Origin of the sequence: Hymenobacter pini, assembly GCF_020421205.1 — a bacterium.
Classification (GTDB): domain Bacteria; phylum Bacteroidota; class Bacteroidia; order Cytophagales; family Hymenobacteraceae; genus Hymenobacter; species Hymenobacter pini.
The window spans coordinates 343,114-573,799 of record NZ_JAIZZH010000003.1 but is presented as its reverse complement, the minus strand read 5'-3'; the positions used below and the strand labels follow the sequence as shown (position 1 = coordinate 573,799).

At 60.1% G+C, this 230,686-nt stretch carries 197 protein-coding genes (1 of these 197 cut by a window edge); 104 read left to right on the top strand and 93 right to left on the bottom strand.

Features of this window, described 5'->3' with window-relative positions:
• Window positions 1-344 precede the first annotated feature (344 nt).
• The 8 genes from LF252_RS13750 (at window position 345) to LF252_RS13715 (ending at window position 9,674) form a co-directional block, all read left to right on the top strand.
• Window positions 345-2,429, top strand: a complete 2,085-nt coding sequence (locus LF252_RS13750) for a DUF4331 family protein (protein ID WP_226270166.1) — start codon at window positions 345-347, stop codon at window positions 2,427-2,429.
• A 199-nt stretch (window positions 2,430-2,628) separates the two neighbouring features.
• A complete protein-coding gene (locus tag LF252_RS23055; RefSeq protein WP_226270165.1) occupies window positions 2,629-3,954 on the top strand; it encodes a tetratricopeptide repeat protein in 1,326 nt (441 codons plus the stop codon).
• 150 nt (window positions 3,955-4,104) lie between these two features.
• On the top strand, window positions 4,105-4,767 hold the full coding sequence (locus LF252_RS13740) for a HupE/UreJ family protein (RefSeq protein WP_226270164.1): 663 nt from the start codon (window positions 4,105-4,107) through the stop codon (window positions 4,765-4,767).
• Between the two features lie 92 nt (window positions 4,768-4,859).
• Window positions 4,860-5,246 (top strand): hypothetical protein, encoded by a 387-nt coding sequence (locus tag LF252_RS13735; protein ID WP_226270163.1) that lies wholly within the window; start codon window positions 4,860-4,862, stop codon window positions 5,244-5,246.
• 140 nt (window positions 5,247-5,386) lie between these two features.
• Window positions 5,387-7,675, top strand: a complete 2,289-nt coding sequence (locus LF252_RS13730; RefSeq protein WP_226270162.1) for a TonB-dependent receptor — start codon at window positions 5,387-5,389, stop codon at window positions 7,673-7,675.
• Between the two features lie 72 nt (window positions 7,676-7,747).
• Window positions 7,748-7,942, top strand: a complete 195-nt coding sequence (locus LF252_RS13725) for a hypothetical protein (protein WP_226270161.1) — start codon at window positions 7,748-7,750, stop codon at window positions 7,940-7,942.
• 144 nt (window positions 7,943-8,086) lie between these two features.
• Entirely contained in the window at window positions 8,087-8,947 is an 861-nt protein-coding gene (locus LF252_RS13720; protein ID WP_226270160.1) for a murein L,D-transpeptidase catalytic domain family protein, read from the top strand.
• Between the two features lie 13 nt (window positions 8,948-8,960).
• On the top strand, window positions 8,961-9,674 hold the full coding sequence (locus tag LF252_RS13715) for a hypothetical protein (protein WP_226270159.1): 714 nt from the start codon (window positions 8,961-8,963) through the stop codon (window positions 9,672-9,674).
• 52 nt (window positions 9,675-9,726) lie between these two features.
• Here the strand turns inward: LF252_RS13715 and LF252_RS13710 are convergent, their stop codons facing one another.
• The gene (locus LF252_RS13710) at window positions 9,727-12,093 is read right to left on the bottom strand and encodes an alpha-amylase family glycosyl hydrolase (protein ID WP_226270158.1); all 2,367 of its coding nucleotides are present in this window, start codon (window positions 12,091-12,093) and stop codon (window positions 9,727-9,729) included.
• Between the two features lie 312 nt (window positions 12,094-12,405).
• Between LF252_RS13710 and LF252_RS13705 the strand changes: the two genes are divergently transcribed.
• Window positions 12,406-13,233 carry a murein L,D-transpeptidase catalytic domain family protein gene (locus LF252_RS13705; protein WP_226270157.1) on the top strand — a complete coding sequence of 276 codons (828 nt, stop codon included), beginning with the start codon at window positions 12,406-12,408 and terminating at the stop codon, window positions 13,231-13,233.
• An 82-nt stretch (window positions 13,234-13,315) separates the two neighbouring features.
• Here the strand turns inward: LF252_RS13705 and LF252_RS13700 are convergent, their stop codons facing one another.
• The 3 genes from LF252_RS13700 to LF252_RS13690 all read right to left on the bottom strand — a co-directional run bounded on the left by LF252_RS13700 (window position 13,316) and on the right by LF252_RS13690 (window position 16,492).
• Window positions 13,316-14,386 (bottom strand): Ldh family oxidoreductase, encoded by a 1,071-nt coding sequence (locus LF252_RS13700; protein ID WP_226270156.1) that lies wholly within the window; start codon window positions 14,384-14,386, stop codon window positions 13,316-13,318.
• Between the two features lie 131 nt (window positions 14,387-14,517).
• Window positions 14,518-15,471, bottom strand: a complete 954-nt coding sequence (locus tag LF252_RS13695; protein WP_226270155.1) for a Ppx/GppA phosphatase family protein — start codon at window positions 15,469-15,471, stop codon at window positions 14,518-14,520.
• A gap of 136 nt (window positions 15,472-15,607) precedes the next feature.
• Window positions 15,608-16,492 (bottom strand): class I SAM-dependent methyltransferase, encoded by an 885-nt coding sequence (locus LF252_RS13690; protein WP_226270154.1) that lies wholly within the window; start codon window positions 16,490-16,492, stop codon window positions 15,608-15,610.
• Window positions 16,493-16,656: 164 nt separating this feature from the next.
• Here LF252_RS13690 and dapF point away from each other — a divergent pair, with 164 nt between their 5' ends.
• From dapF to LF252_RS13625, 13 genes are all read left to right on the top strand, one after another.
• Window positions 16,657-17,454 (top strand): diaminopimelate epimerase, encoded by a 798-nt coding sequence (gene dapF / locus LF252_RS13685; protein ID WP_226270153.1) that lies wholly within the window; start codon window positions 16,657-16,659, stop codon window positions 17,452-17,454.
• Window positions 17,455-17,477: 23 nt separating this feature from the next.
• Window positions 17,478-18,476 (top strand): ABC transporter ATP-binding protein, encoded by a 999-nt coding sequence (locus LF252_RS13680; RefSeq protein ID WP_226270152.1) that lies wholly within the window; start codon window positions 17,478-17,480, stop codon window positions 18,474-18,476.
• 17 nt (window positions 18,477-18,493) lie between these two features.
• Entirely contained in the window at window positions 18,494-19,027 is a 534-nt protein-coding gene (locus LF252_RS13675) for a GNAT family N-acetyltransferase (RefSeq protein WP_226270151.1), read from the top strand.
• A 142-nt stretch (window positions 19,028-19,169) separates the two neighbouring features.
• Window positions 19,170-20,387, top strand: a complete 1,218-nt coding sequence (locus LF252_RS13670) for a glycosyltransferase family 1 protein (protein ID WP_226270150.1) — start codon at window positions 19,170-19,172, stop codon at window positions 20,385-20,387.
• Window positions 20,388-20,450: 63 nt separating this feature from the next.
• Window positions 20,451-21,629, top strand: coding sequence for a UDP-galactopyranose mutase (glf, locus tag LF252_RS13665; protein ID WP_226270149.1), 1,179 nt, complete (start codon window positions 20,451-20,453; stop codon window positions 21,627-21,629).
• A gap of 175 nt (window positions 21,630-21,804) precedes the next feature.
• Window positions 21,805-25,206, top strand: coding sequence for a preprotein translocase subunit SecA (secA, locus tag LF252_RS13660; protein ID WP_226270148.1), 3,402 nt, complete (start codon window positions 21,805-21,807; stop codon window positions 25,204-25,206).
• 102 nt (window positions 25,207-25,308) lie between these two features.
• Complete coding sequence (gene deoC, locus LF252_RS13655) at window positions 25,309-25,980, top strand: deoxyribose-phosphate aldolase (RefSeq protein ID WP_226270147.1); 672 nt, start codon at window positions 25,309-25,311, stop codon at window positions 25,978-25,980.
• Window positions 25,961-26,512 carry a sporulation protein gene (locus LF252_RS13650; RefSeq protein ID WP_226270146.1) on the top strand — a complete coding sequence of 184 codons (552 nt, stop codon included), beginning with the start codon at window positions 25,961-25,963 and terminating at the stop codon, window positions 26,510-26,512. Before deoC ends, LF252_RS13650 begins: the two co-directional genes overlap by 20 nt.
• Window positions 26,513-26,542: 30 nt before the next feature.
• Window positions 26,543-26,938, top strand: a complete 396-nt coding sequence (locus LF252_RS13645) for a hypothetical protein (RefSeq protein WP_226270145.1) — start codon at window positions 26,543-26,545, stop codon at window positions 26,936-26,938.
• Window positions 26,939-27,046: 108 nt separating this feature from the next.
• The gene (locus LF252_RS13640) at window positions 27,047-28,243 is read left to right on the top strand and encodes a M20 metallopeptidase family protein (RefSeq protein ID WP_394370406.1); all 1,197 of its coding nucleotides are present in this window, start codon (window positions 27,047-27,049) and stop codon (window positions 28,241-28,243) included.
• Between the two features lie 84 nt (window positions 28,244-28,327).
• Window positions 28,328-29,140, top strand: coding sequence for a hypothetical protein (locus LF252_RS13635; protein ID WP_226270144.1), 813 nt, complete (start codon window positions 28,328-28,330; stop codon window positions 29,138-29,140).
• 216 nt (window positions 29,141-29,356) lie between these two features.
• Window positions 29,357-29,788, top strand: a complete 432-nt coding sequence (locus LF252_RS13630) for an Hsp20/alpha crystallin family protein (protein WP_226270143.1) — start codon at window positions 29,357-29,359, stop codon at window positions 29,786-29,788.
• Window positions 29,789-30,067: 279 nt separating this feature from the next.
• Window positions 30,068-31,576, top strand: coding sequence for a Do family serine endopeptidase (locus tag LF252_RS13625; protein ID WP_226270142.1), 1,509 nt, complete (start codon window positions 30,068-30,070; stop codon window positions 31,574-31,576).
• A gap of 71 nt (window positions 31,577-31,647) precedes the next feature.
• Here the strand turns inward: LF252_RS13625 and LF252_RS13620 are convergent, their stop codons facing one another.
• Window positions 31,648-32,052 (bottom strand): hypothetical protein, encoded by a 405-nt coding sequence (locus tag LF252_RS13620; protein ID WP_226270141.1) that lies wholly within the window; start codon window positions 32,050-32,052, stop codon window positions 31,648-31,650.
• A gap of 116 nt (window positions 32,053-32,168) precedes the next feature.
• Between LF252_RS13620 and amaB the strand changes: the two genes are divergently transcribed.
• The 9 genes from amaB to LF252_RS13575 all read left to right on the top strand — a co-directional run bounded on the left by amaB (window position 32,169) and on the right by LF252_RS13575 (window position 45,491).
• The gene (amaB, locus tag LF252_RS13615) at window positions 32,169-33,767 is read left to right on the top strand and encodes an L-piperidine-6-carboxylate dehydrogenase (protein ID WP_226270140.1); all 1,599 of its coding nucleotides are present in this window, start codon (window positions 32,169-32,171) and stop codon (window positions 33,765-33,767) included.
• A 259-nt stretch (window positions 33,768-34,026) separates the two neighbouring features.
• On the top strand, window positions 34,027-34,593 hold the full coding sequence (locus LF252_RS13610) for an RNA polymerase sigma factor (RefSeq protein ID WP_226270139.1): 567 nt from the start codon (window positions 34,027-34,029) through the stop codon (window positions 34,591-34,593).
• A 134-nt stretch (window positions 34,594-34,727) separates the two neighbouring features.
• Window positions 34,728-35,489 (top strand): hypothetical protein, encoded by a 762-nt coding sequence (locus LF252_RS13605; protein WP_226270138.1) that lies wholly within the window; start codon window positions 34,728-34,730, stop codon window positions 35,487-35,489.
• Between the two features lie 3 nt (window positions 35,490-35,492).
• Window positions 35,493-36,722, top strand: a complete 1,230-nt coding sequence (locus LF252_RS13600; protein WP_226270137.1) for a hypothetical protein — start codon at window positions 35,493-35,495, stop codon at window positions 36,720-36,722.
• 168 nt (window positions 36,723-36,890) lie between these two features.
• Window positions 36,891-37,358 (top strand): PPC domain-containing DNA-binding protein, encoded by a 468-nt coding sequence (locus LF252_RS13595; RefSeq protein WP_226270136.1) that lies wholly within the window; start codon window positions 36,891-36,893, stop codon window positions 37,356-37,358.
• Between the two features lie 122 nt (window positions 37,359-37,480).
• A complete protein-coding gene (locus tag LF252_RS13590; protein WP_226270135.1) occupies window positions 37,481-40,792 on the top strand; it encodes a toxin-antitoxin system YwqK family antitoxin in 3,312 nt (1,103 codons plus the stop codon).
• The gene (locus LF252_RS13585; protein WP_226270134.1) at window positions 40,779-42,734 is read left to right on the top strand and encodes a DUF3857 domain-containing protein; all 1,956 of its coding nucleotides are present in this window, start codon (window positions 40,779-40,781) and stop codon (window positions 42,732-42,734) included. The genes LF252_RS13590 and LF252_RS13585 overlap by 14 nt, the downstream gene beginning before the upstream one ends.
• Window positions 42,735-42,844: 110 nt before the next feature.
• Window positions 42,845-44,821: a DUF3857 domain-containing protein gene (locus LF252_RS13580; protein WP_226270133.1), complete on the top strand. Its 1,977-nt coding sequence runs from the start codon at window positions 42,845-42,847 to the stop codon at window positions 44,819-44,821.
• 157 nt (window positions 44,822-44,978) lie between these two features.
• Window positions 44,979-45,491, top strand: a complete 513-nt coding sequence (locus tag LF252_RS13575; protein ID WP_226270132.1) for a DUF4442 domain-containing protein — start codon at window positions 44,979-44,981, stop codon at window positions 45,489-45,491.
• A 91-nt stretch (window positions 45,492-45,582) separates the two neighbouring features.
• Here LF252_RS13575 and LF252_RS13570 read toward each other — a convergent pair whose 3' ends face one another.
• Both LF252_RS13570 and LF252_RS13565 read right to left on the bottom strand, forming a co-directional pair.
• Window positions 45,583-47,142 carry a DNA integrity scanning protein DisA nucleotide-binding domain protein gene (locus LF252_RS13570; protein ID WP_226270131.1) on the bottom strand — a complete coding sequence of 520 codons (1,560 nt, stop codon included), beginning with the start codon at window positions 47,140-47,142 and terminating at the stop codon, window positions 45,583-45,585.
• A 109-nt stretch (window positions 47,143-47,251) separates the two neighbouring features.
• Window positions 47,252-48,037: an energy transducer TonB gene (locus tag LF252_RS13565; protein WP_226270130.1), complete on the bottom strand. Its 786-nt coding sequence runs from the start codon at window positions 48,035-48,037 to the stop codon at window positions 47,252-47,254.
• A gap of 111 nt (window positions 48,038-48,148) precedes the next feature.
• On the opposite strand from LF252_RS13565, the gene LF252_RS13560 reads away from it, so the two are divergent.
• The 6 genes from LF252_RS13560 (at window position 48,149) to LF252_RS13535 (ending at window position 56,680) form a co-directional block, all read left to right on the top strand.
• Complete coding sequence (locus LF252_RS13560) at window positions 48,149-48,583, top strand: RidA family protein (RefSeq protein WP_226270129.1); 435 nt, start codon at window positions 48,149-48,151, stop codon at window positions 48,581-48,583.
• Between the two features lie 27 nt (window positions 48,584-48,610).
• On the top strand, window positions 48,611-49,717 hold the full coding sequence (locus LF252_RS13555; protein WP_226270128.1) for a hypothetical protein: 1,107 nt from the start codon (window positions 48,611-48,613) through the stop codon (window positions 49,715-49,717).
• Between the two features lie 36 nt (window positions 49,718-49,753).
• Window positions 49,754-51,646 (top strand): MutS-related protein, encoded by a 1,893-nt coding sequence (locus LF252_RS23050; RefSeq protein ID WP_226270127.1) that lies wholly within the window; start codon window positions 49,754-49,756, stop codon window positions 51,644-51,646.
• Window positions 51,647-51,778: 132 nt separating this feature from the next.
• Window positions 51,779-52,747: a bestrophin family protein gene (locus tag LF252_RS13545; protein WP_226270126.1), complete on the top strand. Its 969-nt coding sequence runs from the start codon at window positions 51,779-51,781 to the stop codon at window positions 52,745-52,747.
• A 186-nt stretch (window positions 52,748-52,933) separates the two neighbouring features.
• The gene (locus LF252_RS13540; RefSeq protein ID WP_226270125.1) at window positions 52,934-54,481 is read left to right on the top strand and encodes an FAD-dependent oxidoreductase; all 1,548 of its coding nucleotides are present in this window, start codon (window positions 52,934-52,936) and stop codon (window positions 54,479-54,481) included.
• A gap of 75 nt (window positions 54,482-54,556) precedes the next feature.
• Window positions 54,557-56,680 (top strand): FUSC family protein, encoded by a 2,124-nt coding sequence (locus LF252_RS13535; protein WP_226270124.1) that lies wholly within the window; start codon window positions 54,557-54,559, stop codon window positions 56,678-56,680.
• Window positions 56,681-56,844: 164 nt separating this feature from the next.
• On the opposite strand, the gene LF252_RS13530 is transcribed toward LF252_RS13535, so the two are convergent.
• The 3 genes from LF252_RS13530 to LF252_RS13520 all read right to left on the bottom strand — a co-directional run bounded on the left by LF252_RS13530 (window position 56,845) and on the right by LF252_RS13520 (window position 63,366).
• Window positions 56,845-59,340, bottom strand: a complete 2,496-nt coding sequence (locus LF252_RS13530) for a TonB-dependent receptor (protein WP_226270123.1) — start codon at window positions 59,338-59,340, stop codon at window positions 56,845-56,847.
• Window positions 59,341-59,664: 324 nt separating this feature from the next.
• Complete coding sequence (locus LF252_RS13525) at window positions 59,665-61,143, bottom strand: M28 family metallopeptidase (protein WP_226270122.1); 1,479 nt, start codon at window positions 61,141-61,143, stop codon at window positions 59,665-59,667.
• Window positions 61,144-61,311: 168 nt separating this feature from the next.
• Window positions 61,312-63,366 carry a S9 family peptidase gene (locus LF252_RS13520; protein ID WP_226270121.1) on the bottom strand — a complete coding sequence of 685 codons (2,055 nt, stop codon included), beginning with the start codon at window positions 63,364-63,366 and terminating at the stop codon, window positions 61,312-61,314.
• A 153-nt stretch (window positions 63,367-63,519) separates the two neighbouring features.
• Here LF252_RS13520 and LF252_RS13515 point away from each other — a divergent pair, with 153 nt between their 5' ends.
• A complete protein-coding gene (locus LF252_RS13515) occupies window positions 63,520-64,431 on the top strand; it encodes a LysR substrate-binding domain-containing protein (protein ID WP_226270120.1) in 912 nt (303 codons plus the stop codon).
• 69 nt (window positions 64,432-64,500) lie between these two features.
• Entirely contained in the window at window positions 64,501-65,493 is a 993-nt protein-coding gene (locus tag LF252_RS13510) for a YeiH family protein (RefSeq protein WP_226270119.1), read from the top strand.
• 76 nt (window positions 65,494-65,569) lie between these two features.
• Here LF252_RS13510 and LF252_RS13505 read toward each other — a convergent pair whose 3' ends face one another.
• Entirely contained in the window at window positions 65,570-65,746 is a 177-nt protein-coding gene (locus LF252_RS13505) for a hypothetical protein (protein ID WP_168681432.1), read from the bottom strand.
• A 138-nt stretch (window positions 65,747-65,884) separates the two neighbouring features.
• On the opposite strand from LF252_RS13505, the gene LF252_RS13500 reads away from it, so the two are divergent.
• From LF252_RS13500 to LF252_RS13485, 4 genes are all read left to right on the top strand, one after another.
• On the top strand, window positions 65,885-66,130 hold the full coding sequence (locus LF252_RS13500; RefSeq protein WP_226270118.1) for a hypothetical protein: 246 nt from the start codon (window positions 65,885-65,887) through the stop codon (window positions 66,128-66,130).
• Between the two features lie 42 nt (window positions 66,131-66,172).
• Window positions 66,173-66,898: a glutathione S-transferase family protein gene (locus LF252_RS13495; protein ID WP_226270117.1), complete on the top strand. Its 726-nt coding sequence runs from the start codon at window positions 66,173-66,175 to the stop codon at window positions 66,896-66,898.
• Window positions 66,899-66,937: 39 nt separating this feature from the next.
• Window positions 66,938-68,092: an SHOCT domain-containing protein gene (locus tag LF252_RS13490; protein ID WP_226270116.1), complete on the top strand. Its 1,155-nt coding sequence runs from the start codon at window positions 66,938-66,940 to the stop codon at window positions 68,090-68,092.
• Between the two features lie 95 nt (window positions 68,093-68,187).
• Window positions 68,188-69,234 carry a DUF3089 domain-containing protein gene (locus LF252_RS13485; protein WP_226270115.1) on the top strand — a complete coding sequence of 349 codons (1,047 nt, stop codon included), beginning with the start codon at window positions 68,188-68,190 and terminating at the stop codon, window positions 69,232-69,234.
• Here the strand turns inward: LF252_RS13485 and LF252_RS13480 are convergent, their stop codons facing one another.
• From LF252_RS13480 to recA, 14 genes are all read right to left on the bottom strand, one after another.
• Entirely contained in the window at window positions 69,235-69,540 is a 306-nt protein-coding gene (locus LF252_RS13480) for a hypothetical protein (RefSeq protein WP_226270114.1), read from the bottom strand.
• Window positions 69,541-69,609: 69 nt separating this feature from the next.
• Entirely contained in the window at window positions 69,610-69,978 is a 369-nt protein-coding gene (locus tag LF252_RS13475) for a hypothetical protein (protein WP_226270113.1), read from the bottom strand.
• Window positions 69,979-70,006: 28 nt separating this feature from the next.
• Window positions 70,007-70,399 carry a hypothetical protein gene (locus LF252_RS13470; RefSeq protein ID WP_226270112.1) on the bottom strand — a complete coding sequence of 131 codons (393 nt, stop codon included), beginning with the start codon at window positions 70,397-70,399 and terminating at the stop codon, window positions 70,007-70,009.
• A 143-nt stretch (window positions 70,400-70,542) separates the two neighbouring features.
• On the bottom strand, window positions 70,543-71,223 hold the full coding sequence (locus LF252_RS13465) for a carboxypeptidase-like regulatory domain-containing protein (RefSeq protein WP_226270111.1): 681 nt from the start codon (window positions 71,221-71,223) through the stop codon (window positions 70,543-70,545).
• Window positions 71,224-71,648: 425 nt separating this feature from the next.
• The gene (gene tsf, locus LF252_RS13460; RefSeq protein WP_226270110.1) at window positions 71,649-72,488 is read right to left on the bottom strand and encodes a translation elongation factor Ts; all 840 of its coding nucleotides are present in this window, start codon (window positions 72,486-72,488) and stop codon (window positions 71,649-71,651) included.
• A gap of 140 nt (window positions 72,489-72,628) precedes the next feature.
• Entirely contained in the window at window positions 72,629-73,396 is a 768-nt protein-coding gene (gene rpsB, locus LF252_RS13455; protein ID WP_226270109.1) for a 30S ribosomal protein S2, read from the bottom strand.
• Between the two features lie 21 nt (window positions 73,397-73,417).
• Window positions 73,418-73,804, bottom strand: a complete 387-nt coding sequence (gene rpsI / locus LF252_RS13450; RefSeq protein ID WP_125417763.1) for a 30S ribosomal protein S9 — start codon at window positions 73,802-73,804, stop codon at window positions 73,418-73,420.
• A gap of 33 nt (window positions 73,805-73,837) precedes the next feature.
• Complete coding sequence (gene rplM, locus LF252_RS13445) at window positions 73,838-74,290, bottom strand: 50S ribosomal protein L13 (protein ID WP_226270108.1); 453 nt, start codon at window positions 74,288-74,290, stop codon at window positions 73,838-73,840.
• Between the two features lie 149 nt (window positions 74,291-74,439).
• On the bottom strand, window positions 74,440-75,786 hold the full coding sequence (locus LF252_RS13440; RefSeq protein ID WP_226270107.1) for an ArnT family glycosyltransferase: 1,347 nt from the start codon (window positions 75,784-75,786) through the stop codon (window positions 74,440-74,442).
• A gap of 244 nt (window positions 75,787-76,030) precedes the next feature.
• Window positions 76,031-76,744, bottom strand: coding sequence for an RluA family pseudouridine synthase (locus tag LF252_RS13435; RefSeq protein WP_226270106.1), 714 nt, complete (start codon window positions 76,742-76,744; stop codon window positions 76,031-76,033).
• A gap of 86 nt (window positions 76,745-76,830) precedes the next feature.
• A complete protein-coding gene (locus LF252_RS13430; RefSeq protein ID WP_226270105.1) occupies window positions 76,831-77,931 on the bottom strand; it encodes a sensor histidine kinase in 1,101 nt (366 codons plus the stop codon).
• An 83-nt stretch (window positions 77,932-78,014) separates the two neighbouring features.
• Window positions 78,015-78,716 carry a response regulator transcription factor gene (locus LF252_RS13425; protein WP_226270546.1) on the bottom strand — a complete coding sequence of 234 codons (702 nt, stop codon included), beginning with the start codon at window positions 78,714-78,716 and terminating at the stop codon, window positions 78,015-78,017.
• Window positions 78,717-79,034: 318 nt separating this feature from the next.
• Window positions 79,035-79,865, bottom strand: a complete 831-nt coding sequence (locus LF252_RS13420) for a DUF3108 domain-containing protein (RefSeq protein ID WP_226270104.1) — start codon at window positions 79,863-79,865, stop codon at window positions 79,035-79,037.
• Between the two features lie 288 nt (window positions 79,866-80,153).
• Window positions 80,154-81,254, bottom strand: a complete 1,101-nt coding sequence (recA, locus tag LF252_RS13415; RefSeq protein WP_226270103.1) for a recombinase RecA — start codon at window positions 81,252-81,254, stop codon at window positions 80,154-80,156.
• Window positions 81,255-81,425: 171 nt separating this feature from the next.
• Here recA and LF252_RS13410 point away from each other — a divergent pair, with 171 nt between their 5' ends.
• Entirely contained in the window at window positions 81,426-82,589 is a 1,164-nt protein-coding gene (locus LF252_RS13410) for a hypothetical protein (protein ID WP_226270102.1), read from the top strand.
• A gap of 18 nt (window positions 82,590-82,607) precedes the next feature.
• Here LF252_RS13410 and LF252_RS13405 read toward each other — a convergent pair whose 3' ends face one another.
• Window positions 82,608-83,186 carry a GNAT family N-acetyltransferase gene (locus tag LF252_RS13405; RefSeq protein ID WP_226270101.1) on the bottom strand — a complete coding sequence of 193 codons (579 nt, stop codon included), beginning with the start codon at window positions 83,184-83,186 and terminating at the stop codon, window positions 82,608-82,610.
• Window positions 83,187-83,376: 190 nt separating this feature from the next.
• On the opposite strand from LF252_RS13405, the gene LF252_RS13400 reads away from it, so the two are divergent.
• Window positions 83,377-84,261 carry an SDR family NAD(P)-dependent oxidoreductase gene (locus LF252_RS13400; protein ID WP_226270100.1) on the top strand — a complete coding sequence of 295 codons (885 nt, stop codon included), beginning with the start codon at window positions 83,377-83,379 and terminating at the stop codon, window positions 84,259-84,261.
• A gap of 186 nt (window positions 84,262-84,447) precedes the next feature.
• Here LF252_RS13400 and LF252_RS13395 read toward each other — a convergent pair whose 3' ends face one another.
• The 8 genes from LF252_RS13395 to guaB all read right to left on the bottom strand — a co-directional run bounded on the left by LF252_RS13395 (window position 84,448) and on the right by guaB (window position 94,835).
• The gene (locus tag LF252_RS13395; RefSeq protein ID WP_226270099.1) at window positions 84,448-84,891 is read right to left on the bottom strand and encodes a hypothetical protein; all 444 of its coding nucleotides are present in this window, start codon (window positions 84,889-84,891) and stop codon (window positions 84,448-84,450) included.
• Between the two features lie 109 nt (window positions 84,892-85,000).
• Window positions 85,001-85,963, bottom strand: a complete 963-nt coding sequence (locus LF252_RS13390; RefSeq protein WP_226270098.1) for an AAA family ATPase — start codon at window positions 85,961-85,963, stop codon at window positions 85,001-85,003.
• 98 nt (window positions 85,964-86,061) lie between these two features.
• Entirely contained in the window at window positions 86,062-87,444 is a 1,383-nt protein-coding gene (locus LF252_RS13385) for a peptidylprolyl isomerase (protein WP_226270097.1), read from the bottom strand.
• 269 nt (window positions 87,445-87,713) lie between these two features.
• The gene (locus LF252_RS13380; RefSeq protein ID WP_226270096.1) at window positions 87,714-90,077 is read right to left on the bottom strand and encodes a peptidylprolyl isomerase; all 2,364 of its coding nucleotides are present in this window, start codon (window positions 90,075-90,077) and stop codon (window positions 87,714-87,716) included.
• Window positions 90,078-90,277: 200 nt separating this feature from the next.
• Window positions 90,278-90,691 carry an ATP-binding protein gene (locus LF252_RS13375; RefSeq protein ID WP_226270095.1) on the bottom strand — a complete coding sequence of 138 codons (414 nt, stop codon included), beginning with the start codon at window positions 90,689-90,691 and terminating at the stop codon, window positions 90,278-90,280.
• 24 nt (window positions 90,692-90,715) lie between these two features.
• Complete coding sequence (locus LF252_RS13370) at window positions 90,716-91,045, bottom strand: STAS domain-containing protein (RefSeq protein ID WP_226270094.1); 330 nt, start codon at window positions 91,043-91,045, stop codon at window positions 90,716-90,718.
• A gap of 14 nt (window positions 91,046-91,059) precedes the next feature.
• Window positions 91,060-93,153 (bottom strand): PP2C family protein-serine/threonine phosphatase, encoded by a 2,094-nt coding sequence (locus tag LF252_RS13365; protein WP_226270093.1) that lies wholly within the window; start codon window positions 93,151-93,153, stop codon window positions 91,060-91,062.
• Between the two features lie 209 nt (window positions 93,154-93,362).
• Window positions 93,363-94,835 carry an IMP dehydrogenase gene (gene guaB / locus LF252_RS13360; protein WP_226270092.1) on the bottom strand — a complete coding sequence of 491 codons (1,473 nt, stop codon included), beginning with the start codon at window positions 94,833-94,835 and terminating at the stop codon, window positions 93,363-93,365.
• A gap of 229 nt (window positions 94,836-95,064) precedes the next feature.
• On the opposite strand from guaB, the gene LF252_RS13355 reads away from it, so the two are divergent.
• The 4 genes from LF252_RS13355 (at window position 95,065) to LF252_RS13340 (ending at window position 99,416) form a co-directional block, all read left to right on the top strand.
• The gene (locus tag LF252_RS13355; RefSeq protein WP_226270091.1) at window positions 95,065-97,524 is read left to right on the top strand and encodes a PAS domain-containing sensor histidine kinase; all 2,460 of its coding nucleotides are present in this window, start codon (window positions 95,065-95,067) and stop codon (window positions 97,522-97,524) included.
• A gap of 18 nt (window positions 97,525-97,542) precedes the next feature.
• Window positions 97,543-97,968 carry a response regulator gene (locus LF252_RS13350; RefSeq protein WP_226270090.1) on the top strand — a complete coding sequence of 142 codons (426 nt, stop codon included), beginning with the start codon at window positions 97,543-97,545 and terminating at the stop codon, window positions 97,966-97,968.
• 58 nt (window positions 97,969-98,026) lie between these two features.
• Window positions 98,027-98,443, top strand: coding sequence for a response regulator (locus tag LF252_RS13345; RefSeq protein ID WP_226270089.1), 417 nt, complete (start codon window positions 98,027-98,029; stop codon window positions 98,441-98,443).
• 127 nt (window positions 98,444-98,570) lie between these two features.
• Window positions 98,571-99,416: an oxidoreductase gene (locus LF252_RS13340; protein WP_226270088.1), complete on the top strand. Its 846-nt coding sequence runs from the start codon at window positions 98,571-98,573 to the stop codon at window positions 99,414-99,416.
• A gap of 81 nt (window positions 99,417-99,497) precedes the next feature.
• On the opposite strand, the gene LF252_RS13335 is transcribed toward LF252_RS13340, so the two are convergent.
• The 4 genes from LF252_RS13335 to LF252_RS13320 form a co-directional block, all read right to left on the bottom strand.
• Entirely contained in the window at window positions 99,498-100,193 is a 696-nt protein-coding gene (locus LF252_RS13335) for a hypothetical protein (protein ID WP_226270087.1), read from the bottom strand.
• Between the two features lie 122 nt (window positions 100,194-100,315).
• Window positions 100,316-101,095 carry a DUF2490 domain-containing protein gene (locus LF252_RS13330; protein WP_226270086.1) on the bottom strand — a complete coding sequence of 260 codons (780 nt, stop codon included), beginning with the start codon at window positions 101,093-101,095 and terminating at the stop codon, window positions 100,316-100,318.
• A 125-nt stretch (window positions 101,096-101,220) separates the two neighbouring features.
• On the bottom strand, window positions 101,221-103,749 hold the full coding sequence (hrpB, locus tag LF252_RS13325) for an ATP-dependent helicase HrpB (protein ID WP_226270085.1): 2,529 nt from the start codon (window positions 103,747-103,749) through the stop codon (window positions 101,221-101,223).
• A gap of 39 nt (window positions 103,750-103,788) precedes the next feature.
• Entirely contained in the window at window positions 103,789-104,112 is a 324-nt protein-coding gene (locus LF252_RS13320; RefSeq protein WP_226270084.1) for a rhodanese-like domain-containing protein, read from the bottom strand.
• Window positions 104,113-104,243: 131 nt separating this feature from the next.
• Between LF252_RS13320 and pnuC the strand changes: the two genes are divergently transcribed.
• From pnuC to LF252_RS13300, 4 genes are read left to right on the top strand one after another with little or no spacing between them, the layout of a single operon-like run.
• Window positions 104,244-104,870 carry a nicotinamide riboside transporter PnuC gene (gene pnuC / locus LF252_RS13315; RefSeq protein ID WP_226270083.1) on the top strand — a complete coding sequence of 209 codons (627 nt, stop codon included), beginning with the start codon at window positions 104,244-104,246 and terminating at the stop codon, window positions 104,868-104,870.
• 41 nt (window positions 104,871-104,911) lie between these two features.
• Window positions 104,912-105,475, top strand: coding sequence for an AAA family ATPase (locus LF252_RS13310; RefSeq protein WP_226270082.1), 564 nt, complete (start codon window positions 104,912-104,914; stop codon window positions 105,473-105,475).
• A gap of 50 nt (window positions 105,476-105,525) precedes the next feature.
• Window positions 105,526-106,401, top strand: a complete 876-nt coding sequence (locus tag LF252_RS13305; RefSeq protein ID WP_226270081.1) for an aldose 1-epimerase family protein — start codon at window positions 105,526-105,528, stop codon at window positions 106,399-106,401.
• A gap of 7 nt (window positions 106,402-106,408) precedes the next feature.
• Window positions 106,409-106,825: a GNAT family N-acetyltransferase gene (locus tag LF252_RS13300; RefSeq protein ID WP_226270080.1), complete on the top strand. Its 417-nt coding sequence runs from the start codon at window positions 106,409-106,411 to the stop codon at window positions 106,823-106,825.
• Between the two features lie 198 nt (window positions 106,826-107,023).
• Here the strand turns inward: LF252_RS13300 and LF252_RS13295 are convergent, their stop codons facing one another.
• Window positions 107,024-107,248 (bottom strand): hypothetical protein, encoded by a 225-nt coding sequence (locus LF252_RS13295; RefSeq protein ID WP_226270079.1) that lies wholly within the window; start codon window positions 107,246-107,248, stop codon window positions 107,024-107,026.
• Between the two features lie 468 nt (window positions 107,249-107,716).
• On the opposite strand from LF252_RS13295, the gene LF252_RS13290 reads away from it, so the two are divergent.
• From LF252_RS13290 to LF252_RS13270, 5 genes are all read left to right on the top strand, one after another.
• Window positions 107,717-110,194 carry a TonB-dependent receptor gene (locus LF252_RS13290; RefSeq protein WP_226270078.1) on the top strand — a complete coding sequence of 826 codons (2,478 nt, stop codon included), beginning with the start codon at window positions 107,717-107,719 and terminating at the stop codon, window positions 110,192-110,194.
• A gap of 501 nt (window positions 110,195-110,695) precedes the next feature.
• A complete protein-coding gene (locus tag LF252_RS13285) occupies window positions 110,696-111,928 on the top strand; it encodes an acyl-CoA dehydrogenase family protein (RefSeq protein WP_226270077.1) in 1,233 nt (410 codons plus the stop codon).
• A 71-nt stretch (window positions 111,929-111,999) separates the two neighbouring features.
• The gene (locus LF252_RS13280; protein WP_226270076.1) at window positions 112,000-112,353 is read left to right on the top strand and encodes a hypothetical protein; all 354 of its coding nucleotides are present in this window, start codon (window positions 112,000-112,002) and stop codon (window positions 112,351-112,353) included.
• 14 nt (window positions 112,354-112,367) lie between these two features.
• Window positions 112,368-113,054: a hypothetical protein gene (locus LF252_RS13275; RefSeq protein ID WP_226270075.1), complete on the top strand. Its 687-nt coding sequence runs from the start codon at window positions 112,368-112,370 to the stop codon at window positions 113,052-113,054.
• Between the two features lie 21 nt (window positions 113,055-113,075).
• Window positions 113,076-113,675 (top strand): acyl carrier protein, encoded by a 600-nt coding sequence (locus LF252_RS13270; RefSeq protein ID WP_226270074.1) that lies wholly within the window; start codon window positions 113,076-113,078, stop codon window positions 113,673-113,675.
• Window positions 113,676-113,738: 63 nt separating this feature from the next.
• Here the strand turns inward: LF252_RS13270 and LF252_RS13265 are convergent, their stop codons facing one another.
• Together LF252_RS13265 and LF252_RS13260 are read right to left on the bottom strand one after the other, a co-directional pair.
• Window positions 113,739-114,128, bottom strand: coding sequence for a DUF4177 domain-containing protein (locus LF252_RS13265; RefSeq protein ID WP_226270073.1), 390 nt, complete (start codon window positions 114,126-114,128; stop codon window positions 113,739-113,741).
• 104 nt (window positions 114,129-114,232) lie between these two features.
• Window positions 114,233-114,694 carry a DUF4268 domain-containing protein gene (locus tag LF252_RS13260; RefSeq protein ID WP_226270072.1) on the bottom strand — a complete coding sequence of 154 codons (462 nt, stop codon included), beginning with the start codon at window positions 114,692-114,694 and terminating at the stop codon, window positions 114,233-114,235.
• 120 nt (window positions 114,695-114,814) lie between these two features.
• Here LF252_RS13260 and LF252_RS13255 point away from each other — a divergent pair, with 120 nt between their 5' ends.
• Window positions 114,815-115,147, top strand: a complete 333-nt coding sequence (locus tag LF252_RS13255; protein WP_226270071.1) for an HIRAN domain-containing protein — start codon at window positions 114,815-114,817, stop codon at window positions 115,145-115,147.
• 64 nt (window positions 115,148-115,211) lie between these two features.
• Here the strand turns inward: LF252_RS13255 and LF252_RS13250 are convergent, their stop codons facing one another.
• Window positions 115,212-116,177, bottom strand: a complete 966-nt coding sequence (locus tag LF252_RS13250) for a hypothetical protein (RefSeq protein WP_226270070.1) — start codon at window positions 116,175-116,177, stop codon at window positions 115,212-115,214.
• A gap of 181 nt (window positions 116,178-116,358) precedes the next feature.
• Between LF252_RS13250 and ruvB the strand changes: the two genes are divergently transcribed.
• The gene (gene ruvB / locus LF252_RS13245) at window positions 116,359-117,405 is read left to right on the top strand and encodes a Holliday junction branch migration DNA helicase RuvB (protein WP_226270069.1); all 1,047 of its coding nucleotides are present in this window, start codon (window positions 116,359-116,361) and stop codon (window positions 117,403-117,405) included.
• Between the two features lie 134 nt (window positions 117,406-117,539).
• A complete protein-coding gene (gene queG, locus LF252_RS13240; protein WP_226270068.1) occupies window positions 117,540-118,526 on the top strand; it encodes a tRNA epoxyqueuosine(34) reductase QueG in 987 nt (328 codons plus the stop codon).
• 96 nt (window positions 118,527-118,622) lie between these two features.
• Here the strand turns inward: queG and LF252_RS13235 are convergent, their stop codons facing one another.
• The 5 genes from LF252_RS13235 to LF252_RS13215 all read right to left on the bottom strand — a co-directional run bounded on the left by LF252_RS13235 (window position 118,623) and on the right by LF252_RS13215 (window position 122,504).
• Entirely contained in the window at window positions 118,623-118,817 is a 195-nt protein-coding gene (locus LF252_RS13235; RefSeq protein WP_226270067.1) for a hypothetical protein, read from the bottom strand.
• A 267-nt stretch (window positions 118,818-119,084) separates the two neighbouring features.
• Window positions 119,085-119,987 carry a ferritin-like domain-containing protein gene (locus LF252_RS13230; RefSeq protein ID WP_226270066.1) on the bottom strand — a complete coding sequence of 301 codons (903 nt, stop codon included), beginning with the start codon at window positions 119,985-119,987 and terminating at the stop codon, window positions 119,085-119,087.
• Between the two features lie 20 nt (window positions 119,988-120,007).
• Complete coding sequence (locus tag LF252_RS13225; RefSeq protein ID WP_226270065.1) at window positions 120,008-120,706, bottom strand: ferritin-like domain-containing protein; 699 nt, start codon at window positions 120,704-120,706, stop codon at window positions 120,008-120,010.
• 166 nt (window positions 120,707-120,872) lie between these two features.
• Window positions 120,873-121,739 (bottom strand): ferritin-like domain-containing protein, encoded by an 867-nt coding sequence (locus tag LF252_RS13220; protein ID WP_226270064.1) that lies wholly within the window; start codon window positions 121,737-121,739, stop codon window positions 120,873-120,875.
• A 33-nt stretch (window positions 121,740-121,772) separates the two neighbouring features.
• Window positions 121,773-122,504 carry a ferritin-like domain-containing protein gene (locus LF252_RS13215; protein WP_226270063.1) on the bottom strand — a complete coding sequence of 244 codons (732 nt, stop codon included), beginning with the start codon at window positions 122,502-122,504 and terminating at the stop codon, window positions 121,773-121,775.
• 285 nt (window positions 122,505-122,789) lie between these two features.
• Between LF252_RS13215 and LF252_RS13210 the strand changes: the two genes are divergently transcribed.
• From LF252_RS13210 to LF252_RS13195, 4 genes are all read left to right on the top strand, one after another.
• Window positions 122,790-124,256 (top strand): BatD family protein, encoded by a 1,467-nt coding sequence (locus LF252_RS13210; RefSeq protein ID WP_226270062.1) that lies wholly within the window; start codon window positions 122,790-122,792, stop codon window positions 124,254-124,256.
• A 109-nt stretch (window positions 124,257-124,365) separates the two neighbouring features.
• Window positions 124,366-125,442 (top strand): chorismate synthase, encoded by a 1,077-nt coding sequence (gene aroC / locus LF252_RS13205; protein WP_226270061.1) that lies wholly within the window; start codon window positions 124,366-124,368, stop codon window positions 125,440-125,442.
• 128 nt (window positions 125,443-125,570) lie between these two features.
• Complete coding sequence (gene nhaA / locus LF252_RS13200; RefSeq protein ID WP_226270060.1) at window positions 125,571-126,890, top strand: Na+/H+ antiporter NhaA; 1,320 nt, start codon at window positions 125,571-125,573, stop codon at window positions 126,888-126,890.
• Between the two features lie 130 nt (window positions 126,891-127,020).
• Complete coding sequence (locus tag LF252_RS13195) at window positions 127,021-127,653, top strand: NifU family protein (RefSeq protein WP_226270059.1); 633 nt, start codon at window positions 127,021-127,023, stop codon at window positions 127,651-127,653.
• A 153-nt stretch (window positions 127,654-127,806) separates the two neighbouring features.
• Here LF252_RS13195 and LF252_RS13190 read toward each other — a convergent pair whose 3' ends face one another.
• The 11 genes from LF252_RS13190 to LF252_RS13140 form a co-directional block, all read right to left on the bottom strand.
• Window positions 127,807-128,706: a DUF5777 family beta-barrel protein gene (locus LF252_RS13190; RefSeq protein WP_226270058.1), complete on the bottom strand. Its 900-nt coding sequence runs from the start codon at window positions 128,704-128,706 to the stop codon at window positions 127,807-127,809.
• A gap of 7 nt (window positions 128,707-128,713) precedes the next feature.
• Window positions 128,714-129,301: a YceI family protein gene (locus LF252_RS13185; protein WP_226270057.1), complete on the bottom strand. Its 588-nt coding sequence runs from the start codon at window positions 129,299-129,301 to the stop codon at window positions 128,714-128,716.
• Window positions 129,302-129,304: 3 nt separating this feature from the next.
• A complete protein-coding gene (locus tag LF252_RS13180) occupies window positions 129,305-129,760 on the bottom strand; it encodes a hypothetical protein (RefSeq protein ID WP_226270056.1) in 456 nt (151 codons plus the stop codon).
• Window positions 129,757-130,644, bottom strand: a complete 888-nt coding sequence (locus tag LF252_RS13175) for a hypothetical protein (protein WP_226270055.1) — start codon at window positions 130,642-130,644, stop codon at window positions 129,757-129,759. The genes LF252_RS13180 and LF252_RS13175 overlap by 4 nt, the downstream gene beginning before the upstream one ends.
• Before the next feature lie 168 nt (window positions 130,645-130,812).
• A complete protein-coding gene (locus tag LF252_RS13170; RefSeq protein ID WP_226270054.1) occupies window positions 130,813-132,282 on the bottom strand; it encodes a PorT family protein in 1,470 nt (489 codons plus the stop codon).
• Entirely contained in the window at window positions 132,257-132,859 is a 603-nt protein-coding gene (locus LF252_RS13165; protein WP_226270053.1) for an RNA polymerase sigma factor, read from the bottom strand. The genes LF252_RS13170 and LF252_RS13165 overlap by 26 nt, the downstream gene beginning before the upstream one ends.
• 161 nt (window positions 132,860-133,020) lie before the next feature.
• Complete coding sequence (gene secDF, locus LF252_RS13160; RefSeq protein WP_226270052.1) at window positions 133,021-135,993, bottom strand: protein translocase subunit SecDF; 2,973 nt, start codon at window positions 135,991-135,993, stop codon at window positions 133,021-133,023.
• Between the two features lie 152 nt (window positions 135,994-136,145).
• Complete coding sequence (locus LF252_RS13155; protein WP_226270051.1) at window positions 136,146-136,514, bottom strand: hypothetical protein; 369 nt, start codon at window positions 136,512-136,514, stop codon at window positions 136,146-136,148.
• Window positions 136,515-136,660: 146 nt separating this feature from the next.
• On the bottom strand, window positions 136,661-137,293 hold the full coding sequence (locus tag LF252_RS13150; protein WP_226270050.1) for a uridine kinase family protein: 633 nt from the start codon (window positions 137,291-137,293) through the stop codon (window positions 136,661-136,663).
• 348 nt (window positions 137,294-137,641) lie between these two features.
• Entirely contained in the window at window positions 137,642-138,232 is a 591-nt protein-coding gene (rdgB, locus tag LF252_RS13145) for an RdgB/HAM1 family non-canonical purine NTP pyrophosphatase (RefSeq protein ID WP_226270049.1), read from the bottom strand.
• Between the two features lie 113 nt (window positions 138,233-138,345).
• Window positions 138,346-138,744: a hypothetical protein gene (locus LF252_RS13140; RefSeq protein ID WP_226270048.1), complete on the bottom strand. Its 399-nt coding sequence runs from the start codon at window positions 138,742-138,744 to the stop codon at window positions 138,346-138,348.
• Between the two features lie 195 nt (window positions 138,745-138,939).
• On the opposite strand from LF252_RS13140, the gene LF252_RS13135 reads away from it, so the two are divergent.
• The 4 genes from LF252_RS13135 (at window position 138,940) to hemC (ending at window position 143,326) form a co-directional block, all read left to right on the top strand.
• The gene (locus tag LF252_RS13135; protein ID WP_226270047.1) at window positions 138,940-139,185 is read left to right on the top strand and encodes a type B 50S ribosomal protein L31; all 246 of its coding nucleotides are present in this window, start codon (window positions 138,940-138,942) and stop codon (window positions 139,183-139,185) included.
• 172 nt (window positions 139,186-139,357) lie between these two features.
• On the top strand, window positions 139,358-140,566 hold the full coding sequence (locus LF252_RS13130) for a GlmU family protein (protein ID WP_226270046.1): 1,209 nt from the start codon (window positions 139,358-139,360) through the stop codon (window positions 140,564-140,566).
• A gap of 493 nt (window positions 140,567-141,059) precedes the next feature.
• The gene (locus LF252_RS13125) at window positions 141,060-142,193 is read left to right on the top strand and encodes a DNA polymerase III subunit (protein WP_226270045.1); all 1,134 of its coding nucleotides are present in this window, start codon (window positions 141,060-141,062) and stop codon (window positions 142,191-142,193) included.
• Window positions 142,194-142,387: 194 nt separating this feature from the next.
• The gene (hemC, locus tag LF252_RS13120) at window positions 142,388-143,326 is read left to right on the top strand and encodes a hydroxymethylbilane synthase (RefSeq protein ID WP_226270044.1); all 939 of its coding nucleotides are present in this window, start codon (window positions 142,388-142,390) and stop codon (window positions 143,324-143,326) included.
• 116 nt (window positions 143,327-143,442) lie between these two features.
• Here the strand turns inward: hemC and LF252_RS13115 are convergent, their stop codons facing one another.
• Window positions 143,443-144,066: a DUF2238 domain-containing protein gene (locus LF252_RS13115; RefSeq protein ID WP_226270043.1), complete on the bottom strand. Its 624-nt coding sequence runs from the start codon at window positions 144,064-144,066 to the stop codon at window positions 143,443-143,445.
• Window positions 144,067-144,227: 161 nt separating this feature from the next.
• On the opposite strand from LF252_RS13115, the gene LF252_RS13110 reads away from it, so the two are divergent.
• Together LF252_RS13110 and LF252_RS13105 are read left to right on the top strand one after the other, a co-directional pair.
• Window positions 144,228-144,869, top strand: a complete 642-nt coding sequence (locus tag LF252_RS13110; RefSeq protein ID WP_226270042.1) for a peptidylprolyl isomerase — start codon at window positions 144,228-144,230, stop codon at window positions 144,867-144,869.
• Window positions 144,870-144,882: 13 nt separating this feature from the next.
• Complete coding sequence (locus tag LF252_RS13105) at window positions 144,883-145,788, top strand: SDR family oxidoreductase (RefSeq protein ID WP_226270041.1); 906 nt, start codon at window positions 144,883-144,885, stop codon at window positions 145,786-145,788.
• Between the two features lie 449 nt (window positions 145,789-146,237).
• Here the strand turns inward: LF252_RS13105 and LF252_RS13100 are convergent, their stop codons facing one another.
• From LF252_RS13100 to LF252_RS13085, 4 genes are all read right to left on the bottom strand, one after another.
• The gene (locus LF252_RS13100) at window positions 146,238-147,197 is read right to left on the bottom strand and encodes an ABC transporter permease (protein WP_226270040.1); all 960 of its coding nucleotides are present in this window, start codon (window positions 147,195-147,197) and stop codon (window positions 146,238-146,240) included.
• Entirely contained in the window at window positions 147,194-148,216 is a 1,023-nt protein-coding gene (locus LF252_RS13095; protein ID WP_226270039.1) for an ABC transporter permease, read from the bottom strand. Before LF252_RS13095 ends, LF252_RS13100 begins: the two co-directional genes overlap by 4 nt.
• 17 nt (window positions 148,217-148,233) lie before the next feature.
• The gene (locus LF252_RS13090) at window positions 148,234-149,964 is read right to left on the bottom strand and encodes an ABC transporter substrate-binding protein (protein ID WP_226270038.1); all 1,731 of its coding nucleotides are present in this window, start codon (window positions 149,962-149,964) and stop codon (window positions 148,234-148,236) included.
• 71 nt (window positions 149,965-150,035) lie between these two features.
• Window positions 150,036-150,260, bottom strand: a complete 225-nt coding sequence (locus tag LF252_RS13085) for a hypothetical protein (RefSeq protein WP_226270037.1) — start codon at window positions 150,258-150,260, stop codon at window positions 150,036-150,038.
• A 389-nt stretch (window positions 150,261-150,649) separates the two neighbouring features.
• On the opposite strand from LF252_RS13085, the gene LF252_RS13080 reads away from it, so the two are divergent.
• Window positions 150,650-152,158 (top strand): hypothetical protein, encoded by a 1,509-nt coding sequence (locus LF252_RS13080; RefSeq protein WP_226270036.1) that lies wholly within the window; start codon window positions 150,650-150,652, stop codon window positions 152,156-152,158.
• A gap of 96 nt (window positions 152,159-152,254) precedes the next feature.
• Here LF252_RS13080 and LF252_RS13075 read toward each other — a convergent pair whose 3' ends face one another.
• The 7 genes from LF252_RS13075 to LF252_RS13045 form a co-directional block, all read right to left on the bottom strand.
• Window positions 152,255-152,749, bottom strand: coding sequence for a hypothetical protein (locus LF252_RS13075; protein ID WP_226270035.1), 495 nt, complete (start codon window positions 152,747-152,749; stop codon window positions 152,255-152,257).
• 180 nt (window positions 152,750-152,929) lie between these two features.
• Complete coding sequence (locus LF252_RS13070; RefSeq protein ID WP_226270034.1) at window positions 152,930-153,547, bottom strand: PKD domain-containing protein; 618 nt, start codon at window positions 153,545-153,547, stop codon at window positions 152,930-152,932.
• 19 nt (window positions 153,548-153,566) lie between these two features.
• Window positions 153,567-154,295, bottom strand: coding sequence for a LytR/AlgR family response regulator transcription factor (locus tag LF252_RS13065; protein ID WP_226270033.1), 729 nt, complete (start codon window positions 154,293-154,295; stop codon window positions 153,567-153,569).
• Window positions 154,296-154,335: 40 nt separating this feature from the next.
• Complete coding sequence (locus LF252_RS13060; protein ID WP_226270032.1) at window positions 154,336-157,836, bottom strand: hybrid sensor histidine kinase/response regulator; 3,501 nt, start codon at window positions 157,834-157,836, stop codon at window positions 154,336-154,338.
• Between the two features lie 189 nt (window positions 157,837-158,025).
• Complete coding sequence (locus tag LF252_RS13055; RefSeq protein ID WP_226270031.1) at window positions 158,026-160,104, bottom strand: OmpA family protein; 2,079 nt, start codon at window positions 160,102-160,104, stop codon at window positions 158,026-158,028.
• 116 nt (window positions 160,105-160,220) lie between these two features.
• Entirely contained in the window at window positions 160,221-161,297 is a 1,077-nt protein-coding gene (locus LF252_RS13050) for a tetratricopeptide repeat protein (protein ID WP_226270030.1), read from the bottom strand.
• 174 nt (window positions 161,298-161,471) lie between these two features.
• A complete protein-coding gene (locus LF252_RS13045) occupies window positions 161,472-161,765 on the bottom strand; it encodes a hypothetical protein (protein ID WP_226270029.1) in 294 nt (97 codons plus the stop codon).
• Between the two features lie 168 nt (window positions 161,766-161,933).
• Between LF252_RS13045 and LF252_RS13040 the strand changes: the two genes are divergently transcribed.
• Together LF252_RS13040 and LF252_RS13035 are read left to right on the top strand one after the other, a co-directional pair.
• The gene (locus LF252_RS13040; protein ID WP_226270028.1) at window positions 161,934-162,356 is read left to right on the top strand and encodes a BrxA/BrxB family bacilliredoxin; all 423 of its coding nucleotides are present in this window, start codon (window positions 161,934-161,936) and stop codon (window positions 162,354-162,356) included.
• Window positions 162,357-162,447: 91 nt separating this feature from the next.
• Window positions 162,448-163,176, top strand: a complete 729-nt coding sequence (locus LF252_RS13035; RefSeq protein ID WP_226270027.1) for a GNAT family N-acetyltransferase — start codon at window positions 162,448-162,450, stop codon at window positions 163,174-163,176.
• A 95-nt stretch (window positions 163,177-163,271) separates the two neighbouring features.
• Here the strand turns inward: LF252_RS13035 and recQ are convergent, their stop codons facing one another.
• Window positions 163,272-165,470, bottom strand: a complete 2,199-nt coding sequence (gene recQ / locus LF252_RS13030; protein ID WP_394370411.1) for a DNA helicase RecQ — start codon at window positions 165,468-165,470, stop codon at window positions 163,272-163,274.
• A 172-nt stretch (window positions 165,471-165,642) separates the two neighbouring features.
• Between recQ and LF252_RS13025 the strand changes: the two genes are divergently transcribed.
• Window positions 165,643-166,620 carry a KpsF/GutQ family sugar-phosphate isomerase gene (locus tag LF252_RS13025; RefSeq protein WP_394370405.1) on the top strand — a complete coding sequence of 326 codons (978 nt, stop codon included), beginning with the start codon at window positions 165,643-165,645 and terminating at the stop codon, window positions 166,618-166,620.
• A gap of 187 nt (window positions 166,621-166,807) precedes the next feature.
• The gene (locus tag LF252_RS13020; RefSeq protein ID WP_226270025.1) at window positions 166,808-167,935 is read left to right on the top strand and encodes a mannose-1-phosphate guanylyltransferase; all 1,128 of its coding nucleotides are present in this window, start codon (window positions 166,808-166,810) and stop codon (window positions 167,933-167,935) included.
• A gap of 82 nt (window positions 167,936-168,017) precedes the next feature.
• Here the strand turns inward: LF252_RS13020 and rlmB are convergent, their stop codons facing one another.
• From rlmB to LF252_RS12990, 6 genes are all read right to left on the bottom strand, one after another.
• Window positions 168,018-168,968, bottom strand: a complete 951-nt coding sequence (gene rlmB, locus LF252_RS13015; RefSeq protein ID WP_317197856.1) for a 23S rRNA (guanosine(2251)-2'-O)-methyltransferase RlmB — start codon at window positions 168,966-168,968, stop codon at window positions 168,018-168,020.
• Entirely contained in the window at window positions 168,932-170,140 is a 1,209-nt protein-coding gene (locus LF252_RS23045; protein WP_226270024.1) for a GWxTD domain-containing protein, read from the bottom strand. Before LF252_RS23045 ends, rlmB begins: the two co-directional genes overlap by 37 nt.
• A 96-nt stretch (window positions 170,141-170,236) precedes the next feature.
• The gene (locus LF252_RS13005; protein ID WP_226270023.1) at window positions 170,237-173,227 is read right to left on the bottom strand and encodes a glycosyltransferase family 117 protein; all 2,991 of its coding nucleotides are present in this window, start codon (window positions 173,225-173,227) and stop codon (window positions 170,237-170,239) included.
• Between the two features lie 272 nt (window positions 173,228-173,499).
• Complete coding sequence (locus LF252_RS13000) at window positions 173,500-174,138, bottom strand: T9SS type A sorting domain-containing protein (protein ID WP_226270022.1); 639 nt, start codon at window positions 174,136-174,138, stop codon at window positions 173,500-173,502.
• A 163-nt stretch (window positions 174,139-174,301) separates the two neighbouring features.
• The gene (locus LF252_RS12995; protein WP_226270021.1) at window positions 174,302-174,487 is read right to left on the bottom strand and encodes a hypothetical protein; all 186 of its coding nucleotides are present in this window, start codon (window positions 174,485-174,487) and stop codon (window positions 174,302-174,304) included.
• 70 nt (window positions 174,488-174,557) lie between these two features.
• Window positions 174,558-175,322: a biotin--[acetyl-CoA-carboxylase] ligase gene (locus tag LF252_RS12990; RefSeq protein WP_226270020.1), complete on the bottom strand. Its 765-nt coding sequence runs from the start codon at window positions 175,320-175,322 to the stop codon at window positions 174,558-174,560.
• Window positions 175,323-175,364: 42 nt separating this feature from the next.
• On the opposite strand from LF252_RS12990, the gene rsfS reads away from it, so the two are divergent.
• Window positions 175,365-175,760: a ribosome silencing factor gene (gene rsfS, locus LF252_RS12985; protein ID WP_226270019.1), complete on the top strand. Its 396-nt coding sequence runs from the start codon at window positions 175,365-175,367 to the stop codon at window positions 175,758-175,760.
• A 98-nt stretch (window positions 175,761-175,858) separates the two neighbouring features.
• Entirely contained in the window at window positions 175,859-177,970 is a 2,112-nt protein-coding gene (gene ftsH, locus LF252_RS12980) for an ATP-dependent zinc metalloprotease FtsH (protein WP_226270018.1), read from the top strand.
• An 82-nt stretch (window positions 177,971-178,052) separates the two neighbouring features.
• Here ftsH and LF252_RS12975 read toward each other — a convergent pair whose 3' ends face one another.
• Window positions 178,053-178,505: a hypothetical protein gene (locus tag LF252_RS12975; RefSeq protein ID WP_226270017.1), complete on the bottom strand. Its 453-nt coding sequence runs from the start codon at window positions 178,503-178,505 to the stop codon at window positions 178,053-178,055.
• A gap of 103 nt (window positions 178,506-178,608) precedes the next feature.
• Between LF252_RS12975 and LF252_RS12970 the strand changes: the two genes are divergently transcribed.
• From LF252_RS12970 to LF252_RS12950, 5 genes are all read left to right on the top strand, one after another.
• Window positions 178,609-179,271: a LutC/YkgG family protein gene (locus tag LF252_RS12970; protein WP_226270016.1), complete on the top strand. Its 663-nt coding sequence runs from the start codon at window positions 178,609-178,611 to the stop codon at window positions 179,269-179,271.
• Entirely contained in the window at window positions 179,246-180,034 is a 789-nt protein-coding gene (locus LF252_RS12965) for a UDP-2,3-diacylglucosamine diphosphatase (RefSeq protein ID WP_226270015.1), read from the top strand. The genes LF252_RS12970 and LF252_RS12965 overlap by 26 nt, the downstream gene beginning before the upstream one ends.
• Window positions 180,018-180,932 (top strand): hypothetical protein, encoded by a 915-nt coding sequence (locus tag LF252_RS12960; RefSeq protein ID WP_226270014.1) that lies wholly within the window; start codon window positions 180,018-180,020, stop codon window positions 180,930-180,932. Before LF252_RS12965 ends, LF252_RS12960 begins: the two co-directional genes overlap by 17 nt.
• A gap of 187 nt (window positions 180,933-181,119) precedes the next feature.
• On the top strand, window positions 181,120-182,283 hold the full coding sequence (locus LF252_RS12955) for a zinc-dependent alcohol dehydrogenase (protein WP_226270013.1): 1,164 nt from the start codon (window positions 181,120-181,122) through the stop codon (window positions 182,281-182,283).
• A gap of 205 nt (window positions 182,284-182,488) precedes the next feature.
• Window positions 182,489-185,098 carry a S8 family serine peptidase gene (locus LF252_RS12950; protein WP_226270012.1) on the top strand — a complete coding sequence of 870 codons (2,610 nt, stop codon included), beginning with the start codon at window positions 182,489-182,491 and terminating at the stop codon, window positions 185,096-185,098.
• A 366-nt stretch (window positions 185,099-185,464) separates the two neighbouring features.
• Here LF252_RS12950 and LF252_RS12945 read toward each other — a convergent pair whose 3' ends face one another.
• Window positions 185,465-186,271, bottom strand: a complete 807-nt coding sequence (locus tag LF252_RS12945; protein ID WP_226270011.1) for a M57 family metalloprotease — start codon at window positions 186,269-186,271, stop codon at window positions 185,465-185,467.
• 393 nt (window positions 186,272-186,664) lie between these two features.
• Here LF252_RS12945 and LF252_RS12940 point away from each other — a divergent pair, with 393 nt between their 5' ends.
• Both LF252_RS12940 and LF252_RS12935 read left to right on the top strand, forming a co-directional pair.
• Window positions 186,665-188,221, top strand: a complete 1,557-nt coding sequence (locus LF252_RS12940; protein ID WP_394370404.1) for a PSP1 domain-containing protein — start codon at window positions 186,665-186,667, stop codon at window positions 188,219-188,221.
• A 9-nt stretch (window positions 188,222-188,230) separates the two neighbouring features.
• Window positions 188,231-188,722 carry a gliding motility lipoprotein GldH gene (locus LF252_RS12935; RefSeq protein WP_226270010.1) on the top strand — a complete coding sequence of 164 codons (492 nt, stop codon included), beginning with the start codon at window positions 188,231-188,233 and terminating at the stop codon, window positions 188,720-188,722.
• Window positions 188,723-188,811: 89 nt separating this feature from the next.
• Here LF252_RS12935 and LF252_RS12930 read toward each other — a convergent pair whose 3' ends face one another.
• Window positions 188,812-189,003 carry a cold-shock protein gene (locus LF252_RS12930; protein ID WP_125417967.1) on the bottom strand — a complete coding sequence of 64 codons (192 nt, stop codon included), beginning with the start codon at window positions 189,001-189,003 and terminating at the stop codon, window positions 188,812-188,814.
• Between the two features lie 139 nt (window positions 189,004-189,142).
• Here LF252_RS12930 and LF252_RS12925 point away from each other — a divergent pair, with 139 nt between their 5' ends.
• On the top strand, window positions 189,143-190,054 hold the full coding sequence (locus tag LF252_RS12925; RefSeq protein ID WP_226270009.1) for a hypothetical protein: 912 nt from the start codon (window positions 189,143-189,145) through the stop codon (window positions 190,052-190,054).
• 86 nt (window positions 190,055-190,140) lie between these two features.
• Here LF252_RS12925 and LF252_RS12920 read toward each other — a convergent pair whose 3' ends face one another.
• Complete coding sequence (locus tag LF252_RS12920; RefSeq protein WP_226270008.1) at window positions 190,141-190,989, bottom strand: hypothetical protein; 849 nt, start codon at window positions 190,987-190,989, stop codon at window positions 190,141-190,143.
• Between the two features lie 168 nt (window positions 190,990-191,157).
• Here LF252_RS12920 and LF252_RS12915 point away from each other — a divergent pair, with 168 nt between their 5' ends.
• A complete protein-coding gene (locus tag LF252_RS12915) occupies window positions 191,158-191,949 on the top strand; it encodes a phosphatase PAP2 family protein (RefSeq protein ID WP_226270007.1) in 792 nt (263 codons plus the stop codon).
• A 60-nt stretch (window positions 191,950-192,009) separates the two neighbouring features.
• On the opposite strand, the gene LF252_RS12910 is transcribed toward LF252_RS12915, so the two are convergent.
• Together LF252_RS12910 and LF252_RS12905 are read right to left on the bottom strand one after the other, a co-directional pair.
• Window positions 192,010-193,059, bottom strand: coding sequence for a ComEA family DNA-binding protein (locus LF252_RS12910; protein ID WP_226270006.1), 1,050 nt, complete (start codon window positions 193,057-193,059; stop codon window positions 192,010-192,012).
• 91 nt (window positions 193,060-193,150) lie between these two features.
• Complete coding sequence (locus LF252_RS12905) at window positions 193,151-194,128, bottom strand: hypothetical protein (protein ID WP_226270005.1); 978 nt, start codon at window positions 194,126-194,128, stop codon at window positions 193,151-193,153.
• A gap of 127 nt (window positions 194,129-194,255) precedes the next feature.
• On the opposite strand from LF252_RS12905, the gene LF252_RS12900 reads away from it, so the two are divergent.
• From LF252_RS12900 to LF252_RS12890, 3 genes are all read left to right on the top strand, one after another.
• On the top strand, window positions 194,256-194,828 hold the full coding sequence (locus LF252_RS12900; protein WP_226270004.1) for a DinB family protein: 573 nt from the start codon (window positions 194,256-194,258) through the stop codon (window positions 194,826-194,828).
• Between the two features lie 212 nt (window positions 194,829-195,040).
• Window positions 195,041-201,289 carry an alpha-2-macroglobulin family protein gene (locus LF252_RS12895; RefSeq protein WP_226270003.1) on the top strand — a complete coding sequence of 2,083 codons (6,249 nt, stop codon included), beginning with the start codon at window positions 195,041-195,043 and terminating at the stop codon, window positions 201,287-201,289.
• A 189-nt stretch (window positions 201,290-201,478) separates the two neighbouring features.
• Entirely contained in the window at window positions 201,479-201,904 is a 426-nt protein-coding gene (locus LF252_RS12890) for a hypothetical protein (protein ID WP_226270002.1), read from the top strand.
• A 75-nt stretch (window positions 201,905-201,979) separates the two neighbouring features.
• On the opposite strand, the gene LF252_RS12885 is transcribed toward LF252_RS12890, so the two are convergent.
• Both LF252_RS12885 and LF252_RS12880 read right to left on the bottom strand, forming a co-directional pair.
• Window positions 201,980-202,306: a 2Fe-2S iron-sulfur cluster-binding protein gene (locus LF252_RS12885; RefSeq protein WP_125417987.1), complete on the bottom strand. Its 327-nt coding sequence runs from the start codon at window positions 202,304-202,306 to the stop codon at window positions 201,980-201,982.
• A gap of 84 nt (window positions 202,307-202,390) precedes the next feature.
• Entirely contained in the window at window positions 202,391-203,407 is a 1,017-nt protein-coding gene (locus tag LF252_RS12880; RefSeq protein ID WP_226270001.1) for an NAD(P)/FAD-dependent oxidoreductase, read from the bottom strand.
• Between the two features lie 348 nt (window positions 203,408-203,755).
• On the opposite strand from LF252_RS12880, the gene LF252_RS12875 reads away from it, so the two are divergent.
• From LF252_RS12875 to kdpB, 5 genes are all read left to right on the top strand, one after another.
• Entirely contained in the window at window positions 203,756-205,108 is a 1,353-nt protein-coding gene (locus LF252_RS12875; RefSeq protein ID WP_226270000.1) for a sigma-54-dependent transcriptional regulator, read from the top strand.
• A gap of 429 nt (window positions 205,109-205,537) precedes the next feature.
• On the top strand, window positions 205,538-205,891 hold the full coding sequence (locus LF252_RS12870; RefSeq protein ID WP_226269999.1) for a DUF7674 family protein: 354 nt from the start codon (window positions 205,538-205,540) through the stop codon (window positions 205,889-205,891).
• Window positions 205,892-206,023: 132 nt separating this feature from the next.
• On the top strand, window positions 206,024-206,104 hold the full coding sequence (kdpF, locus tag LF252_RS23175; RefSeq protein WP_394370410.1) for a K(+)-transporting ATPase subunit F: 81 nt from the start codon (window positions 206,024-206,026) through the stop codon (window positions 206,102-206,104).
• Between the two features lie 90 nt (window positions 206,105-206,194).
• Window positions 206,195-207,895, top strand: a complete 1,701-nt coding sequence (kdpA, locus tag LF252_RS12860; RefSeq protein WP_226269998.1) for a potassium-transporting ATPase subunit KdpA — start codon at window positions 206,195-206,197, stop codon at window positions 207,893-207,895.
• Between the two features lie 170 nt (window positions 207,896-208,065).
• On the top strand, window positions 208,066-210,114 hold the full coding sequence (gene kdpB, locus LF252_RS12855; RefSeq protein ID WP_226269997.1) for a potassium-transporting ATPase subunit KdpB: 2,049 nt from the start codon (window positions 208,066-208,068) through the stop codon (window positions 210,112-210,114).
• Here kdpB and LF252_RS12850 read toward each other — a convergent pair.
• Window positions 210,083-210,649: a hypothetical protein gene (locus LF252_RS12850; RefSeq protein ID WP_226269996.1), complete on the bottom strand. Its 567-nt coding sequence runs from the start codon at window positions 210,647-210,649 to the stop codon at window positions 210,083-210,085. The genes kdpB and LF252_RS12850 overlap by 32 nt on opposite strands.
• Window positions 210,650-210,682: 33 nt before the next feature.
• Between LF252_RS12850 and kdpC the strand changes: the two genes are divergently transcribed.
• The 9 genes from kdpC (at window position 210,683) to LF252_RS12810 (ending at window position 221,589) form a co-directional block, all read left to right on the top strand.
• Complete coding sequence (gene kdpC, locus LF252_RS12845; protein WP_226269995.1) at window positions 210,683-211,243, top strand: potassium-transporting ATPase subunit KdpC; 561 nt, start codon at window positions 210,683-210,685, stop codon at window positions 211,241-211,243.
• Between the two features lie 3 nt (window positions 211,244-211,246).
• Complete coding sequence (locus LF252_RS22840) at window positions 211,247-211,381, top strand: hypothetical protein (RefSeq protein ID WP_262904946.1); 135 nt, start codon at window positions 211,247-211,249, stop codon at window positions 211,379-211,381.
• A gap of 230 nt (window positions 211,382-211,611) precedes the next feature.
• Entirely contained in the window at window positions 211,612-212,721 is a 1,110-nt protein-coding gene (locus LF252_RS12840; RefSeq protein ID WP_226269994.1) for a porin, read from the top strand.
• Window positions 212,722-212,930: 209 nt separating this feature from the next.
• Window positions 212,931-213,809, top strand: coding sequence for a HAMP domain-containing protein (locus tag LF252_RS12835; RefSeq protein ID WP_226269993.1), 879 nt, complete (start codon window positions 212,931-212,933; stop codon window positions 213,807-213,809).
• Between the two features lie 31 nt (window positions 213,810-213,840).
• Window positions 213,841-215,790: a KUP/HAK/KT family potassium transporter gene (locus tag LF252_RS12830; protein ID WP_226269992.1), complete on the top strand. Its 1,950-nt coding sequence runs from the start codon at window positions 213,841-213,843 to the stop codon at window positions 215,788-215,790.
• Window positions 215,791-215,946: 156 nt separating this feature from the next.
• Window positions 215,947-217,110: a sensor protein KdpD gene (locus LF252_RS12825; protein WP_226269991.1), complete on the top strand. Its 1,164-nt coding sequence runs from the start codon at window positions 215,947-215,949 to the stop codon at window positions 217,108-217,110.
• A gap of 33 nt (window positions 217,111-217,143) precedes the next feature.
• Window positions 217,144-218,910, top strand: coding sequence for a sensor histidine kinase (locus LF252_RS12820; RefSeq protein ID WP_226269990.1), 1,767 nt, complete (start codon window positions 217,144-217,146; stop codon window positions 218,908-218,910).
• 77 nt (window positions 218,911-218,987) lie between these two features.
• Complete coding sequence (locus tag LF252_RS12815) at window positions 218,988-220,319, top strand: MFS transporter (protein WP_226269989.1); 1,332 nt, start codon at window positions 218,988-218,990, stop codon at window positions 220,317-220,319.
• A gap of 646 nt (window positions 220,320-220,965) precedes the next feature.
• Window positions 220,966-221,589 (top strand): DJ-1/PfpI family protein, encoded by a 624-nt coding sequence (locus tag LF252_RS12810; protein ID WP_226269988.1) that lies wholly within the window; start codon window positions 220,966-220,968, stop codon window positions 221,587-221,589.
• A 95-nt stretch (window positions 221,590-221,684) separates the two neighbouring features.
• Here LF252_RS12810 and LF252_RS12805 read toward each other — a convergent pair whose 3' ends face one another.
• The 7 genes from LF252_RS12805 to LF252_RS12775 form a co-directional block, all read right to left on the bottom strand.
• Window positions 221,685-223,007, bottom strand: coding sequence for a S41 family peptidase (locus LF252_RS12805; RefSeq protein ID WP_226269987.1), 1,323 nt, complete (start codon window positions 223,005-223,007; stop codon window positions 221,685-221,687).
• A gap of 189 nt (window positions 223,008-223,196) precedes the next feature.
• Window positions 223,197-224,675 (bottom strand): MocR-like pyridoxine biosynthesis transcription factor PdxR, encoded by a 1,479-nt coding sequence (gene pdxR, locus LF252_RS12800; protein ID WP_226269986.1) that lies wholly within the window; start codon window positions 224,673-224,675, stop codon window positions 223,197-223,199.
• 169 nt (window positions 224,676-224,844) lie between these two features.
• Window positions 224,845-225,567, bottom strand: coding sequence for a bacillithiol biosynthesis deacetylase BshB1 (bshB1, locus tag LF252_RS12795; RefSeq protein ID WP_226269985.1), 723 nt, complete (start codon window positions 225,565-225,567; stop codon window positions 224,845-224,847).
• A gap of 40 nt (window positions 225,568-225,607) precedes the next feature.
• A complete protein-coding gene (locus tag LF252_RS12790; protein WP_226269984.1) occupies window positions 225,608-226,105 on the bottom strand; it encodes a beta-class carbonic anhydrase in 498 nt (165 codons plus the stop codon).
• Window positions 226,106-226,186: 81 nt separating this feature from the next.
• Window positions 226,187-228,883, bottom strand: a complete 2,697-nt coding sequence (locus tag LF252_RS12785; RefSeq protein ID WP_226269983.1) for a M14 family zinc carboxypeptidase — start codon at window positions 228,881-228,883, stop codon at window positions 226,187-226,189.
• A gap of 227 nt (window positions 228,884-229,110) precedes the next feature.
• A complete protein-coding gene (locus LF252_RS12780) occupies window positions 229,111-230,466 on the bottom strand; it encodes a RagB/SusD family nutrient uptake outer membrane protein (RefSeq protein WP_226269982.1) in 1,356 nt (451 codons plus the stop codon).
• Window positions 230,467-230,478: 12 nt separating this feature from the next.
• On the bottom strand, window positions 230,479-230,686 hold the 3' end of the coding sequence (locus LF252_RS12775; protein WP_226269981.1) for a SusC/RagA family TonB-linked outer membrane protein. 2,816 nt of this gene lie beyond the right edge of the window; the window shows 208 of its 3,024 coding nt (coding positions 2,817-3,024); its start codon lies beyond the right edge, outside the window; it ends in the stop codon at window positions 230,479-230,481.

Here is a 230,686-nt window from a genome sequence, read left to right as displayed (position 1 = left end):
GAGGTTCGGTATCCGGACCTTATCAGAATCCCGAGGCAAAGCGGTTTAGGTAAATGGTCACGGAATAGTTCCAGAGGCCTGAAAAATTGTTGTATAAGATTCGGGCTATTTAAATCCGACGAGTGGGCGGTCGGCGTATTGCTGTTCAGATATCCCCGCGCTATTACCTGGTTGCCCAATCCACGCGTTGGGCAGCTACTCTATCCATCCGCCGGCAGATTGGCGGAGCTGCACACACCGTTTTCTCAGTGGCTTTTCCGCTCACCGCGTCTGCAGTGAGGTATTGGCCCCGTCTGGCGTCAGGCGGGAGTTTTCACCCATTTTTTTCCAACCCTATTCACATTATGGCAAAAGTGCTTACGCGTCCCATTCTGCACCTGTCACTGGCCGCCACGGCGGTAGTGGGCCTATTAGCCTGGAGCGGACAACATGCTCCCCTGGAGGCTTCCAGTCACCGCGAGGCTCCGTTGATTGCCGACGACCCGTTGGCCGACAACACCGACCTGTACGCCTTCCGCGACCCGAACAACGCGGAGATGATCAACATCATCGCCAACTACATTCCGCTGGAGCTGCCGCAAGGCGGACCCAACTTTAACACGTTCGGCGAAAACGTGCGCTACGAGATTCACATTAAGAACTCGGGTGCCAATGCCAACCAGGACGACATTACGTACCGCTTCACCTTCAAGCGGACGAACGAGGACCCCACCACGTTCTTTAACGTGCGCTTGGGCAAGCAAAATCTGAAGGCTACCTACACGCTGGAAGTAAGCCGCAACGGTGGTGCTTTCACCACGCTTACCAGCACTGGGGTAGTACCGCCGCCTAACATTGGCCCCCGTTCTATTCAGGGCGCTGCCGGCCTGAACGCCCCCAGCTACGAAAGCCTGATGACGGGCGCCATCCAGACGGTGGGCACCAACGTGCGCGTGTTCTGCGGCCCGGTGGATGACCCGTTCTTCACCGATCTGGGCGGTATTTTCGACCTGGGCGGTATCCGGACGGCCTCGGCCCGCGACGGACTGGCCCGCAAGAATACCCACACCATTGCCCTGCAGATTCCGATTTCGCAGCTGCAGAAAGATGGCAAAACCGGTGCTCAGGCCGCCAACATCCTCGATTCCGACTACGTGATTGGGGTGTGGGCCTCGGCTAGCCGCCCTGCCCTGCGCACTCTCAACACCGACGGCACGCAAAGCCACAGCGGCAACTGGGTGCAGGTATCGCGCATTGGTATGCCGCTCACCAACGAGGTAATTCAGCCCATTGGGGCCAAGGATGCCTGGAACGCCGCTACGCCCTACACCGAGGCAGCCGCCACGGAAGACTATATGTCGAACCCGGAACTGGGCCTGTACGTGGCTGAGGGCACCGGCTACTTTGGTACTGCGGTACCCGGCCTGGGTCAGTTGCGCATTCAGCGTAGCTCATTGGGCTCGTTTGACTTTGCCAACGGGAAAGATGGGGTTTCGGGCCTGCTGAATGCACCGGCCGCTGACGTAGCCGGTACGGCCTTCGCCAAAATTGCCAACGGTGGCTACGCCGAATATTTGCTGCGCCCCGGCAAGCCCCGTTCCGTGGATATTCTGCCCATTTTCCACACGGGGGTGCCCAACGTACGGCCTTATCAGCTGGCTACCGGCAAGCCGGCTAACCAGCCACTGGCTGCTGGCAAGCCCTTCATCAACAACTTCCTGCCCCTCATTGACAACCCCGCTGCCGCCGGGGGCGTGGGTGGCGACATGCTGCGCCTGAACATGGCCGTGCCCGCCACCCCCCGCAACTCGGCTGATTTCAGCTCGGAGGGCCTGTTGGCGGCTGCTGTGCTGGGGCTCACCGATGCTCGCTTCAACACGAACACCAATCTGCAGGCCATTCCAAACATGGACGGCTTCCCGAATGGTCGTCGCCTGGAGGATGACGTAACTCGCATTGAGCTGCAAGCCGTGGGTGGGGTAGTGCTGGCCGCCATTGGCCTGCCCTACGAAACTACGAACGGTCTGAGCAACGTGCTGGCCTTCCGCACGGGGGTTGAAGCCAACGATACCACCTTCCGTAGCTCGTTCCCCTACGCCCAGCTGCCCTGGAGCGGCACTAAAGCCCAGCGCACTATTACCGCGCAACGCGGTGCTTCGGGCTTAGGCCTGCAGCCCACTATTGTGGCCATGGCGCAGAACTACCCCAACCCCTTCGCGGAGGCTACCAGCCTGCACTACGAAGTGGCCGAGAAAACGCCGCTGACCATGTTTGTGAGTGACCTGACTGGCCGCCGTGTAGCTACCCTGATGAACGGTAAACTGCATAAGCCGGGTGCCTACGACATGACGTGGAAAGCCACACCAGACTTGGCCGCTGGTACCTACGTGCTGACTATTGCGGCCGGCAATACGGTGCTGCAATCCGTGAAGCTGGTGCACACCCGCTAAACCCGTGCCCGACTGACCGGCCTGTTCGCCCATGGTGGGCCGGCCGGTTTGGTACGGGTAGATAGCCGGACCCTGGGTGAGTTCGGCTATCTTTTCCACTGCTTAGAAAGGACCCGGCCGGCTGGCTGGGTCCTTTCCGGGCTGAATCAGGGGCCGGTTAAGGCCACGTTCTGCTTCTACTTTTTAACCAATCAGGCGCGTGCGGAAATACTTCTACCCAATTCTGATAGTGCTGTTTCTGGGGTTTGTGGCCGTCATCTTTCTGACGCAAAAGCCTGACCCCTTACCCACGCTCAAGGAACGCCACGGCGACCTAGCGGCGGGTGGCGAGTGGGTGAATACCAAAGCAGCCATCAACGGCTTGCTAGCCCGTTTGCGGGCTAAGCCCAATGACAACCAAGCCCGTGTATTGTTGGCCGAAGCCTACATGCAGGAGGCCCGCGTTACGGGCGACCATCCGTACTACGACACGGCTGCCATGCAGCTGCTGGACCAGGCCCTGCGCCAAGAGCCCGAAAACTTTGAGGCCCTGTGCTGCAAAGCCTCGCTGTGCCTTACGCAGCACCACTTCTCCGAAGGATTGGCCGTGGCGGAAAAGGCCGTGGCCGTGAATTCCAGCAACGCCTTTGTGTACGGGCTGCTCTGCGACGCCAACGTGGAGCTGGGCCGCTACCCCGAGGCCGTGCGCATGGCCGACAAAATGAACCAGGTGCGCCCCGACCTGCGCTCCTACACCCGCGTATCCTACCTGCGCGAAATCCACGGTGACCTGCCGGGAGCTATTGAGGCCATGCAGATGGCCGTGCAGGCCGGCTACGCGGGTCTGGAGCAAACCGAGTGGGCCCGCGTGATGCTGGGGCACCTTTACGAAACCAGCGGCAACTTAGGCCAGGCCGAGCAGCAGTACCAATTGGCGCTAACTGCCCGCCCGCACTACGCCTACGCCCTGGCCGGGCTGGGCCGGGTGGCGCAGGCCCGCCAGAACTACGCGGCGGCTATCAAGTACCTGCAGGAAGCGCGCTTGACGGTGAAGGATTACGCCTTTGCCGATGAGCTGGCCGACCTGTACCAACAAAACCAGCAGCCCGCCGAAGCCCGCCAGATGGCCCGGGAGGCTATTACCATGCTGGCCGCCGCTGCCAACGAGGCCGACGAAAATGAGGCCATGGGCCACTACGCCGACCGGGAACTGGCCTACGCCTACGTGAAAACCGGGGAGTTGGACAAGGCCCTCAAACACGCCAAAATCGAGTACGACCGGCGCCCCGACAACATTGACGTGTGCGAAACCATGGCCTGGGTGCACTACAAGCGCGGCGAATACGCCGAGGCGGAGAAATTCATGAAAACGGCCCGCCGCACCAACTCCCAAAACCCCATGCTACTGTGCCGGGCCGGGCTCATTGCCACTAAAAACGGCCGTTCTGCCGAAGGTCAGGCGCTGATCAAGCAAGCCCTGGCCATCAACCCGTACCTCACGCTGGACCTGGCCGAAGAAGGCCGCAAGCTGCTGGCCGTACGGTAATCTTCCAACAGTATCACAAGTCGTCCTGAGCAGAGTGAAGGACCTTATCCTGTTTGGATTGCTCTCGAAATGTATCATTCCGGCTTGATAAGATCCTTCGTAAACTCAGAGTGACAACCTGTTGATTTTTACCATCTACTCGCTTTCCTGATGCCTTCCGTGCGTCTCATCCGGTATGTGCTGCCCGCCGCCCTGCTGCTGTTGCCGGGGCTGGCCGCCGCGCATGTGCTGGATACCGACCTGAGCAAGCTTTCCCGCACCGATGTTTTCCTGACCTACCTCAAGCTCGGCTTCACCCACATTCTGCCCCTGGGCTTTGACCACGTGCTGTTTGTGCTGAGCCTGTACCTGCTGGAGCCGCGCCTGAAGCCGGTGCTGTGGCAGGCCACGGCGTTTACGGTGGCCCACTCCATTACACTGGGCCTGGCTATGTACGGAGTGGTTTCGCCGCCGCCCACGCTGGTAGAGCCGCTCATTGCGCTGTCCATCCTGTTCGTGGCCATCGAAAACATTGTAGTCGAGCGGCTGAATCCGTGGCGGATAGTAGTGGTATTTGGCTTCGGGCTGTTGCACGGACTGGGTTTTGCCGGGGCGCTTACCAGTCTGGGGCTGCCACGGGCCATGTTCGTGGAGTCGTTGGTGGCATTCAACGTGGGCGTGGAGCTGGGCCAGGTAGCCGTTATTCTGCTGGCCTGGGTGCTGATTGGGCGCTGGGCCGCGAACAAACCCTGGTACAAGCGCCGCGTGCTGGTGCCCGCTTCGGTAGCCATCGGCCTGCTGGCTGCCTACTGGACGATTGAGCGACTGGCCTAATCAAGAGAATAGCCATTATGTGCCTGACCCTAACAGGGCAGCAGTGCAAGTGAAAATCAGAAATAAGCAACCAGAAACTAGAAACTAATCCGATGCTCCGCCACTGCCTCGTTCTGCTGCTATTGCTGCCCTACCTGCTGGGGCTGAGTGCGGGCTTGGTGGGGCGGCCGGAGCCGGCGGGGCCCACTGCGGCCCACCCCTACGTGCACAGCGCCGAGTGCCAGCGGCAGAACTACCTGCGCCTCGACTGCTTTGACACCTGCAACGGTGACCAGCACGCCGTGCAAGCCCAGCACAAAACCGGCACTACCGCACAATTGCTGGCCTCTTTCCAGAGCATCGACCTGCATTGCCTGCCGGAGTTACCCGGTTTGCCGCTACTGCGGGTGCGCATCATTTCCAGTTACCGGCCGCTGCCGGCGCCGCAGCTTTTGGCCGGTCTGGCCACTGGCATTTATCAGCCTCCCCGGCAAGCATAAGCAGAACGCTGAGCCCGCATAACCGGGTCAGCAGGCCGGCGCGTACTGCACGGCCTGGCCCTTCTCCTTATTCTTCCGACCCGACGTTACCGCTCTGTTCTGCCATTGCTGCGGAAGGCGGGTCGTCGCATAGTGGCTGTATGCACCTTACTTTTTACGGGATTTTCTCCGCTGGCCTGGGGCTGGCGGCTTTGGGATGTGCCATTACGGCGCAGGCCCAACAAAGCACGCTGCGCGGCACCGTGGCCGATTCAGCTTCCGGGCGCCCTCTGAACGGGGTGCATGTGCACGTGCTGAACCGCGTCGGCAGTGGTACTACCGCCGACGAACTGGGCCGCTTTCAACTGGGCAATTTGCCGGCGGGTACCTACACGGTGCGGGCCGGTGGGCTGGGGTACGCCGCACGCAGCCAGACGGTGACGCTGGCATCTAATCAACCAGCCACCGTGGCGTTGCGCCTGCCTGCTACTGCCCTCACACTGGCCGAAGTAACGGTGGCCCAGCCCCGGGACCCCAACCAGTCGTTGGCCGTTATTTCCAACATTGATAAGCTGCTGCGACCGGTAAACTCGGCCCAGGACCTGCTGCCCCTGGTGCCGGGCCTCGTTATTGCCCAGCACGCCGGCGGCGGCAAAGCCGAGCAGATTTTCATCCGGGGCTTCGATTGTGACCACGGCACCGATTTCAACGTGAGCATTGATGGGCTGCCGGTGAATATGGTCAGCCACGCCCACGGCCAGGGCTACGCCGATTTTCACTTTGTAATACCCGAAACGGTGGACCAGCTGCGGGTATACAAAGGCCCGTACACGGCTCGGTTCGGTGATTTTGCTACGGCCGGCGCAGGTGAGTTTACCACCAAAACCCGCCTGGAGCAAAGCCAGGTAAAAGTGGAGCTGGGGCAGTTTGACACCCGCCGGGCCGTGGCCCTGGTGAACCTGTTGCCCATGAACGGCCACCTGCTGGGCACCGGGCCCGAAAACGCCTACGTGGCCGCCGAGTATACCTTCACCAACTCCTACTTCGACGCCAAGCAGCACTTCAAGCGCTTCAATGGGCTGGCTAAATACACTGGCCAGCTTTCCGACCGAACTTCTCTCATGCTGCTAGCTTCCCGGTTCAATTCCCGCTGGGATGCCTCGGGGCAGGTGCCGGAGCGGGCTATCCGGGAGGGGCTGATTTCGCGCTTCGGTAGCATCGACCCCACCGAGGGCGGCTCCACGGGCCGTACCAATGCCGCAGCGGTGCTCACTACCGACCTGCCCCACGCGGCCGTGCTGCGCCAGCAGGTGTACTACTCCCGCTACGACTTCAACCTATACTCTAACTTCACCTTCTTCCTGCGCAACCCGGTTGAGGGGGACCAGATTCGACAGACCGACGGCCGCAACATCTATGGCTACACCGGCACCTACGAGCGGAGCTTTCAGGTGGGCAGCCGCACGCTGCGTACCACCGCCGGGCTGGGCACCCGCCTCGACGACATCAATCTGGCCCTGCGCAACTCCGTGCGGCGCGTGGTGACTGATACCATCGTAACGGGCCGGGTGTACGAGCAGAACCTGAACGGCTACCTCGACGCCACGCTCAGCCTCACCGACCGCCTGACTCTGAACGCCGCCCTGCGCGCCGATTATTTCCGCTTCCGGTTTCGGGAAGACCGGGTTGATTCTCTGTCGGGCCGGGCTGGTAAGGCCCGGGTGAGCCCCAAGCTGAACCTGTACTACGATGTGACGCCGGCCGTGCAGCTGTTCGTGCGCTCGGGCTTCGGGTTTCACTCCAACGATGCCCGCGCCGTAGTAACCAACCCTGGGGCCAACGTGCTGCCCCGGGCTATTGGCTACGAGGTGGGCACCACCTTTAAGCCCGTGCCCGCGCTGGTGGTCAATACCGCGCTGTGGGCCCTGCACCTGCAGGATGAGCTGGTGTACGTAGGCGACGAAGGTGTGGTGGAAAGCGCTGGCCGCACCCGCCGTTACGGCCTCGATGTGGCCACCCGCTACCAGCTCACCCGCAGCCTGTTTGCTGATGTAGACCTGAACTTCAACCACGGACGGCTGGTAGGGGAGCCCCGCGCGGCCAACCGCATTCCGTTGGCACCTACCCTCACCAGCGTAGGCGGCCTCACGCTGCGGCGGCCCGGCGGCCTGAGCGCCAGCCTTCGCTACCGCCACATCGATTCCCGCCCCGCCAATGAGGACAACTCGGTACGGGCCCGGGGCTATTTCCTGCTGGATGCGGTGGTGAGCTACACCCGCCGGCATTTTCAGGTGGGTGCTACTGTGGAAAACCTGCTGAACGTGGAGTGGAATCAGGCCCAGTTTGATACCACCACCCGCCTGCGCAACGAGACCGTGCCAGTGCAGGAGCTGCACTTTACGCCCGGCACGCCCTTCTACGCCAAGCTCAACGCCAGCGTGCTGTTTTAAGCCCGCGCCATCGGTCCGGGTGCCGAGCGTCGGTGAGGCGGGCTATTCCCTCACTTTCTACTGTTATTCATCATGTCTTTTCTGACGACTTCTTCGCGTTCCAGCGCCCTCGCGCAATTTCCCGCTGCCATCCGAACCCACAGTGTTTCCGCTGAACCTGGGCTGCCCCTGCCACCGCCAGCCTGGCAGCGTAGTGCCGGGCAGCACGCGGCGGCCCGCTGCCGTACTGCCCGCACCAAGCCCTACCTATCGGGTAAGCGCTGGTAGATCCAGCCAGGAAAGGCCTTCCTCTACTGCAGAGGAAGGCCTTTCTTATTGGTCGTGTGTAAGCTGAGTACAGCAGACAAAGTGGATACAGACTTGGATGCCGGCCGGCAAATGCGGATTTTCGGCCAGGATTTCTTAGCCGACATGATGTTGACTTCTATTCTGAATCGGCTGCCCGGGCGGCGGTGTGTGTTGGGGCTGCTGCTGGGAGTCGCTGTGACTGGGTGTCAATCCTCGGCCGGTGAAGTAGCAGCTACCCGCCTGCCCATTGCCACCACCGCTCGAGTTACAGCCCCCGATTCGGCGGCTACTCCGGCTTTGCCCGATTCGTTGCGCCTCACTCCCCTGGAGCCCTTGGCCGCCGTACCCGACTCCTTGCACCAGGCCGTGCAGCGGCTGCACGCGCAGCTGGGCCCCGAAGCGGCAGCACTGCGTCCAGAGGTTTTGGAGCGGGCCTGCGTGGGCTACCTGAATCTGCGGAAATCCGGTAAAATCAGCCAGCCCGGCGTTCTGGCCGTGGCCGATATGGATTTGCCTTCCTCCGAAAAGCGGCTGTGGGTGCTGGATTTACGCAAGGCCGAGGTGCTCCAGAACAGCCACGTAGCCCACGGCCGCGGCTCGGGCCACTTGCGCGCCCGGCGGTTCTCCAACGTCATGAAATCGGCCTGCACTGCGCTGGGCTTTTACCGCACCCAAGATACCTACCAGGGCAAGCACGGCCTGTCCCGCCGCCTGCGTGGCCTCGACGCGGGCCAGAACGACAACGCCCTGCGCCGCTACGTGGTGCTCCACGCCGCCGACTACGTGAGCCAGCAGCACCTGCAGCGCCACGGCCAGGCCGGCTATAGCCGCGGCTGCCCCGCCCTGCCGCCGGATCAGTACCGCGCCATCATCCGCACGGTAGGGGAGGGTGGCTGCCTGTTCCTGAGCGGCCCCGGCCTAGAATCAAAGTGGCTCAACCCCGCAGCAGCAGCCCAGCAGTTGGCGGCGCGGGGGTGGAGGTAAAAATGACCTGGAGATGAAAGATGAGTTAACTGCTTTATCAAGGCTGAGAAAGCAAGTGCCCGTCGGGGTGCGAGAAGGAATGCAGCTTCTGACAGAAACGCATGATGTGCATGCTGCCGTAGAGTTATTTAAAGCCAGAAAACTCGCGCTTATACTTGAAAAAACAGGTGCTGATGCCGGCCTTTGTCAGCACTGCTTAGAAGCGAGTAATTTTGATATTCACAAAACTCTGATTCAGATTGAGAATACCCAATACTCTGTATCGGAGCGGGTTCTTCGCAAATACAAACAGCCCGCACAATTCCTAAGTGAGTTGGCGCTTGTGGTAGAGCAGGCAGCCCAACTGCAGCGCAAGTATTGGTTTCGTGTAACAGACCTAGCAGGATTGAATCGGCCCCAGTACGCGGTGCTGCTTATTCAGGAATGGACGACGTATGAAGAATGGGAAAGTTTTCCTGCTGCTTTATCATTCGAAATAGAGGCTGTGCTTGAGGTTTTCGAGCAAGAATTGGAGCTGCGAGTAGTTGCAGCCAATTTACGGGCGGCTAGCCAACGTCAACAGCAGGTAAGATTGACTGTGCGTTATCAGGAAGATATGCGGCAAAAAGGGTACGTGCCAGTAGACCCGGAGCTCCAACAGTATGAGGCAGTATACCAAAGCCAACGAGTGTTGATTGATGAAAAATTAGGTCAGTACGTTCAGGCATACATCACTTCGTTTCCATGAAAAAAGCCCCGCCGAAACATTCCGGCGGGGCTTTTTTATATACTGGTAGCAGTTACTTCACTACCACCTTCCGGCTCAGGTTCAGCTCGGGTATGGTGAGCTGGTACACGCCGGCGGGCAGGGTGCGGGTTACGCGCAGGCGCTGCTCGGTGGAGCCGGGGTACAGGCGCACGGATTGCTCGTGTACCGGGCGGCCTAGCAGGTCAATGAGGCGCAGGGTGGCGGCCATTTCCTTCGGCGACTGCACCACCACGTCAATGCGGTCGGCGGCGGTGGGGTTGGGGTACACGGCCAAGTCGGTACCTGTTACGGCGGTTTCTTTGGTAGCCGTTATGGTGGCTTCGCGCAGGGCGGTGGTGCTCAGTACGGCGGGGGCGGTGTAAGTGGCCTTGATGAAGGCGCGCTGGGCGGGGTTGGCGGTGGAGGCGTTTTTAGCGCGCAGTGTCAGCCAGCCAGTAGCCGTGGGCGTGTAAGTGCCCGTGAGGGTACCTGTGCCGGTTTTACTGCTCACGATGGTGCTCGTGCCGCTCACTAGTTCTACCGTGAGGCTGCGGGTAGCATCGGTGGGGAACAGATTGTAGCTAACGGCCTTGCCCGATTCCACGTAGATGCGCCCCGCCGTGCGGTAGGCCGTAGACGAAGCCGGCAGCTGCCCGCCCTGCTTCAGCGACGAGGCGTGTGAATCGCCTAGGTCATCGGCTAGTTCCCACTCCTGGGTGGTAGCCATAGCGGCGCGGTTGTAATTGGTGTTGATGCCTGTGGGCGCCCACACAGAATAGCCGCGGCGGCCCCCGGCGGCCGTGCCATTGCAGGGCGGCGTGTTGATGTTCACCGTCTGGGAGCCGCTTACCGTCACGGTAGCCGTGCCGTTGGCTCCCGAGTAGTCCTTCAGCACCGTGCCGGGCGCGAAGTCGCACGATACAGTGTTGTTCTGCCAGGTATTCCAGTTGTCGTTGATGCCGATAATGGCCTTCGTGCTCCGCTCAATCACCAGGTGGTCGGCGGCCTGGAAGCGCACTTTGTAAGCCCCATCCTTGAAGCGCAGGTTCTGGTGGCACCAGATCAGGTTTTCGAGGTCGGCGCGCTGGGGCAGGTCGGTGGTGCTGGTGGGCTGGTGGGAATACCGCTTGCTGGTGTTGCCCACGTTAAACAGGTCCTCGAAGAAAATCTGCGGGGAGCCATCCACGGCCAGCGCCGCCGCATACGCCGCCGAGAGGCGCCCATCAAACGGGTCGATGTGCGGGGCCAACTCCGAGCCAGTGTTCCAACCGGTGTAGTTGCCATTGGCGTCGGTCTGGGGCCGGAAGGTGTCGTGGTTGTTCACGAAGGGCACCGTGCGGTGCACGTAGGTACCGTTGATATTCACCACGCGGGTGCCCTGCTGGTAGCCTGGTAGGCTGCCCAGGTCGAAGTTGCCGCCCCCGCTCACAATGTTGTAGAGGCCGTTACGCAGGCTGAAATCAAATGTGCCGGCCCGGTTCTGCACGTTGGCTACCCAGCCGTCCATCTGGCCCGCGGAGCCCACCCATTCGCCCACGGCAAACATGGTGGCTCCGCCCGAGGCCCAGCCGGCGTTGCTTTGCAGGTTGTACAGGAAATCCTCGGAGGCAAAATCGGGGAAGTGCTTCACGGCGTCCATGCGCACCCCGTCAAAGCCTTCCTGCTTCTTATACCACACCAGCCAGTCGCGCACCCCGTTGCGCATGTAATCGGCGCCCTGGGTGGGGTTGAAGGTGGCATTGGAGCTTTGGCCATAGGAGCCGTTGTAATAGCTCACATCGGGCCCGAAGTACACGGCATTCCAGTCGCCGGAGGTGGAATTGTTGCCGGGGTTGGGGTTGAAGTTCTGCCAGTTTTTCGAGAAACGACCGTTGCGGGCGAGGTAGTTGGCCGCATCCTCGGCCGAGGCCGGCTTGCTGTAGCTTACGTACCGGAAGTTCTTGTACTTGCTGGTCGAGTAATCTTCCCAGGCTGCCGGGTCCTGGCCGCCGGCCCCGGTTTGGGAGCCCGCGCCGTCGTTGTGGTTCAGTACAATATCCTGCACCACCTCAATACCGTTGGCGTGCAGCACGGCTACCGCCCGCAGTAGCTCGTCCTTATTGCCGAGGCGGGTGGCGGTGAAGCCTTTTTGGTACTTATCCCCGAGGTCGTAGTTGTCGAAGGGCGAGTAGCCGTTGCCCTGGTTGCCGTTTTTGATGCTGGGCGGCAGCCACACCGCGTCAATGCCCATGGCCTTCAGGCGGGGGGCCAGCAGGGCAATGTAGTTGGCCCAGCCGTTGGGGTAGTTGGAGTTCCAGTAATCCCACCAATAGCCTTGGAGAATTACTTTTTGGGCTTTAGCGGGTTGTCCGCCCAGAACCAGGAGGGCAGCCGCGGCCAGGGTGAGCTTGCGCCACCACGTGGGAGTACCAGTGTGCATGTGGGAAATGTGGGAATTGGTTGGTGGGAAAAGTAACGACGCATGGGGGCGTCGGGAAGCGCGGATTTGGGAGTTTCTAATATCCGGAGATAAATATGAAAATGCCGATGTTGTATTGCTAGAAGATGGTAGTCTTTTAACAGGTTTTCGGAAAGTGCGGGAATTTCTTGGGCTCAGAAAACCTTATATTCAAGTACAGATTTTCAGATGCCCCCGTGCATCTGCAACGGCTAAAGCCTCGTAAAACCAGGCGCGCCCGTTTCGCTCGATAGTGGGTGGGCGCTTTACCAAACTTGAAACCGAACTGTGTCGATGGAAAACCAGAGTGTAGTGCGCCGTCAGCGTCTCAAGCGTCGGGCCCGCCGGATGGCGCGCCGCGTGTTGCCGTTTGTAGCTTCCTTGTTTCTGGCTACGCCGCTAGCCGCGCCTGTGCGCTCCAAAGCTGCCGTAACGGGCACCGAAATGCGCCTGCCTGCTGTCGCAACCAAAGCCACCTTGTTCGATCAACGCCTGCATGACCTGTACCGGGACTTGCAGGTGGAGCAGCAGGGCCTACGCTTTGAGGTATTTGAGAAGGCCATGACTGGCTATCTGAACCTGCAGGAACAAGGCAAGTTGACGGATAAGCAACTGCTGACCGTAGTAGATTTCGGCCTGCCTTCCACCGAAAAGCGCCTGTGGGTACTGGACTTGGCTGCTAAGCAGGTGAAGTTTCACACGCTGGTAGCGCACGGCCACAACTCCGGCGAGAATATGGCCACGAACTTCTCCAACGAGAACGAATCGAACATGAGCAGCCTGGGATTCTACGTGACCCAAGGCGAGTACCAGGGCAAGCACGGCCGCAGCCTTAAGCTGAAAGGCTTGGATGAGGGCTACAACACCAACGCCCTCAGTCGCTCGGTGGTCATGCACGGGGCCGATTATGTAAGCGAGGATTTTATCCGGCAGTACGGCCGCCTAGGGCGTAGTCTCGGCTGCCCGGCCCTGCCTATGGACCAGAAAGATGCCATCATCGAAACCGTGGAAGGAGGTACCTGCCTATTCCTGAACGGCCCTGATCAGTCGTACTCTTCTAAGTATTTGAACCAAGATGTAGCAGTGGCCACGCTGCTGGACCGGGACAGCCAGATGATCTAAGAAAACGGACGCTTAACGCAAAACGGCCCGGTTGCTTCTGCAGCCGGGCCGTTTGATTGTAGCTTGTATCAAGAGCTTTGTCCTACAGCTTTGCCCCAAACTTGCTGCCTACGGTTTCTAGGTCCTTGATAACCGGGTCGAGCAGGGGGATGCCGTCAAGCAAGCGTACGGCGGAGGTTTCACGTTCCGGGTCACCGGGGATGAGGACGTGGTGACCATCCACGGCCTGGGCCTTGCGGAAGGTGGTAATCCAGTTGTCCATGTGGGCCTTGAACTCGTCGGCGGGGCGGAAAGCATCCACGCGCATGGCCCCGAAGAAGTGGCCCAACCCCTGGCCTACGGGGTTGACGGATGGCTGCAGGAAAGCCACAAAGGGCGGCACCCAAGGGCCGTAATTAGCTCCGCTGAGTACGGCCGAGAAGATATCCACCACGGCACCCAGCCCATAGCCTTTGTGCGAGCCGGTAGCCCCACCCAACGGCAGCAGCGCGCCGCCGTTCTTCACGGCGTTGGCGTCGGTGGAGCTCACGCCCTGCGCATCCTGGGCCCAACCTTCGGGAATGGGCAGGTTCTTGCGCTGAGCAATTTCCAGCTTGCCGTTGGCGGCCGTAGTGGTGGCCATATCCAGCACAAAATCGGGCTGCTCGCCGGCGGGTACGGCTACGGCAATGGGGTTGGTACCCAGCAGCCGCTCCAGCGAGTACGTGGGGGCCACTAGCGGCGAAGCGTTGGTCATAGCCAGGCCAATCATGTCATGCGCCAGGGCCTGCATGGCGTGGTAACCGGCAATGCCGAAGTGGTTGGAATTCTTCACCGACACCCAGCCGGTGCCCACCTGCCGGGCTTTTTCCAGGGCCACCTGCATAGCCCGGGGGCCTACCACCAGGCCCAGGCCTCCGTCGCCATCTACCACGGCGGTACTGGGCGTTTCGTAAGTAACGCCCACGCGGGGCGTGGCATTGATACGGCCGGCTTCCCAAAGGCGCACATACCCAATCAATCGGGCCACGCCGTGCGAATCCACGCCCCGCAAATCAGCGGAAAGCAGCGTCTCAGTAGCCAGGGTGGCATCAGCCTCCGGGCAGCCCATGCCGCGGAATACGGCCTCGGTGAAGGCGAAAAGGGTGGGGTAGGAAAAGAGAGTAGGAGTCATGAGTAAGCAGGCAGGAAACAGGAGCCTTCAGAAAAATGAGCTAAAAGAACTGTCATTCCGAGTAAAGCGAGGAATCTGGGGTATCTACCAAATGGCAAAATCAGATTCCTCGCTTCACTCGGAATGACAGGTTACTTTGTAGCGGAGGCCGCCACCATTTCGGCTAGCAGGCCTTCCTTGAGGGCGTAAGCTGAGGTGCGCAGGCGGGTAATGCCGGTGAGTTGGAGCACGTAGTCGATGAGCACGGAGGCTACCACCAGCATATCGGCGCGCATGGGCAGGATGCCGGGCAGGGCCGTGCGCTGTTCGTGGGTGAGGCTCAGCAACTGCTGGTAGCTGCGGCGGAAGCTGTCCAGCGTCAGTTCAGTGCTGGGCGGCAGTTCGGCCTCGGTGCGCAGGCGGCCCAGCTGCATATCGGCTAGGCTATCGAAGGAGCCGGATGCGCCTACCAGGCCTACGGGACGGAACTCCCGCACGGCTTCGGCCAGGGGCTGCAGCACCTCGCGCAGGTAGGCCTGCTCGGCGGCTACGGCCTCGGGCGGAAACACGCCGCTGGGGTCGGGGAAAAACTTGTCGAGGAACCGCTGGGCGCCAATTTCGAAGCTGCGCTTCCAGAAAATCTGGGCTTCATCGGCCACAATAAACTCCACCGAGCCTCCGCCGATATCCATAATCAGGTGGGGCTCCGGGCCCAATGCCACGGCTTGGCGGACACCTTTGGCAATCAGCTCGGCCTCCCGGTCACCGCCAATTACCTCTACCCGAATGCCGGTCTGCTCGAAAATATCCTGCACCAGCTGGGGGCCGTTTTGGGATACGCGCATGGCGCTGGTGGCCGTGGCCCGCACATCCGTTACCTGGTGCAGCTCCATTTCCTCCTTGAAGCCGGCCAGCGCGTGCAAAGCCCGCTCGTAGGGCGCTTCCGCAATGCGGCCCTGGCTGATACCACCTTCACCCAGGCGCACACCTACTTTGGTGCGCAACAGCGGTACGGGCTGCGCGTGAGCGGCCTCGGGCATCTCCACAATCAGCAGGTGGAATGTATTGGTGCCCATGTCAATGAGGGCCAGGCGACGGTGGCGCATCTTCGTTTTTCGTTATTGGTTCTTTGTTTTTCGCTGCTTCCGGACTGGAAAGGTTAGCCCGTGCAGGTTTGAGGATTGCCGTATTCTTACCCGCCGCCGTTCATCGAGAAACGAACAACTAACAACGAAGCACGAGTTAGGTGGCAAACCGGCAGAACGTGCCGAGCGGGAGTTTACGGGCCGAACGGTCGTGCAGATATATTTCCCCGATTTCCCGGTTTTGGCGGGCCTGCGGGAAGATTTCGTGCACCAAGTTCTCCAAAATCAGGGCCGAGAAACCCAGGGAGTACAGGTTTATAAGGAAGAAGTGGTCTTCGGGGTCGAGCAGCTCCCTGCAAAGCTTGAGCATCTCGTTCAGCTCGTCCTCCAGCTGCCATTTCTCGCCGTTGGGTCCGCGGCCGTAGGCGGGCGGGTCGAGGATGAGTCCTTGGTATTTGCTGCCGCGCTTCACCTCGCGCTTCACGTATTTCATGGCGTCTTCCACCAACCAGCGCACCCCGTCCAGGTTAGAGGCCTCCATGTTGTCGCGGGCCCAGAAGTTCACCTGCTTCACCGAGTCAAGGTGGGTAACATCGGCCCCGGCGGCGCGAGCGGCCAGGGTGGCGGCTCCGGTGTAGGCAAACAGGTTAAGCACCCGCGGCGTGGCGGCCCGGCGCTGGCGCGTTTGGTTGTAGATGAACTGCCAGTTGGGGTCCTGCTCCGGAAAGAGGCCTACGTGCTTAAACGACGACATGCCCAGCCGGAAGCGCAGCTTCAGCCCGTCGGGCCGCTCGTAGCCAATTACCCACTGCTCGGGCGTGCCGGGCTTGATGCGCCAGGTGCCTTTTTCCTGGCTGCCTTTTTCGCGGGTGAAGGTGGCATTGGCCCGCTGCCACTCCGAGGCCGGCAGCGCCTTATCCCAGATAGCCTGGGGCTCGGGCCGGGCCAGAATGTGCTTACCAAAGCGCTCCAGCTTTTCAAAGTTGCCGGCGTCAATCAGCTCGTAGTCGGCCCAGGGGCTCGTAGTCAGAAACGTGTACATAAAGCGGGAAGTAGGCTGCCCGGTTGGGCAGACGGGCAAAGGTACGGCATGGCAAAGTTTCGGCTGGCGTCGTACAAAGTACCCGCCTGCGTTGTTGGGTAGAGTAGGGTCGGCTGCGGTGTTCCGGCCGCCACGTAGCATCTTTGCGTTCTGATTTGACGGGTATGACGACACTTTCCTTCTACAAATACCAGGGCACCGGCAACGATTTTGTGCTGCTTGACGACCGAAACCGGCAATTTGATGAAACCAACCACCAGCTGGTGCGCTTCCTCTGCGACCGGCGCCGGGGCATCGGGGCCGATGGCCTGATTCTGCTGCGCCCCCACCAGCAGCTGGATTTCGAAATGGTGTACTTCAATGCCGATGGGTACGTGGGCTCCCTGTGCGGCAACGGTAGCCGTTGCGCCGTGGCCTTCGCCCACGACCTGGGCCTGATTGACCGCGCCACCCACTTCCAGGCCGCCGATGGTCCCCACGAAGCCCACATCGACGATGAAGGCATTGTGCATTTGCGCATGCAGGACGTGCTGGGCCAGCAGGAAGTGGAGGAGTACGGCGTGTTTCTGGATACCGGCTCGCCCCACTTAGTACGCTTCCAGCCCGCCAGTACCCTGGCCGAACTGAATGTGTTTACCGAAGGCCGGGCCATTCGCTACAATGAGCGGTTCCGGGAGAAAGGCACCAACGTAAACTTTGTGGAAGCCCCGGCCGTGGCCGGGCAGCCCTGGCAGGTGCGCACATACGAGCGGGGCGTGGAGGACGAAACCCTGAGCTGCGGCACCGGCGTAACGGCCGTGGCCCTGGCCGCCAGCAAGCGGGGCGCCACCAGCCCCGTGCACCTGCGCACTCCCGGCGGCGACCTGCGCGTGGCCTACGAGGCCCGCCCCGATGGCTCCTTCACCAACGTGTACCTTAGTGGCCCCGCCCAGCGCGTGTTCAGCGGCACTATTGAGGTCTAGATTTTCATTTGCCGATTGAGTTAATGCCCGACTCCGAAGATTTTCTCACCGTTTCGAACCTGAGCCTGCAGGAACGCGGGGCCGTGGCGTTGCAGGATATCAGCTTCCGGCAACGGCCCGGCCAGCGGCTGGCGTTGGTAGGGGAGTCGGGGGCGGGCAAGAGCACGTTGCTACAGTGCATTGCGGGACTAGTGCAGCCCACGGCCGGCGAAATCCGGTTTGCCGACCGCCGCGTGCGGGGCCCGCAGGAAGTGCTGGTGCCGGGCCATCCGGGCATTGTGTATCTCTCGCAAAAGTCGGAACTGCCGCACTCGTTGCGGGTGGAGCAGGTGCTGCGCTACGCCAGTAAGCGGCCCGTTGCCGAAGCCGCGGCCGTGTATGACGTGTGCCGCATTAGCCAATTGCTGCCCCGCCGCACCGACGAGCTCTCGGGTGGGGAGCAGCAGCGAGTAGCGTTGGCCCGGCTGCTGCTGTCGGCCCCGCGCCTGCTGCTGCTGGATGAGCCCTTCTCCAACCTCGACCGGGGCCATAAGCGGCAGATGCAGCGCATTATTGAGGAGGTAGGTACCCAGTTGAATATCACCTGCCTGCTGGTGTCGCACGACTCGGCTGACACCCTGCCCTGGGCCAATGAGTTGCTGGTGCTGCAACAGGGGCGCATTGTGCAGCAGGGCCCACCCGAGCAGGTGTACCAACAGCCCGCCAATGAGTACGTTGCCGCCCTGCTCGGCGACTATTCCCAGATAGCCGGCCCCGATATGCGCGCTCTGCTGGCTGCTCCCCGCCGCAAACTGCCCGGCACCGCCCTGCTGGTCCGGCCAGAGCAGGTGCAACTGCTGCCGGCCATTGAAACTGGCGTAGCGGCCCGGGTGCAGAGCGTGCGGTTCATGGGCGGCTACTACGAGGTTGAACTGGAGTTGCCCGCTGGCTCCCGGCTGCTGGCCCGCTCCAGTGCCGTGCTGGGCGTTGGGTCGGCTGTAACGGTGCAGTTGTCGGCAAGAGCGCCAGTGTTCTTCAATTAAGTTAGAACTTCCTGCGTATGCTCCGCTCCGACCTGATTTTCCTGCGCCCCCTGGAAGCCGATGACCTGGAGTTTCTGTACGAGCTAGAAAACGACCCGTCGGTGTGGGGCGTATCGGATACCCTGGCACCCGTGTCGCGGCACGTATTGCGGCAGTACCTGGACAGCGCCGCTGCCGATTTTTTTGAGGTGCGGCAGTTGCGGCTGGTAATAGGGGAGGCGGCCACTGGCATGGCCGTGGGTACGCTGGATGTATTTGGGTTTGAGCCTCTGCACCAGCGGGCCGGCGTGGGCATTACGGTGCTAGCGGCGCATCGGCAGAAAGGGTATGCCCGGGTAGCACTAGAACTATTGCTGCCCTATGCCCGGCAGGTTCTGCGCCTGCACCAACTGCATTGCACAGTAGCCGCCGACAACCTCGCCAGCCTGCACTTATTTCGGGTGGCGGGTTTTCGGGAAATAGGCGTGCGGCAGCAGTGGCTGCGTACGGCCGAGGGCTGGCAGGATGCCGTAGAACTCCAATGCCTATTGGCCTCGGGCGGCCAAGTTTAGCAGCAGCCTCGTGTGTACGTAATTCTACGGTACCTCGACTATATCCTTTTATAGAAGTGGGCGTATAGGAAAGAAGCGGTTCGGTCAGGACTCTCGTGATGCTCCCGAACCACCCATCATTTTTCCTTTCTGTCCTCCCTCTATGCCGCTGTCGTCAACTGCGGAGCCGCCCGTGCGTGCTTCTGAAAACCCCTCTTTCGAGTCAGCCGCCTCGGCCAAAGCAGCAACCGTTTCTTTACCCGATGTGGTGTGCTTTGCGCACCTGCACTGGGATTTTGTGTGGCAACGCCCGCAGCATTTGATGTCGCGCTTCGCGCAGCAGGGGCGAGTGTTCTACGTGGAGGAACCCTTCTTTCATGCCGACGACCTGATTGGGCCGCACATGGAAGTGAAGGAGCGCCAGCACGGCCTGAAAGTGCTGGTAGTGCACCTGCCCAACCGCCTACGGGGCACTGAGCACGAGGAAGCCGCCGACCAAGCCCAGTTTGAGGTACTCAACCGCTACTTCGATGAGCAGCGCATCGAAAACCCGATTTTCTGGTATTACACGCCCATGGCCCTGGGCAAGTCGCGCCACTTCCGGCCGGCCGTAACCGTGTACGACTGCATGGACGAACTGGCGGCCTTCAAGTTTGCGCCGCCCCAGCTGCGGGAGCGGGAGCAGGAGCTGTTTCAGAAAGCGGATTATGTATTCACGGGTGGCCACACGCTGTACGAGGCCAAGCGGGAGCAGCACCCCGATGCGCACCCTTTCCCTAGTAGTATCGACAAAGCCCACTTCGGCCAAGCGCGCCAGCCCATGCCCGAGCCTCAGGATCAGGCCGGCATTGCGCACCCCCGCGTTGGCTTCTTCGGGGTGGTAGATGAGCGTCTGGATATTGAGCTGCTGGGCCAGTTGGCCGAAGCTCACCCCGAATGGCAGTTCGTCATTATCGGCCCCGTTGTAAAAATAGACCCGGCGGCGCTGCCCCAAAACGCAAACATTCACTACCTCGGCGGTAAGGACTATCAGGAACTACCCGCCTACCTGCGCGGTTGGGATGTAGCCACCTTGCTCTTCGCCGATAATGAGAGCACCAAGTTCATTTCGCCCACCAAAACGCCCGAGTATCTGGCTGCCGGCCGGCCAGTGGTGAGCACACCTATCCGTGATGTGGTGCGGCCGTATGGTGAGCTGAATCTGGTACAGATTGCCTCCACCGCTGATGAGTTCGGCCAGGCCATTGCGCGGGCCCTGGAGCAAACCAAAGATGCCGACTGGCGTCGTCGTACCGACGACTACTTGGCCACCATCAGCTGGGACCAAACCTGGCAGCAGATGGTGGACCTGCTCCGCCGCAAACTTGCTCCCTCCGCCTAGCCCTTTCTGCCCTAACAAACCTGCCCACTACCCCCTATTCTTTCTCCCCAAACACCGCTAGCCATGTTCGATTATCTGATTGTAGGAGCCGGTTTTGCCGGTAGCGTGCTAGCCGAGCGGCTGGCCACCCGTTCCAATAAAAAAGTGCTGATAGTAGATAAGCGCTGCCACATTGCCGGCAATGCCTACGACCATTACAATGAGGAAGGTATCCTGGTGCACAAATACGGTCCGCACATCTTCCACACCAATTCCAAGGACGTTTTCGAGTACCTCTCCAACTTCACCGACTGGCGCCCCTACGAGCACCGCGTGCTGGCTTCCGTGGATGGCCAGTTGGTGCCCATGCCCATCAACCTAGACACTATCAATAAGCTCTACGGCCTCTCGCTGAACAGCTTTGAGCTGGAGCAGTTCTTTGAATCACAGGCCGAGGAAGTGCCCGTAATTCGGACGTCCGAGGACGTGGTCGTAAGCAAAGTGGGCCGGCAGCTCTACGAGAAGTTCTTTAAGAATTACACCCGCAAGCAGTGGGGCCTCGATCCTTCGGAGCTGGATAAATCGGTAACGAGCCGTGTGCCCACTCGCACCAATCGGGACGATCGGTACTTTACCGATACGTACCAGGCCATGCCCCTGCACGGCTACACCCGCATGTTCGAGCGCATGCTGGACCATCCCAACATCAAGGTGATGCTCAACACCGACTACCACGACATCATCGACTTCATTCCCTTCAAGGAAATGATTTTCACGGGCCCCGTGGATGAGTATTTTGATTTCAAATACGGCAAGCTGCCCTACCGCTCCCTGGAGTTTAAGCACGAAACCCTGAACGTGGAACAGCACCTGGCCGCCCCGGTGGTAAACTACCCCAACGACAACCTGTACACGCGCATTACGGAGTTCAAAGCCCTTACCGGCCAAAAACACCCCAAAACGGCCTTGGTGTACGAGTATCCTAAAGCCGAAGGCGACCCGTACTATCCCGTGCCCCGATTGGAAAACGCCGAATTATACAACCAGTACAAGAAGCTGGCCGACGAAACGCCCAACGTGCACTTTGTGGGCCGCTTGGCTACCTACAAGTACTACAACATGGACCAGGTAGTGGCCCAGGCCCTTACCCTCTACAAAAAGCTCACGGAAAAAGAGGAAACTCTGAAACCAAAGGTTCCCGCCATCGTTGGCTCCACGTCCATCATGGATAAGCTGGTGCCCCGCGACCCAGCCAAGGAGTAGAGAAGTGTAACCTGACAACTTCGCCGCTTTCATAAACCCCGCACACTCTTTGAGGTGCGGGGTTTGTCGTTTTGGGGGCCAGGGCGACGGGTTTACGGTAAAGCAGCCGGGAGTTTCCCGAAAAACGCCGTAAATTTGAGTTGCGCCCCGGCGTTTCAATTAAGGTAAAACCAGCATGTTTGATTTTCTAGGGAAAACCGTCGCCAAGATTTTCGGCTCCAAGTCGGAGCGGGATTTGAAGGAGATTGTACCGTATGTGGCGCTTGTAAACGCCGAATATGCCAAACTGGCACAACTCAGCGACGACGAGCTGCGCGCCCGCACGGACGAAGTACGGGCCCGGATTAACGCTCACCTAAAAGCCATTGACGAACAGATTGCCAACCTGCACAACCGCGTAAACGAGGATGCTTCCCTGGACGCCGTGCAGAAGGAGGAGCTGTTCGATCAGATTGACGTGCTGGAAAAGCAGCGCAACAAAGAGCTGGAAGTAGTGCTGATGCAGGTGCTGCCTGAGGCTTTCGCCATCTGCAAAGACACTGCCCGCCGCTACACCCAGAACGGCCAGCTGGTGGTTACTGCTACCGACTACGACCGGGAATACGCCAGCCGCAAATCCAACGTGCGCATCGAGGGCGACAAAGCTATTTGGAGCAACAAGTGGCTGGCCGCTGGCGCCGAGGTAACCTGGGACATGATTCACTACGACGTGCAGATTATCGGCGGCGTGGTATTGCACCAGGGCAAGATTTCGGAAATGGCCACGGGTGAGGGCAAAACGCTCGTATCTACCCTGCCGGCCTTCCTGAACTCCCTGGCCAAGCGTGGCGTGCACCTGGTAACCGTAAACGATTACCTGGCCAAGCGTGACTCGGAGTGGAATGCGCCCCTGTTCGAGTTCCACGGCATCACCGTGGACTGCATCGACAAGCACCAGCCCAATACCGATGCCCGCCGCAAAGCCTACCTGGCCGACATCACCTACGGCACCAACAACGAATTCGGCTTCGACTACCTGCGCGACAACATGGCGCGCGACCCCGAGGAACTGGTGCAGCGTAAGCACCACTACGCCATGGTGGACGAAGTGGACTCTGTACTCATTGACGATGCCCGGACCCCGCTCATCATTTCGGGCCCCGTGCCCCGCGGTGATGTGCACGAGTTCTACCAACTGAAGCCGCGCATTGAGCGCCTCGTGAACGAGCAGAAAAAGCAGGTGCAGCAGTACTTGGTGGATGCTCGTCGCCTGATTAAAGAAGGCAAAGACGGCCCGAAAGAAGGGGAGGGCGGCTTGGCGTTGTTCCGGGCCTACCGGGGCCTGCCCAAGAGCAAACCGCTCATCAAGTTCCTGTCGGAAACCGGCATGCGCGCCGTGCTGCAGAAAACGGAGAACCACTATCTGCAGGACAACCAGCGCCAGATGCCCCAGGCCGACATGCCGCTGTTCTTCACCATTGATGAGAAGAACAACCAGATTGAGCTGACGGAAAAAGGCATTGACCTGATTACCGGCCAGGGCGAAGACCCGCACTTCTTCATCATGCCCGATATTGGCACGGAGCTGGCCAACATCGAGAAAAACCAGGACCTGAGCAGCGAAGAGAAGCTGCATACCAAGGAGCGGGTAATGGACGATTTCCAGGTGAAGTCGGAGCGTATCCACACTATCAACCAGCTGCTGAAGGCCTACACCCTGTTCGAGAAGGATGACCAGTACATCCTCACCGACGACGGCAAGGTGAAGATTGTGGACGAGCAGACCGGCCGCGTAATGGAAGGCCGCCGCTACTCCGATGGTCTGCACCAGGCCATTGAGGCTAAGGAAAACGTGCGCGTGGAAGACGCCACCCAGACCTACGCCACCGTAACCCTGCAGAACTACTTCCGCATGTACCACAAGCTGGGCGGCATGACGGGTACGGCCGAAACCGAAGCCGGCGAGTTCTGGGAAATATACAAGCTCGACGTGGTGGTGATTCCCACCAACCGCGGCATTGCCCGCAAAGACGAGCACGACAAAGTATACAAGACCGTTCGGGAGAAGTACAACGCCGTAGCCGAGGAAATCCAGACGCTGGTACAAGCCGGCCGCCCGGTGCTGGTAGGTACCACGTCGGTAGAAATTTCGGAGCTGGTGAGCCGCATGTTGAAGCTGCGCGGCATTCCGCACCAGGTACTGAACGCCAAGCAGAACCAGCGCGAAGCCGAAATTGTGTCGCTGGCGGGTATTCCCGGCACCGTAACTATTGCCACCAACATGGCTGGCCGTGGTACCGACATCAAGCTGAAAGGTACCGCCAAAGAGGCCGGTGGATTGGCCATCATTGGTACGGAGCGCCACGAAAGCCGCCGCGTTGACCGCCAGCTGCGGGGCCGCGCCGGCCGCCAGGGTGACCCGGGCTCTTCGCAGTTCTTCGTTTCGCTGGAAGACAACCTGATGCGTCTGTTCGGCTCCGACCGTATTGCCAAGCTCATGGACCGCATGGGGCTGGAAGAAGGCGAGGTGATTCAGCACTCCATGATTACTTCCTCAATTGAGCGCGCTCAGAAGAAGGTGGAGGAAAACAACTTTGGCATCCGGAAGCGCCTGCTGGAGTACGACGACGTGATGAACGCCCAGCGCGAAGTGGTGTACAAGCGCCGCCGCAACGCTCTGTTTGGGGAGCGTCTGGAGCTGGACATCTGGAACATGATTTACGACGTCTGCGAAGACATTGTGGTGGGCCACAAAGGCAACAACGACTTCGAAGACTTCAAGCTGGCCGTAATCCGCGTGTTCGGCTACGATACGCACCTGACGGCGCAGGACCTCAACGGCATGGCCGCTGGTCCGCTCACCCAGAAGCTGTACGACGAGGCCCTAGGCTACTACCACAGCAAGAATGAGTTCATCGGCGGCAACGCCATGCCGCTCATCAACGACCTGCTGAGCCAGCCCAACGCCTACGAAAACATTGCCATTCCCTTCACCGACGGCCGCAAGCAGATTCAGGCCGTGGCCAACCTGCGCCGTTCCCAGGCCTCGCAAGGTCAGGAAATCATCCGGAGCATGGAGAAGGTGGTGGTACTGTCGGTTATCGACGAAGCCTGGACCAAGCACCTGCGCGCCATGGACGACCTGAAGCAGGTGGTGCAGAACGCCGTGTACGAGCAGAAAGACCCGCTGCTGGTGTACAAGTTCGAGTCGTTCGAACTGTTCAAGCAGATGATCAGCAAGGTGAACGAGGAGACCATCCAGTTCCTGTTCCGCGCCGACGTGCCCATGCAGCCCGGCCAGGAAGGCTACGATGAGCCCGAGTACTTCACCGAAGATGAGCTGCCCGTAGCCCCGCCCCAACCTAAGCTGAAAGCCGAGAAAGAGGTTTCCTCAGTTTCGCTCGGCGCGGGCCCCGAGGATCTGGAGCAGGACGGCGCACAGGTACTGGAAAAACAGTCGCCCGCCAAGTCGCAGAAAATTGCCAACCGCAACGAGAAGGTGAGCGTGCAGTACATGGACGGCCGCATCGTGCGGGACGTGAAGTTTAAATCGGTAGAAGACGACCTGCTCAACGACCGGGCCGTGCTCATCGACTAGTCACTCAGTTTTGAGCTAGGTTCTAAAAACCGCTCCGGCCGCAAGGCTGGGGCGGTTTTTGCTATACTGCGGCACTTCATCCTACCTCGTACCTTTGCCCTCGTGAATCTCGCCTCCTACATTGACCACACGCTGCTGAAGCCGGATGCCACGCCGGAGCAGATTATTCGCCTCTGCCAGGAAGCAGCCGAGTACCGCTTTGCCAGCGTATGCGTGCCGCCCTGCTACGTGCGGCTGGCCGCCGAGCAACTGCATGGTTCCGGCGTACCGGTGTGCACGGTTATCGGCTTCCCGCTGGGCTATTCGCTGGCCAAGGTAAAGTTCTTCGAGGCGCACCAGGCTCTGGCCGAAGGCGCTACCGAGCTGGATATGGTGATAAACGTGGGGGCGCTGAAGGCTGGTCGGCTGGAAGAAGTGGAAGAGGAAATCGGGCAGTTGACCGAGCTATGCCACCTGCGTGGGGCCTTGCTCAAAGTCATCATCGAAACGGCGCTACTGACCGACGACGAAATTGTGACGGTGTGCCAGCTGTGCGCCGAAGCCGGGGCCGACTTCGTGAAAACGTCCACGGGGTTTGCCAGCCGCGGGGCTTCCGTGGCCGATATTACCCTGATGCGCGAGTCATTGCCCGGTCACATCCGTATCAAAGCGTCGGGCGGCATCCGGGAGCGGGCGTTTGCCCTGGCACTGGTGCAGGCCGGTGCCGACCGTATCGGCTCCTCCAACAGTCTGGCCCTGGTGGCCGAATCCTCCCATGAATCATCTGCTACGTAACGTGCTGCTGTTTTCCGCAATGCTGGCGCTGGGCAGCTGCGCCGGCTCGGGTCCGGCCGCGCCGGCCGCTTCCACCGCCCCCGACACTACCCGCAAGGCCCCCGCTGCCACCGTGGCCCCGGCCGAAGACCTGAGCCGCTACCGGCCCGTATTTCCGGCACCCAAAGCAGCGGTAGCGCCCACCACTGCCGCGCGGCCGGTAACGCCTACCAACCAGGTAAACGCCCAGGTTGAGCAGCGCCTCCGTGACCAGGCCTACACCAATCAGCAAGTGAAATATGCTCAGGGCTACCGCATTCTGGCGTACGTGGGGCTGGAGAAGGAACAGGCCATGGCCATCCGCCGCTCGGTTATTAGCCGCTACCCCGAGGAAACCGACTACCTGACCTTCAAGCAGCCCATATTCCGCCTCTGGATTGGTGACTACCTCACCCGCCTCGAAGCCGAGCAGGCCCTGCTGCGCATCCGGCCGCTGGCCCCTAAGGCGGAGCTGGAATCGGCCCAGGTGCTCATCAACAAAACGGCGTTTTAACCCGGCCTTCGGGCCCTGGCACGCGCGGGTATGGCAAGCATGCGGCAACTGCAGTGGGATGAGCTGGACCTGTTGCAGGGCTTGGAGGTAATTCCGACGGAAAACGACAACGGCGGCCTGCACTTTGAGGTGGCCGAAGCCGGTCTTAAGCTGCTGGTTACCCTCTGGCCCCACGCCGGCGTGGTAGATGTAACCCTGCTACAGCAAGCTTCTAAATCCATTTTGCTGGATTTCACAGTGGCCGTGCGCGGCCGCATCCGCTACAACAACGACAAACGCGGCCAGTACCTGGAGTTTCCCGATTGTGTGCTGGTTAGCCGTATCTCGTTTTCTTTGGAACAGGATGAGGCCGCCTTCAGCGCCAACACCTTCGGCCGGTCGATGCTCCTCGCGGTGCGGCCCCACCCGAGCGTGCTGTTTGAATAGCGGCCCATTCTGTGGGTACTTTGCCGGAACGGAGGGCTCCGGTACCCGCGCCCCGGTGGGCGTGGGGCGGTTGTGCCCTTTTGGTTTGTCTTTACTTTTCTTCCCGCCGTGGAACACCTGATACCCCGCATCAAAACGTTGGCCGCCGAGGTTGCCGCCGACACCGTAGCCCTGCGCCAGCACCTGCATGCGCACCCCGAGCTGTCGTTCCAGGAACATAGCACGGTGGCCTTCGTAGCGGAGCAGCTTCGCCAGCTGGGCCTGCAGCCCCAAGCCATTGCCAGCACCGGCGTGGTAGCCCTCATTGAAGGCCGTAACCCCGGCAAGCGTACCGTGGCTTTGCGCGCCGACATGGATGCCCTGCCCATCACGGAGCAGAACGAGGTGCCCTACAAATCAACCAACCCCGGCGTAATGCACGCCTGCGGCCACGACGTGCACACGGCCAGTCTGCTGGGCGCGGCCCGCATCTTGGTAGCCCTGAAAGATGAGTTTGAGGGCACTGTGAAGCTCATGTTCCAGCCCGGCGAGGAGCTGCTGCCCGGCGGCGCATCCTTGATGATTAAGGAAGGCGTGCTCGAAAATCCCAAACCGGCCAGCGTGCTGGGCCAGCACGTGTTTCCGCGGCTGCCGGCCGGTAAGGTGGGCCTGCGTGCCGGACGCTACATGGCCAGCACCGATGAGCTGTACCTGACCGTGCGCGGCAAAGGCGGCCACGGGGCCATGCCTGAGCAGAACATCGACCCCGTGCTGGTGGCCGCCCACATCATTGTGGCCGCCCAGCAGATTGTAAGCCGCCGCGCCAACCCCAAGCTGCCCTCGGTGCTGTCGTTCGGCAAAGTCATTGCCCAGGGTGCTACCAACGTCATCCCAAATGAGGTGTACCTAGAGGGCACGTTCCGCACGCTGAACGAGGAGTGGCGCAACGAGGCCCACGAGCACCTACGCCGCCTCTGCGAAGGACTGGCCGAGAGCATGGGGGCAACCTGCGAGCTGGAAATCCGCCGCGGCTACCCGTACCTGGAAAACGAGCCCGCTCTCACCGCCCGCACCGAGCAGGCGGCCGTGGAGTATCTGGGCCGCGAAAACGTGGTGGAGCTGGACCAGTGGATGGCCGCCGAGGACTTCGCCTACTTCAGTCAGGCTGCCAGCGCCTGCTTCTACCGCCTGGGCACCGCCGCCCACGATGGCAGCGGCCGGTTTACTTCCTCGGTGCATACGCCCACGTTCGACATCGACCCGCGCGCCCTGGAAACCGGCCCCGGCCTGATGGCCTGGCTTACCCTGCGGGAGCTGGCAGAGTAGAGATAACCAGCCCACTAGGCCGTATCACCCACAAAAACCGGTGAACTGGTGTTTACTAAACCGATGTACTATACCTCGTATTCGATGCGTAAGCTTTCTTTTTTCCTGACAATGATGGCCGTGCTAAGCCTGGCGGCCGGGGCTCAGGCCCAGCGACGATACGTGAGCCACACCGCCCTGCAGCCCCAGGTAATAGCCGAAATACCCCTGGCCGGCGATGATTATGTGTTTGGCGCTTTGGGGCTGCTGCGCGACGGGTACTCTACCTCCTATTTCTCCGGTGCCCGGTTACGGGCCGGGTACGAGCATTTCCAGAACCAGCACTGGAGCCTGGGCACTACGCTGGATGTGAAGGTAGATCCTTTATGGTCGATTGGGGAAGTAAGTACGGAGTATACCCAGCTTACGCCCGAGGTGTTTGCCCGGCACTGGGGCCTGCTGGGGCAGTTCAATTTTCGTCAGCGGGGTGCACTGCGGTACGTAGCCCCATTGAGCCAAAACAAAGCCCGATTTCAGGCTGCCCTGCGCCTCGACGTAGACCGGATATTCCCTTTGAGCAGTGGCGGCCTGGCGCTGCGCCCGCGCGTGGCCCTGGAACCGGTAGCGTACCTGCGCTTCCAGCGCGACGAAACCGAAGCCAAAGAGCGTTTTCTCGACTTCTCGGAGTTGCGTGGAGAAATAGGGGTACGCCTCTCGCCCCGGTTCGACTTTACACCCTGGTTTTCCTGGCAGAATACCTATTTCATTGCTCAACCCCAGTTCAACCCCGATGGGAGCGTGAAAATCCCAGGTGGCAATGGTCGGATTGTGCAGCCGGTAGTAGGCCTTGATATGCGCGTGACCTTGGGCCCGCGGGCTAAAGAAACTGAACGTCATCAGCTGCCTACGCAGTATTAGTGTCATATTGTCACTTGCTGTTAAAAACGATATAGTGTGTTTATGGTCTTTAAAAGCAGATTTGCTGATTGTGAGTAAGAGAGTGGAGTATATAATAGTAATAAAATAAGACAAAAAGTCATTATTAGCTGATTGGTATGGAGTTTATAGAGTACATGAGTGTCCGCGCACTAGCGGCGGACATTCATCTTTAACTCTAAACTTTATTATAGTACCATGGCAACTCTGCTGTATAACAACCGCCCCGCCCGCGCCTTCAACTCTGTTCTGAACGACATGCTGCGCGATACGCTGCCGGCCCTTAACCAACCCATCAAGTCCTTCGTGCCCCAGGCCGACGTGCTGGAAGGACCGGCCGGTTTCGAGCTGCACCTGCTGCTGCCCGGCGTAGCGAAGGAAGAGGTGAAAATTGATTTTCAGGATGGCCAGCTCACCGTGAGTGGAGAGCGGAAAGCTCCGGAAGCCGCCGACGATGCGCCCAAGTTCCGCCGCGTAGAATCTGGCTACGGCAGCTTCACCCGTACCTTCCACCTGCCCGATACCGTGGACGTAACGGCCATCCAGGCCGAGCTTACTAACGGCATCCTGCGCCTGCAGCTGCCCTTCGATAGCAAGAAAGTAACCAAGTACCAGATTGAGGTACGCTAGCAAATTCACAAGAAGGGCACCCGAAACGGTGCCTTTTTTGTTTACTCAGTGTAGCCGCTACCGCTCAGATTGGCAGCTACTTTCCAAAAAATCTACCAACGGGCCCTTTTCCTCCTTCAACGGCCATGCAACCGGACACCAATCAGCCGGTATCTGGCGTTAAGGAGAAGTGAAAGCACTATTTCTACCGCCGATAGGCCGGTGGCACTCATGGTCTGTTCACGTTTCCGTTGTATTTTCAAGTCATCATCCATTTCAATTCTCACCTCTTTCTTACCCATGCAAGCAAAACAAATGATGCTCGGCCTGCTCGGTTCCGCTATTTTGGGCGGGGGCGTGGCCGTTGGTGGGTACAAGCTGCTGGAGCCGGAGCGCGCGTACTCGCCGCAGGCTGTGGCCGCCGACCCGAATGTGCGCTACACCAGTGAGCTGCGCAGCAGCACCTACACCGTGCCGGAAGGTCTCAACTTCACGGCCGCTGCTGCTTCCGTAACCCCGGCCGTAGTGCACGTAATGACGGAATACGCCCCGAAAAATAACCAGGATGACGTGTCGCGCATGGATCCTTTCCTGCGGCAGTTTTTTGGCGACGAGCTGGACCAGTATCAGGGCCGGGGCCGCCAGCGTGGGCCGCAGCAGGGCTCGGGCTCAGGGGTAATCATTGCGGCCAATGGCTACATCGTCACCAATAACCACGTAATTGAGAAGGCCGATAAGATTGAGGTGGTAATGGACGACAAGCGCAAGTTTCAGGCGGAGCTGGTAGGGGCCGACCCTACTACCGACTTGGCCTTGCTGAAGGTGAAAGCCGACAACCTGCCGTTCATCCGCTACGGCAACTCCGACCAGGTGAAGGTAGGGGAGTGGGTGTTGGCCGTGGGCAACCCCTTCAACCTGAATTCCACCGTTACGGCCGGTATCATCTCCGCCAAGGGCCGCAATATCAACATCCTGCGTCGTGAAGATGGCATGGGCGTAGAATCGTTCCTGCAGACGGATGCCGTGGTAAACCCCGGTAACTCGGGCGGCGCGCTGGTAAACCTGAACGGTGACCTGATTGGCATCAACTCGGCCATTGCTTCGCAAACCGGCTCGTTCGTGGGCTACTCGTTTGCCGTGCCCAGCTCCATTGTGAGCAAGGTGGTCGATGACCTGCTCAAGTACAAAGTAGTGCAGCGCGCCTTGCTGGGCGTGCAAATCCGGGAAGTTGATGCCCAGCTGGCTTCCGAGAAGAAACTGAACACCCTGAACGGCGTGTATGTGATGGGCATGGGCAAAAGCAGCGCGGCGGCTGATGCCGGCCTGAAGGAAGGCGACATCATCACGGAAATCAACGGGGCCAAGGTGAACACCTCCTCGCAGCTGCAGGAGCAGGTGGCCCGCTTCCGCCCCGGCGACAAAATCAAGGTGACCTACCTGCGCGACGGCCGCGAAAACACCGCCAGCGCCACGCTGCGCAACTCCACCGGCACCACCGATATCATTCGGGAAGAAGTAGCCTCGGTGATTAAGTACGAGGGAGCTTCGCTGGCTCCGGTAACCCGCCAGGAGCAGAACAAACTGGGAATTGAGGGCGGGGCCAAAATCAGCGGCATCCGCAGTTCCAACTTCCGCGAAACCGGCATTGCCGACGGCTTCATCATCACCCGCATCGATAAGAACAAGGTGCAGAAGCCCCAGGACGTGCAGCGCTACCTCGAAGCCGCCAAGGAAACGGAAGGTGCGCTGGTAGAAGGCGTGTACCCCGACGGCCGCAAGGCCTACTACCCCATCGGGCAGGCTCAGTAAGCTGAGGTTTGTTCTGAATTTGAAAAGCCCTTCGCTGCTACAGCGGAGGGCTTTTTATTTAAGTATGGCACTTAAGTCAGCAACCACTCCATAGCCACGCCTTCTTCAATAAACAGGCGCAGGTCGTAGTTACGGCCGGGCTCCAGGCCGTATGCCAGGTACTGCTGTTGGGCCGGGTCGGCTTCGTACACCGCCAGCCGCACCGGGGAGCAGAGCACGGCAATCCGCAGATGCTGCGGCTCAAGGCTCGCGGCAGCTAGCGGATAAAACTCGTGCGTGGTCCAGCGGCCCAGTTCGGGGTTCAACTGGTCGCGGCGGCGCACATCCAGTAGCCACTTAGCCAGGTGGTGTTCCTGGGCTACGCCCAGAATATGGGTGTAATCCTGCTGTAGCTGCGCTGTAGAGCCATCATCGGCCCAGCGAGCAACCAAAGCGTGTAAATCGGGGCGGGGAGTGAGGGAGAGAGCGGGGGACATAAGGTAAAGATACGGAGTGGCCGCGTGCTCAAAATGGTTTTACTAGCTTTGCTGAGCGCCCCGGCGTCACCAGTTTCAACTTCTCATCCCACCCACCCATACTCGTTTTCATTCCCATGAAACAAGCTCTCGAAGAAGCCGTGGCTACCGGCACCGACGTACAGGACCACGACCACCACGGCATCCGGCAGGTGCTGCGCGAGCTGGGCCTCGAAGCCCATAACGCCGCCTGGAGCACCGGCCTCACCTGGGGCGGCGCCGATAATGGCAACACCCGCACCATTACCTCCACCGCCGATGGCCGCACCATTGGCACCGTAGCCCTGGCCACGCCTGACGATTACGAGCAGGTAGTGCAGAAAGCCCAGGAAGCCTTCAAAACCTGGCGGCTGGTGCCGGCTCCCAAGCGCGGCGAAATTGTGCGTCAGATTGGCAACAAGCTGCGCGAGTACAAAGACTCACTGAGCAAGCTGGTGAGCTACGAGATGGGCAAAATCCTGCAGGAAGGCCTCGGCGAAGTGCAGGAAATGATTGACATCTGCGACTTTGCCGTGGGCCTTTCTCGGCAGTTGCACGGCTTCACCATGCACTCTGAGCGCCCCGGCCACCGCATGTACGAGCAGTACCACCCACTGGGCGTAGTCGGTATCATCTCGGCCTTCAACTTCCCGGTGGCCGTGTGGAGCTGGAACGCCATGCTGGCCGCCGTGTGCGGGGATACCTGCATCTGGAAACCCTCCGAAAAAACGCCCCTCACGGCCGTAGCCGTGCAGCACATTCTGCAGGACGTACTGCGCGAAAACGAGTTGCCCGAGGGCATCTTTAACCTGATTATCGGCGACGCGGAAATTGGCGCCAAGATGGCTGCTGATACGCGCGTGCCGCTGGTATCGGCCACGGGCAGCACCCGCATGGGTAAGAAGGTAGGTGAAGTGGTAGGGGCCCGCTTGGGCCGCGCCCTGCTGGAACTGGGTGGCAACAATGCCATCATCCTCACCGAAAACGCCGACCTGAGCCTGGCCATGCCGGGCATCGTATTTGGCGCCGTGGGCACGGCTGGGCAGCGCTGCACCACCACCCGCCGCCTCATCATCCACGACTCTATTTACGAGGATGTGAAGGCCCGTCTGCTCAAAATCTATCCCACGCTGCCCATCGGCCACCCGCTGCAGGAAGGCACGCTGGTTGGGCCGCTGATTGATAAAGATGCCGTAACCAGCTTCAGCAAAGCGCTGGAAGCCGTACAGGCCGAAGGCGGCAAGCTGCTGATTGGGGGCGAAGTGCTGAGCGGTGCCGGCTACGAAACTGGTACCTACGTGAAGCCTGCCATTGTAGAAGCTAGCAACGAGTATCACACGGTGCAGGAAGAAACCTTCGCGCCCATCCTTTACCTCATCAAATACAGCGGCGGCGTGGAAAACGCCATCGACGTGCAGAATGGCGTGCGCCAGGGCTTGTCATCAAGCATCTTCACTTTGAACATGCGCGAGGCCGAGGCCTTCCTCAGCCACGCCGGTTCCGACTGCGGCATTGCCAACGTGAACATCGGCACCAGCGGGGCCGAAATTGGTGGCGCGTTCGGGGGCGAGAAGGAAACCGGCGGTGGCCGCGAATCGGGTTCCGATGCCTGGCGCGTGTATATGCGTCGCCAGACTAACACCATCAATTATAGCACCCAACTTCCGCTGGCCCAGGGCATCAAATTCGACGTATAACGTCACTTGCAGCCTTTCAAATAGCAACGGCCCGCTCGGTTATCCGGGTGGGCCGTTTGCCTTGCGAAACATGTGCGCAGGAGAAAACCCGGCCGGGCACAAAAACACCTCTTCCGCTTGTTAGCCGGTGAAGTAGTGCAACCCCGACCCGCGTCCCGCTGTCTTTCACCTGCTTACCCACTAGCCCGAGCCGTTTTACCCCGGAAAGTTGGATATTTACGATTCTCTCGTTTCCGAATCCCCGCCAACACAGCAACCAATGGAGGCATTTGCGTACACTGACATAAACGCGCCGCTAGTCGAGCGGTGCCGCTTGGGTGACCGGCGCGCCCAGGCCGAAATCTACAAGCGCTACTCCAAGGCTATGTTCAACGCCAGCCTGCGCATCACCGGCGACTATGCCGAGGCGGAGGATGTGTTGCAGGAGTCGTTTCTGAGTGCGTTCCGGGAGTTGCACAGCTACAAGGGTGATTCGTCGTTTGGCTCCTGGCTCAAGCGTATCGTCATCAACAAAAGCATTAACTGCCTGCGCAACCGGCGCCTGCAGCTGGTGCCACTGGCCGAGCAGCACGATGGGGCCGCCCCCGAAACCGACTCGGTGGGTAGCCTGGACGGAGAGGAGCTGAGCTGGCGGGCCGATGTGGTGCGCCGCTGCGTGCAGGAACTCCCCGACGGCTACCGCGTAGTACTCTCGCTGTACCTGCTGGAGGGCTACGACCACGCCGAAATTGCCGGCATCCTCAATATCACCGAGTCCACGTCGAAGTCGCAGTACAGCCGGGCCCGCAAGAAGCTGCTGGAACTGGCCCGGCAGCACGGCTTATAGCCGCTAGTTTCTCTTACAGAAGTAATCACCACCGTCCTTTGCGTTGCCTGTTTGTCCAGCACCTTTTGCGCTGAGCCACCCCATCTGCCAATCAGCCTGCCCCAATCAGCAACGCCCTAGTACCACCACCTGACATGAACGAGAAGAAAACCGGACTGGAAGCCTTTGTGGAACGCCACCGCGCCGACTTCGACGCGTTTGAGCCGCGCCCGGACCTCTGGGATGATATTGCCCTGGATTTGGAGCTAGGTGCTGAGCCGGTTGAGGAAGAGCCTGCCCCTCTGCGGGTAGTGCCCCTGTTCCCGGCCGCCGAAACGGCCCCCTTAACCCCGGCCGCCGCCCCAGATACAGCGGCTATCCGCTCAGCCCGGCCCTACGGCGTAGCCGCGGCCGTAGCTGCCCTGATGCTAGTGAGCACCTGGTTCTGGCAACACCGCACCGAAGCCACCATCTGGACGCGCGCCGGCCAGCCGGCCCTGTCGATGGCAACTCCCGCTGAGCCCGACCATGACTTTTACAACGGCCCGGTGCTGACGGCTACTCCGGCCGCTACCGGCCCCGAGCAACGCTTGGCCAGCGCCGTGCAGCGGATGGAATCCTACTATGCCACGCAAATTGCCGAGCGCCAGCAGGAGCTACGCGAAGTAGCCGCCGAAACGGTGGGTAGCGCCCCCAAAGCCGACTGGCAGCAGGAATTGGTAGCCTTGGATTCCACCTACCAGCAGCTCAAAACCGAGTTGTACCGCAACCCCGAGCCCGATGTGGTGCTGGAAGCTATGAACCGCAACATGCAGATTCGGCTGGAGCTTCTGACGCAGCAGCTGCATACCCGGGAGCGAATTCGGGACTATCATAGCCAACCGTACATGGTGGCCGACAGCCGCCGGATTCCCTAACGTATGCGTCGTCCTCTAATGACCTTTAATAGGGTTGGCTTACTGGCTGGCTGGCTGTGCATAACTGCGCTGAGCACCCAGGCGCAGCTGCCCGCTACCGGTCCCGAAGTAGCCGCGGCGTACTTCTGTGAGCCAATGGGGCAGGGCCTGCCCGGCTCCGACCAGGGTACGCCCGAAGCGCGCCAAGGTGGCCAAGGCCCCCAGGACGAGGCGCAGCCCACGCCGGCCGTGGAGAAAGTGCGCAAAATCAGCCGCACCTTTCCGGCCAGCGCCACGAAGCTCTACACGCTGGATACGCGCTACGGCCGCGTGCAGGTGAACGTGTGGAACCGCGCCGAAATCCGGACGGATGTGGACGTGATTACCCGGGCCGAAACTGAAGAAAAAGCCCAACAGCTGCAAGACATGATTCAGGTGCAGCTGCTGGCCAAAGACCCTGCCACGGGTGGCATTGCAGTTCGGTCGCGCTTTGGGGTCATGCCCCGGGAGTGTTGGAGCCGTACCAAGCTCTACGAGGTAAATTATACAGTGTGGGTACCGAAAAACACCCCGCTGGCCCTGCATAATACCTTCGGCGAAATCAGCCTGACCAGCGACGTAAGCGGCGTAACGGAGCTAGCCGTGGAGTACGGCTCACTGCGCACGGCCCGGCTGGAAGGAGCCCGCAACACAGTGCGCCTGTGCAACGCTCAGTGCTCGGTGCCCTACGCCGGCCGCATGGTGGTGGATGCGTCGTACTCGAAGCTGCGCCTCACGGATGGAGGTACCATTGACCTGCGCAACAACTCCTCCGATATTGACATTGGCACGGTGCAGGACCTGACGGTGCACAGCAAGTACGGCGACGTAGCTTTGGGCACGGTGCGCAACCTGCGCGGCAGTTCGGGCTACTCCAAATTCAGCATCGATAAACTCAGCAACCAGTTGGATATGAAGCTCCAGTACTGCCCTGCCTTTGAGGTGCGCAATACCGGCCGCAACTTCCGGCAGGTAAACCTCGACGGCAGCTACAGCACCATTCTGCTCAACTTCCCCGATGGTGCAGCCTTCGATTTCGACGTAAACACCGAGCACGGCCAGCTGCTGGTAGACAAGAAGCTGGTAAAGATGGAATCGGAGGAAACGGCGGCGGGCTCCAGCGACCTGCAGGGTTCATTTGGTGCCGTGCCTGCGCGTAATGCGGGCAACGTAAACATTAAGGTGCGGTACGGCAACGTAAGCTTCAATCGGTAAGTAGTAATGTTATCTTACGACAACCCGCCCGGCTCGGATGAGCCGGGCGGGTTTGCTTTTATACCTGCTGCCGGTTCACGTCCTTTGCGTATGCGGCGTTGTATTGTACCTATATTATTCATGATGCTGGCGGCGGGTTTGGCCAGCGCCCAGTCAACTTCTACTCCCATGTCTGCTCCCGGCTCATCGGCTTCGTCTTCTATGCGTGCCTACGCCCTGCGTTTGCGGCCGGGGCAGGATGTACGGCAGGAGCTACAGGCATTTGCGGAGCAGCACCAGCTGCGCGCTGCCTGCATACTCTCGGCAGTAGGTAGCCTTACTACCGCCACGCTGCGGCTGGCCAACCAGGAGGGCCCCACCGTGTACCAAGGGCATTTTGAGGTGGTTTCGTTGGTAGGCACGCTGTCAATAAACGGCAGCCACCTGCATCTGTCCGTAGCCGATTCCACGGGCCGCACCGTGGGTGGTCACCTGCTGGCCGGCAACCGCGTGTATACTACCTTGGAAGTGGTAGTGGGTGAGCTGCCCGAGCTGAATTTTCGCCGCGAAACCGACCCCACGTATGGGTACAAGGAATTGGAAGTCCGGTCCGCGCCGGCTCCGATACAACCCAATAAAGCCCCTCGAAAAAAATAGGGTCGAGCTAGGCGCATAGTACTTTTTCAAGCCGAGCAAATCCGGTATACTTGTAGGAACTATCATGGCCCGGCCGCATGGGCGCGCGGGCGGATGAAGTGTTTTTATTCTAGTTTATTCTAATGCGCATTTCTACGTACGGTATGCTGCTGAGCCTGTGGGCCAGCGCTGCCGCTGCCGCGTACGGCCAGGAGCAGCCCGCCACGCTGCCCACCACTGCCCGGATTTTACCCGAGGCCATTGCCCTCCACGACAAAGGTGAATACGCCGCCGCCATCCGGCAGTATCTGCTGGTACCCTCCTCCGATTCGGGGTACGCGGGTATTCAGGGCGAGCTGGCGCTTTCATACCTGGCCAACAAGCAGTATAAGGAAGCGGTGGAAGCCAGCCGCCGCGCCATTGCCCTGAAAGAGTATAGCTCGCAGCCGTACTACATTCTGGCTGAGGCCGAAGAAAACCTGAAGCACGAGCCCGAAACCTTTCAGGCCTACGCCGATGGGCTGAAGCGTTTTCCCTACAACCAGCTGCTGTGGTTCAACCAGGGCGTGAGCTACGATGCGCTTAAAAAGCGCCCCGCTGCCCTGGCAAGCTGGCAGCGCAGCCTGGAGCTGAAACCCTCGCACCCTGGCACGCACTACCAGCTGGCGTGGCTGGCCATGGAGCAGGGCCAGACGTCTCGGGCGCTCATCAGCCTGCTTACCTACTTGGCCCTGAATCCGGATGGGGAGAAAAGCCAGGAAGCCTTAGTGATGGCCGAACGGCTCTCGAACAACTCCCTGGAAATAGACGAGAAGGAACGCGAAAAACCCTTTGTCAACAACGACGCATTCCAGGACCTCGACCTGCTGATTACCTCCAAAGTAGCCCTGCGCCCCGACTATAAGTCGAAGGTGAAGTTCAATGCCGCCGTGGTGAAGCAGACACAGCTGCTGGTAGAGAAATTTCCGGCTGCCGGTTCCAACGAAACGGACCTCTGGCTCCGCACCTACGGCCCCGTGGTAGAAGCCCTGCGCCAAGACGACAACCTGGTAGCCTTCACCAACCTAATTCTGTACTCCGCTGACGATAAAAGCGCTGCCAAGTGGGTGAATGGCAATAAAAGCAAGGTAGACCGCATGAGCCAGGCCGTGGCACGGGCGTTAGTGAGCCTGCGTAACCAGCAGCAAGTAGCTGGCCAGCCCGAGGGAGCCCGCCGCAAAGCGTGGTTCCACGAAGGCACCCTGCAGGGTATTGGCGAAGGAACCACCAAAAACGGCGAGCTGGAAATCCTATCGGGGCCTTGGCTGTTTATTGACAAGGAAGGCGCCGTGGTGAAGGACGGTACCTTTACGGCGGATGGGAAGCGCACCGGCCGCTGGCGCGAATATCATGACAACAGCCAGCTTTCCAAGGAAACCAACTACGACGCCGAAGGCCGCCTCGACGGCCGCTACGTGGAATACCACGACAATGGGGCGCTATCCGTGGATGGTGCCTATAAGGCCGGCCAGATTGTAGGCACGGCCAAAATCTACCACTACTGCGGTGAGGTGCGCGAGGTGCGCTCGTACGTGAATGGCGACGCTACTGGTGAGGTACAGTTTTTCTACACCAACGGCAAGCTCCAGCGCCGCGCCACATACCAAACCGACAAACTACACGGGCAAGCCTTCAACTTCTACCCCGACGGTACGCCCGAAGCCACGTATACCTACGCGGCCGACAAGCGCCAGGGGCCCTTCGAGGTGTTTTATCCCGATAAAACGCTGGAGCGCAAAGGCACTTACGAGCAGGATGAGCTGCACGGCGACTACCAGGATTTTTACCAGAACGGCAAGCCCGCCAACACCGGCCGCTACGACCACGGCAAGTTTGTGGGCCGGTGGCAGCGTTTCTCAGAAAACGGCAAGCTCAGCGAAGAGAAAAACTTTGACGCTGCCGGTGAGCTGCACGGTGCTTTCAAAAACTACGACAACCAGGGCCGCTTGCTGAGCGAGCTGGAGTACGCGCAGGGTCGGGTAGTGAAGTTTACCAACTACGACCCCGCTACTGGCAAGCAGCTCAGCCAGCAGGCCGTAGCCAAAAAAGGCCGCACCGAGGTAAAGGCGCTGCGGGCCGATGGTTCAGTACGCTTCGCCGGCACGTACCTGGATGGGAAGATGCAGGGCGACTGGCAGTGGTATCGGCGCAACGGCAGCCTTACCACGCTCCGGCAGTACAAACAGGGCAAGCAGGAAGGCAAAGAAGAATTCTACGCCAGCAACGGCCGCGTAACCCAGCGCAATCAGTACCAGAACGACCAACTCAATGGCCTGTCGGAAACCTTTTACGGGCACGGCCAGCTGCGGCGGGCGGGGTTTTATAATGAGGGTGAGCAGGCCGGTACCTGGCGGCAATACTATCCCACCGGCCGGCTAAGCGAGGAATACAACCTGGCTGGTGGTGCGCTGCACGGCCAAACCCGCAGCTATACCCCCGCGGGCCAACTTACCCAGGAGCGGTGGGTAGAATACGGCCGCGACCTGACGGTGATGACCTTCGACTCCACGGGCCGGGTGATGGACCGCATTCAGGTGCAGCCCGATTCCCGCAACGTGACGCTGAGCTACCCCAACGGCAAGCCCCGCGTGGTGAGCAGCTGGCAATGCTACGACAACCAGGGCGAGGAAAAATGGCTGCTGCCCAACGGCAAAGCCGAAATCCTGGTGAGCAACGAGATGGGCAAGCGCCAGGGGCCCTACCGCGTGTATCATCCCGTTACGGGCAAGCTTATCGAGGAAGGCCAGTACCGGGACGGCAAGCGGGAAGGGGAGTGGAAAACCTATTACGCCTCGGGGGTGCTCCAGCGCAAAGGCTCCTACCGCGCCGGCGACTTTACCGGCGAGTGGCTGTCGTACTTCGAGAACGGCCAGCTGGAACGCCTATCCACGTACGCCGACGACGAGCTGGACGGCCCCCTGCGCCTGTACAACATGCTGGGCGAGCTGGTGCTGGAAAAAAGCTACGCCAATGGCGAGCTGCTGGGCCACCGCGGCCCCGGTGCCGATGCCAAAGCTGCTACGGGTGAGCTGAAGCCCGTTGATGTCATCAGCACCACCTTTGCCAACGGCAAGCCCGCCGCCACCGAAACCTACCAGAAAGGTATGCTCAGCGGGGCCCGCACCTACTACTACAGCACCGGTCAGGTATACCGCCGCGCCCAGAACACGGCCGATGGTCTGTTGGCGGGTATTGTCACCACCTACTACCCCAACGGCAAGGTGCAGGAAGAAGAAGCTTACGCCTTCGATGAGCTGCACGGCCGCAGCCGCTACTACCGCCCCGATGGCACCCTGGAGCGGGAAGAAACCTACCGCTGCGGCGAAAAAGCCGGCCCCACCGTGTACTACGACGCCCAGGGCAAGGCCCTACGCACCGACACTTACTGGAATACGCATATCTATGAAGCGCGCTAACCTTGCCCTGGTGGCCGGGCTGCTAGGGTGGCTGCTCGGGGCCGGTTCCGCGGCCCGCGCCCAGCAGCCGCTGCAGCAGCTCATGCAGCTCAAGCAGCAGTACCCCACCGAAAAAGCCGTATACCTCGACTATCGCGAGGAAATTACCGTGGAACTCAAGGGCGACTCGGTGCAGGTGCTGGCCCGCCACCACTACGATATGCTGCACCTGGCCGCGCAGTCGGATATGTACGCTCCTGATCAGGTGTACAGCTCCCATTTCAACCGCCTGCAGAAGATTGAAGCCCAGACGCTGCTACCCGCCACCAACAGCTACAAGGCGGTGAAGGTGACGGACTTCAAGGATAAGTTTGAAATCCGGCCGGGCATTTTCTTCGATGATGCCCGCGTCACCAGCTTTACCTACCCGGCCGTGGCCCCCGGCGTGCGCACCGTGTGCGACTACACTGTGCGCCACCCTGATGCGCGCTTTCTCAACCCGTTCTACTTTGCCAGCTACGTGCCCATCCGCCACGCCGAGCTGGTAATTACCGCCCCGCGGACCGTCAAGCTCAATACCAAGCAGTTCAACATTCCGGCCGGTATGGTGGCCCAGGCCCGGCAGGAGAAAGGCAACACCGTTACGTACCGCTGGACGGCCGAAAACGTGCCCGCTGCCAAGCGCGAGTCCGACGCCCCGGAAACCAGCTACTACGTGCCGCACCTGGTGTATTTCCTGGAAGAAGCCCAGGTGAACGGCCAGTCGCGGAAGCTGCTGGGCGGCGTGCCCGAGCTGTATAACCTGTACTCCGGCTTCGTGGCCAACCTGGACAAGCAGGAAGCCCCGGCCCTGCGCCGGGTGGTAGACTCCCTGAGCGTAGGCGCCCGCACCGAGCCCGAGAAGGTGGCCCGCATCTACTATTGGGTGCAGGACCATGTGCGCTACATTGCCTTCGAAAATGGGCTGCGCGGCTTTATTCCGCACGACGCCGGCAAGGTGTACGCCAGCCGCTACGGCGACTGTAAGGACATGGCCAACCTGCTGCACGAGATGCTGCGCATGGCCGGCATCAAATCATACCGCACCTGGATTGGCACCCGCGACCTGCCCTACCACTACGCCGACCTGGCCACACCCGGCGTGGACAATCACATGATTACTACCTACGAGGCCAGCCCTGGCAAGTACGTGTTCCTGGATGCCACCAGTAAATACACGCCCTACGGCATGCCATCGTCCATGATTCAGGGCAAAGATGCGCTGCTGGCCCTGGATGGTAAGAACTGCAAGGTGGTACCGGTGCCGGTGATGGAGCGTCAGCTCAGCCGCACCGTAGATAGTTCGGTAGTGGTGCTGGACGGCAATACGGGCCTGCGCGGCACTGGCCGCCTAGCGCTGAGTGGCTACAGCAAGGTGCAGCAGTCGTATGCCTTGGATGGGCTGAATCCGACTGATGAGGCTAAATCAGTGAAAAACTTGGTGGAGCGCGGCAACAACAAGTTCTTCGTGGATAAGTACGCCGTGCGCCACCTCGACGCCCGCGACCAGCCCCTGACGGTGGACTATGAGTACCGCCTGCAGGATTATGTGCAGCGTCTCGACGACGAAGTGTACGTGAACCTGAACCTCAACCAAAGCTACGCCACCGACCGCCTCGACCCTGCCAAGCGCACCCTGGCCCGCACCAACGAGTTCTACCACACCACCCGTACCCGCACCGAGTTTGAGGTGCCTGCCGGCTACGAGGTAACCTACCTGCCCACCAACTCCGAAGGCCGCGACGACGTGCTGGGATTCTCTATCCGTTACGAGCGCAAGGGCAACCGCATCATTCAGGAAAAGGAAGTGTACGTGAACTACCTGATGCTGGAACCCGCCCAGTTCGGCAAGTGGAACGGCGTGGTGGACAAGCTCAACGCCGCCTACCGCGACGCTCTCATCCTGAAGCGCAAAAAGGTCTAGGTTGTCGTTCTGACCAATGGAAGGAATCTGGGGTAGCCTCCAAATGGGTTACCCGGATTCCTCCCGTTGGTTGGCATGACAGTATCCCTCATTCGTATTATCATCCTCCCGTGACAACAACTTTCACCCAACATGGCCGGACGCTGATGGCAGCAGCATTGCTGTGGCTGCCGGCCGCCCTGCAAGCCCAAAGCCTGCCGGCCAAGCTCACCTACGCCAACTATACCTGGGAAGCCAAGCGCAAGCCCATGACCATTACGGCCACGGAGGCCCAGCAGCCCGCCATTGTGCTGCGCGACTTCCGCACCGAGGAGTTTGCCCAGGATGCGAAGAATGAGATGCACCTGTACTCCGTGGACCACCGCATTGTGCGCGTGAACACCTCCGACGGTATCGAGCAGTTCAACAAAATTTACCTGCCCGTGCAGGATGGCGGCCGCATTGTGTCGCTGAAAGCCCGCACCATCAGCCCCCGCGGCGAGATTGTGGAGGTGCAGGAAAGCAACATGAAGGAGCTGAAGGACGAAGACGGCAGCCGCGGCTACAAGGTGTTTGCCGTGGAAGGAGTGGAGAAGGGCAGCGAAATCGAGTATTTCTTCACCCGTGAGAAGCCCATCAACTACTTCGGCCGCTTTTACCTGCAGAGCGAGGTGCCCGTACGCGACCTGCACGTAGAGTTGATTACGCCCGAGGCCCTCACATTTGAGCTGCAGCGTTACCCCGGCGGCCTGGTGCGCGATACGGTGATTAACGAGAAGCGCGTTAGCCGGGTACTGCTGCACGATGTGTCGGCTCTGCGCGAGGAGGGTTTTGCCAACATGCAGGCCCAGCGCCAGCGCATTGAGTACAAGTTTGCCTATAGCGCCAACCGGGGCCGCACCCGCCTGTTCACCTGGGCCGACGCCAGCCAGTTTCTGTACGGCCGCGTGTACAACTGGGACAAGGACGAGCTGAAGGCCGTGGATAAGCTGCTGAAGCAGATGAACCTGCCCGCCGCGCAGCCCTTGCCCGCCCTGGAGAACTACCTCAAAACCAACTTCCGGCTCAGCGACGGGGGCGGCGAAAACCTCACGCGCGTTATTGCTGCCCGCACGGCCTCCGAAACCGGCTTCGCCCGCCTGTTTGCGGCCCTAATGAGCCGCCTGAACATTGCGCACGAGCTGGTGCTCACCAACGACCGGACCGAAGCGCCCTTCGATGAGGCTTTCGATACCTGGAACTACCTCGACCACCCGGTTTTCTACTTCCCCGCTACCAAGCAGTGGCTGGCTCCCGGCCGCCCCGATTACCGCCTGCCTCTGATTCCGGCCGAGTGGACCGATAACAAAGGGTTGTTTGTGCGCCGGGTGCAACTGGGCTCCACCGAAACCGCCGTGGGCAAGATCGGGCAGATTCCGACGCTCACCGCCGACCAAAGCCCCAACGACCTGGATATTGCCGTGCAGTTTGCGCCCAATCTGGACAAAAGCACCGTGACCATCCGCGAAACCCTGGGCGGCTACAGCGCCCAGCAGATTCAGCCGGTGTATGCCCTGATTCCGGAGGACAAGCGCCCCGAAGTGCTGCAGGAAATCATCAAGAGCAACGTGCCTGATGCCAGCTTCATGAAGCTAACGGCCACCAACACCGAAACCGGCCTCAACCCGCTGGAAAAGCCATTCATCTTGGATGCTACCGTAGAGTCGGTGGCGCTGCTGGACAGGGCGGGGCCGAAGTACCTGTTCAAAGTAGGTACGCTGCTGGGGCCGCAGTCGGAGCTGTACCAGACCGAGCAGCGGCAGTTCGACGTGGAAAACGAGTTTAACCGCCGCTACAACCGCACCATTACCTTCGAGGTACCGGCCGGCTACCAAATCCGCAACCTGCAGGACCTGAACATGGACGTGCAGGCCGGCCCCACCACCAACGGCCCCGAGTACCTGTTCAAATCCAGCTACGAGCAGCAGGGCCAGAAGGTCACCGTGACCATCCGCGAGTACTACCGCCAGATTCGCTGGCCTAAGTCGGATTTTGAGGCGTTCCGGGGCGTGGTAAATGCCTCCGCTAACTTCAACAAAGTGGTGTTGGTGATGGAGAAGAAAAGCTAAGCTCTGCGCCTCATTATTGCTGTACCAACGGCCCCGTGTCACATCTGGCGCGGGGCCGTTGTGCATTTTGGTGAACTGATAGAAAAGAAAGCGAGTGTGAAAATACTCAGCATGCCGAGTATTTTTCGTTCATTGCAACAGCCCAACCCATCCTGCCATGACCACTACGCCCACCACCGCCGCTGCCGATACTGCCCGCCTGGAGAAATTTCGCCGCGACATTAGTAATCCGCTGAAGCTGAAGCTATTCATGTTGCAGCGGCTGCCCATGGCCTATCTGGCCGGGCTGCGTGTGGCCGAGTTGACGGTGGAGCGCGCCACTGTAACGGTGCCCTATAAGTACCTCACCCAAAACCCCTTTCGCAGCATCTACTTCGCCTGCCTGAGCATGGCCGCCGAAATGGCTAGTGGCCTGCTGGCTATGATGCATGTGCAGGCCGGCCCGCCGGTGTCTATGCTGGTAACGGGTCTGGAAGCGGAGTTTATCAAGAAGGCGGTAGGTCTCATTCGCTTCACCAGCACCAATGGCGCCGCCATCGGGCAGGCCATTGCCGAAAGCCGGGCCACCGGTGAAGGCCGCACCGTGGTGTGTACCAGCGTGGGCACTGATGCTGCCGGTGATACCGTGGCTACCTTCCGTATCACCTGGTCGTTCCGGGCTAAGCGATAAAACAACTGTCATCCTGAGCGCAACGAAGCTCCTTCGCTGCGCTCAGGATGGCAGTTGTTTCTTCACTATCAACTTGTGGCTACCTCACCGCTTACTCCTCCCGCAAGCTTTCCTTGGTGATGACATCTACTAGGCCATCTTCGCTTACTACAATAGCCAGGCAGGGGTAGGGGGAACTCTCAACGTACCGAATGGCGGAGTTATAGCGGGCTCCGCGGGTACTGGTGCCGTGGCCCGACGCTTTACCGTCCAGAATCACGCCGATGGAGTAGCAGTAGCTGTCGGGGTCGAGGAGTACGGCCCCATCGATGGCCGTAACGAGGCGGGTGATGAGCGGGGTGAGCGGAACCGGCTCGATGAGCGTGCATTGCAGCTTGAGGCGGTCGGCTTCGGCCAGGGCTTCGGTGGTGATGACCAGCAGGGTGCCATGCTTTTGGCGGCTGGCTTCCACTACCACATCCCACAAGCGCTCAATCTTGACGTTGTCGGTGAGTTGGAAGGTGTGCTTCAGGTCGCGGCGGAACCGGGCCCGGTTGAGGCGGGTGCGGGGCAGGCTGGGCAGGCCATAATGGGCGCGCATGAGCACCTGCCCGCCGTGCTGAAACTCCCAGGCGTAGTGCGTCACGAAGTTGATAACAAACAGATCTTCCCGGGAGGCGTCGTACTGGCCTACCTGCCGGCCCAGGGCGTACACGTTTTCACCGTCGGCCAGCAAACTCACATCCGAGGTGGTCATCTCCAGCAGCTTGCGCACGGCCCGGTAGTCGGTGAGCGGAGTAGGGCAGGTGAGGGCGAATACCTCCGAGAGATTAGGGTGCCCGCGCCGGGCCAGCAGCAGCTTGCCAATGCCCTCGGCGCCTTCGTAGCGCAGCGAGGAAATGGTGTTACAGGTGGCAAACAGCTTGGCCGTGGCCGGGTTCATGCCCAAATCCTGGGCGGGCGTGTCCATGAACAGCTTGCCGGCCGAGCGGATGATTTCGTCGGTGTCGCGGGGGCGTACCAGTAAGCCCGAGCCGGGCTCCGGCTCCGTCAAGGACTTGTAGCACTCCTCGTGGAAGCGCAGGATGGCCGACATCAACAAGGAGTAGGACAGGAAGCGGCCGTCGGTGTAGTAACGGTTTTTTTGGAGGGTGGGGTAGGCCTGGGCGGGCTTGCGGTTGAGGCGCAGAACGGGCATTACAAAGTGCTGTTGAATGCGCACACCCGGCCCGGCAAAGTACAGGTACTTGCCCACTGGTAAATCATCGAATACCTCCTGCACGGCCAGGCGCAGGCCCAGGGCCGTTTGCTTGCGCTGCACCATCTCCTCACTCATAAACTCGGCATCGGGCAACGACCAAGGCTGCAGCATCTGGTAGTAGCGTCCCCGCGCCCGGGCCTCCGTGAAGGCTTGCCCATCCAGGCCGCAGTCGGCCGGCTCCAGGCAAACGGTAGCGGGCTCGTCCTGGTCCGTGTCGTTTACAGGCAGGGCTAGTAGTAGCACATAGGGGTCCAGGTCCTCATCAAGCGCCTCAAACACCCCGTTGGCAATAAGCTGCGCTGCTTGTCGAAACCGCGCCTGGTAGGGCCAGATGGAAAAGCTATCCGGCAGAGGAAGCGGGGTGCCAAAGGCAACGGGCGGAGCAGCAAGCAGGGGTAGGGGCGACAACATAGCGGGAAGGAAAGCCGGCCGGAGATAACCCGGCCCGGTAGTACATCAGCTCAGGTAAACAGGCCGACGGATGAAAGCGGAAAATACTTAATGACAGCGGCAGTACGCGCTACAGCGTAAATACAACCGGCAACACCATCTTTTGCTTCATGGGTTGCCCTTGGTAGGTAGCGGGCTGCCATTTGGGTGCGGTCTTGATAAGCCGAATGGCCTCTTCATCGAGGCCGGCCCCGAGGCGCTTAACGGGTTTGATGTCGGTGAGGGAGCCGTCTTTCTGCACCACAAACTCCATCATTACCCGGCCCTGCACTTTCTTCTGGCGGGCCAGGGCGGGGTATTTCTGGTTTTGCTGAATCCACTCGAAAAAGACATCGGTGCCGCCTACCGGCCGGGCCGGCTGGTCGGGTTTTACCACTTGGGTAACGGGGCCAGTAGCCGCTCCAGGGGCGGCCGTAGCGGTGGTGCCTGCGCCGGATTCAGCCGGAATTTCAAATGCAATGGGCACCGATACACGCTGGCGAACCACGCCGCCGCGGTGCTGGGCGGGCGTCCAGCGCGGGCCGCCTTTGATGAGTCGAATAGCCTCAGCATCCAGCGCCGGGTTGAGGGGCTGGGCCACGGCCACGTTGGAGATGGAGCCGGTTTTCTCCACCACAAACGACACGGTGACCGTGCCCTGCGCCCCCGCCTGCAGCGCGGCCGTGGGGTATTGCTGGTTATCGGCCAGATACTGCGCGTACGCTTCCACGCCGCCCACCGGCACGGCCGGCTTTTCCACGGCATCATAAATTTCGGAGGCAGCCGGAGCTTTGGGGTATTTCAGCTTTTGGGCAGCGGCGGGGGCTGCTAGGCCCAGCAGGGCCACCAGCGGCAAATAGCGGAACACGTGTTTCATAGCAGGTAGGAAGAGGTGAGCCGGAGCACCGGTTGGCACAACAACCGCACCAGCCTACGGCACAGTTTCCGGATGGTACGAAAAGAACGGGTTTTCGGTAGATTTGACGCTATGCAACCTGACGTAACTTCCGCTGCCCACCATTCTGGCCGTGCCCCCGAGCCAGTGGGCCTGTACCCGCACGCCCGGCGCGCCGGCAACCTGTTGTTTCTCTCGGGCGTGGGGCCGCGCCAGCGGGGGCAGAAGCATGTGCCCGGCGTGGAGCTGGATGAGGACGGCAATATCCTGCGCTACGACTTCGAAAGCCAGTGCCACGCCGTGTTCCAGAACGTGCGCTACATTCTGGAAGACGCCGGAGCCCGCTGGGAAGACCTGGTGGACGTGACGGTGTACCTCACCAACATGCGCGACGACTTCGCCACCTACAACCGCCTCTACGCCGAGTATTTCCAGACCAACCAGCCCTGCCGCACTACCGTGGAGGTGAATTGCCTGCCCACGCCCATTGCCATTGAGCTGAAGTGCGTGGCGGCGCTGCCGGGGTAGGGAGTGGCAGTGTTAGGGCAAGGTTGTATGAATCTGAATAAGAAAGCGGGAGCTGCCCTGCTGTTGGCATTACTGGTAAGTCAGTCGGTAGCTGAAGCCCAAGACGCCTGGACAAACCTACGAGTCGAGCAAGTGGCCAGGCTGCAGGCGCTGACTGGTACATATGAAGGACAGATTGGGGGCAAATACGCCATCCGACTGCAACTTAGCCCGGGTGAAGCAGATACGCTGCTGACAGGTTCCTACTACTACTTATCCAAGGGCCAGCCACTAGAGTTGAAGGGCTTCACCCGGCCCAGTGTGCCCACCCAGGCTTTGGAACTGCGCGAAAACACCTCGACGGCGGCGGAGGCTACGGGCTGGTTTACTATAGGTCTAGGCCAGGCTAACGAGCCGGAAGTGCTTGGCCAGTGGTTCAATGCCTCCGGTACCACGTTGCTGCCCGTGAAGCTTTGGCGCGTGGGCGGGGCCGCCCGTCCGGCTGGCTTAGTGGCGCACATCACCCCAAAAATGTACCTGCAGTCGTTCCGAGTACCGGTAGTAACGGTGCCTGATGCGGGTGTGACCCGGTTGCTGGCGCATTGGTTTTCCATGCAAAACCTGACCAACGATGATGTAGCCGGGTTGCGGCAGCAGCTGGCCGAGCACAGCGGCATCCAAAGTGCCGATTATTCGGTCAACTACAACGCCCGGGGCCTGCTTAGTCTCACCGCCGAAACCGAAGGCTTGGGAGCCAGCGTGTGGTACGACAGCAAAACGTACAACCTAGATCTGGTAACGGGCTTCCCGATACAACTGGCCGATGAGCTAAAGCCGGAGTTGCTGCCCAAGTTTCTGGCGCTGGGGCAACGCAAACTGGCGGTAAAAGCCAAGGAGTGCGTAGCCGGGCAGGGTGATTTTCTATCTGCCGAGGACCAGGCCGGGGTGCTGAGTCAGGAGTTTAATCTGGGCAGCACGCAGGAATACACTATTGGCACCGATGGGCTCGTGTTCGACCATCCGGTTTCGTATGACGGCTTATCCAATTTTGTGTGGAAAGTGTTGCGGGGCAGCTTCCCGGTGACGTTTACCTATGCGGAGCTCAAGCCCTTTCTGAAACCCAACAGCCCGTTGCGGCGCCTGCTGCCCCAGTAACCTAGTACCTTCGCCGCTTCACCCGTACCCGCAGCCGTGCCCGTTTCCGCCGAATTTCGCAAGCTTACCGTTGCTCCCGCCGAGCTATTCCGGGAAAACCTCACGCACCATACCGAGCGGGAGGCCTACTTCGCCGGGCAGCACCGGCTGGTGGCACTGGTGCGGTTGCTGGTGTTTGGCGGAGCCGCCGTGGGCGCATGGGTTCTGTTCAGCGCAGGTGAAATTCTGGCTGGCTTCGGGGTGATACTGGCGGCTTACCTGGTGTTCTTGGGGCTGGTGCAATGGCATAGCAAGGTGGGCTACCAGCGCGAGCATCACCGCCTGCTGGCCCAACTGAACCGTGACGAGCTGGCCCGGCTGGAAGGTAAGCTCGGTGGCTTCGACCCCGGCCTGCGCTACCTCGACGCCCAGCACCCCTACGCCGCCGACCTTGACATGTTTGGGCCGCACTCGGTATTTCAGCTCCTGAACCGCAGCACCTCCCGGCTGGGGCAAGACTGGCTGGCCGGCTGGCTGCTCACTCCGGCCGCGCCGGCCGTGGTGCGGGAGCGGCAACAGGCTGCCGCCGAGCTGGCCCCCGATGTGGCCTGGCAGCAGGAGTGGCAGGCCCGGGCCCGGCACTTCCCCCGGCAGGAGCAGGACCCGCGCGTATTTTCCGGCTGGTTACGCCAACCCGATTTCTTCGCGGGCTGGGCGTGGCTGCTGCCGCTGATGGCCGTGCTGCCGGTGCTAGGTATTGGGGCTGTATTGGCGGCGTTGAACGGGTACAGTATGGCCCTGGTGCTGTTGCTGCCGGCCGTGCTGCTAAACAGCCGCTTTGCCACTATCCGGGCCGAGTACTACGAGCAAACTACCACCATCCGCGACGCGCTACGGGCTGCCCACGACCAGCTGGCCCTGTTTGAAGCCGGGGAGTGGAAAAGCCCGGCATTACGCCGCCTGCACCAAGTACTGCACGATACAGGGGGCACGGCCGCGGCCCAACTACTGCGGCGGCTTTCGGGGGTGGCGGGCTGGTTTTCGGCCCGGCAGAACCCGGCCGTGGCGGGTGTGCTGAATACCTTATTACTGTGGGATTTGTGGGGTGTCTGGCAGCTAGAGCGCTGGAAACGCCGTCTCACCGGTGGGCTGGAGCCCCTGCTGGAAGCTGCCGCTGAACTGGATGCGCTGGTAGGCCTGGCCGCGTTTCGGGCTGCCAACCCCAGCTTCGCGGAGCCCGACGTAACTGCTCCGGCCCTGACCGTGGAGGCTACCCAGCTGGGTCACCCCCTGCTATTTGGGAGCGAGGGAGTGAGCAACGATTTTCAGACCAGCGGCCTGGGGCAGACGGTCATCGTAACGGGCTCTAACATGGCCGGCAAAAGTACCTTTCTGCGCACAGTAGGGCTGAACCTGGTGCTGGCTCAGGCCGGCGCGGTGGTGCCCGCTGAGGCGCTGCGCTGCGGCCCGGCCCAGGTGTTCACGGCCATGCGCTCCAACGACAACCTGGCCGAAAGCACTTCCTCTTTTTACGCCGAGTTGAAGCGCCTGCGCCTGCTGCTAGACCTGACGGACGGCAGCGCATCTGCGGACAAAAAACCAGTAGCTGATAACGAACAACGAGCAACGAACAACCAAAAACCAATTTTCTACCTGCTGGACGAGATTCTGAAGGGCACCAACTCCGAAGACCGCCACCGTGGGGCCCGGGCCTTGGTGTACCAACTGCGGCACCGCGCCGCCAGCGGCCTCATCAGTACCCACGACCTGGAGTTGGCCGCCCTGGAAACGGACCTGCCGGCCCACGTGCGCAACGTGAGCTTCAACAGCTTCCTGAACCCCGATGGAACCCTGCACTTCGATTACCGCCTTACGCCTGGGGTGTGTCGCTCCTTCAACGCCAGTCAGCTGATGCGCCTGATGGGCATTGTGGTGGACGAGCCAGCCTAAGCTGCGGTTGAGCAACTTGCGGAGGGGGATACTGCGTAAGAGCGTACAGAATTACCGGGTTTAATAGGAGGTTAATGTGGGCCCTCTACCTTGCCGGTCTATCCTACTCCCCTCACGCTTACCCCTCGCTCTGTGTACATTCGCGAAAATCTCCGCTGGCATATCATCTGGAAACTGGGCTGGAAATCCGTTGCCGTTTTCACGGCGTACAGCGCCCTGATTTGCCTGATTTATGGACCGCTCAAGTTTCACTCAGTAGCCATTCCGTGGCAGCCAGTAGCCACCTTGGGTACGGCCGTAGCCTTTTACATTGGCTTCAAGAACAACGGCTCCTACGACCGTTTCTGGGAGGGCCGCCAGCTCTGGGGCGGCATTGTGAACAGCAGCCGCACCTCAGCCGTGCAGATTCTGGAGTTTATTACCTCCGTGGTGGATGCGCCGGGGGTAGAGGCCCCCGCCGCCTCGGCCGAGGAGCTCACCCACCGCCACCGCCGTATGGTGTACCGCCAAATTGCATGGTGCAATGCCCTGCGCATTCATTTGCGCCGCCAGCCCGAGCAGTGGGATGCCGCCGTAGCCCCTTTTCTGGAGGAGGAAGAATCGGAGAAGCTACGGACCATGGCCAACCCGCCCGCCCAGATAGTGCGCCTGCAGGCCGCCGAGCTACGCAAGCTGCGCGAAGAGCGGGGCCTGCTCAACGACTTCCAGCATGTAACCATGATGAACACGCTGGAGGTGCTATACAACCTGCAGGGTGGCTGCGAAAGAATCAAGAACACGCCGTTTCCGCGCCAGTATGCCTTCTTCAGCATGGTATTCGTGTACCTGTTCACGGCCCTGATGCCGCTGGGTCTGGTTACGGAGTTTGCCAAGATGGGCCCCTTGCACGTGTGGCTGACGGTGCCGTTTTCGGTGCTGGTATCCTGGGTGTTCTCCACCATCGAAACCGTGGGACACAGCAGCGAAAATCCCTTCGAAAACAACATGAACGACGTGTCGATGACAGCCATTTGCCGCTCAATCGAAATTGACCTGCGCCAGATGCTGGGCGAAACCGAGGTGCCGCCCAAGCTGGAGCCCGTGGAGGACATTCTGTACTAGCGGCGACCTACTGCTTAACAAGCCCATCAGTCAGCGTAAAGTGCTGTTTGATGGGCTTATTTGTGTTTAGCAATGACTTGTTGGCTAGTGTCTTATGCATTGCCAGTTGCAAGCTCATCGTTAACTAGAAGCAAGAGGCAAGCGTAGGTTGTCAGACATCCGTCCTGAACCTGACGCTCCCTGACCATGCCCCGTTCTAACCCCGCCCTTACCTCTGGTATTACCGTATCCTCGTGGCTCTCCACGGCTGAGGCACTGCCTGCTTTCAAGCCCCTGGCGGGAAACCTGACGGCTAACGTGGTAGTAGTGGGTGGCGGTATTGCGGGCCTGACTACGGCCTATCTGCTGGGGCTGGAAGGCAAGCAGGTAGTGCTGCTGGAAGACGGTGACCTGGCCAGCGGCGAAACCGGCCGCACCACCGCCCACCTCAGCTTTGCCCTCGACGACCGGTACACCACCTTGGAGCAGCTGTTTGGAAAAGAAGGTGCCCGCCTTGCCGCCGACAGTCACCGCGCCGCCGTGGACCGTATCGAGCAACTAGTGCAGCAGGAGCGCATTGCGTGTGACTTTGAACGCCTACCCGGCTATTTGTTTCTGCCTAAAAACGGCACGGCCAAAGAATTAGACGATGAGCTGGAAGCTGCTCACCGAGCCGGCCTGACCAACGTGAAGCGCCTGCCCGATGCTAAGGCCAAGGGCTTCCGGACCGGGGAGTGTCTGGTGTTTCCAGAGCAGGGGCAGTTTCATATTCTGAAGTACCTGCACGGGCTGGTACAAGCCATTCAGCGGCAGGGTGGGCGCATCTTTACCCGCACCCACGTAGCGGAAGTGCACGGCGGCTCCCAGGCTCGGGCCGTTACGGCCGCCGGCCACGAGGTGCAGGCCCAGGCCGTAGTAGTAGCCACCAACACGCCCTTCAACGACCGGGTGGTGATGCACACCAAGCAGGGTGCCTACCGCACCTATGTAGTGGTGGTGCAGGTGCCCAAAGGTTCGGTTACCAAAGCCCTGTACTGGGACACCGCCGACCCTTACCACTACATCCGTCTGCAGGAGCTGGACGCGGCGCACGACTTGCTGATTGTGGGTGGCGAGGACCACAAAACCGGGCAGGAGGAAAACCCAGAGGAACGGCTGCGCTGCCTGGAGGAATGGGTGCGGGAGCATTTTCCGACGGCCAGCGAGGTAGTCTACCGCTGGTCAGGGCAGGTGATGGAGCCCAACGATGGCCTGGGCTACGCGGGCCGCAACCCCCTGGACGCGGAGAATGTCTACATCATTACCGGCGACTCAGGCCACGGCATGACGCACGGCACGCTGGGCGCCATGCTCGTTACCGACCTGATTCAGCAGCGCAACAACCCGTGGGCTTCGCTCTACGACCCTGGCCGGGTAACGCTCAAACCCGAATCGGTGAAAGAGTTTGTGCGGGAAAACGTGAACGTAGCCGCCGAATACACCGACCTGCTAACGGGCGGCGACGTAAGCCAGGCCGAGCAGATTGCTCCGGGCACCGGGGCCGTGCTGCGGCGGGGGCTGAGCAAAGTGGCCGTGTACCGAGATACCAAGGGCCAGACGCACGAGTGCTCGGCCATTTGCCCCCACCTGGGCTGCGTGGTGCACTGGAACGGCCTGGAGAAAAGCTGGGACTGCCCTTGCCACGGTTCCCGCTTCGACGCGTTAGGCAAACTGCTGAACGGCCCCGCTAATTCCGATTTACGTCCCGTAGAATAGGAGCCGGGCTATATCTTGTGCGTCCGAACCTGGCTTGGCGCGTATAAGGTGGAGCCAACATGCGGCGCGGTTACTATGCACGAACGACTCCGGTCCCTTCGCTATTTTTTTACAAGTCAGGAATTCTCCGATGGCGTCCGTACCACGCTGTCTATTCTGCTGCCCGGGCTGTTATTGGGCGCTTCCGGCGACCTGAACACAGGCCTCACAGTATCGTTGGGGGCGGTGTGCGTGAGTTTGGCCGACTTACCGGGCCCACCCGTACACAAGCGCAACGGCATGCTGGCGGCCACCGCCCTTATCGGCCTGATGGCTGTAATAACGGGCTTTTTGCAACCTTACGTGTGGGCACTGGGCGCCGTGCTGGTAGGGGCCAGCTTTGTGTTTACGCTGCTGCTAGCCTACGGCAACCGGGCTGGCACAGTAGGCACGGCGGGCCTGCTTATCATGATTTTGATGCTGGATAAGCCCCTACCGCCCGGAGAAGTGCTGCCTTACGCCGGCTTGGTGTTTCTGGGTGGCTTGTGGTACGCCGGTATTGCGGGCCTGCTCAACCAGATTCGGCCGCACCGGGTGGCCCAGCAGGCCCTCGGCGACTGTATTCGGGCCATTGCCGATTTTCTGCGCCTCAAAGCTGAGTTTTACCGCACCGGCACCAACCTGGAGGCCGATTACCGCCGCTTGGTGCAGCAACAGGTAACCGTGAGCGAGAAACAGGACGCCGTGCGCGAAATCCTGTTCAAAACCCGCCAGCTCATCAAGGATTCCACAGGTACCGGCCGCCGCCTAGTGCTCACCTTTGTGGACCTGGTGGACCTCTACGAGCAGATTACCATCACCTACTACGACTACGCCGACCTGCACCGGCGCTTTGAGGCCAGCGGCGTGCTGGATGTAGTGGCCCGCGAAATCGAGGAAGTAGCCGCCGAGCTGGAAAGCATCGGGTTTGCCATTCAGGCCAACCACGGGTACACCTCCCGCCGCGACCTGCCGGCCGGGCTGGAACGGGTGAAAAACCGCATCGATGCGCTGGATGACCCTGCCCGCCCCGGCTACACGCGCATGCTCAAGAAGATTCTGGTGAACCTGCGCAACCTGGTGGGCCGACTTCAGGATATTCTGGCCTACTTCGATGCCAGCTCGCCGGTACCGGCCGGGCGGGAGCTGGAATTCGGCCGCTTTGTGACGCACCAGAGCTACGACGTGAAAGTGCTGCGCGACCACCTAACTATGCGCTCCGGCATCTTCCGCCACTCGGTGCGCATGCTGGTGGCCTGCCTCATCGGGTTTATCATTACCAAGCTGCTGCCCGGCCACCACAGCTACTGGGTACTCATGACGATTACCTACATGCTCAAGCCCGCCTTCAGCCTCACCAAGCAGCGCAACGTGCAGCGCGTGCTGGGCACGCTGGCCGGCGGGGTGCTGGGAGCCGGCATCCTCTGGCTGATTCCCGACCGGCAGGTGCTGCTCACGATTATGGTGGTGTTTATGGTGGTGTCATACAGCTTCGTGCGCATCAACTACCTAGTCACCGTCACGTTCATGACGCCGTTTATTCTCATCCTGTTCAGCTTTCTGGGGCTGGGCTACGTGCAGGTGGTAGAGGAACGGGTATTTGACACGGTGCTGGGTTGCCTGATTGCGTTTTCGGTGGGGTACCTGCTGTTCCCGCGCTGGGAGTCCGACCAGCTGCAGGATTACTTTAAGGCGGTGCTGCAGGCCAACCTCAAATACCTGCGCACCCTGCAGGAAGTGCTCATTGGCTCGCCGGTGGCCTTGGTTGATTACAAGCTGGCCCGCAAGGAGGTGTACGTCTCGTCGGCCAACCTGGGCGCGGCGTTTCAGCGCATGATGTCGGAGCCCCGGGGCAAGCAGCACCGCCCCGCCGAGGTGCACGAGTTTGTGGTGCTCAACCACATTCTGTCGTCCAACGTGGCGTCCATCACCTCGTCGTTGCTCAACGGTGAAACCCGCCCGGCCCTGCCCGCCAGCGGCCTCAAAAACCTGCGGCAGGCCCAGCAAACCCTGCACCGCAGCCTCCGCCGCCTCGACGCTCAGGAACCCGAAAACCTCCCCACCGACCTGCCCACGCCCGCTCCGGCACACTCACCCGATGCCCAATTGGGCGAACAGCTGGAGTTCATCCAGAAAGTCAGCAGCGACATTGGCAAGGTCACGGAAGCCGTGTTGAAGTAGACTCCTGTCATGCTTCGCCCGGCTTGACGGTCTGGCGGGTAGGCAAAATCGAGGATCAGAGGCAAATGCTGCGTGCAGCACCACCACATGAAAATCCCCAGACAACAGGAAGTTTCTTTCCTGCTGTCCGGGGATTTCGGCTTGCAACCCGTACCGGATAAGCTTTACAGCTTCACGCCCACCGAGGCAAACCAGGTGCGGCCATCGGCGGGCAGCAGGCCGGGGCCGGGGTAGCCGCCCGAGCGGCGGGTGAAGTAGTTTTTATCGAACACGTTGTTGAGGCCGCCGCGTACCGTGAAGCGCTTGGCAAAGCGGTAGGTGGCCGAGAGGTCGGTAACCGAGTAGCCGGGTACGCGGCCGGTGGTGGCGGCAGCATTGGCCGCTACGGTGTTGTTGGCGTCGGCAAACACGCTGGAAACCCGCGTGAGCTGGGCCGTGGCCGAGAGGCCCTTGTGGGCGAAGGTAGCGCCCACGCGGTGCGTGTACTTGGGGGCGTACTCCACGCGGTTGTTTTTCAAATCACCTTCCTGAATACCGCCGTTGGCCAGCGTAGTGGTCAGCAGGCGGGTGTAGCGGGCATCCACCAGGGCCGAGGAAACGAACACGTCCAGGTGGGGCAGCTCGAAGTTCTGGGTGAGGGCGTGAATGAGGTCCAGCTCCACGTACGCCTCCACGCCTTTGTGCACGCTGGTGCCAATGTTGGTGCGCAGCTGCTGGGTTTGGGTGGTGCTGCCCGGCACCAAGCGGCGAATAGTGCCGATGCGGTTGTCGTAGTTCAGCCAGAAAGCGTCCACGTCGAAGGTCAGCACTTTGGCCCAGGTGCCCCGGTAGCCCACCTCGGCGTTATAGCCGCGGGAATCTTTCAGGTTGGGGTCAATTACGTCGGACGTTGCCGGCGGGGTCAGGTCGCCGAAGGTTACGGGACGGAAGGCCCGCGAGTAGTTGGCGTAGAGGTTGGTCTGGTCGGTTACGCGCAACTCGGCCCCGGCGCCGTACAGAAACACGCGGCGGCGCGAGTCCTGCTTGATCTGGTTTTCCGAGCCGTCGGCGTTCAGGCTCAGGTAGCCGCGGCCCTGGTTGTCAATTACCTCGTAGCGCACGCCCGGCGTGAGGGTGAGGCGGGAGCCCAGGCGGAAGATATTCTCCACGAAGGCGGCATAGTTGCGGGTGCGGAAGCTCAGGTCGCGGCCGTAGCGCGGGGCCTGCAGGTCCAGGTTGAAGTCGGAGCCGGTGTCGCCCTTGCCTTGCTGGCGGCGGCCCAGGTTGGCAGCGGCCACGCGCACGCCGGCAGCCAGCGTGTGCTCCTGGCCCAGCAGGCCGTAATCGGTGAGCAGGCGCAGCTCCGAGCCCAGGTTGCGGTACCGGTCCCGGTCGAGCTGGCGGTTGGCGGGCTGGCCGGTGGCGGGGTTCACCGCGTCGGGCTTATCCACGCCCACGCTGCTGGCCAAGCCAATGGAGTTCCGCTCGCCCAGCAGGCCAAAGGTTTTCAGGCTGAGGCGGGTGCGGTCCGAGAACTGGTAGTCGGCCGTGAAGGCCGGGATGGTCCAGGGCGTGCTGAACCAGTTGCGGCTGCGCGAGCTGTTGCGCACGTTGCCGTTGTAGAACTGGGCATCGGTGAGGCCGCCGGGCTGCTGAATCTCGTAGCCCAGGTGGCTGATTTCGGCCCCGAGGCGCAGCTTGCTGGTGGCCTGGAACTGCACGTTCACGTGGGCGTTGCGGATGTTGAACTCCGAGTTGTCGCGCCAGCCGCCGCCCAGGCGCTGCTGGTAGTAGCCAAAGTAGCTCACTTTGCCCACCGTGCCACCCAGCGAGTTGTAAGTGCCCACCAGCCCGTTGTTGCCCACCGAGTTGCTGGTTTCAAACTCGATTTTCTTGTCGCGGGGGCCGTGCTTCAGCTCGTAGTTGAGCATGCCGCCAAACTGAGGGCCGTACTGCAAGGAGCCACCGCCCCGGATAATCTGGATGCGGTCCACGGCTTCCAGCGGCGGGTTGTAGTAGGCCTCGGGGTAGCCGAAGGGGTCGGAGCTGATGTCCATGCCGTTCTGGCGGGTGTTGAACTCCCAGCTGCGGTTGGGCGAAAGGCCGCGGCTGGCCACGTTGATCTGCTGACCCGAGCCGTCGCTTTCCCACACCGTAATGCCGGGCACCTTGGCAAACACCTGCCGAGCCGAGTTCACCACCAGGTTGGCATCGAGCTTATCCAGCTGGATGATTTCGTTTTTCTTGCCGGCTGTGAGGGTGGTACCGTCCACTTCGGGGGCGTAGCGGGTGGCCTTGGCGGCTACCGTTACGCCGGCCAGCTCCTGCAGGGCTTCTTCCAGGGTAAAGCGCAGGGTGTGTACCTGCCCGTTCTGCAGTGTGACCGTCTGCGTCTGGGGTTTGGTGCTGAGGCCGGTTACCGTCACGGTAGCTTCGCCGGCCGGCAGGCCGTAGAGGCGGAAGCTGCCGCGGGCATCGGTGGTGGCCGAGCGGTCGGCTACGCTTACCAGCACGCCCTCCACGGGCTGCCCGGCGCGGTCGAGCACGGTGCCGGTAAGGGTGGCCCCGCGGCCGTTTTCGTCATGACCATTCAGGTGCTTGGGCGGGGTGGTAGTGGCCGCCAAAGCGGGTACCGTGGCCGTGAGCAAAGAAGAAAGCAGCAGAGAAGAAGCAGTACGCATACACTACACCGGGGCATACGGCCCCGTTTCGGCTGCAAAAGTACTACTGTTTAGATTGATTTTAAATAACTGATTAGAAAAAATCTAAATAGAACAATCTTGGTAGGTTGTTGATTGCCTGCTCTTCCGCCGCCCAAATGGCTGTAGAGACGCGATACTTCGCGTCTCTACGTTGCTGAGGTTGTTTATGCTGCCAAGCTTGAAGGCATCGTTCAACGGTGAGACGCGAAGTGTCGCGTCTCTACAATTGGCATAGGCAAAAACATTGAGGCGCTGACCGATGCTCATGCATCAGCCAGCGCCTCGCTTTTCATCACGTAGTGCTTACCGTTCCAGCTTGAAGCCGGGCTCCCGGGCGGGTGGGGCGGGGCGGTTGGCCACGGCCCAGCCGGTGAGGTACATCCACTGCGTCATGCGCAGGAGCTTGCCGTAGTCGATGCGGTTGGCTTCGTCCTTGGGCGTGTGGTAGTCGGGGTGGAGCCAGGAGGTGTACATCACCGCCGGAATGCCCAGGCGGGCGTAGGGCAGGTGGTCGGAGCGGAAGTACCAGCCCTCGGGGTGGCTGGCCTGGTCCCACTTGGTATCCAGCTTGAACTTTGGGCCCTGCTGGTTGGCTTCCAAAGCGGTTTTCACCAGGTCGGAGGAGTTCAGGTGGGGCGGGATGGAGCCCAGCAGCGCGGCCGAATCGGGGGTGTTGCGGCCCATCATTTCGGCGTTCAGCACTGCCACAATGCTCTTCTGCGGCACGGTGGGCTTGGCCGAGTAGTAGCGGGAACCCAGCAAGCCCCGTTCCTCGGCCCCGTGAAACACGAACAGCGCCGAGCGGCGGGCGGGCTGCTGCTTGTAGGCGCGCATAATGGCCAGCAGGGCCGCGCAGCCGGTGGCGTTGTCGTCGGCCCCGTTCCAGATGGAGTCGCCCTGCACGGCCTCGCGCACCCCGTCGTGGTCCTGGTGGGTGCTGAACAGCACGTACTCGTTCTTGAGCTGGGCGTCGGTGCCCGGTACGGTAGCCACGATGTTCACCGAAGGGTACTGGAACGACTCCGTGCGCAAGTCAGCCGTGAACTGCTGGCCGGCCTGCTGCACCCAGTTCAGGGCGCTGCTGGGCAGCAGCAGGGTGGGGGCAGTGGTAACGGCGGCCACGTTGGCGTCGCCGGGCAGGCCGTAACGGCCCCGTTCGTAGGTGTGGCCCCAGTGCTCGTAAATGTTCTGGGCCCGGTCGTCGGCCACAAACACCACGGCCACCGCCCCGGCCTTCAGCAGCTCCGCCGATTTATCGCGCAGCACCTGGCTCAGGTAGCGCCGGAAACTCATGTCGGCCGCGGGCTGGCCCGAGAACAGCAGGGCCACGGCCTTGCCTTTGATGTCGGTTTTGGCCAGCTCGGCGGCTGTGCCGGTGCCCACGTACACCAGCGGGGCCTGCACGGCGTAGGTGGTGGGCGCAAACACCAGGGCATCGTGGTTGGGGCGCAACTGGTGCGTGCCAATGCTCAGGCGGCTGGCCTTGGTGAGGCGGGTGCGCTGCAGGTTGAAGAACTGGAAAAAGGTGCCGTCGTCGCCGGCGGGCTGCAGGCCCAGGGCACGCATCTTCTCGGCCAGCCACATACTGGCCCGCAGCTCATCGAGGGTGCCGCCTTCGCGGCCGCGGTACTTGTCGTCGGCCAAGGCAAACAGGTCGGCCTTGATGTCGGCTTCCTTGATGGCGCCGAGGGCGTTGGCGGGCTTTTTCTGGGCCGGGGCCAGCAGCGGAGCCGCCGCCAGCAACCCCGCCAGCAGCAGCCGGTGAATGGATAGGTTGAGCATATAGTTGATTTCTCGCAGGGTTTCGCAGTGGAATACGCAGTGGCCCGGGGTGGTCGTGCACGGCGAACCACTGCGCCAGCCACCGCGCGCCATTGCGTGAAGAAGGAAAGCTACACGAAAAAGCCCCGCTCACCAATGGTGGAGCGGGGCTTAAGGAAAATCAGACGCTTACTTAGTCGTTTCGGGCTTGAGCGTGCGGCCCAGCCAGTCGAAAAACACCCGGTTCCAGAGCACCGAGTTCTGGGGCTTGCCAATCCAGTGGCCTTCGTTGGGGAAGTACAGGAAGCGGCTCGGAATACCGCGCAGCTGGGCCGTGCCGAAGGCCTCCATGCCTTGGCCCTCCGGCACCCGGAAATCCTTGCCGCCGTGAATCACCAGAATCGGCGTATCCCAGTTTTTGGCGAACAACTGGGGGTTGAAATCGGTGTAGCTCTTGTGCAGCGGCGTTTCCCAAGGGGCGGCCCCAATATCCTGCTTGGCGAAGAACATTTCCTCGGTGCTGGGATACCAGCTGGTGAGGTTGTAGAGGCCGCAGTGGGCAATAAACGTCTTGAAGCGGCCCTCGTGCTTGCCGGCCAGCAGGTACACCGAGTAGCCGCCGTAGCTGGCCCCCACGCAGCCCAGGCGGGCCTTGTCCACGTAGGGCTCGGCACTCACGTTGTCAATGGCCGAGAGGTAGTCCCGGATGGGCTGCCCGCCCCAGTCGCCCGAGATGCTGTTGTTCCACTCGGTGCCAAAGCCGGGCAGGCCGCGGCGGTTGGGCGCTACCACAATGTAGCCGTTGGCCGCCAGCAGCTGGAAATTCCAGCGGTAGGAGAAGCTCTGCGTAATCGGGCTCTGCGGGCCGCCCTGGCAGTAGAGCAACGCCGGGTACTTCTTGGCCGGGTCGAAATCGGGCGGATAGATGACGTACACCTGCATCTGCTTACCGTCGGTGGTCTTCACCCAGCGGGCCTCCGTTTTGCCGGTTTTCACGCCGGCCAGCTCCTGCTCGTTGATGGTCGTCAGGGCGGTTTCGCGGCCGGTTTTCAGGTCCACGCGCACTAAATCGGCGGGCGTGGCCTGGGTGGTTTTGCTCACGATGGCCACGCCGGGGCCGGCCAGCTCGAAGCTGTTATAATTGAACGCGCCTTTGCTGAGCTGCTGCACCTTGCCGCCCTTGGCCGGTACGCTGAACAGCTGCTCGGTACCTTCCAGCGGGCTCACGAAGTACAGCGTTTTGCCATCAGGGCTCCAGCGCACATTGGCGGCGGTCTGCTCCGAGCCCTTGGTTACGTCCTCGCGCTTCTTGGTCTTGAAATCATACACCACCACGCCGTTGCGGTCCGATTCAAAGCCCGGCGTAGCCATGCTCAGCCAAGCCACCTTCGAGCCATCCGGCGAGAAAACGGGCTCCGTATCGTAGCCGCCCAGGCCCTCGCTCAGGTTCTGGGTCTGGCCGGTGCGCACGTCGTAGAGGTAAATGTCGGAGTTGGTGCTTTCGGCCTCGGCCTTGCCCGTGAGCTTGCGCGAGGTATAGGCCAGCCGGTAGCCGTCGGGCGCGAAGTTGAGCTGCTCGGAGCCACCCAGCGGCTGCAGCGGCGAGTCGAACTTCTCGCCGGCCATTACGTCCTTGCCGTAGCCGGTGGGCTTGCCATCGGGACCCAGGGGCTGGAAGAACACGTGCGAGGCCTTGTAGTCGTCCCACACGTTCCAGTGGCGGTAGTTCAGGTCGTCGATGATTTTGGCGTCGGCTTTGGGCAGGTCGGGGTACCAGTCCTGCACCGATTTGCCGGTTTTCACGTCCTGGGTGTACAGCACAAAGTTGGCCTTCGGGGCCAGCTTCAGGTTGCTCAGGCCTTCGTCGGGGAACTGGCTCAGCAGTTGCTTGCCCGAGCCGTCGGCGTTCATTACATACAGCTGGTCGGTGCCACTTTCCCCACTCAAAAAGGTCAGCTTGCCATCAGGCCGCCAGTTCAGGGTGTTTTCCGATACGGTGGGCGTGTTGGTGAGCTGCTTGGCCGCACCGCCGGCCACGGGTACCAGCCAGATGTCGGACTGGCCCTTGTTATCGGCCAGGTTGTAGCGCGTCACGGTATAGGCCACCGTTTTGCGGTCCGGCGACACCTGCATTTCGCCCAGGCGGCCCAGCTTCCAGAGCAGCTCGGGCGTGTACACGCTGCCGGTTTGGGCAGCGGCGGCCAGCGGCAGCAGCGCCAGCGCAGTCAATAGGTTTCGTTTCATGTAGCGCATGCTGTAGCTTGCGAAAAAAGAACAGGTAGTGCGAGCGGCGGCCCGCTGTGGTGGGAGGGAAGACAAATGTACTCCTTCCGGTTCAGCTGCCTGCTTCGCAACCAACGCACTGTTCGCTTACCGTCAGTACCAGCACGCACCCTTATGCCCGATTTCCGATTACGCGTGTTTCAGTCGGTGGCCCGGCACCTGAGCTTTACCCGGGCGGCCCAGGAACTGTACATCACCCAGCCCGCCATTACCAAGCACATCCGGGAGCTGGAGCGCACCTACGGGCAGCGGCTATTTGAGCGCCGCGGCAACCGCATCAGCCTCACCGAAGCCGGCGCCCTGCTGCTCCGCCACGCCAACGAAGTGGAACAGCTCCACCAGTCCCTCACCGAGCAGTTACACAACCTGCACGGGGAGGCGGCCGGCCGCCTGCGTCTGGGTGCCAGCACCACCATCAGCCAGTATGTGCTGCCCGCCATCCTGCCTGGGTTTCAGCAACGCTACCCGCAGGTGGAGCTGACGCTGCTCAACGGTAACTCCGAGCAGATTGCCGAGGCGCTGCTGGCTGGCCAGCTCGATGTAGGCTTCGTGGAAGGCCGCTCTAAAAGCCGGGACCTGCACTACGAGCCGCTGCTGGATGATGAGTTGATTGCCGTGCGCCAGGCCACTCCAGCTGGCCCGCCCGCGCAGCCCCTGCCGTTGGCCGAGGCGCTGGCCCACCCGCTGGTGCTGCGGGAGCGGGGCTCGGGCACGCTGGAGGTGCTGGAATTTGCGTTGCGGGAGCGGGGTATCCGGCTGGCCAGCCTGTCGGTAGCTTTCTATTTCGATAATACCGAGGCCATCAAAACCTACCTCGAGGCCGCCCCCCAGGCGCTGGGCTTCGTTTCGAGGCGGGCCCTTACGCGGGAGCTGGCGGCGGGGCTGCTGGAGGAAGTACCCATTGCGGGCCTGCAGCTGCAGCGGCAGTTCGAAAGCCTCTGGATTCAGGGCCAGCCATTGCCACGGCCCGCCGAGCGGTTTCTTCGCTACATACAGCAAGCTATAACTTCAGGTAATAACCTATAACTATTTTAGATTATCATAGGGCTGGGCGGGGCTGTACTTTTGGGTTGAAGCACCCACTTCAGCCCACTCATGAAAGCCACCCTGCCCGCCCCGCCCCGCGCTGCAGCGCCTGCCGCTGCTGCCACCATTACCCACCCCGATAAGCAGTGGGTGCCGCGCGCCGTATTTGCGGTATTTCTGGTGTTCTGCCTCACGCCCTGGGCCTCGCCGCCCGTGGCGCTGGCGCTGGGCCTAGTGCTGGCCCAAACGGTGGGCAATCCGTTTCCGAGCTTTACCAAAACGTACACGGCCAGGCTGCTGCAGTATTCCGTTATCGGGCTCGGTTTCGGGATGAACGCATACTCCGCGGTGCAGGCTGGCCGGCAGGGCATCCTGTTCACGGTGTGCTCCATCTTCGGTACGCTGCTGCTGGGTTACGTGGCCGGGCGCTGGCTCAAATTGGGGCGTCACCTCACGCACCTCATTTCCTGCGGCACTGCCATTTGTGGGGGCTCCGCCATTGCGGCGGTGGGGCCGGTAGTACGCGCTAAGGATGAGGAAATGTCGGTGGCGCTGGCCACGGTGTTCGTGCTGAATGCGTTGGCGCTGTTTCTTTTTCCAGCCATTGGGCACGCCTTCAACCTCTCGCAACAGCAATTCGGGTTGTGGTGCGCCATTGCCATCCACGATACCTCCTCGGTAGTGGGGGCCGCCGCTGCCTACGGCAAGGAGGCGCTGGATATAGCCACCACCGTGAAGCTGGCCCGCGCCCTCTGGATTATTCCGGTGGCGCTGGGTACGGCCTTGGCCTTCCGGCAGAAGGATGTGAAGGTGAAAATTCCCTGGTTTATTCTGGGTTTCATTGGGGCCATGCTGCTCAATACCTACGTGCCGGCTACGCACTATGTGGGCCCCTGGCTGGTGCAGGTGGCCCGACTAGGCCTTACCGTCACGCTGTTCTTTATCGGGGCCGGGCTTTCCCTGAACGCCATTAAATCGGTAGGGGCGAAGCCGTTTGGCTTGGGCGTGCTGCTGTGGGTGGTTATTTCATCGGTGTCCCTGTACGTGATTTTGCACACGTAACAGCCAAGCCATACGCCAAACCAGAACAGCCCTGCCGGACACTCCGGCAGGGCTGTTCTGGTTTGGCGCATTCAGGTTAGTTCTTGCGGCCCGAGCCGCTTTTCTTCCCGCCGCCGTCTTGTTTGTTGACGGTAGCCCAGGCGCGTTTCTCGGCTTCTTCTTCCGATACGCCGCGCTTCTCGTAGCTCTCTTCAATGTGCTCAGCCTGCCGTTTCTGCTTGTCGGTGTAGGCCGATTTATCTCCCTGTGGCATGATGCAAATCAGTTGAAAGGTGAAACATAAGGTGCTACCCGGCAATACGCGGGCCCGCCGAGGGTGTTATGCTGAGCTTGCGGGTGGGGTTGCGGGCAGCTGCGTATCTTCGTTCCGCTCATTTATCCCGCTTCTGCTATGCGTCAGCTCGCCATTATTCCTCATCCGGAGGCCAAAATCACCCTGTTTAGCTGGAACGGCAAATACCTCATCAAGCTGGAGAAAGGCTCGTTCGAGCAAACCTACAAAGTGAGTGAGCTGGACCTGACCAGCGAGGATGACATCCACCAGCTCCTGGACGAAGAGTTTGTGCAGGCCGCCGTGCAGCGCTTCAAGGGTATGCAGCAGGATTTGCAGGCCGCCTTCGACCGGCACGGCATTTGATGCCCGCCCGGTACTTTCTTTTCACCTTACCAACCCTTGCCCATGAACCGGCTTCTTTTGCTTGCCCTGACCATAGCAGCTCTTACGGGCTCATTCGCTGCCCGGGCGCAACTTTACGAGGTTCGCACCAGCAGCGTCAACGCCGATAAGCGGGAGCGAGAAGCGCTGAAAGTGCAGATTGACGGCTCGGCCCAATGGACGCGCGACTTCTGGCAAAGCTGGCTGAAGGATACCTACAACATCAGGCTGAAGGGCGACGGCGTGTTTGGCGTGGGCAAGAAGGATGTGCTGGCGGCCAAGCAGGTGCCCATGTCCAGCATCAGCGGCAAACTGTTGGATTTGTACTCCACCGTTACGGCCCCGGCCGATACCGTAGCCGAGCTGTCGGTATGGGCGGCTATGGGCCCCGATTCGTTTCTGTCGGCCGCGGGTACGCCTTCGGAGTTTAGCTCTTTGCGCACCATTGTGCAGAGTTTTGCCGCGGCGGCCCGCCTCAAGGCCTATCGGGAGCAGATTACCGAAGCTGAAAAGCAGCTGGCCACCGCCGAGAAGGATAAGGAAAAGCTGGAAAAAGAACGGGTGAGCCTGGCCAACAATACCAAGGCCAACCTGGAGAAGATTGAGCAGCTTAAAAAGCAGAACACCGACAACAAGCTCAAATCGGCCGAAGATTCCGTGAAACTCCTGGACAACGCCCGCCTCATGGAATTGCGTAAACAGCAGCTGGAGCGCCGCCGCGCCCGCCTCACTAACCTCGACCGGAAATAATTTTCTCCCGCTCCCGCCCGCTAACCCGCGGCCTTCCCCATGGAAAAAGACCCCTCGCCCCTCGACACTCTCCGCCAACTCAAAGAGTGGTTAGACACTGGTGCCATCACGCAACAGGAGTTTGAGGAATTGAAGAAAAAGCTGGTATTCAACGCAACTACACCACCAGCCTCTGCTTCCCCGGATTTACCGGTGTCATTGTCGCCGCCGGTTGGCCCCCTGCCCGGCGACTACCCAGTGGCGGCCGAGCCCACCACTACCATTGCTCCGGTTGAAGACCCGCTGCTGCCCCCGGTTACTACTGAGCCGGTACCCAGCCCCGTACCTCCCACGCCGCCCGCGCCCCCTACGGCGGTACCCGGCTTTTCGCACCCGTTGGAGGCTGGCCGCCCCGGGGCTTCGCCCAGCCAGCCAGACGATTTTCTGACGCCTGCCGCACCCGTTACCGAAGAAGAGTACGTGGAGGAAGCGCCCTATACCGTGCCGGCCAAAAGCCCCCTTGGCACCATACTAGTAGTGGGGGGTATCGTGCTGCTGTTGGCGTTGGTGGCATATCTGCTGCTGGGTAACCGGGAGTCGGAGCGCCTGTCCAGCACCACGCTCACCGCCGCCGACTCTGTAGCAGTAGCCCCGGAAGTAGGACCCCAGGCCGAGCAAATTGACCTGCCCCCGGCGGCCGCCCCCGAAACCGTGCGCGTGGCGCCAGTTGTGCCCGCTACCCCAATCGATACCGCCGCCACTCCGGCCCCGGCCACCGAGCAAACCACGGATACACCAGCCCCCGCCGTGGATGAAGGTGCCGCTCAGTCGCGCATTGAAAGCACGCTGCAAAACTATTATTCCGATTTGCAGGCGGCGCCCTTCTCGGCTTCGGCTTACTTCGCACCCAAAGTGGAGCGCTTTTACCTGTTGCAGAATACCACGCCCGCGGCCATTAATGCCGAGCTCGATAAAACGCACTTCCCCGAGTTCCTGGAAGGCCAGACAACCATTGAGCCCGGCACGCTGAAGGTGAGCCCGCCGGTAGCCGATGGCTCCCGCGTAGTCACGTTTGTGGAGCGTAGCACCGCGTTGCGGCAGTCGTTGCAGAAGCACCAGCAAACGGCTGCCCAGGTGCGGGTCCGCTTTGATAAGAACTTCAAAATCGTGTATCTGCGGCAAGAGAAGCTGCTCGAAAACACGTTTACTGATTAGCAATCCGGTGCCACCGCTACGTATCACCGCGCACTGCCTGCAACCGGCGGCGCGCGGTGGTGTTTTTAGCTCCCGCCGGTTCTGTTGTATTACCCATGCGTATCCCGTTTGCCTGTCTGTTAGTGGCCGGAACTCTGTCGTTGAGTTCCTGCCTGAAGATTCTCAAGCCTAGTCACGATTTTGGTCGCCATCCGGCCCCCGAGGCACCCGATTACCGCATGGAGGATAACTGGGCGGCCCTGCCCGACCGGCGCGACTCGGCCGATGTGGTGCCCCACGGTACACTACTGCGCAACAACCAGCGCAATGCCCCCGCCGACGTTTTTTTCGTTCACCCCACCACCTACTACTGGCGCAAGGAGTGGAATGCGGAGTTGAATAACGAGCGGGTTAACCGTTTCACCGACAAGTCTACCATTCGAGGGCAAGCCACCGTGTTCAACAGCACGGCCCGCGTGTATGCGCCTCGTTACCGGCAGGCCACGCTCTATTCGTTCTTTGAGGAGAAAGACACGAATGGCCAGCAGGCGTTGGAACTAGCGTATTCCGACGTTAAAAACGCCTTTCAGTACTACCTTGATAACTACAATCAAGGGCGGCCCATCATCATTGCGGGCCACAGCCAGGGTACGGTGCACGCCACCCGCCTGCTGCACGATTTCTTCGACAACGACCCCAAGCTGCGCCGCAAACTGGTGGCTGCTTACTTAATCGGCTTCAAGGTAAAGCCCGACGAGTACCAGGTGTTGCGGCCCTGCGAAGACTCCACTCAAACCGGCTGCTTTGTAACTTGGAATACGGTGGCCTGGGGCAATACCTATGAACCCTTCGCCAACGGAGTAGCTGTTAACCCGCTCACCTGGTCGCGCGACACCGCCACGGCGCCCGCCCGCCTCAACCTCGGCGGCGTACCCCAGTCCTTCAACCGGCTCGATAAGCGCGTGGTGGATGCCAAGGTGCAGGATGGCCTGGTGTGGGTTCACCCGCCGCAACCAAAGGGCTACCCCCGCTTCCTGCTGCCCGGCCGGCCCCGCCTGCGCCACTCCTTCCACATTGCCGATTACGCCCTATTCTACGCCAACCTGCGCCAGAACGCCGAAGCTCGCGTGCGGGCTTACCGCATGCTGCTGGGCGGGCAGTAGTTAGGTATTTGATGGTGCTAATTGCTGATCAAAAATTCCCCGGTAATGGCTTAAGTCGATGGTCGGATTATTAACTGAAAAACGCCTTAATCCTGACCAGAAACTCTCCTCGCAAAACTCTGTAAAATCAGAAGCGGCTGCCAGCGCAAAATTGTGCAGGTGATAAGCTACTGCTCCCGCGTAGTAACTACGTTTTTTGAGTTGTTCGAGGGAAAGTTCAGGCTGATTGGGAGTGGGTATAGTTCTGATTTCAATTAGGAAATAATACAGCAGGTGCCTATAAGCATTCTTTCGATTTTCATCCATAAGGAAAGATATAAAAAAACCCCGCCGGCATCTGCCAGCGGGGTTTTTTTGTGTTGTGTAATATAGCGCCTAGTTCAGTACAGCAGTCTGGCTTTTCAGAATCTGACGAGCCATGGCCAGGTTCGTATCACGCGAGTTAACGGCCAGGTAGATGAACTTGCCACCGTCAGCCGACAGCTTCAGCAGGTGCAGCTGGTCCGTGAGCGTCAGCAGAATATCCTGAATGGTTTGGTCCAGTTTCAGGGCCTGAATGGCTTTCAGCTTTTGCTTTACTACTTCGGTGTTGTAGGCAGCGGCCGTTTCTGCGTCAAACGAAGCCATGTTAGAGTGGTGAGCCAGCGGCATACCGGTTTCAGTTTCTACTACGGCTACAGCTACCAGGGAGGGCAACTCTTTCAGGATGTTTTGAACAGCCTGGTTGGGGGTAATAACGGACATGGAAATGGGTTAAAAACGTTGAAAAAGACTAAATGGCGCACCGCCGCATCACTTCCCGCACCAAAGCCATGTTAGTATCGACGCTCCTGACTACCACGTAGTACAGCCAGTGCCCTCCCGAGGTAGTGCGCAGGCAGTGTAAGTGGTCATCTAGCAGAAACACTAAATCTGTGAGGTGTTGGTTTGGCAACCAGGGCTGCGTTAAAAATTGCCGGGTTTGCCGGATTAGCCCGGCATAGCGGCTGTTAAGTTTGTATGGGTCGAGGTCGGCAGTAGCAGTATAGGCTGCCATTGTTTTGCCCGATTGCACCTCCACTACGGCGGTAACCAGTAGCTCGGGCAGTTCCCGCCGAACCGTCATGAGGAGCGCTTCAGCGCGTTGTCGCTCAACTCCCGAGGCGTCGCCCGTAATTTTCTTCACAGTGAATTTGTGTAGAAAAGGAAGTCTCATGCAACAAAGAATCAGCTAAAGGAAAAGGCGCTATACCAGGCACCTTTTGCGACACGCTATTTATTGTAAGCCCCTCTCAGCACATACTGGGTAGGGGCTTGCTTTTGGTGACACTAAAAAAACAGCCAGCGCTTTTTAGCGACCTTCAAACTACCTGCTTTAGGAAGCAACGTTACGTTGGTAGTTGAGCCACTACGAACCAGCAATTCTTCCTCCGTGTAGCCCGCATATCCATACTGCAGCGTGGCCTTCTGATTAACTGGCAGACGCAACGTATAATTCCCTTCTGCATCCGTGCTTACACCCCGGCTGGTGCCTTTCTGTAGCACAGTAGCCCCAATGAGCGGGCGACCATTCTCATCCAGAATCCGGCCTTTAACCGTCACTATCCGGAGGGCGGTAGCAGCTCCAGCTTCGGCGGGCATTTCCACAGCGTCAGTCACCGTGGGAGTGTTGTCAGAAGCCGTGGGCAGGTTGGTATTGGCAAGCACCGCGCCGCTGAGCAAAGCCCCACCAATCAGTAGAGAGGCTGCCCGCCGCCGAAACCGCTCGGGCTCCGTGCGCATCAAGTCAAACTGCCGCTGCACCCAACCTACAGGCCGGACGCTGTGGCCCTTCTGATTTAGCTCATAAAACCGACGCAGCACTTCGTCGCCTTTGTCTCGGTTTTCTTTTAAAAATCCATCTACCAACTCCGTATTTTCGCTGCTCAGGTCACCGCGCAAATAGGCGTCGCGGTAGGCCGGCAGGAGTTCACCCGTGGTAGCATGAAAAGGGTACGCGCTTAGTTTCATTCTGGGACAATTAGGTGTGGCGTGCTTGGTGATGACACGAACAGAGCAGGACACAAAATTGTGTTATAAACCCCATTTATAGTCATTAATGAAGCACAGGAATACTTTATATTCGTTGAATACGGGTTTTTGCCGGGTTAAGTTCTGCTTATCGTATGTAAATACATTGTTCTATAATTGGGAATTTTGGCTGTAAAATGAGCTTAATCAGTGTGAATATTACTTTGTTTATAATTTGTTTGTCTAATAAAATATTGTGTAAATTTAATATATAGGACTGCCTTATACATGCATCGTCACTCATAAGAGCGCTACAGTTGAGCTTGGAGAAATTATATTGTTGAGCTTGCGGGCATAACCTTGGGAATAAAAAAGAGCCCGCTGGTTGGTAACCAACGGGCTCTTCTTAAGAGTGGAATTTAGGCTTAGCCGGCAATAGCTACGCGCTTGAAGTCCGAAATGGTCAGGCCTTTCTGCGTCTTGTCGAGCAGTTGGGCGATGTTCACCGAACTGTCCTTCACGAACTCCTGATTGAGCAGGGTGTTCTCTTTGTAGAACTTGTTCAGCTTGCCTTGAGCAATTTTCTCCAGCATAGCCTCGGGCTTGCCTTCAGCACGAGCCTGCTCTTTGCCAATTTCGATTTCACGCTCGATGGTAGCAGCGTCTACGCCGTCTTTGTCGAGGGCTACGGGGCGCATGGCTACAATCTGCATGGCTACGTCGCGGCCTACCGAAGTTACGTCGGCACCGCCTACGTTCTTCATGGCTACCAGTACACCCTTCTTATTATCCGAGTGGATGTAAGAAGCTACTTTCTCGCCGGTTACGTTTTCGTAGGCAACTACGTCCAGCTTCTCGCCGATTTTGCCCATCAGGTCGGTGATGTGCTCCTGCAGCGAACGGCCATCTTCCTGAGCGGCAGCCAGCAGTTCCTCTTTAGTAGCGGCGTTGGTTTTAACAGCCGTTTCCAGGATGCGCTGGGCCAGATTTTTGAAGTCTTCTACTTTCGCAACGGGCTCGGTTTCGCAAGCCAAGGCTACCAGTTTGCCGTTGGTGCCGTCTTCGCTAACAGCAGCCAGCACGAGGCCTTCCGAAGTAGCGTTTTCCGAACGCTTGTCAGCAATTTTCTGACCCTGCTTACGCAGAATGTCGCGGGCGGCTTCGAAGTCACCGTTAGCTTCGGTCAGAGCTTTTTTGCAATCCATCATGCCAGCACCGGTCATGGTGCGCAGCTTGTTCACGTCTGCGGCGGTAATAGCGGCCATTGTTGTGAGTTGTATGTGGTTTGAGAGGGTATTTCTGGGAGCAGGGCTAGGAGCGGATAGGCTCTAGCTCTGGTTAAAGAAAAAGGGAACACCGGAGCCGAGTGCTTCGCATGTTCCCTTTTCTATGGAGGGCCGCTAGCCTATTCGTCGGCAGCTTGCTTCTCCTGGATGCCTTCTTCTTCGGCTTGCTTCTTGTCGGCGTCTTCCTTGTCGACTTTACGCTCCGACAGACCGTCTTCGATAGCCTTGCCGATTACGCTTACAATCAGCTGGATAGATTTCGAAGCGTCGTCGTTGGCCGGGATGGGGAACTGTACCAGCTCGGGGTTCGAGTTCGTATCCACGATGGCAAATACCGGAATGCCCAGTTTCTGAGCTTCTTTCACGGCAATGTGCTCACGCTTCACGTCCACTACGAACAGAGCGGCGGGGAGGCGGCTCAGGTCGGCAATGCCGCCCAGTACACGCTCCAGTTTCTCCCGCTCGCGCGACATCATGAGCTTCTCGCGCTTAGCGAGGGCGGCGTACGCCGTGTTTTCCTTCACCATCTTGTCGATGGTGCTCATCTTCTTCAGCGACTTGCGTACGGTAGCGAAGTTGGTGAGCATACCACCCAACCAACGGTCCGTAACGAAAGGCATTTTCAGGCGCTTGGCTTCGTCCGTAACGATTTCCTGCGCTTGTTTTTTAGTAGCCACGAACATCACCTTACGGCCGCTCTTGGCGATGTTGCGGATAGCCGCAGCAGCCTGGTCGAGCGAAACGAGGGTTTTGTTCAGGTCAATGATGTGGATGCCGTTCTTCTCCATGAAGATGTACGGCGCCATTTTCGGGTCCCACTTGCGCGTAAGGTGACCAAAGTGGGCACCGGCATCAAGCAGTTCTTTATATGTGGTGGTCTGAGCCATGATAGTGTTCCTCTGGAGATATTAGCGTTTCGAGAACTGGAACGAACGACGGGCTTTACGCTTACCGAATTTCTTACGTTCCACCATGCGCGGGTCACGGGTCAGGAAGCCTTCTTTCTTCAGGGCCGGACGAACTTCGTCGTTGTCGCCTACGAGGGCTTTCGAGATGGCCAGACGGATAGCCTCAGCCTGAGCCGAGATGCCACCACCGCGCACGTTTACCTTGATGTCGTACTGGCCGACTTGCTCGACCGTAGCCAAGGGCTGGTTCACGATGTTTTCCAGGAGCTCATTGCTGAAGTAAGCCTTGATGTCCCGGCCGTTGATAGTGATATTCCCTTGCCCGGCCTGCATGTAGATGCGGGCCACCGAGGTTTTTCTTCTACCAGAGGTATTGGAGATTTCCATTAAGTGAAGAGTTAAAAGGGGCCGAATGTCGGCTTAGAGATTCGTGAAAGAAACAGCTTTAGGCTGTTGAGCTTCGTGGGGGTGCTCAGCACCTTTATACACGTACAGGTTGCGGAACTGCTCGGCACCCAGTTTGTTGCCTTGCAGCATGCCACGTACGGCGTGCTCAATCACACGGGTCGAGTCTTTGGCTTTCTTGTCACGCAGGTTGATGCGCTTCTGACCGCCGGGGTAGCCCGAGTGGGTGATGTAGATTTTGTCGGTCAGCTTTTTGCCGGTCACGCGCAGGTTGTCCGCGTTGATGACAATCACGTTGTCACCGCAGTCAGAGTTGGGCGTGAAGGAGGGTTTGTGCTTGCCACGCAGCATGTTGGCAATCTGGCTGGCGAGACGACCCAGGGTAGCGTCGGCGGCGTCAACCACAACCCAGCCCTTGTTGGCGTTGGCTTTGTTGACGGATACCGTCTTGAAGCTCAAATGATCCATTGGGTAGGAGGATAAGCGTTTGAAAATGAAGAAGAAGCCGAACACGGTTCGGGGAAAACGGACACAAAGTTACCGGCTTTCTGCCAAAAAGCAAACCGGGGCTAATAATTGTGGCTGAAAGGGTTGCAGCACCGCCGAAAGCTCACTGGCTAACGCCCTGCAGCTGGCGCGTTCTGCAGTTGTATTACCCGGAACTCACCCACTTGCCGCACCTCCCGCCCGAGGTATGGGCGTAGCTCCGGGCTGCGTACCACCGTTGAGTCGTTGGTGTAGAGGAACTGCGCACCCTGGGCAATGCACTGTTGGATATACAGTTGGCCGCTAGGTTGCGGGGCCAGCAGGTCAGTTAGTTTGCTGAAGCCAAACCCCTTCTTGTGCAGGTAATACAGCATAATGGCTCCCGAATCGTCGGGACCTACTAGGCTGAGCGCGTGGTTGGGCGTGGCGGCTTCCAGCGTGGTCCGGGTGGTGGGGTCATATAGCTCGGCAGCTACATCGGGGCTGTGGTGCAGCCACCGACCCCAGTCGATGCGGATAAAGGCCCACACCGGCTGGAACAACAGAAACGCCAGCAGCCACGGACGGGCCTGGGGTAAACGGTACAGTTGCACGGCCCCCCAGGCGGCCAGCAGCAGCAGCAGGGGCAGCAGGGGCATCATGTAGTAGGTGTGCAGCCGCATCTGCGCCAGCTCGATGAGGTAGTAGGCACCTACGCCAGCGGCCCACACGGCCAGAGCCAGGAACCACGGGTGCCGTACGGGCGGCCGACGGGCCAGAAACCACAGACCAGCTACAAACAGGCCCAGCGTACCGTAGCCCAACAGCAGTTCGGGCAGGTCGGAAATCAGGTTTTTCCAGATAATGCGCAAGCCCACGGCCAGGTCGGTGGCCGGGCGGAACTCAATGCCGAAGTCGTCAAGCCCGGAGGTTTTAATCAGGCGCAGGGCGTAGGCGTACCACGCCAGCGGCACGGCTACGGCCACCACGGCGTAGCCAGCCAGCAGCCCCAGCCGCGGCCACGATATACGCCGCTGCAGCACATCCTGCACCACAAGCACGGTAATAGGAAAGCCTACGGCCAGGAACTGCAGTTTGGTGAGGCCCGCCAGCGTAACGGCCAGCAGGCTGAGCACAAAGGGGAGGGGCTGGCCTGAATCACGCCAGCGCACAAACCAGTGCAGGCCGGCAATAGAAGCCGTGAGGGCCAGAATATCGGGGAGGGCGTTGATGCCGTGGTAAAACAGCTCGGGGCTCCAGGCCATGCACCAGGCGGCTACTGCGGCTGGCCAGTGGGCTCCGCTAATGCGACGCACCAGGTGGTAAAAGGCTACCACCCCAGCCATGTAAATCAACCAGTTGACAATGCGAGCTACGGCATTGTGTACTCCGAACAATTTATAGCTCCCGGCCACCAGCCACTCATAGGAGGGAAACTGCATGCCCGTCACGCCGTCGGTGTTGCGCCGCCGGTCTACCCGGGGGCGCAGGATGTTCATGTCTTCCTCGAAGAAGTTACGCGCTACGGCCAGGGTATTGCATTGCCGCCAGACGTGGATGCTGGAAGGTGGCCGGTTAAAAAACGGGGCGTGGAGCAGGAAATTTAACCCAATTAGTAAGGGCCAGAACCAACGCCCGGGGCCAGCTAGTGCACGCGTAACAAAAGAAGCAGATGACACCGATTACGATAAAACGGGAGGAACTTAGTAATCAACCAGAGCCCTGATACTCAACAGCCCCAGCTCATGAATACTGCTGCAGCGTTTCCACCAGTACCCGGAAGTCTTTGGGGTAGGGGGCCTCAATAGTTACCTGCTCACCATCCAGCTTGGCGAAGGTGAGCTGGCGAGCGTGCAGGGCGAATCGCTTGATGAACGGCTGCTCTTCCTCGCCCTGCTTCATGTTGAACTTCTTCTTGAGCGACGATAGGTAGAAGTCGTCGCCGCCGTACATACCGTCGCCCACAATGGGGGCCTGCAGGTAGGCCAGGTGCAGCCGGATCTGGTGCATGCGGCCAGTGATGGGCTGGCATTCCAGCAGGGTGTGGCGGGCGTACGCCTCCAGGGTGCGCACCAGCGTTACGGCCGGCTTGCCTTTGTAGGCCAGGCGGGCTTTGCCTTTGGTGGTAGTTTCAATGCTGCGGTCCACGCGCAGGCCCTCGTACTGGTGTACGCCCCAGGCCACGGCATGGTACACTTTTTTCACCTGCCGGTCCTCGAACTGCATGGCGAGGTGGCGGTAGGCCGCCGGGTTTTTGGCTAGGGCCAACGCACCGCTGGTTTCCTTGTCGAGGCGGTGACAGGCCTGCACGTCGTCGTACTTCTCGCGGGCCAGGCGCAGGATGTTGGGCGCGCCCCCGAACCGCTCATCGAGGGTAGCCAGAAAAGGGGGTTTGTTGATGATGACGAAATCCTCGTCCTCAAACAGAATCAGGTCGTTGAAATTGGGCAGCTTCATAGAGTGCCACAAAGGTAACAGGTAATAGGCTGATGCCGCAGCCGCAGCGGAACAGCCAGCCAAAAGCGACTTGAGCAAGCGTCTGCCTACTGGTTTTCGTCGGCGGCCTCGTTGGCAGCAGTACCAATCGTGCGCTTCGGGCGGGGAAGTTTGAATTCCAGCGTGGTGCCTTTTCCCAGCTCGCTCCGCACCCGGATGGTGGATTTGTGCGCTTCCACGATGTGCTTGCTGATGGCCAGTCCCAGGCCCGAGCCCCCCGCCGTACGGGATTCGCGGGTGCGGCTCTTATCGATGCGGTAAAACCGCTCGAAAATGCGGTTCTGGAATTGCTTTGGGATTCCCTCGCCGTCGTCCTGCACCCGTATCCGCAGGCTTTTGCCGGCGGGCTGCAGCGCCACGCGCACGTGGCCATTTTCGCGGCCGTACTTGATGGCGTTATCGATGAGGTTGATAAGCACCTGCCGGATGCGGTTCCGGTCGGCTACGACCAGCAAAGGTTCGTCGGTGGGCGTGCCGGGCTCCAGCGACAGGGTTACGTGACGCTGGGCCGCTTTCAGCTCCAGTTGCTCGAAGATATCCTGCACCAGCTGGCCCACATCAAAGCGCTGGCGGCGCATACGGACCACGCCTTTTTCCAGCTGGGAGATGGTTACCAGGTCCTGTACCAAGGCATCCAAGGCATCGAGGCTGGTGGCGGCTTTTTGCAGGAATTTCTTGCGGGTGAATTCATCCACCTCGTCATCGTCCAGAATAGTATGCACGAAACCCTGAGCGGCGAAAATGGGCGTTTTCAGCTCGTGCGATACATCGGCCAGAAACTCGCGGCGCAGCACCTGTAGGCGCTTCAGCTCCTCCAGTTCCTGCTGCCGGCGCTGGGCCATGTCCAGAATTTCGTCGCGCATGCGCTTGAGCGGCTCTGGCCGAAACAGGAATTTGTTCGACATGCGCCGAAACTCTTTGCGCTTGATACTTTCCAGCCCTTCGTAGATGTTGTTGATTTCCCGAAAAATCAGGGCCTCAAACATCAGGTACAGCAGCAGAAAGCAGGCCGCTACTGTAATGCCCGCCGCCAGCACACCCTGTTCGAAGGGTAGGGTAGGAGCTATCCACGCCAGCGCCGTCAGTACGGCCGCCACCAGCAGTGACAGAACGATGGCAACAGTGCGGGAAGAAACGTTGAAACGCATGCATGTAATAAGTGCATGAGCGAGTGAGCGAACAAGTGACATTTTGGAAATTCACTCATTCGCTCACTCGCTCATTTACTCACTTAGTTATCGGTGTTGAACTTGTACCCGACGCCCTTGATGGTCTGGATGTGGTGGTCGCCTACTTTCTCGCGCACTTTGCGCACGTGCACGTCCACGGTGCGGGCCAGCACAAACACGTCGTTACCCCAGATATTCTGCAGCAGTTCGTCGCGGCCGAATACTTTATGGGGCGAGGCAGCCAGGAAGGCCAGCAGCTCAAACTCCTTCTTGGGCAGGGTAATCTTGCGGCCCTCCTGGTACACGGCAAAACCAGTACGGTCAATTTTGAGGCCGTTGATTTCGATGGTATCCGAGGTTTGCTGCGGGTCTTTGTCGCGGCGCACGAAGGCGGCCAGACGGCTGAGCAGGGCCCGGGGCTTAATGGGCTTGGCAATGAAGTCGTCGGCACCGGCATCAAAGGCGGCTACTTCCGAAAACTCCTCGGCCCGGGCCGTCAGGAAGATGATGTAGGTGTCCTTGAACTTGGGCTGCTCGCGCAGCTGTCGGCAGGCGGCAATGCCGTCGAGGTGCGGCATCATCACGTCCAGCAGAATGATATCGGGACCGAACTGGGGAGCTACTTCCAGGGCTTTGCGGCCATCGGGGGCACTGGCTACCTCGTAGCCTTCCTTGCGCAGGTTGTACTCCAGCAGCTCCACAATATCGGGGTCGTCGTCCACTACCAGAATTTTGTAGGCGTTGGGGTTGGCGGTTGGTTGCACGGAACGGGGAGGTTTAGGGTAAAACAGAATGCGCGACGACAAAAGTACCGCCGGGCGGCGCGGGCGGCGTGTTATGGTTTCGTTACCTGATGCGGGCCGGATGGCTTCTTTGCGCGGGGCCGGACTCGGAATGGGCCACACAAAATCGGCCACGGGCGGCGGCCCGGGTGCCGGCAGGGGCACGGCGGGGCGGCGGGGTGGCATCACCAGGCGGCGGCGGGTGGCTAGCGTTGTTTGCATCAGGTACTTGGTAAGAGCAAAAGGGCAAATCAGAAAAAAAGAAAAGCGGCCCCCAACGGGAGCCGCTTCGCAAAAGCATCATTTTTGAGCCACCAGATTCAGCCGGTTTCGGAGGCCTTTATACTTGTACATGTCCACCTTAACGGAGCCCACGAACATTTCCGCCTGAATCAGGACCGGTACTTTATTTCGGTCGTCGGAGAGGAACACCGAAATGGCGTTTTCGCCCTTAAAGAGTTTGTTGCTGGGCATTTTAGGTACCAGCCGAATGGTGCGAATGGTGCCCGCCTTGGTTTCCACTATTTCGCGGCCCTTGTAGATGACGTCCATATTAAACACGTCCTCGTCGAAAAAGCCCTGCACCTTAATCACCTCGCCTACTTTGCGCTGGTCGTAGTTGAGGGTGCGCAGGAAATAGAAGCCGCTAACAATATCCTGCACGTTGTTGGGCACTTTGAAGGTGCCCTTCTTCACATCGTCCTTGTTCTTTTTGTGGCTTTCCACGTCTGCCACGTCCTTCACGTGGTCGAAGTCCACCGTTTCGCGCTTGCGGTAGTTGTTTTCCTCGATGTTGCGGAAAAAGCGCTGGGGCAGAATGCTGGTGGTGTCGATGTAGGAGCGCCACGTGTCCCGGATGCGCAGGAAGAAATCGAAGGAACCCGTGGTGCGGCCCGTGACGGTGGCTTTATAGCAGGGCCGCTCATGGATACGGTGCACGTCGTCGTCCAGCTCAATGGTGGCCTCGGCGGCATTAATCAGCCCGTAGTGCACTTTATACTGAAGCACCTCGCCCCGCTCAAAGCTGGTGTTGGCAATGGTACGGGTGGGTTCAGAGGCCGGGCCAAACGCAGTAAGAGTAGCCGTCAGCGGCAGCGCGAGTACAGTAAACAGAAGCCAGCGGCGGTTCATGAATAATCGGCAGATTGGAGTGTAGCCGGTACCTACTCAAATGCGGTGCCAGCAAAGATACTCGGATTCCGGCAGGGCAAAAATATCTTCTTACGTGGCGCTGGGGCCGTATAGCAGGAGGATGCTTCCCGGTAAGGTATTTCCGATGATGTTGGTAGGGTACGGCCTATCCTAGCCGGCGGTTTTACGGGCAGATAGTTGCTGTATTTTTCTGTGTTAAATAGCACATGGCCAATAAAAAAGCCCGCCGTGCAGTACGGCGGGCTTTTTAGCAGAACGATGCAAGGCTTACAGCTCCACGGTTTCGTCTTCCTCTACAGAGCGGTCCTCGGGAATGGCGGCCAGCGCTTCTTCCGGGTCACCTTTCACCTTGGCCCGAATCTGGGCTTCGATTTTGTCGGCCAGCTCGGGGTTGTCCAGCAGCACGGTTTTCACACCTTCGCGGCCCTGGCCCAGGCGGTTGCCTTCATAGGAGAACCAAGAGCCCGATTTGGCAATGATGCCCATGTCCACGCCCAGGTCCAGAATCTCACCTACTTTCGAAATGCCTTCGTTGTAGATAATATCGAACTCAATCACCTTGAAGGGCGGGGCTACTTTGTTTTTCACCACCTTCACCTTAGTGCGGTTACCGGTTACGTTGTCTTTGTCTTCCTTGATCTGGCCGATACGACGGATATCCAGACGCACCGAAGCGTAGAATTTCAGGGCGTTACCACCGGTAGTGGTTTCGGGCGAGCCGAACATTACGCCAATCTTCTCCCGCAACTGGTTGATGAAAATGCAGAGGCAGTTGGTTTTGTTGATGGTACCGGTGAGCTTGCGCAGGGCCTGGCTCATGAGGCGGGCGTGCAAGCCCACTTTCGAGTCGCCCATGTCGCCTTCCAGTTCGCCTTTGGGCACCAGCGCGGCTACGGAGTCAATCACGCAGATGTCGATGGCACCGGAGGAAATCAACTGGTCGGCAATTTCCAGAGCTTGCTCGCCGTTGTCGGGCTGGGCAATCAGCAGGTTTTCAGTGTCGATGCCCAGCTTTTTCGCATAAGCAGGGTCAAAGGCGTGCTCGGCGTCGATGAAGGCCGCAATGCCGCCCCGTTTCTGGGCTTCGGCAATGGCGTGCATGGTCAGCGTGGTCTTACCCGACGATTCCGGGCCATAGATTTCCACTACCCGACCTTTGGGCAGCCCGCCTACGCCGAGGGCAATATCCAGGCCCAGCGAGCCGGTGCTGATAACCTCCACGTCCATCACTTTCGTGTCGCTCAGCTTCATTACGGTGCCTTTACCGTAGTTTTTGTCGAGCTTATCCAGGGTGAGCTGGAGGGCCTTCAGTTTTTCGGCCTGGGGGTTTGCGGCAGTTTTTTCGGCCTTGTCAGTGGTTGCAGCCATTAGTAAGAGGGGTTGGATTGGAAATGCGTAGGTTTGGTGAATGTAGGCCTTTTTGAGGCCTTGCACAACTCGCGCGGCGGGCCGGAGCGGGTCGGCTCATGGTAACGCCGCCGGACTATATTTTGTGCCCGCAATGCTAAAAAAATTCGTCGGATTTAGCAGATTTTTTCCGTGCTAAAATTTTTGGAAATACGTCGGTTTCGTACCGTTCTGATACTGACGTGGGTAGCGTGGCTGGGGTGTACGCAGGCCAGTTGGGCGCAGTTGGATAACCGGTCATTTTACAACCGTCTGCCCCTGGGGCCGGGCTACGAGCGGCAAATTCGGCTGGATGTGCAGGGCCTGCTGTTCAACAAGGACAACGAGTATTTCAACAAAATTGACCCCGGCCTCACCTACTTCGGAGCACAATTGGCTCCGCGGCTGGTGTACTTCCCGGCGGCCAATCTGCGGCTGGAAGCGGGCATCTTTCTACAGAAGGACTACGGTACGCTGCGGCTGCGGCAGGTGCGGCCGTTGTTCACGCTCAAGTACGCCAACGGCCCGCACCGGCTGCTGTTCGGCAATATTGAGGGCAACCTGCAGCACGGCTACATTGAGCCGATGTACGACTTTGAGCGGGTGATGACCGACCGGCTGGAAGAAGGCACCCAGTATCAGTACCTGACCAACAATACGTTTCTGGATGCCTGGATAAACTGGCGGCGGCAGCAGTACCGCTTCAGCAATTACCAAGAGGAGGTAGCCGGCGGCCTGAGTGTGGAGCGCCGGCTGCTGGGCGACTCGCTGGGGTGGCTGCTGAAGCTACCCTTCCAGTTTACGGCCACGCACCGCGGCGGCCAACTTGATACCGTGGACCGACCATTGCAGACGCTATTCAACCTAGCTACCGGTGTGCGGGTACGCAAGGCGCTGGCTTCGCGCTTCGTGCAGGCAACTCATTTTGATGGCTACGTGACTTACTTTCACGACTACTCCTTCACGTACGTGCTGCCTTACAAGCGCGGCACCGGGCTGTACCTGAATGCCGGATTCGACACGCGACTTTCCAATCTGCAGTTGGCGTATTGGCAAGGCAACGGCTACATATCGCCCATTGGGGGGCGGCTGTACCAGTCAGTGTCCGTGTCAGTAGCCGACCCGGAGTACACCGAGAAAAACCGGCAGCTGCTGATTCTGCGGGCCATCAAGGACTACAAACTTCCCGGCAACGTTATCCTCACCACCCGCTTTGAGCCGTTGTACGACCTGAACAACGGTCTGTTTGATTTCTCTTTCGCGCTGTACCTGAATTTCAACCAGAGCTTTCTGCTGGGCACTGTGCGCAAAGAGTAACGCCGTGCGCAGTAGCGGTCATTCGGCGGGCCGGCGCAAACTGTAGTACAGAATATTGGAAGTGGCCAGGGCCCGGAGCGGCCAGGGCCGGGGGCGGGGAGGCAGCGGCTGAAACCCGGCCGCCTCGGCCACGGCACAGCTGCGCGGGTTACTGGCCCGGCACCGGATAAGCAGCCGGCTAGCTTTAAGCGTATCAAACCCAAAGGATATGGCTGCCACCAGTGCCTCCCGGGCGAAACCGTGCCCCTCAGCCTGCTCAGCCAGGTAGTACCCAATTTCGGCGGTGATGGGGGAAGCCCAGTTAGGCTTGAGGCTGATGTCGCCGAGGTACTGCTGGGTTTGTTGGTGCCAGATGCCAAACACGTACAGCCGGCCCGTAGCCCAGTCATGGTGAAACTGCTTGAGTACCTGCGCCGCTGCCGTCAGCGTGGGCGTGGCCGCCTCGCGGTTAGGGAAAGAAGGACGGAGCCGTTCCCGGTTCTGCTTAATCAGCTCAAAGAAGGCTTCCGCATCAGTGGGGTGGTAGGGGCGGAGTAGCAGCCGGGCCGTGGCAAGGGGAGCACCGGAAGGCGCGGGCAGAGGCGGAGCTGCGTACATGATTTCGGGAAAAGAAGGTGCCAAATACTACGCAGAAACGCTGAAAAACGGCTAATCCCAGCGTGTACTACTTGGTGACGAGGTAACTCCGTGTTTCATTGAACCGTTGAGGATGCAGCGGCTGAACGAAAAGCCGGCTGCCAAAAGCCGGCTCAGGCCGCTCGTTTCTCTCACTCAAATTATCTGCGTTATGTCAACCAGACTTGCCAATAAAGTAGCCATTGTAACCGGGGGTGGCTCCGGTATCGGGGAAGCCATCAGCAAGCGGTTTGCCCGCGAAGGGGCCGCCGTGGTAGTAGTAGGCCTTGATTCCGACCCCGTGCGCGAGGTAGTCGATGAAATTCTGGCCGAAGGCGGCCGGGCTATCGGTTACCTCGGCGACATAGCCCAGCAGGAAACCGCCGAAGCCTGCGTGAAGGCCGCCGTGCAGGAGTTTGGTAAGCTGGATATTCTGGTCAACAACGCCGGTGTATTCCCCGCTACCTCGGAGCTCGATAAGTACCCAGTGGATGCCTTCGAGTATATGATCAAGAACAATATCTACTCAGTGTTCATGATGAGCCGGGCGGCCCTGCCCGAGCTGCAGAAAACCAAGGGCAACATCGTGTCGGCGGGCTCAGAGGCAGGGCACATGGGCTCCCCCATGATTACGCCCTACGGTGGTACCAAAGCCTGGGTAATGACGTTCAGCAAGGGCCTAGCCGTGGAGCAGGCCAAGCACGGGGTGCGCGTGAACTGCGTGGGTCCCGGCCCCATTGACACGGCCTGGACGCACAAGGAAAGCGGCCCCATGAACCAGAAGATGGAGAAGAATACGGTAGCCGGCGTACCCATGGGCCGCCGCGGCACCCCCGAGGAAGTAGCCAACGTGTACCTGTTCCTAGCCTCCGACGAAGCTAGCTACGTTACCGGCGCTACTTACTTCGTGGATGGCGGCGTGACCATCTCTAAAAGTGCCGCCGGCGACGAGGTGCCCACCCACCTCAAACAAGAACCTACCGGACACTTGCAGCTCCATCACTCCAAAGAGGGCAATACCAAAGTGCGCAAAGAGGCCCTGGCCTCAATGAACTAAGACCACTGATTTCACGGATTGTGCCGCGGATTCCGCGGATTTTGTGGACGATTCATTGCACTTCCGAGCTATCCAGAAAACGAAAAAGACTTGCCAGTACGGCAAGTCTTTTTCGTTTTCTGGGCTTCAATTCCGTGGTCAGTAACTGACCACAAAACCCGCCGTCAATCCGATGAAATCTGTGAATTAGCCTTTCTGCAGTTCGGCCCCAACGCCGGAACGGCTCTGGGGCGGGCTGCCGAGGGCGCGCTGGTTGCGCATCACGTTTACCTGGCGGGCGGCTTCGTTGAAGTACTCTAAGCGGCGGATGAGCATCTCCTTAGTGAGTACGCGGCCTTCGGGGGTACGCATCATGGCTTTCTTATCGGCCAGAATACGCTGCAGAATGGCCTCGTTGCCGGCTTCGTTCTGGCGGAACTGAGCGTAAAACTCGCGCAGGCGCTCCAGCGGGGTTTCGGTGGTGAGGCGGAACTGGCCACCGCCCTGGTTCAGCACTTCGCTCAGCACGTACACTTCCAGCGGCAACGAAGTATTCAGGGCCGTGGTATGCACATCGAGCCCGGCCTCCAGGCCGCTCAGAATAATTTCGAGGTTGCGCTCAAACTGCTGGTAGTAACCGGCTGCTTCCATTGGGTTTATGAATTATGAGTTAGGAGTGCTGAAGGGTTAGTTGAAGCGAGAAGAAGCTACCATAAGTTGGCCACCAGTTCATCATTCACCATGCAGCATTCCTAACTAATCAGAGAAGTTCTTTTACAATTTGGTCCACCGTAATGCCTTCGGCTTCAGCTTTGAAGTTGCGCACCAGACGGTGGCGCAAAATGGGCAGGGCCACGGCTTTTACGTCTTCAATATCGGGCGAGTACTTGCCGTGGAGCAGGGCGTGACACTTAGCTCCCACAATGAGGTGCTGCGAGGCCCGGGGGCCAGCCCCCCATTCCAGCAGCTGCGTGGCGCGGGTGGCGGCGCGGCCGGTATTGGGGCGGGTTTTGTGCACCAAGCTCACGGCGTACTCCACCACGTTATCGGCCACGGGCACGCGGCGCACCAGCTGCTGAAACGCCTGAATCTCGGACGCGTGTAGCACCTTACTTACGGTGGGCTTGCGGTCGGAGGTGGTGTTTTTTACAATCTGCAACTCGGCCTCGTAGCTGGGGTAGCCCAGTTCAATGTTGAACATGAAGCGGTCCAGCTGAGCCTCTGGCAAAGGGTAGGTGCCTTCCTGCTCGATGGGGTTCTGGGTGGCCAGCACGAAGAAGGGGCGCTCCAGCGGGTACCGCTTGCCGGCTACCGTAACGGCGTATTCCTGCATACTTTCCAGCAGGGCTGCCTGGGTTTTAGGCGGGGTGCGGTTGATTTCGTCGGCCAGTACGATGTTGGCGAAAATCGGGCCCGGCACGAAGTGAAACTCCCGCTGCTGATTCAGCGTCTCTGAGCCCACAATGTCGGAGGGCATCAGGTCCGGGGTGAACTGCACCCGGTTGAACGAGAGGTCCAGCGAATCGGCAATGGTTTGGATGAGCAGGGTTTTGGCCAGCCCCGGCACGCCCACCAACAGGCAGTGGCCCTGCGAAAACACGGCCGTGAGCACCAGTTCCACTACCTCTTCCTGTCCGATAATCACCTTCCCGATTTCCTGGCGAAGTTTCTGGTACGACTGGGCCAGCGCGTCGGCGGCTTCTTTATCGGAGGCGAAAGGCATAGAAAGAGGGTAGGAGTTAGTAGCTAGGAGATAGGACGGATAAAAGCCAGGTCAGGATGCAAAAACGCACCATGCAACCCACTTCTTCCCAGCTACAGTTAGTTTACCGAGTTCAGCAGTTGACAGCCGGCGTACTCGGGGTCAACTTCGAGGTACACGGTGCCACGGTTCTGGGCAAACCAGGCGTCGAGGGCTTTGTTTTTCTTCTCGTTGAGGGCGGCGGCGGCAATTTTCTGGTAATCGTCGTCGAAGTTGGCTTGGTGCGGGGCGCGGTTAGCCTTCAGGTACAGAATCCGCACGGCGTCCTTGCCGTCATCGGTACGGTAGGGCAGGGGCGGGGTGATGCTGCCCACCTTCATGGTATCAATGGTGAAGAAGATGGCTGGGTCGAGCTGGTCGAGGGGCAGGTAAGTGCTTTCGTCGCGGCGGTTCTGCAGCATACCGCCGTTGCCGCCGGTCAGCTTGTCGTCGGAGTTATCCTTGGCAGCTTTGGCAAAGCTGATGCTATCGGCCAGAATGCGGCGGCGTAGCTTGCTGAGCTCCTGGGCGGCCTCGTTGGTATCGGCCGAGCCGGTTTCGGGCTTGAGCAGGATGTGGCGGGTGCTGTACGAGTCGCCTTTGCGCTCAATCAGCTGAATCAGGTGAAAGCCGAATTGCGACTCCACGATGGGCGACAACCCACCGGGTTCCAGGCGCAGCGCGGCAGCCTCGTACTCGGGCACCAGCTCGCGGCGCTTGAAGAAGCCCAGGTAACCGCCTTCCACGGCCGAGCCGGGGTCCTGCGAGTACTGCTTGGCCAAGGTGGCGAAATCCTCACCGGCCACAATGCGGGCCCGGATGTCGTTGAGCTTGGTCTGGGCCTCCTGCTTGGCTTTGGTATTGGTTTTGGCCAGCTTCACAATCTGACCCACTTCCACCTCCGTGGAGTAGTAGGGCAGGCTGTCTTTGGGCATGCGATTGAAGAACTGCCGCACCTCGCGGGGCGTCACTGATACTTTGCCGGCAATCTGGTCCTGCATTTTCTGCTGAATCAGCTGCTCCTTCACCTGCACCCGCAGTTCTTCCTTCAGCTGCTTCAGCGGCTTGTTGTAGTACTCTTCCAGCTTTTTCTCCGAGCCAATCTGCTGCACGAAATAGGCCATGCGGCGGTCCAGCTCGCTTTTTACCTGCGGCTCTTCTACCACCACCGAGTCGGTTTCGGCCTTGGCCAGCAGCAGCTTGTTCAGGGCCAGGCTTTGCAGAATGCGGCACTTGGTATCGGGGGGCAGAGGCTTGCCCTCGGCACGGGCCTGTTCCTGCGCGTAAATGGCTTCTAGGTCGGAGCGCAGGACAATCTGATTATCCACCTTGGCAATGATGCCGTCCACCACTTTCTGCCCTGCCGGCCGTCCCACACCCAACTGGGCAAAGCTGGCCGTGACCGATACGGCCACCAAAACTGCACTCAACAGCGCCTTGCGGGCCCCTACTATTTGAATCATGGAGTATTTCTGTAATGCTGCGGCTGCGTACCGCTCCGTAGCCAGACAACCCCGGCAAAACGCCGATAGTTGCCCGTAAATTTCATCATAAATCCTTTACCCGGCAAAAACACCCGCGGACGGAGCACGAAGGCCGGTTTTGGTAAGAGAGCCACCGCCCGCGGCAGAGGTTGCAGCGGCCCCGGCGGTGCCGAAAAAAGGCAGCGCCCCGGGCCGGACCGGCTGGCCGGTTCCGTCGGGGCGCTGACTGTTGCGGTGGCTGGGAGGTGTTATTTCGTCACCAGCTTATCTACTTCCGGCTGGTTGATTTTTACCGGGTATTTCTGGCGCAGCTCGGCAATCCACTGCTTCTCCAAGTAGTTCTGGTAGTCGGACGTGGCTTGGCCGCGTACTTCGGCCAGGGTTTTGGGCCCGGCCGGCAGCTGCCGGTCGATGATGACGGTGTAGTAGCGGCCGTCCTGCTGGGCGGTGTAGATGCCGGGGGCGTTGGTCATAAACAGGTCCACCACCTTGTTGTCGCCCTTCTGGAAGCTGCGCTGCTGCACCTGCACGGCCAGCGGGTTTTTGGCGTTGAAGAACTGCTCCACAGCGGCCGGGTTGCGGCTGTAGGCGCTTACCAGCACCACATCGGGGCGCACCGGAGCCTTACCACCTAGCAGAGAATTGGAACTCAGATGACGCTCCGGAATACCTTGGTCACGTAGATAGCGCAGTATCTCCTGGTTGCGGCGACCCGCCAGTGCACCGGCTGACCGGGTTTTAATCGGGGCACTGAGCATCAAATCCATAGTGGTGTCGGCGGCCATGCGGCCGGCCAGGGCCTCCAAGGCCGCGCGGCTGTCGGGCAGCAGCGTAGTAGTGCCAGGCGCGAAGCGGAATGTAGCCGGAATGCCAGCCGTTACCGGAACTATCGATTTGGCAAAACCCGTGCTGGTGTTAGGTTTGCCGGGTACCGGCTTCGAACCGTAGGGCATGAAGTAGGTTTGGGCCTGGCCCCGCAGCTCCGGCGAAGCGGCGCTGATAACGGTGGCCTGCACGCGGGGCTCCCATTGGTACTTGGCCTGGTTTTCCTGAAAGAACTTCTGCAGACCCACAGTGTCCTCAATGGCCTTGCTCCACACTTTCTCGTCCATCAGCTGGAACAGCAGAATCCCGTCGCGGTACTCCTTCACCAGCATGCGGTAATCCTCATATTTGTTTTCGAGGTTGGCCTTTTCATAGTCCACCAAGCTCTGCTCCACGTACTGGTCGTAGAGCTGCTGGGCTACGAAGCGGGGCTCGGCACCGGGGCGGGGGCGCTGGTTTTGCTGGGCATAGGCCAGGTAGTCTTTCGCCAAGTAAGGCTTGCCGCCGATGGTGAACAGCGTAGAGTTATCGGTGGGCGTTTTCGACGCTTTCACAACGGCCGCCGGGGCCGTGTACTTGAACCGGCCGTTTACCAAGGCCGTGTCGGCTTTGGCAAAGGCGTAGTCCTTCACGGCACTGTTCTCTACGAAGCTGTTTTCGGTGCGGACCCGCTTCAGGAAAGCAGCTTTATTCAACTCCGAGCGGGAGTCCTTGGCCACCTTGCTTTTGAGGGTGGGCTCCATGGCCTCAAACGAGGGCACCGGCTGCTTTTCAATTAGCTTGATGATATGCCAGCCGTAGGGCGTCTGGATGGGCTGCGAGATGTCGCCGGGCTTTTGCAGCTTGAAGGCGGCTTCCTCAAAGCTCGGAATCATGCGGCCGGTGCCGAAGGGCGGCAGCTCCCCGCCGTTGGCGGCCGAGCCGGCATCTTCCGAGAACTGGCTTACTGTTTTCTCCCAGTTGGCGCCCTGCTTTGTCAGGCGGCTGTACAGCTCATCTACCTTCTTTTTGGTGGTCACGGAGTCGGCGGCGGGCATGCCGGGCGTCGTCCGCACCATCAGGTGAGCCACTTTGATTTCGCCCTGGGCCGGGCGCACGTCGTTCACCTTGATGATGTGGTAACCAAAGCGTGTGCGCACCGGCTGCGACACCTGCCCCGCCGGCGTGGCGTAGGCCACCGTTTCAAAGGGATACACCATCTGCATGGCCGTGAAGTAGCCCAGCTTGCCACCATTCTCGGCGGCCGATGGGTCCTCAGAAGCTTCACGAGCTACCTTGGCGAAATCCTCGCCGCCGGTTACGCGCTGGCGCAGGGCCGTAATTTTCTGATAGGCGACCAGCGTGTCCTTGGGGCTGGCATCGGGGGTGATGCGCACCAAGATGTGCGAGGCGTTTACTTCCTTGCTCATCCGGTCGTAGGCCTCACGCACCAGCTTGTCGGTCACGCTTTTCTCGGTGAGGTAGGGCTGGGCCAGCTGTTGGCGGTAGCCGTCCAGCTCGCGCCGGAAGGCCTGAGTGGTATCGAGGCCGCGCTGCTCGGCTTCCAGCACCTTCAGCTTGAAGTTGGTGTAGAGGTCGAGGTATTCCTGCACGCTGGCCCGGGTGCCGTACTCAGGGGCCGAGCTGTTGTTTTTGCGGTACACGTACGCAAACTCGGAGGCGGGTACTTCGGTGGTGCCCAGCGTTTCAACCGAGGGCACGGGAGCCTTGGAGGTAGGCTTGGTGGCCTGGCACCCGGCCAGAAAAGCAGCCGCGGCAGTGCCGGCAAGCAAAATGCGTTTGTGCATACAGTAGAATAGGAATCAGACGAAGCCGGCCCGGCTACCAGAAAACCTGGCAAGTGCAGACGACTGCTAGTCGCAATTTTACGGATTTTTTTCTGGGTCCCGGAAGGACTACGGTCTGCAAATAGTTCCGCTTGGCAGCATGCAAAAAGCCCGTTGCTAGCAACGGGCTTTTTGCATGCTACTGGTAGTATGACGCGCGTTTAGGCCAGCTTCTTGCACAGCCGGCACAGGTTGCGGGCACCCTGCGTGGTGAATTCCACCTGATCCATAATGCGGTTGACGAGCATCATACCCACGCCGCCTTTCTTGCCTACGCGTACATATTCCTGTAAATCAGGCTCCTGGTAGCTGGAAGGGGAGTAGGAGGTCAGGTTGTTATCTTCTATTTCAATGCAGAACACATGATTTTGAACAGACACCCGGATATCCAGGAACTGGGACTCATCCTCGCCGTTGCCGTGAATAATCAGGTTCGCAACTACCTCATCTACCGCCAGCACAATCTGGTTGACGATGAGCTCGGAAAGCTGTTGGGTAGCCAGAAATTCGCTCACGAAGTCGCGCACCACCTTTAGGTTGCGGCGTGTGCAGCTAACTCTGATTGCGTGTTTCATGCCCTGGCAGTGTGTGCAACGCGACTAAAAGGCTACCGCTTCGGCTTCCGACGGTACAATGGTCATCAGCGAATCAAGGCCCAGGATTTCAAATACGTTGTGCACTTTCTCTTGCATGTTGAAGAATACCAGTTTCACGCCGGCATCCTGAAAACTTTGCAGGTGGGAAATAAATACGCCCAGGCCCGCCGACGAAATGTAGTTCAACTGGCGGCAATCAATCAGCACCTTCTGATAGCGCAGAATTTCGGGCTTGCTCAGCTCGGTATCCAGCAATACTGAAGAGCTGGCATCCAGCTCCCCGTCCAGCACGAGCGTAAGGGTATGTTCGGTAGCGTGTTGATTTATTTTCATAGCTCCGTGCTACGTTAAAGCGTAGCCTCAGGTTGGGCGGCCTTGAATTTTATGACCAGCAGCGTCTGGTCGTCGTGCATGGGCTGGCCCTTGCTGAATTCGTTAAGATCCGTCAGGATTTTCTCCTTAATCTGGTGCGCATCAAGGTAGTAGGTCTGCTCCAGGATGTGCTGCAGGCGCTCCTCGCCGTACTCCTCCTGCGCCGCGTTCCGCGCTTCCACAATGCCGTCGGTGTAAATCACCATGACGTCGCTGGGGTTGTAGTCGTAAAACTGATTTTTGATGTGCTTCTCGTAGGTATCGTTCCGGATAATACCCAGCCCCAGCCCCGCCGTGCGGAAGTAAGAAACTTCTTCCTTGATGGAGTGATAGTACAGCGTATGGCAGTGGCCGGCCCGCGCAAACACAAAGCCACCGTGCTCATAGTCAATGATGTAGAGCGAAGCCGTAATGAAGGCTGATTTTTCAAGGCAGCGGGCCAGGGCGTTGTTGGCCTGAGCCATAAACTTGCTGGGCACCGGAAACTTCTCCCGCTCGTTGCGGGCCAGCGGGTTTTCCTGCATCAAGGCGTGAAAGATGCCCTTCATCTGGGCCACGTGAAACGCGGCCGTTACGCCCTTGCCCGATACGTCGCCAATGAGCACGGCCAGCCGCCGGCCGGGCAAGTGCAGAAAGTCGTAGAAGTCACCCCCCACCTCGGTGGCTGCCAAAGCGTGCGAGCTGATTTCAAACCAGTTGTCGATGGGCAGGTTTTTGGGAATGAGGCTATCCTGCACCGCCGAGGCAATCTTGAGCTCGTCCTGCACGCGCTGAGTGTGCATGGACGCCTGCACCAGCTGCAGGTTTTCGATGCTGAGGACTGCCTGGTTGGCGAAGGTCTGTAGAATGCTCAGGTTTTCCCGATCAAATCCCTGGGCCTGCTCCTTCAGCATAAAAATGCTGCCGTACTGCCGCTTGCTGGAGTTGAGCGGCATCACAATCAGGGAGCCGAACGGTAGCTCCAGGCTGCGGAAGCCGGCGCTGGTGAACAGGTCGTTGTTCAGGTACTCAATGTGGGCGAGGTTGTACTCGCTCAGCAACTGACGAATGGACTGGGACTGCTCAGCGCGAATGTTGTAAAACAGCTGCTCCGGGTTGCCTTCCGAAGTTACTTCCAGCCAGGCGGCGTCCGCGTCCACCGTTTGCACCGCCGAGTCGAAGAACATCTGGTACACTTCCTGCGCCGATTGTCCGCGCTGAATGAGCTGGGTAAGGCGCTGCAGGCTCAGAATTTCCTCGCGCTTTTGCTCAAATACGCTGGCCGTGGGCAGGTTAAATACCGTCACCAGCAGGCCCATCAGCGCGTAAAAGCCGGCGAAGAAGGCGTTCAGGAGCAGAAACGTATGCTGCGTGGGCACACTCAGGAGCAGAGGCTCGTTGCGGGTTTCCTGGAAATACAGCACAAATGCCCCCATGGCCAGAATAACGGCAATCTGCCACAGTACAGCCTGCAGCTTTTGGCGGCGGTTCAGGAAGGCTACCCATTTCTGGTGGCTGCTGATGTACACACCGAAAGCCGCCAAAGCCCCGATTATCAGCGTGACAAAGCCCCAGGTGGGCGTAGGAGCAAACAGGTGTACCAGCAGCGTAGCGCCCAGCAATACCTCAAATACCACCCATTGGCGGCGCAGCCAGCCCGAAGACCGGAATAGCACCAAGGAGCGCCACACATAGTTGGTGCGCGCCAGCAGCACCGTGAACAGCCCAATGTTGATGGTGTACACTACCGCAAACAGCAGGGAGCTGGTAGCAGGTAGGCTTGTACTAATGAGCCGCTGCAGCAGATGCAGCCCGACGCACAGCGTTGCTAGGAGCCCAGGGCCCAGCACCAGCCCACGCAGCAGCCCGATAAAATCGAGGCCGCGCAGCCGTTCGGGCTTGCTGCGCTCCAGCATAAACATACCCGCTGTAAAAAAGGCCTGCAGCACTAAAAGAACCCATTTGGCCGGCGCAGAAACTGCCGGAAACAGCTGCGGCTGGGCATGCAGCACCATGCAGCCCAGCAGCCCTAACCACGTTAGGAGGGTGAAGGGAAACAGGAAGGGATGTAGCTTCCGAAGAAATGACATGCAGGAAAATTCTGCCAGTGTAAGGCAGCGCTAGGAGCCGAATGGAGTAGCAAGATACAGGCTGCGGGGAAAAAGCCACTATGCAAGCCCGCAGATACGGCATATGCTCTCCCAAGGATGCAAGCCCAAAAAAGCCGACGGCTCCGGAGAACCGTCGGCTTTTTAATGGTCGAAGCACTTAGTAGGTTTCAGTAAACCTACGTGGCAAGCTAGCGGCTGCTATAGTTGGGGGCTTCGCGGGTAATCTGCACGTCGTGGGGGTGCGACTCGCGCAGGCCGGCACCGGTAATGCGCACAAACTGCGCCTGTTGTAGTGCCTCAATGCTGCCCGCCCCGCAGTAGCCCATACCGGCCCGCAGACCACCCGAAAGCTGGTACAGTACCTCGGCCGCCAAGCCTTTATACGGCACGCGGCCCACAATGCCTTCGGGAACGAGTTTTTTCACGTCGTCCTCGGCATCCTGGAAATACCGGTCTTTCGAGCCTTCTTCCATAGCTTCCACGGAGCCCATGCCCCGGTAGCTTTTGTACTTGCGGCCTTCAAACAGCGTCACCTCACCGGGGGCTTCCTCGGTGCCGGCCAGCAAAGAGCCAATCATAACGGTGCTGGCGCCGGCGGCCAGGGCTTTCACCACGTCGCCAGAGTATTTGATGCCGCCGTCGGCAATGAGCGGTACGCCGGTGCCTTCCAGGCCCCGGGCCGCCTCCATCACCGCCGAAAGCTGCGGTACCCCAATACCGGCAATAATGCGGGTGGTGCAAATGGAGCCGGGGCCAACGCCTACTTTCACGGCGTCGGCGCCGGCATCGGCCAGGGCACGGGCCCCGGCGGCCGTAGCCACGTTGCCAGCAATAACTTCCAGCTTAGGGAACTGCTGCTTTAGGTTGCGCACGGCATCCAGCACTCCTTTGCTGTGGCCGTGGGCCGTATCTACGCTCACTACGTCCACGCCGGCTTCAACCAAGGCAGCCACGCGGTCCAGCAAATCGGCGGTAACGCCCACGGCAGCTCCCACGCGCAGGCGGCCCAACTCGTCCTTACAGGCGTTGGGCGTGCGGCGGCGCTTCCGGATGTCTTTGTAGGTAATGAGGCCTACGAGGCGGCCATCGGTGTCGATTACCGGCAGTTTTTCCACCTTGGAATCCTGCAGGATGTCCTCGGCGGCGGCCAGGGCGGTGCCGGCCTGGGCCGTTACCAGCGGGGTAGGAGTCATTACCTCGGCTACGGTGCGGGTCATGTCCTTCTCAAAGCGCAGGTCCCGGTTGGTGAGGATGCCTTTGAGGCGGCGCTGGTCGTCCACAATGGGAATGCCACCGATGTTGTTGCTGCGCATCAGCTGTTTGGCATCGGCCAGGGTGGCGGTTTCCTCCAGCGTAAACGGGTCGAGAATCATGCCGCTCTCGGAGCGTTTCACGCGGCGCACCAGCTCGGCCTGGGCCCGGATGCTCATGTTCTTATGAATGATACCAATGCCACCTTCCTGGGCTAGCGCAATGGCCATTTCAGCTTCCGTGACGGTATCCATGGCCGCCGAAACGAAGGGGAGCTGGAGCCGAATGTTGCGGGTGAGCTGGGAGCTGGGGTCGGCGTCGCGGGGCAGTACTTCCGAATAACCGGGCAGCAGCAGGACGTCGTCGTAGGTAAGCGCCTCGAAGGCAATTTTGGCAGCGAAATCAGCCATGGCAACAAGAAGGTTAGGTTCCACTTATTGCCGGGCAAATCTACGGCGAAATCTTGGCATTGCGGCCCAGAGTCGGTTCTTTCTGTGTTATCATTTCAAAATAGCAGCCGTACATACTCCGACAGCGCATCGGTGAAGGCTGACCCAACACCTCAGCGTACTAGTGAAATCGGGGCGAATGTGAGAACTTGCACCTTAAGTCGGCCCGTTGCCGACGACTCCTTCGTGTATGTCTGCCCAGTCCGCGTCGATACCCCCTGGTTTACCCCCCGATTTTCTATCGGTGTTGCTGGAAGAAACGGTGGCGGGCGTACTCTACCTGGTGCCGGATGCCGCGCCTGATTTTGCCGTGGCTTACAGCAACCAAACCGCCCGCAAACTACTGGGGCCACTGGCTGAGCCGGGCCAGTTGCTCAGCCAGTGGCCGGTGGCTGCTCCCGCCCGATATTTACTGGTGTTGTTGCAGGAGGCGCACGAGCAGAGCCAACGCCAGCAGCAGCTATTTATGCTGAATTTGCCAAGCGGTAGTCTACCGTTTCGCCTGATAGTGCGCCGGGTAGGGGGTGGGCTGCTGCTAAGCTGCCTGCCGGCCGATAGCCCGGAGCTGGCCGCCGCCCAAACCGCCCAGCGCCAGAGCGAAGCCCGCGAATCGGCGGCGTATGCCGAGGCAAACCGGCAGCGGGAGCAGCTGTACCACTTGCTGGAGCAGGCGCCGTCCATGATTTGCGTCCTCAGCGGCCCTGAGCACGTTTTTCAGTTTGTCAATTCCAACTACGCGGCGTCGCTGGGCAACCGCCCGCTGCTGGGGTTACCCATTGAAGTGGCCGTGCCAGGGATACAGGGCCACCCGGTTATGGCGCTGCTCAACCAAGTGTATCAGACTGGGGAAACCTACACAGCGCACGAAATGCCGGTGCAACTGCGTGCTGAAGGCCCTGGGCAGGCTAAGCCGGAGCAGTACTATTACAACTTCATTTACCAAGCCCGCCGTAACCAGCAGGGCCAGGTTGACGGCATCTACGTGTTTGCCTACGACGTAACGCCGCAGGTGCAGGCCCGCCAGCAGATTGAGTGGCAGAATGAGCAGCTGGCAAAACGCGTAGAAGAAGGCATGCAGGCAGCGGAGCAGGAGCGGGAAAAACAGCAGGCAGATTTGCAGCGCATCTTCGAGCAGGCCCCGGTAGCCATTGCCATCATGCGCGGGCCCGAGTTCATTGTGGAGCAGGCCAACGCGGCTATTGGTACCATTTGGGGCCGCTGGCCGGCCGACACATTGGGCCGACCCTACTTTGAGGCCGTGGCCGAAACGGCCGGCCAGGGGTTTGAGGAAATCCTGGACGAGGTAATGCGGAGCGGGAAGCCACACTTGCTGAATGAAACCCCAGTTATCTTCAACCGCAGCCATACCGGGCAACCGGCGCAGGCCTACATCAACTTTGTACTACAGCCCTTGCGCAGCCTTCAGCAAGAGGTAACGGGCGTAATCGTAATCGGTACCGAGGTTACGGAGCAGGTACAGTCGCGGCAGCTGCAGCAGGTGCAGCAACAATTGTTGGACGGACTGTTCTTGGATGCCCCGGCGCCCATTGCCATTCTGGCTGGGCCCGATATGGTGTATCAACTGGTTAATCCGGCTTACCAGCAGCTGTTTCCGGGGCGGGAGCTGCTCAATCGGCCGTTGCTGGAAGCCCTGCCCGAGCTGCTCGATACGCCCGTGCCCGAGCTGTTGCGGCAAGTGTATGCCACCGGTGAAACCTACGTGGCCCGCGAAATGGAGCTGCGCCTTGCCCGGCAACCCGGCAACCTACTTGAAACAGCCTATTTTACCTTCACCTACCAGGCCCGCCGTAGTGCCGAGGGGCTGGTTAATGGCGTGCTGGTGTTTGCCTACGATGTAACTCAGCAGGTACAGGCCCGCTTGGTGCTGGAAGACAGCCAGGTGCAAACCCAGCTGCTGGCCGACGAGCTGCAGAAAACCAATACTCAGCTTATCCGAGCCAATGCCGACCTGGACACTTTCGTGTACATGGCCTCACACGACTTGAAAGCGCCCATCACCAACATTGATGGATTGCTGCAGGCGCTACGGCACGAGCTGGCCTTGCCAGCCACCGAGGCCGACACCGAAACGGTATTGCGCCTGATGCAGGACTCGGTGCAACGGTTTCAGCGCACTATCAAATACCTCACCGATGTGAGCCGCTGGCAGCAGGTGCAGGACTTGCCGGCCTCCTCAGTGGCCGTAGCGGAGCTGGTGGCCGATGTGTGCCGCGACCTGGCGCCACTACTGGCTGTTACCAACGGGCAGGTGCAGGTAGCCGCCGACAGTTGCCCGGAGCTGCTATTTGCCGAAAAGCACCTGCGCAGCCTGCTCTACAACCTGATCAGCAACGCACTTAAGTACCGCTCCCCCGAGCGGGTGCCCCTGGTGCAGGTGCGGTGCACGCTGCCCGAGCCCGGTATGGCTGTGCTGGAGGTGCAGGACAACGGCCTGGGCCTGACGCCTGAGCAGCAGCAGCGCGTGTTCGGCATGTTTCAGCGCCTGCACGACCACGTGGAAGGTTCCGGCATTGGGCTGTATTTGGCCAAGCAGGTGGTTGAAAAGGCCGGCGGGCAACTTTCCGTGGAGAGCCAACAAGGCGTGGGCTCCACCTTCCGGGCCATCCTACCACAACCAACTATTCAGTGAGCCGTAAGGGCCTACCCTATGAATTTCAATATTACTGCCTGTACCTCACCGGAGGACGTGCCGCTCACCATTCTGTTGGTGGATGATGATGAGGCCGCCCGTTACCTGGGGCAGCGCCTATTACGGCCTTATGCCCAGCAGGTGCAGTTGGTGCTGGCCACCAACGGCGAAGAGGCCCTCCGTGCTCTGCAGCCCGCCGCACCGGGGTGCACGCTGGTATTGCTGGACCTGAACATGCCCGTGATGGATGGGTTCGAGTTTCTGGAAGAGTACCAACACCTGCCCGTCGAGCAACAGGAGCACACCCGCGTGGTGGTGGTATCTTCGTCAGAATTGCCTGCTGATCAGCGCCGTGCCCGGGATTTAGGAGCTGGTTTTTTGCATAAACCATTGACTTCCAATACTATTTCGGAGCTGTTGACGCTGTTTGGAGCAGCTCAGTAGTTTGCGTGATTATCCGTATTCTGGCGTAAGTTTGTATTCTCTCTATACTGTTCTGGTTATGCCCCAGCTCTCCGCCGTTCTGTTGGTTGACGACGACCCGTCCACTAACTTTCTGAACGAATCCACCCTCTACGAAATGCGCCTGACGGATAAGTACCTGACGGCTGGGAACGGAGAGGAAGCTCTCCGTCTGCTCAAAGAAAACAGCGCCGACGCCACCCACGAAAAGCCACTGCTGATACTGCTGGACATGGCCATGCCCGTGCTCAACGGCATGGATTTTCTGGAGGCTTTCCAAGCGTTGCCCGCGTCGGTACAGGCGTCCACTATCATCGTAATTCTGGCCGTGAGCATGCCCTCCGTTGACTTGGGCCGGCTGGAGCACTTCCCAGTAGCGGGTATGGTAAGCAAGCCGCTCACCAAGGAAAAGCTCTCCACAGTACTGCAGCTGCACTTCAGCAAACAAGGCCGCTAACCCTACCGAACAAAACCGGCCGCGGCTGGTTAGTACCAGCACGTAGCTGTAACAAACGTGTACTGCTGCTTCAGGAGCCCGGCTTCTGAAGCAGTTTTTGTTTCCCCTCCTTTCTTTTCAAATACGTATGGCCACTCCCAAAACCTGGTTTATTACCGGTGTCAGCACCGGTTTTGGTAAAGAACTAGCTGAATACTGCCTGCAACAAGGTGACTCCGTAGCGGCCACCTTCCGCAAGCCCGAGCAGGCGAAGGAGTTCAGCAAAAAAGACCGCAACCGGGCCCGCGGCTTCGTGTGTGATGTGGTGAATGAGCAGCAGGTGCAGCAGGCCGTGCAGGATGCCATTCAGTTTTTCGGCCACCTGGATGTGGTGGTGAACAACGCTGGCTACGGCTCCCTGGGTAGCATCGAGGAAATTGACGACGCTGAGGTGCAGCGCCAGTTTGATGTGAATGTGTTCGGGCCTCTGCGGGTGCTGCGGGCTGTGCTGCCTCACCTGCGCGAGCGGCGCAGCGGCCACGTGCTCAACATCACCAGCATTGGCGGCCTCAAAACCTTCCCCGGCGTGGGCGTGTACAACGCCAGCAAGTTTGCCCTGGAAGCCATTGGCGAAAGCCTGAGCCAGCAAGTAGCGCCCCTCGGCATCAAGGTAACCAACATTGAGCCCAGCGGCTTCCGCACCGAATGGGCCGGTAGCTCGGCTACTTACGTGGATACCAAAATTGAGGACTACCGCAGCACTGTGGGCGAGAACCTGAAAGGCATTCAGGGTTACAGCGGCCGCCAGCCTGGCGACCCGCAGCGCGCCGCCAAAATCATGTTCGACGTGGTACGCCAAGAAAATCCGCCCCTGCACCTGCCCCTGGGCAAAGCCGCCGTGAAAGGGGCCCGCGAGAAGTTCACGCAACTGGTAGATGAGCTGGCTCAGGTAGCCGACCTCGGCGACTCCGCCGACTACCCCGCCGGCGAATAACGCCCGGCGCAATTCGCACAGCTCATAAAAAAGCCGGCTGCCCGTTACGGGCAGCCGGCTTTTTTGCGCAGGTACACGGGGTTAAAACTTAGCCCCTACGCTTAGCTGAAACTCCCGGATATTGTACTCAGCATCGTAGGTGTAAGGCCCATTCAGGTCGCCCTCAAAGTGAGAAGCACCCGGAATAAGCACATTGTAGGGAGTAGTGGAAACAGTAGCCCCCAGCAGCAGCCGGTCGGTGGTGAAGTACAGGCCGGGCTGAATGAACGTGTAGCTGTAGCCGTCTTTACTCAGGTTCACCATCTGTCCCACCGATACACCCGGCATTAGCCGGCCCGACTGGCCCAGGCGTGCGGTGTAATGCAGGCCGAAATCGGCGCGGGCCCGGCTCAATAGGCGGCTTACGTGTTGGTTGCCGTAGGCCGTAACAACGCCGTTGCTGCCGGTTTGGGTATAGCCCGTGCGGTAGTTCAGGTGCTGCATATCCAGCCCCACTGTACCCGAAAGCATCAAGTGTTCCGATAAGGCCCGGAAGCCCATCACATTCATAAAGCCCGAAAACGTGTTGCGTAGGGAAACCCGCCGGTCTTCCTCCGCCGATGAGCGCCCCGAGGTAGGGAAATAGCTGCCCCCTGACGAGTTAGTGCGGAAGTCGCTGATTTTGGGGCCGGCTTCGAAGTAAAAGCTCCATTTGGAGGTGGTGTCCTGGGCGGCAGCTGAGTGAGCGAGGCCAAGAGAAGCGCCCAGTAGGGCAAGGGCAGTAAAAGAGTGTTTCATAGCACGCTGATTAGGGAAAAGTGATACACATTTCCGCTCAGCCAATGATGGTGCCAGCCTCCACTGTTGGGCCACAAAAGCACTCTTTCCGGCCACTAAATACCAGAATTCCAGTAGAAAATTTATCTAGTAATTGCCAGTACCCGCCGCCAGTCGGGGTTGAAGCACAGACTCACCTGCAGATTCTCGTTTTGCTCGGCGCGGCCTTCCTGCGGCACCTGTACCAGTTGGTTGAGGTAGCCAACTTCTACCGAGGATGCCTTGCTCAATTGATATCCTACTCCCAGATACGCGCGGTTCTGCTGAAATACCCGGCCATTCTCGCGCCGCCCAAAACCCAGAAAAATCTCATCGGCCGCTACCAGAAAGGGAGTACCGCCGGTCAGCTCGCGGCCCAGCAACGGCATCACCAGCCGCAACTGGTAACGCATGCGGTTGAGGTAAGTGAAGCTGTGGTCGGGCTGCAGCCGTACCCAGCGCTGCTCAACCCGGTAGCGGTGCTGCAGCTGAATGCGGCTCTTGGCGTCGCGCAACTGCACCTGCTGATACAAGCGGTGCTCGGGCCCGGCCGCATCCGGCACGTTGTCCTCGGCCACGGCCTGCGAGTAAGCGTAGCCCGCCGAAAATAACAGGCTGTTGGTAGCATAGTAGTTGGCCCCGCCCCGAAACACGTTCTGAAAACCCAGTTCCGAGGTGCGGGTGCGCAAAACCTGTACTTCCGTGTGCAGACCCCAGCGCTTGCTCAGGCGGGCATCACTGAACAGCATTAGCCAGGCGTTCTGGCGGGCAAGGGTGGTAGAGCGCGGGGTGGTAAGCTGCTGGGCCGCGCCCCTATGTAGCAGCAGCAACATCAGGCTCGGCAGCAGCATCAGCCCCCGTTTGAGCAGGGTAGATGTTTGCATAGAGTAATGTTACCGAATTGTTGCCTGTGTTACCTAATTGTTAATGTTAAGTTTTAAGTGGTTCTCGATGAATGTGGTAGAGCAGCGGGTGGATGCACCGGGAGGGTTGAAAACCCGCTCTTGCACTACAGCCCGTTCTGCTTCTTGGTACCCCGGATGGCCTGGGCTTCCAGCGGATTTTCGGGCCAGTAGTGCTTAGGGTAGCGCCCCCGCAACTCCTTACGCACCTCAAAGTAGCTACTGGTCCAGAAGCTGCGCAGGTCGCGCGTGACCTGGGCCGGGCGGTAGCCAGGGCTGAGCAGGTGCAGGGTAAGCGGTACCCGGCCGCCGGCTACCGTGGGCGTATCCAACAGCCCAAATACCTCCTGCAGACGCACGGCCAGCACCGGAGCCGCCGGTTCCGAATAATCGAGCCGGATGTGGGAGCCGGTGGGCACTTCCAGGTAGGCGGGGGCCAGCCGATCCAGCTCCTGGCGCTGGGCCCAGCCGTTAGGCAGGCGCCCCAGCAAGGCTTCCTGAAAATCAACCCGGCCTAGTTCCGCCATCGACTTCACCCCGTTCAGGTAAGGAGCCAGCCAGTCTTCCAGTGCCGTCAGCAACGCTTCTTCGGATACATCGGGCCAGTTTTCGGGAAAGTGGTGGTGCAGAAACGCCAGCCGCTCCCGTAACTGCTGTGCGGCTTCGCTCCACGGCAGCCGCGCAATGCCTCCTGCCCGGATGGCTCCCAACAGCACCGCTGTAATGGTGGCTGGCTCAGGGTTAGGCAGGTTCGTATCAGATAGAATGAGAGCCCCGAGGCGGCGCAGGCGGCGGGCCGTAACTCGACCCGCCGCCTCATCCCAGCGCACTTCGTCCTGAGTTTCTATCTGCTCAGCAAAGTGCGTTTCCAGCTCCTGCCGGCTTAGCGGAGCGGCCAGGCTGGCGCGGGGCTGGGCGGCTAGCCCATCTAGCGCCGCCACAGCAAAAAACACGTCCTGCTGCCCAAAAAACTCGGCCGGCAGGGTAGCCCGCTGCCCGCTGATGAGGCGCACCCGCTCCGGAGTTTCGCGCTGGGCCAGGCGGTCGGGGTAGGCTAGGGCGGCCAGCAGGCCGGCCACATCAGGCTCAATGGTGCCCTTCGCCCCGGCCCGGTTACGCAGCACGGCGGCGGCTTCCCGTACGCGGCGCATCCCGGCCCCATCGGGCTGCAGGCCGGGCAGCGGCGCCCGGCCGGTGTGCAACGCTTCCAGGCGCAGCCGCAAATCGGGCGGACCAAAAGAACCATCGGCGGGGCGCAGAATGTCGCGCTCCGTGAGTAGGGCTGCCAAGGCACAAGCCGTAGTTCCATATCCGATTTCCTGCCCGCGTACTACCAGGTGAGCTAACCGCGGGGCCAGGCCCAGCCCGGCCACGGCCCGGCCGTGGGCCGTGGGTTGCCCACTGGGTTGCAGCGCCTGCAGCCGCACCAGCAGCTCGCGGGCCTGGGCCAGGGCGGGAGTCGGGGGCGCATCCAGCCAGCGCAGGGAGGTGGCATCATAAGCACCCCATAAGGCCAGTTCCAGCGCCAGGGGGCTGAGGTCGGCAGAAAGGATTTCGGGAGCGAGGTGGTGGGGCAGGGCCTGGTATTCGGCTTCAGTCCAGAGGCGGTAGCAGGTGCCGGGGCCGAGGCGACCGGCTCGGCCCCGGCGCTGGTCGGCGGCGGCTTGGCTGACGGGTTCAGTACCGAGGGTAGTGAGGCCGGTACGGGGCTCAAAGCGGGGCACCCGGGCATAGCCGCCATCTACCACAATGGTTACGCCCTCAATAGTGAGGCTGGTTTCGGCAATGCTGGTGGCCAGTACCACCTTGCGGCGGCCGGCCGGGGCGGGGCGCAGGGCCGCATCCTGCTGCTCGGCTGGTAGTTCGCCGTGCAGCACGTGAATATCAATATGTTCGGGCAACCCGGCCAGCTTATCGGCCACGCGGCGCTGGTCGGCCAAGCCGGGCAAGAACACCAGCACGTCGCCGGAAGTATGAGTGTGCAGGGCCTCGCGGATGATGGCCGGGGTGAGGTCCTGGAGCTTCTCATGGGGGCGGCTGGACACGGTGGCGGCCCGGCGCGGGCTCAGGTAATAGGTTTCTACCGGGTACATACGCCCCAGGCTGCGCACCACCGGCGCCCCAAGCCAAGCACCCAGCCGCTCCGCATCCAGCGTGGCCGACATGACCAGCAGCCGCAAATCGGGCCGTAGCACCTGCTGGGCATCCAGGGCTAGGGCCAGCCCCAGATCGGCCTGCAGGCTCCGCTCGTGAAATTCATCGAATAGCACGGCCGCTACGCCTTCCAGCGAAGGGTCGTCCTGCAGTTGGCGCGTCAGAATCACCTCCGTAACTACCTCAATGCGCGTTTTCGCCGATACTTTACTTTCCAGGCGCATGCGGTAGCCCACCGTTTGGCCCACCGGCTCGCCCAGCAGCTGGGCCATGCGGGTAGCCGCCGCCCGGGCCGCCAACCGCCGGGGCTCCAGCACCAGAATGCGCCCGTCGTTGCGCCAGCCGGCTTCCAGCAAAGCCAGCGGCACAATGGTGGTTTTGCCCGCGCCCGGCGGAGCCTGCAATACAGCCGTGGAGCTGGTTTCCAGAGTGCTCAGCAACTCCGGCAGGGCATCAAGAATAGGAAGGGCAGGAAATTGCATGGACGGCGAATTGCGAAAGAAAGAGCGGGGTGCTACCAATTAATACACAGGCACCGAGGGGTCGGCCTGCAGGCTCCAGGCGTGAATGCCGCCGCGCAGGTTGAGCAGGTTGGTAAGCTCGTGGCGGTGTTGGAGGTAGGCCAGGGCCTGCATGGAGCGCACCCCGTGGTGGCAGATGAGCACGGTGGGCCGGTCGGGGTCAATTTCCTCAGCGTGGCGGGCTAGCTCTCCCAGCGGAATCAGCTGGCTGCCCTCAATGCGGCAATAGGCAAACTCCTCGGGCTGGCGCACATCAATAAGTTGAATATCCTCGCCTTGCTGGAGGCGGGCTTGTAAGGCAAGCGGAGTAATTTCCGGGAGCATAGCAGCGGGAATCAGCGGGTGAATGGCCGCAGACTCCGCAAAATTACCGCGCTACTCGTTAGCTTTGACCATGCCTCGGAAACCCGCCCGCAGATTGCGCAGCAGTTGATAAGGCTTTACCAGGTTTTTCCGTGTTGCAAGCACTAGTTGATTTCTGGAAGGCTGCTGCTGGCGGCAGTCCGTTGGAGTGGGTAGCCGTACTCACCGGGTTTGCCTGCGTGTGGCTGGCCGCCCGCGAGTCGCTCTGGAATTTTCCGGTGGCCATTGTCAGCTGCGCGCTGTACGTGCTGGTGTATTACCAAGCGGGGTTATATTCCGATGGGTTCCTGCAGGTCTGGTTTATTGGGCTGAGCGTATATGGCTGGTACCAGTGGCTGTACGGCGGCCGTAACGAAACAAAACTGGCCGTGTCGCACACCCGGCCCGCGGAGTGGTTGGGGTGCCTGTTATTCGTGGCGTTTTACACCTTGGGTGCCGGCTACTATCTGCAACACTACACTGATGCTGCCCTGCCGCACTGGGATGCTCTTACCACAGCCATCAGCCTGGCGGCGCAGTACCTGCTGATGCGTAAGCGGCTGGAAAACTGGTGGCTATGGATTGTAGTGGACGTTATGTACGTGCCTATTCTCTGGTACAAGCACCTGTACCCAACCAGCGCCCTTTACGCTCTGTACCTGGGGCTGGCCGTGTACGGCTATTGGGAGTGGCGGCAGGCGCTACGGAAAGAGCAGGCCGCCTTGTCGGGAGCCGCGTAAACCGTATATTTCGTTCTTCACCGCTGATTATCTCCCCTTACGTGCTGCGCGTTGCCCTTACCGGACCCGAATCGACGGGTAAAACTACTCTGAGCCGCTTGCTGGCTGAACATTACACTACTACCTGGGCCCCCGAATACGCGCGTTATTACCTGGAGCAGCACGGCCCGGGCTACTCCCTCGCCGACCTGGAGCGGATTGCCCGCGGCCAGCTCCGGGCCGAGCAGAACGCCATGCAGGCCGCGCAGCTGCAGGGGCGGCCCATTGTGTTCTGCGACACCGATTTGCTGGTAATTAAAATCTGGGCCGAGCATGCTTTTGGCGTGTGTCCGCAGTGGATTCTGGAGCAGATTGAGCAGCAGCAGTACGATTTGGTATTGCTGATGAACGTGGATTTGCCTTGGGAGCCGGACCCCCTGCGCGAGCATCCGCACCACCGCCAGTATTTCTACGATTTGTACCTGCGCGAGCTGCGGGAGCAGATGTCCAACTTTGCCGAAATCAGCGGCGACCCCACCGAGCGGCTGGAGCAGGCCTGCTTTCACGTGGATACTTTGCTGGGCAAAACCGGCTATTGGCGGGCCCCGGCCAGCCTGCGGGTTTAACCTTCGGGGCCGGCTTGCCGTTGGGGAGGCTGATTGCCACTCCCACCCGTATGCTCTATACCCTCGAAAACGACCTGTGCCGCGTAGCCGTGAATACCCACGGGGCCGAGCTACACAGCTTTGTGCGCAAAGACCTGCAAAACCTGGAATACATCTGGCCCGCCGAGGCTGCCCACTGGAACCGCCACGCCCCGGTGCTGTTCCCCATTGTGGGCCGCCTCCCGCAGGATACCTACCAGTACCGCGGCCAGGACTTCCGCCTCACCCAGCACGGTTTCGCCCGCGACCAGGAGTTTCAGCTGCTGCACCAGAGCCCAACTGAGTTGACGTTTGAGCTGCGCGACACCGAGGCCACGCGTCAGCAGTACCCGTTTGCCTTTGCCCTACGCATCAGCTACCGGCTGGCGGGCCCCACGCTCACCATTGGCTGGGAGGTTGAAAACCCTGGCGCCGATGAGCTGCTATTCAGCATTGGGGCCCACCCGGCCTTCCGCTGCCCGCTGCTGCCCGAGGAAACCTTCGAGGACTATGAATTTGTGTTCGACCAGCCCGTAACTTTGCAGCGGCATTTGCTGGATGGAGGGCTGCTCACGGGTCACACCGCGCCCGTGCTGGAGCAGCAAGCTACCTTGCCGCTCAGCTACGCGCTGTTTGCGCAGGATGCACTGGTGTTTAAGCACTTCGATTTCACCCACCTCATGCTGCGCAGCCGCCGCTCGGGCCGCGCGGTGCGGGTGCGCTTCGACGGGTTTCCGTACCTGGGCCTTTGGACCAAAGGGCCCGGCGTGCCGTTCGTGTGCATCGAGCCCTGGCACGGCATTGCCAGCGCCACCACCGGCTCCCGGGAGCTAGCCGATAAGGAAGGAATTCTGCATCTGCGGCCCGGCCAGCAGTTTATTACCTCGCATAGCATCACCGTTGAGTAACCTCTTCATGACCTCCGAAATTACCATCCGCCCCATCAAGGCGGCCGAAACCTACCCGCTGCGCCACGAAGTGCTGTGGCCCCAGGAATCCCTTGATTACGTAAAACTGAACCAGGACGAGCAAGGCCACCACTACGGGGCCTTCCGCAATGGCAAGCTCGTATCGGTGATTTCCTTGTTCATTGACGGTAGCGTGGCCCGCTTCCGTAAGTTTGCCACCCGCCCCGATTGCCAGGGCCAGGGTATCGGCTCCCAGCTGCTGCGCCAGGTGCTGGATGATGCCCGCCAGAAAGGGGCCCAGCGCATCTGGTGCGACGCCCGCGCCGTGAACGAAAACTTCTACCGGGCCTTTGGTCTGGAGCCCGAGGGCAACCGCTTCTACCGCGGCACCATCCCCTACATTCGCATGGCCAAGGATTTGTAGAATTTAGAACTGAGAAGCCAGTGCTTAGAAATGAGAACAAAGAAGTAAGAGGGGAGCCTTTCGTTCTGTTGGCGCATTGCCGGAACGAAGGGCTCCCCTCTCAGTTTGAGTGGTGAAACTGTTAGTGTGCTTCTACATCGTTTATGGCTAACTCAAACAGCTTCTTTGTTCTAAATTCTCACTTCTAAGTTCTGAATTCTACACCTCCACTGGGCGGCGGTTGTAGTCCGGCTCCCAGTCGTTGATGGGGCGGGAAATACCGGGGGGCAGGTCGAAGTCAGGTAAGCCATCATCCAGCGGTTCGCCCCCGTCGTCGTCACTGTCGGGGGTGGGGGGAATGCGCTGGCGGCGGCGCGGAAATGCCAGTAGCAAGCCAACGAATACCAGGGCAACAAACAGGTAGAGTAAACCGGAAGAGAGCATGGCAGGATGGGCAGAGGTGCAACAGCAAGCCGAAAAAAAGAACCGGCCCTTTGGGCAAGAAACGGTAGCGCAGGCCGGGTTGTTTTGGTAGTGCCAGATTTTATGCGGACAACTACCAAGGTTAGCTAATTTACTTGATTGTCAAGAAATAAAGTAGCGTTTGAGCAGCAATTTGTGCGCTTGTTGCTGGCTTGTGTACCCGGGTGAAATGGTGGGCAGTTGAGGATACATTGGAGGCTTTTTGGAGCGAAATAGCCAGGATGAACGGGTAAGACCTCGCAAAACCCAAACTCCCGCTTACCTTTGCGGCATAGTTTAGGGGTGCCCTCCTGCACAGGATGGCTGAGATCATACCCATTGAACCTGCCCGGGTAATGCCGGCGAAGGGAACAAACGATCCGCGAACGAAAAACCTTAGGGTGCCGACCCCTGGCACCGGGTCCGTTCCACCTTTTCCATTTTTCACCAGTGAAAAGTTTAGTGTTTACCGGAGTAGCCTTGCTGGCCGCTACCGGAGCGGCATGGGCGCAAGGGCCCGTGTCGGGTGCAGTGCTGGATGCCCGTACGGGCGTGGCCCTGCCCAATGCCACCGTATTGCTGGACGGCGTAGCCGTAGCCGCTTCCACGGATGGCACGTTTACCCTGCCGGCCGTGGCCGCGGGTGTGCACGAGTTGCGCATCACATTTGTGGGCTACGAGCCACTAGTGCAACGCCTGGAGGGCCAGGCCGGCCCCCAGCAACTGCGCCTACAGCTGCAGCCCGGCGGCGTGCTTACCGGTGAGGCCCTGGTAACGGCCTCCCGCGCCAACGAGCGCACGGCCACAGCCTACACCAACCTCAGCAAGGAAGACCTGGAAAAGCGCAACTTCGGCCAGGATATTCCCTACCTGCTCGACCAGACGCCCTCCGTGGTGGTGAACTCCGACGCCGGCAACGGCGTGGGCTACACCGGCATCCGGGTGCGGGGCACGGGCATTGAGGGCATCAACGTGACGGTGAACGGCGTGCCGCTGAACGACGCCGAAAGCCACGGCGCGTTCTTCGTGAACCTACCCGACCTGGCTTCCAGCACCAGCAGCCTGCAAGTGCAGCGGGGCGTGGGCACCAGCCAGAACGGCAGCGCCGCCTTTGGGGCCTCACTCAACCTGAGCACCCTGGAAAGCCGCCCGCAGGCCTACGCGGAAAGCCAGAACACGTACGGCTCCTATAACACCTGGAAAAACAACGTGCAGTTCGGTACCGGCCTTATCAACGGCCGCTTCACCGTGGATGGTCGCCTGTCGCGCATCAGCTCCGATGGCTATATGGTGCGCGGGGCTTCCGATTTGAAATCGTACTACCTGGCCGCCGGCTACCAGCAGAAGAACACGCTGCTCAAGTTCATCACCTTCTCGGGCCGGGAGAAAACCTACCAAGCCTGGAACGGGGTGCCTGAGCCGGCCCTCACCCGCAACGCCGCCGGTCTGCAGCAGTACGTGGACAACTACGAGCTGAGCCCCGAGGATGCCGCCCGCGCCCTGCGCGAAGGCCGCCGCTACGCCTACTACACCTACGACAACCAGACCGACAACTACCAGCAGAACCACTACCAGCTCCACCTCACCCAAGGCCTGGGAAGTAACTGGAATATGGCCGCCGCCGCCCACCTTACCCGGGGCTTCGGCTACTACGAGAGCTTCCGCGCCAACCGCAAGCTGGCCGACTACAACCTGCCCGACGTGGTGCTGGGTACCGCGCCCAACACCACCACCATCAAGCGCACCGATTTGGTGGACCGCAAATGGCTGGATAACTACTTCTTCGGCGGCATCTTCGCGCTGAACTACCAGCCCGCCGACGGCAAGGTGCAGGCTACGCTGGGCGGGGGCTGGAACCGCTTCCTCAACGACCATTACGGCGAGGTTATCTGGGCGCGCTACGCCTCCACGGGCAGCATCCGCCACCGGTCCTACTTCAACGACGCCACCAAAACCGACTACAACGCCTACGCCCGCGCCATCTGGCAGGCTGCGGAAAAGCTGAGCGTGTACGCCGACGTGCAGGTGCGCCGCATCAACTACGAGCTGGGCGGCATTGAGGACAAGCAGGTGCCCGTATCGGCCAAGGCCGATTACACCTTCTTCAACCCCAAAGCCGGCCTCACCTGGCAGCTTTCTGCTGGCCAGACGCTATATGCCAGCTATGCCGTGGCCCACCGGGAGCCCGTGCGCTCCGACTTCACGGACCGTCCGTTGTATGATGCCGGCCCCAAAGCTGAGCAGCTCCACGACCTGGAAGGCGGCTACCGCCTCAACCGCACCGTGAACAACCAAGTGCTGCGGGCTGAAATCAACGGGTTCTACATGCGCTACCGCAACCAGCTGGTGAATACCGGCCAGCTCAACGACGTGGGGACCCCGCTGCGCACCAACGCACCCCGCAGCTACCGGGCCGGCGTGGAGCTGACGGGCGCCTACCAGCCGCTCACCTGGCTGAGCCTGAGCAGCACCCTCACCCTGAGCCGCAACCGCATTCTGGACTACCGCGCCGTGACCTACGATAAGGACTACAACCCGGTAATTGCCTCCGAAGGCCGCACCACCACCATTTCCTACTCGCCCAGCGCTGTATCGGCGCATACGGTGGAGGTAATGCCGGTGAAGGGCCTGCGCGCGGCCCTGCTCTACAAAACCGTGAGCCGCCAGTATCTGGATAACACGGAGTCGGCCAACAAGGCCATTGCTGCCTACCAGGTGCTAGACCTGCGTCTGCGTTACACCGTGCAGCCCCGGTTTATGCGGGAGCTGGAGCTGGGCTTGCTGGTGAATAACCTGCTCAACCGGGAGTACGTGGCCAACGGCTACACCTACGGCTACCCCGATGCCACCGGCCAGCAGCTCACCTTCAACTACTACTATCCCCAGGCCACCCGCAACTTTCTGGCTTCGGTAGGGGTGAAGTTTTAAGCTGAGTTGGCGGTTTATAACGCGCAATTTACCAGAACGTCATTCCGAGCAGCACGAGGAATCTTGCGTGCTGACGTTGTTACCACTGCACCATCAGCACGCGAGATGCTTCGGCTCCGCCTCTGCATGACAGATACACTCTAGCGTCAGCAGGCAAGATTCCTCGCGCTGCTCGGAATGACAGTTCGTATCGGAAATAATAAACCACTTCATTGTCAGGATTTTTTGCGAATAGATTAGCGAAGCGCTATTTTTCGGCATACGCTTTGCCAAGAAGCGGCAGTGAATTTCCCGGCCGGAAATCTGCCTTCTGGTCGTTTTGTGGGCGTAGCGCCGTGTGAGCCGGTTTCTGGCATTCCCGAGCCATCCGCTCCGCCTTCTGAAAACCCTGACTGGTCCCCTTTGCCGGTCAGGGTTTTTTGATGCCCGGCGGCTGAGCAGTACGCCTGCCGGGCGTAGCGAAATTCCTATCTTTGGGCATCATCCCACCCACCAACTATCATGTCTTCAGAAACCGACGTACTGTCCACCAAGGCCCAGGTGCAGCGCAATAAAGGCTCCCTGAACGCCGCCGGCTTCACCGATTACTACGACATCGACGACTTGCTCACCGAGGAGCACAAGCTCATCCGCCAGAGCATCCGCGACTTTGTGAAGCGCGAAATCAGCCCCAACATCGAGAAGTGGGCCCAGCAGGCGCACTTCCCTTCGGAAATCGTGCGCAAGTTTGGCGAGGTAGGGGCCTTCGGTCCCACCATCCCCACCGAGTACGGCGGCGGCGGGCTGGACTACATCAGCTACGGCCTGATCATGCAGGAAATTGAGCGCGGCGACTCCGGCATGCGCTCCACTGCCTCGGTGCAAGGCTCGCTGGTGATGTTCCCCATCTACCAGTACGGCTCCGAGGAGCAGCGCCGCAAGTACCTGCCCAAGCTGGCCTCTGGCGAGTGGCTGGGCTGCTTCGGCCTCACCGAGCCCGACCACGGCTCGAACCCCGGCGGCATGACCACCACCATCAAGGACATGGGCGATTATTACCTGCTCAACGGCGCTAAGCTGTGGATCAGCAACTCGCCCCAGAGCCAGGTGGCTGTGGTGTGGGCCAAAGACGACAACGGCCGCATCCGGGGCATTATCGTGGAGCAGGGCATGGAAGGCTTCACCGCCCCCGAAATCCACAACAAGTGGAGCCTGCGCGCCAGCATCACCGGCGAGTTGGTGTTCGACAACGTGAAGGTGCCCAAGGAAAACCTGCTGCCCAACGTGGAAGGTCTCAAAGGCCCGCTCGGCTGCCTCGACTCGGCCCGCTACGGCATTGCCTGGGGTGCCATCGGCGTGGCTATCGACTGCTACGAGTCGGCCTTGAAATACTCTTTGCAGCGGGAGCAGTTCGGCAAGCCCATTGCCTCGTTCCAGCTGCAGCAGAAGAAGCTGGCCGAAATGATTACCGAAATTACCAAGGCCCAGCTGATGGTGTGGCGCCTGGGTATGCTCAAAAACGCCGGCAAAGCCACCTCGGCCCAGATTTCGATGGCCAAGCGCAACTCGGTGGAAATTGCCCTGCACATTGCCCGCGAAGCCCGCCAGATTCACGGCGGCATGGGCATCACCGGTGAGTACCCCATCATGCGCCACATGATGAACCTGGAGTCGGTCATCACCTACGAAGGCACCCACGACATCCACCTGCTCATCACCGGGGCGGATATTACGGGTATCCAGGCGTTTAAGTAAACCGCCGCCCGCGTATCTTCAAACGGCCGTTCTGCTGGGCAGGGCGGCCGTTCTCGTATAGCAGTATTGTTATGGAAGCTGATGTAACCGAATACTTAATCAAGTACTATTCCTCCCTGCTAACTGATACAGAGCATCTGGCGCTAAAGCACTTGCAGCACAACGAAAAGCTTCTGGTGAATGGGGATGCAGATTCTCGAGAGCGTATGCGAGAAATGTACCTGCGGATGAATTGGCTGACAAACGATGCGCGGGTTTTGACGCTATTACAGGATGGCCAGGAAATGTTTATTCAACGGGCTGCTCAGCGGATATACGCTGAAAACGGCGGAGAGCAATTGCTCAATAGATGTCGGGCTTGTAATCGGTTGGCGCGCACACCTCAGGCGCGGCAGTGCCGGTACTGCAATTTTGACTGGCACTGATGGTATCATACGATATGCAACCTAACACTCGTCGATTCCTAAGTGCCACTTTATTGCTGGTGGGCGCTTTTATGCTAATATATATGAGGTTTGATCGGCCAACAAAGCATAAAGCAAAATCTAAAATTTATTGGGCAGTTCCACGCTCATTGATTGCAGAGGACAAGCTCCGTGGTTTCTTAGAAGAGTTGTTAGCACAATCAGTATCTGGATACACTGAAGCTCCCGATCATTTCCAAATAGGGAAAGTGCTTTTAGATTATGCCAGTATTCGCTCAATTTCTCCAATTAATCGAACTTCAACTGATTTTAGAAAAATTATTAGTCAGCTCTGTGAGAAAGACTATTTACTTACTCCCGCTGATACAATTTTTATTAATCAACAACTTCGATATCCAGCAGAATTTTCTTTGAGTGAGTATAATCTGCCTAACTACCATATTGTTTCAATTGACAGCTTGCAACAAGCCGAAGTCAATCCAGGTGAAAGTTGGGCGTGGATACAAGAATTGCAGCAAGCATATAGCACCCAAAATATTTTTGCAATACAGTCTCCTTTGTTTTCTCGCAATAGACTCACCGCAATTGTAGTAATCAAGCTGGTGTGTGGCAGCAAGTGTGGTAGCAGCGAAACGTGGCTATTGCGAAAACGACAAAACCGTTGGCATAAAGTCCGCTTACTAAGCAGGTGGGTCAGTTAGCACACAATTAGCTCTACACGTATGGGCCTTGATACAGTTGAATTAGTTGTTGCATTTGAGCAGCATTTCCAGATTGATATTCCTAATCGGGTAACTGAAACAATATATACAGTAGCTGATGCAGCCGCTGTAATAGCCAAGATGAAGGGCTTGCCGGCTAATCCAGAGCGTACCGCGGCCTATTACCAGCTGCTAGCCCAACTGCTGGCCTGTCTGCCCACAGTTGCTACCGAATCCACGCTGCTGACTGAACTGGAGTTACTGGGGACCAGCCCAACGCGGGCTGCGGCGCTGGCCGCCTGCCTGCATCTACGAATGCCTGATTTACCGGAGCCCTCGTTTTCACCTCGCCTGCCTGGCTGGTGGCAGCGCCTGTTTGGGAACAACGCGTCCGAAACAGCACCCTCGCCACCTCCACTTTCGCCCAATTGGGCGCAGACTGCCGTTTCTGACCTAGCAGAGTGGCTGCTAGCCCAGAATTACACCCGATTGTTGCCGCAGCCTACTACGCTCTACGAAGTGCAACGCGCCGTAATTGGCATCACCAGTGACCGGAGCGGGGTACCAGTGCCGGAAATTCGGCTTACGGACAGCTTTACTGATGACCTGGGAATGGATTAAAAAAGCACAAACACCCCGCTGCGTAAGCAGCGGGGTGTTTGTGCTTTTGCCGAGAACAGCAGCTTACTTCTTCTCCAGATAGTAAATCGTCTGGCTGAAAACAGTGTTGCCGCCGCTGATTACGTCGCTCGGTGATACATTTACCAGGCGCCAGCCGTCGGCGGTGTATTGGTTTACAGCGGCCATGGCAGCTTTGTGCACTTCCGTCATGTTGGCCGCCATCTGCTTGGCGCTGAAGCGGCTGAAGTCGATTTCCTTTACCTGCTCCTTACCATCGGGCGACACCGTAACGATGCTGGCCTGGGCATTAAAACCCAATGACACGCGGGAGATAATCATCATGTAACTACCAGCAGCTACAGTAGTAGGTTCTGCGGATGGAGCAGTAGTAGCGGCGGGAGCAACAGCGGCGGAGCTTAGCAGCAGCGCCAACAGAATCATGCGGGTTTTCATGGGTATGTGTAGAGAATAGGAGGAGAGAAAAGTGAACGGCGCTCAAATAGCAAAATCTGAGCCGATATTTACTCCTTCCTATATAAGATGCTGCCCCCTGCTACTTACCGCAGCTCATCAAACGCATACTGCCCGCTGCTCCAAAACTCATCCAGGGCCATGATGCGGGGCTTGAAGAACGAAATCAGTTCAGGCCACTGCTCCCGGTTGAAGAGGTTGGCCGGGCGTAGTTCCCGGTAAATGCGGCTCAGTTGCTGGCCATGCTCATTCTCGGCGTTGGCCTCCCAGGTCCAGGTTTCGCCGGTGGCTTCCTCCAGCATCGGGCGCACCTCCTGGAACTGCTCAAAGAACAGCTCCCGCAAGCCAGCATCGGGGTGGGTAATTTCAATACCGATGGTGGCGTGGCGGTTGTCGGCCTGCATGCGGAAGTACACGTGCTTGAGGCCGGTTTTGTAGTTGATCCAGTTGATGGGTACGCCCTCGGCCGAGGGTACGGGCTGCATGTATTGCCCGAAAGTGGTCCAGAAAGCCTGGCGGAGTTGAGTAACTTCGTTCTTGCTGTACATCGTAGCGCAAAAGTACGGGCTGGCGCTGCGCGTGGTTCCCGGAGGCTACCTGCACGGCTGCATGATGCGTAAACCCGCGCCAACGTGTAATTTACGGCCTCAACCCAACCTCTTTTGCTTATGTCTGCTCCCGCCGCTGGCCCCCTCGTACTGCTTGAATGCCTCGTTGCCGGTACCACGCACCGCGACGGGCTGCGCGCCTACGAGCCGCAGCTACAGCCCAACCAGCCCCTGGCCCTGCAACGGGAACCCGACAGCTCCTACGACGACTGGGCCGTGCGCGTGTACACCACCGGCCCCGATGCGTTCTGGCTGGGCTACCTGCCCGAAGGCCACAACGAAACCGTGGCCCGTATGCTGGATGCCGGTTTCCCCATCACCGCCCGCCTCACCCACAAAGCTTGGGAAGAGGAGTGGCTGCACCTGGAAATTGAAGTGCTGCTGGCGCGGTAAGCGGTGAATGAGCGAATACATTTATCATCTTCTTAATTCCCCATTCTCTCATTCACCCATTGCCCTACCCCAGCGTATCAGCCAGGGCCAGGATTTCCTGGCGGGCCTGCAGGATTTCGGGGGCATCGGGGAAGGTGTGCTGCACCCAGTGGGTGAAGCCGCTCACCATTTCGCCTACGGCCTGCCGGTTGCTGACGGGGGCGGCTTCTGTAGCCGCCGCTTCAGTTTCGGTGAGTACCGGAAAGGCGTCTTCCAGTCCAATCTGGCTCATCACATCCGATACAAACACCATCCCGCACACCTGCATACCCTGGTAGAGCTGCACCAGCTCGGGCATGGTGAGGGTGAGCTGTTCCTGAGCCCGCACCCGGCCTAGGTGCTCAATCAGGGGTTCCAGCGCGGCTGGTTGCAGGTTAGGAAGCTGTGCCACGGCCCGCAGAAACGGATGGTCGGCGGTATTGGGTAGGCTGTGCACCAGCAGTAACGCCAAGCGCAGCATCTGCAGTTGCGGCTCAGCCAGGCGCAGATTGGCCGCGGGTGGGACTGAAGTGGGCTGGGTGGCCAACATTTCGGCAAAAGCTTCTTCCAGTAGCAAGCGGTGCAGCCCCAGGGAAGCCGTGCCAGTTGGAGCTTCTATATGCTCTTCCAGGGTAGTTAAAAAGGCTCCGCTCAGTTCCAGGCAGTACACTTTGAGGGCATCCAGCTGCGCGGCGTCAATCTGCATCTGCTGTTGCACGAAGGCCAGCACGGGGGCCGCCAAAGAGGTTTCCAGCGTCAGGCGGCCTAACAGCAGCAAATGGTACAACGCCAGCGGCTCAGTGCGCAGGGTGTGCAGAAGCTCCTGGTGCGTTTGTATCTGGTTTAGCTGCTGTACTTTGCGCGTGCTCAGGTTGGCTAGCGTAGCCAATTGGGCGGCACCCGGGTGGCTGAGCAGCTCCGCCGCCGCCATGCCGTGCAGGCTTAGGCAGTGCGCCAGCTGGTCATAAAAATCGGCTGGAAGCGTATCAAGCCAGGAAGTGGAAATAGGCATGCTTGTGCGGCGAATGAGTGTGCAAGTTACACGCAGTTGCCAACCGGTCTACTTCGATGAAGTGCGTATTTTGCTAACAAAATTGGCAAAATAGCTGAAGTAGAATATTTTTTGCTAAAAAAGGCACCAACCCCGCCGCCGAACTGTTACCTTTCGACACGCTGAACTACTTTTTACGCTTATGCGCGAACCGTATATGACTGGTGGCAAAGACCACATGGATGCCACCGAAAAGGACATTGATAAGGCGTTACGGCCCCTTTCCTTTGATGACTTTACCGGTCAGGGTAAGGTAGTCGAAAACCTGAAGGTATTTGTGGCCGCTGCTAAGCACCGCGGCGAGGCCCTGGACCACGTGCTGCTGCACGGGCCTCCCGGCCTGGGTAAAACCACCCTCTCGCACATCATTGCCAATGAGTTGGAATCGGGCATCAAGATGACCAGCGGCCCGGTGCTGGACAAGCCCTCCGACCTGGCCGGCCTGCTCACTAATCTGGAGCCCAACGACGTCCTGTTCATCGACGAGATTCACCGCCTGAACCCCGTGGTGGAAGAGTACCTATACTCGGCCATGGAGGACTACCGCATCGATATTATGCTTGATTCGGGCCCCAACGCCCGGTCGGTGCAGATTTCCCTGTCGCCGTTTACGCTTATTGGAGCGACCACCCGCTCTGGCCTGCTTACCTCGCCGCTACGGGCCCGCTTTGGTATCAACTCCCGGCTGGAGTACTACGATTCCAAGCTGCTGACCACCATTGTGCAGCGCTCGGCCGAAATTCTGGGTACGCCCATTTACGAAGATGCTGCCTTTGAAATTGCCCGCCGCTCGCGCGGTACGCCCCGGATTGCCAACAACCTGTTGCGCCGCACCCGCGACTTCGCCCAGATCAAAGGCACCGGCACCATCACCCGCGACATCGCCCAGTTTGCCCTCAACGCCCTCGACGTAGACCAGAACGGCCTCGACGAAATGGACCTGCGCATCCTGAGCACCATCATTGATAAGTTCAAGGGTGGCCCGGTAGGCCTAAGCACCATTGCCACCGCCTGCGGCGACGAAGCCGAAACCATCGAGGAAGTGTACGAGCCCTTCCTCATCCAGGAAGGCTTCATCAAGCGCACCAGCCGTGGCCGTGAGGCTACTGAGTTGGCCTACCAGCACCTCGGCCGCCCCATGCCCCAGCACCTGCGCGGCAATACGGCTACGGGCGAGCTGTTCAGCTAAGTTTCGGGCACCCAATCCATCATCCTGAACACAACGAAGGACCTTATCCCGCTTGAACCATATTGTTCAGGTGGAGTAAGGTCCTTCGCTGTGCTCAGGATGACGTATTTTTGTAGTTCGCCTACTCAACTATCATGCTGCCCACCGCCCACTACACTGCTTTTATTAAACGCCGGGCGGCGGAGCTGGGCTTTATGTACTGCGGCATTAGTAAGGCTGGGTTTCTGGAAGAAGAAGCCCCGCGCTTGGAAAACTGGCTCAGCCGCAACATGAATGGGCAGATGACCTATATGGCCAACCATTTCGATAAGCGCCTGGATCCGCGCCTTCTGGTGGATGGGGCCAAATCGGTCATTTCGCTGCTCCTGAACTACTATCCGCCCGAGGAAACCCAGCAGCCCGACGACACGCTCAAAGTCAGCAAATACGCCTACGGCCGCGACTATCACTTCGTCATCAAGGACAAGCTCAAAACCCTGCTGCAGGATATGCAGGAGCAGATAGGGGAGGTGGGCGGCCGGTGCTTCGTAGATTCGGCTCCGGTGATGGACAAGGCCTGGGCTAAAAAGAGCGGCCTGGGCTGGGTGGGCAAGAACACCAACCTCATTCGGCCCGGTACCGGCAGCTTCTTCTTCATTGCCGAGTTGATTGTGGATGTGGAGCTGGATTACGACGGCCCCATTAAAGACTACTGTGGCACCTGCACCAAGTGCGTGGATGCCTGCCCCACCCAGGCCATTACCGAGCCCTACGTAGTAGACGGCAGCAAGTGCATCAGCTATTTCACCATCGAGCTGAAAGACCAGATTCCGCGGGAAGTGAACGGGCAGTTCGGCAACTGGATTTTCGGCTGCGACATCTGCCAGGATGTGTGCCCTTGGAACCGCTTTGCCAAGCCCCACCAGGAGCCGCAATTCAACCCCCATCCCGGCCTCAAGGACCTTACGCCCGGCGACTGGCAGGAAATCACCCACGAGCTGTTTTCGGAGCTGTTCCGGCAGTCGGCGGTGAAGCGCACGGGCTACGCGGGGCTGCAGCGCAATATTCGGTTTGTGCTGGGCGAGGAGCCTGGGGCTTCAGCTGTTGAGGCAGCGCCCCCAACCGAAACGCCGCGGATGTAACTGCCCAAAAACGCCGGAGCCGGGCGCTGGCCTGCTCAATGGCAAGCGGCGCCCGGCTCCAGCGTGTGGGAGGTGGTGGAAAAGAGTGCGGGTGGGTTAAGCAACTACCGGCTGGCGGAACACGCGGTTCAGCACCCGACGGTACAGTTTGGAGAACTGTTGGTAACACCAGGCTTTCAGTTCTGACAACTCAGCCGGCAGCAGTGTCCGGAGGGCTTTGCGCAGTTCTTTCTCGAACAAAATACGGTCAAAGCTTACTTTGAGCAGAATGGTTTTGGCGTACTCAAGCATGGGTATTGTGGTTAACGGGTAGTGGGTAAACAGAGCGGGGGAGGGTGGGCAGGCACTTGTACGGAAACGAAATAAAAAGGCTAACGCTTGTTAGAAGTTCTTTTGCAGTTTCTTGAAATATACAAGATTATATTTTTCAAATGCAAGCTGAAGAATAGAAATATAGCGCTGTAACAAGCCAAATGCCCCCATTGTAAGCCAAGGGCCAACAACGGGGGCAAAGATCAGCGGGCTACGTGAACCGACCGTGGCCGGAACGTTATCAAATCAATAGGTGAAGTACTGCAGTACGCTTTCGGCGGAAGCGGTATCCAGTGGCTCATCAAACGCCTCGGCCACTTTGGCCAGAATGGCAGCGGCGCTCAGCGGCGGTGTACCTACGTTAATGGGCAGGGTAGAATCGAAGGGTACGCGGGTAACCTGGTTATTGATGGTGATGTACTGCGAGATGTTTGCTTCGCCGCTATACACTGTATCGGGCGTAGTGCCGGCCGTGGTAATGGCTACATCGGAGGTGCTAACCCAGCTTTTTACGGTAGCGCCCCGCTGCCGCCGTAGCGTCCGAATCTGGGCTGCGTGCCGAGCCTCGGTGGAGTGCATCCGAATAGCCGTTTCCAGCAGCGAGTTATCAGACTGCAGGAAAGTTGCCTGGGTTTTGTAGGCCCGCACGCTAGCGTCTTCCAGCACCTGGGCTACTTTCAGGAAAGTGTCCAGGTTAGTGTACACTCCCGCAAATTGGGCACTCTGGGCTCCGTTACGGCTGCCGGTAAAGTCGTAGTTGGGGGCGGCATCCAGCGTGCTGCCGGCATTGGTGATAAGTGTGGCCAGCTGAGCCGCATGCGCTTGCTGGTGCTGCTGCATGGTACGCACATCGTTGATGGCGCTGCCCAAAAAGGCGGTGGGGTTGGTAGGACCACCCGGCTGCGTACCCAATGCCCGGGCATAGAAAGTGTTCTGCAGGTTCTCGAATCGGAGCAGCATTTTCAGGGCGTCCAGTCGGGTATTGTCTTTCGTACCGGCAGTTGACGGTGCGGGCAGGGTGGTAAGCAGGGCGGGCAGCAAGGCCGTACCCGCTTGCCCGAGGCGGGCCAACGCAGAGCGCCGGGGAGCAGCAGCGGCAGTATTAGTATCTAGTGAGGCCAGCTGGCCCAAGAAATCCAGGAAATTCATAGTAGAGCGGGGCAACAGGCTTAGGAAAGGGCCGTCAGTTTATCAACGACCAGCTTGAGCGGCAGATAGGGAGCCAACAACGCCGCCACTTCAGCGGGCGTTTTCACGGTATCCAGGCCGGTGGAGCCTACTACATCGGAGCTGGCAAATGAGCCCGCCTGCGCTTGCTCACGCACGAAGGCCGCGTGCCGGGCTTCTACCGAAGCCAGTTTGCTCAGGGCTACCAGATAGGCCGGCTCCGAAAGCAGCTTGGCGGCTCCGTTGTAAGCACCCACGCCAATATCTTCCAGCGTGCGGGCGGCAGCATACACCCCGGCACGGGTGGTAAAGGTGAAAGAGGTGAGTGTAAACGTCAGATTTCCTGTTTTCTGATCGTAAGCGTTGCTGCCCAGCACGTATTTGAGGTATTCCCGGTGAATTACCTCATGGTCGCGTAGGTCAATGAAAGCGGCTTTGTCTTCGGCGGTAAAGTCACTGGGAAACGCGTCTACTACCTTCTGGTAGAAGGTGGCTTCTAACTGCTCCAGCAGATAAGCTAGGTTCAGCAAGCCGTTGTCGTTGCCATCCAGAACAAGCGAGACTTCCGTGGAAGGAGTGGGGTTATTATCATCGGAGTTGCAGCCGGCCAGCACCAGCGCCGTAGAGGCGGCCGTAGCCCCGGCTACGCGCAGGAAAGTGCGCCGACGAAAAGTGCGCTCCAAGAAAGCAGAAGTAGGCATAAGCAAGAATATATCAGCAGCGGGCAGGTAGGCTTGGCTGCCGCAGTTCAGCAAAGATAACCCGCTTCTGGCAGATGCCGGCGTCGGGCGAAAGGTTGCATAAAAAAAGCACCTCCCACTGGGAGGTGCTTTTGCTGAAGTTAAATAAAGAGCTGCTTGCGAACCTCTAGAAGGAGGCAGCCGAGCGGGCAATGGCCGTTACGGTGGTGTTGTCGAGCGGCTCGTCGAAGGCGGCGCTTACATCGGCCGCATCGTAGGTGGTACCCAGGCCAGTTACCAAGCTAGGAATACTGCCCTGCGAAACGTTGCTTTCAGCCGGGAAGTTGGCGGCCGGGTTGCCGGCACCGTACACGGCGGCGGGTGCGCCATTGGCGTCTGCATTCACAATCCAAGGCATGATGGTGGTTTGGGCACCGGCTGTAGTGCCACGGCGCATGTAGCGCACGTGTGCAGCGTGACGGGCCTCTACTGAGTGAATCTGGAGAGCTACCGTCAGCAGGTTTACCGTTTGGCCGTTTACCGTGGGATTTAGCGTGCGGGGGATATTAGCCGCCTGGCCTTTGTAAGCACGTACGCCGGTGTCTTCGAAAGCTTGCGCAAACGTCAGGAACGTGGCGTAAGTGGAGAAAGCAGTACCAAAATTGAAGGTAGGCGTAGCAGCAGCATTGGAACCCAGAGCCGCTTGCAGCAGGTTTACGTGCGCCAGCTCGTGGGCCCGGATGGTTTCGATGGCCGTGCGGTCGGCGCCGGTAAGCGTAGCCGTTAGCGTGGTGGCCGAGAGGGCTTGGTTATAGAAGCTATACTCCAGGCGTTCCAGCAGCAGGGCATAGTTCAGGATGTCGTTAACGGCCGTCAGCGTATTCTGACCTACGGCTTTATTGAAGGCCGAGCCAATGGCAATGGGAGCGGCGGCCAGGGCCATTTTCTTGCCAATGTTGCCAATGGCATTGAGGGCGCTCCGGCGGTGGGTGAGGCGGTCGGCAATTTCCGGGTCAACCTTCTCGAGCTCAGCAATTATTTGAAACAGGTTCATAGGAAGTAGATTTCAGAGAGTGAAAGGAAGGGACTATTTGCCGACGTTGTCGCCGTTGATGGTTTCTTTGATGAACGGCTGAGCGGCGCTCAGCACCTGCGAAACCGTCATCTGTTTGTCCAAACCATTCGAATCTACTGTGGTATTGTCAGCGAAGGAACCAGGAGTCAAAAGGTCACGGATGTAAGCCGCGTGACGGGCTTCTACCGAAACAATTTTGCCGGCTATAGTCAGATACGTAGCATTCTGAATGAGTTGGCCGGCGCCGTTATAGGCCGCCACTCCCAGGTCCTCAAACGTCTTGGCCGTAGTCAACACCGAGTTACGGTTGGAGAAATTAACGCTGTCGAAGTTGGGCGTCAGGCCTCCGATAACCTGCGAGGAGGCCGCAGCGGTAATGGCAGCCTTGAAGAAGTCCCGGTGGATAGCCTCGTGCTTGGCAATAGCCTGCAGAGCTGTGCGCTCATCGGCGCTGGTGAAGGTGGTAGTAAAGCTGGAATCGGATACTACGCGGGCGTAGAAAGCGGCTTCCAACTGCTCCAGCGCATAGGCGTAGTTCAGCACGCCCACATCACCCGAGCCCAGGCTTACAGCGGCGTTATTGCCGGTCGTGTTGTCGTCGTCATCGTCGCAACCCGCCAGCAGCAACGCGGTAGCACCGGCCGTAGCACCAGCGTACATGAAGAAGGAGCGCCGTTTGATGGGCGTATACAGTGGCTTGGCGAATTCCGCTTCGTCGCTGCCGAATAGTTTGTGGTTGGACATGAGTAGAACTGGTTGGGTGAAAGAAAACTACAGGCAATACAATGCCACCCCGCCCAAAAGCGGCTTTACAAACAAACCCGGAAACCGCAGGAATCTATAAAGGGTGGTGGAGTATGTGTGCAGATACGCCAAGCTCCGTGGCATGGATTGATGAAAGCCAAAATCTTGTAAGTGGATTCTCGTAAATACTTGAAGCTTATTTGATATTGAAATATTTGAAATCAGCCTTGGTAAGCCGGCAAGGCTTTTTGCCTAGCTTTGATAAGAATAGCGGTATGCTTACCCATGCGCCTGACTCTGATTTGTTGGTGGACACTTCTGCTGATTGCCACTGGCGCAGTGGCCCAAGCCCCCGCGCCCAGCGCCAGCCTTGTGCTGGGTACGCCGGCCTTCCCCATCAACGAGTATTACACTATTAGTTTTCAGCTGCGCGGGGCACCGCTGGAGCGGTATTCGGCCTTCCCTGACCTGGAAGGGTTCAAGAAAAGCGGCAAGTCCAGCACTACCACTACCCGCATAGTGGGCGGTCAGACGTCCACGGAGCTCACCATTACGCAGCGTTACGCGGCTTTTGCGGAGGGTACCTACGTGGTAAAGCCGTTCAGCATGAAAATCAACGGGCTGACAGTGGAATCGGGCGGGGCTACGCTGAAAGTAGGGCCTCAGAACACGGCGGCAGCCCCACCGGCCGGCACGGCCCCACTGCAGGGCATTGGGCTGCTGGATCAGCTGTTTGGCAAACCCAGGCCCCAGGACTATGTGGAACCCCAGGACCAGGCGTTTCTGGCCGTGGTGCCCGATAAGCCGCGGGTGTACGTGGGTGAAGGTGTGCACGTGGGGCTGTATTTCTACCTCACTCCGCAGGACCAGGCCGTGCTCAACTTCTACAACTTTGCGGGGCAGCTCCCTAAACTACTCCAGCAGCTCCGGCAGCGGAGCGCCTGGATCGAAAGCTTTGATGAGCAGGAAATTGTGCCCGAAAACGTGACGGTGGGCGGCAAGCCCTTCCTGCGTTACCGGCTTTGGGAAGCTGAGCTGTACCCCTTGAATACCCAGCCCCTCACATTTCCGGCTGTGGAGCTGCAGATGTTGAAATATCGGCTGGCCAAGATACCTGCGGCGGGCCTCGATAACCGGCTGGAAGGGTATAAAACGTACCGCTCGGTGGCGCGCACGGTGCCCGTGCTGCCCCTGCCCCCGCACCCCCTGCGCGACCAGGTGCCCGTGGGCAACTACGAGCTGAAAGAAGCTATTGACCGGACCACATTTCGTACCGGCAAAACCTTCGCCTACACCTTCACGGTGGAAGGGGAGGGAAATCTGGCCGCCGTAAACCTAGTGGCTCCCGCCACCACGTCCGCGCTGGAAGTGTATGGCCCAGAGGTGCAGCAGAGCCTGACCCGGCAGAATGGCCGGGTGGGCGGGCGCAAAAGCTTCCGGTTCCGGCTGGTAGCGCGCCAACCCGGTCCGTTGGCCCTGGATACTCTGTTTCAGCTGGTGTATTTCAACCCTGCCGCTGCCCGCTACGACACATTGCGCTCCGGGCTGCAGCCCGTGGTACGAGGGGTGCAACAAGCCGCCGCGCAACTCCACGCTATTCCCGAAGACCCATTTTACCGGGACGCGCTGGCCGATGCCAGCGCCGTACCCCAGCCCCGCGACGCCTACGGCAACGTGCGGTATTACGCCAACCTGGTGGTAGGTCTGTTGCTGATAATTGCCCTGGCCGGGTGGTGGCGAGCCCAGCGCTGAGCCGGGTAAATTGTGAAATGGAGAGTTTTCGGGTGAACTTGCGGCACCAATGGCCGCTGGCTGGTGCTACACAGGCACTGGCGGGCTTCACACTTTACCCGCTTGCCCCATGAATACGTTTGGTACCCTGTTTCGCATCACCACCTTCGGAGAATCGCACGGGCCCGGCATTGGGGTGATTATCGACGGCTGCCCGGCGGGGCTGCCGGTGAGTGCGGAGCAGATTCAGGCGGCTCTGGACCGCCGCCGCCCCGGCCAGAGCGACCTGACCACGCCCCGCTCCGAGGCTGACCGGGTAGAAATCCAGTCGGGCATTTTCCGGGGCGAAACCACTGGTACGCCCATCAGCCTGTTCATCCGCAACCAAGACCAGCACAGCCACGACTACTCCCACATCGAGCACGCCTACCGCCCCTCGCACGCCGACTACACCTACGACCAGAAATACGGCCGGCGCGACTTTCGGGGTGGGGGCCGCAGCTCGGCCCGCGAAACGGCCGCCCGCGTAGCCGCCGGGGCCGTAGCTGAGCAACTCTTGCGCCGGGAAGGCATCCGGGTCAGCAGCTATGTGTCGCAGGTGGGAGCCGTGCAGGTGCCGGTAGGGTACGAGCAGCTTGATTTGGGGCTCGTCGACTCGAACCCGGTGCGCTGCCCGCACCCCGAAACTGCCGAGCGCATGGCCGACCTCATCCGGCAGGTGCGGGACCGGCACGATACCGTTGGCGGGCTGGTTACGGGGGTAGTGCAAGGTGTGCCTGCCGGTTTGGGCGAACCGGTATTCGATAAACTGCACTCCGAGCTTGGCCGGGCCATGCTGGGCATCAACGCCGTAAAAGGCTTCGAGTACGGCTCGGGCTTTGCTGGCGTGCTGTTGTTTGGCTCCGAGCACAACGATGAGTTTTATACTGATGAGGCCGGGCAGGTGCGCACCCGCACCAACCACTCGGGCGGTATCCAGGGCGGTATCAGCAACGGGCAGGACATCTATTTCCGGGTGGCTTTCAAGCCCGTGGCCACTATTCTGCAGCCGCAGGCTACTATTAACGACCAGGGCGAGGCCATCAGCCTGGCCGGCCGGGGCCGCCACGACCCCTGCGTGCTGCCCCGCGCCGTACCCATCGTGGATGCTATGACTAACCTCGTGCTGGCCGACATGCTGCTGCGCGCCCGCGCCAACCAGGTGTAGCTGCCAGTTGTTATATATGGGAACCTGGCTGCCACTTCCGCTGTAAAACGGCTGCCGAACCTGCTTTTCTGCGCTTCTGGTGCCGCCCTTTGGGGTAATTTCGGAAGCTTTGTGCTTTGCTGCTGCCTATGGCTGTTCCCCAACTCGTGCGTCCGCTGGTGCGGCCTTTTGCCGAATTTTTCCGCCGCGAAGCCGCCGGAGGTATCATGCTGATGGTGAGTGCGGCGCTGGCTTTGCTGATGGCCAATACCAGTTGGGGGCCGGCCGAGTACTTCCCCGCCATCTGGGAAAAGCATCTGCGCCTATCGCTCAATGGAGTGGTGCTTGATATGAGCCTGCTGCACTGGGTCAACGACGGGCTGATGACCGTATTTTTCCTGATTGTGGGGCTGGAAATCAAGCGGGAGGTAATAGAAGGTGAGTTATCGGAATGGCAGCAGGCCGCTTTGCCCATTGCGGGGGCGCTGGGTGGGATGTTGCTGCCGGCCCTGCTGTATTTTCTGGTGAACCGCGGCCTGCCCACCCAAAACGGCTGGGGCATTCCCATGGCCACCGATATTGCCTTTGCGCTGGCCGTGCTGCAACTGCTGGGACCACGCGTACCGTTAGGCCTCAAGGTGTTTCTCACGGCCCTGGCTATTGTCGATGATTTGGGCGCGGTGCTGGTTATTGCCGGCTTCTACACTACCCACCTCAACCTGACCTTCCTGCTACTGGCGCTGGGCATTTGGGCCTTGCTGCTGAACCTGAATTTTCTGGGCGCGCGCGGCTTGGCGTTTTACCTGCCGCTGGGCATACTGTTGTGGTTTTTTATGTACCAGTCGGGCATTCATGCCACGCTGGCGGGCGTGCTGTTGGCCCTGGCTATTCCTGCCCGCATCGGGCGGGGTCGCCCCGAAATTCTGCTGATGCTGACCGACCGGCTGAGCATGTTGCAGCACGAGGTGCACGGGGCCGAGGCCAACCCGCGCATCATCAGTGAGGAACTGGAGTATCTATCGGATGCCATCAGCTCGCCGGCCCAGAAGCTGGAGCAGCGTCTGCATTCCGTGGTGGCATTTGGTATCATCCCGCTGTTTGCCTTCGCCAATACCAGTCTGGTGATTGATGCCAGTGTATTCGGGCAATTGTTGTCGCCGCTGGGGCTGGGCATTATGCTGGGACTGGTGGTGGGTAAGCCGCTAGGCATTGGGGCGTTGTCGTGGCTGAGTGTGCGGCTGGGCTGGGCCTCGTTGCCGGCTGGCGTTACGTGGCGGCAGCTATGGGGGGCCGGGGTGCTGGGCGGTATTGGCTTCACCATGTCGTTGTTTATCACGCTGCTGGCCCTGGGCGAACATTCCGCGGGTGAGCCGGTAGCTAAGCTAGCCATTCTGACCGCCTCGTTCCTATCGGGTACAGTTGGCTTTTTGCTGCTGCGTACCACCCCGGCTGCTTCTGAGGCTACCTAAGAAACCGGCACCGTCTGCATCCTCCATTTCCTGGTTACCTTTGCAACTATTACCGCCTTGGGCGGTTTATGCTTTCGGACCGCGCCGCTTTGGCGGGTCTTCTCTCCGCTTGTCTCCAAGTCTTTCAAACATGGCTGAACAACTCACTGCCCCCGCTGCGCCGGTTTCTATCTACGCCGAAGCCAGCCCCAACCCCGAGTCTATGAAGTTCGTGCTCAACACCCAGCTCCTCACGGACGGGGTAAGCGTGGACTACCCCAACCTGGAAGCCGCCGCCAACTCGCCGCTGGCCCAGGAGCTGTTTAATTTCGATTATGTGGGCCGCGTGTTCATCGCCCAGAACTTCGTTACCATCACCAAAACTACGGAACACCAGTGGGCTCAGCTCATTCCTGAGCTGCGCACCTTCCTGAAGTCGTACGTGGAAGCTGGTGGCCCCATCTTCACCGTAGACCCCGCCGCCGAGCAGCGCGCTGCCCAGCAGGCCGCCACCGGCGACGCCTCGGAGGCCGACCAGCAAACCAGCCAGAAAATCATCGACCTGCTGGATAACTACGTGCGTCCCGCCGTGGAGCAGGATGGTGGCAACATCACCTTCAAAAGCTACCACGAAGGCATCGTGACGGTAAACCTGCAGGGTTCTTGCTCCGGCTGCCCCTCGGCCACCGTTACGCTGAAATCGGGCATCGAAAACCTGCTCAAGCGCATGGTGCCCGAAGTAAAAGAAGTAGTAGCCGAAGGCGTAACCGCTCAAGGTTTCTAACCAAAAACGAATTCCATACGCAACGCGCCCCGCCAGTTCTGGCGGGGCGCGTTGGTGTTTATAGCCGGGACTGGTAGGAGTTACTGGAACGTCATGCAGAGCGTAGCAAAGCATCTGCATGACCTTTGAAGCACCAGCAAGGACGCGCTACGGCTACAAACCGGACTTGAGAGTAAAGTTGCGGGCTACGTTGAAGCCGAAATACAGGTCGCCTTTGAAGAACCGGCCGCTGGTGGCGGGTACAAACTGCTGGGCAATCATGCTGTTGGCGTTGGTAACGTGCAGTTGAAATACGTGGCCGCCGGTTTCAATATCAAGGCCCGCGCCCAGTGCGTCGCGCAGGCCGCGGGTGCGGGAGCTGGGCAGCCGGTAATAGTATTCCCAGGTGAAGGCCACGCGCTTGGTGAACTTCTGCCGGCCGGCAATGCCTAGGGCGTACAAGTCGTTAGGGACCAATTTATCGGCCACCAGGTTGCGGTGAATGACCGTGGGCATGAGCTGCACCGAAAGGCCGGGGCTGAATTTGCGGGCCAGCAGCGCCTGCCAGGAGTAGGTGAGGCGACGGGCAAACGTGTGGTCAAAGCCATCGGTAGCGGCCGAGTAGCGCAAGGTGTTGATGGCCGAGCTGGCCAGCAATGTGGCGCTGAAAGGCATACAGCCCATCCGTTGGCGCAGCACCCGGTACTGCACAAAGCCGTCGTAGGCTTTCTCCACGGAGCTGCGGCCCACGCCCACCGCCAGCCGGTCCGTGAGGCCGTATTCCAGCCCCAGCCGAATAGTGGCCTGGTCCAGCCCAAACAGGTTGTAAGCCCCGCTGTTCAGCCGCCCAAACCGGTGCGAAATCAAAAATACCAGAGTGCCGTTGGTGGGCGTTTCCACGGAGTGCCCGTTGATGATGCGGGTACCTTTGAAAGTGGCCTGCACCAGCTCGTGCCGGGTGCTGTCGGTGGTTTGCGTGTTCAGCTCCGAAAGCAGGTCCTGGGCCCGGGCGTTGGTGGTCAGCAGCAGGGCAAGCAGCCCGCCCAGCAGCAGCGAAAGGTAGGAAAAGCGCATACGCATGTCAGGGTTGTGAGGCAGTGGCACCCATAGGCGGCGTACAAGCAAGGCGCACCGTTACGAGGACGTTTTTGGCAATATGGTCGCGCACTAGGGCCGGAATATCAATTTTATAGTCGGCCGGAGCCACGTAAAAGCTGGCATTCAGCAGCAACTGGCCGGTAAGCGGCGTGAGGGTGCCGGGCACCTTGAGGTGGCGCGTTACGCCGTGCATGGTCAGGTCACCCTCGGCTACTACCGGCACAGCACCGGAGCCGGCCGTCAGCGCCTCCGACTTCCACTCCAGCAGCCGGCCGCTGAAGGTGGCCTTCGGGTACTTCTCCGATTCCAGGTAGTTTTCGTTGAAGTGCTCCTGCATGAGGGTGCGCTTGAACTGAAACGAGCGAATGGGCACCGAAAACGCCAGCTGGCCGGTGGCGGCATCCAGCACGGCGGCCAGTTGCTGGCTGCGGGCTTCTATATCCTCAATGGGGCTGGCCGAGAAGAAGGACACGGTGCCGGTGCGGGTCTGGTAGCGGCTGGCCTGGGCGCTACCGGCTGGCCCTTGCCCCAGCAGGAGCAGCAGAGCCAGCAAGGCAGTAAGTCGTGGCATAGCTTAGTTGTTGGGCATACCCGCCCGTACCCATTGCCGCAGGCGGGCAATGTCGCAGCGGGCTAGCTGCGGCTGATTTTGGGGCATAGCGGGGTAACCGGGCTGGTGCTGCACCACGCCCAGCAGGCGGCCATCGGCGGCTACCTGCTGCACTTGCGCATAGCTTTCCAGGCTCACATTGCCACTGCGCAGGGTGTTGTTGTGGCAGCTCACGCACCGCTGCTGCAACAGCGGTGCGACGGTTCCCGCGAATGTGACGGCCGTGGAGTCGCAGGTGGGAGCGGGCGGCGCATTTCCCAGCAGGTCTTCCACGTTGTCGTAGGTGCAGGCGGAGGTGTAGAGCAGCCCGCACAATGCGAGCAGCAGCCACCACGCCGGCCGCCGGCCGGGGGTGAGCAAAGTGGCCAGGCGTGCGCCCCCGCGAACTGCCCGGCCACCCGGAGGAACCAGCCGGCTCATGGCGTTGCCACCAGCCATTGGTCACCCTCACTCACGAGTCCGTGTCCTTCCACCCGGCCGCGCGTAAGGTTATCGGCCGTGAAGTAATAGAGCGGTTTGCCCTTATAGGTGAGTTGGGCCGTGGAGGCCGTGCCGTCGCCGTAGGGGCCGCCGCCACCCGCCGTGGTGCGGGTGATGGTACCAAAATCCGATGATTTCAGGAGAGTCGGGAATACCCGCCCCGTTGTGGTGAAGGGCGGCCAGGCCGCTTCACAGGAGCCGGTACAGTTGGTAGGCAGGGTAGTGGGGTTCAACTCATCCTTGTGGAAGAAGTACAGCGTGCGGCCCTTCCCGTCAATCAGAAAGCTTTTGGTGGCCGTTTGGCTGGTTGATTTATCCGTTACTGCTTTGGTAGCTACCATTACTGAGTAGCTGGGGTTTACCACGTACCACACGTTGCCCACGCCGTTGCCGGTAGTTTGGCCGCTAGCTTCGCGCACGTTTTGCCCGTTCACGGCCGGGGCGTAGTAGTACAAAGGCCAGCCCTTGTAGGTAGTTTGCGGCTGGCCGCTGGCCGTCATCTGGGTTTTGAAATCCGCAGCCTGCAGCCCGTCGCCTACCTGAATATCGGCTTCGTAGAAAACTGGCCAGACGGCGGCGCATCCTCCCGTGCACACGTTCTGCCCATCCACGTCGCGGGTGAAGTAATACAGCGTATTGCCATCCTTGTCAGTAAGAAAGTTGCCCAACGCCGCCGATGAGGCCAGCTTGATGGTTGGGTCGGGGGTAGGCTGGGCGGGCTTGTCGTCGGATCCGTTGCAGGCCGTTAGTAGCAGCCAGCCAATGAGCAAGGCAAAGCCAGCCCCCGCCCCCAGCCGGAAGCGGCGAAATAGAAAAGGTGCCATGGTTGTACAGAAAAAGTGGGTGAAAATGAGGGGCAGGAGTCTGATTAGCCCGCTCCGGAACGGGTTATAGCAGACCAGGCACTGCGGCGCTGCCCCAGGCAAAAGAGAAGTAACAGAATGCTGAAAACCGTGAATAATGGCCCCCAAGGGGCCCCACGGACCGCGGTGCTACGGAACTACCGTGCGGGGGCCAAACAGGCTGTATTTGATGCCCAGCAGAAGGCCGGCGCTGCTCAGTTTTACTTTGCCGGCCCCTACGCCGCCCAGTGGAATTTGCAGGTAGGGCTCCGCCTGCCCCGCCCAGCGGCCTCCGAAGAACTGCTCAATACCGGCCGTCAGGTTCACAACGCTGAACGGATGATTCTGACCATTTACTACCCGGGCTGTTCGGATGCGGGTTTGGCCGCCCAGCTGGTAGCTGTAGTTGTATCGCTCGTTGCGCATGAGCAGAGAAGTCAGGCCGGCACTGGCAAACACGGAATAGGAGGGCTGGCGTACGAAATCATACCGTAAATCCAGCGGAATTTCGGTGATGCGGCAGTTGGCATTTACGTCGTAGTCGCCCATGTACCAGCCCCAGCTGCTGGGGGCCATATAGTCGGTGCTGGCGGCTCCGTAGCGCTTCACGCTGCGGATAAGTCCGGTGCGTACCCGCAGCCGCTGGCTTAATCGGTACTCCAGCGTTAGGCCCAGGTCGCCGCCCAGCCGGGCCGTGCCCACCGTGCGCACTGCGCTTAGGGCCGGGGCTCCCACTACGCCTATTACCCACCGCGGCAGTGGCGCAGCGCGAGTAGGTCGTGGCCGGGTAGTATCAGGGGCGGTAGCAGCTACAGTTGTGTCAGGGAGAGCAGCAGCTGTAGCAGTCGGCTGAACCACTGAGCCAGTATTCGGGACCGATTGAAGCGAAGAATGGTCAGATTGAGTCGGCGTCTCGCTGGTGGTCAATCCAGCCGAGGCGGGCATACCACCTATGCCTGGAGTTGTATCTGGGCGGTTAGAGGCCGCCACAGCTGCCACGGCCACTGTGTTGTGAGAGTGCGCAGCAGCTTCGCTACGTGTGGGTTTGGGTTTGCGCTCATCAACTAGAAGATGAGTGCTGGTGCGGAATACCTGCCGATGTTTCCTCACCAAGAGCACGGGTACCGATGGCCGGGAAACTGCGTAGCCCTGCACATTGCGTTGCGACGCCGATGATGTCGTTTCGCCAGTGGTTGGTATAGAAGTCTGGGCTGGCTTGGCGGCTTGCGGCTGTGCTGCTTTATTGGTCAGTAAGGCAGGCGCCAGATTGGTAGCGCGTGGTGCAGTAACTCCATCGGACGCAGCAGCCGTACGAGCAACTGCCGCATCAGCAGTAGTGCTGGGTATCCGCTGTTGGGGAGCCGTAGCCTGTGTCCCAGGTTGCCATTCTGGGGTCAGGTGCCAGAGTAATGCCAATAACCCCACCAAGACCAGCTCGGCGGCAAACCATTTGGTCACGCGGCGGCGCACCTGCTGTTGCACCAGTTGCTGGTGCTCAGCGGCCTCTAGCTGTTCCTCTATCTGCAGCCAGCCCGACAGGGATACCTCGTCGGGGTAGGCTTCGGCACCGCCCCTGAACAGGCGGTCCAACTCCTCATCTGACATATCCGGCGTAGGCATGGTGGTGGGTTTGTTTAAGCAGCATTTTCAGCTGGGTGCGGGCTTTGAACAGGTTCGATTTTGACGTACCGGTTGAAATACCCAGGTGGTCGGCTATTTCCTCGTGGGAGTAGCCATCAATAGCAAATAGGTTGAACACCGCCCGGTAGGCCGGTGGCAGCTGCCCGATCAGGTGCAGCAATTCCTCAAACGACAGCGCATCCAGCGGGGCTCCGCCCGTTTCGCCCGGGTAGTGCTCGGCGGCTTCCAACTCGGTCTGGAAGGCATGACGGTGGTTGCTGCGGAACTGGTCGATGGCCGTGCGCACCATAATGCGCCGTAGCCAGCCACGTAAGGAACCAGCTAAATCCTCGGGGTAGCGGGCCGCATCAAAGCGGGGCAGCTCCTGGAATACCTTCACAAAGCCGTCGTTTACGGCCTCCTGGGCTAGGTCCCGGTCGTGCAGGTAGCGCAGGCAGATGCTGAGCGCGTAGGCGAAGTACTGCCGGTAGAACTGACGCTGGCACGCACGGTCCTGCCGCCGGCACCCGGCCAGCAAATCGATAAGCAGCGCAGAATCGGGGGTGGAAGCAGCCACGGGAGCGGAGCGTCTGAGTTACCAGGCAACTCGGGGCAGGTGCCGAAAAGGTTGCCCGGAGTAGATAAAAAAGTTAACAAAAAAAGCCCAGCCGGTCAGGCTGGGCTTTTTCTAAGTTTCTGGTTGCTAGTTAGCGTCATAACTAGAAACCCGAAAATTACTTACACTTGGGCGGCGGTGTTTAGCTTGGGAGCACCGGCTTCTGAGGTGTTCAGGCGTTCTTTCTCTTTGCGGCCGTAAGTATCCAGAATCAGCGGAGCGGCAATGTACAGTGAGGAGTACGTACCGAAGATGATACCGATAATCATGGCGAAGGAGAACGAGCGGAGCGTTTCACCCCCGAAGATGTAGAGCACCACCATCACCAGGAATACCGTGGTGAACGTAATCATGGTGCGTGAGAACGTGCTGTTTAGGGCCGGGTTTACCACCTGGGCAAACGTGAGGTGCTTGTTTTCCCGCAGGTACTCCCTGATCCGGTCGTAAATCACGATGGTGTCGTTCATGGAGAAGCCGATAGTAGTCAGCACTGCGGCCACGAACACTTGGTCCATCTCGTAGTTCAAGCCGAAAGCCCGGGCAATGGGGAAGCAGGCAATAACCAGCAGCGCATCGTGGAACAAAGCCACCACGGCGGCCATCGAGTACTGCCACTTTTCAAAGCGGAACAACACGTACACGAAGATGGCCAGCAGCGTGAGGCCCAGGCTCAGCACCGAGGTCCGCTTGATGTCGTCGGCAATGGTAGCGCCTACTTTGGAGGAGCTAACCTTGGTGGGGTTCAGCGCGCTGTACTTACTGTTCAGACCCTTGAACATGGCGGTTTCTACCTGCTTATCGGCATCCACGCTTTCGTCGGCGGCCAGGTAGCCCGTGGTAATGCGCAGGCGGCTTTCCGACCCGAAGGTTTTTACCTCCGTGCCGGCCCCGCCGAAGTAGTCCTGCGTCAACAGGTCGCGCACATCCGAAGCCACAACCGGCTTGCTGAAGTTCACGATGTACTCACGGCCACCGCGGAAGTCAACGCCCAGGTTCGGGCCACCCTGCAAGTACATCAGCACGAAGCCGATAACGATGACGATGCTGGAGAAGGTATAGGCGATTTTGCGCTTACCCACAATGTCCAGGTTGATGTTCTTGAACAGGTTGCGCGAGAACGGCGTGCTGAAGCTGAGCGAGTTGGAGCTGTTGTTCTTTACCATCCGCTCAATGATGAGGCGCGACACGTACACGGCCGACAGGAACGAGGTGAACACGCCGATACCCAGCGTAATGGCGAAGTTCTGCACCGGACCCGTGCCGAAAAAGCCGAGGATAACGGCAATAATCAGTTGGGTTACGTTGGAGTCGAAGATGGCCGTGGTAGCGCGCGAATAGCCTTTGTTGATGGCATCCGTGGGTTGCAAGCCGTGGTCCAGTTCTTCCCGGATTCGTTCGAAAATCAGTACGTTGGCATCCACCGAGGCGGCAATTACCAGCAGCAAGCCGGCAATGCCGGGCAGCGTGAGGGCAAACTGGAAGTTCGCCAGCACACCCATAATCAGGAACAAGTTGAACAGCAGCACAGCATCGGCTACCAGGCCGGCGCGGCCGTAGTACACGGCCATGAACAGCATGATGATGGCCAGGCCACCAATCACCGAGAACAGGCCCTGGTTGGTAGCCTCGCGGCCCAGCGACGGACCCACAATGGCTTCCTCCACAATGCGTGTGGGCGCAGGAAGCTTACCGGCTTTCAAGGTGTTGGCCAGGTCCTGGGCTTCTTCAATGGCGAAGTTGCCGGAGATGCTGGAGTTGCCGCCGGCAATTTCCGACTGTACCACCGGAGCCGAGTACACGTAGTCATCAAGCACAATGGCAATCTGGCGGCCGATGTTAGCGGCCGTCAGGCGCTGCCACTTGCGGGCACCGGCGGGGTTCATCTGCATGCTCACTTCGGCGCGGCCGCTCACGGCATCGTAGTCGCCTTTCGCGTCGCTGATTACCTCACCGCCGATGGGGGCTTCCGAGGTAGTGCTCTTGCGGATGGGGTACAGCTCCAGGTACTCTTGGCCGCTGATGGCCTCGGGCTTGGCCGCCCACATAAAGGTAAGGTTGGAGGGCAGTACCGAGCGGGTTTCGGGGCTGCGCAGCACGGCGTTCATGCGGGCGGTGTCGCGCAGGTTTACGCCCAGCTTGCCGGGCATGGTGAACAGGCTGGCCAGCACGTTGGTCTGGGGAGCAGCCGAGTCCGCCTTGGCAGCGGCTTTGGGGTCTTTCTTGGCCAACTGGCTAGCCAGCGAGGTCGAGTCGCCGGCGGCAGCAGCGGCTTTGGTAGTATCCGTGGTGGCGGTAGCGGCGGCTGGCTTGGCGGCTTTTTCTTGGGCATTCAGCACCTGGGCCAGCTGGTTCAGGTAGGGAGCAAACTCATCCTGACGCCATACTTCCCAGAACTCCAGCTTGGCCTGGCTCTGCACCAGTTTCCGTACGCGGTCCGGGTTGTCCACGCCAGGCAGCTCAATCTGGATGCGGCCCGTGCCTTTCACCCGCTGAATGTTGGGCTGGCTGGTGCCGAATTTGTCGATGCGGTTGCGCAGGATGTTGAATGAGCGGTCAATGGCTTCTTCCTCCTGCTTGTTGATCTCGCTGATTACCTTGTCGTTGGAGGCGTTGATGTCAATGGCGCCTTTGTTGACGGTGTTGGCGAAGATGCGAGCTAACTTATCGTTCGGGGCAATTTGCTGGAACGATTGGGCAAACAGTGTGGTGAAGGGCGTGGAGGGGTTGGTTTTCCGCAGCTCCTGCGCCTGGGTCATGGCCTTGTTGAACACCGGGTCTTTGGAGTTGCCGCTCATGGCGCGCACAATTTCCACCGGCGATACTTCCATTGTCAGGTGCATACCGCCGTTCAGGTCCAGGCCCAGGCCCAGCTCCGACTGCCGCACGTCCTTATAAGTGAGCGGCCCAAATACCGGGGCGCGCCACACCGAGTCGAGGTAGTGCTGACGACGTTTTTCGTTGAGTTGGCCGCCGCGCGTGGCATAGCCGGCCGCATCCCGCTGCACCCCGCGCGAAACGAGGGTCAGCGAGAGGAAGTACAAGCACAACGCCGACACGAGTGCGGTCAGCGTAATGATGAGTCCTTTGTTACGCATGTAAAAAGTAGAGTTGGATAATCCAAAAGGAGAGAAAGGCTGATGCGCTGCAGTGGGCCGCCCTACTGTGGGGCTGTACCAGTCAACTTCACAACCGGGCTGCATCAGCTAGCAGCCAGCGGCACTTCATTCAGTATTCGGCCCGCACCGGGCTATGGAGCCTGCGGCGAGAGGGCGGCCAGCAACAGCCGCGCCCGGAAGAAATCGGGGACGGCGCTGGGGCGGGCCGGCAGGCCAGCGGGGCAGGCCGGCTGCCACTGCACTAGCGGCAGCGTCAGGGGCCAGGGCAGCCACGCATCGGTGGCCGGGGCCACGTCCAGCACCAGCGGCGACGTGGCTTCGAGGGTCACCCGCTGCTTGATGACGGCCGTGCGGGGAGCGGCATCCACGCGGGCCTGATGGCCGGTGGGCAGCACCCGCAGCGTGGCCACAGCTTGGTGGTTGAGCCCCAACACCATCAGCACGGTGGCTGTGATGAGGGCAAAACGCAAGCGGGGCAACAAGGCAGTCAGAAAACGCAACGCAGTGGGGGTAAGAGCTACAAATATAGGTTTTTGGCCCGGGCGCTGCAAAAGCCTGTACTCTGGAGCACGGCAAGCCAAAAAAAGAGCCCCTGCCGCAGCAGAGGCTCTTATAGCTAACAGGGTAAGGCCAGAGGAGGAAACTACTAAGAGTTCTGGCCCGTGGTGATTTTGCTGCGCAGAAACGACACCAGCACATCCAGGCCCTTATCGAAATGGCGGTTGTTGGGAATGATGATGTCGGCGTCGTGCTTGAAGGGCTTGATATACTTCTCGTAGGTGGGTGCTACGTGGTTGGTGTAGCGGTAGAGCACGTCCTCCAGGTCGTAGCCCCGCTCGTCCCGGTCGCGCACAATGCGGCGCTGCAGCTTCACATGCTCCCGGGCGTCGATGTACACTTTCAGGTCCAGCAGCTTGGCCACTTCCTCAAAGTAGAACACAAAAATACCTTCCACCACCACAATGGGCGCGGGCCGGAACACCAGTTCGGCGGGCACCACGTTGGGGTTGTTGAAGGTGTATTCCTGGCGACGTACTTCCAAGCCTTGGCTGATCTGCAGCACGTCGGCAGCGTAGGCCGCCGAGTCGATGCTGCCGGGCAGGTCGAAATTGGTGACGCCTTGGGCATCAACGGCCTGGTTTTCCCGGGGGTGGTAATAGTTATCCTGCGAAATCAGGCAGATTTCCTCTTCGGGAAACGAAGCCAGCAGCCGGCGCAAAAAAGTGGTTTTGCCGGAGGCGCTGCCGCCCGTGATACCGACGATAAAGGGGTGTTGCATGGTGGGGGGAATAGGCCCGTACCGGCAGGGCCAACCCTGCAAAAGTAAGCAGAAAGGTCGAGGTGATGAAGGAATACCCCACGAAGTGCCCCGGAAACAAGTCCGCCAGTGGCGGAAGCAACGGGGAGTTTCGCCCCGCTTACCAGCGTATTTCGCAGCCCTCAGCCGGCCAAAATCAAGCTCGCAAAATGACCAGCGCCGCCCGGTAGGCCATTCTGTCTCGTGGAAGTCATTCGAGATACACCATGGCTTCCACTCTACTCAGCGCGTCATGCTCCGCTGCACTCGGCATGACCGTTACGATAGTAACATCAGTTGAGGTTTCTGCTCAACGGTTGGTTAAACTCCTTATTCCGCCATTCGCTCATTCAGAAACTGCACCAGCCCGGCCACGGCGCGGCTGCGGTGGCTGATGGCATTTTTTTCGGCCAGCGTCATTTGCGCGAAGGTGCGGCCGTCGCCCTCGATGGGTTGAAATACGGGGTCGTAGCCGAAGCCGTCGGTGCCCTGGAGCGTTTCGGTAATAACGCCATCCACAGCCCCGGCAAACTCGTGCACCTCGGCCTCACTCAGTACCAAGGCCACCACCGTGCGAAACTGGGCCGCGCGGTCGGCTTTGCCGTGCAGCTCTTGCAGCAGCTTTTGCACGTTGTCTTCGGAGCGGCGCTGGGGGCCGGCGTAGCGGGCCGAGTAAACGCCCGGCTCCCCGTTCAGGGCGGCTACTTCCAGGCCGGTATCATCGGCGAAGCAGGCCACGCCGTAGTGGTCCCACACGTACTGGGCCTTCTGGCGGGCATTGCCTTCCAAAGTATCCTGGGTTTCGGGGAGTTCCTCGTGGCAGCCAATGTCGGCCAGGCTGAGCAGCTCTACCAAGGAAGGCAGCAAAGGCCGGATTTCGTCCAGCTTGTGGGCGTTGTTGGAGGCAAAGCAGAGGCGCATAGGTGCTGGGTGAAGGAGGGAAAAAAGGAAATGCAAAACGGAAGGCGGCCAGTGTGCCAGACTATCCAATCAGCCCTCAAACATACTCAGCTACATTAACTACGCGGAGCTGCCTAGCGAAACATCTGCTTAATAGTATCCCAGGAGCGTAGCACTACGTTGTCTTCGGACTGCACCGGCGAGGTCAGGTAGGTGTAAGTGCCCGTGGCCGTGCGTACGGCCAGCCGGTATGTAACCGGGCCCCGCCCCAAGGTACTGCGCAGCATATTCAGGTCGGTGTAGCGGTATTGCTGCTGAGCGGTGGAGCTAAGCACTACCAGGCGGTCAAAATCGTCCGCGGGGTAGTCGCGCCGCCACACTTCGTAATCTTTAACGATGGCCGCGCGAGGAGCCTGCCATTCCAGCAACACGCTGGAACCCCGCTGTTGCGCCCGGAATACAGCCACCGAAGCGCCGTATGCGAGTAGAGAAGCTAGTAAACAGCCGGTCAGTAGCGTAAGAATACGAGCCATAGGCTTTCTAAGATAGCGGCGGAAGAATGCGGAGTAAGTATACGGCTATCCGGCTGGAAAAGGGCGTCGTCAGTATTAAGTCTCGGTTACGCCGCAGAAAAGCCACCGCCCGCTTTTGAAATCCGGACGTAACGTGTACTTTTGCAGTCCCTTCCGCAAAATCGGCAGGTACCAAGGTAAAACGGCACTACGACCATGAAAAAAGACATTCACCCCGAGTACCGCGAAGTGGTATTCCAGGACACTTCCAGCGGCTTCAAGTTCCTGACCCGCTCGACGATGAACTCCAACGAGACCATCACCATGGAAGACGGCAAAACGTACCCCGTAATCAAGGTGGAAGTTAGCTCGGAGTCGCACCCCTTCTACACCGGCAAAAACGTACTGCTCGACACGGCTGGCCGCGTAGAGAAGTTCATGAACCGCTACAAGAAAAAATAGCTTTTCGTAAGCTGTTAGCTACTAGCCGTTGGCTGATAGCTTTCTATAAGAAACTCCCTTCGCCATCCGGAGGGAGTTTTTTATTTGCCATTTTTGAACATTCGTTTCGCGCCCGGTCAGTTTAGGCTGCCGGCGCTGTCAGCTAACAGCTAGTAGCCAACAGCTAAATAATATGCACGTTCTGCTTTTCGACGACCCCGCCATTCGGCCCCATCTGCTGCCGTTCACCTTTACCCGGCCCGTGGCGGCCCTGCGTTGCGGCATTCTCACGCTGGCCGAAAAATGGCAGCACCGCCTGGGCGTAGAGCAGGTAGGATATCTGACGGAACAGTACCTGCAAGCCAAGTTTCCGGCTGGTAACACGCAGGGGCCGGCCCTCGTCATCAACGGTGCCATTTGCCCCGACGACCTGCTGGTGCAGCAGGTACAGGCGCTAACGCCCGGTGAGGCCCTGTTCGACGAAGACATGCTGGTGGCCGCCCACTTGGCCGACGCTACCCAGGTAGCCGAGCTGATTCAGGAAGGATTCCAGAAAACCCGCGACGTGGTGGAGCCCGTGACGGCCATCAAGGAAGTGTGGCACCTGTTCCTGCGCAACGGCGCCGAAATCCGCCGCGACTTCGCCCTGCTCACCAAAGGCCGGCAGTCGGAGCCCGTGGGCGACGCGCACACCATCGTGTACGCCCCCGAAAACATCTTTATTGAGCCGGGCGTGAAAATCCGGGCGGCCATCCTCAACGCCGAAAACGGCCCCATCTACCTGGGCCGCAACTCGCAGGTGCACGAGGGAGCCATCATCAGCGGCCCGCTGGCGTTGTGCGAGGGCAGCCACATCAACGCCGGGGCCAAAATGCGCGGCGACAATACCGTGGGCCCGTACTCAAAAGTGGGCGGCGAAGTGGGCAACAGCATTCTGCTGGGCTACAGCAACAAGGGCCACGACGGCTACCTGGGCAACTCGATAATTGGCGAGTGGTGCAACCTAGGGGCCGATACCAACACTAGCAACCTCAAGAACAACTACGCCCCCGTCAAAATCTGGAGCCACTCGGCCGGCCGCTTCGTGAACACCGGCCAGCAGTTCTGCGGCCTCATGATGGGCGACCATAGCAAGTGCGGCATCAACACCATGTTCAACACCGGCACGGTGGTGGGTGTGGGGGCCAACATCTTCGGAGCGGGCTTCCCGCGCACGTTCATCCCGAGCTTCAGCTGGGGCGGGGCCGCCGGCTTCGAAACTTTTAAGCTGCCCAAAGTAGTCGAAGTAGCCGACCGGGTAATGGCCCGCCGGCAGCTCCAGTACGATGCGGTGGAGCAAGGCATCATGCAATATGTCTACGACGCCACGGCTAAAGACCGGGTGTGGGAAAAGAGCACGTAATATGTCTTATGACAGGATTCACAATGAACCCAACTGGTTTCTTGAAACGATAAAAAATGTATTTCCTAAATAGGAAGAATGGATTATTAATGAATCGGGGTTTTGCCAATGGAATGAAAAATCTTCCAAAAGTTTGGTAGCTGCATCTCGTAAGCCTGGATTCTGATAGTTCAGCGTTCCGATGTGTGATACTGTAGGAGCACTGAACATGCCGTTAATAGCATATCGGTCGACAACAATTCTCTGACGCTCATCGAGGAAGCCACTATTAAATACCCGAATGGATACGTATTCATTGGGTTTTCCGGGAATAACAGACGTTACGCTCCTTTCTATCATCTACGCAAGAGCTGATTCCCAGAACTAGGAACAATAGCCACGCTCGTGCAGAACAATTCATATCTTATTGATTTGGACGTTTTCCGTAAGGCTGACCATCTGGTAGCACAAGTTGCATCAGAAATTTCTGAAACCAAGCAATAACTAAAGCCTCATGCGTTTCTCCGAAATTCCCGGCCAGCAGCAGGTAAAGCAGGTGCTTATTGGCAGCGTGCGGCGCAACCACGTGGCCCACGCCCAGCTGTTTCGCGGGGCCGAGGGCTCGGCGGCGCTGGCGTTGGCGCTGGCGTATGCGGCATTTCTGAACTGCGAGGAGCGCACCCCGGAATCGGACGACTCCTGCGGCCGCTGCCCCAGCTGCCAGAAAATTGATAAGCTCGTTCACCCCGACCTCAACTTCATCCTGCCCGTTACTACCACCAAGGCCGTAGCCAAGGATGGCGTGAGCAGTAAGTTTGCGGCCGAGTGGCGGGAGTTTATCCTGCCCAACCCCTACCAGGGCCTCAACGACTGGATGCAGCACATCGGGGCCGAAAACAAGCAGGGTAGCATTTCAAAAGAAGAAAGCATAAACCTGCTGCGGCTGGTGAGCCTCAAGGCGTTCGAGGCCCGGTTCAAGCTGGTAGTTATCTGGCTGCCCGAACTGATGCACCCTTCAGCGGCCAACGCTGTGCTGAAGCTGCTGGAGGAGCCGCCACCCGCCACCGTGTTTTTGCTGGTGAGCTACGCCCCCGAGCAACTGCTGCCCACCATCATCAGCCGGGTGCAGCCGGTGGTGGTGCGCGCCCTGCCCGAGCCGGAGCTGACCAGCTGGCTGCGCGACGTGCAGCACATTCCGGAAGTAAAAGCTCGGCAGTTGGCCCAGCTCACCGAGGGCAACATTGGCGCGGCCCTGGCTGCCCAGGCGGCCGGTCAGGAGGAGCACGACTACTTTGCCCTGTTTGTGGCTTGGATGCGCACCTGCTACGCCAATAAAGTGGCCGATATGCTGGACAAGTGCGACGAGTTTCAAAAGCTGGGCCGCGAAAACCAGAAGGAGTTTCTGCAATACGCCCTCACGCTGGTGCGCAAAGTGCTGCTGTATGGCCTCGATGCCCACTTGGTGCCCCACCTGCCGCAGCAGGAGCAGGGCTTCGTGAAAGGCTTCAGCTCCTTTGTGCACCCGCGCAATGCCCCGCAGCTGGCCGAAGCCCTCAACGAGGCGCACTACCACGTGGAGCGCAACGCCAACCCCCGCATGGTATTTCTGGATGTTTCCCTGCGCGTGGCCGAGTTGCTGCGGCTGTGAAAAATACCGTGTTGAACAACGAAAAAGCCTCTTAATGGGCTGAAATCAACAGAAATACAATTTGCTAAATATGTATAGCTGCTGCTAAACACTGTATAGCCGGCGGGCTTGGCGGGGGCGCGTATCTTTGTAGTGGCGAAGCCCCGGAGCTGTTGCAGCTCCCAAGTATCATAGTTTCTGAATTCGTTTCCAAGTTGAAGACTTCTATTCGCATTGGTACCCGCGGCAGCAAGCTGGCGCTGTGGCAGGCTCACCACGTAGCCGACCTTCTCACGGCCGCCGGCCTGCAGCCCGAAATCGTCATCATCACTACCAAGGGCGACGTGGTGCTGGACCGCTCCCTGGATAAAATCGGGGCGAAGGGCGTATTTACCGAGGAGCTGGAAGAAAGCCTGCGCACCGGCCACATCGATATTGCCGTGCACAGCGCCAAAGACGTGCAAAGCAGCATCCCTGCCGACCTGGAGCTGCTGGCCTTTATGGAACGGGAGCGGGTGAACGACGTGGTGGTAAGCTTCGATGCCGACCTCGACCTGCGCCGCCCCGACCTGGTGCTGGGCACCAGCAGCACCCGCCGCAAGGCCATGCTGCGCCGGTTTCTGCCCAACGCCACCACTGCTGAGGCCCGCGGCAACCTGCAAACCCGCCTGCGCAAGCTCGAAGAAGGTCAATACCACGCCCTGGTGCTGGCCTACGCCGGCGTGCACCGCATGGAGTACGACGGCCTCATCCGCCATGTGCTGCCCGAAACGCAGTTTATCCCGGCCACCGGCCAGGGCAGCGTAGCCATTGAGTGCGCCCGCAACCTGGAGCCGGCCCTCAAAGCCGAACTGCACCGCATCCTCGACCACGCGGCCACCCACGTGTGCCTGCAGGCCGAGCGTGCTTACCTGCGCACCATGGAAGGCGGCTGCAGCATCCCCAGCTTCGCCCTGGCCACCCTCAGCCCCGATGGCTCCACCGTGCAGCTCCACGCCGGCCTCATCAGCCTCGACGGGCAGCAGTTCCTGGAAGAAACCCGCTCGGCCGCCCTAGCTGAAGCCGAAATCCTGGGCACCCAAGTAGCCGAAACCATCCTTACCCGCGGTGGTCAGCAAATCCTGGACGATATCCGGCGCGAGCGGGCAGAGTAGTAGAGGTACAGCTGTTATCCTGGGTACACACAGCAAAGGACCTTACTGCGCGTGAACGATTTATTCAGGGCGCGGTAAGGTCCTTTGCTATGCTTAGGATAACGGGTTTCGTTCGGTTACTCGGTTTTCCCCCGACCAAACAGCGCGTACAGAATCAGCGCAAACACGGCCCCGCTGGTATCGGCCAGCATGTCCTTTTGCGCGTCCCAGATGTCGCCCTGGCTGCCCAGGAAGGCGGCTCCCGCGTCGCCGCCGGCCAGCTCGGCGTACACCCATTCAATCAGCTCATAGCTCATGGCCACGGTGCCAATCACGCACAGCGGCAGCAGGTAGCTCAGAAAACGGCTCCGGATAAGGTCGCGCTGGTCGGTGTACTCGATGAGGGCGTAGGCGTAGAAACCCACCGAGAAATGCGCCACCCGGTCGTACATGTTGCGCTTGAAGCCAAACAGGTGGTTGAACCAGTCGAACGGCACTTTCTCAAACGTGTAGTGCCCGCCCACGGTGTGCATAAAAATCAGCACGCTCATCAGGGCATAGGCCAGGTTCGAAAACCGCACACCCCGCACGTACAGCACCACCAGCGCAACCACAATTAGCAGTATCGGAATATTCTCGGCCCACCACGTGCCCCGGTCAGTGGGGTTGATGCCCAGGGCTACGAATTCAATGAAATACACCAGCAGCAGCAGTTTGGGAAACCAATGGGAGCGAGTTGCAGAGGGGAGAGGTGATGTCATAAGGTGCTAGAGAAACAGATGAGGTTGCTCAACATACGCAGCCCCCGCATTTTTGCCGATAAAAACAGTTTTGAATCTAAGGGCGAGCTGCACAAATAGCGCGTGTGCGCGCAAAAGCGTGTATTTTCGGCTCCATTCCCTCACTTTTTAGTTGATGAATAATGCGTAATCTGCTGCGCCATGCCCTGTTGATGAGCGTGCTGCTGGGGGTGGTGGTATCCACGGCCCACGCCGCCAAAAAGCCCCGCAAAAGCCGTAAGGACGAAGTTGTAACCATCAGCACGCCTCAGGGCGACATCCGGCTGGTTCTGTTCGATGAAACGCCGCTGCACAAGGCCAACTTCCTGAAACTGGCCCAGAGTGGGTTTTACAATGGTACCACGTTTCACCGCATTATCCCGGGCTTCATGGTTCAGGGCGGCGACGCCAACTCCAAGGACGACGACCCCAATAACGACGGCGCCGGCCAGGCCGACGAACAGCGCATTCCGGCCGAAATTCGTCCGGACCTCACCCACAAGCGTGGAGCCGTGGCCGCCGCCCGCACCCCCGATTTTGTGAATCCCCAGCGCCAGAGCAGCGCTTCGCAGTTCTACATCGTGCAGAATCCGCAGGGCACGCCTCACCTCAACGGCCAATATACCGTATTCGGGCAGGTTATCAGTGGGCAGGACGTGGTGGATAAAATTGTGCAGCAGCCCACCGCCGAGCGGAACCGCCCCGTTACGGACATCAAGATGACTGTGAAGGTGGAAAAGCTCAAGAAAAAGAAAATCACGGAGCTCTACGGCTACCAATATTAAGGCGCTTTCGGCTATGAAAATTCTGGTAACCGGCTCCAATGGCCTGTTGGGGCAGAAGCTGGTAGCCCGGCTGCGGGATGAGCCCGGTGTGGAGTTGGTAGCTACTTCCCGCGGTGTCAATAAGCTGGCCGCTGTGTATCCCGAGGTGCGGTTTGTGACGCTGGACGTTACCGATGCCGCGCAGGTGCAACAAGTAATTGCGCAGGAGCGCCCCACCCATCTCATTCACACAGCAGCCATGACCCACGTGGATGAGTGTGAGTTGAACCAAGCCAGCTGCTGGCAGCAGAATGTAACGGCCGTAGCCAACTTGGTTGCGGTTTGTGAGCAGTACCACGTGCATCTGCTCCACCTGAGCACTGATTTCATATTCAGCGGCGAAACCGGCCCGCTCGACGAAGCTGCCCAACCGGCCCCCGTCAATTTCTACGGCCAGAGCAAAGTAGCAGCCGAGCAATTAGTGCAGGCCTGCGCCGTGCCCTGGGCCATTCTGCGCACTGTGCTGGTGTATGGCACGGCCCACGACTACGGCCGCACCAATATTGTGACGTGGGTGCGCGACTCCTTGCGGGCCGGTAAAGCCATCAACGTCGTCAACGACCAAGTACGTACGCCCACGCTGGTCGAAGATTTGGCGGCGGGCTGCTGGCTGGCTGCCCAGCGCAACGCCACGGGTATTTATCATTTGAGTGGAGCCGAGCTATTGACGCCGTACCAAATGGCCTTACAGGTGGCGGCCTATTTTGGACTGGATGCGAGCCTGATTACGGCGGTAGATGCCAATACCTTCTCGCAGCCTGCCCGCCGGCCGCTGCGCACCGGCTTTATCATCGAAAAAGCGCAACGGGAGCTGGGGTATCAGCCGCATTCCTTTGCCGATGGCATTGCGCTGGTGGCCCAACAAACGGAGCTGCTATAAACGCAAAAAACCCGCAGACAATGTCCGCGGGGTTTTCACACACCTATTGCAACAACCTGGGTGCAACGGAACCAATGGCGAGCAGCCGCCGGGCTCCTTACACAAAAAATCTTGTCAACATCACCGGATTGGTGATGACCAGTTTTAACTGCAACCAGCAAGCAAAGTGCTTTGCCAACAGAAAAACTGTCTTCAGAACTCGCCGGGCTTTTCCCCGCGTCCCGTTCCGATATGACAATATTAGGGGCTGAAATACGTGTTGTAAAGGACAGTTTTGTTATAAATGTGACCTTTGATTACGAAGGAAATTATAGTGCTTAAATAAGGTGGGAACTTCTGCTTAGTCCTATTTCGCTTAGTAATCAGATTATTGAAAGTAATAAGGCATAAACGAGCTTATGTAGAGGTGCGTTTTATTAGAAAATTGTGACATCAACATTGGTCATTTACTAGGCCGATTTGCTGGATACGAGCCGGTGCAGGCTTAGAATGGTAAGCACAACAGCTAGCCCTGGCCAGAGTAATAGCCACCAATCAGCAGGGGCTTGCCGCACTGCTGCCAGTAACCTACCCCAACTGGGCATGTGTGGCGGCAAGCCGATTCCGAGGAAAGACAGCGTGGTTTCCAGGCTAATAAGCACGGCCACGGTAGAAGGAAAACGAACCAACAGCACCGGTAAGGCATTGGGGCCAATATGGTGCCACAGTAGCCGAGAGACGGAAATACCACTGCTGCGGGCGGCTTCTACGTAAGTCAAATGATTGATTTGCAAGGTGGTGGCTCGTGCCAGGCGGGCGGGAGTGGGCCAGCAGGTACCACTAAGCAATGCCACCACACCCGCCACGGAAGGGCGCTGTACGGCCGCCACAGCCACTACCAGCACCAGCAGCGGCACCGAGTTTAATACTGAAATCAACCCCAATACTAGGCTGTCGATGGGCAGGGCCCATGAGGTGGAGCGTGACCGGGCTGCTTGCCATGCTCCCACCGCCACCGCCAGTACCGCTACACATAGGCAGCTAAAAGCCATGTTGTAGCTGTAGGGAATACTCACAATGGCGGCTAGCAAACCAAGCACCGCAACCCCCAGCGGCCCCCGAGCAACTCGTAGGCGCGTATCGCCCCAAAACCCGGCTGCGCCGCCCAAACCAGCCCCGAGCAGTAGGGTAAGCAACGCCGCTGGAACGCTCACCGTGACTACCGTACGGGCCCCTTGCCACAGGCTTTTGGCTACGTCCAGGCCCTGCGGAGTAGTGCCCAGCCAGTGCGGCGGCTGAAAAGAGGAGGCATTCACGTGCTGCAAATCCGGCACTACGTGCGCAGTGGGAGCCGACAGAGCTGCCAGTAACACGAGGCTCAGCCAGCCCGTTGCGAGCCAGTGCCGCTGAAATAGGTGGTAGTACCTCATGCTGCGGAGCGCAAGCGTGGGTCAAGAACCGGATAAAGCACATCTGCCGCGAGCTGGGACAGGAGGCGTACTACGGCAACTAACCCTACGGTGCCTAGGAGCACGGGTATATCCTGGTTTACCGCCGCATCGGTAATCAGGCGGCCCATGCCGGGTAAGGCAAATACCACCTCTACTACCACTGCGCCGGCCACAATGGCGGGCAGCAAATCGGTGAGGAGCGTGACCACCGGCAGCAAGGCATTGCGCAGTGCGTGTTGCCATATTACCCGGTTGGCGGACGCGCCTTTGGCTCGGGCGGTGGCTATGTATGGCCGGGTTAGCTCTTGTTGCAGGGCGCCATCCAGTTGAATAGCCAAGCCGGGAAAACTGCCGAGTACCAAGCTTGCCGTGGGCAACGCCAAGTGATACAGTAACTGCACAGGGGAGCTGGCGGAGACATCATCCGGGCCCAAGCCAAACGCCGGAAACCAATCAAAAGCATCGGGGTTGGCCAGTAGCAACAGCAGCCCAAGGGCCAATAGAAAGAGGGGCAGGCCTTGCAGCACGTGCGCAACCCGCAAAAACCAGCGCCGGGCCACCGGCCGGAAGCCCACGGCCATGGTGGCGCTCAGTGCCAGCAGCACGCTCAAGGTGGCCGCCAACAGGGTAAGGGGCAGTGTGTACCGGAGCGCTTGGGCCATCAGCTCGGTCACGGGGGCGTCGGCGCGGTACGAGTAGCCCAGGTTCCCGTGCACTAGTTGGGTTAGCCAGGTATGGTATTGATTGTGTAAACCGTGCCATTGCCAGCCTTGCCCCTGTTGCCAGCCCACGTAAAACAGCGGAGCATCCAGCCCGTAGCGGTGCAGCAACTGCGCCATAACGCCCGGAAGCTGGGCCTCGTTACCGGGCCGGGCCGAACTGTCCAGCGTGTTCTGCAGCAGGGTGGTGGGCTCAATAGCAGCGTGGCTCAGCAAGAACAGCACCGACAGTGTGAGGGCGGCCGTGCCAATTGTTCGGAGTAGGTGCCGTAATAGCATGCTGCAGTGCATACCGGCTAGCGTGAAGAAGCCGCCGGCCGAATCCGGGCCGCTTCGTATCCTGGTTTAATACCGGTAACGGGCACCTGCAGCCGCTTGGATGCCGCCACTCTATACCGCAGAAAATACAGCACCCGGAATGGTACTTCCGCCGCCATAATGCGCTGAAATTTGCGCAATAAGCGGGTTTTCAGTGCCGTGTCCTCCGTGCTGGTAATCTGCTCAATCAGGCGGTCCGTAACCGGTGATGCATACCGCGTGGTATTGGTTACGCCAACCCACTGAGAGTGAAGTACCGGGGTGAAATCATAAGAGAAGGGGTTGCCCGCCAAGTTGCGTATGGACATATCGGTGGTGCCTGCCCGCAATTGATTGCTGAGCACCGACTGTTCGGTGGGGCGCAACTCCACCTCAATGCCCAAGGCCTCCGCGGCCGCCTGAAACTGCAGGGCCACGGTTTCAAAAGTTGGTTCGCCCGCCCGGTAGCTTACGCCGAAGCGCAACGTCTGCTTGGTGCCGCCCGCACTCGCCCGCACCCAGCGGCCAGTGGCCTGGCGCTGCCAGCCCGCCTGCTGCAGGAGTTTGGTAGCCTGAGCGGGGTTGAAAGCGGGCAGCGGCAGGCTGTCGTTGTAGTAAGGGTGCATGAGCGGGCTGATAAGGCCCGCACTCGGTAGCGCCTCATTCTGCTGCGTGGCTTTAATCAAAGCGGGTACATCAAAAAGAAGGCTCAGCGCCCGGCGGGTGATGGCATCCCGGAACAAGGGTCGCTGCACGTTAAAGCTGGCGGCGAGGAACTCGTATGAGTCGGCCGTGTAAAAATTCAGCCGCTGCCGGTCAGTCTCGGACTGTTGCAGGCGGGCAAATTCGGCGGGCGGCATCAGCGAGTATACATCCACCTCGCCCCGGCGCAACGCCAGCGTGGCCGTAGCCGCATCCGGAATAATCTGATAGGTAAGCGTAGCTGGGTAAGCCTGCAACTGCGGCGGAACTGCCGTCAGGCCATCGGCCCACCATCTTTTCTTGCGGGTGAGCGTGAGGTAGCGCCCATTTTGCCAGGCCGTGAGCCGGTAAGGGCCGCAGCCCGGCAAGCGGGCCGGGTAGCGGGCCACCTGCAGGGCCAAGTAGCGCTGGCTCAAGGCTTGCATAGCCGGCAGCCTTGGTTGCAGCCGCACGGTAGCCAGGGAGGTGCGGCGCAACGAGCCCTTGGGGTCCAGTATATATTCCGGCAGCACCGAAAAATCTCCCGAAGAGCGGATATGTTCTGGCGATTTACCAGCGCACACCAGCGTAAACCGGCGGGCATCAGCAGCATCCAGCCGAATATCCCGAATAAAGCCAACCATGGCCTGCGCGCCTTCAGTGGGAAGGCCAGCGCAGTACATCGTCTTCAGCGTCAGAGCCACATCCTGGGCTAGCACGGGCGCGCCGTTGTCCCAGGTAGCCTCCGGACGGATTCGGTAGCTGATCAGCAGCAGCGAGTCATTGCTGCGGTCTACCGTTGGGAAGTCTTCTGCCAGCCAGGGCACGAAATCGTGCACTGATTCGCGGCCCATCAGCAGGCTGCAGTGCGTCAGGTTAGCCACTTCGTAGGCGCTGGGGTTACCCACTACAAAGGGGTCGAGGTTCTCGGGGTCCCGGGCCCAGCGGATGCGAACGGTGCCAGTGGTAGAAGGTGAAGAGGGGGAGGTGCAGGCGTGCAGCAAGCCCCCCAGCATCACCAGAAGTAGTCCGCTATAGAGCTGCTTCATGAACGGGTAACCGCGTAAGACGTGAGTCTGGGCAAGTTACCACGTTTTACAGTTACCGAGGCTAGAGTGGCTTAATGGCCGTCACCCCAGCCATTGGTGCCGTGGTCATTCGTGAGGTGGCCGTCGCCCCAGCCGTTGGTGCCGTGCTCGTCCGTAAGGTGGCCGTCACCCCAGCCATTGGTACCGTGCTCATCTGTGCAGGAAACGGTCGTGCCGTTGGAAGCGGGGGTGGCATCACCGGAGAACGACGTGAAGCTAGCGAACTGAAACAGGGCGATGGTGATGAGCTCTAACATGGCTTGGAAATATTTGTGTGTCAGTTGATTGAATGACACAAATGTGGAGTCCAAACCAGTCCCCGTAAAGGAAACAGAGCGCGTAAACGTGACCTGAATTCAGGTTGCGTTTTCACTGGCGAGTATTGCGCTAAGTGCGCTTAAAGGCCAGAATATTGAAATTATGAAGTAGTAATTACGGACATTTTACCCTGATTTTGTGACATCAGAGGTCTGAATAAGGCACATTTTTACCTCTACAAAGGTTCAGGAGCATAAGGCAACTAGTAAAGGCATAGCTTGCCAAAATTGTGACATGAAAAATCGGGGGCTGTTATTTTGATATCTTGCTTCCAGATACCGATAATGAAATACTTGCTATGGAAGAACTGACAACTCTTGTGAGAATTGTGACAGATCGGCGACAAGCTGTTCTTCCCTTTCTGGATTTTTCGGATAAAAACTCGTCGCAAAAAGATCTGCAATTAGTTCGGTTGCTCGATAACTCACCGGCCATTACGCAACTGCAGCTGGTGAAAAACCTATACGGCAAAACCGATGCGCGGACGCAGGCCACGTATCGAAAGCTAAAGTCGCGGGTGCAGCAGAAGCTACTGAACCACCTCTACTTCCTGGACCAGACGGACCCGCGTCATATTGCCTCCCGGCGCTACGAGCAGCAGTGCCTGGGGCTGTTGCACCAAGCCAAAATTCTGGCCGGGGAGGGCGAGTATAGCATGGCCGAAAAGCTGTTTCGCAAGTTTATCCGGGTAGCCGATTCGGCGGAATTTACTGCGTACAGCATGCTGGGAGCCCGCATTTTACGGAATCTTTACGCCGAGATGCGGCAGCCCGCCAAGTACAAGCACATTGTGAAGCAGCTGCAGAAATACCAGGAAAAGCTGGCGCTGGAAGAGAAGGCGGAGACGCTGTATACCGACATTAAGATGACGATCAACAGCAAGGTTCGTTCGCGCAAATTCCTGCTGACACAGATGCCGGTTTACGAAGCACAGCTGGAGCAGTTGCACAAAAAAGTGAAAAGTCACAATACATTTCACTTTCTGTACTTTATCCGGATGACGAAGGAAGAGCTGGTTGGGAATTATGAGGAGGTTATCAATATAACAGCAGCTACCGAAAAAGCGCGCAAAGAAGGCAAAGTCAACGAAAAGCGCTTTGATAAGCGCTTTAACAACTACATGAGCGTGTACGCTCACCTGCGCTGCCGCAAGGCGGAACAGGGCTTGCGGCTGGCAGAAGAATATTTCAAGGATTTTCACTATTCCTCGGGCAACTGGTTTTATTTTCTGGAAACCTACCTGATGCTGGCCTTATACGCCAAGCAGTATGGGCAGGCGCTGGAACTGCTGCAGCAGGCCCGTAAAAACCCATACTACCGCAAGCAGCGCGTGGCGGCTCAGCAGCGGTGGGAGCTGTATGAGGCGTACGTGCAGTTTGTGCGGCCGGAACAGTCGCCGCTTAAGATGCGCTACTTTGCCCAGTTTGCGCAGAAAGTGCCCGATTACAGCCGCGATAAGCAAGGCTATAACGTAGCAATCCTGATTCTGCAGTTTCTATACTTTTTGCGCCATCGTGACATCGAAGGGTTGCTAGCCCGCCTGGAAGGCCTGCGGAAGTATGAGCAGCGCCACCTCCGTGACCCAGCCACGCTCCGGAGCCAGCTGTTTTTCCGGATGCTGCTGATGACGGTGAAAGAGCACTTTGTACTGGCTGCCTGCGAGAAGAAGGCCGCGCCACTGCTGGAACGACTACGGGCGGCTCCACAGCCCGGCGAGGCGTACGGCGAAATCGAAATTATTCCCTACGAGGATTTGTGGGAGCTGACGCTGGGTATTCTGCGGCAACAGCAAGTTGATCTGGCCGCTGCTGAGCAAGCCGAGCGGAACCGCACATAGCCATGCAGCCCGTCACCCGGTACTCTTCCTGTAAGATAATCAAGCAGAGAAAGTACCGGGTGGCGGGCTATGCGGTGGTAAAAGGTAAAAGCTACGCTACCGGCGTACCGCAGCTTTTGTGGGAGAGGCGGCGGGCTTGCGAGCCACAGGAGCCTTGGGTTTGGCCTCGGCTGGTTTGGTAACCGTGGCAGCGTGGGTAACGGCCACAGGAGCCGGTTGCGGGAGTAATACGGCCGCCACTGAGGGCGGCAGGACACCCGGAGCGGCCGCTACGTAGCGCTGGTATTGAGCCGGCGACAGAATCTGCTGCAGCTGAGCGGTATATTCCTGCCCGATGGCCGCCAATTTTTTCTGCTGCATATCGGCGTCATTGGTGTATTGCTGCCGCACTTCGGCTTCCTGCGCAAGCCGGGCCTGCGTAAGCTTCCGAACGGGCAGCTGCCGGGCATCATCAAGGGAGACGAAAGCGGCGAGCTGACGGGTAGCCGTCAGGGCTTCGGTTTTGAATGCCGGAGAAGCTTCCTGGGCACGAGCGTGCGGGTGAGCCAGCAGGCAAAAACCAGCCAGCACGAGGAGATACAAGTGTTTCATACAGCGGTTGAGGGGAGAGGGCAGAAGCCGCCTGGGTTTGAGGCGGCAAAAAGCTGACTTGGTTGGCCAGCCAACGTGACGTCGAAAATAGCATGCCTGGGGCTAGAACTGGCAGGAATCCGTTGAACAGCCGGAATAGCCAGACCAGAACACACAATTGTAGGACAGAGGGCCACGGCGCTACGGAACTACTACCACCGTTCGGCTTACGCAGTGGCTGCTGGGGCAGGCATCGGGGCCGTTGCCGCGCAGGCTCATGCGCACGGCGTACTGGCCGGGGCGGCGGAAAGCGTGCTGTACCTGCCGCCCGTTGGTCACGTATCCATCCCGAAAATCCCAGAGCACCACTACATTCTCGCACAAGGGCAACTGAGAATCCAGAGCATCGAAGGTGATGGGCTGACCTACGCGCACACTGTCCACCGCGCGGAAGTTGAGCACGATTTCTTTGGTAAAATCAACGGGAATGAGCTTTTCGGCAGTGCGCACTTCGCCGGTGGCTTCCTCTACCACGTCCAACTGAATGGTATACGCCTTGCGGGCCTGGTAGCAGTGCTGAATTACCGGCCCGGTGAGTTGGGTGCCGTCCCCCATATCCCACCGAAACGTGAGGGGGCCAGCATCGGGGTCAATGGCGCGGCGGGCATCCAGCTCCACGCACATTTCCAGCACGCGGGGCAGGGGGCAAGCAGCGCTGAGCGTGTCGCCGGCTTCCTGGGCAGCGGCCCGTTGTGTGCCCAGCAGCCCGCACCATAAGCCGAAGAGCAGAAGAAAACGTACTGCGCCGCGTACTGGCATACAAAGCAAAATGGCGAACTTAGAACTTGTTCAGGCGCTGAAACACTTCCCGCAGGTAGGTTTGCCCGATAGGAATGTGCTTGTTGTCGATGATGATGGTATTGTCCTCAATCGTCTGCACCCGCTTGAGGTTGACGATGAAGGAGCGGTGCACGCGGACAAACAGCGCCGGTGGAAATTTTTCCTCCACCGCCCGCATGGTGCTGTACACAATTAGCTTGCTCTGGCCCGTAACAATGTGCACGTAGTCGCCGAGGGCCTCCACGTAGCGCACGTCATCAAACAGGACTTTCACCAGGCGGCTATCCACTTTCACAAACGTGAATTCCGGGTTAGAGGGGGCCGCAATGGCGTCGGGCGAAGGGGCCGAACGGGCTTCTACGGTTTCTAGGGCTTTTTGCGCGGCCTTCAGAAAGCGGGCGTAGCTGATGGGCTTCACGATGTAGTCGAGGACATCGTACTCGAATGCCTCCACGGCGTAGCCTTTTTTGCTGGTGATAAGCACTACCAGAGGCGGATCTTGCAGAGTACGCAGCAAATCCAGGCCCGACATCAGGGGCATTTCTACGTCCAGAAACAGAACATCTACCGGCTGTTGCCGAAGCACTTCGGCGGCGGCAATGGCATTTTCGCAGCTGGCGGCGTGCTGCAGAAACGGCGTGTTGCTGATGCAGTTTTCAACAATCTGAATAGCCAGCGGATCGTCGTCAACAACCAGGCAACGCAGCGGGGTAGAAGATTCGGCCATAGCAACAAAGCTACACATCAACCCGGGAAAAGCTAATTTACTACGGTTGAGCCTCCGTTAGGCGAGCCTGCAGATACGGGTGCAGGGAGGAGAGCAAGTGCCCGATGCTCACTATCTTATCGGGTAAGTCATTAGGCGGCACCTCTTGCCGGGCGTGAAGTTCCACGTATTCCAGCTCATCCGTGAGGGTATCAACGCCGAAGTAGGCGGCCTGGCCTTTGAGCTTATGGGCTATGGCAGCCAACTCGGGCCCGGGAGGCAGCTGCTGCAACTGCGCGGCCAGCGCGGGCGCCTGGCTCAGAAAAGTTTGCACAATCTGCCGGATGAAGCCGTCATTGCCGGCCGCCAGCTCCTCGAGCAGGTCCCAGTTGGGCTGAGTGGCTGTGGAGGGCGGTGGTGTGGTTCGGGCTGGAATCGAGGGCGGCGTGGCAGCACCCGTGGCCCGGCCCGTGAAGTGGGCCAGTCGGGCGTGTAGTACCGCCGGGTCGAAGGGCTTGGCCAGGGTATCGTTCATGCCGGCTTCCAGGGCCAGGGCGCGGTCCTCGGGCAGAGCAGAAGCGGTAAGACCGATGAGGGGCAGCCGGTGGGCATTGGGGAACAGGCTTCGTAGCTGGCGGGCGGCTTCGTAGCCGTCCATTTCGGGCATCTGCACATCCAGCAGCACGGCGTCAAAGTCCTGCTGCTGGGCGGCTTCCACGGCCAGGCGGCCGTTGGCGGCAATGGTTACCTGCACATTCCAGGCCTCCAGGGTTTTGCGGGCTACCAGCTGGTTGAGGTCGTTGTCTTCAGCCACCAGCACGCGCAGTGCCGGCTCGAAGGGGGCCAGGGTGGTGCTGGCTTCGGCGGGCACGGTAGCCGCATCGGCGGGGTGGCTGGGAATATCAAACCAGAATGTGGAGCCTTGGCCTTCCTGACTTTCCACCCACAACCGGCCGCCGTGCAACTGCACTAGGTTGCGAGCAATACTCAGGCCCAGGCCCGTGCCGCCAAACTGCCGGGTGGTGCTGGTGTTGGCCTGGGAGAAATCTTCAAAAATGGCGTCCAGCTTGTCGGGGGCAATGCCAATACCGGTGTCCGAAATGCCGAAGCGCAGCCTGTCAGGTCCGTCGGGTTCGGGGGCGGGCATCAAACTGACCCGAATTGTGACACCGCCCTGGGTCGTGAATTTCACGGCGTTGCCCACCAAGTTCACCAGTACCTGGTTGAGCCGCACGGAGTCGCCGAGAATGGCGGCGGGTACATTGGGAGCCACCTCGGTACGCAGGTGCAGGCCCTTTGCTTCGGTGGCAAACTGGAACATGCGCGCCACCCGCTCCACCAGCTCCGGCAGCCGGAAGGGCGCTTGCTCCAGGGTGAGCTTGCCGGCCTCAATTTTGGAGGAGTCCAGAATGTCGTTGATGATAACCAGCAGGTTCTGCGACGAGGACTGGATGGCCTCCAGATACTCATTCTGTTCGCCGGTTACGGGCGTGTTGCGCAACAGGTGGGTGAGGCCGATTACCGCATTCATGGGCGTGCGGATTTCGTGGCTCATGTTAGCTAGGAACTGGGCTTTGGCTCGGCGCGAAGCCTCGGCTGCGTCCCGCGCTACTACCAAATCGGCGTTAATCTGCTCAATTTCGGCCTTCTGGTGGCGTAGCTCCGTAGTTCGCTCCCGCACGGTGGTTTCCAGCTGTAGCTTCTGGCGGCGTAGGGTGGCGGTGCGGGCCCGCACGGCGGCGTAGGCCAGCCCAATACCCGTTGCCGCAGCCAGCGCTGCAAACCACCCCGTGCGCCAAAACGGCGTAGCAATGCTGAAATGGGTGGTAACTGGCTGCGACCAAGCACTTTCATTACCACGACGGGCACGTACTTCCAGTATGTAGTGACCGGCATCCAGGCGGGGAAAATCCGCTTCGCCTGCAGTGGTTGGTCGGCTCCAGGAGTCGTGGAAACCCCGCAGGCGGTACTGGTACTGCCAAGTGCCGGCTGGAGCAAGACTAGCTACCCGGAACAACCACGTAACCCGGTGCGGCCGGGCCGACAGCTCCGGCAGAGAGGTAGCTGGCTGACGTATGCCATCGACTTCAACGCTGGTGAGCGTAATAGGTGAGGTACAGGCAGTCTGTTTTCCCGATAACTGTACCCGTACCAACCCACTCCGAGAGGCTAGTAGAACGGCCGAATCGGCGGGAGGGAGTTGGGCTACGGCGTTGGGCAGCAGGTCCCGGATAATCGGGTTGTCAGGAGTAGAAAGCGGGGTGAAAGTCGAGCCGTGGCCTAGTGAGAGGCTGTTACGGTGCCCCACTACTAAACCGGCTGGCGTGGGCTGCAGGCTGTAACAATAGTTGCTGGCCAGCCCGCTGTTTCGGGTGGTGAACTGCCGGAACCGGCCATTGGCGTAGCAGAACAGTCCGTCGCCCTCAGTTCCAATCCAGACGCGGCCGGCGGCATCCTGGGCCAGGGCGGTGGCATCCACGCCGCCCGGGATAAGGCGGTGGATGGTGAAGCGCCCATTTTCCAGCACGGCCAGACCGGTGCCGTGGGTAGCAAACCACACCCGGCCCTGCCGGTCGGGCAGTATGGCGTACACGTCGTTGTGAGGTAATCCGTTGGTAGTGTTGTAGTGGCGGACCTGCCGGCCAGTCACGTGAAAAGCACCTTCGCCAATAGTGCCTACCCAAAAACTCCGAATGCCGAGAAAGAAATTGTCATTTGCTTCATCCAGAGTCAGGGTAGTGACATGCAGGTCAGCGGGCAAATGTGCTAAATCCGGAGCATCTGCATCCGTGGCTACTAACGCACAAGGATATACCCCATTCCCTTCAGTACCTGCTAGGCCCCAATTACTAATAGGGAGTAATGCTGTAACAGAACCACGTTTTAGCTCAGACCAAGAGAGCAATGATAATCCATTGGTAGTGAACAACAAACGGCCTATCTGTCCATCGGCAGTTCCAGTTGCTATAAGAGCACCTCGTCCGGCTAAAGCCGTCAGCTGTGTCGGGGTTGGTGAGAAGCTCAGGTGCGCGTCCGTCAGCCGCCACAGGCCCAGGCCCGTAGTGCCGATCCAGTAGGTGCCCTCCGCGTCGCGGAGCACCTGGCTGATAATGGCGTCAGTTGGAAGAGCTGGGTGGTAGCGGCGGCGGAAGCGGCCAATAGTGGCTGTATCGGGTGTGGGTAGGCCTTTGAAGCGGACCTGTTTGCCCTCGGCAGTGATGGCGCGCCGGAAGCGGCTGCCCTGGCTTACCGATACTCCTCCCTGATAATGGGCCACCCACAACTGCCCGGTGCGTGCGTCAACAGATAGCCGGGTTACAAAATCCTCAGCAAGCCCTTCGTGGGTAGTAAACGTCTGGAATGTAGTGCCATCAAACCGCACCAAGCCCTCGGCAGTGCCAATCCAGAGGTAACCGGCGCGGTCTTGGGCCAGGGCGTAGATGAACGGTTGCGGCAACCCCTCAGCGGCTCCAAACTGCTTCAGAAACTGCCGCTGGGGCAGGGGCTGAGCAGTGGCGAGGTGCGCAAACAGGCAGAACAAGAGCAGCAGGCGGCGTATCACAAGGAGCAAGATAGGGGAGCTGCTCGGCTGTTGCAGAATTCCTCGGTGGAAGCTTGTCTGGAGACGTTCAGTTGGGTTTTTAGCCCGCAGAGGACACGGTGAGTAGCGCAGAAGGCGCAGAGTCCGTTGAACGACTCTGCGCCTTCTGCGCTACTCACCGCGTCCTCTGCGGGAACATGGTACTGGAATCTACTTGCCTGTCACCTTAAACTCGGTGCGGCGGTTGAGCTGGCGGCCGGCTTTAGACGCGTTGGAGGCCACCGGCTGGGTGTCGCCGTAGCCGGCGAAGGTCAGGCGGCCCTTGTCGATGCCTTTGGCCACGAGGTAGTCTACCACGGCTTTGGCACGGCGCTGGGAGAGGTCTTTGTTGTATTCGGCTTTACCCACATTGTCGGTGTGGCCCGAAATTTCGAGGCGTAGGGCGGGCGTATCGGTTAGCAGCTTCTGCAAGCGCTCCAGCTCGTTGGTGCTTTCCTTGCGCAGCGTAGCCTTGTCGAAGTCGAAGAAGATGTTGTTGAGCACCACTTTCACGCCCACGTCCAGCTTCTTAAGGGCAATATCCTTCACCACTTCCGAGTAGGCCGCGCCGGCCGGCAAATCGAAGTTTTCGGAGTGGAACAGGTAGCCATCCTTGCGCACCACAATGCCGTAGTTCACGCCCGAGGGCAACGACACCAGGTAGCGGCCCGACTGCGCGTTGCTCTGGAAGGAGGCAATGGTTTGGTTCAGGGAGTTGTCCACCACATCAATGGTGGCCTCAATGGGCTGCTTACTGGCCTCATCCGTCACCACACCTTTCAGAATGGTTACCTGGGCCGCCACAATGGCCACTGGCGGGGCTACCATTGTTTCCTTCACCGGCTGAATGCGAGATGCCAGCAGCTGGTCTTCCTTGCTGAGGACGGGCGGCTTTTCGGGCCCGAGGAAGGTAATCTGGTAAATGTCCTTGGAGCCCAGCCCGTCTTCCCGGAACGAGGAGTAGTACCCGTGCCGGCCCGAGGCGGATATTACAAAAAACACGTCATCATCGGGCGTGTTGATGGGCCAGCCCAGGTTTTCCGGGGCGCTCCATTTGCCGTTTTCATACACCGATTTGAAGATGTCGTACCCGCCCATGGAGTTATGGCCCTCTGAGGAGAAGTACATCGTCTTGCCATCGGGGTGCAGAAACACGCCTTCCTCCCCGTACTGGGTGTTGATGACGGAGCCCAGGTTCTGGGCCGGGCCGCGGCCTTCTATTTCAATCTTGTAAATGTCGCGCCCGCCCAGGCCACCTTCCTTGTCACTCACGAAGTACAGCGTGCGTCCATCCGGCGTGTAGGCCGCCGACGACTCGTGGTACTTGCTGTTGATGCGCGAGCCTAGCTTCTGGGGCTTGCGCCACTCGGCCCCGCGCAGGTTGGCCTCGTGCAGGTCGCCGCCGTTGTCCTCCATGTACACCAGCAGGCGCTGGCCATCGGGCGAGAGGCCCACGGTGGCATCGTGGCCGTCGGTGTTTACACCTTCGCCCAGGTTGCGGGCGTCCACCCAGTTGCCTTTGGTGGTGCGGGTGCTGGTGTAAATATCTTCCATGAAGCCACCCGTTTCGGGGTCCTTCTGCTCCCCGGTCGAGCCCGGCCGGCGCGAGGTAAACAGAATCACCGATTCGTCGGCCGTAATAACAGGGCCATACTCCGGGTAAGGCGAGTTTACGCCCGGTCCGGCGTTATCAATGAATACGCGGCTGGGCTTAGCGGCCAGCTTACGGCCGTTTTCGCACTCCCGAATCTTCTTCTGGATATCCTGGGTGAAGCTGGCGGTGTTTTTGGAGCCGGAAGCCGGCGTGGCGCGCTTATACTCGGCAATGGCCTCGTCCCACTTGCCGTTCAGGTGCAGGCCCCGACCCAGGGCGTAATGGATGCGCGGGTCCACGTCGGGGTTGAGCTGGTAGGCTTTCTGCAGGTACTCCAGGGCCCGGGGCTTGAAGCCGGAGTGTAGGTAACTGTCGCCGATTTTGTAGTTGAGCTGGGCGTTGTTGGGGTTGAACTTCTGGGCGGCCAGATAGTGAGGCAGGGCCTGCTCGTAGCGGGCCGGGTCCAGGTCGTACATCTCGTCCCCGAGCTTGATTTCCTTGAGGGCCGCCTTCAAGCCGTCCTTATCGTTGCCGAACTGGTCTTTGCTGAACTCTACGTTCTGGGCCAGCACCACGGCCGGGGCACTGAACAGCAACAGGAAGGCGAGTAGGTACTTATACATGATGATTTGCGAAGCGTTGTGGAGGAGCGTCATGCTGAGCGAAGCCGGAGGCGAAGTCGAAGCATCTCTACCTCTGAGCAATTAATGGCAATGCAACAAAGCGGTAGAGATGCTTCGGCTGCGCTTAGCATGACATTCTATTTCATTAATTACTCCTTTTCCGCCGACCCGCAGCCGGAGTTGGCGGCGTGGGTATTGCCCACTTCCAGACCCAGCTCGGCGGCCTTGCGCCAGTCCTGGCAGGCGGCGTCAGGGTTGCGCAGCATTTCGCGGGCGTGGCCCCGGTTCAGGTAGGCCTCGGCGTACTGCGCGTTCAGACCGATAGCCTTGCTGGCGTCGGCTTCGGCCTTTTTGTAATCTTCCAGCTTGAGGTAGGCGGCGGCACGGTTGTTCCAGGCAAAAGCGTACTGCCCATCCAATTCAATGGCTTTGGTCAGGTCGTCCACGGCCCCTTTGTAGTCGCCTTGCTCGTAGCGGGTGCTGCCGCGGTTGGTGTAGGCCAGGGCGTTGTCCTGCTTCTGGCGCAGGTAGTCGTTGTAATCCTGCAACGCACCTTTCAGGTCGCCGGCGCGGCGGCGGGTGGCGGCGCGGTTCAGCAAGGCCGGCAGCAGTTCGGGCTGCAGCTTTAGGGCCTGGGTGTAATCCTGAATGGCGGCGGGCAGGTTGCCCAGCTGGCGCTGGGCGCTGCCCCGGTCGTGCCAGGCATAGGCGTAGGCCGGGTCGGCCTTAATGGCGGCGTCAAAATCAGCCTTGGCTGCCTGGTAATCGGCTTTTTCGAAACGTAGGGCCCCGCGGTAATACCAGGCGGGGGCATAATCAGCCTTCAGCTCGGCGGCTTTACCGTAGTCCTGCTCTGCCTCGGTGGACTGCTTCAATGCCTCCCGGGCCTGGGCCCTGCCGAAGTAGGAGGTGAAGGTGTTGGGGTCGAGCTTGATGGCCTGGTCGTAGTCCTGCACGGCCGTAGGGTATTCCTTCAGCTCGTAGCGCACGGCAGCGCGGTTGTAATACGCTTTGGCAAAATCGGGCTTGGCGGCCAAGGCCTTATCGAAATCCTGCAGGGCTGCCCGGTAGCTCTTCTGGTTGAATTTGGCTACCCCACTGTTATACAGCTTCTCGGCCAGCTGAGCGGGCGGCAGGGTGGAGGCCCGCACGGTATCTACCTGCGCCTGCGCGGTGGCTGCCGCCAGTAGCAGGGCAATTGTGCATGAATATAGCTTGTTCATCATATCCCACGGCATGGTAAGGCGTGGGGTAAATGTAATTTTATTTGTGGAATACGCGCTAACTAGATGTTTTATATGTAATTATATTGAATTAAAGCAAGAAAAACTATACGACTTAGAGAAGATGTAGGAACCTATGCACAAAGTTGCCCTATCCTAGAATAAGCCTGAGGCGACTCACGCCGGAAGCTGCGTCCGCACCATTTCTTCCCACTCGCGCCGTAACGAGCCGGTGAATACGGGGCGGTTGGCCCGCCGGTACCAGTAGGCCGCATTGCCCGCGTCGCCTTCCTGGCGGTGCAGAAAGGCGTGCAGCCAGTTGTGCAAGGCGTCGTGCTCATTATCCTGGGCAATGTTGTGGGCCCGGTGCCACTCGTCGCGGCCGGCATACCACAGGGCTTCCAGAATAGGGGAGAGGCCAGTTGGCGGTTCCGGCTGGGTTTGGGAAATAAGAAAATCGGCGTACGTCATACAGCAGCCCGTCTGACCGGGTTAAAAAAAGGTCGTCTACTAAACTTCTGCCTCACCCCGCGGGTTCTATACGCCAACCAAGGCAGTACGGCCAAGGTTGCGTAATTTTGTACGGCCGTTGGGCATTGGGCCCCGGCAGTAGTTCATCTTAAAGCCTAGCTTTCACCTATGGCCACGTATCCCGAATACATGGTAGCCCCGATTCGTCAGGACCTCGTTGAGGCCGGTTTCGAGCAACTGATGACCCCCGAGGAGGTTGATACCGTCCTCAATGAACAGAGCGGCACTGTGCTGGTTGCCGTTAACTCGGTGTGCGGTTGCGCCGCCGCCAAGGCTCGTCCGGCCCTTAAAATGGCCGTTTCCAGCTCCGAAAAAAAGCCCGCTAAGCTGGTAACCGTGTTTGCCGGTATGGAAACCGAAGCTGTAGCCAAGGCCCGGGAGCACATGCTGCCATATCCGCCCAGCAGCCCCTGCATTGCTCTCTTCAAAGACGGCGAACTGGTGCACATGATTGAGCGGCACCACATCGAAGGCAACGACCTGATGCGGATTGTAAATAATCTGCAAGGTGCTTTTGAAGAATATTGCTAATTAATTGTCTTTTTCCGTAATTGGATTGATGAACCGTCTATGACTGGCAGTCGTAGGCGGTTTCTCATTTACGGCTACCCACTCCCGCACTATGTCACTGCTAATGGAATACGGCGTTCAGTCACTGCCCTGGGATACTCAGTTTTTTGGGTTTCCGGTAGGGCGGCTGAAAGGCCGGCGCTTTACGGAGGCTCAACTGCGCGAGGTAATTCAGCTGGCCCGGGAGGAAGGCTGGCGGCTGGTGTATTGGTTTGTTGAGCCCACAGATACTGTATCGGCGGCCAGCGCCCAGGCCCTGGGCATTAAGCTCACTGACCGCAAAGCCCGCTTTGCGCGGTCTGTACCAGCCGTACCCCCCAGCATATCGGCTGATATGCTGCCCACCGATGAGCTGACGCCCCGCCTGCTGGAGCTAGCCCGGCAGAGCGGCCACCACTCCCGTTTCCGCGTCGACCCCGTATTTCAGGCTGGCGTGTATGAGCGGCTCTACGAGCACTGGATTCGGAGCAGCGTATCGGGCCAAACGGCCAGGCAAGTCCTGATTTACCAGCCCGTGCAGGAGCGGGAGGCTCTGGGGCTTGTCACGTTAGGCTACCAAACCACTCACCTCAATATAGGCCTGCTGGCAGTGCAGGAGCAGTACCGAAGTCAGGGCATTGGCAAGCACCTCGTGGATGCCGCGTTTTATTACGCCCACGCCTGGCAGCTCCCGGAGGTGCAGGTAACTACCCAACTTGACAACGAAGGCGCCTGCCGCTTCTACGAGAGGGAAGGCTTTGAGCGCATCCACGAGGAGCACGTGTACCACTTGTGGCTGTGAAGAAGTAGAACTAAGCCAGAAAGAGCTGAGAGCTTAGACTGACGTTGTAACATCAGTCTAAGCTCTCAGCTCTTTCTGGCTTAGTTCTACAATTTCTAATTGGCTACTTCACTGAGGAACTTGATGCGCATCAGGCGCAGGTCCTCCTCCGTGTAGTCGTCGGTGCCGAGTTCCTTGAGGGCCACGGCAATGTTGTCGGTCTGGGCCTGCATGAAGTAATCATAGATTTCATCCTGCCGCTCCTCGTCCAACACTTCGTTGATGTAGTAGTCGAGGTTGAGCTTGGTGCCCGAGTAGCAGATATGCTCAATTTCTTCCATCAGCTCCCGCATATCAATGCCCTTGGAGGAAGCAATTTCCTCTAGGTCCATCTTCTTGTCAATCTGCTGGATGATGTAGATTTTGATTTTCGACTTGTTGACGGCCGATTTTACCACCACGTCGGCGGCCGTCATGATGTCGTTGTCCTCCACGTACTTCTTGATCAGGTCCAGGAAGGGCGCGCCAAACTTCAGCGCCTTGCCCTGGCCCACGCCCGATACGTGCGACAAATCCTCCATTTTGGTGGGGAACGTCGTAGCCATTTCCTTCAGCGAGGGGTCCTGAAACAGCACGTAGGGCGGGAGGTTCTTTTGCTGCGCCACCTTTTTACGGAGCGCCTTCAGCATCTCAAATAGCGCCTCATCGTGGCCGGCGGCCTGCTGCACTTCTTCCTGTTCCTGTTCTTCTTTCACCTCTTCCTCGTAGTTATGGTCCTTGGTGAGCTTGATGGAATGCGGGTTTTCAATGAAGTCAATGCCCTTCGCCGTAATCTTAATTACGCCAAAGTTTTCGATATCCTTCTCCAGGAAGCCGTTGAGCAAGCTTTGGCGGAGCAGGGAGTGCCAGAACTGCGCGTCGTGGTCTTTGCCCTGCCCATACACGGGTAGCTTGTCGTGGCCGTAGCTCTCCACGTGGGGGTTGTTCATGCCCATGAGCACGGTGCCAATGTGGTCGAGGCCAAACCGCTCGTCGGTCTGCACCACGGCCTTCAGGGCCATTACCACCTCGTTCTTGGCCTCGAACCGCTCTTTGGGGTGCTTGCAGTTGTCGCAGAAGCCGCAGTCCTTCTCGAAATGCTCGCCGAAGTAGTGCAGCAACTGCTTGCGCCGGCACACGGCCGAGTCGGCGTAATTGGCCATTTCCTGCAGCAGCAGCTTGGAGTTGTCACGCTCCGTTACGGGCTTATCCTTGTTGAACTTCTCCAGCTTCACGATGTCGTCGTAGCTGTAGAACATCAGGCAGTCGCCCTCCAGGCCGTCGCGGCCGCCGCGGCCGGTTTCCTGGTAGTAGCCCTCAATGCTCTTGGGCGTATCGTAGTGAATCACGAAGCGCACGTCGGGCTTGTCAATCCCCATCCCAAAAGCAATGGTAGCCACAATCACGTCGGCGTCTTCGTTCAGGAAGGCATCCTGATTGGCCATGCGCACGTGGGGGTCGAGGCCGGCGTGGTAGGGCAGGGCCCGCACGTCGTTCACCTTCAGCAGCTCGGCAATTTCTTCCACCTTCTTCCGCGAGAGGCAGTACACAATGCCGGCCTGGCCCTTGCGCTGCTTCACATACTGGATCAGCTGTTTTTTGGTGTTGTGCTTGGGCCGTACTTCGTAGTACAGGTTGGTGCGGTTGAAAGAGGTTTTGAATACCGAGGCCTCATCCATCTGCAGGTTTTTCTGGATGTCCTGCTGCACCTTGGGCGTGGCCGTGGCCGTGAGGGCAATAATGGGCACCTGCACGCCCAGCCCATCAATGATGCTGCGGATTTTGCGGTACTCGGGCCGGAAGTCGTGGCCCCACTCCGAAATACAGTGGGCCTCGTCAATAGCCACGAAGCTGATGACGGCCTTGTTCAAAAACTCAATGGTTTCGTCCTTGGTCAGGCTTTCGGGGGCCACGTACAGCAGCTTCACGTCGCCGCTAATCACGTCCTTCTTCACCTTATTCATTTCCGATTTCGACAGGGTCGAGTTCAGAAACTGGGCATTTACTCCGAAAGCGTTGAGCTGGTCCACCTGATTTTTCATCAGGGCAATGAGGGGCGAAATGACGATGGCCGTGCCGGGCAGTACAAGGGCGGGGAGCTGGTAACACAGGCTCTTACCGGCCCCGGTGGGCATAATTACGAAGGTATTGTTGCCGGCTATTACGTTCTGGATGATGTCCTCCTGCACGCCGCGGAACTGACCGTACCCAAAAACTTCCTTTAACTTGCCTTTCAAATCAGCCTCTTGCTGCACTTGTTGTTTCACGGCTGGCATGGACATCCTCACTTACTCAGTTGGTTGGCAGATTGGCGCAGCAGCACACAGTGTTGCTCCTTCAATCTAGGGATTTTAGGTATTCGGTGCCAAGGCGTTAAGCGAAAGAATTCGGACTTGCCCAAATGTTGCTGCTACTGCCCAGCTCCCGAAATACAATATCAAATTTAGATTGAAACCGCAGAACGAACTCAACAATCTTGCAAAAAAAGTGCTTCAGCAAGAAGCTGAGGCAATTATGGGGGTAGCCGAGGCTATTAGCCGCACCTCCGATTTTGCACAATGCGTAGAGGCAATCCTCACTTTACGCGGCCGGGTAGTGGTAACGGGCATCGGCAAGAGTGCCCACATTGCGGGCAAAATGGTGGCTACCTTCAACTCCACCGGCACGCCCGCCCTGTTTATGCACGCCGCCGACGCTATTCACGGCGACCTAGGCATGATTCAGCCCGGGGATTTTGTTATTGCCATCAGCAAATCCGGCGATACGCCCGAAATAAAGGTGCTGGTGCCGTTGCTCAAGCGCAAAGGCGTGCCGCTGGCCGCGCTGGTCAGCAATGCCGACTCCTACCTGGCCGTGCAGGCCGACTACGTGCTGCATGCCCCCGTGGAGCGCGAAGCCTGCCCCAACAACCTGGCCCCTACTACCAGCACCACCGCCGCCCTGGCCTTGGGCGATGCCTTGGCCGTGTGCCTGCTGGAGAGCCGGGAGTTCACGCGCCAGGATTTTGCCCGCCTGCACCCCGGCGGTACCCTGGGTAAGCAGCTTTACCTGAAAGTAGGCGACCTGAGCCGCCAGAACCAACAGCCCCGGGTACCCGATACCGCTCCGCTCAAGGATATTATCCTGGAAATATCGGGCAAGCGCCTCGGGGCCACGGCTGTATTAACCGAGGGCGGAGAACTGGTGGGTATCATCACCGATGGTGACCTGCGCCGCATGCTGACCAACTACGAAGGTCGGCTGGAGAACGTACGGGCCCGGGATATTCTCACGCCCTCACCCGTAACCATCGAGGTTGATGATTTTGCCGTGGAGGCTCTGGCCCGGATGCAGCAGCGCAATATCACACAGTTGGTGGTGCTGGAAAATGGGCAGTTCAGCGGCTTTATCCATCTGCATGATTTGTTGCGTGAAGGATTGGTGTAATGATTTAATTAAAGTATTTACTAGAATTATACTATAAAATAGAATTTTGCTATACTTGCTGTAGTAAGTAGATAGTAAGTTCTACTTCCGTACCTTGGATACAGTAGTAATACAAGTGTGTAGCTACTGTCCGGCACCTGTTCTACTCTCTTTCTCTCTCCAATTGGGAGCTTCGGCTCCGGCACCAATGGAACAACACACGTATCTCGTGGTAATGGCGGGCGGTATTGGCAGCCGCTTCTGGCCTTTCAGCCGTACGCATCATCCTAAGCAGTTTCACGACGTTCTGGGGATGGGGCGCTCCATGTTGCAACTCACCGTCGACCGGTTTCGGGGTATTTGCCCGCTGGAAAATGTGTTTGTGGTAACCAACCGGGACTACATGGATTTAGTGCATCAGCACCTGCCTGAACTGCATGCCGACCAGATTCTGGGAGAGCCAATTGGGCGAAACACAGCTCCCTGCATTGCTTACGCCAGCTACCGCATTGCGCAGCGCGACCCGGAAGCCGTGATTGTGGTAACGCCCGCCGACCACGCCGTGATGCACGAGGAGAATTTTCGGGAGGCAATTCGCACGGCCCTGCACGGAGCCCGTACCCACGACGTGCTGATTACGCTGGGCATTCAGCCCTCGCGCCCCGACACGGGCTACGGGTACATTCAGTTTTTGGATGAAGTAGTACGGCCGCAGGACGTAAAAGTGATGCCCGGCCACGAGGACGGTACTTTCCCGAGCAGCCTGCGGAAAGTGAAAACCTTCACTGAGAAGCCTAATCTGGAGCTGGCAAAGATGTTTGTGGCCAGTGGCGACTTCCTGTGGAACTCCGGCCTGTTTGTGTGGCGGGCCGATGCCATCATCAAAGCCTTCCACCAGTACCTATCGGACATTGCCGAGGTGTTTGATGAGGGCGAAGGGCAGCTAGGTACACCCCAGGAAGAGGCCTTCATTGCCCGCGCCTACAGCCACTGCCGCAACATCAGTATCGACTATGGGGTGATGGAAAAAGCCGATAACGTGTACGTGCTGCCCGCCGATTTCGGCTGGAGCGACTTGGGTACCTGGGACTCCCTGCATCGCATGGGCCACCACGACGCTGACGAAAACGTGGTGGATGGCAACGCCCTGCTCTACGATACCAAGGAGTGCGTTATCAAAACTCCCTCGGAGCGTCTGGTAGTGGTGCAGGGGCTGGAAGGCTACATCGTGGCCGAGTACGACAACGTACTGCTCATCTGCAAACGCACCGAGGAGCAGCGCGTGAAGGACTTTGTGGCTGATGTGAAGTCGAAAAAAGGAGTGGGCTATAACTAGCAAATGTGGTAGAATGCGAAACGTGTGCTGAAGGTGGGAATCTTGCTTCCACTTACAGCACACGTTTCGCATTCTACCACATTTACTTCCCGGCCCGCAGACGCTGGCGTAGCACTTCGTAGAGCATAATACCGCTGGCCACGCTCACGTTGAGGGAGCTGATTTGCCCGGCCATGGGGATGCGCAATTTGTGGTCGGCTAGCTTCAGGTACTCGGTGCTGATGCCGTCCTCCTCGGAACCCATCAGCACGGCCAGGGGGCCGGTCAGGTCTACGGTTTCGGCTTCTAGGCTGGCATCCGATTTTTCGGTGCAGGCCACCACCTGTACGCCCGATTCGCGGAGGAAGGTGAGGGTATCCTTTAAATTAGGCTCTCGACACACTGGAATCAAATTAAGCGCACCTGCCGAGGTCTTCAGGGCGTCGCCGTTTATTTGGGCAGCGCCGCGGCTGGGTACCACAATGGCGTGCACGCCCATACACTCGGCGTTGCGGGCAATGGAGCCGAAGTTGCGCACGTCCGTCACGCGGTCCAGCACCAGCAGCAGCGGCGTTTTACCTTCCTCGTACAAGCCGGCCAGAATACTGTCCAGTGGCATGTAGTCGATGGGCGACACGAAGGCTACGGCGCCCTGGTGGTTTTTGCGGGTGATGTTGTCGAGCTTCTCAATGGGGACCATCGATACGGGTATGTTGGCCGTTTTGGCCAGCGCCGTAATGTCCTGGGTCATGGAGTTTTTGGTGCCGCGCAGCAGGAAAATCTTGTCCAGCGTGCGGCCCGCATTCAGCGCCTCCAGAATGGGCCGCAGCCCAAAAATCATGTCGATGCTGCGGTCCTGGGGCGGGCGGTGGTACTGGCTTTTATCGGCGCGGCCGCCTTCGGAGCGGCTACCCTCAAAACGCCCGCCTTCGGGGCGGCCTTCACCGTCGCGCCCGGCAGCGGGGCGGCGGGTTGGCACGGGGCGGTTATCGGCATCGTAAAATTGGCGGCGCTCCGTTAGCGGCCGGGGCGGGCGGTTTGTCCTTTTCTCCATTGCTCCACGGCGGCATACCAGAGTTGTTCGTACTCGGGGCGGCGCACCAGTTCGTAGTTATCAGGGGCAAAGGTACTGGGTTTAGCGCGGAAGATGAAGGTACCGCTCCGCTCCACGTTGCTGCGGTACACCCACCGCTCGGTGCCCGCCTCCCGGTACACGCTTTCCGGCGGCCCCATTACCAAATACAGTAGCCCTCGGTCAGTCAGCCAGCCCGCCTTGTGAGCCGAAAATAGTTGGTTGGCCTCCGCCACCCGGCCGTAGTAGGTGCGGATAAGCTGGCGGGCAATCGGCTGACTGCTGGCGGCCACTTTCAGCCAGAACTGATCCACGGCTTTCTTGGGGTCGGGCGCGTCAAACAGCTTCTGCCGCTCCTGAGAAGTCGTCAGGTAAATTAGCGGGGCAATCAGCTCATCGGCCGTAGTCAGCTCCGGAAACTGATTTTCCTCCACCAGCAGACCGCTCCTGACCGGGCTGCCTCCCACTCGCAGCAGAAATAGGCCTGCTGGTAATTTTAATAGGCCATCAGCCTTAAACTGCGCTGAATCCTGCACACCCAGGGTGCGGGGCTGGGTGCCTTGTACGCTGCTGCTGGCCATGGGCGGGGCTGCAGCCAGTGAGCTGAGCGGGTAGCGGTACACCGTCAGGCGCTGATTGGGACCGAAATTGCTCACCCCAAATACCTCCCGAGCATGCAGATACCGCCGCATGAGGGGCTGGCCAAGGGAGTCAGTAAGGATAAACGAGCGGTTTAGATATTCGGGTCGCAATTCTAGCCAGGCCGCGTCACCACTCAGGGCTTCCTCGGCCGGGCCAATAGCCATACTCAACACCTGGCCGGGGCGCAGGCGGCTAAGCGGGAGGCAAAAATCGACGTGCGCTGCTGCTCCCTCTTGCCGGAGCCGACGGCGAAGCTGCCGCACCGTATCCTGCCACAGTGGGCGACGGGCATCATAGTTGGCCCAAGCTACCACGTGCAGCGGGAAGCCTTTTCGAATGAGGTTACGGTCCGGAAACTGCAGGTACACCCGCACACTGTCGCCTTCCCGGCGGGTGTCCACCAGAATGCGCCGCCCGGGCCGGTACTGGGTGGCGAAGTCGCGGCGCGGGTTGGCATGGAGCGCGCCAGCGGCCCAGGTAAACAGCAGGGAAAGAAGCAGAGCGTATTTCACGGGCAGAAGCGGTGAGGCTAAGTGTAACGGGATACTAACGAAAAAAGCCGGCCCCGTTTCCGGAGCCGGCTTTTCAGCGGGCAAAAACCGTGCGGCTTACTGCCGGTAATACTGCTGCAGCAACGTGAGGGCGCGGGTGGCGCGCTTCTGGTCGCCGATGGCGTCGGCGGCGCGGCCGATGCTGTTGAGGCCCAGCAGGTAGGTCTGGAACTCCTGGTCGAACAGGGACTGGTTGTGGGTGCTGTAGTAGGCCAGGGCCCGCTCGGCGCGGTCAGTCATGGTGTCCATGATTTCGTTGGCCCGCTGCTGCTCGCCCACCGCTACCAGCGCCGGAATGAACTGCGGCACGTAGTAGTCGTACGGAATAGCCTTGTCGGGCATCACCGCAAAGCACTTATCAATTACCTGCTTGGCGCGGGCTTTGTCGCCGGAGGCCAGCAGGGCATCGGCCAAGCGGGCAAATTTGTCGCGGTAGTTGGCCGGGAAACGCAGGTTGTTCTCGTCGTAGAAGATGTTGGCGTTATCGAGGCCCCGGTACGCAAATTTGTTCATCAATTTGTCGTACATCAAACCCGTGGCCACGTAGCCTTCTTCCGAACCTCCCTTAGGGTCGTAGTTGGGGTCCTTGACAGGCAGAATGCGGTAGGCCATGCCTTCCAGCTGGAAGTAGGGCTGCAGGCCCATGAAGTCGCGCGAGTCCACGGTGCTGCTGAAGTACACCGGACGCTGCCAGTTATTGGTGGCCAGGATATCCAGAATCACCAAGCTCTTCTTCTCAATGGCGCTTTTGCCCACCTGCCACTCCATGCGCGGCACCAGTTGCTTGCGGCGCTCGGCCGGAATGATGCCCATTTTATCCACGGCGGCCGTGTCTACGGGTAGGTAGAAGTTGCGGGTTGGGAAAGAGAGCAGCGTCTTCGAGCCGTCGCCATAGCTTACCTGCAGCAGGGGGCTGTTCTGGTTTACCAACTGCATGAACTCCTTCACGTTTACATCCTTCACCGAGGGGTTCTCAGCATAAGGCAGGTAGTCGTTGGTGCCCTGCTTGTAGTTGCTGTTCTGCATCGAAATGGGCAGTGGCTGCGACTTGTAGGCCCGGCGCTTCATCTGGTCGATGTACCAGTCGGTGTTCAGGTAGCTCAGTACGGCCACACGCACGTCCGTCCGGATGCCCTCCACTTCCTGGGCGTACCAGAGCGGGAAGGTGTCGTTGTCGCCGTTGGTAAACAGGATAGCGTTGGGGGCGCAGGAGTTCAGCAGGTTCTTGGCCGAATCCACGGAGTTGTAGCGGTCTGACCGGTCGTGGTCGTCCCAGCCCTGAGCCAGCATAATGCCCGGTACCACCAGGCCCAAGGCCGTTACCACGCCGGCCCGCGCCGTGTCCGATTTCACCACTTTCTCCAGCAGCTCGGCCAGAGCCAATACGCCCAAACCAATCCAGATGGCGAAGGCGAAAGTGGCACCCGCAAAGGTGTAGTCCCGCTCCCGGGGCTCAATGGGGGGCTGGTTGAGGTAAATCACAATGGCCAAGCCCGTGAACAGGAACAGCAAACCCACGATGAAGGCGTTGCGGCCGTCGCGGCGGGCGTGGAAGAACAGGCCCAGGATGCCCAGCAGCAGGGGCAGGGCGAAGAAGGCGTTGCGGGCCGGGCTGTCGGCTACGCGCTCGGGCAAACCGGCGCCGTTGCCGCTACCCCACAGAACACCGGATTGCTGAATGTCGCCTTCCCGGCCCACGTAGTTCCACATGAAGTAGCGCCAGAACATGTGGCCCATCTGGTACTTGAACAGGAACGAGAGGTTCTGGCCCATGGTGGGCTTTACGCCTTCCTGGATGTCCACCCACTTCTTGTAATTGTACATGTGCAGCGGGTCGTTGCTGTACAGGCGGGGGAGCAGCATTTTGTCCTCGGGGTTGTACTGCAGCACGGGGCGGTACTCGGCCACCACGTACTTGTCGCCCTGGCGCACATAGCGGGGGGCACCGTCTTCCTGGGCAATGGGCTGAGCGTTGAACTGGGGCCCGTAGAGCAACGGACGGTCACCGTACTGCTCACGTTTCAGGTAGCTCACGAAGCTCAGCACATCCTCCGGGTCGTTTTCGTTGATAGTGGGGTGGTAGGAGCTGCGGATGGGCACAATCAGGTAGGACGAGTACCCAATCAGGATGAACACGAAGCTCAGCATCACCGTATTCAGCAAACGGCTACGGCGCTTGAAGGACTGCTGGAAACCCACCCAGATCAGGGCCACAAACAGCACTAGGAAAATCACTAGCCCGTAGTTGAAGGGCAGACCCACGCTGTTCACGAAAAACACCTCAAACGCGCCCGCCAGCGTGGGCAGGCCGGGGATGATGCCGGCCAGAATCAGGCCCACAATCACGCTGCTCACCACCAGCGTGATGAGGCCGCCCACTACCGTGGGGTTCTGGGTGCGGCGGTAGTAGTAGATGAAGCCCAGGGCCGGAATGGCCAGCAGGTTCAGCAAGTGCACCCCAATACTGAGGCCAATCACGTAGGCAATGAGCACCAGCCACCGGTCAGAGTCGGCCTCGTCGGCGCGGTTTTCCCATTTCAGCATCAGCCACACCACGGCCGCCGTGCACAGCGACGACATGGCGTACACCTCGGCTTCCTCGGCGTTAAACCAGAACGAATCGGAGAAGGCGTAGGCCAGCGCACCCACCGCGCCGGCACCCAGTATCAGCAGGCTCTGGCCGAAAGTGGGCTGCAGCGTGCGGTCGTCGTGCATGCCGGGGCGGTGCAGCACCAACTTCTTGGCCAGCATGGTAATGCTCCAGAACAGGAACAGCACCGTGAACGAGGAGCTCAGGGCCGAGAGCATGTTCACCAGCACCGATACCTTGGTCACGTCGCCGAAGCTCAGCAGGGAAAATAGGCGGCCCAGCAGCAGGAAGGTGGGAGCCCCGGGAGGGTGCGGCACCAGCAGCTTGTAGGAACAGGCAATAAACTCGCCGCAGTCCCAGAACGACGCCGTGGGTTCCAAGGTGAGCAGATACACAACGGTGGCTAGGGCAAATACCAGCCAGCCGACCAGATTATTCAGACGTGAGTAACTCTGCATAAGTGGAAAAAAGGGCAGCCGAAACCGGCCGGCCCGTTGCTGAACGACGGGGATTAAGGGCTGAAAGGAAATCTGTGAAAGGTCAAAAATAGAGAATAAGTACCGAGCCGCGCATCCTTAAATCAACCAACGCCCGTGGCGGGCTCAACCAACCCGCCAAACCTCCGGCCATCTGCCAACCCGACCCCAAGGCACTGCCCCGCCAATAACCCAAAAAGCCCCGGCCGTAACGGCCAGGGCTTTCGGGTTGATTCTGGCAGAAAGCCAGCGGGTTAGTTCTGCAATACCAGGCGTTTGGTGCTCAGTACCTTGTCGTTCTGCACCAGGCTGTAGAAGTACATACCGGCGGGCAAATCGGAGAGGTTGATGCTCATGCCGCCGTCAGCGGCTTCGGGGCGAATGGCCACCGTGCGGATTTCCCGGCCGATGATGTTGTTCAGGCGCAGCTTCAGGTCGTTTTTGGCTGGCAACTGGCTTACGGACACCGTTACCAGGCCGCGGCTGGGGTTGGGATACACCGAAAGGGTAGGGGCCAGGGCCCGAGCGGCCAGCGTGGGCGTGGCTACTGTGCGCACCGTAATGCTGCCAATCATGCCCTGGCGGATGCCATTGCTCACAAAGGAGTGGGCCGAACAGTAATACTTGAACGTGGTGCCAGCCATCAACGTGGAAATGGTATTGGTGGGCGTAGATGGGCTGATGGTAAAGGTGGACCACGCGTTGCTCTCCGATACGGTGGGGTGCACGCCGCTGCCCACGTTGCGCCACACTACCACGTCGCCGGGGTTGATGGTCACGTTTTCCGGGCTGTAGTAGTTGTCGCCCACTTCAATGGTGATGGTGGCCGCCAGCGCCGAAAGCTGGGCCAGCAGCAGAACGACCATCAGGACAAGGCGAGTAGAAAGTTTCATAGTGAAAGGGAAAATCGACAGAGGGTGGGAATAGTTGCTGCCCTTCTGGAAAAGCGAATAGCTAGCAAAACAGGACAATCATCGTGCCCGTTCCGAAAACCGGAACGTACCAACCAGATGCGCTGTCAGACGAATCCGTTGCATCCGGGTTTAATGGAGTGTGCTACGCGGTGCCGTATACCAGCAAATTGCCCACCAGCAATGCCTGCCCGGCGCGCAGGGCAGCCTGCCCTACGGCGTATGGCACCAACTCGCCGCCCACCGTGGTGAAATCAACCGGACGACAAAAGGGCAGCAGCGGCGCGGGGCGGTGGCTGGCAGAACGGCGCGGGGCGGCGGGAGCAAACATGACGGCTAGCAGTTAGTTACGAAACTATATCTGCCTACTCGGAGCCTCGCCTTGAAAGGTTGCCTGCCAACTACTGTAGATACTTAATTTCTTTTAAATCGAAATACCGCAGCTCCCGCCCTATGGCCAGGGCCAGCCGGCCGGCCTCGTCCACACCCACAATCTGGCCCCGTAGCCGCTGCCCCCCGGCCTCGTACTCGTGCTCCTCCTGAAACCGGTACAGCACCCGTAGATACTCCGTGCGCAGCGCCCCAATGCGACCGGCCCGCAACTGCAGGTAGCGCCGCTCCAGGTGCTCCAGCAGCCGGGCCGCTACTGCGGGCCGGTCATAGGGCCGGCCGGTAATGCGGGCCAGCGAAGTAGCCGTGGGCACGGCAAACTGCTGCTGGTTGATATTTATCCCAATTCCGACAATACTGTGCTGAATCTTTGCGCCACTGAGTGTGTTCTCAATTAGGATGCCTCCTAGCTTCTGGTTGCCGTAAAAAATATCGTTGGGCCACTTCACGCGTAGCTGCGGGCTGGGGCCTAGCAGTGCCGTCAGCCAGTCGTGCACGGCCAGCGCTACGGCCTGGCTCAGCAGAAACTGGTCGGCGGCGGGCAGAAATGCCGGCTTCCATACCACCGACATCGTCAGGTTTTCGCCGGCGGCGGCTTCCCACTGGTTGCCCCGCTGGCCGCGGCCGGCTGTCTGGTTGTCGGTAATTACGCAGCAACCATCCGTGGCCCGGTTTTGGACAACCAATTGCTGCGCCTCTGTGTTGGTAGAGCCGCATTCGGGCAACCAGACAAGCTGTTGGCCCGTGAAGAGCGTTTGGGGGGAGAGTGCCTCCACGTGTTTTTCGTACTTTGTGACGTTCAAACCTAACAATACCCTATGAAAAGTACCCTGGTTCGGCAGGATTCGGACAAGTTGGCAGATGTAGTAGTGCGCGGCATGCAGGAGAAGAAAGCCTCCGACATTGTGGTGCTCAACCTGAAAGACCTCAAAAACGCCGTGGCGGATTATTTCATTATCTGCTCGGCTTCCTCTGATACCCAGATTGACGCCATTGCGCGCTCCGTCGAAGAAGAAGTAGAAAAGCTTACCGGCCAGAACCCCTGGCAAACCGAAGGCCGCATGAACCGGGAGTGGGTGCTGCTCGACTACGTGGACGTTGTAGTGCACGTATTCCTGCGCGACCGTCGCCAGTTCTACGCGTTGGAAGAACTGTGGGGCGATGCCGAAATTACGTACGTGGAGGACGAAGTAACTCCGGCTACTGTAAAGTAAACTGCAGCCGTTTGCGTCTTTCTACCCGTAGGTGGTCACGCCAACAAACGCGCGGTTGGCGTGTTCCGCCTTTGTTTTTTGTTTTAGCAACCTAATTCATGTCTGATACGACGCCCAAGAAGAAAAAACCAACGCTGCCTAACCCGGCTCCGCGGCCAGGTATGCAGCTCTGGGTGCTGGTTGGCCTAGTCGTGCTCATCCTCGGGATGGTGTACGTTTCGCGCAGCGCCCCACCACTGGATATCACCCAGAAGCGCTTTGAGCAGATGCTGGTGAACGGCGACGTGAGCAGCATAACGCTCAACGGCCGCCAGGTAGAAGTAACTATTAAGAAAGAAGCTGCGCAGCGCCCGCCCTACAGCACTGAACTGGGCCGCCGGGGGCCGCTGGCCATCAACCAGGGTGCTCAATATGGCTTTCTGGTAGTAGATGGCAAGACCTTCAAGGAGGACCTGGATAAGGTGCAGGCTACGTTACCTCCCGACCGCCAGGTAGGTCTGAAAGTAACGGAAGACCGGGGTTACGGTGATTTTGTAACCACCTGGGGCTTCATGATTCTGCTGTTCGTGGGCTTCTGGTTCCTGATGCGCCGTATGGGCGGTGCCGGCGGACCCGGCGGCCAGATCTTCAACATCGGCAAGTCGCGCGCGGCCCTGTTTGAGGGTGGCGATAAGGTGAAAATTACGTTCAAAGACGTAGCCGGCTTGGAAGAAGCCAAGGAAGAGGTACAGGAAATTGTGGAGTTCTTGAAGAACCCCTCGAAGTTCACCATCCTGGGCGGTAAAATTCCGAAAGGTGCGTTGCTGGTAGGTCCTCCCGGTACAGGTAAAACCTTGCTAGCCAAAGCCGTAGCCGGCGAAGCTGACGTGCCGTTCTTCTCCCTGTCGGGTTCCGACTTTGTGGAGATGTTTGTGGGGGTAGGTGCGGCCCGGGTGCGTGACCTGTTTAAGCAGGCCAAAGCCAAAGCGCCCTGCATCATCTTCATCGACGAAATTGACGCTATCGGCCGCAGCCGCAGCCGGGGCAACGTGCCCGGTGGCAACGACGAGCGGGAAAATACCCTGAACTCCTTATTGGTAGAAATGGACGGTTTCGGTACCGATTCGGGAGTAATCATCCTGGCTGCCACCAATCGCCCCGATACCCTGGACTCGGCCCTGCTGCGTCCCGGCCGCTTCGACCGCCAAATCAGCATCGACAAGCCGGACATCAACGGCCGGACCCAGATTTTCAACGTGCACCTGAAGCCGCTGACGCTGGGCCCCGATGTGGAAGCCAAGAAGCTGGCTGCCCAGACGCCCGGTTTTGCCGGCGCTGAAATTGCCAACGTCTGCAACGAAGCCGCCCTTATTGCCGCCCGCCGCGACAAGAAGATGGTGACCATGCAGGACTTCACCGATGCCGTGGACCGCGTAATCGGCGGCCTGGAGAAGAAGAACAAAATCATCAGCCCCGGCGAGAAGCGGATTGTGGCCTACCACGAAGCTGGCCACGCTATTGCCGGCTGGTTCCTGGAGCACGCCGACCCGCTGGTGAAGGTGAGCATTGTGCCCCGTGGCGTTGCCGCGCTGGGCTACGCCCAGTACCTGCCCCGCGAGCAGTTCCTGTACAACACCGAGCAGCTCATGGACGAAATGTGTATGACGCTGGGTGGCCGCGCCGCCGAGGAGTTGGTATTCGGCAAGATTTCGACCGGTGCCCTGTCCGACTTGGAGCGCATTACCAAGGTGGCCTACAGCATCGTGACGATGTACGGTATGAACGCCAAGCTCGGCAACGTATCCTTCTACGACTCCAAGGGGCAAAACGAATACGGTTTTACCAAGCCGTACTCAGAAGCCACGTCGCAGATGATTGACGAGGAGGTGCGCACCATCATTGAGCAGGCCTACACCCGCACCAAGGAGTTGTTGACCGAACGCCGGCACGAATTGGAGGTAATAGCCAAAGAACTGCTGGAAAAGGAAATCTTGCTACAAGACGACCTGGAGCGTCTCGTTGGCAAGCGTCCCTTCGATAGCCAGACGACGTACCAAGCCCACATGGCAGGCACCGACCGTTCGGAAACTCTGAGTGAGCGCAAGCAGGAACACGCCGGTCTGCCCCTGGGCAACGACCTGCCCAACCTGAATCTGCCCGGCGTATCCAACGATTCAAATCAGTCGGATGCTCCTTCTGAGCCTACTGGCTCGGCCGTAACACCGGTGTAGGGCAATGGATCTAAGCAAAAGAAAAGCCCGCCCATATATATGGGCGGGCTTTTCTTTTACCTGGAGAAGAGGCTGCAGGCTACTATTGTACCGTCATCTCCTGGATGGCCAGGGTGTCGTTGGTGCTGGATGACAACGTCAGGGTACCACTTACGGGCCAGGTAACCGTGATGCTCTGCGTACTGGTGGGTTTTTGCTTGGTAGAAACGAATACCCAATACTTTGTGCCAACCGGTTTATTCGCCAATACAAAAGGCTTGGTTTCCTTACCGCCTTTGGTTTCGCTCCAGTTCATGCTACCGGCCAGAATGGTGCCTTTACCAATTTGTGCATCGGAGAGGGTCGGAGCCACCCCTAGCCGGGCAATAGTATTGGGAGCCGCGGCGTAACCCGTCATTCCCAACTGGTACGTAACCGTGGAACTCTGAATGGCGGGTGGTTGTGGGTCCGTCTGTTTGTCGTCGTCGCCGCAGCCGGGCAGTGCTGTTACGCCTAGGGCCAGCAGAAAAAAAGTAGCTAGTGAAGTAGATTTCATGGAGTAAGGACAAATAGCTTGTTTCAAAGATAAGAACACTCCCGTACCTGAGGGGAGTTCCGGTGCCGGTGCACCGCGCCAAAAACCCCGTACCTTTACTGCCATGTCGGATACCTCGCGTGATATTGTGCTGCGCCGCATCAGAGAATCGTTGCGCAAAACGGCGCCCCAGCCGGAGCGCCCCGATTTTACGGCCCCACTGCATCCCCGGCCCGCGCCCGGCGACGACTTAGCCGTGCTGTTTGCCCAGAGCTTTGTGCGTGTGGGCGGCGTGTTTTTCTTCTGCGACTCAGTAGAGCATTTCTACGATCAACTGTTTGCCTACAAGCAGGAGAAAGGCTTGGAACATCTGTACGTGTGGGAGCCGGAGCTGAAGAAGCTGCTACACGAGGGTAATATTGTGTTCCAAGGTGATGAAACCGATTTCAAGGACCACGCCGACGCCGGCCTGACTACCTGCGAAGCTCTGGTGGCCCGTACGGGCAGCGTGCTGGTATCGGCGGCAACGGGTAGTGGCCGCCGCCTGAGCATCTACCCTGACCAACACCTGATTCTGGCCCGCACCTCGCAGGTGGTAACTGATATTGCCGATGGCCTGAAGCTGCTGCAGCAAAAATACGGGCCCGACAAGCTGCCCTCGATGGTGTCGTTGACCACCGGCCCCAGCCGCACGGCGGATATCGAAAAAACCTTGGTGCTGGGCGCGCACGGCCCGCGCAGCATTGTGCTCTTTTTATTGGATGACGCGCCCCCCGCAACTACCTGACCTAGCCCTGCCCCCCGGCCGCCGGGTATATTTTGCCTCCGATTTTCACTTGGGTGCTCCTGATGCCACCCGTTCCCGGGAGCGGGAGCAGCGCATTGTGCGCTGGCTGGATGAGGCCGCCCGCGACGCGGCGGCCATCTACCTGCTGGGCGACATCTTTGACTTCTGGTTTGAGTACCGCCACGCCATTCCGCGCGGGTTTATCCGGCTGCAGGGCAAGCTGGCCGAGCTAACGGATGCCGGCATTCCGGTAACTTTCTTCACCGGCAACCATGATATGTGGATGTTCGACTACTTTACCAAGGAGCTGAATATTCCCATTCTGCGTAACCCGGTGAGCCAGCGTATTGGCGGTCATCAGTTCCATATCGGCCACGGCGACGGCCTGGGCCCCGGCGACCATACGTACAAGCTGCTGAAGCGGGTGTTTGCCTCGCCGGTGGCGCAGTGGCTGTTTGCGCGCCTGCACCCCAACCTGGGCATTGGTATTGCCAACCGCTGGAGCCGGCACAGCCGCCTGCAAAACGGCGCGGCCGACGAGCGGTATTTCGGCGACGATGAGTGGCTGCTAGCCTATTGCCGGGAAGTACAGCAGCAGTTTCCGCACGAATACTACGTGTTTGGGCACCGGCACCTGCCGCTGGATGTGGAGGTAGCCCCCGGCAGCCGCTATGTGAACCTGGGAGAGTGGGTCAATTATTGCTCCTACGGCGTGTACGATGGGCAGCAACTGGCACTTAAGCATTATGAAACGGGCCGCTAACCGGGGCAGGCGTGGCTTGGCGTGGTCGGCAGTGCTGCTGACCGTGCTGGCAGTGGCCGAAGCACAGGCGCAAACCACTGCTCCAGCCGCCGGCTCAGTGGCCCCGGCGGGGCAGGCGGCGCCTGTAGTGAGCAGTCCGGCCCCAATTACTACCACCACTACCGGCTGGCAACTGGTGCGCACTATCAAGCTGGCGCAGCCCGGTGCGGCCTCTCTCGATAGGCGTGGTAATCTGTACGTAACGGATGCGCAGAACAACCTGCACCAGTACAGCCCCGACGGTCAGGCGTTAAACACGTACTCACCAGCCCTGCCCGGCCATACCATGCAGGTAGAAGCCTGGAATACGGCCAAAGTGCTGGTGTTTTATGACGACCGGCAGCAGATAGTGCTGCTGGACCGGTTTCTGGCCCCATTGTCCGAACTGGGCCTGGCCGACTTTCTGGACGGGCAAGCCCGTGTGGCCACACTGGCCCCCGACGACCGGTTCTGGCTGCTCAATGAATCGGACCTGACGCTGCGGCAGTTTGATGTAACGCAGAAGCGCTTCACCATCACCACCCCGTTGGACCTCCTTATCGGCCGCACCCGGCCCGATTTCCGGTTTCTGCGGGAGTACCAGAACAACTTGTACCTGCTGGACCGCAGCAGCGGCATATACGTGTTTGATAATCTGGGTAACTACCGCAAAAAGCTCCCCTTTGCGGGCCTCACTACCGTGGGCTTCCGCGGCGACGAGCTATACTACCAGGCCGCCGATGGGCTGCATTTCTTTCACCTGTACCGCCTGACGGAGCGGGTACTGCCTCTGCCCACGGCCGGGAGCACGCAGGTGTTGGTAGGTGAGCAATACGCTTACCTATTACTACCCGGAGCGGTGCAGGTGTATAAATTCTAGGTAGAAAATTAGGGCGCAGCTTACGGTGGCAAAATGGCTGCCGGGTACAACAGGCCGAGGTCTGGCCGACATGTAGTTGGTTCTGGGGGCAAGCTGAGCCATAACCAGGGCTGCGAAGCGCGCGTTGGGAGGAGGGCGTTGGTCGGGCCCGGCTGGCGTTTGTCAAGCTCTCAACCTTTTCCGGCCTATGAAAGCACTTGTGTACCACGGTATGCGCGACGTCCGCGTGGATACCGTCGACGACCCCCAGATTGAGGATGCGCGCGACGCCATCATTCGGGTAACCAGTACGGCCATTTGCGGCTCCGACCTGCACATCTACAACGGCAGTATTCCGCAGCCCCGGCCCATGGTGCTGGGCCACGAGTTTATGGGCATTGTGGAAGAAGTAGGGAAAGGCGTGGGCGGCAAACTGAAAGTAGGCGACCGGGTAGTAGTACCCTTCCCGATTGCCTGCGGCACGTGTTACTTCTGCAACCACGACCTGCCCGGCCACTGCGAAAACTCCAACCCCGAGCATTACGGCCCCGAAGGGGGGCTGCTTACCGAGAAAGGAGGCGCCTTGTTTGGCTATACCGACCTCTACGGCGGCTACAACGGCGGCCAGGCCGAGTACGTGCGCGTACCCTACGCCGACTACGGCCCCCGCGTCATCCCCGACAGTATTACCGATGAGCAGGCCCTGTTCCTGACCGATATTTTTCCCACTGGCTACTCCGGCATCGATTGGGGAAACGTGCAGGGTGGCGAAATTGTAGCCATTTTCGGCTCGGGGCCGGTGGGTATTATGGCCGCCAAATCGGCGTGGTTGCGCGGGGCCGCCCGCGTTATTATTGTGGATACCCTGCAATACCGCCTCGATAAAGCCCGGCAGTCGGCCCGCGTGGAAACCATTCTGTGGGAGAATGCCAAGGACGTAGTGGAGCAAATTCGGGAGATGAGCGGCGGCCGTGGGGCCGATGTGTGCGTGGAAGCTGTGGGCTTTGAGCCTGACCGGAGCCTGTTGGACCGGGCCAAAGCCGTGGTAAACTTCGAAAAAGGCTCGCCTAAGGTTCTGGAAGCTTGCATGAGTGCCGTGCGCCGGGGCGGTACGGTGTCGGTTTTGGGCGTGTACACCACTCCCTTCGACAACTTCCCCATCAGTCAGTTCTTTGACAAGGGCATTCACCTTATCGGGGGACAGGCCCCGGCCCAAAAGCACATCGATAAGCTGCTCCAGTATGTTATCGACGGCAAAGTGGTACTCGATGACATCATCACCCACCGGCTGCCCTTGTCGGAAGCCGCACACGGCTACGACATCTTCCGCCACAAAAAAGACAACTGCGTGAAAGTGGTGCTGAAACCCTGAACCCCTATGATAGGTAAGTGAAAAAAGGCTGGCCCGTGGGGTCAGCCTTTTTTATGTGCTCAGTCAGCCGCAGGCCAGCACGCAAACCCTCTGGGTAAAGCGTAGTGCGAGGCGTAGGCTGGCCGATTTCTGGTTACATTTGACTAGGGCTGCCTCCTGGGCAGTTCTGCCGCTCCGCTTGCCTCTCCACAGCCAACTCTGCCGCATGTCCGTTTCGGTATTTCGTTCTGTAAGTGCTCTTGTATTGCTGTTTGCCGGCCACCTTACCTTGGCGCAGCAGGCTACACCACCCGCCCGGCGGCTGGCTCCGGGTACCGAAGCCGCGCCGGCCCACCGGCTGCTGCGCGTGAGCGTAACCGACGAAACGGCGTTCCGGCAGTGGCTGACCCGGCAGTATCCCCAGGCCCGCGTGCAGGCGGAACCCGGCCATGCCCGTTTGCTGCGGGTGCGGGGAGTAGCGGCGGCGGCGCTGGTAAGCTGCCCCGCGGTAACTTTTGTGGAAGCCGCCGACCGGCAGTCTCGCCCGGAGCGCCAGCTAAACGGCGCCGACTTCACGGCCAACAAGGTAACCACCACGCACGCGCGCTACCCGCAGGTAACGGGCGAGGGTTTGACGGTGTCCGTGAAAGAAAGCCCGCTGGATATCAACGATATTGACTTCAAAGGACGGCTCATCAACCCCGATCCGCAGGCCCAGACCCTGAATTCGCACTCCACCATTATGGCTACGCTGATAGCCGGTGGCGGCAACTCCTCGCCCAACGGCAAAGGCGCCGCTTGGCGGGCGCGCATTGCCCAGTCCAGCTACGACAACCTATTGCCTGACAACGGAGCTACTCTGACCGCGCAAGGGGTATCGGTGCAGAATCACTCGTACGGGGTCAGCGTGGAGAACTTCTATGGTCAGGAGGCTCAGGCGTATGATCAGCAAGCCACGCAATATCCTGCGCTGCTGCACGTATTCTCATCGGGCAACTCCGGCAACCAAGTTGCTCCGGCTGGACCCTATGCTGGGCTGACGGGCACGGCCAACCTGACCGGTGAATTCAAAAACTCTAAAAACAGCCTGAGCGTGGGTGCTACCGATGCCTTGGGCCAAGTGGCACCGCTAAGCTCCCGGGGGCCGGCTGCGGATGGCCGGGTGAAGCCCGAACTGGTTGCCTACGGCGACGGAGGTACCTCCGATGCTGCCGCGCTGGTATCGGGTATCAGCCTGCTCGCGCAACACGCCTACCAGTTGCAGCGCGGTACTTTGCCCTCGGCCGCTCTGGTAAAAGCTGCCCTGATAAATACGGCTGATGATACCGGCCGCCCCAACGTAGATTTTACAGCTGGCTACGGGCAGGCCGATGCTCTGGGCGCGGTGCAGACGATGCTGGAAGGCCGCTTTCGGGAGGGAACGGTAAAGCAGGGCGAAGGGCAAAACTACCCGATTTCGGTGCCGGCCGGTACGCACCGGCTCAAGGTAACCCTGACGTGGACGGACCCGGCCGCCGCCGCCAACGCGGCCACTACGCTCGTCAACGACCTGGACCTGACGCTGCAGGCCGCCGGCGGCGCGCAAAGCTGGTACCCCTGGACGCTCAGCGCCTATCCGCACCTTGACTCCCTGGCCCTGCCGGCCCGCCGCCGACCTAACCACCGCGACAATGTGGAGCAGATAACCATCGACAGCCCCGCTGCTGGTAACTACCTAATTCGGGTGCAGGGCAACCGGCTCGGGCAAGGCCCGCAGCCTTTCAGTGTTGCCTACGAGTTGGAAAATGGCCTAACCTGGGTGCACCCATCCAAGGCCCGCAACCTGCGCGCCGGCGAATCGGCGCTGCTGCGCTGGCAGTGGGCCGGCCCGGCTACGGCGGCCCGGTTGGAATACAAACCTGCGGGCCAAACCACCTGGAGCACTATCAGCCCCTCACTTGACCTGGTGCAGCAGACGTTCCGCTGGACGGCGCCCAACACTACCGAAGTCGCGCAGCTGCGGCTGCTCAGCGGCGCGGGCGCTACCCTATCCGATACCTTTTTCGTGGCCCGGCCCCTGGCGTTGAATGTGGGCTATACTTGCTCCGACGAAACCCTGTTGAACTGGCGACGGGTGGCCGGAGCTACGCAGTATCAGGTGTACGTGCTTGGTGCCACGCACCTGGAGCCCTACCGCCTGCTCGCTGACACCGCGCTGCTGCTTACGCCTGTCGATATGGTAGCCCGCTACTACGCCGTGGCGCCCGTAATCCAGGGCCGGGTAGGGGAGCGGGGCAGCACTCTGGATATAACCCAGCCCGAGTTTGGCTGCTACATCCGCTCATTTCTGCCCCAGCAGTCGGTAATGGATACGGTGCGGTTCACGTTGGTATTGGGCTCTACTTATCGTGTGCAAACGGTGGCCCTGGAGCGCCGCAACCCTGATGGGACCTTTTCTGCAGTTCAAACCCGCACTACCGGCCTGCAGCTTACTACTCAGTTGATCGATCCGCAGCCCCAACCAGGGCAAAATGGTTACCGGGTGCGGTTGCAACTCACCTCCGGGCGCGTACTGTACAGCCGGGTAGAGGAGGTATTCTACGTGCCCGCCGTAGCCGATGTATTGGTATATCCGGTTCCTCTGACTGCCGGTGAGCCCCTTACCGTAGTAGGCCCACCCGACCAGGAATTGCGCGTGCGGCTGTTCGATATGACCGGCCGCTTGCTCAGTGAGCAGACCACCGATACCAGCGTTATCAAAGCGCTGGATACGCATGGGCTGCGCCCCGGCACCTACTGGCTGCGCATCAGCATGCCCGGTGGCCGCGAAGTTTCCCGTCGCATCTTGGTGTTGTAAAGCACCAGTTGCTATGTAAGCAGCTCCTGAAATTGGCTGTCGGAAGGTAGCCCACTAGCAAAAAGGCTTTCCACTGAAGTAATTGTTTACTTCGTTGGAAAGCCTTTTTGTTGGCAAGCACTACGTCTTGAGTAAGCTCATATTGGCTGCCCAGCGCATAAGCTAAGTCAGAGGATTTGTATAAGCTAAATCGAGACTATGCAAGGTGTTAGGAAGCTGTGGATGAAAGCGCATGATGATCTGCTAGCTCATTCACCATACAACTAGTAGCAATAATGCAGAGCGAGAGACTGTGCCTCTGTTTGAAAAACAAAAACGCCCCCGGCCAGAGCAGCCAGGGGCGTTTGAGCTAGTAAGCTGTAAAGCTTAGTAAACGTAGTTCAGAGCAGTTACGTCGTTCGAGTTGAACGGACGGCTTACACCGTTGCCCACGCAAGCCAGCATCCACGAGTTGGGGTCAGCGCCCGAAGGAGTGCCGGGGATGAGGATAGCACCCACCGTGCTAGCGCCTTCGTTCGAGGCCGAGCCACCGCAGCTATACGCGCGGTTGAAATAGTCGGTGTGGCGGAAACCAATGCAGTGGCCCATTTCGTGCGCCATGATGGTAGCAATGTAGTTCACATTGGTGCTGTTGATTACCGAAGGCGACAGTTTGAAGCCAGGAGCGGGGTTACCATTCGAGGGGAAGCCACCCGACTGGCCCAGTACACCGGCGCCCAGGTACTGCGACGTGATAGGTAGGTCAGCCGTGCCCGAAGTGATGCGTGTGAAGCGCAACTGCAGGTTCTGGGCATTGTAACGACGGATAGCTTCGTCAACTGCCGAGTAATAGGCCGAGGGGAAGCTGCCCACCATCGTAACGGTGAGAGTGCGGGGCAGGCGCTGCACCAAGTTGGTGGTGCGGTACTGCTCATCCTGGCCTACACGCATTACTTTGTAATCGGGGGAGCTAGCCAGCATTTCGTTCGTCAGCAGGATGTCGCCTTCTACGCGCACACCGCCTTCAACCTTCTGAGCACCAGCAGCCGTGAAGCCCAGTGCTTTGATCTGGTTGATGGTTGCCTCCGATACTTCATTCTTTACCTCAACATTGGCTTTTTCCTGGCAGGAAGACAGCGAGAGGCTAGCGGCAGCCAGCATGGCGAGCGGGGCGAGTACTTTAAGTGTTTTCATGAAATTTGGTTGTGGAATGGTTGAAGAACGTGGTAAACATAGGATATGATTGATGATATTTCAAAACATTGACCTATAATTTATCAAAATTATATACAGTCATTGATTGAGATTCAAACCTGAATGGCTCGTGCATCGCAACGAAAAAGTAGGACTATATAGATTTATGAATTTTATATGAAAGATGTATTTGCAGCAGATAGGACCGGTTTTCCTACTAAGACAGTAGTCTATTTTGTCTTGGTTTAGTGGTATGTACCACAATTTTAGACATGACTGAAATACAGGCTGGCTGAGTGCCAAGCATGGCCCCGGCTATTTCTCTATCTTTGTAGACAACCGATTTCATGCGGCCCGCCTTTCCCGGCCGCTTTACCATAGATATTTCAAGCCGTGGCTTGCTCATCCTGCTCCTCCGGTGGGGGCTGCTCTACTACTGCCAAGGGCTGCGGCTCCAAAGGCAGTTGCAGCAGCGGCTGTACCCGCCTCAACGTATTCGACTGGCTCCACGACCTGGACGTGCCCAGCGACTTTAAAGAATTTGACCTCGTGGAAGTCCGCTTCAAAGGCGGGCGCAAAGATTTCTTCCGTAACCAAAGCCGCCTGCCCCTCATCACCGGCGACGCCGTGGTGGTGGAAGCTCCCGGCAACGGCTGGCATTTGGGCCACGTGTCGCTGAAGGGCGAGCTGGTACGCCTGCAGATGAAGAAGAAGAAAGTCCCGCTCGACTCCAAGGACATCCGCCCGATTCTGCGGGTGGCTACCGAGCAGGACGCCGAGCGGTGGCAAGCCGTGCGCGACCTGGAAACCGGCACCATGTTCCGGGCCCGGGCTGTGGTGGATGAGCTGCGCCTGAAGATGAAGCTTTCCGACGTAGAGTACCAAGCCGACCGTACCCGGGCTACCTTCTTCTACTCGGCCGATGACCGGGTGGATTTTCGGGACCTGATTAAGCGCTTGGCCGATGAGTTTCGGGTGCGGGTGGAAATGCGCCAGATTTCGCTGCGCCACGAAGCCGGCCGCCTGGGCGGTATCGGCTCGTGCGGACGGGAACTGTGCTGCTCTACCTGGCTGTCGGACTTCAAAAGCGTGAGCACCACTGCCGCCCGCTACCAGAACCTGAGCCTGAACCCCGCCAAGCTCTCGGGCCAGTGCGGCCGTCTTAAGTGCTGCCTCAACTACGAGCTGGACACCTACCTCGACGCCCTGAAGGACATTCCGCAGGTGCAGCGCCCCTTGCTCACGGAGAAGGGCGACTACACCCTGCAGAAGACGGACATCTTCCGGCGTAAAATGTGGTTTGCCGTGCGCGGCGACAACAACTGGGTGGTAGTGCCGACGGAGCGCGTGCGGGAAGTGCAGGAAATGAACAAGCGCGGCGAAAAGCCCGACAGCTTGCTCGTGCCGGTGCGCGAAGAAGAAAAAACGCCCGAGGTGACGGCTATTGTGGAAGGCTCGCTGGAGCGCCTCGATGACAAAATCAAATCAGCGAAGCGGAGCAAGCGCGGCAAAAAGAAAAAAGGGGAGGAGACGGTAGCCGCCGTGCCAACTGCGCGCCCTGGCCGGGGCAGCAGCCGCGGCCCCGCTCCTGAAAGCCGTCCGGTGCCTGCATCTGAACCTGCTGCTTCGGCTGACCTGCCCGATATGCCAGCTGAAGGCTCCGAAGAGCGGGCCCGCCCCCGGGGCGCTGCGGCCCGGCCGCTGAACCGGCGGGGCCGGGGCCGCGGTGGCGAAAGTCGCCGCACTACCGACGGATCTTCTGCACCGGAGGCTTCCCGCTCGGGCCGGGATACTGCGGCCCGCCCACCTCGTACTGCCCCTGATGGGCCGGAAGGCAACAGCCGCCCTAATGGCGAGGCCGGCGAAGGACGGCGCGGCCGTTCCGGCCGCCGGTCGGGTCGCTCGGGGCGCGGCTCAGGCGCCGATGGTTCTACTGCTTCTGCATCTTAATAACTGACTATGCGCTTTCTCCGGCGTCTGCTTCCGGTAGCCGGCTTGCTGCTGCTGGCCGCCTGCAACCCCAACGAGGTGTACGAAAAGAATACGGACCTGAAGTCGCCGCTGGGCGAGCCGTATGTGTGGGCCGTGCAGGATAAGCCCACCTTCGAGTTCGAAATTCCGGATACCACGCAGCGGTACGATGTGTACTTCAACATCCGCAACGCGGCCGACTACGAGTATTACAACCTCTACGTGAAGCACACGCTGAGCGGCCCTGATGGCAAGCCCATTTCCCGGCTGCTGCACGAGATGCTGCTGATGGACCCAAAAACCGGAGAGCCCCGTGGCGACGGTTCCGGGGATATTTTCGACCACCGGTTTCTGGCCCTGCCCAACCAAAAGTTCCGCCAACCGGGACCGTACAAGATTGTGTTGGAGCAATACATGCGCCAAGACCAGCTGCGCGGCATTATGGCCGTCGGCGTTCGGGTAGTGAAGCACGTACCGTAGAATGAACGTCATCATTCAGCGCTAAAGCAAAACAAGGCCCGCCGGTACTCCCGGCGGGCCTTGTTTTGCTTTAGCGCTGAATGGCCTGGTTAGATGCGCTCTACCTTCACGGCATTCTGGCCCTTGCGGCCGTCAATTACATCAAACGAAACCCGGTCGTTTTCCCGGATTTCGTGTACCAGGCCGGTTTGGTGCACGAAAATCTCCTGGCCGTTTTCATCCTGAACGATGAATCCGTAGCCCTTCGATTCATTGAAAAATTTCACTTTGCCAGTTTTCATAGCGTGTGTTGGCGGTTGTGGTATGAAAGAATGGCGGTAAATCTACATGGTTTTCCAGATTGGCAAAATATCTAATGACTGAACGCCCCGGCCACGGTTGCGTATGACTCGGTACTAGTTTCACTGCTTCCCCGTAGCCATGTCTGACGAAACCCTGCCTTCTCAACCGGCCAACGAACAGGCCGCCAATCAGAACCATACGCCTGCGCCGGATCAAGCCCAGGTGCCCGCGCCGCTGCAAACCCCGGCCAATACCACCGGCCAGCAGCCGTTCGCCCATGATTTCAACCACGAGCAAAACGAACTGTCCGGCGCCAGCCGCGGGGAGTTTGGGCGGCAGTCGGCCCAGGGCGTTACCCAGGGCGGATATGGTAACGAGCCAAGCCGGGGCAGCGCCACTTACGCCGGCTCGCTGGACACGCCGCCCGCAACCACCGGTTACGTGGGCGAGCGGGAGCAGCGCCCGGCCGGCTTTGCCTCCGACGAAAACGGCAGTTTCGGGACCCAGCCGGTTGGGGCAACGCTGCCGGCGGGCTCGGCCGTAGGCGCCCATTTCGTCAACGATAATGCTGCCCCCAAAGGCACTGACTCGGGCTTTGCCCCGGATTACGGCACTTCGTCGTTGGGTGGAGCCCCGGCGGCTTCGGGTGACGTAACGAATCAGCAGCGCAACCAGCGCGAAGACTACACGCCCAACCACCCGGAAGGCGGCCCCCGGGGCCTGCACACCGGCGTAGCGGCCCCCAACGCCCCCGAGGCTACCGACGAGGCCGAAGCTACGCCAAACCGGGAGCCACGCAGCGGCTACACTGCCGCCGGCTCACCGGATGCGCAGGGCGGGGCGGAAAAGGGCTTCGGCTCGAAAGGTGGCTCCTATAACGATGAGTACGACGCGGCCCAAAGCAGTCAGCAGGCGGGCTCCCCGGCGCGCGGCGACTTTGACCGCCAAGAGGGCGCCCGTAATTACGGCGGCGCTTCGGATGATCGTACGCACCCCGATAATTCCCCGGATTACGGCTCGGCTCCCGGCCGAACTGGTACGCCTGATTAACCGGTTTTTGATTTGCCTGAAAGCCCAGTGGGGGCCGGACGCATGCAGTCCGGCCCCCACCGGGCTTTCAGGCTAGTTGAAATATTCTACTTTCGATGAGCTTGGAACAGTTTGCCCTTTTCGTTGCTGATAATAAAATCCTGTTTGTTGATGAACACCAACGCCTCCGCCTGGCCCGATTTGGATAGGGTCAGCGTGGTTTTAAGGCCGTCGAACAGGCGGCGGCCGGGCAGACGCTCGAACAGATATACCCGGGCGGTGCCCAGCAACGCTACCCGGCGGCCATCGGGGCTGATATCGGCGGCCGTAACCCAGGTGGGGAGTTGCAGGCTGTCGGCGAGACGGGCGGTGTAGCGGCCGGGTGCGGCGGGTAGCACGTATTGCTTTACCATACCACCCGTGCCCCGGTTTTTGGTGAATAGGTACAGGCTATCCTGATAGTAGTAAAAGGCTTCACAGTCGAAGTTGCGGCGGGGCTTCCGGGGTGGAAACGCGTGCTGGTCGGGGTACTTGAATAGGATGGTATCCACATGCTGCAGCTCAGGGCCACTAAGGCGGTAAATGCGCAGGTTGCGCCGCTTGTTCTGGTTGTTGCCAAAGTCACCGATGTAGAGCCGGTGCTCCTCATCCTGCGTCAGGTCCTCCCAATCGATATTCTGAATAGGGTCCAGGTCCAGGGCCTGCAGCAAGTCACCCTGCCGCGTGATGCGGTAGAGCCGGGCCGTGTTGCCACCGTCGGCGTGCGTCCACAGGTCGCCTTCCGGGGTGGCATTTTCCAACCCAGAGCTTTCTTTGGCCCGCGCCGCAATGCGGCCAATTTCCGAAACGGTGTAGTGGTCGGTAGCATCGGCAAAGGAGCCGCGGCCTTGGTCGGGGGTGCAGCTAAGTAGCGCCAGCGGAAGAAAGGCGAAGGAAAAGCGCAGAAATACAGCCATACCAGAAAATCAAACCTCAAATTTCAGCCGAGAGACAGGCCACTTACGCCGAGTCAGCCGATTCGGCCACCGAAATAGAACAATTTCTGCTGGTTACCCAGCCGGACTATGGCAAGCTAAGCAGTATATTACTGGCAGTATCCGTACCTAACTTTCTCCCTGCCAGGTATGCACCGCTGGTTTTTTTCGCTCTTTATGTGCTGCCTGCTGGCCCAGCCAGTGCTGGCGCAGGTACCCGTTCTCCCTGATTCCGTAAGCCACCCGAAAGCAGCCGGCCAGCCCCCGATAACCCCGTGGATAAAGCGGCCGGCAGTGTGGCGAGTAGCATTGCCGGTGACGCTGGTAACAATGGGCTACTTCAGCCGCAACGAAAATCTGCTGGATGAGCTGAAGGAGGAAGTGCACGAAGAAACCCGGGAAAACTTTCCCAACTTCCACACCCGTCTCGACGACTATACCCGGCACGCGCCCGTGTGGGGTGCTTACGGCCTGTATGCGCTGGGCTTGAAGGGGGAAAGAGGCGTGGTGCCATTTACCGTGTGCTACGGCCTGTCGCACGCGCTGAACACGGGGCTGGTGAGCCACCTCAAGCGCGCCAGCCACACCCGCCGCCCCGACGACCCCGCTGACTTCAGCTCCTTTCCATCGGCCCACACGGCGGAGGCCTTCATGACGGCCACGCTGCTGCACGAGCAGTTTGGCCGGCAGCATCCGTGGGTGTCGGTGGCGGGCTACAGCGTGGCCACGGCCACCGGAGCCATGCGCATGCTCAACAACCGACACTGGGTAACCGACGTGGTGGCCGGAGCCAGCATCGGGTTTCTATCGGCGGAAACGGTGTGGCGGCTATATCCGGCGGCGGCGCGCCTGCTGCCGCAGAAACTGGGCCGGAAGCTGCTGCTGGTGCCGGCCTATATGCCCGGCGGCGCGGTAGGGGCCGTGGCCAGAATTGAGCTGTAAACAGCCGGCGGCAGTTGTGCAGTATTGACAGGCCGGCGCCTTGACTTGGCTACTCCAGCCCTAGCGTACCAGCACGTAGGGCTGCAGCTTCACGAATGTGGCTTCGTCCAGCACCCGAATCTGGCGCAGGTCGGTGGCTTGCCGGAAAGGGCCGTGCTGCTGCCGGAAGGCCACCAGCACCCGCGCCAAGCGCTTGCCCACGTAGGGGTGGGCCTGCAGCACATCGAAGGAGGCGTTGTTAACGTCAACCAAGGTTGGCGCGAATCCCGGGGCCACGAAGGTGTACTTGCGCAGGCTATCCACCAGGTCGGGCGCGTCGCGCAGGGCGTAGATTTCAGTTAGCTGATCCTCCGCGAGGAAGCCGCCCAACCGCTGCCGGTACTCTACCACCCGCCGGGCGTAGCCACGCCCAATACCGCGTATCTGCATCAGCTGGGCGGTATCGGCCGTGTTCACGTCAAATGCTGCCAGGCGCGTAGGTTTGCGGGTAAAACGGCCGGGCATAGTCTCAAACGGTTTCTGCTCACCGTACCGGCCGGGCTGGTTACGCGTATAGGAATCGGGGCTGCGCGCAGGCAGTTGGTCGGGCAGCTGCATGTAGGGGGCCAGCCGGGCATAGGTCGTATCGGAGAGGCCGTAGGCTTTGCGAATCTGCTCTTTGGCGCGGAAGCCACCCACGGCATTTTTGTATTTCACCAATCGTTCGGCCAGCCAGGCCGGCAAACCGCGGGCCTGCCAGTCGAGGGCGCTAAACGAATTGGGGTTGAAGGGAGCCAACGCCACCTGGGGCACCCGGTTACGGCTGGCGTAGCTGCGGCGCGGGTAGCGGCTGACAAATGGGGGCTGGGTAGTGCGCCGGGCTGCCAGCTCCGCCGCCCACTGGTTGAGCTGGCGCTGGTCAGAGGCGGGGTTGTACTGCGGCAGCGCGGGCCGGAGCAAGGTGGGCAGAAACAGCCACAGCAGCACCAACGCAAGCAGCACTACCAGGCCGGAAGTTTCGCGGCGGGAGAAACCGAAGTAGCGGCGCATTGCCCGCCGCAGGGGATGCAGCACGGAGCGGCGGGGAGCAGCCGGGGTTGCGGGCGCCGGACGCCGGGTGGGAGCAGACATAACAGAATACGCGAGGGTAACGGATACTACTGCTGAGTTTAGGCGGAAATCGGCACAAAACCAAACCCATCGTCCCGTTGCCAGCTAAGGCCTACTTCCGGATCTTTACGTCTACCTCGTAGCGGTAGCGGGGCGGGCCACCCAGGGGTACGGCAAAGAAGGGCAGGGCCACATCATACTGGTCCGTCACGTAAAATACTAGGTCGTTGGTAGCCTTGGAAAGCGATGTGAGCTGCATATCCAGGGACAGGCCGTGCTCCTTATCGACAATGGGGTGGGTGCTGCTGGCCCAGGCGTTGTCGCCGCTGGCTTTGGCCGGGTGCCCATTCTTCGCCACACTAAAAATCTTCAGGCTCACGTCGCCGTCCACATCAAAATTGCTTTGCTTGATGCTGACCACCCGGTCATTCACGAAGGGGTATAAGTGGGTGCGGGCGCGCTTCTGGGGTGAGAGGCGAAACGAGTATTCGTAGGTAAAGGCATTGCCGCCCTCCACGGGTATGTTTTGGGTGGGGGATGTGCTCAGAAAGTAGCGGTACAGGTTGCCGTCGTCACCGGTTTTGCCCTGCGCAATCAGCTTGAACACGTACCCGTCGAACTCCTTTACAAATTCCCCTTCCAAGGGGTTCAGCGGCCCGAAGGTGTACCACTTGTTGTCGTAGGCTTTATCGGCGCCAAACTTTGCTTGCTTGAGCAGCGTGCCGGCCCGGAACTGGCCCCGGGGTTCGGTGGCGCGGGCATCGGTGGCGGAATGAGTGCCGGGGCCGCCGTAAAGGCTGAACTCGGTGGTGGTGTTCCAGCCAAACTTAGCCTCATCGTGCTGGCCGCCGCAGTCGGGGTCGAACACGCGGATGTACACGGGCTGGCGGTTTTCCTTCGGAATAAGGAAGAAAAAGGTTTGGGTGAAATCATCGTCGCCCCAGCTTTTATCGGCTTGGCTGCCGAACGTGACCAGGTACGCAATGTTTTCGCCGGGATTGGGCACGGCCTGCGCCTGCCCGGCTCGGGGTAGCAGCCAAAGAACCAGCACTGGCAAGCCTGCCAGGGCCCGCAGAAAAGACAATACCATATACCGAAAGTACCGCCCGCTACGTAAATTCAGCAAAACACTCGGCCAACTGGCGGTTTGCGTTGCCGAAACCGCGTCGGGCCCGTATCATTACGTCATATTCTGCTTACCCCAATTATCAGCGCCGATGCCCACTGCCACCCGTACAACCGATTTTCTGGATGCCCTGGCTACCGATGTGGAGCGGGTGCGGGAAATTACCAACCGCCGCTTCCGCCCCCTCTCTGATGACCAACTGAACCGAGGCCCCGGCCCCGGCAAGTGGAGCGTGGGCCAGTGCCTGGAGCATCTCAACATTGTGGGTGGGCTGTACCTGCCGGTTATCAGCCGCAAGGTGAAAGCCGCGCGGGAGCGGGGCTCCTCGCCGGCCGAAACGGTGGCGCACGGTTTCATTGGGCGGAAAATGACGGACGCCATGCGCGCCTCCGCTACCGATAAACCCATGAAAGCGCCCCAGCAGTACGCGCCCAGCGGCTCCCGGCTGCCGCGCACGGTTATTGAAGTGTTCAGCCGACAGCTGGACGAGCTGGGCAACCTCATCGACCAAGCCCGCGGCATCAACGCCAACGCCGTGCGCATCCCCAACCCCATCATTCCGCTGCTGATTCCACGGCTGACCGATGTGCTTGAGCTACTGGTAACGCACATTGACCGCCACATCCGGCAGGCCGAGCGGGTGCTGGACGCGCGGGAGCAATAAGGGAAATACTGGACCAGAAGACCGTCATGCAGAGCGGAGCGACGCATCTCGCGTGCTGACAGTCTGCCACTACCAAAAGAGTCCTGCCGGCCGCGTGCTGGCAGGGCTTTTTTGTTGCTGTAGTGAAAGTTTCTGTCGGTACGCGTGTGGAATCCGGTTCAGCTTGGCATCTGGGTTTTTACCAACTTGCCCCGCTCATTCGTTCCTACTGCATGCGTCCTTTCCTGTTAAGTGTACTCGCCTTGCTGATGTTCTTAGCCACTGGCTCGTCGCAAACCACCCCGCCCGGCGCGGGCGGCCCCAACCCCGCCACCTGGAAAAAGATTGACCAGCTGCTGGCCAAAGACCAGACGGCCTCGGCTGCTAAGCTGCTGGAGCCCCTGTACCAGCAGGCCCGCCGCCAGCAGAATACGCCCGAGCATCTGCGCACCCTGCTGTACAAGCTGCGCCTGCTGGAAGCCAGGGAGGAAGAAGCCGACGTGCAGGCCATTCAGCTGGTGGAGCAGGACCTTAAAACGGCCCAATTTCCGGCCCGGCCGGTGCTGCACAGTCTGCTGGCCCAGCTCTACGCCCGCTACTACGACAACCACCGCTACCAGCTCTACGACCGAACCCAGACCAAACCCGACACCGCCGACCAGAGCCGCCAGGATCTGCGCACCTGGGATGCGGCCCGCCTCGGCGCGGCCGTGGTGCAGCACTACCGCGCCTCCGTGCAGGACGAGCCCCGCCGCCAGCAACAGCTGAAGCTATCCACGCTGGGCTACCTCAGCCACGGTGGCAGCGCCGAGGGCCGCAAGTTGCGCCCTACGCTCTACGATTTGCTGGCCCACCGCGCCGTGGAGGGCCTCGGCAACGATGAGCTATACATCACCAAACCCGCCCAGCAGTTCGAACTGACAGATGCCGCCCTATTCGGTCCCGCCCCGGAGTTTGCCCGCCTGAAGCTGACGGCCCCGCTGGCCGATTCGCTGAACGGACAGTTCCACGCCCTGCAGGTGTTGCAGCAGCTGCTGGCATTCCGCCTCCAGGATGCCGGCAACCCCGCCGCGCTGGCCGACGCCGACCGGCTGCGGCTGGAGTTTGTGCACGCGCACGCCACGCTGGCCAACAACACCGAGCTGTACCGCACCGCTTTGGCCCGCGCCGCCGAAACGTACAAGGCCCTCCCCATCAGCGCGGAGCTGCGGGTGTTGGAAGCCGGCACCTGGGAAGAAACCGACCCCGCCAAAGCTCACGCGCTGGCCGTGGCTGCCGAGCAGCAATTTCCTAAGTCCCGGGGGGCGCAACAGGCCAAGGCCCTGCGGCAGCGGCTGGAGCGGCTGGAACTGGCCTTTACCACTGAAGAGGTGCTGCTGCCTAACCAGCCCTGGCAGCTGCGCCTGACGGTGCGCAACGCCCCGCGCTTATATGCTGCGGCCTACCGCGTAAGCAACGCCCAAGTACTGCGGCAGCTGGAGCGGCCCGAGCTGTACGAGAATAAAACCTGGCAGCAGCGCTACGCCCGCGCCCTGGCGGCCCAGCCCGCTGCCACCTGGACGCTGGACGTGCCCGGCCCCCAGGACTTCCGTAGCCACACCGTGCAGCACGCCGGCCCGGCTTTGCCGCTGGGGCACTACCTCATCGTGCTGAGTACCGCCGCCAGCAACCCTACCAAGGAGCAAGCCGGCGTGGTAACGGCCTACAGTCAGGTGCAGGTGAGCGAGCTGAGCTACGTGCGCCGCAGTGCCGACCGCACCGAAGGCCCCGAGCTGCTGGTGCTGCACCGCCAGAGCGGCGTGCCCCGGCCCGGCGTGCAGGTGCTACCTTTCTTCCAGTACTACAACCAAAGTCGCCGCGAGTACCTGCGGCGGCGCGGTGAGCGGCTGACCACCAACGCCGAGGGCCAGACCCAGATTCCGGTGGGCCAGCTCACCAGCGAAAACACCCAGATTGAGGCCGCCCTGTTCACCCAGGGGGCTGATTCGCTGCTGATGACCGAGAGCCTGGGCTACTTCACGCCCCGCCGCAACCAAGTGCCCCAGTACGAGCAGCCGCATATTCGCACCTTCCTTTACTCTGACCGCGCCATCTATCGTCCTGGCCAAACGGTGTATTTCAAAGGAATTCTGACGGAGGAAAAGGCCGGCAAGCCACGGTTACTGCTGGATTCTCCCCTGAACGTGGAGCTACTGGACGTGAACCGGCAAGTGGTGAAGCAGCTGAGCTTCCGAACCAATGATTTCGGCTCCTTCCACGGCTCCTTTGTTCTACCTACAGGCTTGTTGAATGGGGAAATGACGATTCAGACCCAGTTTGGCAGCATTAGCTTCGCCGTAGAGGACTACAAGCGGCCCACGTTCCAAGTGACGTTTGAGCCGGTGAAAGGCACGCCGGTGCTGGGCCAGCCCGTAACGGTGCGCGGTAAGGCTACCGCCTACGCCGGCCAGCCCATCGACGGGGCCACGGTGAGCTACCGGGTGGTGCGGCGCACGTTCTGGCCCTTCTTCGGCCGGGGCGGTTACGGCGGCGGCCGGCCCGAGCAGGAAATCCTCAGCGGCACGGCCCGAACCGATTCTGCCGGGGGCTTCGCCATCACCTTCGAGGCCAAAGGCGACGCCGCGGCGGCCGGCAAGCGCGGCGGCTGGGGCCCCAGCTATGCCTTCGAGGTAATGGCCGACGTGACGGATGCCGCCGGCGAAACCCGCACGGGCACCCAGCGCGTGAGCCTGGGCACCGAGGCCCTGACGCTACGCTTGGAGCTGCCCGAGCTGCTCAACCGCGCCGAGCTGCCCACGCCCCGCCTTTTCAGCACCAATGCCGCCGGCGAGGCCCAGCCTGCCCGGGGCCAGCTGCGCCTCTACCGCCTCACGCTGCCCGCCCGGCCGCTGCGTCCCCGCCTCTGGGAGCAGCCCGAGCGGGAAGCTCTGAGCCAGGAAGAATTTAAACGCCGCTTCCCGCTGGATGCCTACGGCCGGGAAGACAACGACAGCACCTGGGTCCGCACGCTGGTGCTTACCCAGGACTTCGACACCGACAAAACCCCGCTGTTGCCCGCCCTGCAAACGGCCCTGGCCGCCCAGCAGCCCGGCCGCTACCTGCTGGAAGCCACCGCCGCCCCGGCCGCGGCCGGTCAGCCCGAGGCCCGCGCCGAGCAGCGGTTCACCCTGTTCGACCCCGCTGCCAGCACCTTGCCCGTGCCCACGGCCGACTGGTTTGTGCCCTTGCAGGACAGCATAGCGCCCGGCCAGGCCGCCCGCTTCCTGGTGGGCAGCTCCCTGGACGGGGCCCGCGTGCTGCTGGAAGCCGAGGCCAAGGGCGAAACCCTGCGCCACGAGTGGCTGACGCTGCCCGCCGGGGAGCAGCGCGTGGTAGAAGTGCCCGTGCCCGCCGCCCTCGGCGAAACCCAGCTCTACGTGCACCTCACCCAGGTGCGCGACAACCGCCTGTACACCCACACGGCCCAGGTGCAGGTGACCATGCCGCCCGCCCCGCTTGTGCTCAGCATTGCTACCTTCCGCGACAAGCTGCAGCCCGGCCAGAAGGAAACCTGGCGCGTTACCATCCATCAGACCAACGGCCAACCCGCCGATGCCGAGCTGCTGGCCACGCTCTACGATAAGTCGTTAGACGTATTCCGCGCCCACGATTTCGCCGCCCCGGAGTTCTACCGACCCTACTTCCCGCCCACGCTGGGCTGGCAGGGCCGCTTCGGCACGGAGGAAGGTAAGGTGCTGTTCAGTCCTGAGCTTACGCTTGTGGACCCAGGACCTGAAATGTACCCGGAGCTGAACCTGTGGGAGTACGCTTCCAGACACATGATGGCCGTGGAAGAAGTAGTTGAGGCCAAACCACATGTTGTTGCTGCGGCACCTGCGGGTCGGGTAATGCTTCGGGGCACGGCAGCCCTTTCACAAAAAAAAGGAGTTGTCAGCCCAGCTATGTATGGTGATGCGGCCGACGCTACGGCTGCACCTGCTCCGGCCGCGGCTCAACCCGACCTCAGCACCGTGCAGGCCCGCAAGGATTTCCGGGAAACGGCTCTGTGGATGCCCGCCGTGCGCACCAATGCCCAGGGCGAAATCGTGCTGGAATTCCAAATGCCCGAAGCCGTGACGCGCTGGCAGCTGCTGGCCCTGGCCCACGACCAGCAGTTGCATACCGGCCTGCTGCGCCGGGAGCTGGTGACGCAAAAGAGCCTACAGGTAACCCCCAACGCCCCCCGCTTCTTCCGGGAAGGCGACCAGCTGACCTTCTCGGCCAAGCTCAGCAACCTCACCGCCCAGGCCCTCAGCGGCACCGCCCAGCTCCTCCTGCTCGACGCCCGCACCCAGCAGCCCCTGGAAAGCCAACTCCTCAAAAGTCCCGCCCAGGTTCGCTTCAGCCTCAGCGGCAACCAGAGCCAGGCAGTGAGCTGGAACCTGACCATCCCCGAAGCCGCCGAGGGCCAGCTCCCCCTCGAAGCCATTACCTACCGGGTAGTAGCACAAGGAAAATCGGAGGAATTAAAAATTAAAAACGAAAAATTAAAAGCTGGACGAAAGGCCCGTAAAGAGGCCAGAAACGAGCAACAAGCAACTAGAAACCAGCAACTAGAAACTTTCTCCGATGGCGAGGAAAATACCCTGCCGGTGCTACTGAATCGGGTGCTGCTAACCGAAACGCTGCCGCTGGCGGTGGTGGGGCCGGCTACCCGGGAGTTTGAGTTGAAGAAGCTCACCAGCACCACCTCCGGCACCCGCCGCAACTACTCGCTCACGCTGGAGATGACGCCCAACCCGGCCTGGTATGCCGTGCAGGCGCTGCCCTACCTGATGGAGTACCCCTATGAGTGCTCCGAGCAGACTTTCAGCCGCCTCTACGCCAACCTGCTGGCCGCTAAAATACTGCAGAGCAACCCCCAGCTGCGCACCACGCTGGCCGAGTGGCAGCGCGCCGCCCAAGCCGGCGACAAAGCTGCCCTCACCAGCAAGCTGGAGCAAAACCAGGAGCTGAAGGCCCTGCTGCTGCAGGAAACGCCCTGGGTGCGCGATGCCCAGAACGAAACCGAGCGGATGCGCCGCCTCGCCGAGCTGTTCGACGAGCCCCGCCTGAAAGCCGAAACCGCCCGCGCCCTCACCAAGCTCCGCCAGATGCAGCTGCCCGACGGCTCCTTCCCCTGGTTTGAGCGCATGCCCGCCGACCGGTATATCACCCAGCTCATCGTGGCCGGTTTCGGCAAGCTGCAAAAGCTGGGGGCCTTCGATGCCCAACAGGACCCCACCGCCCGCCAAGTCCTGCAAAACGCCGTGGCATATCTGGATGGGGAGCTGCAGCGCGACTACACCCAGCTCCGCAAGCAGTCTAAAGTAGATTTGAAGCAGGACCACCTCTCCGACCTGCAGGTGCAGGCCCTGTACGCCCGCAGCTTCTGGCTCACGTTGGCCGTGCGCAAGGAAGCCCAGCTGGCCCAGGCCTACTACCAGCAGCAGGCCGCCACCTACTGGCCGGGCCGCACCCGCTACCTGCAGGCCGAAATAGCCCTGGCTCTGCACCGCGCCAAAACCCAGTCCGCCGCCGTGAAGGCCATCCTCACGGCGCTCCAAGAAAATGCCCTGCACTCGCCGGAGCTGGGCATGTACTGGAAGGACGTGCGCGGCGGCTACTACTGGCGCGAAGCCCCCACCGAAACCCAGGCCACGCTCATCGAGGCCTTTGATGAGGTGCTGAACGACCAGAAATCGGTGGATGAGATGAAGCTGTGGCTGCTCAGCCAGAAGCGCGTGCAGAACTGGGAAAGCACCCGCGCCACCGCCGACGCCTGCTACGCTCTGTTGCTGCGCGGTTCCAACTGGCTGCAGCCCACTCAGCCCCTGCAGGTAACGGTAGGAGGGAAGCCCGTGCAGCCCACCAGCCAGCAGGCCGGCACCGGCTACTACAAAGTCACCTGGCCCGCCGCCGACATCAAGCCCGCCCAGGGCCGCATAACGGTGCAGAAACCCGACGCCGGCGTGGCCTGGGGCGGCCTGTACTGGCAGTACTTCGAGCAGCTGGACAAGATTACGCCTGCCGCCACGCCCCTGCAGCTGGAGCGCCGCCTGTACCGGGAGCAGCGCACCGCTGGCGGCCCCGTGCTGGAGCCCCTCACCGCCGCCACGCCCCTGCGCGTGGGCGACGTGCTGGTGGTGCGCCTGGTGCTCCGTGCCGACCGGGACCTGGAGTACGTGCACCTCAAAGACCAGCGCGCCGCCGGCCTGGAGCTCATCGGCCAGACTTCTGGCTACCGCTACCAGAGCGGCCTGGGCTACTACGAAAGCCCCCGCGACGCGGCCACCAACTTCTTCATCAGCTACTTCCCTAAGGGCACCCACACCTTCGAGTACCGGCTGCGGGCGGCCCAGGCCGGCAACTTCTCCGGCGGCCTTTCCCAACTGCAGTGCCTGTACGCTCCCGAGTTTACGGCCCACTCGGCCGGCACGCGGGTGCAAATTGCCGGGCAATAATCTGGCCTGGAAGCTGGATAGGGCTGGATTTTACTTCTGTGGCAGACAAGCTGCTCGGTGGTGAAATCTAGCCTTTTACCTTACTGGGGTTGCCCTGCCCGCCAATGGATTGTACATTTGCAGTCCGTTTGGTTTTAAGTTAGAATGAAGTTGTTACAACGAGCTGCTTTCCTACTACTGGCATTGCTATTGAGTGCTGCCACTGCCTGGGCTCAGGACGAAGCCAAAGCCCCTGCCACGCCTACCAACCTTCCGGGTGAGGAAAAACTATCGGCCCAGGAGCGTGCCGAGCGGGATTTCCTGATGCCTGTGCGCCGCAAGCAAGCTGCCAAACTGAGGGCCACGGCCGAGGAAGCCGGGGTACACCAACCTGCCATTGAGGCCACGGCCCACAACCTGGAAACCCTGCCGGAAGCCGAAAAGCTGGTCCCCGTAGCCGCCCCTGAAGCCAAAGCCGCCCCGGCCGTTGTACACCGCCGCACCAGCAGCTCGCACCGTCGGCATACCAGCACGCACCGCAGCAGTAGCCGTACCTCGTCGCGCAAAAAAACTACCGCGAAAAAATCGACAGCAAAAAAGACAAGTACCCGGAAAAAAAGTAGCCGACGCCGGTAGTGCCTACTTAAACTCCCAACAAAAGCCCCGCCGATGATGCATCGGCGGGGCTTTTGTTGGGAATGTGCTTGACCCTTACGCGTCTTGGGGCATGAGGCGCACCACCAGCCCATCCATGCGCGGGTGCAGCCGGATCTGGCAGGAGAGGCGGCTGCCCTGCGTCATCACGGGCAGGCTTTCCAGCATGGCCAACTCATCGTCGGAGGGCTCGGGCAACTCGGGGCCGGCCAGCACCTCCACGTGGCAGGTGCCGCACAAAGCCATGCCGCCGCAGGTAGCCTGAATGTCGTAGCCATCGGCCTTCATCACCTCCATCAGGCTTAAGCCCATATCAGTGGGCGCCTGAATTTCGCGCCGCTGGCCGGGCGCCTCCTCTACATATACGCGTACGTCGTCAGTCATAAGTATTCAGTTATCAGTTGTCAGTTGCCGGTTGTCAGTGCGCTATTCCGAAGAACAACCTGACAACCGGTAACTATCAACTGCTTACAGAGTAGGTACCCCGTTTACGGTAGTGTATTTGAGGGTGTACTTTTTGTCGGGGAAGATGTACTTAAAGGCACCCTGGCACATCAGCGCCGCCTCGTGGAAGCCGCAGAGGATGAGCTTCAGCTTGCCCGGATACGTATTGATGTCGCCGATGGCGAAGATACCGGGCTCCGAGGTGGAGTAGTCCAGCGTGTTCACCTTCACCGCGTCATCTTCAATTTCCAGGCCCCAGTCGCCAATCGGGCCCAGCTTGGGCGTGAGGCCGAACAGCGGGATGAACGAATCCACGTCTACCTGCTCCGCCTGGCCATTGTTGCCGGTAATGGTCACGGCATTGAGGCGGCCGTTGCCGTGTACGTGGGTTACATTGCTGCTCAGCACCAGTTTCACCTTGCCGGCTTCGTGCAGGTTCTTCACTTTCTCGGCCGAGTCGGCGGCGCCGCGGAAAGTAGTGCCGCGGTGTACCAGGGTTACCTCCTTGGCCACGTCGGCCAGGAAAATTGTCCAGTCGAGGGCCGAGTCGCCGCCGCCGGCAATTACCAGGCGCTGGTCGCGGAAGGTTTCCGGGTCGCGCACCATGTAGTACACGCCTTTGCCGCCTTCAAAATCGGTGAGGCTTTCGATGGCGGGCTTGCGCGGCTCGAAGGAGCCCAGACCGCCGGCAATGGCAATGGCTTTACAGTTGATTTCGGTGCCGTCGATGGTAGTTACCACAAATGAGCCGTCTTCCAGCTTGCGGTAGCCTTCTACCCGCTCACCCAACGTGAAAGTGGGGTGGAAGGGCTCAATCTGCCGCATCAGGTTTTGCACCAGGTCACCGGCCAGTACTTCCGGGAAGCCCGGAATATCGTAAATCGGCTTCTTCGGATAAATTTCCGACAATTGCCCGCCTACTTGCGGCAGGGCATCCACTACGTGGCAGCGCAGTTTCAACAGTCCGGCTTCAAACACCGCAAACAGCCCTACCGGGCCCGCCCCGATAATACAGATATCGGTGGAAATAGAATTAGTCATGCAACAACAGCGAAAAACGAAACAATTGGCCCGTAGTACGCAGGCCACTGGCTAAACAGCCAACACCCGCAAATCGTTGACCTAAACGGTAAAACCGCTACCGGTCGGGCGTTACGCGGGCGCAAAGATACGGAGGCCATAGTCAGCCCACAGCCTTGGGGCAAAACTATATACTTGCAGTGCGATGAACAGGTGGCCTACGGTAGTGGCCCGGTTCCGTCCTGAAGAGGAGTGGCCAACAACTAGCTGAGGCAAGGACGGTTATGAATAAGTAAAGCGGAGCGCACCAAATATTACGTTCTGGTTTATCAATTTTGGGGGATTTACTGTACCGGTTACCGACGAAAAATGCCTGACAATTCGCTCCTGCTCATCGACGACGAAGCCCCGCTGCGTCAGGCAATTGCTCGCATGCTGGAGCTGGAAGGGTATAGTGTGTGGCAGGCACCCGATGCGTATCGTGGCTTGGAGCTGCTGCGCCAGCACGCCGATGAGGTACTGGTAGTGCTGAGTGACGTGAAACTGCCCGACGGCTACGGCCTCGACTTGCTGCCGCGCTACAAGCAAGTAGCTCCATTGGCTGAGGTAATTTTGATGACGGCCTATGGCACCATCCCCGACGGCGTGCGGGCCATGAAGGAAGGCGCTTTCGACTACCTCACCAAGGGCGACTCCGACGACCAGCTGCTGGTGGTGGTAGAGCGCGCCGCCGACCGGGCCCGTCTGCAGCGCCGCGTGGCCGACCTCGAGAAGAAAGTTGGGGCCCAGTACAGTTTCGACAGCATGATTGGCCGCTCCCGGGCGCTGCTGCAGGCCCGCAAGCTGGCCGAGCGCGCCGCCCCCACCGACAGTACCGTGCTGCTGGAAGGGCCCACCGGGGCAGGCAAGGAGCTGTTTGCCCAGGCCATCCACCAGGCCAGTCCGCGCCGCAACAAGCCGTTTGTGGCCGTGAACTGCTCGGCCTTCCCCAAAGATTTGCTGGAGTCTGAGCTGTTTGGCTACCGCAAAGGCGCGTTTACGGGGGCGCTGACGGATAAGAAGGGGCTATTGGAGGAAGCCAACGGCGGCACCTTGTTCCTGGACGAAATCGGGGAACTGGAGCTGAATGTGCAGGCCAAATTCCTCAGGGTGCTGGAAACCCAGCAGTTCACCAAGCTCGGCGATACTCGGCCCACCAACGTGAACGTGCGCATTGTGGCGGCCACCAACCGCAACCTGCGCCAGGAGGCCGAAGCCGGCCACTTCCGCCCCGATTTGTACTACCGCTTGGCCGTATTCACGGTGCCGGTACCGGGCCTGAACGAGCGGCGCGAGGATGTGCCCCTGCTGGCCGAGTATTTCCTCCAATTCTTCGCCGGCAAGCTGCGCCGCCGCCTGCGCGGCCTGGAGCCCGAGGTGCTGGAGCAGCTGCGCGGCCACGACTGGCGGGGCAACGTGCGGGAGCTGAAAAACGTGCTGGAGCGCGCCGCCATACTGGCCGACGGCGACACCGTAACGGTGGACGACCTGCCCGCCGACTTCCACTACCTGCCCGCCGCCCCCGGCACCGATGAAGCCTCCGATAACAGTCTGCGTACCCTGGAAAAGCGCCATATCCGCCAGGTGCTCCACGATACCGGCGGCAACAAGATGGAAGCCGCCCGCCAGCTCGGCATCGGCACCAAAACCCTCTACCGCAAGATTCAGGAATACGGGCTGTAGAGACGCAATAGTTGGAGTCTCGGCGTTGAATGACGCCGCCTGCGTCCCAGAGCTGAAGCCCTGGGCTACGTAGCGTCCGCTCGTCCTTTACTAGCCCAGGGCTTCAGCCCTGGGACACAAGCACCCTACCAAACCGGGTTATTCTGACCAGCCTACCGGGTCAGAATGACTCGGTTTTTTTGTGCCCAGTGCGTGGGGTGGGAGAGGGAGGAAAATATTTTAATCTGATAATCAGATCAATGCAGTGAAAATGGTGGGTGGTGGCCGGATGTGGGCCTGGATTGGCAAGAGGACGCCCGAGCCATTCGTCGATTCGGCAAACGGACCGAACCGGGGCCGGTGCTGGGGTGCCTGACAACCAGCCCAGCGCCATGCCCCGCCGACGCAGGTTCACGCACGGACCCGTTCCACTTCTTTTCATCTCGTCAGATGACTTCTTCTTCCGAAACCGCCACCCTGTTGCTGGAAAGCTTCCCCGAGCTGGGGGCGGAACTACAAGTACCGGCCACGCGCCAGAGCCTGTACCGGCAGCTGAGCTGCTTTGCCACCTTCACCCGCGAAGCCGCCGAGGCCGGCCAGCTGGCCCTGCTCAAGCGCTGCTTCGAGGTGGCCGACCGCCTGCTGCGCCAGGGCGACGTTTACCTGGCCCGCGCCATCGAAAACGTGTACCTGCACTGCCTGTACCTCGATGGCAGCACCTACGGCAACCAGCTGGCCCGCCAGCTCATGCCCGCCCGCCTTTACCAGACCTATCACTATCCGCACACCACCATGCTGCCCTAGGGCCGCTGCTTTTTCGCTTTGCCAATGGCTCCGCTCTTGATGATTGCCGTGCTCACGGCCGCCGGCCTGGCCGGCTTCTGGCTCTTCTACAAGTCCGTCGATTTCTTCGACCAGATCTAACCCCGTCGCGCCATGATGGTCTCCCTGTTTTTCCTCTCCCTCGCCACGTTCGGCTACCTCTGCTACGTGCTGCTGCGCCCGGAGAAATTCTAATTCTGTTGCCCGTTGCCAGTTGCACGTTGTCAGGTCGTTCGACGATTGACAACTGGTAACTGGCAACCGGCAACCGGCAACTCACCGAAAATGAACAACGAACTACTCAGCATCGGCGGAATTTACCTCATCACGCTGGTGCTGGCCCTGCCGCTGGGCGCGTATCTGGCCCGGGTGTTCCGGGGCGAAAAGAACCTGCTCGACTTTATGCGGCCCGTCGAGAATGGCATCTACCGGCTCTCGGGCATTGATGCCCGCCGCGAGATGACGTGGCAGCAGCACATGGTGGCGCTGCTCACCATCAACCTAGTGTGGTTCCTGCTGGCCATGCTGGTGCTGTGCACCCAGGGCAGCCTGCCGCTCAACCCCGACGGCAACCCCTCGATGTCGCCTGATCTGGCCTTCAATACGGCCATTTCCTTTCTGGTGAACTGCAACCTGCAGCACTACTCCGGCGAGTCGGGCCTGTCGTATCTCTCGCAGATTGTGGTGATTACCTTCCTGCAGTTTGTGAGTGCCGCTACCGGTATTGCGGCGGCCGTGGTGGTGTTCAACGCCCTCCAGACGCGCACCACCGAGAAGCTGGGCAACTTCTACGACTACTTCGTGAAGAGCCTCACCCGCCTGCTGCTGCCCGGTTCGCTGCTGATTGCCCTCATCCTGGCCTTCAACGGCACGCCCATGACGCTGCAGGGCAAGCAGGAACTGATTTCCTTGCAGGGCGACTCGGTGGCCGTGAGCCGCGGGCCGGTGGCCGCCATGGTAGCCATTAAGGAGCTGGGTACCAACGGGGGCGGTTTCTACGGCGCCAACTCGGCCCACCCGCTCGAAAACCCCAACTTTCTCACCAATGCCGTCGAGAACATTGCCCTGGTGATTATCCCCATTGCCATGGTGTTTGCGCTGGGCTTCTACTTGAAGCGCCGCAAGCTGGCTTACATGATTTTTGGGGTGATGACGGTGGGCTTCGTGGCCCTGCTGGCTCCCACGGTGTACTACGAGATGCACGGCAACCCCGCCATTGCTAAGCTCGGCGTCGATCAGGCGCTGGGGGCTATGGAGGGCAAGGAAATCCGCCTCGGGGCCGCGGCTTCGGCCTATTGGAGCATTACTAACACCATCATCAGCTGCGGCTCGGTGAATTCCATGCACGACTCGTTTATGCCGATTTCGGGCATGAGCCAGATGCTGGGCATGATGACCAACGCCTTCTACGGCGGCTGCGGCGTGGGCTTGCTCAACTTCTTCGCCTACCTCATTATTGCCGTGTTCATTGCCGGCCTGATGGTGGGCCGCACGCCCGAGCTGCTGGGTAAGAAGATTGAGGCCCGCGAGATGAAAATTGCCGTCATCGTGACGCTGCTGCACCCGCTGCTGATTCTGGCGGGCACGGCCCTCACGGCTCACCTCTACGCCGGCAATCCCACCGAGTACAGCGGCTGGCTGGCCAACCCCGGCTACCACGGCTTCTCCGAGATGCTGTATGAATTCACCTCCGCCTCGGCCAACAACGGCTCCGGCTTCGAGGGCCTCGGCGACAACACGCCCTGGTGGAACATCAGCACCGGCGTGGTGCTGCTGCTGGCCCGCTTCCTACCCATTGTGGGCCCGGTAGCCATTGCCGGCCTGTTGGCCCGCAAGAAGTACGTGCCCGAAAGCGCCGGCACCCTGCCCGCCGACACGGCCACCTTCGGGGTGATGGTACTGGCCGTCATCGTCATCATTGCCGCCCTGGCCTTCTTCCCGGCCCTGGCGTTAGGGCCGCTGGCCGAGCATTTCTCGCTGTATTAACCCCACCCCAACCCCTCCCCTCCGGGAGAGGGGCTTAGGTTAGCCTCTTTCGACATCATTCACTTGCTGAGTGGCCAAAAGGCTGCCCACACCAAATAACTACCCCACTAAATCCTCGTCAGGCTCCCCCTCTCCCGGAGGGGAGGGGGCCGGGGGGTGGGGTCCACGATATGTCAACGAAATCTCAATCTCTCTTTCAACCCGCGCTGGTGTCGGAGGCCGTGAAACAGGCGTTCGTGAAGCTCGACCCGCGCATCATGTTCCGCAACCCGGTGATGTTCACCGTGGAAATTGGGACGGTGGTGATGCTGCTCGTGACGCTGGGGCTACTGGTGAAGCCCGATGCCGCCCAGGGCTCGTTCGGCTACAACTTCACCGTGTTTGTGGTGCTGTTCCTGACGCTGCTGTTCGCCAACTTCGCCGAGGCCATTGCCGAGGCCCGCGGCAAGGCCCAGGCCGAAAGCCTGCGCAAAACCCGCGAGGAAACGCCCGCCCGCGTCCTCGACGCCAACGGCCAGGAGTCGTCGGTTTCCTCCTCCCAGCTCCAGAAAGGCCAGATTTTCCTGGTGGAAGCCGGCGAAATTATTCCTACTGATGGCGAAATCATTGAGGGGCTGGCTACCATTGACGAGTCGGCAATTACGGGCGAGTCGGCCCCGGTGATTCGGGAGGCCGGCGGGGATAAATCCAGCGTAACGGGCGGTACCAAGGTGCTGTCGGACCGCATTAAAGTGGTGGTGACGACGGCCCCCGGCGAGTCGTTTCTGGACAAGATGATTGCCTTGGTGGAAGGTGCTTCGCGGCAGAAAACGCCCAACGAAATTGCCCTCACCATTCTGCTGGCCGGATTTACGCTGGTGTTCGTGCTGGTGTGCGTGACGCTGCAGCCGTTTGCCGAGTATTCCAAGACGCCCATTGCCATTTCGGCCTTCATTGCCCTGTTCGTGTGCCTGATTCCGACTACCATCGGCGGGCTGCTCTCGGCCATCGGTATTGCGGGCATGGACCGTGCCTTGCGCGCTAACGTCATCACCAAAAGTGGCAAAGCTGTGGAAACGGCCGGCGACATCGACGTGCTGCTGCTCGACAAAACCGGCACCATCACCATCGGCAACCGCAAAGCCACCCACTTCTGGCCCGCGCCCGGCATCACGGAGGCCCAGATGGTAGAGGCCGCCACCCTGGCCTCGCTCACCGACGAAACGCCCGAGGGCAAGAGCATTGTGGAGCTGGCCGGCGAAACCCGCCGCTCCGACGTAGCCGGCCTGCGCACCCGCCTGCAGGGCGCTGAGCTGATCAAGTTCACGGCCGAAACCCGCAGCTCGGGCGTGACGCTGCCCGACGGCACCCGCCTGCGCAAGGGCGCTTCCGATGCCATCCGGCAGTTGGCCGCCCGTGCCAACCAGCCCTTCCCCCAGGAAACTACCCAGCGCGTGGAAGCCATTGCCAGCAACGGCGGCACCCCGCTGGTGGTCAGCCAGAACGACCAGGTGCTGGGCGTGGTGGAGCTGCAGGACATCATCAAGCCCGGCATTCAGGAGCGGTTCGAGCGCCTGCGCAAAATGGGCATCAAAACCGTCATGGTAACCGGCGACAACCCGCTCACGGCCAAGTTTATTGCCGAAAAAGCCGGGGTAGACGACTTCATTGCCGAGGCCAAGCCCGAGGACAAGATGACCTACATCCGCCGCGAGCAGCAGCAGGGCAAACTGGTAGCCATGATGGGCGACGGCACCAACGACGCCCCCGCTCTGGCCCAGGCCGATGTGGGAGTGGCTATGAACTCGGGCACCCAGGCCGCCAAAGAGGCCGGCAACATGGTGGACCTCGACAACGACCCCACCAAGCTCATCGAGGTAGTGGAAATCGGGAAGCAGCTGCTGATGACGCGCGGCACGCTCACCACGTTTTCGATTGCCAACGACGTGGCCAAGTACTTCGCCATTGTACCCGCGCTGTTCATGGTGGCCATTCCGGCCCTGGGCGCGCTCAACATCATGGGCCTGAAGTCGCCGCAGTCGGCCATCCTCTCGGCCGTGATTTTCAACGCCGTAATTATTCCGCTGCTGGTGCCGCTGGCGCTGCGCGGGGTGGCCTACAAGCCCATTGGGGCCTCGGCCCTGCTGCGCCGCAACCTGCTGGTGTACGGCCTGGGCGGCGTCATCGTGCCGTTCATCGGCATTAAGGTTATCGACCTGGTAGTGGGGCTTTTTCTGTAAAAACTTCGGTAAAGCGGAAGTCTCGCGCAATGACGAAATGAGTGCCAATGAGCAGCAATTTGGAGGGTGGGGAGCGTCTGTTGATGGCATCGGTAGCCCAAGTCAATACATTGTGCTCAGCACAGGCATCAATGACAATTTTAGCCATTTCAGCGGGCGCATTTTGTAGCAATATGCCGCTGCCATCAAGCAAGTTTCTCTTAAACTGACTGACGTCTCCAGATAGCACAGGTTGCCAAGCGTGCCAGCCCTGAAGCAACAATTCAATTCTTGCTTGGATTGTCTCGAAAAGGGCTTTTGGATCTGTGGGCCGCGAATTAATGTAGACTGACACCATGCTGCTGTTGTATTGCAACAGCAATGGATGCTCTGAATAGTAGCTGAATTTACCCCGTGCCCCGGGCTTCAGATAGGCTTCTGCTTTATCCAGGAAATCGACTCTAAAGCTTTTGCCAGGTAGTGTGAGAACGGCAAAAGTGGTCTGTGCCACCATCACGGTAACCATTTGATCATCTGGAATCGGGACGTCAGGCATACGCTCAAATTTACTAACGACTTTGAAATCAACATGAAACAGAACCTGCTTCCCGCATTCCGCCTGACCCTTGTGCTGCTGGTGGTGTGCTGCCTGATTTACCCCGCGTTGGTGTGGGCCGGCGCTCAGCTGGCCCCGGCCGGCGGCCAGGGCGAAACCATCCGCCACAAGGGCCGCGAGGTGGGCTACGACAACGTGGGCCAGAACTTCACCCGGCCCGAGTACTTCCAGGGCCGCCCCTCGGCCGTGGACTACAACGCCGCCGGCTCGGCCGGCTCAAACAAAGGCCCCAGCAACCCCGAGTACCTGGCCACCGTGCAGGCCCGCCTCGATACGTTTCTGGTGCAGAATCCCGGCGTAACCAAGGCCCAGGTACCGGCCGAACTGCTCACTGCCTCCGGCTCCGGCCTCGACCCGCACCTCTCGCCCGCCGCCGCCGCCGTGCAGGTGGCCCGCGTGGCCAAAGCCCGCAACCTCGCTGCCGCCAAGGTGCAGGCCCTGGTAGCGGAGCACACCCAGCACAGCGCCTTCGGCCCCGACCGGGTGAACGTGCTGCGCCTGAACGTGGCCCTCGACGCCCTGCAGAACCGCTAGCCGGTGGCTGCCTCCGCGCACCGGGCCCGCGCCCACTACCGGCTGCGGGCCCACCGGCACCGCGGCCGCCGCTTCCGCCCCGGCTACACTCTGCTGGCTCTGGCGCTGCTGTGGCTGCTGCTGGAACTGGTTGCCTGAGGCCAGTAGCGCGAACTGTGTAGTTCGCGTCTCATAACGACAACCCGCCGAACAGCGCGGGGGCGTCCCAGGGTTGAAACCCTGGGCTACGGAGTTGTCCAAACTGCCAGCCAGACCGCTGACTAGCCTAGGGTTTCAACCCTAGGATACTCGCGCCGCCTGAGCCATCTATTTCTACTTTCGTCTCTTCCTTCTCACTTTGCGCTCCTGCAACGGGCGCTTACCTCCCAATGAAACCACTGGTTCTCCTTACCGCTACTGTACTGCTCACGGCTTCGGCTGCTATGGCCCAAATCACGCCCGATTCCACGGCAGCTGCGGCGGCTCCGGCCAATCCGCTGACTACCTATGGGTTTGTGGATGGCTACTACGGCTATGATTTCAAGCACGCGGCCACCAACCAGCGGCCCGGCTTCCTATACTCGCACAACCGCCAGAACGAGTTTACGGTCAACAACGCCGTTATCGGGCTGCGCTACGACAACGGGCAGGTGCGCGGGGCCCTGGGCCTGCACGCGGGCACCTACGTATCGGCCAACTACGCGGCCGAGGACCCGGTGCTCAAGCACCTCTACGAAGCCTACGCGGGCTTCCGGCCTTTCAAAAAAGCCTGGCTCGACGTGGGTATTTTCGGCTCGCACATCGGGTTTGAGTCGGCCCTGAGCAAGGACAACTGGACGCTGACCCGCTCCCTGATGGCTGAAAACTCGCCCTACTACGAGGCCGGGGCGCGACTCACCTACGAGGTGAGCCCCAAGCTGACGCTGACCGGGCTGGTGCTCAACGGCTGGCAGAACATCCGCGAAAACAACCAGGCCAAGGCCTTGGGCACTCAGTTGCAGTGGAAGCCCACCGATAAGCTGCTCATCAACAGCAGCACCTTCTACGGCAACGAGCAGCCCCAGGACTCGGTGCGCCGCCGCCGCTACTTCCACGATTTCTACGTGAGCTACGCCGCCACCGACCGCCTCAGCCTGGCTTTGGTGTTCGACGTGGGCAAGCAGGAGAGCGAGCGGCGCGGCGGCAAGGCCGATACCTGGCACACCGGCGCGGCCTTCGTGCGCTACAAGCTGGCCGATAAGTGGACCGCCGCCGCCCGCGCCGAGTACTACAACGCCGACCGGGGCGTCATCATCAGCACCATTTCGCCGGTAGCCGCTGCTGCCGATTTCAAGGTGCAGGCTGCCTCGCTCAACCTCGACTACGCGCCCACCAGCAACGTGACGTTCCGGGTCGAGGGCCGCACCTTCCACGGCCGCCAACCCTTCCTCTCGGACCGCAACGGCAACCCCACGCGCAACTACGGCAACCTCACCAGCAGCATCGCACTGTCGTTTTAGAGTAGATAGATACGAGTATTGAGTAGTTAGTATTGGGTGGTTAGTGTTGATGTCAATTATTTGTAAAACAGTGCTTTATTGAAAAATGCAAATGCCATCTGCTCAATACTAATTACCCAATACTAATTACTCAATACTAACCACTCACTACCCAATACCCAGCCGTTCGGCGGCTGGCAATGGTTTCACCTTCTAGCTGACCACGCATCATGGCCCGTACCATCAAAGCCCGCCTCACGCTGGGCCTGAGCTTTCTGTTCGTGATTATTCTGCTGCTGAGCGGGGTGGGGGCGTACTTCCTCTACCAACTCTCGCGCAGCTCGGCCGCTACGTTGCAGGATAACTACCGCTCGGTAGCCTACGCCAGGGCCATGTCCGATGCGTTGTCGGATGTGCGGGAGGCGCGGCGGGCGGGGCCGGCGGCCGAGGTGGTCCGGGCCGAGGCTGCCTTCCGGCGCAGCCTGCGGGCCGAGCAGGGCAACATCACCGAGCCCGGCGAGCAGGAGCTGGCCGATTCGCTGGCGGCTTCGTTTGGGCAGTACGCCGCCCAGGCCGCCGCGCCGGCCGGCCTCTACCAACAGGTGCGCGGGCAGGTGGGCCGGGTGGCTACCCTGAACCTGCGGGCCATTGAGCAGCAAAGCCTGCGCACCCGCCGCATTGCCAACCGCACCATCGGCACGCTGGGGCTGCTGACTACGCTGGGCATTCTGGCTACGGTTTCCTTTATTTTCAGCTTCCCTGATTACCTCACCCGGCCGGTGGAGGAGCTGACGGCCGGCATCCGGCGCGTAGCCGAGGGCCACTACGACCAGCGCCTGCCCGTGCGCGCCCACGACGAGTTTGCGCCCGTGGCGCAGGCCTTCAACGACATGGCCCGCCGCCTCGAAGGCTACGAAACCGCCGACGGCACGCCCCGCATCGACTCCAGCGGCCCCCTCGATTTGGTCACCAGCCACCTGCGCCCCGGCTCCGCGCCCGATGCGGCCGACGACCTGGCCCGCCGCCGCCACCTGGCCACCCAGCTGCAGCGGCAGGCCCGGCAGCTGCAGCGCACCGCCGACGAGCTGGCCGCCGGGCAGGCCGGTTGAGTTGCCGGCCTTTCACGTGTAGTTTGCGCGCATGACAACTTCCGCTTCTTCCTCAGCAGCGCTGCGGCGCGCCACCCCGGCCGGGGTACTGGTGGCCCTGGGCATTGTGTACGGTGATATTGGCACCTCGCCGCTGTACACGGTGCGCGGGGTGTTTGCCAGCCGGCCCGTGACGGAGGATGTAGTGCTGGGCACCATTTCCTGCGTTATCTGGACGCTCACGCTGCTGACCACGGTGAAATACGTGCTCATTGCCCTGCGCGCCGACAACCACGGCGAGGGCGGCATTCTGGCCCTGTATGCCCGGCTGCGGCGGCTGCCGGTGCGCCGCCTCTACCTGGTGGCCATTGTGGGAGCTGCTGCCCTGCTGGCCGACGGCATCATTACCCCGCCCATTTCGGTGGCCTCGGCCATTGAGGGGCTGCGCATCCTCCGGCCCGGCCTCAACACGGTGCCCATCGTCATCGGGATTCTGGTGGCGCTGTTTGCGTTTCAGCAGTTCGGTACCCAGATCATCGGCAAGCTGTTCGGGCCCGTCATGACTGTGTTTTTCTCGATGCTGGCCGTGTTGGGTGTGTACCATCTGGGGCAGGATTTAAGCATTCTGCGCGCCTTCAACCCCTACTACGCCCTGCACATGGTGACGCAGGTGCCGGGCGCGTTCTGGCTACTAGGTTCCATTTTCCTGTGCAGCACCGGCGCCGAGGCCCTGTACGCCGACATGGGCCACGTGGGCCGGCCCAACATCTACCTGTCGTGGACCTTTGTGAAAACCTGCCTGCTGCTCAACTACCTAGGGCAGGGGGCGTGGCTGCTGCAGCACCTGGGCCCGCCGCTGGGCGAGCAGAACCTGTTTTTCCTGCTGATTCCGCAGTGGGCGCTGCTGCCGGCCATCGGGCTGTGCACACTGGCTACCATCATTGCCTCGCAGGCTCTCATTTCGGGCTCGTTTACGCTCGTTATTGAGGCGCTGCGCCTGCATTTCTGGCCTAAGGTGAAGGTCGATTACCCTACGGAGCTGCGCGGGCAGGCCTACGTGCCGAGCCTGAACTGGCTGCTGTGCGCCGGCTGCGTGGGCGTGGTGCTGTACTTCCGCGAGTCGGGCAACATGGAGGCGGCCTTTGGGCTGGCCGTGACGGTGACCATGCTCATGACCACGGCCCTGCTGGCGTTCTACCTGCGTATGCGCCGCGTAAACGGCCTCTGGATTGCGCTGCTGATTAGCACCTACGTGCTCATCGAGGGCTCGTACCTGGTGGCCAACCTGGCCAAGTTCACCCACGGCGGCTGGCTTTCGGTGCTGCTGGGGGCGGTGATTCTGCTGGTGATGCTGAGCTGGATTGTGGGCCAGCGCGTGCGCAACGACCTCACCGAGTTTACTCCGCTGGCCGAGTACCTGCCGCTGCTGCAGGAGCTCAGCAATGATGCCTCGGTGCCCAAATACGCCACCCACCTGGTGTATCTCACCAAATCGGACGACGCGCGGCAGGTGGAAAACGGCATCATCCACAGCATCTTCAAGAAGCGCCCCAAGCGGGCCGATGTGTATTACCTCATCCACGTGCACACCACCGACGACCCCTACACCCGCCGCTACCACGTGACGCATGTGCTGCCCAACGAGCTGGTGCGCATTGATTTCTACCTGGGCTTCCGCATCGACCACGCCCTCAACTACATGTTCCGGCAGGTGGTGTCGGAGCTGGTGCGCAACGGGGAAGTGGACATTACCAGCCGCTACGAAAGCCTGCGCGGCCAGGATGTCACCGGCGACTTCCAGTTCGTAATTCTCAACAAAACCCTGCCCTACGAGTACCTGCTGCGCGGCTGGCAGCGGCTGGCCCTGCGCCTGCATGGCTGGCTGAAGCGCCTGGGTGCCTCCGAAACCGAAAGCTTCGGCCTCGACAACAGTTCCTTCGTCATCGAAAACGTGCCCCTGCACATGCCCGCCCGCCCCGAACTGCAGCTGGAGCGGGACTAGCGGTGAAATGGTGCGGTGGTGAAATGGTGAGTCTGTCGCGCCTGAGTTTCGATCAAGCGCATCATACTGCTGCCTCCAGAAAAACCAGAATACATGACATAGTCGGCCGACCAGTCCGACTCACGCCAATCGAACATCAAACTCACCATTCCACCAATGAATGACGACCAACAGCGCGACCAATCGGCCGAGCGGTTTCTGCGGCTGGTGCAGCAGCGGCGGCGCGGGCGGCTGAAGGTGTATTTGGGGCTGGCCGCCGGCGTGGGCAAAACCTACCGCCTGCTGCAGGAGGCCCACGAGCTGCGCGCCCACGGCGTGGACGTGGTGCTGGGCTACGTGGAAACCCACGGCCGCCCCGGCACCGTGGCCCAGCTGCGCGACCTGCCCACCGTGCCGCGCAAGCACATCTTCTACAAGGGCCGCATGCTGGATGAAATGGATGTGCAGGGCATTCTGCAGCGCCGGCCCTCGGTGGTGGTGGTGGATGAGCTGGCCCACACCAACGTGCCCGGCTCCGAAAACGAGAAACGCTGGCAAGACGTGGAGCAGCTGGTGCGGGCCGGCATTTCGGTGCTCACCGCCGTCAATATTCAGCACCTCGAAAGCCTGCACGACCAGGTGCTGCGCATCACCGGCACCGACGTGACGGAGCGCGTGCCCGACCAGGTGCTGAAGCTGGCCGACGAGGTGGTGAACGTAGACCTGACCGTGGGCGAGCTGCGCACCCGCCTGGAGGAAGGCAAAATCTACGACGCGGCCAAGGTGCCCACCGCCCTGCAGAACTTCTTCCGGGCCGATAACCTGCTGCAGCTGCGCCAGCTGGCCGTGCGCGAAACCGCCAATCTGCTCAGCCGGCAGCTGGAAACCGACGGGGGTGGGGCCGTACCCATTGCCCCCGAGCGCCGCAACCAGGACCGGCTGCTGGCCTGCATCAACGCCAACGCTCCCGCCGCCAAGGAAATCATCCGCAAAACCTCGCGCCTCGCCGACCGCCTCTCGGCCGCGTCCTGGGCCGTGCTGTACGTGCAGACTACCGCCGAAACTGCCGACCGGATTGGCCTGGCGGCTCAGCGACATTTGCTGAACAACCTGCAGCTGGCCACTGAGTTAGGAGGGCAGATACTACGCGTGAAAGACGACGACGTGGTGGCGGCTATTCAGCGGGTGGCCCAGGAAAAACACGCAACCTTGCTCATTTGCGGCGTAACCGGTGAGAAAGGGCTCTGGAGCCGGCTGGCCCGGCGCAGTATCACGCAGGAGCTCATCCGGGCTGTCGCCAAGTCATCCTCTGAGCTGGATATCTTTCTGGTCACCTACTAAGCCTCGCCGCAGTCAGGCGTACTGCTTTTTACTATGAATCTGAAAACGAAAATTACGCTGGGGTTCCTGGCTTTGCTGCTACTGTTGGTAGGCCTGGGGGGCTATGCCTTCTACACGGTGCAGCGCCTGGAAAGAGGTTCCCGCAACGTCTTGCGGGCCAATCTGTACTCGGTGCAGCTCGGGCAGAATATGCTGCGTGCCCTCGACCATATGACCCAGCCCCAGACCGTGGAGAGGGGCTTGCAGCAGTTTCGCCAAAATCTCACCCGCGAAGCCGGTAACATCACGGAAGTCGGCGAGAAAGAGCTGGTAGATAGCCTCACGCAAAACCTGGCCGACTACGTGCAGCTGCACCCCAGTACCAGTCCAATTACTACCAGTAATCAGTCCGATTTGCTCAGGCTGCGCCAGCAAACGCTGCGTATGGTGCAACTCAATATGCAGGCACTAACCAGCAAAAACGACCACGCCAACGCCAGTGCCACCAAGGCTACCCAGTATCTGTTGGCTTTCGTAGGGCTGAGCGTATTGGTGGCCTTGTTGTTTGTGTTGAGCGTGCCCGAGGCCGCCGTGGGGCCATTGCGCAAGCTTTTTATTAGTATTGAGCACGCCACGGCCCAGGATTTTACGGCCACTATTCCCGTAGAAAGCCACGATGAGTTTGGCCGCGTGGCGGATGCTTTCAACCGGATGCTGGTGCAGCTGAAAGAGTACCGGGCCTCCACCACCGCCGAGCTGATTACGGAGCGCAACCGCGCTGCCGGTATTGTGAATAGCTTGGATGAAGGCTTAGTGCTACTGGATCAGAACCGCCAGATTCTGCTGGTAAACCCTGTAGCCAGCCAGTTGCTGGAGGTGCCGGCCGAGCAGCTGGTAGGCCGCCCGGCCACCGAGGCCGCCCGCGGCAACGACCTGCTGCGGGAACTGCTCAAACCCCTCGACAGCTCGCGCCGGGCCGGGGCCGATGCCCCGTTGCTCACCATTGCCCAGCAGGGTGAGGAGGTTTATTACCGCCTCGATGTTCAGGACCTAGTTATTTTCAACGAGGCCCTCGACAAGATGGAATTTGTGGGGCAGATTCTGGCCCTGCGCAACGTGTCGGATTTTAAACGCCTAGACCAGGTGAAGTCCAACTTCCTGGCCACCGTTTCGCACGAATTGAAAACCCCGCTTTCCAGCATGAATATCAACCTGCGCCTGTTGCAGGATGAACGGCTGCCCATTGAGGAGCGGCAGCGGGTTATCCAGAGCGTCCGGCAGGAAACCCAGCGGCTGCAGCGTATGGTGGCCGAGCTGCTCGATGTATCGCGCCTGGATGCCGGGGCCGGCATTCAACTGGATGTACGCCCAACCGATATGCGGGATTTGGTCCGCTACGCCACCGATACGGTGCAGGCTCAACTCAACGACAAACAGCTTCAACTCACCGTACAACTCCCATCCGACTTGCCGCTGGTGCGTGCCGATGTAGAGAAAACCACGTGGGTGCTGATCAACTTGCTGGCTAATGCTATTCGGTATTCACCCATCGGCGAAACCCTCGTGGTGCAGTCAGAAATAGTTGGTACGCAGGTGCAGGTGAGTGTGCAGGACCACGGCCCGGGTATTGCAGCCGAGCACCATGAGCGAATTTTTCAGCGTTTCGCCCAAGTACCCGATAAAACAGGTTACCGTGGGGGCTCGGGTCTGGGGCTGAGCATCGCCCGGGAATTTATTACCTCGCAGGGTGGGCGCTTGTGGGTAGAAAGCGAACTGGGCTCAGGCAGCACCTTCCGCTTTACGCTGCCGCTTAGTCGTTAAATTAGCTGTGGGCGTATGGTATCAAGGAATGCTGGATAACTTGTTATTTGCCTCAGCAATCCTCAATGCCCTCACCTATGCCATCTGCTCCGGTCAGTCAGCCAGCAACACGGAACAAACTCTCGCGTGCCTCTCTGCTGATTGCCGCCTGCTCTACCATTATTGAGTGGTATGATTTTACGCTGTGCCTGTATTTCGCAACGGTACTTTCGCGAGTGTTTTTCGGGCCGGGTGAAACCTCATTGCTCACAGCGCTGGGCGGGTTTGCGGTTTCCTACCTGATGCGGCCGCTGGGTGCCCTGTTTTTCGGGCACATCGGCGACCGGCACGGCCGGCGGCGGATGATGCTGTTCTCTATGGCCCTGATGACGGGGGCTATGCTGGCCACAGCCCTGCTGCCCACGTACGCCCAGTTAGGCGCAGTGGCGGGCTGGCTGTTGCTACTCTTGCGCTGCCTGATGGCATTTTCGGTCGGGGGCGAGTATACCGGCGTGGTGGCCTACCTGCTGGAAGGTGCTCCTGCAGGCCGCCGCGGCCTGATTACGTCATTAGCGGCCGCGGCCAGCGAAGTAGGAGCTTTGCTGGCAGTGGGTGTGTGTGCACTGCTGCTGTATGGTTTTTCGGCGGCCAGCGTTGATGCGTGGGCGTGGCGCTTGCCGTTCCTGTTGGGGGCCGCGCTGGCCGGTGGGGTGTGGCTGGCCCGTTCCACCATGCAGGAGTCGCCGGATTTTGAGCGCCAGCAGGCGGCCGGTACCGTACCAACGGCTCCGCTGCGTGACACCCTGCGTTTTCACCGGACCGCTATTTTGCGCACGTTTTCTATTTCTGCGCTGGGCTCCATCACCTATTACGTGGGTATTACCTACGTGCCTACCTTCCTGGCAACCACCGGGCAGCACGCAGAACGGGAAGCCCTGGGGCTATCCACTATTGCCGCCATGGTGGTTATTCTGGTCACGCCCGTTGTGGGATTAATGTCCGACCGCCTGGGCCGCAAGCCGGTACTGGTGGTGCTGGCCGGAGCCAGTGCGCTGCTACCAATTACGCTGTTCTCACTGATGCGCGGGGCCGATGTGGGGGCTGCCATAGTAGGAGCGGTAGTGCTGGCTGCCGTAGCCGGTGGCGTAAGCGCCGTGGGCGCTGCCGCCACCGCCGAGCAATTCCCGGGCGAAGGCCGCTTGAGTGGGTTAGCCTTGGGAGCTACGGCCGCTACTGCCGTTTTTGGGGGGCTTACGCCTTTTGTGGCGGAGCTGCTAATCAGCCGCACCGGCTGGGCTCCTGCACCAGGCGCCATGATTGCCTTGGTAGCACTACTCGTACTACCCATTGTGCTGACCATGCCGGAAACTGCCTTCCAAGCCGAGCATACCCCACCTGCTGATGGGGGCGCTGGCTCCCTCCCTCGCTAATCTCGCGCGGTTGACAGTTCCGTAACGATAAAAAGCCCCTCAGTAAGTAGATGAGGGGCTTTTTATCGTTACGAAAGGACTCCGTTGTTTTTATGTCTGAGACGCGTTTCTGTAGTGCCTGAGACAGTAGGTTGAAGTAGGTGATTGAAGAAGAATGATACCAATGTTTTACCTCACGGCGTGTTATTGAGCATAAAATCTCCCAATAATCTGGTTACAAGAAGCTGCCCCACGCACTCAATGGATTCTGGCATCAAGTGTTCGTTTGCCCTAGTACTAGAACTGCGTGCGTACATTTCTACTTTATAGACCGGCGCAGCAACGGGACGGGAATATGCCACAACCGATGAGCATATCACTCCGTGGGGTAGACCGTGCTACGCCCGAAGTCGTTAAACCAGTCGACTGGTCGCAACTGGTGGGGTTTGTTTCGAACATCTGGCTGGGTCCAAACACGAAGACAACGCGCACTTTTGTGCCAACCTCGTGCAAGCATACTATGACTGCCGGATTCTGCGCCAGATCTATTGGCAACCTACCATATGAGCTATGGCAGCGCTTGGAGCATAATCCAGCAGTTGACAGATATTGAACGAGGTAATTCTTAGTGATTTTTTTTACTCTCATTCTTCATGCACGCAGCCCCATGTACCAGGTTGCCATTCTGCTTTTTCACGACGTCGAAGTGCTGGATTTTGCCGGCCCGTTCGAGGTATTCGCCGTTACCGAGGTCGACGGCAAACGTCCCTTCAACGTGTTCACCGTAGCCGAGCACAGCCCCATCTTTGCCCGCAACGGCTTGTCGCTGAACCCGACCTACCGGCTGCACGACCATCCCGACGCCGACATTATTCTGATACCGGGCGGGGCGAGCCGGCTGGCCGACGGCACCCCGCTGGGCACCCGCCGGGAAATGCACAACGAGGTAATTTTAAACTGGGTGCGCCGGCATATGCGCACGGCCGAGCTGGTGCTGTCGGTGTGCACGGGAGCCTTTGTGCTGGCCAAGGCCGGGGTGCTCGACGGGCTAACCGTAACCACGCACTACTCCGTGGCCCGGCAGCTGCAGGAGCTGCTGCCCACCGCAACCGTGGCGCCGGAGCAGCGCTGGACCGACAACGGCCAAGTGATTACCTCCGCCGGCATCTCTGCCGGTATCGACATGGCCCTGCACGTGGTAAGCCGCCTGCTGGGCCCGGAAGTGGCCGCGGCTACGGTGCGGGAGATGCAGTACGCGCCCGGCCCCCACGTGGTGCCGACCACGGAGTAAGCGGCCTATTCCAGAGAATTGGCCTTGGTTAAAAGTTTGGTGCAAATGCTAAACGGACGGCGCAACCACTACCCCGGTCTGGCAATGCCACGTGATTAGTTCCGTTCTTTTCGCCGTTCCTCGAAGACATTGCCGTCACTGACATAGAGCCTGATATGCGACCATCTGCCGCGACTGTCTTGCACAAACTCGACGTGCGCGTTGTCATCCAACACAAACCGGTGGGGGGCAATCGGCCTGAGTTCGGTAACTAAATTACCTGCGTCGGCATTTTTGCAGAACAGCTTGTTGCCCGTCAGGTACATCGTTAGCGGCCCGTAGGTGCCGGTGTACAGCTGCAGCTGGCTCAACGGTCCCTTAGCCGCCGGACGCTGGGCGGCCAGCTCATCCAGCAGGTAGTCCATTTGCCGCTTTTCCTGCTCACTGGTAGCCCTTTGAAGCTGGGCCCGCAAGACCAGTTCCCGGGCTTTGGTCAGGGCCTCCTGGGCGGCTACTTTCACGTCGGGCACCACCCCGGTTCCTTCCCAGTCGGTGTGCGTAACCGGGCTCAACGAGCGAGCATACGGGATGGAAACCACGAAGCCCTGCCCCACCGACACCGGCCGGGTGGGGTGTGCCCCGCCGCCCGTAGTTTCGCCCACTACCACGGCGCGCTTGGCCATTTGCATGGCGTACGCAAAGTCCTCCGCCCCGGAAAACGTGTTATGGCTGGTGAGAATATACACCGGCATCGACACGGTAAACGGCACTTTCGCCGGGTCCGCGTAGAAGACCGTCGTGTCGTTGGTGGACCGGTTTATTAGGTCGTTCATATGCGTTTTGACCGGGAAAAAGTAGCTTTCCAGCAGGCTCACCAGTTCCGGGCTGCCCCCCATATTTTCGCGCAGGTCAATGACCAGAGCGCTGGTATTGGCTAAAAACTGCAGGGCCCCGCTGATAGTCGGCTTGGCCCCGGCTACGTCCGGCACAAAACCCGTGAAGGGGAAGTAGCCGATATTGCCGGGCAGCACTTCGGCTTTCTTGAACAGGTAGTTGTTGGCCACCCAGTACTTTTTGGCCTGCGCCTGCTCCTCGGCCGAGGGTTGCGGGCTGCGGCGGCTCGCGGTAGCCAGGGCTGGGTTGTACTCCACAAACAGATGCGGGTCGCGGTGGACGGCTTGCAGGTCTGCCTGCAGCTGCTTCACCACGCGTTTCGGGTCGGTCGCCAGCGCGGCGTATGCTTGCTTCCGGGCCTGGCCTTGTACATACGTCCCCATGCGCTCGGCTTCTGCCGGAAATATGTAGTGCTGTTGGAGGCGCAACGCCACCGAATCCATCAACTGAGGGATGTCTAAGACGGAGGGGGCAGTGGTTTGAGCCTGGCACCAAAGCGGACCGATAACGGTCAGCAGGGGGACGCACAATTTACGGTAACGCATAAGTAAAGCAGGAGGCTGTATGCTGTATTTCACGCAGTAGTTACTACGAAGTATTTCGTAGACGCAACTATACGAATTATTTCGTAGATACAACTACTCTGCCTACTTCGCTACCTATCTTTTTACAGTGGCGCTTTTGGTCTAGAGGTAAGGTAGGCTAATTAGCCGTTTAACCTTTGGACCAAACTTTTAACCAAGGCCAGAATTAAGAGCGGTTTCGAGTATTCGCACGCTGCGCTCCAACTCGGCGGGCGTAAGCGCGGCAAAGCCCAGGCGCAGGTGCGTGGGTTGGGATTCGGCCGGTAGCTGGTAAGCCCGCCCGTCGCTGATCAGCAGCCCGAGCTGCTGGCAACGCTGCGCCAGCTTCGGCAGATCGATGCCCGCCGCAAAGCGCCCCCACACGGCCAGCCCCCCGGCGGGCGGCACGAAGGTAAACCACCGGTCCAAGCGAGCCTGCAACGCCGCGCAGAACACGTTGCGGCGGTGCTGGTACTGCTGCCGGGAGCGGGCCAGGTGGTGATGCAGGGTACCATCGGCCATCAGCTCGGCCACGGCCGTTTCCAGCAGCGGGTCGCCCAGCTGGTCTACCAGCACCCGGATGGGGGCCAACGCCTCGAGCACCTCCGCCGGGGCCACCACGTAGCCAATGCGGTAAGCCGGGGCCAGCACCTTGCTCAGCGAGCCGGTGTAGATGACCCGCCCGCGCCGGTCGGCGCTGGCCAGGGGCAGAATGGGCGCTTCGGCGTAGTGGTAGTCGAAGTCGTAGTCGTCCTCCAGCACAATGAAATCGTACTGCTCGGCCAGGGCCAGCAGCCGTACCCGCCGCGCGGCCGACAGCGTGACGGTAGTGGGGTAGTGGTGGTGGGGCGTCACGTAGAGCAGCCGGACCGGCTGCCGCCGGCAGATGGCTTCCAGCTCGTCCAGCACCAGTCCGTGCTCATCCACGGCCACCCGCACCAGCCACGCCCCGCAGCGCTGGAAAATGGCATCAGCCTCGGCGTAGCTGCGCGCGGCCACCACCACCGTATCGCCGGCCTGCACCAGCAGCTGGGCCAGCAGGAAGAAGGCCATGGTGCTGCCCCGGGTGACGAACACCTGGTCGGCCGTGGCGGGCACCCCGCGCGTGTCGTGCAGGTAGCGGGCCAGCTGCTCACGCAGACGCCGCACCCCGTTGGGGGCCGCGTAGCCCAGCAGCTGCGGGTGGCGGGTGGCCCCGCGGGAGGCCAATCGGTAGTTACGCGCCAGCAAGGCATGCGGGGCCAGCCGCGCATCGGGCGAGCCGCCATCGAGCACGAGCAATGGGCGGGCGGGCAGTTGCGCGGCCGGGGCGGCGTCGCTTCTGGCAAACTGAAAGGCGGCCCGGGCCGGGAATTGCCCGGGGGCAGCCGGTAAAGGCTGGCCGGGCAGCTCGGGCAGCTGCGCGCAAACCACCGGCGCGGTGCGGGGCCGCTGCACCAGCCAGCCCTGGGCCTGCAGCTCTTCGTAGGCCAGGCCCACCGTTTGCCGGTTCACCCCGAGCTGCCCGGCCATCTGCCGGGCACCCGGAAACCGCGCCCCGAACGGCAGCACGCCCCGCCGGATCAGGTCAATCAGACCAGCAGCAATCTGCTGGGGCAGGCCGGGCGAGGTGCCCCGCTGCAGGGGAAGGAGGGTTTGGTAAGGAAGCATATGGAAAATCCACCGCGGCCACCGGCGGCGTTAAGCGCGGCGGGCCGCAGGGTAATGGCGGCAGGCAGTGGGTAAGAATACGGGCAAAGGTCGTACTACCCGCACAAAGACCCCCAGTCCATCTGCCGGACCGGGGTTCTTTATGCGGGTAGTGTCCCTCCGTCTCCGTTCAGCGCAGCGTCAGCAGGTCGTCCACGCCCAGGGGGCGGCGGCTGGTGTAGCCCTCCCCGTACGCCGCGCCGATGTAGCTGCCCAGCTCCCGGGCCCGGGCCTCCAGGATGCGCAGGAAGTCGGGGGTGGAGATGTACGTAGTAGCTTCTTCGGATTCGTACTCGGGGTGGTAAAACTGGCTTTTGAACGCCGTGAGGACCGCCAGCTTCTGCTCCCAGAACCCGGTAATATCCACCACGATATCGGGGCGCACGTAGCTGTTGTGGATGGCCTGCAGCAGCAGCCGGGGCCGCCAGGGCGCCTGCGGGACACCCGCCCACTGGGTCTGCACCTTGGGCAGCCCGGCCAGGAAGGCCGCGTCGTGCACCAGGTCGGCGGCGCGGCCGTGGTCGGGGTGCCGGTCGTGGGTGGGGTTGGTCAGCACCAGCTCGGGCTGGAAGCGCCGGATGACTTCCACCACGCGCAGCTGATGGGCTTCGTCGTTGCGGAAGAATCCGTCGCGCATGCGCAGGTTTTCGCGCACGTGCAGGCCCAGCAGGCGGGCCGCTTCCCGGGCTTCCGCGTCGCGCAGCTCGGCGGAGCCCCGGGTACCCAGCTCCCCACGGGTCAGGTCGACCACCCCGACGCGGCGGCCGGCGGCCGTGAAGCGCAGCAGCGTGCCGGCGCAGCCCAGCTCCGCGTCGTCGGGGTGCGCGGCCAGCATCAGAACATCGAGTTTCATGGTACCAGAAGCCGTGAGGAAAACGGGGTAGCGGCGGGGGTTAGGCGGGGGGCGTTACTTCCAGCAGTTCGTTGAGGCGCACGTCGTACACGTAGCCGAATACCAGCACCCCGGCCGGCACCTGCGGGTGCTGCCGGATGCGCGCCAGGTCGGCGGCTACGGCGGCCCGCAGTTCGGAGAAGGAGGCGCGGCCAGCGGAGACGATAGTGGGCACCCGGCCGTCGAGGGTAGCGGCCAGTTCGTGGTCGGAAAGGCGCACCCCGCAGTCGGTGTGCTGAATCAGAAACCACTCGCGGGTGCCCAGCAGCTGGTGCGAGAGAATCAGGCTTTGGATGGCCTCGTCGGTGGCGTGGCCGCCGGCGTTGCGGATAACGTGAGCACTGCCTTCGGGCACGCCCAGCAGGCGCGTGGGGTCGAGGCGGGCGTCCATGCAAGTCAGGATGGCGAAGCGGCGTGCGTCACGGGCCGGGGCGGGGGTAGCGGTTGGGGCAGGGGCCGGCGCGGGCCGGGTGAGGGGTTTGGCGGTGAGAGCAGACATGACGGGCGGAAGAAAACGCGTGAAGTGGGTGGAAGGGGGAACGACTACTGCGGGCCGGGGCCGCGCCCCGGCCCGCAGTAGCTACTCCTGCTCGGCCGAAATGGCCGCGGGGCCGTCGGGCAGATTCAGCAGTGACCCTAGCAGCAGCGCGTTGCTAAACAGGCGCGACGTGCCGTGCCAGTAGTGGCGGAAGTTGGGGTCGTCGGCGAATAAGACTACGCGGCCGGTGCCCACCTTGCTGACCACTACGGCCGCTGAGTTGCGGATCTGCCGTAGGTTATTGGCCGAGACGTAGCCGCTGACCAGCGGCGCGGGCGTGTACTGGGCCACGGTGGCGTAGGGGTTGCGGCTGGGGCGCAGGAAGGTGGTGCCGTTGCGGAATACGTACAGCTTACGGCTGGTCAGCCCGAAGCCGATGGGGTTGGTGATATCGATATCGGCCTGATAGATGGAGCCAGCAATGGCGCGGGTGCCTTCCTGCTCTTGGCTGACAAAGTCGGCGCGGCGGGCAAACGGCAGCTCGGCCTTCGGGCGCTGGGTGGCTTTGGGGGCCGGGGGCGTATTGGCCGCAATGGCTTCGGCCAGCGCCGTAGTATCGGCCCAGCCGCCGTGCGCCGGGATGAGCAGCTTTTCCTTCACGATGCCCTGCTTGATGGCCCACTCCGAGGCATTCTTGAGCGTGATGAGCGTGCCGCCGTCCTGCACCCAGCGACGCAGCCGCTCCACGGTGGGCTTATCGAGGGTTGCGTACGAGCCGCCTACCAGCACCAGTGTGTTGTAGCGCCCCAGCGGCGCCCGGCCGAAGTTGCCGACCTCGATGCGGCTAAGCGGCAAACCCAGCTGCTGGCTGGCCACGAACCACGCCTCACCCGCTTCCGCGGCATTAATGCCCGTGCCGACCAGCAGGGCCGCTTTGACCTCGGGCACGGTGCGCACGTTGTTGGAGCCCAGGTCGATGCCGCCCAGGCTGAAGCCAGTGCCCACGCCGGTAAACGTGACCTGATTTTGCCGGCTCACGCGGCTCACAATCTGGAACACCGAGTCGGCCGGCAGCTTCTGGGCGGATACCGGAATAACCAGGGTGCCATAGCCGTAATCGGTAGCATTCTTTTCGTCAGCCCCGGCCCGGAAGGGCTTAAAGCTCACTTTCGCCGTCAGGCCGGCGCGCTGCAGGGCCACCAGGGCGCGGGCGGCGTTGTAATCCGACCACGGCAGCAGGTAGGCGTAGCTGCTCTGTCCACCGCGCACGGTGCCCGTCTGCACCTTGAGCGCGGTAATGGGCGCACCCTGCACCAGGTTGGTGTTCTTCTGCTTGGCCACTGCCAGGCCGTAAGCGTGGGCCTGGCTCCAGCCGGTCACGTCGTAGAATACGCTGTCGTGGAAGGTGGTCAGCTCCTCGAACAGGGAGTGGACGATGCGGTACTGGGGCTGGCTGGTGGGCACCACGTAGGCCTTGCCTTTCTCGAACGTCTGCTTGTCGAGGGTGACGCTCTTGTCCAGCTCGTGCACCTCAATCTGGTGCTGCAGCAGCAAGCTCAGAAACCGATTGGTCAGCGTCTCATCGGCGGCGTTGCCGAACACGTAGGCCTTAGTCGGAAACTTCTTGGCATCGGTCAGGGCCGAGGCGAAAAAGTCGCGCTGGTGACGCAGGTACAGGTCTTTTTCCTCCACCGCGCCCTTCACCGTGGCCAGGCCGGTGGCCACGTGGTTGCGGATGGTGAAGGGGAACGTCACCACCCCGTTCGAGCCTTCCTGGGCCAGCCCGCGCGAGCTGCCCACCTCGAAGGTGATGCCCACGCCGCCCTGAAAATCGGGGTAGGTGGAGCCGTAGATGGGCGAGAGGTTGTCGAACTGCTCCTTGGTCCAGTATAAGGAGCCGAGGTTGTCGAGCGACTTGGCGAAGTACTTGGCCAGGTGCACGTTCAGCACCTCGTAGGTGGCCCGCGGAATCAGGTCGTTTTCGGTGCTGAATGGTTTGGAAGGCTCGAAGTAGTAGGTGCCGTTGGTGCCCATTTCGTGAAAGTCAATCATCACGTTGGGGTACCACTCGTGGAAGAAGCCCATGCGGGCCCGGCTTTCGGGCTGGGTCAGGGCCAGCCAGTCGCGGTTCAAGTCGGTGTAGAAGTGGTTGGTGCGGCCGCCCGGCCAGGCCTCGGTGTGCTCCCGGTCGAGCGGGTCGGTGGGGTTGGGCCAGGACTTGTTCTGGTCGAACCAGTGGGAGGCCCGGTCGCGGCCGTCGGGGTTTTCCAGCGGGTCGATGGTCACCACGGCCTGCTCCAGCCACTGCTTGGTTTCGGGGCTGGTGGAGGCCGTGAGGTAGTAAGCCAGCAGCAGGGCCGCTTCCGAGGAGCTGCTTTCGTTGCCGTGCACCCCGAAGTTGAGGCTCACCACCACCGGCAGCTGCCGGTAGTCGGGCGCGGGCAGCTTCGGGTCGACCAAGGCCCGCCGCGCTTTCTGCAGCTGGCTCAGGTTCTGCTGGTTTTGGGCGGCCGTGATGGTGGCTACCACCTGCGGCCGCTGCTCAAACGTGGTGCCCAGTACCCGTACGCTCACCTTGTCCGACACCCGGTCTAGCTCCTTCAGGTAGGCCACAATCTGGTCGGTGCGGGTGTAGTGCGTGCCGATGGGGTAGCCCAGGAACTGCTCCGGCGTGGGCACCGCCGGGTCGAAGCTGCCGGCTTGGGCGGCCGGGAAGAAGTAGCTGTTTTGCGCCGCGGCGGGCAAGGCTAGCCCTAGCCCCACGGTGAGTAGGGCGCCGGCGAAGTATAATTTCAGCATGGCTGAGAGAGTAAAAAGAAGGAAAAGACGGCTGCGTCTCATCAGGCGGTCATGTCGAGCTTGTCGAGACATCTCGCCGGAGTACTATCCATCTCGTTGAACAATAGGTTTACTATCTGGTATCAGCACGCGAGATTCCTCGACAAGCTCGGAATGACGTTCAACGAAGCACGCGAGGTGTCTCGACAAGCTCGACATGACGGGCTAAGTGGCTTGAACACCCTGCCTCAGTACCCAGGATTCTGCTCCAGGTCCGGGTCGGCCGCGAGGTCGTTGAAGGGAATGGGGAACAGCCAGCGGCGCTGGTCGGTGACGCCGAGTACCGTGCCGGCGCGGCCGGTGCGCACGAGGTCAAACCACCGGTCAGCTTCGAAGGCAAACTCCACCCGCCGCTCGTTTTCGATGGCCAGCAGCAACTGTGCTTCGGTGGCGGCGGTGCTGGCGGGCACCCCGGCGCGGCTGCGCACGGCATTCAGGTCGGCCAGGGCATCGGCGAGCTTGCCCTGCTTGGCGCGGGCTTCGGCCCGGATCAGGTAGAGCTCGGCCAGGCGCAGCACGTAGCTCGGGTCGTCGCGCTGGGCCGAGCGGCTATAGAGGTTGCCGTAGGTCACGCTGGCGCCGGCAATGGTGGTGCTACCCAGCAGGGCCGAGCGGCTGCCGCCCACCGCGGGGTCGTTGAGCAGACTGATGGCGGCCGCTACGGGCTGGAAGTTGAACTGCCCGCCCAGGGCGCTGGGAAACCAGTTGTTCCACATCGAGTTGGCGTCGGAGTTGCTGAACGTCAGCTCAAACACCGATTCGCGGCTCAGGAAGGGCGCGGTGGAAATGGCGCGGTAGGGCGTCACCAGGGCGTAGTTCGGGCTGCCGATAACCTGGGTGGCGTAGCTCTCGGCGTCGGCCCACTGCTGGCGGTAGAGGTGCAGGCGGGCGCGCAGGGCACGGGCGGTGGCCTTCACGGCGCGGTTGCGGGTGGTGCCGTCGGGCAGCAGAGTTTCGGCCTGGGTCAGGTCGGCCAGCACCTGGGCGTAGGTTTGGGCCTGGGTGCTGCGGCGCGTGCCCTGGCCGTTTTCCTTGGAGCGGGTGGGCGTGAGTATCAGCGGCACGCCGCCCCAGCCGCGACCCAGGTCGAAGTACACCAGGGCGCGCAGGAAGTAGGCCTCGCCCAGCAGCTGGTTTTTCTCGGCCGGCGTCAGTAGCGGGTCACTGATGCCGGGCAGGGCGGCCAGCACGTTGTTGGCTCCGTTCACGGCCTGGTACATCTGGGTCCAAGCCTCGGTAATGAGCACGTTATCGGCGCTGAGCTGGTTCTGGTCAATCTGCAGAAACTGGTTCAGCGTGCCATTGAAACGCACATTCTCTCCTGGCAAGAAGCCCAGCACCGGCCAGTTGAGCTGGTAGTAGGCCTGCACTCGGTCGTAGACGCCAATGGTGGCGGAGCGGGCACTGCTGGCGTCGGTAATGGCCTGGTCGTCGGGGAGCTGCTGCACCGGCGTGGGGTCCAGCAGGTCGTTGCAAGCCGATATACTCAGGGTGGAAGCACCCAGCACGGCGGCAAACAGCAAGTGGTATAGCGAAGATTTCATCGATGAAAAGGCTTAGAGTCCAACCGTAAGGCCCACCTGGAAGGTGCGGGGCTGGGGCACGGTGGCCCAGTCGAAATTTTTGGTGTTGCTCACTCCACTCTGGGAGTTTACCTCGGGGTCGAGGCCGGAGTAGGGCGTGATGGTGAAGAGGTTCGCCGCCTGCACGTACACGCGCAGGGAGTTGAGGCGGGCCCGGCTTACTACCTGCTGGGGCACCGTG

What these genes read in the sequence shown, in the direction of transcription:
- LF252_RS13750 (WP_226270166.1), top strand. Translation starts at nt 345, where the DNA reads ATGGCAAAAGTGCTTACGCGTCCCATTCTGCACCTGTCACTGGCCGCC.
- LF252_RS13740 (WP_226270164.1), top strand. Translation starts at nt 4,105, where the DNA reads ATGCCTTCCGTGCGTCTCATCCGGTATGTGCTGCCCGCCGCCCTGCTG.
- LF252_RS13735 (WP_226270163.1), top strand. Translation starts at nt 4,860, where the DNA reads ATGCTCCGCCACTGCCTCGTTCTGCTGCTATTGCTGCCCTACCTGCTG.
- LF252_RS13730 (WP_226270162.1), top strand. Translation starts at nt 5,387, where the DNA reads ATGCACCTTACTTTTTACGGGATTTTCTCCGCTGGCCTGGGGCTGGCG.
- LF252_RS13725 (WP_226270161.1), top strand. Translation starts at nt 7,748, where the DNA reads ATGTCTTTTCTGACGACTTCTTCGCGTTCCAGCGCCCTCGCGCAATTT.
- LF252_RS13720 (WP_226270160.1), top strand. Translation starts at nt 8,087, where the DNA reads ATGATGTTGACTTCTATTCTGAATCGGCTGCCCGGGCGGCGGTGTGTG.
- LF252_RS13715 (WP_226270159.1), top strand. Translation starts at nt 8,961, where the DNA reads ATGAAAGATGAGTTAACTGCTTTATCAAGGCTGAGAAAGCAAGTGCCC.
- LF252_RS13710 (WP_226270158.1), bottom strand. Translation starts at nt 12,093, where the DNA reads ATGCACACTGGTACTCCCACGTGGTGGCGCAAGCTCACCCTGGCCGCG.
- LF252_RS13705 (WP_226270157.1), top strand. Translation starts at nt 12,406, where the DNA reads ATGGAAAACCAGAGTGTAGTGCGCCGTCAGCGTCTCAAGCGTCGGGCC.
- LF252_RS13700 (WP_226270156.1), bottom strand. Translation starts at nt 14,386, where the DNA reads ATGACTCCTACTCTCTTTTCCTACCCCACCCTTTTCGCCTTCACCGAG.
- LF252_RS13695 (WP_226270155.1), bottom strand. Translation starts at nt 15,471, where the DNA reads ATGCGCCACCGTCGCCTGGCCCTCATTGACATGGGCACCAATACATTC.
- LF252_RS13690 (WP_226270154.1), bottom strand. Translation starts at nt 16,492, where the DNA reads ATGTACACGTTTCTGACTACGAGCCCCTGGGCCGACTACGAGCTGATT.
- dapF (WP_226270153.1), top strand. Translation starts at nt 16,657, where the DNA reads ATGACGACACTTTCCTTCTACAAATACCAGGGCACCGGCAACGATTTT.
- LF252_RS13680 (WP_226270152.1), top strand. Translation starts at nt 17,478, where the DNA reads ATGCCCGACTCCGAAGATTTTCTCACCGTTTCGAACCTGAGCCTGCAG.
- LF252_RS13675 (WP_226270151.1), top strand. Translation starts at nt 18,494, where the DNA reads ATGCTCCGCTCCGACCTGATTTTCCTGCGCCCCCTGGAAGCCGATGAC.
- LF252_RS13670 (WP_226270150.1), top strand. Translation starts at nt 19,170, where the DNA reads ATGCCGCTGTCGTCAACTGCGGAGCCGCCCGTGCGTGCTTCTGAAAAC.
- glf (WP_226270149.1), top strand. Translation starts at nt 20,451, where the DNA reads ATGTTCGATTATCTGATTGTAGGAGCCGGTTTTGCCGGTAGCGTGCTA.
- secA (WP_226270148.1), top strand. Translation starts at nt 21,805, where the DNA reads ATGTTTGATTTTCTAGGGAAAACCGTCGCCAAGATTTTCGGCTCCAAG.
- LF252_RS13650 (WP_226270146.1), top strand. Translation starts at nt 25,961, where the DNA reads ATGAATCATCTGCTACGTAACGTGCTGCTGTTTTCCGCAATGCTGGCG.
- LF252_RS13645 (WP_226270145.1), top strand. Translation starts at nt 26,543, where the DNA reads ATGGCAAGCATGCGGCAACTGCAGTGGGATGAGCTGGACCTGTTGCAG.
- LF252_RS13635 (WP_226270144.1), top strand. Translation starts at nt 28,328, where the DNA reads ATGCGTAAGCTTTCTTTTTTCCTGACAATGATGGCCGTGCTAAGCCTG.
- LF252_RS13630 (WP_226270143.1), top strand. Translation starts at nt 29,357, where the DNA reads ATGGCAACTCTGCTGTATAACAACCGCCCCGCCCGCGCCTTCAACTCT.
- LF252_RS13625 (WP_226270142.1), top strand. Translation starts at nt 30,068, where the DNA reads ATGCAAGCAAAACAAATGATGCTCGGCCTGCTCGGTTCCGCTATTTTG.
- LF252_RS13620 (WP_226270141.1), bottom strand. Translation starts at nt 32,052, where the DNA reads ATGTCCCCCGCTCTCTCCCTCACTCCCCGCCCCGATTTACACGCTTTG.
- amaB (WP_226270140.1), top strand. Translation starts at nt 32,169, where the DNA reads ATGAAACAAGCTCTCGAAGAAGCCGTGGCTACCGGCACCGACGTACAG.
- LF252_RS13610 (WP_226270139.1), top strand. Translation starts at nt 34,027, where the DNA reads ATGGAGGCATTTGCGTACACTGACATAAACGCGCCGCTAGTCGAGCGG.
- LF252_RS13605 (WP_226270138.1), top strand. Translation starts at nt 34,728, where the DNA reads ATGAACGAGAAGAAAACCGGACTGGAAGCCTTTGTGGAACGCCACCGC.
- LF252_RS13600 (WP_226270137.1), top strand. Translation starts at nt 35,493, where the DNA reads ATGCGTCGTCCTCTAATGACCTTTAATAGGGTTGGCTTACTGGCTGGC.
- LF252_RS13595 (WP_226270136.1), top strand. Translation starts at nt 36,891, where the DNA reads ATGTCTGCTCCCGGCTCATCGGCTTCGTCTTCTATGCGTGCCTACGCC.
- LF252_RS13590 (WP_226270135.1), top strand. Translation starts at nt 37,481, where the DNA reads ATGCGCATTTCTACGTACGGTATGCTGCTGAGCCTGTGGGCCAGCGCT.
- LF252_RS13585 (WP_226270134.1), top strand. Translation starts at nt 40,779, where the DNA reads ATGAAGCGCGCTAACCTTGCCCTGGTGGCCGGGCTGCTAGGGTGGCTG.
- LF252_RS13575 (WP_226270132.1), top strand. Translation starts at nt 44,979, where the DNA reads ATGACCACTACGCCCACCACCGCCGCTGCCGATACTGCCCGCCTGGAG.
- LF252_RS13570 (WP_226270131.1), bottom strand. Translation starts at nt 47,142, where the DNA reads ATGTTGTCGCCCCTACCCCTGCTTGCTGCTCCGCCCGTTGCCTTTGGC.
- LF252_RS13565 (WP_226270130.1), bottom strand. Translation starts at nt 48,037, where the DNA reads ATGAAACACGTGTTCCGCTATTTGCCGCTGGTGGCCCTGCTGGGCCTA.
- LF252_RS13560 (WP_226270129.1), top strand. Translation starts at nt 48,149, where the DNA reads ATGCAACCTGACGTAACTTCCGCTGCCCACCATTCTGGCCGTGCCCCC.
- LF252_RS13555 (WP_226270128.1), top strand. Translation starts at nt 48,611, where the DNA reads ATGAATCTGAATAAGAAAGCGGGAGCTGCCCTGCTGTTGGCATTACTG.
- LF252_RS13540 (WP_226270125.1), top strand. Translation starts at nt 52,934, where the DNA reads ATGCCCCGTTCTAACCCCGCCCTTACCTCTGGTATTACCGTATCCTCG.
- LF252_RS13535 (WP_226270124.1), top strand. Translation starts at nt 54,557, where the DNA reads ATGCACGAACGACTCCGGTCCCTTCGCTATTTTTTTACAAGTCAGGAA.
- LF252_RS13530 (WP_226270123.1), bottom strand. Translation starts at nt 59,340, where the DNA reads ATGCGTACTGCTTCTTCTCTGCTGCTTTCTTCTTTGCTCACGGCCACG.
- LF252_RS13525 (WP_226270122.1), bottom strand. Translation starts at nt 61,143, where the DNA reads ATGCTCAACCTATCCATTCACCGGCTGCTGCTGGCGGGGTTGCTGGCG.
- LF252_RS13520 (WP_226270121.1), bottom strand. Translation starts at nt 63,366, where the DNA reads ATGAAACGAAACCTATTGACTGCGCTGGCGCTGCTGCCGCTGGCCGCC.
- LF252_RS13515 (WP_226270120.1), top strand. Translation starts at nt 63,520, where the DNA reads ATGCCCGATTTCCGATTACGCGTGTTTCAGTCGGTGGCCCGGCACCTG.
- LF252_RS13510 (WP_226270119.1), top strand. Translation starts at nt 64,501, where the DNA reads ATGAAAGCCACCCTGCCCGCCCCGCCCCGCGCTGCAGCGCCTGCCGCT.
- LF252_RS13505 (WP_168681432.1), bottom strand. Translation starts at nt 65,746, where the DNA reads ATGCCACAGGGAGATAAATCGGCCTACACCGACAAGCAGAAACGGCAG.
- LF252_RS13500 (WP_226270118.1), top strand. Translation starts at nt 65,885, where the DNA reads ATGCGTCAGCTCGCCATTATTCCTCATCCGGAGGCCAAAATCACCCTG.
- LF252_RS13495 (WP_226270117.1), top strand. Translation starts at nt 66,173, where the DNA reads ATGAACCGGCTTCTTTTGCTTGCCCTGACCATAGCAGCTCTTACGGGC.
- LF252_RS13490 (WP_226270116.1), top strand. Translation starts at nt 66,938, where the DNA reads ATGGAAAAAGACCCCTCGCCCCTCGACACTCTCCGCCAACTCAAAGAG.
- LF252_RS13485 (WP_226270115.1), top strand. Translation starts at nt 68,188, where the DNA reads ATGCGTATCCCGTTTGCCTGTCTGTTAGTGGCCGGAACTCTGTCGTTG.
- LF252_RS13480 (WP_226270114.1), bottom strand. Translation starts at nt 69,540, where the DNA reads ATGGATGAAAATCGAAAGAATGCTTATAGGCACCTGCTGTATTATTTC.
- LF252_RS13475 (WP_226270113.1), bottom strand. Translation starts at nt 69,978, where the DNA reads ATGTCCGTTATTACCCCCAACCAGGCTGTTCAAAACATCCTGAAAGAG.
- LF252_RS13465 (WP_226270111.1), bottom strand. Translation starts at nt 71,223, where the DNA reads ATGAAACTAAGCGCGTACCCTTTTCATGCTACCACGGGTGAACTCCTG.
- tsf (WP_226270110.1), bottom strand. Translation starts at nt 72,488, where the DNA reads ATGGCCGCTATTACCGCCGCAGACGTGAACAAGCTGCGCACCATGACC.
- rpsB (WP_226270109.1), bottom strand. Translation starts at nt 73,396, where the DNA reads ATGGCTCAGACCACCACATATAAAGAACTGCTTGATGCCGGTGCCCAC.
- rpsI (WP_125417763.1), bottom strand. Translation starts at nt 73,804, where the DNA reads ATGGAAATCTCCAATACCTCTGGTAGAAGAAAAACCTCGGTGGCCCGC.
- rplM (WP_226270108.1), bottom strand. Translation starts at nt 74,290, where the DNA reads ATGGATCATTTGAGCTTCAAGACGGTATCCGTCAACAAAGCCAACGCC.
- LF252_RS13440 (WP_226270107.1), bottom strand. Translation starts at nt 75,786, where the DNA reads ATGAACATCCTGCGCCCCCGGGTAGACCGGCGGCGCAACACCGACGGC.
- LF252_RS13435 (WP_226270106.1), bottom strand. Translation starts at nt 76,744, where the DNA reads ATGAAGCTGCCCAATTTCAACGACCTGATTCTGTTTGAGGACGAGGAT.
- LF252_RS13430 (WP_226270105.1), bottom strand. Translation starts at nt 77,931, where the DNA reads ATGCGTTTCAACGTTTCTTCCCGCACTGTTGCCATCGTTCTGTCACTG.
- LF252_RS13420 (WP_226270104.1), bottom strand. Translation starts at nt 79,865, where the DNA reads ATGAACCGCCGCTGGCTTCTGTTTACTGTACTCGCGCTGCCGCTGACG.
- recA (WP_226270103.1), bottom strand. Translation starts at nt 81,254, where the DNA reads ATGGCTGCAACCACTGACAAGGCCGAAAAAACTGCCGCAAACCCCCAG.
- LF252_RS13405 (WP_226270101.1), bottom strand. Translation starts at nt 83,186, where the DNA reads ATGTACGCAGCTCCGCCTCTGCCCGCGCCTTCCGGTGCTCCCCTTGCC.
- LF252_RS13400 (WP_226270100.1), top strand. Translation starts at nt 83,377, where the DNA reads ATGTCAACCAGACTTGCCAATAAAGTAGCCATTGTAACCGGGGGTGGC.
- LF252_RS13395 (WP_226270099.1), bottom strand. Translation starts at nt 84,891, where the DNA reads ATGGAAGCAGCCGGTTACTACCAGCAGTTTGAGCGCAACCTCGAAATT.
- LF252_RS13390 (WP_226270098.1), bottom strand. Translation starts at nt 85,963, where the DNA reads ATGCCTTTCGCCTCCGATAAAGAAGCCGCCGACGCGCTGGCCCAGTCG.
- LF252_RS13385 (WP_226270097.1), bottom strand. Translation starts at nt 87,444, where the DNA reads ATGATTCAAATAGTAGGGGCCCGCAAGGCGCTGTTGAGTGCAGTTTTG.
- LF252_RS13380 (WP_226270096.1), bottom strand. Translation starts at nt 90,077, where the DNA reads ATGCACAAACGCATTTTGCTTGCCGGCACTGCCGCGGCTGCTTTTCTG.
- LF252_RS13375 (WP_226270095.1), bottom strand. Translation starts at nt 90,691, where the DNA reads ATGAAACACGCAATCAGAGTTAGCTGCACACGCCGCAACCTAAAGGTG.
- LF252_RS13370 (WP_226270094.1), bottom strand. Translation starts at nt 91,045, where the DNA reads ATGAAAATAAATCAACACGCTACCGAACATACCCTTACGCTCGTGCTG.
- LF252_RS13365 (WP_226270093.1), bottom strand. Translation starts at nt 93,153, where the DNA reads ATGTCATTTCTTCGGAAGCTACATCCCTTCCTGTTTCCCTTCACCCTC.
- guaB (WP_226270092.1), bottom strand. Translation starts at nt 94,835, where the DNA reads ATGGCTGATTTCGCTGCCAAAATTGCCTTCGAGGCGCTTACCTACGAC.
- LF252_RS13355 (WP_226270091.1), top strand. Translation starts at nt 95,065, where the DNA reads ATGTCTGCCCAGTCCGCGTCGATACCCCCTGGTTTACCCCCCGATTTT.
- LF252_RS13350 (WP_226270090.1), top strand. Translation starts at nt 97,543, where the DNA reads ATGAATTTCAATATTACTGCCTGTACCTCACCGGAGGACGTGCCGCTC.
- LF252_RS13345 (WP_226270089.1), top strand. Translation starts at nt 98,027, where the DNA reads ATGCCCCAGCTCTCCGCCGTTCTGTTGGTTGACGACGACCCGTCCACT.
- LF252_RS13340 (WP_226270088.1), top strand. Translation starts at nt 98,571, where the DNA reads ATGGCCACTCCCAAAACCTGGTTTATTACCGGTGTCAGCACCGGTTTT.
- LF252_RS13335 (WP_226270087.1), bottom strand. Translation starts at nt 100,193, where the DNA reads ATGAAACACTCTTTTACTGCCCTTGCCCTACTGGGCGCTTCTCTTGGC.
- LF252_RS13330 (WP_226270086.1), bottom strand. Translation starts at nt 101,095, where the DNA reads ATGCAAACATCTACCCTGCTCAAACGGGGGCTGATGCTGCTGCCGAGC.
- hrpB (WP_226270085.1), bottom strand. Translation starts at nt 103,749, where the DNA reads ATGCAATTTCCTGCCCTTCCTATTCTTGATGCCCTGCCGGAGTTGCTG.
- LF252_RS13320 (WP_226270084.1), bottom strand. Translation starts at nt 104,112, where the DNA reads ATGCTCCCGGAAATTACTCCGCTTGCCTTACAAGCCCGCCTCCAGCAA.
- LF252_RS13305 (WP_226270081.1), top strand. Translation starts at nt 105,526, where the DNA reads ATGCTCTATACCCTCGAAAACGACCTGTGCCGCGTAGCCGTGAATACC.
- LF252_RS13300 (WP_226270080.1), top strand. Translation starts at nt 106,409, where the DNA reads ATGACCTCCGAAATTACCATCCGCCCCATCAAGGCGGCCGAAACCTAC.
- LF252_RS13295 (WP_226270079.1), bottom strand. Translation starts at nt 107,248, where the DNA reads ATGCTCTCTTCCGGTTTACTCTACCTGTTTGTTGCCCTGGTATTCGTT.
- LF252_RS13285 (WP_226270077.1), top strand. Translation starts at nt 110,696, where the DNA reads ATGTCTTCAGAAACCGACGTACTGTCCACCAAGGCCCAGGTGCAGCGC.
- LF252_RS13280 (WP_226270076.1), top strand. Translation starts at nt 112,000, where the DNA reads ATGGAAGCTGATGTAACCGAATACTTAATCAAGTACTATTCCTCCCTG.
- LF252_RS13275 (WP_226270075.1), top strand. Translation starts at nt 112,368, where the DNA reads ATGCAACCTAACACTCGTCGATTCCTAAGTGCCACTTTATTGCTGGTG.
- LF252_RS13270 (WP_226270074.1), top strand. Translation starts at nt 113,076, where the DNA reads ATGGGCCTTGATACAGTTGAATTAGTTGTTGCATTTGAGCAGCATTTC.
- LF252_RS13265 (WP_226270073.1), bottom strand. Translation starts at nt 114,128, where the DNA reads ATGAAAACCCGCATGATTCTGTTGGCGCTGCTGCTAAGCTCCGCCGCT.
- LF252_RS13260 (WP_226270072.1), bottom strand. Translation starts at nt 114,694, where the DNA reads ATGTACAGCAAGAACGAAGTTACTCAACTCCGCCAGGCTTTCTGGACC.
- LF252_RS13255 (WP_226270071.1), top strand. Translation starts at nt 114,815, where the DNA reads ATGTCTGCTCCCGCCGCTGGCCCCCTCGTACTGCTTGAATGCCTCGTT.
- LF252_RS13250 (WP_226270070.1), bottom strand. Translation starts at nt 116,177, where the DNA reads ATGCCTATTTCCACTTCCTGGCTTGATACGCTTCCAGCCGATTTTTAT.
- ruvB (WP_226270069.1), top strand. Translation starts at nt 116,359, where the DNA reads ATGCGCGAACCGTATATGACTGGTGGCAAAGACCACATGGATGCCACC.
- queG (WP_226270068.1), top strand. Translation starts at nt 117,540, where the DNA reads ATGCTGCCCACCGCCCACTACACTGCTTTTATTAAACGCCGGGCGGCG.
- LF252_RS13235 (WP_226270067.1), bottom strand. Translation starts at nt 118,817, where the DNA reads ATGCTTGAGTACGCCAAAACCATTCTGCTCAAAGTAAGCTTTGACCGT.
- LF252_RS13230 (WP_226270066.1), bottom strand. Translation starts at nt 119,987, where the DNA reads ATGAATTTCCTGGATTTCTTGGGCCAGCTGGCCTCACTAGATACTAAT.
- LF252_RS13225 (WP_226270065.1), bottom strand. Translation starts at nt 120,706, where the DNA reads ATGCCTACTTCTGCTTTCTTGGAGCGCACTTTTCGTCGGCGCACTTTC.
- LF252_RS13220 (WP_226270064.1), bottom strand. Translation starts at nt 121,739, where the DNA reads ATGAACCTGTTTCAAATAATTGCTGAGCTCGAGAAGGTTGACCCGGAA.
- LF252_RS13215 (WP_226270063.1), bottom strand. Translation starts at nt 122,504, where the DNA reads ATGTCCAACCACAAACTATTCGGCAGCGACGAAGCGGAATTCGCCAAG.
- LF252_RS13210 (WP_226270062.1), top strand. Translation starts at nt 122,790, where the DNA reads ATGCGCCTGACTCTGATTTGTTGGTGGACACTTCTGCTGATTGCCACT.
- aroC (WP_226270061.1), top strand. Translation starts at nt 124,366, where the DNA reads ATGAATACGTTTGGTACCCTGTTTCGCATCACCACCTTCGGAGAATCG.
- nhaA (WP_226270060.1), top strand. Translation starts at nt 125,571, where the DNA reads ATGGCTGTTCCCCAACTCGTGCGTCCGCTGGTGCGGCCTTTTGCCGAA.
- LF252_RS13195 (WP_226270059.1), top strand. Translation starts at nt 127,021, where the DNA reads ATGGCTGAACAACTCACTGCCCCCGCTGCGCCGGTTTCTATCTACGCC.
- LF252_RS13190 (WP_226270058.1), bottom strand. Translation starts at nt 128,706, where the DNA reads ATGCGCTTTTCCTACCTTTCGCTGCTGCTGGGCGGGCTGCTTGCCCTG.
- LF252_RS13185 (WP_226270057.1), bottom strand. Translation starts at nt 129,301, where the DNA reads ATGCCACGACTTACTGCCTTGCTGGCTCTGCTGCTCCTGCTGGGGCAA.
- LF252_RS13180 (WP_226270056.1), bottom strand. Translation starts at nt 129,760, where the DNA reads ATGAGCCGGCTGGTTCCTCCGGGTGGCCGGGCAGTTCGCGGGGGCGCA.
- LF252_RS13175 (WP_226270055.1), bottom strand. Translation starts at nt 130,644, where the DNA reads ATGGCACCTTTTCTATTTCGCCGCTTCCGGCTGGGGGCGGGGGCTGGC.
- LF252_RS13170 (WP_226270054.1), bottom strand. Translation starts at nt 132,282, where the DNA reads ATGCCTACGCCGGATATGTCAGATGAGGAGTTGGACCGCCTGTTCAGG.
- secDF (WP_226270052.1), bottom strand. Translation starts at nt 135,993, where the DNA reads ATGCGTAACAAAGGACTCATCATTACGCTGACCGCACTCGTGTCGGCG.
- LF252_RS13150 (WP_226270050.1), bottom strand. Translation starts at nt 137,293, where the DNA reads ATGCAACACCCCTTTATCGTCGGTATCACGGGCGGCAGCGCCTCCGGC.
- rdgB (WP_226270049.1), bottom strand. Translation starts at nt 138,232, where the DNA reads ATGCGCCTCTGCTTTGCCTCCAACAACGCCCACAAGCTGGACGAAATC.
- LF252_RS13140 (WP_226270048.1), bottom strand. Translation starts at nt 138,744, where the DNA reads ATGGCTCGTATTCTTACGCTACTGACCGGCTGTTTACTAGCTTCTCTA.
- LF252_RS13135 (WP_226270047.1), top strand. Translation starts at nt 138,940, where the DNA reads ATGAAAAAAGACATTCACCCCGAGTACCGCGAAGTGGTATTCCAGGAC.
- LF252_RS13130 (WP_226270046.1), top strand. Translation starts at nt 139,358, where the DNA reads ATGCACGTTCTGCTTTTCGACGACCCCGCCATTCGGCCCCATCTGCTG.
- LF252_RS13125 (WP_226270045.1), top strand. Translation starts at nt 141,060, where the DNA reads ATGCGTTTCTCCGAAATTCCCGGCCAGCAGCAGGTAAAGCAGGTGCTT.
- LF252_RS13115 (WP_226270043.1), bottom strand. Translation starts at nt 144,066, where the DNA reads ATGACATCACCTCTCCCCTCTGCAACTCGCTCCCATTGGTTTCCCAAA.
- LF252_RS13110 (WP_226270042.1), top strand. Translation starts at nt 144,228, where the DNA reads ATGCGTAATCTGCTGCGCCATGCCCTGTTGATGAGCGTGCTGCTGGGG.
- LF252_RS13105 (WP_226270041.1), top strand. Translation starts at nt 144,883, where the DNA reads ATGAAAATTCTGGTAACCGGCTCCAATGGCCTGTTGGGGCAGAAGCTG.
- LF252_RS13100 (WP_226270040.1), bottom strand. Translation starts at nt 147,197, where the DNA reads ATGAGGTACTACCACCTATTTCAGCGGCACTGGCTCGCAACGGGCTGG.
- LF252_RS13095 (WP_226270039.1), bottom strand. Translation starts at nt 148,216, where the DNA reads ATGCTATTACGGCACCTACTCCGAACAATTGGCACGGCCGCCCTCACA.
- LF252_RS13090 (WP_226270038.1), bottom strand. Translation starts at nt 149,964, where the DNA reads ATGAAGCAGCTCTATAGCGGACTACTTCTGGTGATGCTGGGGGGCTTG.
- LF252_RS13085 (WP_226270037.1), bottom strand. Translation starts at nt 150,260, where the DNA reads ATGTTAGAGCTCATCACCATCGCCCTGTTTCAGTTCGCTAGCTTCACG.
- LF252_RS13075 (WP_226270035.1), bottom strand. Translation starts at nt 152,749, where the DNA reads ATGAAACACTTGTATCTCCTCGTGCTGGCTGGTTTTTGCCTGCTGGCT.
- LF252_RS13070 (WP_226270034.1), bottom strand. Translation starts at nt 153,547, where the DNA reads ATGCCAGTACGCGGCGCAGTACGTTTTCTTCTGCTCTTCGGCTTATGG.
- LF252_RS13065 (WP_226270033.1), bottom strand. Translation starts at nt 154,295, where the DNA reads ATGGCCGAATCTTCTACCCCGCTGCGTTGCCTGGTTGTTGACGACGAT.
- LF252_RS13055 (WP_226270031.1), bottom strand. Translation starts at nt 160,104, where the DNA reads ATGACGCTCCTCCACAACGCTTCGCAAATCATCATGTATAAGTACCTA.
- LF252_RS13050 (WP_226270030.1), bottom strand. Translation starts at nt 161,297, where the DNA reads ATGATGAACAAGCTATATTCATGCACAATTGCCCTGCTACTGGCGGCA.
- LF252_RS13045 (WP_226270029.1), bottom strand. Translation starts at nt 161,765, where the DNA reads ATGACGTACGCCGATTTTCTTATTTCCCAAACCCAGCCGGAACCGCCA.
- LF252_RS13040 (WP_226270028.1), top strand. Translation starts at nt 161,934, where the DNA reads ATGGCCACGTATCCCGAATACATGGTAGCCCCGATTCGTCAGGACCTC.
- LF252_RS13035 (WP_226270027.1), top strand. Translation starts at nt 162,448, where the DNA reads ATGTCACTGCTAATGGAATACGGCGTTCAGTCACTGCCCTGGGATACT.
- recQ (WP_394370411.1), bottom strand. Translation starts at nt 165,470, where the DNA reads ATGCCAGCCGTGAAACAACAAGTGCAGCAAGAGGCTGATTTGAAAGGC.
- LF252_RS13020 (WP_226270025.1), top strand. Translation starts at nt 166,808, where the DNA reads ATGGAACAACACACGTATCTCGTGGTAATGGCGGGCGGTATTGGCAGC.
- rlmB (WP_317197856.1), bottom strand. Translation starts at nt 168,968, where the DNA reads ATGGAGAAAAGGACAAACCGCCCGCCCCGGCCGCTAACGGAGCGCCGC.
- LF252_RS13005 (WP_226270023.1), bottom strand. Translation starts at nt 173,227, where the DNA reads ATGCAGAGTTACTCACGTCTGAATAATCTGGTCGGCTGGCTGGTATTT.
- LF252_RS13000 (WP_226270022.1), bottom strand. Translation starts at nt 174,138, where the DNA reads ATGAAACTTTCTACTCGCCTTGTCCTGATGGTCGTTCTGCTGCTGGCC.
- LF252_RS12995 (WP_226270021.1), bottom strand. Translation starts at nt 174,487, where the DNA reads ATGTTTGCTCCCGCCGCCCCGCGCCGTTCTGCCAGCCACCGCCCCGCG.
- rsfS (WP_226270019.1), top strand. Translation starts at nt 175,365, where the DNA reads ATGAAAAGTACCCTGGTTCGGCAGGATTCGGACAAGTTGGCAGATGTA.
- ftsH (WP_226270018.1), top strand. Translation starts at nt 175,859, where the DNA reads ATGTCTGATACGACGCCCAAGAAGAAAAAACCAACGCTGCCTAACCCG.
- LF252_RS12975 (WP_226270017.1), bottom strand. Translation starts at nt 178,505, where the DNA reads ATGAAATCTACTTCACTAGCTACTTTTTTTCTGCTGGCCCTAGGCGTA.
- LF252_RS12970 (WP_226270016.1), top strand. Translation starts at nt 178,609, where the DNA reads ATGTCGGATACCTCGCGTGATATTGTGCTGCGCCGCATCAGAGAATCG.
- LF252_RS12965 (WP_226270015.1), top strand. Translation starts at nt 179,246, where the DNA reads ATGACGCGCCCCCCGCAACTACCTGACCTAGCCCTGCCCCCCGGCCGC.
- LF252_RS12960 (WP_226270014.1), top strand. Translation starts at nt 180,018, where the DNA reads ATGAAACGGGCCGCTAACCGGGGCAGGCGTGGCTTGGCGTGGTCGGCA.
- LF252_RS12955 (WP_226270013.1), top strand. Translation starts at nt 181,120, where the DNA reads ATGAAAGCACTTGTGTACCACGGTATGCGCGACGTCCGCGTGGATACC.
- LF252_RS12950 (WP_226270012.1), top strand. Translation starts at nt 182,489, where the DNA reads ATGTCCGTTTCGGTATTTCGTTCTGTAAGTGCTCTTGTATTGCTGTTT.
- LF252_RS12945 (WP_226270011.1), bottom strand. Translation starts at nt 186,271, where the DNA reads ATGAAAACACTTAAAGTACTCGCCCCGCTCGCCATGCTGGCTGCCGCT.
- LF252_RS12935 (WP_226270010.1), top strand. Translation starts at nt 188,231, where the DNA reads ATGCGCTTTCTCCGGCGTCTGCTTCCGGTAGCCGGCTTGCTGCTGCTG.
- LF252_RS12930 (WP_125417967.1), bottom strand. Translation starts at nt 189,003, where the DNA reads ATGAAAACTGGCAAAGTGAAATTTTTCAATGAATCGAAGGGCTACGGA.
- LF252_RS12925 (WP_226270009.1), top strand. Translation starts at nt 189,143, where the DNA reads ATGTCTGACGAAACCCTGCCTTCTCAACCGGCCAACGAACAGGCCGCC.
- LF252_RS12920 (WP_226270008.1), bottom strand. Translation starts at nt 190,989, where the DNA reads ATGGCTGTATTTCTGCGCTTTTCCTTCGCCTTTCTTCCGCTGGCGCTA.
- LF252_RS12915 (WP_226270007.1), top strand. Translation starts at nt 191,158, where the DNA reads ATGCACCGCTGGTTTTTTTCGCTCTTTATGTGCTGCCTGCTGGCCCAG.
- LF252_RS12910 (WP_226270006.1), bottom strand. Translation starts at nt 193,059, where the DNA reads ATGTCTGCTCCCACCCGGCGTCCGGCGCCCGCAACCCCGGCTGCTCCC.
- LF252_RS12905 (WP_226270005.1), bottom strand. Translation starts at nt 194,128, where the DNA reads ATGGTATTGTCTTTTCTGCGGGCCCTGGCAGGCTTGCCAGTGCTGGTT.
- LF252_RS12900 (WP_226270004.1), top strand. Translation starts at nt 194,256, where the DNA reads ATGCCCACTGCCACCCGTACAACCGATTTTCTGGATGCCCTGGCTACC.
- LF252_RS12895 (WP_226270003.1), top strand. Translation starts at nt 195,041, where the DNA reads ATGCGTCCTTTCCTGTTAAGTGTACTCGCCTTGCTGATGTTCTTAGCC.
- LF252_RS12885 (WP_125417987.1), bottom strand. Translation starts at nt 202,306, where the DNA reads ATGACTGACGACGTACGCGTATATGTAGAGGAGGCGCCCGGCCAGCGG.
- LF252_RS12880 (WP_226270001.1), bottom strand. Translation starts at nt 203,407, where the DNA reads ATGACTAATTCTATTTCCACCGATATCTGTATTATCGGGGCGGGCCCG.
- LF252_RS12875 (WP_226270000.1), top strand. Translation starts at nt 203,756, where the DNA reads ATGCCTGACAATTCGCTCCTGCTCATCGACGACGAAGCCCCGCTGCGT.
- LF252_RS12870 (WP_226269999.1), top strand. Translation starts at nt 205,538, where the DNA reads ATGACTTCTTCTTCCGAAACCGCCACCCTGTTGCTGGAAAGCTTCCCC.
- kdpF (WP_394370410.1), top strand. Translation starts at nt 206,024, where the DNA reads ATGATGGTCTCCCTGTTTTTCCTCTCCCTCGCCACGTTCGGCTACCTC.
- kdpA (WP_226269998.1), top strand. Translation starts at nt 206,195, where the DNA reads ATGAACAACGAACTACTCAGCATCGGCGGAATTTACCTCATCACGCTG.
- kdpB (WP_226269997.1), top strand. Translation starts at nt 208,066, where the DNA reads ATGTCAACGAAATCTCAATCTCTCTTTCAACCCGCGCTGGTGTCGGAG.
- LF252_RS12850 (WP_226269996.1), bottom strand. Translation starts at nt 210,649, where the DNA reads ATGCCTGACGTCCCGATTCCAGATGATCAAATGGTTACCGTGATGGTG.
- kdpC (WP_226269995.1), top strand. Translation starts at nt 210,683, where the DNA reads ATGAAACAGAACCTGCTTCCCGCATTCCGCCTGACCCTTGTGCTGCTG.
- LF252_RS12840 (WP_226269994.1), top strand. Translation starts at nt 211,612, where the DNA reads ATGAAACCACTGGTTCTCCTTACCGCTACTGTACTGCTCACGGCTTCG.
- LF252_RS12835 (WP_226269993.1), top strand. Translation starts at nt 212,931, where the DNA reads ATGGCCCGTACCATCAAAGCCCGCCTCACGCTGGGCCTGAGCTTTCTG.
- LF252_RS12830 (WP_226269992.1), top strand. Translation starts at nt 213,841, where the DNA reads ATGACAACTTCCGCTTCTTCCTCAGCAGCGCTGCGGCGCGCCACCCCG.
- LF252_RS12825 (WP_226269991.1), top strand. Translation starts at nt 215,947, where the DNA reads ATGAATGACGACCAACAGCGCGACCAATCGGCCGAGCGGTTTCTGCGG.
- LF252_RS12820 (WP_226269990.1), top strand. Translation starts at nt 217,144, where the DNA reads ATGAATCTGAAAACGAAAATTACGCTGGGGTTCCTGGCTTTGCTGCTA.
- LF252_RS12815 (WP_226269989.1), top strand. Translation starts at nt 218,988, where the DNA reads ATGCCATCTGCTCCGGTCAGTCAGCCAGCAACACGGAACAAACTCTCG.
- LF252_RS12810 (WP_226269988.1), top strand. Translation starts at nt 220,966, where the DNA reads ATGTACCAGGTTGCCATTCTGCTTTTTCACGACGTCGAAGTGCTGGAT.
- LF252_RS12805 (WP_226269987.1), bottom strand. Translation starts at nt 223,007, where the DNA reads ATGCGTTACCGTAAATTGTGCGTCCCCCTGCTGACCGTTATCGGTCCG.
- pdxR (WP_226269986.1), bottom strand. Translation starts at nt 224,675, where the DNA reads ATGCTTCCTTACCAAACCCTCCTTCCCCTGCAGCGGGGCACCTCGCCC.
- bshB1 (WP_226269985.1), bottom strand. Translation starts at nt 225,567, where the DNA reads ATGAAACTCGATGTTCTGATGCTGGCCGCGCACCCCGACGACGCGGAG.
- LF252_RS12790 (WP_226269984.1), bottom strand. Translation starts at nt 226,105, where the DNA reads ATGTCTGCTCTCACCGCCAAACCCCTCACCCGGCCCGCGCCGGCCCCT.
- LF252_RS12785 (WP_226269983.1), bottom strand. Translation starts at nt 228,883, where the DNA reads ATGCTGAAATTATACTTCGCCGGCGCCCTACTCACCGTGGGGCTAGGG.
- LF252_RS12780 (WP_226269982.1), bottom strand. Translation starts at nt 230,466, where the DNA reads ATGAAATCTTCGCTATACCACTTGCTGTTTGCCGCCGTGCTGGGTGCT.